This window comes from Paraburkholderia denitrificans, assembly GCF_042655705.1.
GTDB classification, from domain to species: domain Bacteria; phylum Pseudomonadota; class Gammaproteobacteria; order Burkholderiales; family Burkholderiaceae; genus Paraburkholderia; species Paraburkholderia denitrificans.
In genome coordinates, this window is sequence record NZ_JBHSMP010000009.1 from 167,540 (window position 1) to 354,904 (window position 187,365).

Annotated in this window: 168 protein-coding genes, 7 tRNA genes and 1 pseudogene; 115 read left to right on the plus strand and 61 right to left on the minus strand. The window is 64.9% G+C overall.

The genetic code is table 11. The annotated features are described in order from the left end of the window. Positions 1–96 precede the first annotated feature (96 nt). From ACFPTO_RS06680 to cysM, 15 genes are all read left to right on the plus strand, one after another. Positions 97–702 (plus strand): DUF2059 domain-containing protein, encoded by a 606-nt coding sequence (locus tag ACFPTO_RS06680; RefSeq protein WP_377710305.1) that lies wholly within the window; start codon positions 97–99, stop codon positions 700–702. Between the two features lie 218 nt (positions 703–920). Continuing rightward, positions 921–2,003, plus strand: a complete 1,083-nt coding sequence (gene serC, locus ACFPTO_RS06685) for a 3-phosphoserine/phosphohydroxythreonine transaminase (RefSeq protein ID WP_377710307.1) — start codon at positions 921–923, stop codon at positions 2,001–2,003. A 76-nt stretch (positions 2,004–2,079) separates the two neighbouring features. After that, positions 2,080–3,162 carry a prephenate dehydratase gene (gene pheA, locus ACFPTO_RS06690; protein ID WP_377710309.1) on the plus strand — a complete coding sequence of 361 codons (1,083 nt, stop codon included), beginning with the start codon at positions 2,080–2,082 and terminating at the stop codon, positions 3,160–3,162. A gap of 122 nt (positions 3,163–3,284) precedes the next feature. Further along, the gene (locus tag ACFPTO_RS06695; RefSeq protein ID WP_377710554.1) at positions 3,285–4,223 is read left to right on the plus strand and encodes a prephenate dehydrogenase; all 939 of its coding nucleotides are present in this window, start codon (positions 3,285–3,287) and stop codon (positions 4,221–4,223) included. Between the two features lie 38 nt (positions 4,224–4,261). Continuing rightward, positions 4,262–5,566: a 3-phosphoshikimate 1-carboxyvinyltransferase gene (gene aroA / locus ACFPTO_RS06700; protein WP_377710310.1), complete on the plus strand. Its 1,305-nt coding sequence runs from the start codon at positions 4,262–4,264 to the stop codon at positions 5,564–5,566. A 19-nt stretch (positions 5,567–5,585) separates the two neighbouring features. Next, positions 5,586–6,320, plus strand: coding sequence for a (d)CMP kinase (cmk, locus tag ACFPTO_RS06705; RefSeq protein ID WP_377710311.1), 735 nt, complete (start codon positions 5,586–5,588; stop codon positions 6,318–6,320). Between the two features lie 164 nt (positions 6,321–6,484). Then, complete coding sequence (rpsA, locus tag ACFPTO_RS06710) at positions 6,485–8,215, plus strand: 30S ribosomal protein S1 (RefSeq protein WP_377710312.1); 1,731 nt, start codon at positions 6,485–6,487, stop codon at positions 8,213–8,215. A 21-nt stretch (positions 8,216–8,236) separates the two neighbouring features. Beyond that, entirely contained in the window at positions 8,237–8,560 is a 324-nt protein-coding gene (locus ACFPTO_RS06715; RefSeq protein ID WP_293035314.1) for an integration host factor subunit beta, read from the plus strand. Between the two features lie 185 nt (positions 8,561–8,745). After that, positions 8,746–9,189 (plus strand): lipopolysaccharide assembly protein LapA domain-containing protein, encoded by a 444-nt coding sequence (locus ACFPTO_RS06720; protein ID WP_377710555.1) that lies wholly within the window; start codon positions 8,746–8,748, stop codon positions 9,187–9,189. Between the two features lie 65 nt (positions 9,190–9,254). After that, complete coding sequence (gene lapB, locus ACFPTO_RS06725) at positions 9,255–10,430, plus strand: lipopolysaccharide assembly protein LapB (protein ID WP_377710313.1); 1,176 nt, start codon at positions 9,255–9,257, stop codon at positions 10,428–10,430. Positions 10,431–10,529: 99 nt separating this feature from the next. Then, complete coding sequence (locus ACFPTO_RS06730) at positions 10,530–11,936, plus strand: UDP-glucose dehydrogenase family protein (RefSeq protein WP_377710315.1); 1,407 nt, start codon at positions 10,530–10,532, stop codon at positions 11,934–11,936. Beyond that, entirely contained in the window at positions 11,899–12,897 is a 999-nt protein-coding gene (gene rfaE1 / locus ACFPTO_RS06735) for a D-glycero-beta-D-manno-heptose-7-phosphate kinase (RefSeq protein ID WP_377710316.1), read from the plus strand. The genes ACFPTO_RS06730 and rfaE1 overlap by 38 nt, the downstream gene beginning before the upstream one ends. 89 nt (positions 12,898–12,986) lie before the next feature. After that, a complete protein-coding gene (gene rfaD, locus ACFPTO_RS06740; protein WP_296657092.1) occupies positions 12,987–13,979 on the plus strand; it encodes an ADP-glyceromanno-heptose 6-epimerase in 993 nt (330 codons plus the stop codon). A gap of 78 nt (positions 13,980–14,057) precedes the next feature. Continuing rightward, positions 14,058–14,417, plus strand: coding sequence for a ComEA family DNA-binding protein (locus tag ACFPTO_RS06745; RefSeq protein ID WP_377710319.1), 360 nt, complete (start codon positions 14,058–14,060; stop codon positions 14,415–14,417). Between the two features lie 310 nt (positions 14,418–14,727). Next, positions 14,728–15,630 (plus strand): cysteine synthase CysM, encoded by a 903-nt coding sequence (gene cysM / locus ACFPTO_RS06750; RefSeq protein WP_377710321.1) that lies wholly within the window; start codon positions 14,728–14,730, stop codon positions 15,628–15,630. Between the two features lie 113 nt (positions 15,631–15,743). Here the strand turns inward: cysM and mltB are convergent, their stop codons facing one another. Beyond that, positions 15,744–17,102 carry a lytic murein transglycosylase B gene (gene mltB, locus ACFPTO_RS06755; protein ID WP_377710322.1) on the minus strand — a complete coding sequence of 453 codons (1,359 nt, stop codon included), beginning with the start codon at positions 17,100–17,102 and terminating at the stop codon, positions 15,744–15,746. Positions 17,103–17,332: 230 nt separating this feature from the next. On the opposite strand from mltB, the gene ACFPTO_RS06760 reads away from it, so the two are divergent. From ACFPTO_RS06760 to ACFPTO_RS06795, 8 genes are all read left to right on the plus strand, one after another. Continuing rightward, positions 17,333–18,259: a histone deacetylase family protein gene (locus ACFPTO_RS06760; RefSeq protein ID WP_377710323.1), complete on the plus strand. Its 927-nt coding sequence runs from the start codon at positions 17,333–17,335 to the stop codon at positions 18,257–18,259. A gap of 151 nt (positions 18,260–18,410) precedes the next feature. Further along, positions 18,411–19,220 (plus strand): enoyl-CoA hydratase, encoded by an 810-nt coding sequence (locus ACFPTO_RS06765; protein WP_377710324.1) that lies wholly within the window; start codon positions 18,411–18,413, stop codon positions 19,218–19,220. 238 nt (positions 19,221–19,458) lie between these two features. Beyond that, a complete protein-coding gene (locus ACFPTO_RS06770; protein ID WP_377710557.1) occupies positions 19,459–20,493 on the plus strand; it encodes a methionine ABC transporter ATP-binding protein in 1,035 nt (344 codons plus the stop codon). Further along, the gene (locus tag ACFPTO_RS06775) at positions 20,483–21,136 is read left to right on the plus strand and encodes a methionine ABC transporter permease (RefSeq protein WP_377710325.1); all 654 of its coding nucleotides are present in this window, start codon (positions 20,483–20,485) and stop codon (positions 21,134–21,136) included. Before ACFPTO_RS06770 ends, ACFPTO_RS06775 begins: the two co-directional genes overlap by 11 nt. Before the next feature lie 346 nt (positions 21,137–21,482). Next, positions 21,483–22,232, plus strand: coding sequence for an electron transfer flavoprotein subunit beta/FixA family protein (locus ACFPTO_RS06780; protein WP_293034069.1), 750 nt, complete (start codon positions 21,483–21,485; stop codon positions 22,230–22,232). A 20-nt stretch (positions 22,233–22,252) separates the two neighbouring features. Further along, complete coding sequence (locus tag ACFPTO_RS06785; protein ID WP_377710327.1) at positions 22,253–23,188, plus strand: electron transfer flavoprotein subunit alpha/FixB family protein; 936 nt, start codon at positions 22,253–22,255, stop codon at positions 23,186–23,188. 261 nt (positions 23,189–23,449) lie between these two features. Further along, positions 23,450–24,469, plus strand: a complete 1,020-nt coding sequence (locus ACFPTO_RS06790; protein ID WP_377710328.1) for an IS110 family RNA-guided transposase — start codon at positions 23,450–23,452, stop codon at positions 24,467–24,469. Positions 24,470–24,756: 287 nt separating this feature from the next. Further along, on the plus strand, positions 24,757–26,553 hold the full coding sequence (locus ACFPTO_RS06795; protein WP_377710330.1) for an acyl-CoA dehydrogenase: 1,797 nt from the start codon (positions 24,757–24,759) through the stop codon (positions 26,551–26,553). Positions 26,554–26,656: 103 nt separating this feature from the next. Here ACFPTO_RS06795 and ACFPTO_RS06800 read toward each other — a convergent pair whose 3' ends face one another. Next, the gene (locus tag ACFPTO_RS06800) at positions 26,657–27,943 is read right to left on the minus strand and encodes a D-amino acid dehydrogenase (RefSeq protein ID WP_377710331.1); all 1,287 of its coding nucleotides are present in this window, start codon (positions 27,941–27,943) and stop codon (positions 26,657–26,659) included. A 193-nt stretch (positions 27,944–28,136) separates the two neighbouring features. Between ACFPTO_RS06800 and ACFPTO_RS06805 the strand changes: the two genes are divergently transcribed. Beyond that, on the plus strand, positions 28,137–28,625 hold the full coding sequence (locus ACFPTO_RS06805; protein WP_377710333.1) for an Lrp/AsnC ligand binding domain-containing protein: 489 nt from the start codon (positions 28,137–28,139) through the stop codon (positions 28,623–28,625). A gap of 132 nt (positions 28,626–28,757) precedes the next feature. Then, positions 28,758–29,900: a PA0069 family radical SAM protein gene (locus ACFPTO_RS06810; protein WP_377710335.1), complete on the plus strand. Its 1,143-nt coding sequence runs from the start codon at positions 28,758–28,760 to the stop codon at positions 29,898–29,900. A gap of 56 nt (positions 29,901–29,956) precedes the next feature. Here the strand turns inward: ACFPTO_RS06810 and ACFPTO_RS06815 are convergent, their stop codons facing one another. Together ACFPTO_RS06815 and ACFPTO_RS06820 are read right to left on the minus strand one after the other, a co-directional pair. Next, on the minus strand, positions 29,957–30,421 hold the full coding sequence (locus tag ACFPTO_RS06815; RefSeq protein ID WP_377710336.1) for an NINE protein: 465 nt from the start codon (positions 30,419–30,421) through the stop codon (positions 29,957–29,959). 118 nt (positions 30,422–30,539) lie between these two features. Then, positions 30,540–31,658 carry a PQQ-dependent sugar dehydrogenase gene (locus tag ACFPTO_RS06820; protein ID WP_377710337.1) on the minus strand — a complete coding sequence of 373 codons (1,119 nt, stop codon included), beginning with the start codon at positions 31,656–31,658 and terminating at the stop codon, positions 30,540–30,542. A gap of 336 nt (positions 31,659–31,994) precedes the next feature. Between ACFPTO_RS06820 and rpsP the strand changes: the two genes are divergently transcribed. The 6 genes from rpsP to ACFPTO_RS06850 all read left to right on the plus strand — a co-directional run bounded on the left by rpsP (position 31,995) and on the right by ACFPTO_RS06850 (position 36,467). Further along, positions 31,995–32,249: a 30S ribosomal protein S16 gene (gene rpsP / locus ACFPTO_RS06825; RefSeq protein ID WP_293034524.1), complete on the plus strand. Its 255-nt coding sequence runs from the start codon at positions 31,995–31,997 to the stop codon at positions 32,247–32,249. A 141-nt stretch (positions 32,250–32,390) separates the two neighbouring features. Then, positions 32,391–33,152 carry a ribosome maturation factor RimM gene (gene rimM, locus ACFPTO_RS06830; protein WP_377710338.1) on the plus strand — a complete coding sequence of 254 codons (762 nt, stop codon included), beginning with the start codon at positions 32,391–32,393 and terminating at the stop codon, positions 33,150–33,152. 70 nt (positions 33,153–33,222) lie between these two features. Continuing rightward, positions 33,223–33,990 carry a tRNA (guanosine(37)-N1)-methyltransferase TrmD gene (trmD, locus tag ACFPTO_RS06835; RefSeq protein WP_377710339.1) on the plus strand — a complete coding sequence of 256 codons (768 nt, stop codon included), beginning with the start codon at positions 33,223–33,225 and terminating at the stop codon, positions 33,988–33,990. Between the two features lie 149 nt (positions 33,991–34,139). Then, on the plus strand, positions 34,140–34,535 hold the full coding sequence (gene rplS / locus ACFPTO_RS06840) for a 50S ribosomal protein L19 (protein ID WP_377710341.1): 396 nt from the start codon (positions 34,140–34,142) through the stop codon (positions 34,533–34,535). Positions 34,536–34,703: 168 nt separating this feature from the next. Next, on the plus strand, positions 34,704–35,393 hold the full coding sequence (locus tag ACFPTO_RS06845) for a CoA pyrophosphatase (protein WP_377710343.1): 690 nt from the start codon (positions 34,704–34,706) through the stop codon (positions 35,391–35,393). Between the two features lie 135 nt (positions 35,394–35,528). Beyond that, positions 35,529–36,467 carry a CobD/CbiB family protein gene (locus ACFPTO_RS06850; RefSeq protein ID WP_377710345.1) on the plus strand — a complete coding sequence of 313 codons (939 nt, stop codon included), beginning with the start codon at positions 35,529–35,531 and terminating at the stop codon, positions 36,465–36,467. A gap of 81 nt (positions 36,468–36,548) precedes the next feature. Here the strand turns inward: ACFPTO_RS06850 and ACFPTO_RS06855 are convergent, their stop codons facing one another. From ACFPTO_RS06855 to ACFPTO_RS06865, 3 genes are read right to left on the minus strand one after another with little or no spacing between them, the layout of a single operon-like run. Continuing rightward, positions 36,549–36,872 (minus strand): putative signal transducing protein, encoded by a 324-nt coding sequence (locus tag ACFPTO_RS06855; protein ID WP_296655651.1) that lies wholly within the window; start codon positions 36,870–36,872, stop codon positions 36,549–36,551. 13 nt (positions 36,873–36,885) lie between these two features. Then, a complete protein-coding gene (rsgA, locus tag ACFPTO_RS06860) occupies positions 36,886–37,857 on the minus strand; it encodes a ribosome small subunit-dependent GTPase A (RefSeq protein WP_377710346.1) in 972 nt (323 codons plus the stop codon). Beyond that, positions 37,854–39,116 (minus strand): M48 family metallopeptidase, encoded by a 1,263-nt coding sequence (locus ACFPTO_RS06865; protein WP_377710559.1) that lies wholly within the window; start codon positions 39,114–39,116, stop codon positions 37,854–37,856. Before ACFPTO_RS06865 ends, rsgA begins: the two co-directional genes overlap by 4 nt. Before the next feature lie 108 nt (positions 39,117–39,224). Between ACFPTO_RS06865 and orn the strand changes: the two genes are divergently transcribed. Beyond that, positions 39,225–39,866: an oligoribonuclease gene (orn, locus tag ACFPTO_RS06870; RefSeq protein WP_377710347.1), complete on the plus strand. Its 642-nt coding sequence runs from the start codon at positions 39,225–39,227 to the stop codon at positions 39,864–39,866. Positions 39,867–39,956: 90 nt separating this feature from the next. On the opposite strand, the gene mog is transcribed toward orn, so the two are convergent. After that, positions 39,957–40,580: a molybdopterin adenylyltransferase gene (mog, locus tag ACFPTO_RS06875; RefSeq protein WP_377710348.1), complete on the minus strand. Its 624-nt coding sequence runs from the start codon at positions 40,578–40,580 to the stop codon at positions 39,957–39,959. Continuing rightward, positions 40,567–41,172 carry a ribosome biogenesis factor YjgA gene (gene yjgA / locus ACFPTO_RS06880; RefSeq protein WP_377710349.1) on the minus strand — a complete coding sequence of 202 codons (606 nt, stop codon included), beginning with the start codon at positions 41,170–41,172 and terminating at the stop codon, positions 40,567–40,569. Before yjgA ends, mog begins: the two co-directional genes overlap by 14 nt. Before the next feature lie 154 nt (positions 41,173–41,326). Between yjgA and pmbA the strand changes: the two genes are divergently transcribed. Beyond that, the gene (gene pmbA / locus ACFPTO_RS06885) at positions 41,327–42,697 is read left to right on the plus strand and encodes a metalloprotease PmbA (protein ID WP_296655667.1); all 1,371 of its coding nucleotides are present in this window, start codon (positions 41,327–41,329) and stop codon (positions 42,695–42,697) included. A gap of 112 nt (positions 42,698–42,809) precedes the next feature. Here pmbA and ACFPTO_RS06890 read toward each other — a convergent pair whose 3' ends face one another. The 9 genes from ACFPTO_RS06890 to ACFPTO_RS06930 form a co-directional block, all read right to left on the minus strand. Continuing rightward, complete coding sequence (locus ACFPTO_RS06890; protein WP_293046523.1) at positions 42,810–43,307, minus strand: dihydrofolate reductase; 498 nt, start codon at positions 43,305–43,307, stop codon at positions 42,810–42,812. A 93-nt stretch (positions 43,308–43,400) separates the two neighbouring features. After that, complete coding sequence (locus ACFPTO_RS06895) at positions 43,401–44,882, minus strand: sigma-54 dependent transcriptional regulator (RefSeq protein WP_377710350.1); 1,482 nt, start codon at positions 44,880–44,882, stop codon at positions 43,401–43,403. A gap of 47 nt (positions 44,883–44,929) precedes the next feature. Next, positions 44,930–46,405, minus strand: coding sequence for a hypothetical protein (locus tag ACFPTO_RS06900; RefSeq protein WP_377710351.1), 1,476 nt, complete (start codon positions 46,403–46,405; stop codon positions 44,930–44,932). Between the two features lie 129 nt (positions 46,406–46,534). Further along, positions 46,535–47,383, minus strand: a complete 849-nt coding sequence (locus ACFPTO_RS06905; protein WP_377710352.1) for a peptidase C39 — start codon at positions 47,381–47,383, stop codon at positions 46,535–46,537. A gap of 15 nt (positions 47,384–47,398) precedes the next feature. After that, positions 47,399–48,112 (minus strand): C39 family peptidase, encoded by a 714-nt coding sequence (locus tag ACFPTO_RS06910; RefSeq protein WP_377710354.1) that lies wholly within the window; start codon positions 48,110–48,112, stop codon positions 47,399–47,401. Positions 48,113–48,173: 61 nt separating this feature from the next. Beyond that, positions 48,174–49,580: a hypothetical protein gene (locus ACFPTO_RS06915; RefSeq protein WP_377710356.1), complete on the minus strand. Its 1,407-nt coding sequence runs from the start codon at positions 49,578–49,580 to the stop codon at positions 48,174–48,176. Positions 49,581–49,608: 28 nt separating this feature from the next. Further along, complete coding sequence (locus tag ACFPTO_RS06920; RefSeq protein WP_377710357.1) at positions 49,609–50,262, minus strand: hypothetical protein; 654 nt, start codon at positions 50,260–50,262, stop codon at positions 49,609–49,611. Further along, positions 50,259–50,750, minus strand: a complete 492-nt coding sequence (locus ACFPTO_RS06925; RefSeq protein WP_377710359.1) for a hypothetical protein — start codon at positions 50,748–50,750, stop codon at positions 50,259–50,261. Before ACFPTO_RS06925 ends, ACFPTO_RS06920 begins: the two co-directional genes overlap by 4 nt. A 71-nt stretch (positions 50,751–50,821) precedes the next feature. Further along, a complete protein-coding gene (locus ACFPTO_RS06930; RefSeq protein ID WP_377710360.1) occupies positions 50,822–51,358 on the minus strand; it encodes a hypothetical protein in 537 nt (178 codons plus the stop codon). Between the two features lie 545 nt (positions 51,359–51,903). Here ACFPTO_RS06930 and ACFPTO_RS06935 point away from each other — a divergent pair. Together ACFPTO_RS06935 and ACFPTO_RS06940 are read left to right on the plus strand one after the other, a co-directional pair. Beyond that, positions 51,904–53,295: a sigma-54 dependent transcriptional regulator gene (locus tag ACFPTO_RS06935; protein ID WP_377710361.1), complete on the plus strand. Its 1,392-nt coding sequence runs from the start codon at positions 51,904–51,906 to the stop codon at positions 53,293–53,295. Positions 53,296–53,497: 202 nt separating this feature from the next. Then, on the plus strand, positions 53,498–54,478 hold the full coding sequence (locus tag ACFPTO_RS06940; RefSeq protein ID WP_377710362.1) for a thymidylate synthase: 981 nt from the start codon (positions 53,498–53,500) through the stop codon (positions 54,476–54,478). A gap of 93 nt (positions 54,479–54,571) precedes the next feature. Here the strand turns inward: ACFPTO_RS06940 and ACFPTO_RS06945 are convergent, their stop codons facing one another. Both ACFPTO_RS06945 and ACFPTO_RS06950 read right to left on the minus strand, forming a co-directional pair. Then, positions 54,572–57,151, minus strand: coding sequence for a DUF6600 domain-containing protein (locus ACFPTO_RS06945; RefSeq protein WP_377710363.1), 2,580 nt, complete (start codon positions 57,149–57,151; stop codon positions 54,572–54,574). A 238-nt stretch (positions 57,152–57,389) separates the two neighbouring features. Further along, positions 57,390–58,103, minus strand: coding sequence for an ArsR/SmtB family transcription factor (locus tag ACFPTO_RS06950; RefSeq protein WP_377710364.1), 714 nt, complete (start codon positions 58,101–58,103; stop codon positions 57,390–57,392). A 215-nt stretch (positions 58,104–58,318) separates the two neighbouring features. Here ACFPTO_RS06950 and ACFPTO_RS06955 point away from each other — a divergent pair, with 215 nt between their 5' ends. The 3 genes and pseudogenes from ACFPTO_RS06955 to ACFPTO_RS06965 all read left to right on the plus strand — a co-directional run bounded on the left by ACFPTO_RS06955 (position 58,319) and on the right by ACFPTO_RS06965 (position 60,133). Further along, positions 58,319–58,462, plus strand: a complete 144-nt coding sequence (locus ACFPTO_RS06955; protein ID WP_377710366.1) for a hypothetical protein — start codon at positions 58,319–58,321, stop codon at positions 58,460–58,462. A 57-nt stretch (positions 58,463–58,519) separates the two neighbouring features. Then, positions 58,520–59,386: pseudogene (locus ACFPTO_RS06960) on the plus strand (GlxA family transcriptional regulator); the annotation flags it as partial. Between the two features lie 243 nt (positions 59,387–59,629). Beyond that, complete coding sequence (locus ACFPTO_RS06965; protein ID WP_377710369.1) at positions 59,630–60,133, plus strand: acyl-CoA thioesterase; 504 nt, start codon at positions 59,630–59,632, stop codon at positions 60,131–60,133. Between the two features lie 104 nt (positions 60,134–60,237). Here ACFPTO_RS06965 and fumC read toward each other — a convergent pair whose 3' ends face one another. After that, complete coding sequence (gene fumC / locus ACFPTO_RS06970; protein WP_377710370.1) at positions 60,238–61,638, minus strand: class II fumarate hydratase; 1,401 nt, start codon at positions 61,636–61,638, stop codon at positions 60,238–60,240. 143 nt (positions 61,639–61,781) lie between these two features. Beyond that, entirely contained in the window at positions 61,782–63,497 is a 1,716-nt protein-coding gene (locus ACFPTO_RS06975) for a phospholipase D family protein (RefSeq protein ID WP_377710561.1), read from the minus strand. Positions 63,498–64,295: 798 nt separating this feature from the next. On the opposite strand from ACFPTO_RS06975, the gene ACFPTO_RS06980 reads away from it, so the two are divergent. Further along, positions 64,296–65,123 carry an EamA family transporter gene (locus ACFPTO_RS06980; protein ID WP_377710371.1) on the plus strand — a complete coding sequence of 276 codons (828 nt, stop codon included), beginning with the start codon at positions 64,296–64,298 and terminating at the stop codon, positions 65,121–65,123. A 165-nt stretch (positions 65,124–65,288) separates the two neighbouring features. Here the strand turns inward: ACFPTO_RS06980 and ACFPTO_RS06985 are convergent, their stop codons facing one another. Both ACFPTO_RS06985 and ACFPTO_RS06990 read right to left on the minus strand, forming a co-directional pair. Next, positions 65,289–66,686 carry an MATE family efflux transporter gene (locus tag ACFPTO_RS06985; RefSeq protein ID WP_377710372.1) on the minus strand — a complete coding sequence of 466 codons (1,398 nt, stop codon included), beginning with the start codon at positions 66,684–66,686 and terminating at the stop codon, positions 65,289–65,291. 144 nt (positions 66,687–66,830) lie between these two features. Then, the gene (locus ACFPTO_RS06990) at positions 66,831–67,052 is read right to left on the minus strand and encodes an RNA-binding S4 domain-containing protein (RefSeq protein ID WP_377710373.1); all 222 of its coding nucleotides are present in this window, start codon (positions 67,050–67,052) and stop codon (positions 66,831–66,833) included. Between the two features lie 241 nt (positions 67,053–67,293). Here ACFPTO_RS06990 and ACFPTO_RS06995 point away from each other — a divergent pair, with 241 nt between their 5' ends. Continuing rightward, positions 67,294–69,456, plus strand: coding sequence for an ATP-dependent helicase (locus ACFPTO_RS06995; RefSeq protein ID WP_377710375.1), 2,163 nt, complete (start codon positions 67,294–67,296; stop codon positions 69,454–69,456). A gap of 57 nt (positions 69,457–69,513) precedes the next feature. Here the strand turns inward: ACFPTO_RS06995 and ACFPTO_RS07000 are convergent, their stop codons facing one another. The 8 genes from ACFPTO_RS07000 to fdxA form a co-directional block, all read right to left on the minus strand. Then, positions 69,514–70,281 (minus strand): DUF4088 family protein, encoded by a 768-nt coding sequence (locus tag ACFPTO_RS07000; RefSeq protein WP_377710376.1) that lies wholly within the window; start codon positions 70,279–70,281, stop codon positions 69,514–69,516. Between the two features lie 262 nt (positions 70,282–70,543). Further along, a complete protein-coding gene (locus ACFPTO_RS07005; protein WP_377710377.1) occupies positions 70,544–70,867 on the minus strand; it encodes an AzlD domain-containing protein in 324 nt (107 codons plus the stop codon). Then, positions 70,864–71,574 (minus strand): AzlC family ABC transporter permease, encoded by a 711-nt coding sequence (locus ACFPTO_RS07010; RefSeq protein WP_377710563.1) that lies wholly within the window; start codon positions 71,572–71,574, stop codon positions 70,864–70,866. The genes ACFPTO_RS07005 and ACFPTO_RS07010 overlap by 4 nt, the downstream gene beginning before the upstream one ends. A 266-nt stretch (positions 71,575–71,840) precedes the next feature. After that, positions 71,841–72,743 (minus strand): AraC family transcriptional regulator, encoded by a 903-nt coding sequence (locus tag ACFPTO_RS07015; protein ID WP_377710378.1) that lies wholly within the window; start codon positions 72,741–72,743, stop codon positions 71,841–71,843. A 39-nt stretch (positions 72,744–72,782) separates the two neighbouring features. Further along, complete coding sequence (locus tag ACFPTO_RS07020) at positions 72,783–73,274, minus strand: CreA family protein (RefSeq protein ID WP_377710379.1); 492 nt, start codon at positions 73,272–73,274, stop codon at positions 72,783–72,785. A 146-nt stretch (positions 73,275–73,420) separates the two neighbouring features. Next, positions 73,421–73,496, minus strand: a tRNA-Asn gene (locus ACFPTO_RS07025). Between the two features lie 90 nt (positions 73,497–73,586). Beyond that, positions 73,587–73,662, minus strand: a tRNA-Asn gene (locus ACFPTO_RS07030). Positions 73,663–73,974: 312 nt separating this feature from the next. Next, positions 73,975–74,298 (minus strand): ferredoxin FdxA, encoded by a 324-nt coding sequence (fdxA, locus tag ACFPTO_RS07035; RefSeq protein WP_293033682.1) that lies wholly within the window; start codon positions 74,296–74,298, stop codon positions 73,975–73,977. A gap of 387 nt (positions 74,299–74,685) precedes the next feature. Between fdxA and pncB the strand changes: the two genes are divergently transcribed. The 5 genes from pncB to ACFPTO_RS07060 all read left to right on the plus strand — a co-directional run bounded on the left by pncB (position 74,686) and on the right by ACFPTO_RS07060 (position 80,746). Further along, positions 74,686–75,888, plus strand: a complete 1,203-nt coding sequence (gene pncB, locus ACFPTO_RS07040) for a nicotinate phosphoribosyltransferase (RefSeq protein WP_377710381.1) — start codon at positions 74,686–74,688, stop codon at positions 75,886–75,888. Positions 75,889–76,004: 116 nt separating this feature from the next. Continuing rightward, entirely contained in the window at positions 76,005–76,667 is a 663-nt protein-coding gene (locus tag ACFPTO_RS07045) for a LutC/YkgG family protein (protein WP_377710382.1), read from the plus strand. 79 nt (positions 76,668–76,746) lie between these two features. After that, the gene (locus ACFPTO_RS07050) at positions 76,747–78,177 is read left to right on the plus strand and encodes a sodium:proton antiporter (protein ID WP_377710383.1); all 1,431 of its coding nucleotides are present in this window, start codon (positions 76,747–76,749) and stop codon (positions 78,175–78,177) included. A gap of 77 nt (positions 78,178–78,254) precedes the next feature. Next, a complete protein-coding gene (locus ACFPTO_RS07055) occupies positions 78,255–79,244 on the plus strand; it encodes a 2-hydroxyacid dehydrogenase (protein ID WP_377710384.1) in 990 nt (329 codons plus the stop codon). Beyond that, complete coding sequence (locus ACFPTO_RS07060; protein ID WP_377710385.1) at positions 79,241–80,746, plus strand: DNA recombination protein RmuC; 1,506 nt, start codon at positions 79,241–79,243, stop codon at positions 80,744–80,746. The genes ACFPTO_RS07055 and ACFPTO_RS07060 overlap by 4 nt, the downstream gene beginning before the upstream one ends. A gap of 140 nt (positions 80,747–80,886) precedes the next feature. On the opposite strand, the gene ACFPTO_RS07065 is transcribed toward ACFPTO_RS07060, so the two are convergent. The 6 genes from ACFPTO_RS07065 to ACFPTO_RS07090 all read right to left on the minus strand — a co-directional run bounded on the left by ACFPTO_RS07065 (position 80,887) and on the right by ACFPTO_RS07090 (position 88,232). Next, positions 80,887–81,393, minus strand: coding sequence for a GNAT family N-acetyltransferase (locus tag ACFPTO_RS07065; RefSeq protein ID WP_377710386.1), 507 nt, complete (start codon positions 81,391–81,393; stop codon positions 80,887–80,889). Continuing rightward, positions 81,393–81,668, minus strand: coding sequence for a hypothetical protein (locus tag ACFPTO_RS07070; protein ID WP_296655762.1), 276 nt, complete (start codon positions 81,666–81,668; stop codon positions 81,393–81,395). Before ACFPTO_RS07070 ends, ACFPTO_RS07065 begins: the two co-directional genes overlap by 1 nt. A 68-nt stretch (positions 81,669–81,736) precedes the next feature. Continuing rightward, positions 81,737–83,032 carry a molybdopterin molybdotransferase MoeA gene (gene moeA, locus ACFPTO_RS07075; RefSeq protein WP_377710388.1) on the minus strand — a complete coding sequence of 432 codons (1,296 nt, stop codon included), beginning with the start codon at positions 83,030–83,032 and terminating at the stop codon, positions 81,737–81,739. A gap of 102 nt (positions 83,033–83,134) precedes the next feature. Continuing rightward, entirely contained in the window at positions 83,135–83,779 is a 645-nt protein-coding gene (mobA, locus tag ACFPTO_RS07080; protein WP_377710389.1) for a molybdenum cofactor guanylyltransferase MobA, read from the minus strand. Positions 83,780–83,786: 7 nt separating this feature from the next. Then, positions 83,787–84,899 carry a GTP 3',8-cyclase MoaA gene (gene moaA / locus ACFPTO_RS07085; RefSeq protein WP_377710391.1) on the minus strand — a complete coding sequence of 371 codons (1,113 nt, stop codon included), beginning with the start codon at positions 84,897–84,899 and terminating at the stop codon, positions 83,787–83,789. 171 nt (positions 84,900–85,070) lie between these two features. Then, positions 85,071–88,232, minus strand: a complete 3,162-nt coding sequence (locus tag ACFPTO_RS07090; RefSeq protein WP_377710393.1) for an Rne/Rng family ribonuclease — start codon at positions 88,230–88,232, stop codon at positions 85,071–85,073. A gap of 827 nt (positions 88,233–89,059) precedes the next feature. Between ACFPTO_RS07090 and ACFPTO_RS07095 the strand changes: the two genes are divergently transcribed. The 4 genes from ACFPTO_RS07095 to ACFPTO_RS07110 all read left to right on the plus strand — a co-directional run bounded on the left by ACFPTO_RS07095 (position 89,060) and on the right by ACFPTO_RS07110 (position 92,257). Next, complete coding sequence (locus ACFPTO_RS07095) at positions 89,060–90,112, plus strand: RluA family pseudouridine synthase (RefSeq protein WP_377710395.1); 1,053 nt, start codon at positions 89,060–89,062, stop codon at positions 90,110–90,112. A 76-nt stretch (positions 90,113–90,188) separates the two neighbouring features. Then, positions 90,189–90,848: an HAD-IA family hydrolase gene (locus tag ACFPTO_RS07100; RefSeq protein WP_377710397.1), complete on the plus strand. Its 660-nt coding sequence runs from the start codon at positions 90,189–90,191 to the stop codon at positions 90,846–90,848. Further along, positions 90,845–91,237, plus strand: coding sequence for a Rieske (2Fe-2S) protein (locus ACFPTO_RS07105; protein WP_377710399.1), 393 nt, complete (start codon positions 90,845–90,847; stop codon positions 91,235–91,237). Before ACFPTO_RS07100 ends, ACFPTO_RS07105 begins: the two co-directional genes overlap by 4 nt. A 15-nt stretch (positions 91,238–91,252) precedes the next feature. Next, positions 91,253–92,257, plus strand: a complete 1,005-nt coding sequence (locus ACFPTO_RS07110) for a S49 family peptidase (protein ID WP_377710401.1) — start codon at positions 91,253–91,255, stop codon at positions 92,255–92,257. Between the two features lie 108 nt (positions 92,258–92,365). On the opposite strand, the gene ACFPTO_RS07115 is transcribed toward ACFPTO_RS07110, so the two are convergent. Together ACFPTO_RS07115 and ACFPTO_RS07120 are read right to left on the minus strand one after the other, a co-directional pair. Further along, positions 92,366–93,085: an SAM-dependent methyltransferase gene (locus ACFPTO_RS07115; RefSeq protein WP_377710402.1), complete on the minus strand. Its 720-nt coding sequence runs from the start codon at positions 93,083–93,085 to the stop codon at positions 92,366–92,368. Further along, positions 93,082–93,717, minus strand: coding sequence for a Maf-like protein (locus tag ACFPTO_RS07120; RefSeq protein ID WP_377710404.1), 636 nt, complete (start codon positions 93,715–93,717; stop codon positions 93,082–93,084). Before ACFPTO_RS07120 ends, ACFPTO_RS07115 begins: the two co-directional genes overlap by 4 nt. A 394-nt stretch (positions 93,718–94,111) precedes the next feature. Between ACFPTO_RS07120 and ACFPTO_RS07125 the strand changes: the two genes are divergently transcribed. From ACFPTO_RS07125 to nagZ, 22 genes are all read left to right on the plus strand, one after another. Next, a complete protein-coding gene (locus tag ACFPTO_RS07125) occupies positions 94,112–94,759 on the plus strand; it encodes a DUF177 domain-containing protein (RefSeq protein WP_377710405.1) in 648 nt (215 codons plus the stop codon). A 121-nt stretch (positions 94,760–94,880) separates the two neighbouring features. Further along, entirely contained in the window at positions 94,881–95,060 is a 180-nt protein-coding gene (rpmF, locus tag ACFPTO_RS07130; RefSeq protein ID WP_018441573.1) for a 50S ribosomal protein L32, read from the plus strand. Between the two features lie 142 nt (positions 95,061–95,202). Further along, positions 95,203–96,306: a phosphate acyltransferase PlsX gene (gene plsX / locus ACFPTO_RS07135; protein ID WP_377710406.1), complete on the plus strand. Its 1,104-nt coding sequence runs from the start codon at positions 95,203–95,205 to the stop codon at positions 96,304–96,306. Then, on the plus strand, positions 96,306–97,295 hold the full coding sequence (locus ACFPTO_RS07140; RefSeq protein ID WP_377710408.1) for a beta-ketoacyl-ACP synthase III: 990 nt from the start codon (positions 96,306–96,308) through the stop codon (positions 97,293–97,295). Before plsX ends, ACFPTO_RS07140 begins: the two co-directional genes overlap by 1 nt. Before the next feature lie 113 nt (positions 97,296–97,408). Next, positions 97,409–98,356 (plus strand): ACP S-malonyltransferase, encoded by a 948-nt coding sequence (gene fabD / locus ACFPTO_RS07145; protein WP_377710409.1) that lies wholly within the window; start codon positions 97,409–97,411, stop codon positions 98,354–98,356. Between the two features lie 41 nt (positions 98,357–98,397). Continuing rightward, the gene (gene fabG, locus ACFPTO_RS07150) at positions 98,398–99,147 is read left to right on the plus strand and encodes a 3-oxoacyl-ACP reductase FabG (protein ID WP_377710411.1); all 750 of its coding nucleotides are present in this window, start codon (positions 98,398–98,400) and stop codon (positions 99,145–99,147) included. Positions 99,148–99,315: 168 nt separating this feature from the next. Beyond that, on the plus strand, positions 99,316–99,555 hold the full coding sequence (acpP, locus tag ACFPTO_RS07155; protein ID WP_004197638.1) for an acyl carrier protein: 240 nt from the start codon (positions 99,316–99,318) through the stop codon (positions 99,553–99,555). Positions 99,556–99,774: 219 nt separating this feature from the next. Next, positions 99,775–101,016 carry a beta-ketoacyl-ACP synthase II gene (gene fabF, locus ACFPTO_RS07160; RefSeq protein ID WP_377710413.1) on the plus strand — a complete coding sequence of 414 codons (1,242 nt, stop codon included), beginning with the start codon at positions 99,775–99,777 and terminating at the stop codon, positions 101,014–101,016. Further along, positions 101,013–101,561 (plus strand): hypothetical protein, encoded by a 549-nt coding sequence (locus ACFPTO_RS07165; RefSeq protein WP_377710414.1) that lies wholly within the window; start codon positions 101,013–101,015, stop codon positions 101,559–101,561. The genes fabF and ACFPTO_RS07165 overlap by 4 nt, the downstream gene beginning before the upstream one ends. 133 nt (positions 101,562–101,694) lie before the next feature. After that, a complete protein-coding gene (gene rpoE / locus ACFPTO_RS07170) occupies positions 101,695–102,294 on the plus strand; it encodes an RNA polymerase sigma factor RpoE (RefSeq protein WP_296656890.1) in 600 nt (199 codons plus the stop codon). Between the two features lie 101 nt (positions 102,295–102,395). Continuing rightward, on the plus strand, positions 102,396–103,046 hold the full coding sequence (locus ACFPTO_RS07175) for a sigma-E factor negative regulatory protein (protein WP_377710564.1): 651 nt from the start codon (positions 102,396–102,398) through the stop codon (positions 103,044–103,046). A gap of 5 nt (positions 103,047–103,051) precedes the next feature. Beyond that, positions 103,052–104,092, plus strand: coding sequence for a MucB/RseB C-terminal domain-containing protein (locus tag ACFPTO_RS07180; RefSeq protein ID WP_377710415.1), 1,041 nt, complete (start codon positions 103,052–103,054; stop codon positions 104,090–104,092). A gap of 20 nt (positions 104,093–104,112) precedes the next feature. Beyond that, complete coding sequence (locus ACFPTO_RS07185; protein ID WP_377710417.1) at positions 104,113–105,624, plus strand: DegQ family serine endoprotease; 1,512 nt, start codon at positions 104,113–104,115, stop codon at positions 105,622–105,624. Next, complete coding sequence (locus ACFPTO_RS07190) at positions 105,621–105,884, plus strand: glutaredoxin family protein (protein WP_377710418.1); 264 nt, start codon at positions 105,621–105,623, stop codon at positions 105,882–105,884. The genes ACFPTO_RS07185 and ACFPTO_RS07190 overlap by 4 nt, the downstream gene beginning before the upstream one ends. Before the next feature lie 127 nt (positions 105,885–106,011). Beyond that, on the plus strand, positions 106,012–107,805 hold the full coding sequence (lepA, locus tag ACFPTO_RS07195) for a translation elongation factor 4 (RefSeq protein WP_377710420.1): 1,794 nt from the start codon (positions 106,012–106,014) through the stop codon (positions 107,803–107,805). Between the two features lie 21 nt (positions 107,806–107,826). Continuing rightward, entirely contained in the window at positions 107,827–108,720 is an 894-nt protein-coding gene (gene lepB, locus ACFPTO_RS07200) for a signal peptidase I (RefSeq protein WP_377710421.1), read from the plus strand. A 176-nt stretch (positions 108,721–108,896) separates the two neighbouring features. Then, on the plus strand, positions 108,897–110,015 hold the full coding sequence (gene rnc / locus ACFPTO_RS07205) for a ribonuclease III (protein ID WP_377710425.1): 1,119 nt from the start codon (positions 108,897–108,899) through the stop codon (positions 110,013–110,015). A gap of 60 nt (positions 110,016–110,075) precedes the next feature. After that, the gene (era, locus tag ACFPTO_RS07210) at positions 110,076–110,981 is read left to right on the plus strand and encodes a GTPase Era (RefSeq protein ID WP_293038522.1); all 906 of its coding nucleotides are present in this window, start codon (positions 110,076–110,078) and stop codon (positions 110,979–110,981) included. Next, positions 110,974–111,912 carry a DNA repair protein RecO gene (recO, locus tag ACFPTO_RS07215; protein ID WP_377710427.1) on the plus strand — a complete coding sequence of 313 codons (939 nt, stop codon included), beginning with the start codon at positions 110,974–110,976 and terminating at the stop codon, positions 111,910–111,912. The genes era and recO overlap by 8 nt, the downstream gene beginning before the upstream one ends. Next, positions 111,909–112,673, plus strand: a complete 765-nt coding sequence (gene pdxJ, locus ACFPTO_RS07220; protein ID WP_377710429.1) for a pyridoxine 5'-phosphate synthase — start codon at positions 111,909–111,911, stop codon at positions 112,671–112,673. The genes recO and pdxJ overlap by 4 nt, the downstream gene beginning before the upstream one ends. 84 nt (positions 112,674–112,757) lie before the next feature. After that, entirely contained in the window at positions 112,758–113,165 is a 408-nt protein-coding gene (gene acpS, locus ACFPTO_RS07225; protein WP_377710431.1) for a holo-ACP synthase, read from the plus strand. A 38-nt stretch (positions 113,166–113,203) separates the two neighbouring features. Next, positions 113,204–114,244, plus strand: coding sequence for a beta-N-acetylhexosaminidase (gene nagZ, locus ACFPTO_RS07230; protein WP_377710433.1), 1,041 nt, complete (start codon positions 113,204–113,206; stop codon positions 114,242–114,244). A 47-nt stretch (positions 114,245–114,291) separates the two neighbouring features. On the opposite strand, the gene ACFPTO_RS07235 is transcribed toward nagZ, so the two are convergent. The 4 genes from ACFPTO_RS07235 to earP form a co-directional block, all read right to left on the minus strand. Further along, on the minus strand, positions 114,292–114,561 hold the full coding sequence (locus ACFPTO_RS07235) for a helix-hairpin-helix domain-containing protein (protein ID WP_377710435.1): 270 nt from the start codon (positions 114,559–114,561) through the stop codon (positions 114,292–114,294). Between the two features lie 7 nt (positions 114,562–114,568). After that, positions 114,569–115,951: a sigma-54-dependent transcriptional regulator gene (locus ACFPTO_RS07240; protein WP_377710437.1), complete on the minus strand. Its 1,383-nt coding sequence runs from the start codon at positions 115,949–115,951 to the stop codon at positions 114,569–114,571. A gap of 430 nt (positions 115,952–116,381) precedes the next feature. After that, positions 116,382–116,939, minus strand: a complete 558-nt coding sequence (gene efp / locus ACFPTO_RS07245) for an elongation factor P (RefSeq protein WP_377710439.1) — start codon at positions 116,937–116,939, stop codon at positions 116,382–116,384. Positions 116,940–117,158: 219 nt separating this feature from the next. Further along, positions 117,159–118,367 carry an elongation factor P maturation arginine rhamnosyltransferase EarP gene (gene earP / locus ACFPTO_RS07250; protein WP_377710441.1) on the minus strand — a complete coding sequence of 403 codons (1,209 nt, stop codon included), beginning with the start codon at positions 118,365–118,367 and terminating at the stop codon, positions 117,159–117,161. A 195-nt stretch (positions 118,368–118,562) separates the two neighbouring features. Here earP and uvrC point away from each other — a divergent pair, with 195 nt between their 5' ends. The 7 genes from uvrC (at position 118,563) to ACFPTO_RS07285 (ending at position 123,221) form a co-directional block, all read left to right on the plus strand. Next, positions 118,563–120,857: an excinuclease ABC subunit UvrC gene (gene uvrC, locus ACFPTO_RS07255; protein WP_377710443.1), complete on the plus strand. Its 2,295-nt coding sequence runs from the start codon at positions 118,563–118,565 to the stop codon at positions 120,855–120,857. A gap of 97 nt (positions 120,858–120,954) precedes the next feature. Then, a complete protein-coding gene (pgsA, locus tag ACFPTO_RS07260) occupies positions 120,955–121,545 on the plus strand; it encodes a CDP-diacylglycerol--glycerol-3-phosphate 3-phosphatidyltransferase (RefSeq protein WP_377710445.1) in 591 nt (196 codons plus the stop codon). A 214-nt stretch (positions 121,546–121,759) separates the two neighbouring features. Further along, positions 121,760–121,835, plus strand: a tRNA-Gly gene (locus tag ACFPTO_RS07265). 73 nt (positions 121,836–121,908) lie between these two features. Beyond that, positions 121,909–121,984, plus strand: a tRNA-Gly gene (locus ACFPTO_RS07270). 125 nt (positions 121,985–122,109) lie between these two features. Further along, positions 122,110–122,183, plus strand: a tRNA-Cys gene (locus tag ACFPTO_RS07275). Between the two features lie 150 nt (positions 122,184–122,333). After that, positions 122,334–122,606, plus strand: a complete 273-nt coding sequence (locus ACFPTO_RS07280) for a DUF2164 domain-containing protein (RefSeq protein WP_377710447.1) — start codon at positions 122,334–122,336, stop codon at positions 122,604–122,606. Between the two features lie 120 nt (positions 122,607–122,726). Continuing rightward, on the plus strand, positions 122,727–123,221 hold the full coding sequence (locus tag ACFPTO_RS07285; RefSeq protein WP_377710449.1) for a GNAT family N-acetyltransferase: 495 nt from the start codon (positions 122,727–122,729) through the stop codon (positions 123,219–123,221). Between the two features lie 117 nt (positions 123,222–123,338). Here the strand turns inward: ACFPTO_RS07285 and ACFPTO_RS07290 are convergent, their stop codons facing one another. After that, positions 123,339–123,800 (minus strand): copper chaperone PCu(A)C, encoded by a 462-nt coding sequence (locus ACFPTO_RS07290; RefSeq protein ID WP_377710451.1) that lies wholly within the window; start codon positions 123,798–123,800, stop codon positions 123,339–123,341. A 427-nt stretch (positions 123,801–124,227) separates the two neighbouring features. Between ACFPTO_RS07290 and otsB the strand changes: the two genes are divergently transcribed. Together otsB and otsA are read left to right on the plus strand one after the other, a co-directional pair. Then, positions 124,228–124,977 (plus strand): trehalose-phosphatase, encoded by a 750-nt coding sequence (gene otsB / locus ACFPTO_RS07295; RefSeq protein ID WP_377710453.1) that lies wholly within the window; start codon positions 124,228–124,230, stop codon positions 124,975–124,977. Positions 124,978–125,056: 79 nt separating this feature from the next. Next, entirely contained in the window at positions 125,057–126,514 is a 1,458-nt protein-coding gene (gene otsA / locus ACFPTO_RS07300; protein WP_377710455.1) for an alpha,alpha-trehalose-phosphate synthase (UDP-forming), read from the plus strand. Positions 126,515–126,623: 109 nt separating this feature from the next. On the opposite strand, the gene ACFPTO_RS07305 is transcribed toward otsA, so the two are convergent. Continuing rightward, positions 126,624–128,459: an ABC transporter ATP-binding protein gene (locus ACFPTO_RS07305; protein ID WP_377710457.1), complete on the minus strand. Its 1,836-nt coding sequence runs from the start codon at positions 128,457–128,459 to the stop codon at positions 126,624–126,626. A 765-nt stretch (positions 128,460–129,224) separates the two neighbouring features. Between ACFPTO_RS07305 and ACFPTO_RS07310 the strand changes: the two genes are divergently transcribed. From ACFPTO_RS07310 to ACFPTO_RS07340, 7 genes are all read left to right on the plus strand, one after another. Next, on the plus strand, positions 129,225–130,289 hold the full coding sequence (locus ACFPTO_RS07310) for a glycosyltransferase family 4 protein (protein WP_377710459.1): 1,065 nt from the start codon (positions 129,225–129,227) through the stop codon (positions 130,287–130,289). A gap of 175 nt (positions 130,290–130,464) precedes the next feature. Next, complete coding sequence (locus ACFPTO_RS07315) at positions 130,465–131,352, plus strand: hypothetical protein (protein ID WP_377710461.1); 888 nt, start codon at positions 130,465–130,467, stop codon at positions 131,350–131,352. 513 nt (positions 131,353–131,865) lie between these two features. Then, the gene (locus tag ACFPTO_RS07320) at positions 131,866–133,428 is read left to right on the plus strand and encodes a DHA2 family efflux MFS transporter permease subunit (RefSeq protein ID WP_377710463.1); all 1,563 of its coding nucleotides are present in this window, start codon (positions 131,866–131,868) and stop codon (positions 133,426–133,428) included. Between the two features lie 130 nt (positions 133,429–133,558). Beyond that, positions 133,559–133,999, plus strand: coding sequence for a MarR family winged helix-turn-helix transcriptional regulator (locus tag ACFPTO_RS07325; protein WP_377710465.1), 441 nt, complete (start codon positions 133,559–133,561; stop codon positions 133,997–133,999). A gap of 67 nt (positions 134,000–134,066) precedes the next feature. Continuing rightward, on the plus strand, positions 134,067–135,575 hold the full coding sequence (locus ACFPTO_RS07330; RefSeq protein WP_377710467.1) for an efflux transporter outer membrane subunit: 1,509 nt from the start codon (positions 134,067–134,069) through the stop codon (positions 135,573–135,575). 34 nt (positions 135,576–135,609) lie between these two features. Next, the gene (locus ACFPTO_RS07335) at positions 135,610–136,926 is read left to right on the plus strand and encodes an HlyD family efflux transporter periplasmic adaptor subunit (protein WP_377710469.1); all 1,317 of its coding nucleotides are present in this window, start codon (positions 135,610–135,612) and stop codon (positions 136,924–136,926) included. A 707-nt stretch (positions 136,927–137,633) separates the two neighbouring features. Then, positions 137,634–137,987, plus strand: coding sequence for a hypothetical protein (locus ACFPTO_RS07340; protein WP_377710471.1), 354 nt, complete (start codon positions 137,634–137,636; stop codon positions 137,985–137,987). A 147-nt stretch (positions 137,988–138,134) separates the two neighbouring features. Here the strand turns inward: ACFPTO_RS07340 and ACFPTO_RS07345 are convergent, their stop codons facing one another. From ACFPTO_RS07345 to ACFPTO_RS07365, 5 genes are all read right to left on the minus strand, one after another. Then, positions 138,135–139,334: a porin gene (locus ACFPTO_RS07345; RefSeq protein WP_377710473.1), complete on the minus strand. Its 1,200-nt coding sequence runs from the start codon at positions 139,332–139,334 to the stop codon at positions 138,135–138,137. 697 nt (positions 139,335–140,031) lie between these two features. Further along, positions 140,032–140,106 (minus strand) — tRNA-Val (locus ACFPTO_RS07350). 48 nt (positions 140,107–140,154) lie between these two features. After that, the gene (gene dnaQ / locus ACFPTO_RS07355; RefSeq protein WP_377710475.1) at positions 140,155–140,913 is read right to left on the minus strand and encodes a DNA polymerase III subunit epsilon; all 759 of its coding nucleotides are present in this window, start codon (positions 140,911–140,913) and stop codon (positions 140,155–140,157) included. Between the two features lie 42 nt (positions 140,914–140,955). Then, entirely contained in the window at positions 140,956–141,405 is a 450-nt protein-coding gene (rnhA, locus tag ACFPTO_RS07360) for a ribonuclease HI (RefSeq protein ID WP_293035204.1), read from the minus strand. Then, the gene (locus ACFPTO_RS07365; protein ID WP_377710477.1) at positions 141,402–142,235 is read right to left on the minus strand and encodes a class I SAM-dependent methyltransferase; all 834 of its coding nucleotides are present in this window, start codon (positions 142,233–142,235) and stop codon (positions 141,402–141,404) included. Before ACFPTO_RS07365 ends, rnhA begins: the two co-directional genes overlap by 4 nt. A gap of 21 nt (positions 142,236–142,256) precedes the next feature. Here ACFPTO_RS07365 and gloB point away from each other — a divergent pair, with 21 nt between their 5' ends. The 6 genes from gloB to ACFPTO_RS07395 all read left to right on the plus strand — a co-directional run bounded on the left by gloB (position 142,257) and on the right by ACFPTO_RS07395 (position 151,280). Beyond that, positions 142,257–143,066 (plus strand): hydroxyacylglutathione hydrolase, encoded by an 810-nt coding sequence (gene gloB, locus ACFPTO_RS07370; RefSeq protein WP_377710479.1) that lies wholly within the window; start codon positions 142,257–142,259, stop codon positions 143,064–143,066. Positions 143,067–143,219: 153 nt separating this feature from the next. Next, complete coding sequence (locus ACFPTO_RS07375; protein ID WP_377710481.1) at positions 143,220–144,869, plus strand: transglycosylase SLT domain-containing protein; 1,650 nt, start codon at positions 143,220–143,222, stop codon at positions 144,867–144,869. A 666-nt stretch (positions 144,870–145,535) separates the two neighbouring features. Beyond that, the gene (gene carA / locus ACFPTO_RS07380; protein WP_377710483.1) at positions 145,536–146,693 is read left to right on the plus strand and encodes a glutamine-hydrolyzing carbamoyl-phosphate synthase small subunit; all 1,158 of its coding nucleotides are present in this window, start codon (positions 145,536–145,538) and stop codon (positions 146,691–146,693) included. A gap of 173 nt (positions 146,694–146,866) precedes the next feature. Then, entirely contained in the window at positions 146,867–150,121 is a 3,255-nt protein-coding gene (carB, locus tag ACFPTO_RS07385) for a carbamoyl-phosphate synthase large subunit (RefSeq protein ID WP_377710485.1), read from the plus strand. Positions 150,122–150,301: 180 nt separating this feature from the next. Next, positions 150,302–150,778, plus strand: a complete 477-nt coding sequence (gene greA / locus ACFPTO_RS07390; protein WP_377710487.1) for a transcription elongation factor GreA — start codon at positions 150,302–150,304, stop codon at positions 150,776–150,778. Between the two features lie 61 nt (positions 150,779–150,839). Next, positions 150,840–151,280 carry a DUF4149 domain-containing protein gene (locus tag ACFPTO_RS07395; RefSeq protein WP_377710565.1) on the plus strand — a complete coding sequence of 147 codons (441 nt, stop codon included), beginning with the start codon at positions 150,840–150,842 and terminating at the stop codon, positions 151,278–151,280. Between the two features lie 163 nt (positions 151,281–151,443). Here ACFPTO_RS07395 and ACFPTO_RS07400 read toward each other — a convergent pair whose 3' ends face one another. Then, the gene (locus ACFPTO_RS07400) at positions 151,444–151,989 is read right to left on the minus strand and encodes a YhbY family RNA-binding protein (protein WP_377710489.1); all 546 of its coding nucleotides are present in this window, start codon (positions 151,987–151,989) and stop codon (positions 151,444–151,446) included. 225 nt (positions 151,990–152,214) lie between these two features. Between ACFPTO_RS07400 and ACFPTO_RS07405 the strand changes: the two genes are divergently transcribed. The 11 genes from ACFPTO_RS07405 to phoR all read left to right on the plus strand — a co-directional run bounded on the left by ACFPTO_RS07405 (position 152,215) and on the right by phoR (position 164,626). Continuing rightward, the gene (locus ACFPTO_RS07405) at positions 152,215–152,877 is read left to right on the plus strand and encodes an RlmE family RNA methyltransferase (RefSeq protein WP_293039238.1); all 663 of its coding nucleotides are present in this window, start codon (positions 152,215–152,217) and stop codon (positions 152,875–152,877) included. A 211-nt stretch (positions 152,878–153,088) separates the two neighbouring features. Further along, a complete protein-coding gene (gene ftsH, locus ACFPTO_RS07410) occupies positions 153,089–154,978 on the plus strand; it encodes an ATP-dependent zinc metalloprotease FtsH (protein WP_377710491.1) in 1,890 nt (629 codons plus the stop codon). A 133-nt stretch (positions 154,979–155,111) separates the two neighbouring features. Continuing rightward, entirely contained in the window at positions 155,112–156,005 is an 894-nt protein-coding gene (folP, locus tag ACFPTO_RS07415) for a dihydropteroate synthase (RefSeq protein ID WP_377710566.1), read from the plus strand. A 40-nt stretch (positions 156,006–156,045) separates the two neighbouring features. Further along, a complete protein-coding gene (glmM, locus tag ACFPTO_RS07420; protein WP_377710492.1) occupies positions 156,046–157,398 on the plus strand; it encodes a phosphoglucosamine mutase in 1,353 nt (450 codons plus the stop codon). A gap of 386 nt (positions 157,399–157,784) precedes the next feature. Then, positions 157,785–158,816, plus strand: a complete 1,032-nt coding sequence (gene pstS, locus ACFPTO_RS07425) for a phosphate ABC transporter substrate-binding protein PstS (RefSeq protein ID WP_377710493.1) — start codon at positions 157,785–157,787, stop codon at positions 158,814–158,816. A 179-nt stretch (positions 158,817–158,995) separates the two neighbouring features. Beyond that, positions 158,996–159,982 (plus strand): phosphate ABC transporter permease PstC, encoded by a 987-nt coding sequence (pstC, locus tag ACFPTO_RS07430; protein WP_377710494.1) that lies wholly within the window; start codon positions 158,996–158,998, stop codon positions 159,980–159,982. After that, positions 159,979–160,875 (plus strand): phosphate ABC transporter permease PstA, encoded by an 897-nt coding sequence (gene pstA, locus ACFPTO_RS07435; protein WP_377710495.1) that lies wholly within the window; start codon positions 159,979–159,981, stop codon positions 160,873–160,875. The genes pstC and pstA overlap by 4 nt, the downstream gene beginning before the upstream one ends. A gap of 15 nt (positions 160,876–160,890) precedes the next feature. Then, positions 160,891–161,751: a phosphate ABC transporter ATP-binding protein PstB gene (gene pstB, locus ACFPTO_RS07440; RefSeq protein ID WP_377710496.1), complete on the plus strand. Its 861-nt coding sequence runs from the start codon at positions 160,891–160,893 to the stop codon at positions 161,749–161,751. A 19-nt stretch (positions 161,752–161,770) separates the two neighbouring features. Further along, on the plus strand, positions 161,771–162,475 hold the full coding sequence (gene phoU / locus ACFPTO_RS07445) for a phosphate signaling complex protein PhoU (RefSeq protein WP_377710498.1): 705 nt from the start codon (positions 161,771–161,773) through the stop codon (positions 162,473–162,475). A 30-nt stretch (positions 162,476–162,505) separates the two neighbouring features. Continuing rightward, a complete protein-coding gene (phoB, locus tag ACFPTO_RS07450; protein WP_296660614.1) occupies positions 162,506–163,207 on the plus strand; it encodes a phosphate regulon transcriptional regulator PhoB in 702 nt (233 codons plus the stop codon). Positions 163,208–163,312: 105 nt separating this feature from the next. Further along, positions 163,313–164,626, plus strand: coding sequence for a phosphate regulon sensor histidine kinase PhoR (phoR, locus tag ACFPTO_RS07455; RefSeq protein WP_377710499.1), 1,314 nt, complete (start codon positions 163,313–163,315; stop codon positions 164,624–164,626). A gap of 131 nt (positions 164,627–164,757) precedes the next feature. Here phoR and ppk1 read toward each other — a convergent pair whose 3' ends face one another. After that, positions 164,758–166,821 (minus strand): polyphosphate kinase 1, encoded by a 2,064-nt coding sequence (gene ppk1, locus ACFPTO_RS07460; RefSeq protein WP_377710501.1) that lies wholly within the window; start codon positions 166,819–166,821, stop codon positions 164,758–164,760. Positions 166,822–167,002: 181 nt separating this feature from the next. On the opposite strand from ppk1, the gene ppx reads away from it, so the two are divergent. Continuing rightward, a complete protein-coding gene (ppx, locus tag ACFPTO_RS07465) occupies positions 167,003–168,604 on the plus strand; it encodes an exopolyphosphatase (protein WP_465262953.1) in 1,602 nt (533 codons plus the stop codon). 95 nt (positions 168,605–168,699) lie between these two features. Here the strand turns inward: ppx and ACFPTO_RS07470 are convergent, their stop codons facing one another. Beyond that, on the minus strand, positions 168,700–169,518 hold the full coding sequence (locus tag ACFPTO_RS07470; RefSeq protein ID WP_377710504.1) for a GNAT family N-acetyltransferase: 819 nt from the start codon (positions 169,516–169,518) through the stop codon (positions 168,700–168,702). Positions 169,519–169,700: 182 nt separating this feature from the next. After that, positions 169,701–170,165 carry a phosphohistidine phosphatase SixA gene (sixA, locus tag ACFPTO_RS07475; RefSeq protein ID WP_377710505.1) on the minus strand — a complete coding sequence of 155 codons (465 nt, stop codon included), beginning with the start codon at positions 170,163–170,165 and terminating at the stop codon, positions 169,701–169,703. Positions 170,166–170,435: 270 nt separating this feature from the next. Here sixA and ACFPTO_RS07480 point away from each other — a divergent pair. After that, positions 170,436–170,512: transfer RNA gene (locus ACFPTO_RS07480), tRNA-Pro, on the plus strand. 568 nt (positions 170,513–171,080) lie between these two features. Here ACFPTO_RS07480 and ACFPTO_RS07485 read toward each other — a convergent pair. Further along, entirely contained in the window at positions 171,081–171,386 is a 306-nt protein-coding gene (locus ACFPTO_RS07485; protein WP_367146987.1) for an H-NS family nucleoid-associated regulatory protein, read from the minus strand. 337 nt (positions 171,387–171,723) lie between these two features. Then, positions 171,724–172,077 carry a hypothetical protein gene (locus tag ACFPTO_RS07490; RefSeq protein ID WP_377710507.1) on the minus strand — a complete coding sequence of 118 codons (354 nt, stop codon included), beginning with the start codon at positions 172,075–172,077 and terminating at the stop codon, positions 171,724–171,726. Positions 172,078–172,344: 267 nt separating this feature from the next. On the opposite strand from ACFPTO_RS07490, the gene ACFPTO_RS07495 reads away from it, so the two are divergent. The 4 genes from ACFPTO_RS07495 to ACFPTO_RS07510 all read left to right on the plus strand — a co-directional run bounded on the left by ACFPTO_RS07495 (position 172,345) and on the right by ACFPTO_RS07510 (position 180,113). Continuing rightward, complete coding sequence (locus tag ACFPTO_RS07495) at positions 172,345–173,952, plus strand: methyl-accepting chemotaxis protein (protein WP_377710508.1); 1,608 nt, start codon at positions 172,345–172,347, stop codon at positions 173,950–173,952. 223 nt (positions 173,953–174,175) lie between these two features. Next, entirely contained in the window at positions 174,176–175,015 is an 840-nt protein-coding gene (imuA, locus tag ACFPTO_RS07500; protein WP_377710509.1) for a translesion DNA synthesis-associated protein ImuA, read from the plus strand. Continuing rightward, positions 174,918–176,573: a Y-family DNA polymerase gene (locus ACFPTO_RS07505; RefSeq protein ID WP_377710510.1), complete on the plus strand. Its 1,656-nt coding sequence runs from the start codon at positions 174,918–174,920 to the stop codon at positions 176,571–176,573. Before imuA ends, ACFPTO_RS07505 begins: the two co-directional genes overlap by 98 nt. A 15-nt stretch (positions 176,574–176,588) precedes the next feature. Beyond that, complete coding sequence (locus ACFPTO_RS07510; protein WP_377710568.1) at positions 176,589–180,113, plus strand: error-prone DNA polymerase; 3,525 nt, start codon at positions 176,589–176,591, stop codon at positions 180,111–180,113. Here ACFPTO_RS07510 and ACFPTO_RS07515 read toward each other — a convergent pair. Further along, entirely contained in the window at positions 180,107–181,048 is a 942-nt protein-coding gene (locus ACFPTO_RS07515; RefSeq protein WP_377710512.1) for a dTDP-4-dehydrorhamnose reductase family protein, read from the minus strand. The genes ACFPTO_RS07510 and ACFPTO_RS07515 overlap by 7 nt on opposite strands. Before the next feature lie 10 nt (positions 181,049–181,058). After that, positions 181,059–181,286, minus strand: a complete 228-nt coding sequence (locus tag ACFPTO_RS07520; protein WP_377710513.1) for a heavy-metal-associated domain-containing protein — start codon at positions 181,284–181,286, stop codon at positions 181,059–181,061. 160 nt (positions 181,287–181,446) lie between these two features. On the opposite strand from ACFPTO_RS07520, the gene cueR reads away from it, so the two are divergent. From cueR to ACFPTO_RS07535, 3 genes are all read left to right on the plus strand, one after another. After that, positions 181,447–181,860 (plus strand): Cu(I)-responsive transcriptional regulator, encoded by a 414-nt coding sequence (gene cueR / locus ACFPTO_RS07525; protein WP_377710514.1) that lies wholly within the window; start codon positions 181,447–181,449, stop codon positions 181,858–181,860. A 305-nt stretch (positions 181,861–182,165) separates the two neighbouring features. Then, positions 182,166–182,312, plus strand: a complete 147-nt coding sequence (locus tag ACFPTO_RS07530) for a DUF3563 family protein (protein WP_377710515.1) — start codon at positions 182,166–182,168, stop codon at positions 182,310–182,312. 157 nt (positions 182,313–182,469) lie between these two features. After that, the gene (locus ACFPTO_RS07535; protein WP_377710516.1) at positions 182,470–182,874 is read left to right on the plus strand and encodes a hypothetical protein; all 405 of its coding nucleotides are present in this window, start codon (positions 182,470–182,472) and stop codon (positions 182,872–182,874) included. A gap of 56 nt (positions 182,875–182,930) precedes the next feature. On the opposite strand, the gene ACFPTO_RS07540 is transcribed toward ACFPTO_RS07535, so the two are convergent. Together ACFPTO_RS07540 and ACFPTO_RS07545 are read right to left on the minus strand one after the other, a co-directional pair. Beyond that, positions 182,931–183,776 carry a 23S rRNA (adenine(2030)-N(6))-methyltransferase RlmJ gene (locus tag ACFPTO_RS07540; protein WP_377710518.1) on the minus strand — a complete coding sequence of 282 codons (846 nt, stop codon included), beginning with the start codon at positions 183,774–183,776 and terminating at the stop codon, positions 182,931–182,933. A 236-nt stretch (positions 183,777–184,012) separates the two neighbouring features. Then, positions 184,013–184,984, minus strand: coding sequence for a potassium channel beta subunit family protein (locus ACFPTO_RS07545; RefSeq protein WP_377710519.1), 972 nt, complete (start codon positions 184,982–184,984; stop codon positions 184,013–184,015). A gap of 209 nt (positions 184,985–185,193) precedes the next feature. Between ACFPTO_RS07545 and ACFPTO_RS07550 the strand changes: the two genes are divergently transcribed. Then, positions 185,194–185,997, plus strand: a complete 804-nt coding sequence (locus ACFPTO_RS07550; RefSeq protein ID WP_293034041.1) for a 3-hydroxybutyrate dehydrogenase — start codon at positions 185,194–185,196, stop codon at positions 185,995–185,997. A 16-nt stretch (positions 185,998–186,013) separates the two neighbouring features. After that, positions 186,014–187,288 carry a DUF3734 domain-containing protein gene (locus tag ACFPTO_RS07555; RefSeq protein WP_377710520.1) on the plus strand — a complete coding sequence of 425 codons (1,275 nt, stop codon included), beginning with the start codon at positions 186,014–186,016 and terminating at the stop codon, positions 187,286–187,288. Positions 187,289–187,365 lie beyond the last annotated feature (77 nt).

Sequence of the window (187,365 nt, forward strand, 5' to 3'; positions counted from 1 at the left end):
TGAATGGCGCGAGGCGGAACCGGTTGCGGGCGAACGACGCACCGCACGGTCCGCAGCGCGGGCAGTTCGACTAATTTCTCTAATAAGGGAGTAATGATGCAAAAACGATTCAAGCAGGTTTTGTTGCTGGCCGCTCTCGTGCCGACGTTTGCAATGGCCCAGGCGCTCCAGTCCCCGGCGCCCGCGCAAGCTCCGGCCGCTGCCGCAGCACCGATCGATTCGGCCAAGCAAGCCGCGATCAAGGACCTGCTCGACGCGATCGACGCCCAGAAGCTCGTCGGCGCAATCGGTAACAGCGCACAGATGCAGGCCAAGCAGCTCGTTCCGGCGATCCTGTCGGACGCACTGTCCGAAAACAAGACGATGACGGACAAGCAGAAGCAGGCTTCCGTCCCGTCGCTGCAAAAGAATGCAGTGCCGAAGCTGGTTGACCAGGCAGGCCAGGTCTTCGCGACCGACGCGTTCCGCCAGGACGCGATGACGGCGCAGTACGAAGCCTATGCAAAGTACTACAGCACGCAGGAAATCAAGGACCTGACCACGTTCTACCGCAGCCCGACCGGCCGCAAGTTCATCCAGGTGCAAGATCAAGTCGGCCGTGACGTCGTGAGCGGTCTGATGCAGAAGTACATGCCGCAATCGATCAAGGCAACGCGCGACCAGGCCGACAAGGAAGTCGCCGCGGTCAAGCCGGCCAAGTAATCGGTCGAAGAAAGGCGCGCGAGTCCCGGTCGAACGGCTTCAGGAATCGATCAGGGATCGAAAAGCGCGCGCCTTTGCTAGCTGGGGGCTGCGTTGGCGGGTTCCCGGTGACAGTGCGATAATGGCCGTTTGCGCGTGAGCGCAGACGGCCATTTTCTTTTTCGGGCGCGGTTTTCGGCCTTTTTTGCCGCCGCGCCTGCCTCGGGGATCTCATTACGATGCGCGTGTTCAACTTCTCCGCCGGACCTGCGGCGCTGCCCGAAGAGGTGCTGCGCCAGGCCGCCGACGAAATGCTCGACTGGCACGGCAGCGGGATGGGCGTGATGGAAATGAGCCATCGCGGCCCCGAATTCATGCAGATCCACAGCGAAGCGCTGCTCGACCTGCGCGACTTGCTGCAGGTTCCGGCGAGCCACCACATCCTGTTTTTGCAGGGCGGCGGCATCGGCGAGAACGCCATCGTCCCGCTCAACCTGTTCGGCACGAAGCCGCGCGCGGACTTCGTCGTGACCGGCTCGTGGTCGCAGAAGTCGCAGAAAGAAGCGCTCAAGTACGGCGCGGCCCATATCGCAGCGACGGGCCGCACGGGCGCCGGTTTCACGCATTCGCCGCCGAACAGCGAGTGGCAGCTCTCCGACGATCCCGCCTACGTGCATCTGTGCACGAACGAAACGATCGACGGCGTCGAGACATTCGAAATCCCCGACCTCGGCGATATTCCGCTCGTCGCGGATGCTTCGTCGCACATCCTTTCGCGTCCGATGGACATCGCCAAGTACGGCGTGCTCTACGGCGGCGCGCAGAAGAACATCGGCATGGCCGGCGTCACGGTCGTGATCGTGCGCGAAGACCTGCTCGACCGCGCGATGCCGATCTGCCCGTCCGCATTCGAATGGAAGACGGTTGCCGCGAACAACTCCATGTTCAACACGCCGCCCACCTACGCGATCTACATCGCCGGGCTCGTGTTCAAGTGGATCAAGCGCCAGGGCGGCCTGGCCGCCATGGAAGCGCGCAACATCGAAAAAGCGAAGCTGCTCTACGACACGATCGACGCGAGCGGCTTCTACATCAATAAGGTGGAGCGCCGCGCGCGCTCGCGGATGAACGTACCGTTCTTCCTCGCCGACGAAACACGTAACGAAGATTTCCTCGCCGGCGCGAAGGCGCGCGGGCTGTTGCAGCTGAAGGGCCACAAGTCCGTCGGCGGCATGCGGGCGTCGATTTACAACGCGGTGCCGCTCGAGGCAGTGAAAGCACTGGTCGAGTACATGAAGGAATTCGAAGCAAAGCACGCATGAGTCCCCGGGTGGTCCACCGGGTTGGCCGCATCAGGCGCTGGCGTGCGCGCATCCTTTCATCTTGCCGGTTTCACGCATGGACGACGAACTCAATTCAAAACTCAAGCCGCTGCGCGAGCGCATCGACGCGATCGATGCGCAGCTGATCGCACTGCTGAACCAGCGTGCGGCGGTCGCGCTCGAAGTGGGCGAGGTCAAGAAGCACTACAACGCACCCGTGTTTCGCCCCGAGCGCGAGCTGCAGGTCATCGCACGCCTGCAGGACATGAGCGACGGGCCGCTCGGCAACGATCACATCAGCGCGATCTGGCGCGAGATCATGGCCGCGAGCCGCTCGCTCGAAAAGACCATTACGACGGCCTATCTCGGCCCGGTCGGCACGTATAGCGAAGAGGCGATGCACGCGTACTTCGGTCAGACGATCGAAGGGCTGCCGTGCCCGTCGATCGACGAAGTGTTTCGCTCGGTTGAGGCAGGCGCTGCCGAATTCGGCGTCGTGCCGGTCGAGAATTCGGCCGAAGGCGCGGTGTCGCGCACGCTTGATCTGTTCCTTGAGATGCAACTCGCCATCGGCGGCGAAATCGCGCTGCCGATCCAGCACAATCTGATGACGCAAAGCGGCACGCTCAAGGGCGTCACGCGCGTGTGCGCGCACCCGCATGCGCTTGCGCAGTGCCAGCACTGGCTTACCGCGAATGCGCCGCAGCTCGAGCGCCAGGCCGTGGCGAGCAACGCCGAGGCCGCGCGTATGGCTGCGGCCGATTCGTCCGTTGCCGCCATTGCAGGCGAGCGCGCAGCCGCGCACTACGGTCTGCAGATCGCGAACGCACTGATTCAGGACGATCCGCACAACCGCACGCGCTTCGTGATCATCGGCAAGCAACTCGCGGGCGTGACGGGGCACGACCAGACGTCGATGATCGTTTCGGTGAAGAACGAGCCGGGCGCCGTCTACAAGCTGCTGGAGCCGCTCGCGCGCCACGGCGTGTCGATGACGCGCTTCGAGTCGCGTCCGGCGCGCGTTGGAACGTGGGAGTACTACTTCTACATCGATTTCGAAGGCCATCGCGACGATCCCGCCGTGGCCGCTGCGCTCGATGACCTCGGCAAGAAGGCCGCGTATCTGAAGATCCTGGGATCGTATCCGCGCCTGCGCTAAGGCTGCGTGTGACGATCGCTCTGCCTTAATAAACCGCGCCGTTTGTAGTGGCGTCGTAGTGGCGTCTGTAGCGGCGCTCGAAGGCTCGCTCGCGACGATGTGATCGCGGCGTATGTTTCCCAATTTCCGGTGATGTCGTGAGCGCGTTTCCCTTTAATAAACTGGTGATTTTCGGCGTCGGCCTGATCGGCGGATCGCTTGCGCTCAGCCTGCGCGAGCGCGGCGCGACGGGCCGCGTGATCGGCGTCGGGCGGCATGCGCATGCCGTCGAGCGCGCGCTCGAACTGGGCGTGATCGACGTGGCGACGACGCTCGCCGACGAAGCGGCGCTGGCCGACGCGCTCAAGGGCGCCGATATCGTGCTGCTCGCCGCACCCGTTGCGCAGACGCGCACGCTGCTCGAACGTATCGTGCCGTACCTCGAAGCGCAGACGCTCGTGACCGACGCGGGCAGCACGAAGAGCGACGTGATCGACGCCGCGCGCGCGGCGCTCGGTGCGCGCATCGCGCAGTTCGTGCCCGGGCATCCGATCGCGGGCCGGGAATCGAGCGGCATCGAGGCCGCGCTGCCCGACCTCTACGTCGGCCGCAACGTCGTGCTGTGCCCGCTCCCGGAGAACGCACCGCAAGCGGTCGAGCGCATCGCTGCCATGTGGCGCGCGGCCGGCGCCGTGACCGGCACGATGAGTGCCGCGCAGCACGACCGCGTGTTCGCGGCGGTGAGCCATCTGCCGCACGTGCTGTCGTTCGCGCTCGTCGATCAGATTCTTGCGTCGCCGGATGCCGAACTCAAATTCTCGTTTGCGGCGGGCGGTTTTCGCGATTTCACCCGCATCGCCGCGTCGAGTCCCGAAATGTGGCGCGACGTGTGCCTCGCGAACCGCACCGCGCTGCTCGCCGAACTCGACGCCTACACTGGAGAGCTTGTGAAGCTGCGCGCGGCCATCGACACCGGTGACGGCGCCGCGCTCGAAGCACTGTTCGCGCGCTCGCGCGAGGCCCGCACCGCGTGGCAGGAGCGCGGCGGCAGGCGGGTCGCCGACGCATCCCCCGACAAATAAGCGAAATAAGCGCCCGACCGAATTCTCAGGACTAGCTCATGGACTACCTCGATCTCGGACCGTTCTCCCGTGCCTCCGGCACGATCTATCTGCCCGGCTCGAAGAGCATCTCGAACCGCGTGCTGCTGCTTGCGGCGCTGGCCGAAGGTGAGACGACGATCACGAATCTGCTCGACTCCGACGACACGCGCGTCATGCACGATGCGCTCGAAACGCTTGGCGTGAAGCTCAAGCGCGAAGGCGAGACCTGCGTCGTGCAGGGCACGCGCGGCGCCTTCCAGGCACGGCGCGCGGATCTCTTCCTTGGCAACGCGGGCACGGCGGTGCGCCCGCTGACGGCGGCGCTCGCGGTCAATGGCGGCGACTACCGCATCTTCGGCGTGCCGCGCATGCACGAGCGGCCCATCGGGGACCTCGTGGACGGGCTGCGCCAGATCGGCGCGTCGATCGACTACGAGGAAAACGAGGGTTATCCGCCGCTGCGTATCCGTCCGGCGCAGGTCTCGGTCGACGGGCCGATCCGCGTGCGCGGCGACGTGTCGAGCCAGTTCCTCACCGCGCTCCTGATGACGCTGCCGCTCGTGCGCGCGAAGGACGGCGTGAGCGTCGTCGAGGTGGACGGCGAGCTGATCTCGAAGCCCTACATCGATATCACCATCAAGCTCATGGAGCGCTTCGGCGTGAAGGTCGAGCGCCCCGGCACGCATCGCTTCGAAGTGCCGGCGGGCGTGCGCTACCAGTCGCCGGGCGAGATCATGGTCGAGGGCGACGCGTCGTCGGCGTCCTATTTCCTCGCTGCGGGCGCGCTTGGCGGCGGGCCTTTGCGTGTCGTGGGCGTGGGCCGCACGAGCATCCAGGGCGACATTGGTTTCGCCGACGCGCTCGGCCGCATGGGCGCCAACGTCACGATGTCCGACGACTGGATCGAGGTGCGCGGCATCGGCAACGACCACGGCAAGCTCAATCCGGTCGACATGGACTTCAACCTGATTCCCGATGCGGCGATGACGATTGCCGTGGCCGCGCTCTTCGCCGACGGCGCCACGACGCTGCGCAACATCGCGAGCTGGCGTGTGAAGGAAACCGACCGCATCGCCGCGATGGCGAAGGAGCTGCGCAAGGTCGGCGCCGACGTGCAGGAGGGCGAGGACTATCTGATCGTGCGCCCGCCCGCGCGCCTCACGCCGAACGCCGCGATCGACACCTACGACGACCACCGCATGGCGATGTGCTTTTCGCTCGTGAGCCTCGGCGGCGTGCCGGTGCGGATCAACGATCCGAAGTGCGTCGGCAAGACGTTCCCCGATTATTTCGAGCGGTTCCTCACGCTCGCGCAACCCTGAGCCCGGCCCTGACGTCAGCATGAAATCGTCCCGCCCCTTTTATCCCGTTCCCGTCATCGCCATCGACGGCCCGACCGCGTCCGGCAAGGGCACGGTGGCCACGCTGGTCGCCGCGCATCTCGGCTTTCACCTGCTCGACAGCGGCGCGCTCTACCGGCTGTCGGCGCTCGCGAGCGTGCGGTACGCGATTGCGCCCGACGATGCCGACGGCCTGGCCAAACTCGTCGACGATCTGCACATCACGTTCCGTGAAGGGCTCGCGCAGCTCGACGGCGCGGATGTATCGAGCGAAATCCGCGAGGAGGCGATCGGCAACCGGGCTTCGATGATCGCGGCGCATCCGCCCGTGCGCGCGGCGCTGGTGGCGCGCCAGCGGGCGTTTCGCAAGCTGCCCGGGCTCGTTGCGGACGGCCGCGACATGGGCACGGTGATCTTCCCGGACGCCGTCCTGAAGGTGTTTCTGACGGCCAGCGTCGAGGCACGTGCGGCCCGCCGGTATAAGCAATTGATCCAGAAGGGATTTTCTGCTAATATGGATGACTTACTCCGGGATTTGCGTGAGCGCGATGCACGCGACAGCAACCGCGCTGCCGCGCCGCTTAAGCCCGCGGAGGGTGCGATGCTACTCGATACCTCGGCGCTGTCCATCGACCAGGCGGTCGAACAGGTCGTGCAATGGTATCGGGTACATGCGGGAGTACATGAAAGGGCCCATGAGGCCCAACATGGACAAGCGTCGCGTCATCACGACTAGTTTCAGTTGTAGCAGCAGTAGTAGTGGTGCTCCGCGTGAGCGGAGCGTGTGTTAAACCCTTTAACCCCGTATGGTTTTTGCATTCGTGCCGCGAACTGGTGTTCCGGCATCGGCGTGAAACCGGTCAGGATGGCCGGTGAGCAGTAAGACGCCGGGCAAGATCCATGCAAATTCAGATTTCTATGTCCGACCTGCAAACCTCTACCCCGAATACCGAATCTTTCGCGGCTCTGTTCGAAGAGTCGCTGACCCGCCAGGACATGCGCGCCGGCGAAGTCATCTCCGCTGAAGTCGTGCGCGTCGACCACAACTTCGTGGTCGTCAACGCTGGCCTGAAGTCCGAGGCCTATATTCCCATCGAGGAATTCCTGAACGACCAGGGCGAGGTTGAGGTTCAGTCGGGCGATTTCGTTTCCGTCGCGATCGACGCGCTGGAAAACGGCTATGGCGACACGATCCTGTCGCGCGACAAGGCCAAGCGCCTTGCTTCGTGGCTGTCGCTGGAAAAGGCTCTCGACAACAACGAACTCGTGACCGGCACGATCACGGGCAAGGTCAAGGGCGGCATGACCGTCATGGTCAACGGCATCCGCGCGTTCCTGCCGGGTTCGCTCGTCGACACGCGCCCGGTCAAGGACACGACGCCGTACGAAGGCAAGACCCTCGAATTCCGCGTCATCAAGCTCGACCGCAAGCGTAACAACGTCGTGCTGTCGCGCCGCGCAGTGATCGAAGCCACGCAGGGCGAAGAGCGCGCGAAGCTGCTCGAGACGCTCAAGGAAGGCGCGATCGTCAACGGCGTGGTCAAGAACATCACCGACTACGGCGCGTTCGTCGACCTCGGCGGCATCGACGGTCTGCTGCACATCACCGACATCGCATGGCGTCGCGTGCGTCACCCGAGCGAAGTTCTCTCGGTTGGCCAGGAAGTCACCGCGAAGATCCTCAAGTTCGACCAGGAAAAGAACCGCGTCTCGCTCGGCATCAAGCAACTGGGCGACGATCCGTGGGAAGGCATCTCGCGCCGCTACCCGTCGGGCACGCGCCTGTTCGGCAAGGTCACGAACATCACCGACTACGGCGCGTTCGTCGAAGTCGAGTCGGGCATCGAAGGCCTCGTCCACGTTTCGGAAATGGACTGGACCAACAAGAACGTTGCTCCGTCGAAGGTTGTCCAGCTGGGCGACGAAGTCGAAGTCATGGTCCTCGAGATCGACGAAGACCGCCGCCGTATCAGCCTCGGCATGAAGCAGTGCAAGCCGAATCCGTGGGATGACTTCAGCCGCAACTTCAAGAAGGGCGACAAGATCCAGGGCGCAATCAAGTCGATCACCGACTTCGGCGTGTTCATCGGTCTGCCCGGCGGCATCGACGGTCTCGTCCACCTGTCAGACCTGTCGTGGAGCGAAACCGGCGAAGAAGCCGTGCGCAAGTACAAGAAGGGCGACGAAGTCGAGGCAGTGGTGCTCGGTATCGACGTCGAGAAGGAACGCATTTCGCTCGGTATCAAGCAGCTCGAAGGCGACCCGTTCAGCAACTTCGTTGCTGTCAACGACAAGGGTTCGACCGTCGACGGTATCGTCAAGTCGGTCGACGCCAAGGGCGCTGTGATCACGCTGAACGCCGATGTCGAAGGCTACCTGCGTGCTTCGGAAATCGCTCAGGACCGCGTGGAAGACGCCCGCAACGTGCTGAAGGAAGGCGACAAGGTCAACGCGATGATCATCAACATCGATCGCAAGTCGCGTGGCATCAACCTGTCGATCAAGGCGAAGGATTCGGCCGAGCAGCAAGAAGCGATGCGCAGCATGTCGGCTGATTCGAACGCAGCAGCAAGCGGCACGACGAACCTCGGCGCGCTGCTGAAGGCCAAGCTCGACGGCCAGAACCAGTAAGCCTCAAGGGGCAGCTGAAGTATGACCAAATCTGAATTGGTCGCGCAGCTGGCTACGCGATTTCCGCAACTTGTCCTCAAGGATGCGGATTTCGCGGTCAAGACGATGCTCGATGCGATGTCCGACGCGCTTGCGAAGGGTCATCGCATCGAAATTCGCGGCTTCGGCAGTTTCGGCCTGAATCGCCGGCCGTCGCGCGTCGGACGCAACCCGAAGTCGGGGGAAAAAGTGCTGGTGCCCGAGAAGTTCGTGCCTCACTTCAAACCCGGCAAGGAGTTGCGCGAGCGCGTCGACCAGCGCTCGGGCGAACCACTGAAGGCGGACGAGCCAGACGACGATCTGTAAGCGTTGCCCGCAGCAACGGCAACCTTGCGGATCGCCGGCGCTCAATCGAGTTGGCCAGCCGCATGGACCGGAAAAAGCGCCTCAAGGCGCTTTTTTTTCGCCTGTGCCGTGCCCGTCCGGTACCTGGTTCCGTGCCTGTTCCCGTGCTGGTTCCAGGACCTGCGCGCGCAGGGCGGCAAGGCGAGATGATCGGCCTCAGTGCGGCCGCTTCCCTGGCAGGTGCCCCGCGGCAGGGCGTTCATTTACAATACGGGACGATTCGGCTCGATTTGTGCCGCCACGCCGCACGGCGGCCGTCGCCGGCGCCTTTTTCGCAACTGCCGAGAGACCCTTTCATGAAATTGATTGCCTGGGTGATCCGTGTGCTGGTGTTCGTGTTGCTGCTCGTGCTCGCGCTCTCCAACACACAACCCGCAACGCTGAGCTTTCTTGCCGGGTACGCGTGGCAGGCTCCGCTGATCCTGATCGGCCTCGCGTTCTTCGTGGTCGGATTGCTCGCCGGGCTGCTGTCGGCGCTGCCGGCCCTGTTCAAGCTGCGCATGGAAAACGGCCGCCTGAAGCGGGATCTGCGCACCGCTCGCGAAACGCCCGCGCCTGTCGCCGAACCGCCGCTGCCGCCGCTCATCTGAAACGCTAGTGTCACCGCGCGCCGCATCCGCGCGCGGCTCATCCTCCTGCTTAAACCATCGCTCGCATGGATCTCGATTTCTGGTGGCTGCTCGTCATTCCCGTCGCATTCGCGCTCGGCTGGATGGCGTCGCGCCACGATCTCAAGGCGCTGTTATCCGAAAGCGCCAATCTGCCGCGCTCGTATTTCCGCGGACTGAATTTCCTGCTCAACGAGCAGCCGGACAAAGCCATCGACGCGTTTATCGAGGTCGCCAAACTCGATCCCGAAACGGTCGAACTGCACTTTGCGCTCGGCAACCTGTTCCGCCGCCGCGGCGAAACCGACCGCGCGATCCGCGTGCATCAGAACCTGCTTTCGCGCCCCGATCTGCCCGTGAACGAACGCGATCATGCACTCTACGAACTCGGCCAGGATTACCTGAAGGCGGGCATGCTCGACCGTGCCGAAGAAACGTTCGTGTCGCTGCAGTCGGGCGATCACGCGCAAGGCGCGCAACGCGCGCTCCTCACGATCTACGAGATCGAGAAAGACTGGAACCGCTCGATCGAGACCGCGCGTCACCTCGAATCGATGGGCGCGGGTTCGCTCGACCTCGAAATCGCCCAGTTCCACTGCGAACTCGCGCAGGAAGCGCTGCAGCAGAAAAAACCGGATGAGGCGCGGCGCCAGCTCGAACGGGCGCTGAAAGCGAATCCGCAGAACGTGCGCGCGACGATCCTCGGCGGCGACGTCGATGCGGCGAGCGGCGCGTTCGAAGCCGCGCTCGCGCAGTGGCGCCGCGTGGAGGAGCAGAACCCCGCGTACCTGCCGCTCGTCGCCGAGAAGGTCATGAAGGCCTACGAGGCGCTCGGCCATGCCGAAGACGGCGCGCAACTGCTTACCGAGTGGGTCGACGCGTATTCGTCGAACGATCTGCTCGACGTCGCCTACAAGTACGTGGCGGCGCTGCGCGGCGCCGACGCGGCACACGTGCTCGCGCGCACGCAGATGCAGAAGTCGCCGAATCTCGCCGGCATGTCGCGGCTGCTCGAAGCGCAGCAGGCCGCCGCGGAGGAACCGCGCCGAAGCGAAATCGAATTGATGCGCTCGCTGCTCCAGCAGCGCACCAAAAATCTGCCACGGTACACGTGCCAGAATTGCGGTTTCCGGGCCCGCCTCTTCTACTGGCAGTGCCCTGGGTGCAGCGGCTGGGAAACCTATGCACCGCGCCGCGTCGAGCCCGTTCCCGCCTCGAACTGAACGTCGGGCGGCGCTCGTGCGCACTGCGCGCCTGACTGGCCGTCCGCAAACGGGCGGCTCGCCGCCAAACCCATTTCCGAATATGTCACCGGAGCGCGTATGAAAATCACCATTATCGGTACCGGCTACGTCGGTCTCGTCACCGGGGCGTGCCTCGCTGAAATCGGTCACGACGTGTTCTGCCTCGATGTCGATCCACGCAAGATCGACATCCTGAACGGCGGCGGCGTGCCGATCCACGAGCCGGGTCTGCTCGAACTCATCGCGCGCAACCGCGCGGCAGGCCGCATCACGTTTTCGACCGACATCGCCGAGAGCGTCGCGCATGGCGACGTGCAGTTCATCGCCGTGGGCACTCCGCCCGACGAGGACGGCTCGGCCGACCTGCAGTACGTCCTCGAAGCGGCGCGCAGCATCGGCCGCTACATGGACGGCTTCAAGGTGGTCGTCGACAAGTCGACGGTGCCCGTGGGCACCGCGCAGCGCGTGCGCGGCGTGCTCGCCGAGGAACTGGCGAAGCGCGGCCTGGCCGACAGCGAGCAGCATGGTTTCTCCGTCGTGTCGAATCCCGAGTTCCTGAAGGAAGGCGCGGCCGTCGAGGATTTCATGCGGCCGGACCGCATCATCATCGGCATCGACGAGGACGAGCAGGGCAACGTTGCGCGCGAGAAGATTAAGCGCCTCTACGCGCCGTTCAACCGCAATCACGAGCGCACGATCTACATGGATGTGCGCTCCGCCGAGTTCACGAAGTACGCGGCCAACGCCATGCTCGCGACGCGCATCTCGTTCATGAACGAGATGGCGAATCTCGCCGACCGCGTGGGCGCCGACATCGAATCGGTGCGGCGCGGCATCGGCTCCGATCCGCGCATCGGCTATCACTTCCTCTATGCGGGCTGCGGCTACGGCGGTTCGTGCTTCCCGAAGGACGTGCAGGCGCTCATCCGCACCGCCGCCGAATCGGGGCAGCACCTGCGCATCCTCGAAGCCGTCGAGGACGTGAACCACGATCAGAAGGAAGTGCTGGTGGGCAAGATCGTCGGCACGTTCGGCGACGACCTGAAGGGCCGGCACTTCGCGTTGTGGGGCCTCGCATTCAAGCCCAACACCGACGACATGCGCGAAGCGTCGAGCCGCCGCCTGATCGAGGCGCTGCTCCTGCGCGGCGCGACGGTCACCGCATACGATCCGGTCGCAACCGACGAAGCGAAGCGCGTGTTCGCGCTCGACCTCAAGGGCGCGCCGGAACTGCTCGCGCGCCTGACGTTCGCGGCGAGCCAGGACGAGGCGCTCGTGGGCGCGGATGCGCTCGTGATCGTGACGGAATGGACGGCCTTCAAGGCACCGGACTTCGCCTACCTTAAGTCGGTGCTCAAGTCGCCGCGTATCTTCGACGGGCGCAATCTCTATGAGCCGGACGCCATGGCGGAACTCGGCATTGACTATTACTCGATTGGGCGGCCGCATGCCAAGCTCGCAACCGACGCAACCCCCGCAGTCTGATATCGCCACGGCGGCGCGGGCGCCCGCCATCGAGCGCGTGCCGCGCGAGAAGCTCGCGCGCTCGCGCGTGCTGGTGGTCGGCGACGTCATGCTCGACCGTTACTGGTTCGGCGACGTCAACCGGATTTCGCCCGAAGCGCCGGTGCCCGTCGTGCATGTGCAGCGCCAGGAAGACCGCCTCGGCGGCGCGGCGAACGTTGCGCGTAACGCGGTGGCGCTCGGTGCGCAGGCGGGCCTGTTGTGCGTGGTCGGCCACGACGAGCCGGGCGAGTGCATCGTCAAGCTGCTCGGCGAGAGCGGCGTTAACGCGTTTCTCGAACGCGATCCCGCGTTGCCCACCACGATCAAACTGCGTGTGCTGTCGCGCCAGCAGCAGTTGCTGCGTGTGGACTTCGAAAACACGCCCGCGCACGAAGTGCTGCTCGCGGGCCTCGCGCGCTTCGACGCGCTCTTGCCGGAGCACGACGTGATCCTCCTGTCCGACTACGCGAAGGGCGGGCTCACGCACGTCACGAAGATGATCGCGAAGGCGCGTGCAGCGGGTAAATCGGTGCTGGTCGATCCGAAAGGCGACGACTGGGACCGCTATCGCGGCGCGAGCGTCATCACGCCGAACCGCGCGGAGCTGCGCGAAGTCGTGGGCACGTGGAAATCGGAAGACGATCTGCGCGCGCGCGTGACGAAGCTGCGCAAGGAACTGCAATTCGACGCGCTGCTGCTCACGCGCTCGGAAGAGGGCATGACGCTCTTCACCGACGACGGCGTGCTGCACGCGCCTGCCGATGCACGCGAAGTGTATGATGTGTCGGGCGCCGGCGACACGGTGATCGCAACCGTTGCGGTCTCGCTGGGCGCAGGCCTGCCGCTCGTCCAGGGCGTCGCGCTGGCGAACCGCGCGGCGGGCATCGTGGTCGGCAAGCTCGGCACGGCCACCGTCGACTACGACGAACTCTTTCACTGATATTGCGCACACGGTGCGCTTTTTGCGCGCCGTGTGTGTAGTCGGTGCGCGGCCGGTGCCGGGCACGACTTCTTCTTGACAGGCACACCATGACCCTCATCGTGACCGGCGCGGCCGGCTTCATCGGCAGCAACATCGTCAAGGCGCTCAACGAACGCGGCGAAAACCGCATCATCGCCGTCGACAATCTCACGCGCGCCGACAAGTTCAAGAATCTCGTCGACTGCGAGATCGACGACTATCTCGACAAAACCGAGTTCGTCGAGCGCTTCGCGCGCGGCGACTTCGGCAAGGTGCGCGCGGTGTTCCACGAAGGCGCCTGTTCGGACACGATGGAGACCGACGGCCGCTACATGATGGACAACAACTTCCGTAATAGCCGTGCGATTCTCGATGCGTGCCTCGCGCAGCGCACGCAGTTTCTGTATGCGTCGTCGGCGGCGATCTACGGCGGTTCGAGCCGTTTCGTCGAGGACCGCGAAGTGGAAGCGCCGTTGAACGTCTACGGCTATTCGAAGTTCCTGTTCGACCAGGTGATCCGCCGCGTGCTGCCCACGGCGCAAACGCAAATCGCGGGCTTCCGCTATTTCAACGTTTATGGCCCGCGCGAGACGCACAAGGCTCGCATGGCGTCGGTGGCGTTCCACAACTTCAACCAGTTCCGCGCCGAAGGCCGCGTGAAGCTGTTCGGTGAGTACAACGGCTACGCAGCCGGCCAGCAGACGCGCGATTTCGTGTCGGTCGAAGACGTCGTGAAGGTGAATCTGTTCTTCTTCGATCACCCCGAGAAGAGCGGCATTTTCAACCTCGGCAGCGGCCGTGCGCAGCCGTTCAACGATATCGCGAGCACGGTCGTCAACACGCTGCGCGCGATGGAAGGCGCAGCGCCGCTCACGCTCGATGAGCAGGTGAAGCAAGGTCTGATCGAGTACATCGCGTTCCCCGACGCGCTGCGCGGCAAATATCAGTGCTTCACGCAGGCCGATTTGACGAAGCTGCGCAACGCGGGCTACGACGCGCCGTTCCTCAGCGTTCAGGAAGGCGTCGATCGTTACGTACGTTGGCTGTCCGGCCAGGTTTAACGCGTGGCGACATCTTTCTAAACTGGACTCTCCCTGCCGGCGATGGTCGCCGGCAGGCGGTTTAAAGGGAGATCCAGCATGATCAGAAAAGCACTTGCGGCGGTTTTGCTGCTCGCTGCATTCGGCCAGGCGTTCGCCGCGGTCGACGTCAATACGGCCAACGAAGACGCCCTGCGCGGCATCAAAGGCATCGGTCCCACGCGGGCCAAAGCGATCCTCGACGAGCGCAGCGCGCACGGCCCGTTCAAGGACGCTGCCGATCTCGCTAAACGCGTGAAGGGCATGGGCGGTCATACCGTCGAACGTTTGCAGGCCGAAGGATTGTCGCTCGGGCCGTCGAATGCGCAAGCGGGCAAGGGTGGCGGCGCGAAGCAGGCAACGCCGGCGAAAGCAGCGACGCCCGGCCAACCCGCGACCACGGTGACAGTCAAGAAGTAGCGCGGCGCCTGCGTATTCATCATTCATGCAGGTCCGTCAGGCACGGCATCAACCCTGAACGGTTACGTCTCCTTCAGGCGCCGCTTCGGCGGCGTTGACCCGCGGCCCGGGCCGCGGGACTTTTTGCGTGCTTCGTTTGCGTGCTTCGTGCAGACGGCGATCGCGCAATGTGGGCGCGCAGGCGTGCGCGCCGGTGCGTTGCCCGCCTCACTGTCAGGGCTCCCCTACGTTGCCGTGCCGTGTGGTTTAGAATCGACACATCACGTTACCTGCGCTTTGCCTTGTGCATTGCGCCCGACCGCACTCAGCCATGTCATACAAGACCATTGAAGACACGATCGGCAACACGCCGCTCGTACAGCTTGTCCGCCTCCCGGACGATGAAATCCGCGCCCGCAACAACGTCGTCCTCGCCAAGCTCGAAGGCAACAATCCGGCGGGCTCGGTGAAGGACCGTCCGGCGCTCTCGATGATCCGCAAGGCCGAAGAGCGCGGTCGCATCAAGCCGGGCGACACGCTGATCGAGGCGACGAGCGGCAATACGGGCATCGCGCTCGCCATGGCCGCAGCGGTGCGCGGCTACAAGATGCTGCTGATCATGCCCGAGGATCTCTCGGTGGAGCGCCGTCAGAGCATGGCGGCCTACGGCGCGGAGATCCTGCTCACGCCCGTGAAGGGCGGCATGGAATACGCGCGCGATCTGGCCGATCAGATGCAGCGCGACGGCAAGGGCGTCATCCTCGACCAGTTCGCGAACCCGGACAATCCGCTCGCGCATTACGAGGGCACCGGTCCCGAAATCTGGCGCGACACGGAGGGCCGCATCACGCACTTCGTTTCGTCGATGGGCACGACCGGCACGATCATGGGCGTGTCGCAGTATCTGAAGGAGCAGAATCAGGCGATCGAGATCGTCGGCGCGCAGCCGGAAGAGGGCTCGCGCATTCCGGGCATCCGCAAGTGGCCCGAGGCGTATATGCCGAAGATTTTCGACCGCAGCCGCGTCGACCGCGTCGAGAACGTGAGCCAGGGCGCCGCCGAAACGATGGCGCGCCGCCTCGCTTCAGTCGAAGGCATTTTCGCGGGGATTTCGTCGGGCGGCGCGTGCGAAGTGGCGATGCGCCTTGCGCGTCAACTGGAGAACGCGACGATCGTGTTCATCGTCTGCGATCGCGGCGACCGCTATCTCTCGACGGGCGTGTTCCCGGCCTGACGCGTCGCGCGGCGTGCGGGCGGCGGCGCAGCGATTGCTGCCCGTGCCCAACGCCGCGCGTGATGTGAGGTGAAGTGCAGCGAGGCGGCCCTCCGCCGCCTGTAGACCCGCCCTTACTGCTGGCCCGCACCCGGTACGGTTGCGGGCTTCGGTGCGTTCCCGCCATTCACCGACCTGGCAGACCCATTCGCAGATCCGTTCCCGATTCCCGGTACCGCACCTGCGCCGTTAGCTGCACCGCTAGCGCCGTTACGCGGGTCGAACCCATTCCCGGTTCCAGTCCCGTTATCCGGCTGCGCCGCCAGCATCTGCGCCTTCACGCGCTGCCCCAACTGATACACCGTGAGCGCATAGAAGAAGCTGCGGTTATAGCGCGTGAGCACATAGAAGTTCTTCAGGCCGAGCATGTACTCGGTCGCGCGCCCGGGCGTCGGCAGATCGATCACCGTGACGGGCGTGCCCGCTTCGGTTGCGATGTCCAGATCCGGCTCGTTCAGCGCGAGCCCCGAGCGCAGCAGTTGTTCCAGCGGCCAGCGCGGCGTCGGCTGACCGTCGGCGGCGGCCTGCGCAATGCCCTGGCTGCCCGGGTCGGCGGCGATCTTCCACACCACCGGGCGGCCCGTCTCCCAGCCGTTCGACTTCAGATAGTTCGCGACACTGCCGATCGCATCGGCCTTGCTTGCGCGCAAATCGATGTGATTGTTGCCCTCGAAATCGACTGCGTACTGCACGATGCTGCTCGGCAGGAACTGCGGAATGCCGATGGCGCCCGTGTACGAGCCGAGCACCGACGACGGGTCGATCTGCGCATCGCGCGTCCACACCAGGTAGTCTTCGAGATTCTTGCGGAAGGTCGCTTCGCGGTCGGCGCGGTTCGGCGTGTTCGGGTAGTCGAAGGCGAGCGTCGTGAGTGCGTCGAGCACCCGGAAGTTGCCCATGTAGCGCCCGTAGATCGTCTCGACGCCGATGATGCCGACGATCACCTCCGGCGGCACGCCGAACTGATCCGCCGCGCGCTGCAGCGTGGCCTGGTTTTCGCGCCAGAATTTCACGCCCGCGTTGATGCGCACCGGATCGAGAAAGCGCGCCTGGTATGCGCGCCAGTTCTTGATGCTGGGCGTGGGCGACGGCGTGACGAGCTTGACTGCCGTCGCCGAATAGCTCGCGCTTGCGAACAGCGCATGCAGCGCGTTCGGGTCGAAGTCGTAGCGGGCAACCATGTCGTTGATGAACGCATCGACATTCGGATTGTTCGCATAACGCTGCGGGACGATTTCCTCTTCGAACGTCTGCCCTTGCGATGCCGGTGTCTGCGGCTGTGCCTGCGCGACGATGAGCCGCGGATGTTGCAACGTCTGCGCCTGTGCCGCGCCGCTCGCGAGCGGCAACGCAGTACTGAATGCAAGGGCAAAAAGCGTGGTAAGCGTGGTTCGCAGGCGGCCGGAGGCAGACGGAGCGGACTTGAGCGTCATGGGAAGCGGAGTGGTCGGTGCGAGGGTATAGGATCCGGGCCAGTATACCCGAGCGCCTTGACGGAAAGAGCGGGGAAACCGCGGGGAAAGAGCGGGGGAAGCGGTGTATTTCCGGCAATCACGGCGCTGTCATGAAAGGCCGCTGTGGTAACGTGTTGGCTGTTCGCGCGCAATCTGGCGCACCCCGAGCATGGAGACACGGCGACGCGCACGCCGCGGTACATATAACGATGACAACCGGTTTTTTCTCGCACCCCGACTGTCTGCTGCACGAAATGGGCGAATGGCATCCTGAATGTCCGGCTCGCCTGCAGGCCATCGAAGATCAACTGATTGCGAGCCGTATCGACGCGCTGTTCGAGCGCGACGAATCCGCACCGCTCGCAGACGAAGCCGCGCTATTGCGCGTGCATACGCAGGCGCATATCGACTTCGTGCGCAAGACCTCCCCAATCGAAGGCTACGCGGCGATCGACCCGGATACGTCGATGAATCCGCACACGTGGCAGGCGGCGTTGCGCGCCGCGGGCGTTGCGATGGCCGCCACCGACGCCGTGATCGCGGGCCGCTACGAGAATGCGTTTTGCAGCATCCGGCCGCCGGGACATCATGCCGAGCCCGATCGCGCGATGGGTTTTTGCTTCTTCAACAACATTGCCGTCGCGGTGCGCCATGCGCTGGAAGTGCACGGACTCTCGCGAGTTGCGGTCATCGACTTTGACGTACATCACGGAAATGGCACGGAAGCGGCATTCGTGGGCGAGTCGCGCGTGCTGATGTGCAGCTTCTTCCAGCACCCGTTCTATCCGTTCTCGGGCGCTGACGAGGTGCGGCCGAACATGGTCAACATCCCGCTGGCGGCGCGCACGAAGGGCATGGATGTGCGCGAGGCCATCGATCTGCTGTGGCTGCCGCGACTGCACGCATTCAAGCCGGAGATGATATTCATCTCGGCGGGTTTCGATGCGCACCGCGAGGACGATCTCGGCAACATGGGTCTCGTCGAGGACGACTTCGCGTGGATCACCGATCAGTTGCGCATGATTGCGGAGCGCTACGCGAAGGGCCGCATCGTGAGCTGCCTCGAAGGCGGCTACAACCTCTCGGCGCTCGGCCGCAGCGTAGTCGCGCATCTGCGCGCGCTCGCCGATCTCTGATCGCGCGGCAACGCGTGGTACCCGGCAGCACCGCGCGGCAACTCAAGTTGACTTGCCGCGCGGGCGCGTTGCTCGAATCGCCTTGCACGCAGCGTGTGCCGTCGTCCGGTGAACGCGCGAAAAATACACTCGACATTCAAGGAGACACGACATGAACGCGCACCCGTCCTCAGCGGCCACGACTGGCGCCGATCTGCCGCTCGTCGAACTGACGCACGACGCCTATGGCGTGCCCGGCGTCGTGCTGCTCACGCTCAATCGCCCCGATGCGTTCAATGCGCTCTCCGAAGCGCTCATCGACGCGCTGCAGGAACAACTGGGCGCGCTTGCGTCGTCGCCGGCGCGCGTTGTTGTAATTGCGGGCGCGGGGCGCGCGTTCTGCGCGGGGCACGACCTCAGGGAAATGCGCGCGGCGCCGTCGCGCGACTACTACACGCGACTCTTCGCGCGCTGCTCGAAGATGATGCTGACGATCCAGAAGATGCCGCAGCCGGTGATCGCGCGCGTGCACGGCGTCGCGACCGCGGCGGGCTGCCAGCTCGTGGCGATGTGCGATCTCGCCGTTGCCGCCGATACCGCGCGCTTCGCCGTGTCGGGCATCAACCTGGGCCTGTTCTGCTCGACGCCCGCCGTGCCGCTCACGCGCAACGTTTCGCGCAAGGCGGCGTTCGAGATGCTGATGACGGGCGAGTTCATCGATGCGGCGACGGCGCAGCGCGAGGGCCTCGTGAACCGCGTGGCCACCGCGGACGAACTCGATGCCACCGTGAGCGCGCTTGCGAAGAGCATCTGCGCGAAGTCGCGCGAGGCCGTCGAGGCGGGCAAGGGGCTCTTTTACCGGCAGCTCGAAATGGGCATCGAGGCCGCGTATCAACTAGCCGGTCAGACGATGGCCTGCAACATGATGACCGACCCTGCGCTCGACGGCGTACAGGCGTTTATCGAGCGGCGCGGGCGCTGATCCAGCCGGATATCAGCAGATCGTGGCCGCACACACCCGCTGCGGATTTCTCATGCTTCCCCGTTATGAAAATATCGGAATTGATTATTAAAAGGAATTTTACGGGCCAGGGTAAAATCGCGGTCTGAATTCAGACCAGCAACGGCGGCTGTCTGCCTGCGCACGACGATTCCGGCGAGTCCGCATGATTCGCCCGGACCTCGACAGTGCGCGGCACGCCCGCCGTTTTGTTTTTTCCATGATCGAAATACGCAATGTATCGCAGCGTTTTGCCGGGCCTACGGGCTGGGTCGAGGCGCTGCACAACGTCAATCTGACGGTTCCGCCGGGCGAAGTGTTCGGCATCATCGGGCGCAGCGGTGCGGGCAAGAGCACGCTCGTGCGCACCATCAACCTGCTCACGCGGCCCACCGAAGGCGACATCGTCGTCAACGGCCGCACGCTCACGTCGCTCGCGCCCGCCGCCCTGCGCGAGGCGCGCCGTGAGATCGGCATGATCTTCCAGCACTTCAATCTGCTCTCGTCGCGCACCGTGTTCGACAACGTCGCGCTGCCGCTCGAACTCGCGGGCATGAAGCACGCGCAGATCGAAGAGGCCGTGCTGCCGCTGCTCGAACTCGTCGGGCTCGCCGCGCAGAAGGACCGCTATCCGTCGCAGATCAGCGGCGGGCAGAAGCAGCGCGTCGGCATCGCGCGCGCGCTCGCGAGCAAGCCGAAAGTGCTGCTCTCCGATGAAGCGACCTCCGCGCTCGACCCCGAAACGACCCGCGCGATCCTCGACTTGTTGCGCAAGATCAATCGCGAGCTGAATCTGACGATCGTGATGATCACGCACCAGATGGAAGTGATCAAACAGGTTTGCGACCGCGTGGCTGTGCTCGAAGCGGGCCGCGTCGTGGAGACGGGGCCGGTCATCGACGTGTTCCTGCAGCCGCGCCACGAAGTCACGCGCGCGCTGCTCGGCGACGTCATCGCGCAGGAACTGCCGCCCGCACTCAAGGCGCGCGTGGCCGAGCGCCTCTCGAAAGGCCGCGGTCATCTGCTGCGGCTGGCGTTCACGGACACGGGCGTCGACCAGCCCGTGCTGTCGGAGACGATCCGCCGCTTCGAACTCGATTTCACGATCCTGCATGGCCAGATCGACGAGATCCAGGGGCGCCCGTTCGGCTCGCTCGCGGTGCTCGCGGGCGGCGATCCGGTCAAGGTGGTGCAAGCGGTGAGCTGGCTGCGCGAGCAGGGCGTTGTGGTGGAGGAACTGTCCCATGTTGAGTGAAATGTTCGACATGTTTGTCCAGTCGTTCTGGGAGACGCTCGTGATGGTGGGCATCTCGGGCGTCGTCGGCGCTGCTGCCGGCCTGCCGCTCGGCGTGCTGCTCTATCTCACCGATCGCGACGGCGTGCTCCAGAACCTCGCCGTGAACCGCGTGATGGGCGCGATCGTCAATGCTGTGCGCTCGACGCCGTTCATCATCCTGCTCGTCGCCGTGATTCCGTTTACGCGCCTTGTGGTGGGCTCGTCGATCGGCACGGCCGCCGCCGTCGTGCCGCTCACGATTGCGGCTGCGCCGTTCATCGCGCGCCTCGTCGAAACGGCGCTGCGCGAAGTCGACCGCGGCCTGATCGAAGCCGCGCTCGCCATGGGCGCGAGCACGCGCCAGATCGTCTTCAAGGTGCTGCTGCCCGAGGCGCTGCCGGGCGTCGTCGCGGGCCTGACGATCACGTTTATTTCGCTCGTCGGCTATTCGGCGATGGCTGGCGCGATTGGCGGCGGCGGGCTCGGCGACCTGGGCATTCGCTACGGCTACCAGCGCTTCGAACCCGAAGTGATGCTGATCGTCGTCGTGATCCTGATCGTGTTCGTGCAACTCGTGCAGTCGTTCGGCGACTGGCTCGTGCGGCGGCTGAGCCACAAGTAATCGGTCGCTCCCCATAAAAACAACGCGAAAACAACGCAAAACACAGGTCGGGTATGCAATAGCGGGTCTGGCGGCACGGTGAGCGCCGCCGGATGATGGGGCGGCATGATGGAGCGTCTTGCTGGGGGGCTACCGGACCCGGTTTTAGAGATAGTTAGAGATAAAAATCGGGATCCGGGCTTGAAGCCCGGGTTTTTTTCGGCTTAAAATCGCACGATCGTTCGCTACTGTCGACCCAGGGCGCAGAAGCGGTTGTTCGTGAAAAGTGCCGGCGGTAGTCGCGCGCGTCAGGGCGCTCGCTATAATGTCCGCCAGGTTGACGTATTCGTAACTTCGGAGCATGTGAATGAAAGTCCTTGTGCCAGTCAAGCGCGTAGTCGATTACAACGTGAAAGTCCGCGTGAAGTCGGACGGCACGGGCGTCGATATCGCAAATGTGAAGATGTCGATGAACCCGTTCGATGAAATCGCCGTTGAAGAAGCGGTGCGTCTGAAAGAAGCGGGTGTCGCAACTGAAGTCATCGCCGTGTCGTGCGGCGTCGCGCAGGCGCAGGAAACGCTGCGTACGGCGCTCGCGATCGGCGCGGATCGCGCGATCCTCGTTGAATCGAATGAAGACCTGCAGCCGCTGGCTGTCGCGAAGCTGCTGAAGGCGCTCGTCGACAAGGAACAGCCGCAGCTCGTGATCCTCGGCAAGCAGGCCATCGACGACGATTCGAACCAGACCGGCCAGATGCTTGCCGCGCTCGCGAACCTGCCGCAGGCGACGTTCGCCTCGAAGGTTGTCGTCGCAGACGGCAAGGCCACGGTGTCGCGCGAAGTGGACGGCGGCGCGGAAACGCTGTCGCTGAAGCTCCCGGCGGTGATCACCACCGACCTGCGCCTGAACGAGCCGCGCTACGTGACGCTGCCGAACATCATGAAGGCCAAGAAGAAGCCGCTTGAGACCGTCAAGCCGGAAGACCTCGGTGTGGACGTCGCACCGCGCCTGAAGACCCTGAAAGTGGTCGAGCCGCCGAAGCGTTCGGCAGGCGTGAAGGTGCCGGACGTGAAGACGCTGGTCGAGAAGCTGAAGACCGAAGCCAAGGTGCTGTAAGGGTTCAAGGAGATTACGAAATGACGGTTCTGGTTATTGCCGAGCATGACAATGCGTCCGTGAAGGCCGCCACGCTGAACACGGTTGCTGCAGCACAAAAGATCGGCGGCGACGTGCACGTGCTGGTCGCGGGCCACAATGCTCAGGGCGCAGCGGATGCCGCTGCAAAGATCGCGGGCGTCGCGAAGGTGCTGCTGGCCGACGCGCCGCAGCTCGAAGCGGGCCTGGCTGAAAACGTCGAAGCGACGGTGCTCGCCATCGCGAAGCAGTACTCGCACATCCTCGCGCCCGCCACGGCTGCGGGCAAGAATGTCGCGCCGCGCATCGCCGCGAAGCTCGACGTCGCGCAGATCAGCGATATCACCGCAGTCGACAGCGCCGACACGTTCGAGCGTCCGATTTACGCGGGCAACGCAATTGCGACGGTTCAGTCGGCCGATCCGGTCAAGGTCATCACGGTTCGCATGACGGCGTTCGATGCGGTTGCAGCAGAAGGCGGCAGCGCAGCGGTCGAGAAAATCGATGCTGCAGCCGACAGCGGCCTCACGCAGTTCGTGAGCCGCGAAGTGACGAAGCTGGACCGTCCGGAACTCACGAGCGCGGCCATCATCGTCTCGGGCGGCCGCGGTCTGGGCAGCGGCGAGAACTACACGAAGATCCTCGAACCGCTGGCGGACAAGCTCAATGCAGCGCTCGGCGCCTCGCGCGCGGCGGTGGACGCGGGCTACGTGCCGAACGACTATCAGGTCGGCCAGACCGGCAAGATCGTCGCGCCGCAGCTGTACATCGCGGTGGGCATCTCGGGTGCGATCCAGCACCTCGCCGGTATGAAGGACTCGAAGGTTATCGTCGCGATCAACAAGGACGAAGAAGCGCCGATTTTCAGCGTCGCCGATTACGGCCTCGTGGGCGACCTGTTCACGCTCGTGCCGGAGCTGGTCAAGGAACTCGGCTGATCGCCAGCGCGGACCAGTGCGATGCTGGGTGCAAGGCGCGATGTAAAGCGTACTGAGCGCAAGGCATCAGACACAACAGGAAGGGGCGCTGCGGCGCCCCTTTTTTACGCCGTTCACAAACAGTGGCGAGAGGAGAATGAAATGAACGCGTCCCACCCGAGAGGGTGAAAGCAAAGGTCTTAGGTGGATCCTCACGGGCCAACGGCATCGATGTGCCCAGGTGGAAAATGCACGCATTTCCCGGCAACCGGAGGATCCACGATGAACAGTATGGCCGTGGGCGTCGATATCGCCAAGCAGGTGTTCCAGGTGCATTACGTTGATCAGGAAACCGGCGAGGTCGTGAACAAACCGATCAAACGGGCGAAGTTGCTGGAGCACTTCGTGAACCGTCCCCGGTGCCTTATCGGGATGGAAGCGTGTGGTGGTGCGCACCACTGGGCCCGGCAGTTGTTGCAAATGGGGCACGAGGTCAGGCTCATGCCAGCGGAGTTCGTCAAGGCATTCAACGTCCGCAACAAGAACGACGCAGCGGACGCAAAGGCGATCTGGCTGGCCGTGCAGCAGCCAGGCAAGCCGGTATCGGTGAAAACGGAGATGCAGCAGGCGATGTTGGCGTTGCACCGGATGCGCGAGCAGTTGGTGAAATTCCGCACGATGCAGGTCAACGGGCTGCGTGGGTTGCTGACGGAATACGGCGAGGTGATGAGTCGAGGCCGAGCAAAGCTGGATGCACAAATTCCAGCAGCATTTGGACGTCTCGCAGAGCGCCTGCCTGCGGTGCTGCTCGATACCTTGCGCGAGCAATGGAGCGGGCTGGTAAAGCTGGACGAGCGGATTTCTGAAATCGAGCGCCGGATGCGTGAATGGAAGAAGGAAGACCAGTCAGTGAAGGCGATCAGCGAGATTCCCGGCGTGGGGCTACTCACGGCGACCGCGGCGGTGGCGATTATGGGCGATCCCAAAGCCTTCCAATCCGGCCGAGAGTTTGCGGCGTGGGCGGGTTTGGTGCCCAGGCAGACAGGCTCGGGTGGCAAGGTGAATCTGCACGGCATATCGAAGCGTGGTGACACCTATTTGCGTACGCTGTTGATTCACGGCGCACGCAGCGTGCTGACGCATGCAAAGGAACCCAGTGAGTGGGTCGAGCAGATGAAGAAGCGTAGACCAGCGAATGTGGTCATCGTCGCGCTAGCCAACAAGATGGCTCGGACGATCTGGGCGGTGCTCGCCCACGACAAGCCGTACTGCAAGGACTACGTGAGTGTGAAGCCGGTCTGAACGGTCCACGCAATGTAGAAGTTAACGTCTTTAACACAGGGTGAACGTCGAAAGGTTGCGCAGCAATCGAGTGTGATGACAAGCCAGGTAGGACCGGGACTCGCTAAACCTGTATATCGGTAAGAGCTTCGAGCTCGCGAGGAGAATGAGGTGCGAGTCAGCGAATTTCATAGGGGGCCGCAGCGGCAACACCGGCTGCACCAAGCCCGGATATAGAGACGCAGCCCATCCTGTCAGTCAAAACGCACGAGAACTGTTGCAAACGGGACGCGTTCATATAGACCGACATGTACAACGCGCCAACGAGCGACATGCTGTTCGTGATGAAGCACCTGGCGGGCCTCGACGAAATCGCGGCACTGCCGGGCTACGAAGATGCGACGCCGGAAACGGTCCGGGCCGTGCTCGAAGAGTCGGCGAAGCTGTGCGGTGAAGTGCTTGCGCCGCTCAACGTCGAAGGCGATCGCAACCCGAGCCGCTGGGACAACGGCAAGGTGAGCGCGACGCCGGGCTTCGCCGAGGCGTTCCGCCAGTTCGTCGCGGGCGGCTGGCAGGGCGTGAAGCATCCGCACGAGTACGCAGGCCAGGGGCTGCCGAAGCTGGTGGCGACGCCGTGCGTCGAGATGCTCAACGCGTCGAATCTCTCGTTTGCGCTGTGTCCGCTCCTGACCGACGGCGCAATCGAAGCGCTGCTCACGGCCGGTACCGAAGAACAGAAGCAGCGCTACGTGCCGCGCCTGATTTCCGGCGACTGGACCGGCACGATGAATCTCACGGAGCCGCAGGCCGGTTCCGATCTCGCGGCGGTGCGCACGCGCGCCGAGCCGCAGGGCGACGGCACGGACGGTACATACAGGCTCTTCGGCACGAAGATCTTCATCACGTGGGGCGAGCACGACATGGCCGAAAACATCGTCCATCTGGTGCTCGCGCGCACACCCGACGCGCCCGCGGGCGTCAAGGGCATCTCGCTCTTCATCGTGCCGAAGTTCCTCGTGAACGACGACGGCTCGCTCGGCGCGCGCAACGACGTGCATTGCGTCTCGATCGAGCACAAGCTCGGCATCAAGGCGAGTCCCACGGCCGTGCTGCAGTTCGGCGATCACGGCGGCGCGATTGGCCAGCTCATCGGCGAGGAGAATCGCGGTCTCGAATACATGTTCATCATGATGAACGCCGCGCGCTTTGCGGTGGGCATGCAGGGTGTCGCCGTGTCGGATCGCGCGTACCAGAAGGCCGTCGCCTACGCGAAGGAGCGCGTGCAGAGCCGTCCCGTCGACGGATCGTCGAGAGAGGCCGTCACGATCATTCATCACCCGGACGTGCGCCGCATGCTCTCGACGATGCGCGCGCTCACCGAGGCGTCGCGCGCGCTCGCGTACGTTGCGGCAGCCCAGAGCGACCTCGCGCACGGCCATCCCGACGCAGCCGTGCGCGCGCAGCATGAGGCGCGCTACGAATACCTCGTGCCGATCGTGAAGGGCTGGAGCACCGAACTCTCGGTCGAGGTGGCGAGCCTCGGCATACAGGTACACGGCGGCATGGGTTTCATCGAGGAAACGGGGGCCGCGCAGTTCTATCGCGACGCGCGCATCCTGCCGATCTACGAAGGCACGACGGCGATCCAGGCCAACGACCTCATCGGGCGCAAGACGCTGCGCGACGGCGGCGCGGCGGCGAAGGCGCTGATGGCCGACGTTGCGCTGACGGTCGCCGCGCTCGGCGAGCAGGACGGCACGCCGTTCAAGTCGATGCAAAAGCATCTCGCGGCGGGACAACAGGCGCTGGCGTCGGTGGTGGACTACGTGCTCGCGAATGTGAAGCGCGATCCGAATGCGGTGTTCGCGGGCAGCGTGCCGTACTTGTTGCTGGCGGGCATCGTGCTGGGCGGCTGGCAGATGGCGCGTGCGATGCTCGCATCGGCGCGTCTGAAGCCGCAGGATCCCGCGTTTCATGGCGCGAAGATCGCGACCGCGCAGTTCTATGCCGAGCATGTGCTGCCGCAGGCCGTGGCGCTCGAAGCGGCAATCGTCAGCGCGAAGGGCGACGAAGGCGTGCTGGCGCTGTCGGCGGATCAATTCTGACTGCGATGCGCGTCGCGACCGACGCCGCAATGAAAACCGGCGCCGCTTCTTGCGAAGGGCGCCGGTTTTGTGGGTGCCGCAGAGCGGCTAAGTTATGAGCCCATCATGCGTAAGCGGGGCGGCCCGTGCCTCGCGTGTCGCCGAGGTAGCGATGCACGGAGAGGTCGTCCGCGCGGATCGCCGGCTGCTTGCCCGAGATGAGATCGGAGAGCAACTGGCCCGAACCGCACGACATCGTCCAGCCGAGCGTGCCGTGGCCCGTGTTCAGGAACAGATTCGACAGCGGCGTGCGGCCGACCACCGGCGTGCCGTCCGGTGTCATCGGACGCAGGCCGGTCCAGAAGGTGGCTTCGGTCGTGTCGCCGCCGCCCGGGAACAGGTCGTTCACGCACATTTCGAGCGTGGCGCGGCGCTTTTCGCGCAGCGTCTTGTCGAAGCCCACGATCTCGGCCATGCCGCCCACGCGGATGCGGTCGTCGAAACGCGTGATCGCAATCTTGTAGGTTTCGTCGAGCACGGTCGACACCGGCGCTTTGTCGGCGTTGACGATCGGCGTGGTGATCGAGTAGCCCTTGAGCGGATAGACGGGGATCTTCACGAGGTTCGCGAGCATCTTCGTCGAGTACGAGCCGAGCGCGACCACATAGGCGTCCGCGCGCACGAGTTCGTTGCCGCACTGCACGCCCGCGATGCGGTCGCCCGTGACGGCGAGACCGTCGATCGGCGTGTTGTAGCGGAATTTCACGCCGAGTGCCTCGGCCATCGCGGCGAGCTTCGTCGTGAACATCTGGCAGTCGCCGGTTTCGTCGCCGGGCAGGCGCAGGCCGCCCGTCAGCTTGTGCGACACCGCGCCGAGCGCCGGTTCGGCGCGCTGAAGCTCGCCAGCCGTGAGCAGCTCGTAGGGGACGTTCGCTTCCTTGAGCACGGCGATGTCCTTCGCCGCGCCGTCGAATTGCTGCTGCGTGCGAAACACCTGGAGCGTGCCGCCCGTGCGGCCTTCGTACTGGATGCCGGTATCGGCGCGCAGCGCCTGCAGGCAGTCGCGGCTGTATTCGGCGAGACGAACCATGCGGCCCTTGTTGAGCGCATAGCGCTCGGCCGAGCAGTTCATCAGCATCTGCCACATCCACTGAAGCTGAAACTTCGTGCCGTCGAGGCGAATGGCGAGCGGCGCATGCTCCTGGAACATCCACTTGACCGCCTTGAGCGGAATGCCCGGCGCGGCCCACGGCGCGGCATAGCCCGGCGAGATCTGGCCCGCGTTGGCGAAGCTGGTGTCGAGTGCGGCGCCCTCTTCGCGGTCGATGACGGTGACCTCGTGGCCCGCGCGCGCGAGATACCATGCACTGGTCACACCGACCACACCACTGCCCAAGACGACAACTCGCATAGCTGCTCCGATTCGATTGTTGATGCCACGCCGACTGTGCGCCCGGGTAGGTCAGTGACCGCCCTGGAGGCCCGCAGGATGCGGCAAACAGGGGAAAAATACGGTTTGAGTGGTGTGGCTAGTAATAACAGCTATGTTATTGTTTGATGTCTAGATTTTGTTATTGTATTTTTGAGATATTCAGGAAAAAAACATGAGAACGCAGCGCCAACCGGTCCGCGCGCTCGACCGGCTCGATCACCGCATCCTCAAGCTGCTCCAGGAGGACGGCCGCATGGCCATGAAGGACCTCGCCGAGCAGGTCGGACTCTCGGTGACGCCCTGCATCGAACGGGTCAAGCGCATGGAGCGCGATGGCGTCATCACGGGCTACTACGCGCGCGTGAATCCGGCGGTGCTGGGCGCGGCGCTGCTGGTGTTCGTCGAGATCACGCTCGACCATAAAAGCGGCAACATGTTCGAGAAATTCCGCCGCGAGGTGCAGCAGATCCCCGAGGTGCTCGAATGCCATCTGGTCTCGGGCGACTTCGACTATCTGATCAAGGCGCGCATCGGCGAAATGGCCGACTACCGGAAGCTGCTCGGCGACATCCTGTTGCAGTTGCCCGGCGCCGTGCAGTCGAAGAGCTACGTCGTGATGGAAGAGATCAAGGAGACGTTGATGATCGCCGTCCCCGAGTAAAGGCGCTCCGGCGGCTCCGGCGCATCGGGTTTCGGGACGGGAAAGGCGCCTCTTTTTCGGGCTCGACAAAGCGGCCATGTACTGTATATTTATACAGTACATGGCCGCTTTTTTTTGTTTCGAATTTTCCCCGTGAATAACCCCGACCACGATCGCCACGACGATCCCGACGCATGGCAACCCGTCGCGCCGCCCGCGCCGAGGAAAGGGCGCGGCGCGGTCTCGAACCTCCAGGGGCGCTACGAAGCGGATCGGCGCGAGGTGTTCGACGACGGCTGGCAGCCGTCTTCGGACGACCCGCATGACGGCGCGCCAGCGCTCTTTACGCAGGTCTTCGAGGAGCGGGCGAAAACCATCCTCACGCGCAACCAGTCGCCGGATCTGCCGTTCAACGTGTCGCTCAATCCCTATCGCGGCTGCGAGCACGGCTGCATCTACTGCTTTGCCCGGCCCACGCACAGCTATCTGGGGCTGTCGCCGGGGCTCGACTTCGAAAGCCGCATCTACGCGAAGGTCAACGCGCGCGAACTGCTCGTGCGCGAGCTATCGAAGCCGTCCTACGAACCCGAACCCATCGCGCTCGGCGTCAACACCGACGCGTGGCAGCCCGTCGAGCGCGACTTGCGCATCACGCGCGGCGTGATCGAGGTGCTGGCCGAACGGCAGCATCCGTTCGCGGCGATCACGAAGTCGTCGCTGATCGAGCGCGATCTCGACCTGCTCGTGCCGATGGCGCAGCGGCGGCAATTCATGGCGGCGATCACGATCACGACGCTCGACGCCGGGATCGCCCGCACGCTGGAGCCACGTGCCGCAGCGCCCGCGCGGCGTCTGCGCACGATCCGTACTTTGGCCGAGGCGGGGATTCCGGTCGGCGTGAGCATCGCGCCGGTGATTCCGTTCGTCACCGAGCCCGATATGGAACGGGTGCTCGAAGCCTGTGCCGAGGCGGGTGCGACGAGCGCGAGCTACATCGTGCTGCGTCTGCCGTGGGAAGTCGCGCCGCTGTTCCAGCAATGGCTCGCCGCGCATTTTCCGCAGCGCGCCGGGCGTGTGATGAACCGCGTGCGCGACATGCGCGGCGGCAAGGACTACGACGCGTCGTTCTCGCAACGCATGAAGGGCACCGGGCTCTGGTCCGATCTGCTCAAGCAGCGCTTTCGCCAGGCCGTGAAGCGCCTCGGGCTGAACGAGCGGCAACACGGCATCCTCGACATGTCGGCATTCGTCGGCGCGAAGTCTGCGCGCGAGAAGCCGCAGCTCGATCTGTTCTAGCGCGTGCGTCCGCGTGTTGGCAACTGTTGGCGTGTGTTGGCGCGTGTTGGCGTGCGTTACTGCGAAATCGCCTTGGCGGCTTCGACCTGCGATTCGAAGTACGTCTGGAACGAGAGGGCGAGGCCCGTCATAAGCAGGAACGCGCCGATCATGAGCGAAAAAATCACGATTAGGACGACGGTCCAGCCCGAGCGGCTTTTGCGGCCGGTCTGCGCATTGAACTGCGCGTCCCATTTCTCGTCGGGGCGCAGGCCATAGACGATGGCCGCCAGAAATGCCGAGAGTACGGATACCGCGCCGATCACGGCGAGCGCCCAGCCGGGAAGCGAGGCGCGCGCGGTGGCGGCAAGCAGCAGGACGCCGGGGATGCCGATCAGCGTGCCGATGACATGCGCCCAGCCCCAGACGTCGCGCGGGCCGTATAGATAGAAGCGGTGCGCGCCGAAGCTGCCGAGGAAGCACGCGAGCGCGGCGGTGAACGTCCTGGAGCGAAAGCGTGCGGGATTGTTTTCGTTGGACATGGGCGGGCGGAGTCGTTGGCGCCGTGGGCGGCGCGGACAATTGGGGATTGTACGTCGCACCCGTGACGGTGCGCGCAAGTTACGGCGGGGCCGTGCCCGGCGTGCCGCCGCCGTCCGCTTACGGCTTCGTATAGGTCACGCGATAGATCGCGCCCGCATAGTCGTCGCTGATGAGGAGCGAGCCGTCGGGCAGCGGCAGTACATCGTCGGGGCGGCCCCATTCGGTTTCGTCGGCGTTGAGCCAGCCGTGCGCGAACACTTGCTCGCGCGCGTTCGTGCCGTCGACGTTTGCCGTGATCCGCACGACGCGGTAACCGACTTTCTTGCTGCGGTTCCACGAGCCGTGTTCGGCGATGAAGATACTGTCGCGATAATCGGGTGGGAACATCGTGCCGGTATAGAAGCGCATGCCGAGCGACGCCACGTGCGCGCCGAGCTTCGCGACCGGCGGCGTGAAGTTGCTGCACGGATGACCCGCCCCGAACTCGGGATCGGCGATATTGCCGCCGTGGCAGTAGGGGAAGCCGAAATCGAGACCGGTGCGTGAGAGGCGGTTGAGCTTGTCGTCGGGGATGTCGTCGCCCATCCGATCGCGGCCGTTGTCGGTGAACCACAGTTCGTGCGTCCGCGGATGCCACGCGAAGCCGACCGAGTTGCGTACGCCGCGCGCAATCGTCTCGTAGTGGCTGCCGTCCGGGTCCATGCGGCCGATCATCGCGTAACGCGTACGCTGCGGATCGTTCGCGGGGAGGCAGACGTTGCACGGCGCGCCTTGCGGCACGTAGAGCTTGCCGTCCGGTCCGAACGCGATGAATTTCCAGCCGTGGTGGTACGCCGCAGGCAGGGCGTCCGTCACGACGACGGGTTTTGGCGGATCGTCGAGATGGGTGTCGATTGCGTCGAGGCGCAGGATCGACGAAACGGCGGAAACGTAGAGCGAGCCGTCGCGCCACGCCACGCCGACCGGCATCGGCAGCCCCGACGCAATCACATGGCGCCGCGCGAGCTTGCCGTCGCGCAGTTCGAGGGCGTAGACATGGCTGTCCAGGCTGCCGACATAGAGGATGCCGTTCGGCGAAAGCGTCATTTCGCGGGCTGCGGGGACGTCGTCGGAGAGCACTTCGATGTGAAAGCCCGGCGGCAGCGCGATGCGCTCGATTGGCAGTGCGGCGTGTACGAGTGGCGCCGTCAGGGCGAGGAGGGCTGCAAGGGCCGGAAAAAGCGCAGCGGTGCCCACGTGGCGTGTCAGAATGGCCGGGTCTGTCTCGCGCAGGGCTGCGCGGGTCCGACCGGCCTGGCCAGCAGACGGGGAACGAACCGGGGAACGAACATCCCGCCGCGTTCCGGCATCGCGTCGCCGTCGCACAACAACTCGCACAACTGGCCCAAAGCGCACAACGAGCCGCAGCAGCGCCGTGAGAGCCCGCTCGCAGCGGCAATCCGTCCGTGGTCGACTGCCATTCATCGCACTCTCCCGCTTGGTTTTCCCAGTTAAGTGTTTGTTATGGCTTCGGTTTCGGGATATAATCGCCGGTTTCAGTGGTTCCGAACCCCGGTTTTCAAGGATTCTAGTATGGTCATCATCCGTCTGGCACGCGGCGGCTCGAAGAAGCGCCCTTTCTACAACATCGTCGCAACCGACTCGCGCAATCGCCGCGACGGCCGTTTCATCGAGCGCGTGGGCTTCTACAACCCGGTCGCGACCAAGGGTGAAACGCTTCGCATCGCGCAAGACCGCGTGACGTACTGGCAAGGCGTGGGCGCACAACTGTCGCCGGCCGTCGAGCGTCTCGTGAAGGAATCGCAAAAGGCAACGGTTGCTGCTTAATTGCAGCGTTCGTGTCTTTTTGTCGACTGGTTTTACGCACGCACGCGCAGCATGAGCCGCGCGTGCGTGTTGAGTTTACAGCGGTTTTGCAGCGGATTTTGCCGCAGGCTTTGCCAAGTGAGTGGGTTGTGAGGTTCGCCGATGCATGACGACGCAAAAGCGGACGCACCAACCGCTGATAAATCACCTGACAAAGCGGCCGACAACGCGGTCGACAAGCCGCGCCAGGGCGCAGCCGATGAGGCCGGGCGCCGCGCTGCGCCGTCCTTCGGCGCGTTCGTGCGCAAGCCTGTGCGCGAAAGCGCGGCAGGTGCGAACGGCAAAGCTGCGGCAGCGGTGGCTGAAGGCCTGCGCCCCGAAACCGAGGCGAGCTTTCCGGCGGACGCGCTCGAAGTGGGCGCCGTGGTCGATGCCTACGGTCTCAAGGGCTGGGTGAAAGTCGCACCGCACGCGCAGGGCGGCGGCGCGTTGCTCTCGGCGAAGCGCTGGTGGCTCGTCAAGGGCCGCGAGCGGCAGTCGTCGGCGCGTGTTGCCGCGAAAGTGCACGGCGACAGCGTCGTCGGGCAGCTGGCGGGCGTAGCCGACCGCGACGCCGCGATGCTGCTGCGCGGTTCCCGCGTCTACGTGAGCCGCGCCGAATTCCCCGCTCCCGCAGCCGACGAGTATTACTGGGTCGATCTGATGGGTCTCGACGTCGCCAACGAGGCGGGCGTCGAACTCGGCAAGGTCGCCGACCTGATCGACAACGGTGCGCAGTCGGTGTTGCGCATCGAATATCCGTCGACGGGCAAGGACGGCAAACCGGCCACCGGCGAGCGGCTGATTCCGTTTGTTGGCGCGTTCATCAAGACGGTGGACCTGACGGCGAAGCGAATCGTCGTCGACTGGGAAGCCGATTACTGATTCCGCAACTGAGCCCGCGCCGTTGCTTCGTACGCATTTTTTGTACACATTTCGCTGACTGGAGAGGGCGATGCAGTTCGATGTCGTGACGCTCTTTCCCGAGATGTTCCGCGCGCTGACCGACTGGGGCATCACCAGCCGGGCGGCGAAGCAGGCGCGTTATGGTCTGCGCACGTGGAATCCGCGCGATTTCACGACCGATAACTACCGCACGATCGACGATCGTCCGTACGGCGGCGGCCCCGGCATGGTGATGCTGGCGAAGCCGCTGGAAGAGGCGATCGGCGCGGCGAAAGCCGCGCAGGCGCAGGCGGGCTTGCCCGCGCCGCGCGTGCTGCTGATGTCGCCGCAAGGCGCGCGCCTCACGCACGAGCGTGTGATGGAGTTCGCGGCCGAACCCGGGCTCGTGCTGCTGTGCGGCCGTTATGAAGCGATCGACCAGCGTCTGGTCGACCGTTGCGTCGACGAGGAAGTAAGTCTCGGCGACTTCGTGCTGTCGGGCGGCGAATTGCCCGCGATGGCGCTGATGGATGCCGTCGTACGGCAGTTGCCGGGTGTGCTCAACGATGCGCAGTCGGCGGTGCAGGACAGCTTTGTCGACGGTCTGCTCGACTGTCCGCATTACACGCGCCCCGAGGAATACGACGGCGTGCGCGTGCCCGATGTGCTGCTCGGCGGCCATCATGCGGAAATCGAGCAGTGGCGCCGCCGTGAGGCGCTGCGCAATACGTGGAACAAGCGGCCCGATCTGATCGAGCGGGCCAGAAAGAACAAGATGCTGAGCCGTGCCGATGAGGCATGGCTTGCTAGTCTCGCGAAAGGTACGGGCGGAGCGTAATGCTCCGGACGGGCGCGCCGCGAGGCGCCCAGGCGGTGCCGCTTCATGCGTGAACGGCGCCAGTTGTGAACCCATCCTCTATCGGGGCCGTGGCTGCCGGAATCCGGCACAGGTGCGAACGCCGACAAGATGGCTTTTGGAGTGTATCCATGAACCTGATTGAAAAACTCGAACAGGAAGAAATCCAGCGCGTGCTGGGCGAGAAGACCATCCCCGAATTCGCCCCCGGCGATACGGTGATCGTCAACGTGAACGTGGTTGAAGGTAACCGCAAGCGCGTTCAGGCATACGAAGGCGTCGTGATCGCGAAGCGTAACCGCGGCCTGAACTCGTCGTTCATCGTGCGCAAGATCTCGTCGGGCGAAGGCGTCGAGCGTACGTTCCAGACGTACTCGCCGCTCTTGGCCAGCATCGTTGTGAAGCGTCGTGGCGACGTGCGTCGCGCGAAGCTCTACTACCTGCGCAACCTGTCGGGCAAGAAGGCTCGCATCAAGGAAAAGCTGGTGTCGAAAGACCGCGCAGCCGCTCCGGTCGGGCAAGCGTAAAAGCTGTAAGAAAAAGCACCCTCCGGGGTGCTTTTTTCGTTTTCGACGCAAAATATTCGCCGTGCAGGACAGTTCGCTCCGCCACCTTGCCGACGGCCGCCAATGGCCACCAGCGGCAGGAACGTGCGGATCATTCGCACCAGGGGTGCGTGTATTTCGAGAGAACCGTTGATTCGCCCAGTTTTTGAACCTGAAAGCTTGCCGATCGAATCGACCGGCGCCAGGCTGCCGCTCGTGGCCGCCGAGCGGCTCACGCCACCGGGATTGCGCGCGCGCTTCGAACAGAGCCTGCCGTGGGATCCCGAGCCGCAGGAGGCCGCGCTGTACGACGTGCGCGATCCGCGCCGGGCTGCGGTGCTGGTTCCGCTCGCGATGCGCGCGTCGGGGGTGACGGTGCTGCTCACGCAGCGCGCCGATCACCTGAGCAACCATGCGGGCCAGGTGAGCTTTCCGGGCGGCAGTCTCGAACCCGCCGATCCCACCCCGATTGCCGCCGCGCTGCGCGAGGCGCATGAGGAAGTGAATCTCGACCCGGCGCGGGTCGAAGTGCTCGGCGCGCTGCCCGACTATCTGACCGGCACGGGTTTTCGCGTGACGCCCGTGGTCGGCCTCGTGCACGAGCCGTTCAGTCTTGCCGCCGACGCGCTCGAAGTGGCGGAGATCTTCGAAGTGCCGCTCAGCTTCCTCATGGATCCCGCGCATCATCAGGTACGCGTGCTGCGCTGGGCGGGCGGCGAGCGCCGTTTTTTCGCCATGCCGTATTCCGGCGCGGATGCGAGCGGCATACGCGCGCCGCATTTTATCTGGGGTGCGACGGCGGGCATGCTGCGCAACTTCTACCGCTTTCTGCTGGCCTGACGCGGTGCCGTGCGTGCAAACACTACAGCGCATTTGCGCCGGAGTGTTGTAGGTTTGCCTCCCGCGCTCAGGCACATCTGGCCCTGTGATATTGTTACAACCAACTTTACAACCACGAATTGCACGGCGCGTCGCATGACCTTCTTCTCCGTATTGCTCGCTCTCATCGTCGAACAGATGCGGGCGCTTTCGCCGAATAACCCCATCATGGGTCTCGTGCGCCTCAATGCGGAATGGGCGGCGCGCGGCTTCGACGCCGGCAAGCCGAAGCACGGTCTGATCGCCTGGCTTGCCGTCGTGCTGCCCTGGACGCTCGTCACGGCGCTCGTCTACTACGTGCTCTATCACATCAGCTTCGTGCTGGCGTTCCTGTGGAACGTGGTGGTGGTGTACCTCACGCTCGGCTTCCGGCAGTTCAGCCACTATTTCACCGATATTCACCTCGCGCTCAACAACGACGACCTGCCGCACGCCCGCGAAGTGCTGCAGGAGTGGACCGGCATGGACACCGTCGACATGCCCGCGAGCGAGATCGTGCGCCACACGCTGATCCATGCGGTGGTGGCGTCGCACCGGCACGTCTTCGGCGTGTTCTTCTGGTTTCTCGTGCCGATCGGCCCGGCTGGCGCCGTGCTGTACCGCATTGCCGAATATCTCGCGCGCGAGTGGTCGCGCCCCACCGGCGAGCGCAGCGAGCCGTTCTCGCACGTCGCACAGCAATTGTTCTTCGTGATCGACTGGGTGCCTGCGCGCCTCACGTCGCTCGGCTTTGCGATCGTCGGCAATTTTGAAGATGCGATCTACGCCTGGCGCAATCACGCGAACCAGTGGCCCGATACCAACGAAGGCGTATTGCTCGCGGCGGGTAGCGGTGCGCTGGGCGCGCGCCTGTCGGGGCCGCTTGCCGAGCCGTCCAGCCTCGACGAGCTCGCCACGCCGGGCGAGGGCGGTCCGTACACGGTCGGCGACGACTGCACGCCGCGCACGCTCCAGTCGGCTGTCGGCCTCGTGTGGCGCGCCGTGATTCTGTGGATGATCCTGCTGCTCATGGTCACGATCGCCCTGTGGTTCTGAGCTTCGTCGTTTTCTAGCCTTTACATGCAAACGGCCCGCTTCGAGCGGGCCGTTTGCATGATGTGTCGCGATTCTGTGCCGTCATTCGTCGCGCACGTCGCGCTCCCGTCCGCACTGCCAGCAGACCGTGAACTGAGCCTCCAGCGTTTCGCCGCAGCGCGGGCAACGCCAGGAAGGCGCGCCCGCGGGCGGTCCGCTCTTCGCTTCGTCGATGAGGCGAAGCGCGAGCGTCTCGTCGCGTTCGTCGACGAGCCAGATTTCCGGCGCGCACTGCTCGGCGGGAATCTCGCCCATCGCGCCGCTCAGGTAGCGGTTGTGCAGCTCGCACGGCACACCCGCCGTTTCAAGGATGTTCATCCAGTGCTGGGCGATCAGCAGGTTCGGGGCGCGTACGAGCTTGAGCATGGTATTGGCCCGCTCAGCGCACGATCTGGCTGATCTCGTGCATCAGTTGCGCGTAGAGCGCCTGGCGTTCCGGCGCGACGCTGCCGTCCTCGACTGCTTCGAGCACCGCGCAGCCCGGCTCGTGCAGGTGATGGCAGTTGTAGAAGCGGCAGTGCGCGAGCAACGGCCTGAACTCGGGGAACGCGCGCTCGAGCCGGCCTTCGGTCAGGTGGTAGAGGCCGAACTCCTGGAACCCCGGCGAATCGATCAGTGCGCCATCGCTAGCTGCTCCGTCATCCGGCAGCTTGTAGAGGCGCGTGAACGTCGTCGTGTGGCGGCCGCTATTGAGCGCCGTCGAAATCTCGCGCGTGGCCGCCTCGGCGTCGGGGATCAGCAGGTTCACGAGCGTCGACTTGCCCATGCCCGACTGTCCGAGCAGGATCGTCGCGTGGCCGTGCAGATGCTCGGCGAGCGTCGCGTGCGCCGCTTCCGGCTGGCCTTTCACGGAGACTTCGAGCACCGTGTAGCCGAGCGCCCGATAGCGTTCGAGCCGCGTGCGCGCGCGCGGCAGCGCGGCTTCCACGTCGATCTTGTTCAACACGATCAGCGGCTTGAGATCGTTGGCTTCGGCGGCCACGAGCGCGCGGCCCAGCAGATCCTCGCTGAAGTGCGGCTCCGTGGCGAGCACGATCAGCAACTGGTCGAGGTTCGCGGCAAAGAGCTTCGACTTGTACTGGTCGGAGCGGTAGAGCAGGTTGCGCCGCGCGCCGATCGTGACGATCACGCCCTGGTCGGCCGAGGTCGACTGGTACTCGACGCGGTCGCCCACGGCCACCTCGCTTTTCTTGCCGCGTGGGAAGCACTGGAGCGGCGCGCCGCCGTCCTCGGGCGCGACGAGATAGTGGCGGCCGTGCGCTGCGATCACGAGCCCGTGCAGCGTGCTGCCGGCCGTGCGATTCGTGTTGCCGGTGCTGCCTGCGCTGCCCTTCGAGACGCGCCGGTTCATGCGTGCGCGAGCAGCCGGTCGATCCGCTGCGAGGCGGGCGGGTGCGAGTAGTAGAACGCGGTGTAGACGGGATCGGGCGTCAGCGTCGACGCGTTGTCCTCGTAAAGCTTCACGAGCGCGTTGACGAGGTTCTGGGCGTCGGTTTGCGTCGCGGCGAAGGCATCGGCTTCGAATTCGTGCTTGCGCGAGCTGAGGCTGCCGAGCGGCGTCACGAAGAACAGGAACACCGGCACGGCGAGGAAGAACAGCACGAGCGCAAGCGCTTCGTTGCCGCCGAGCAGCGACGGCCGCACGCCAAGCCCTTCGTAGAACCACACGCGCTGCGACAGCCACCCGAGCAGCGCGAGCAGCGCGAGGCTGATCGCGAATGTCACGGCCATGCGCTTGACGACGTGGCGGCGCTTGAAGTGCCCGAGTTCGTGCGCGAGCACGGCCTCGATCTCGCTGCCTGACAGGCGTTCGAGCAGCGTGTCGAAGAACACGATGCGCTTGGCCGCGCCGAAGCCCGTGAAGTAGGCGTTGCCGTGTGCCGAACGGCGGCTGCCGTCCATCACGAACAGACCCTTGGCGGCGAAGCCGCAGCGCTGCATCAGCGCTTCGATGCGCGCGCGCAGCGCTTCGTCCTTGAGCGGCTCGAACTTGTTGAAGAGCGGCGCGATGAGGCTCGGATAGAGCACGAGCACGAGCATCTGGAACGCGACCCAGACGACCCACGTCCACAGCCACCAGAGGCTGCCCGCCTGCTGCATGAGCCACAGCACGACGAAGAGAAGCGGAATGCCGAAGACCGCGCCGATCAGGAGACCTTTGATGCGGTCGACGAAGAACATGCGCTTCGTCATGCGGTTAAAGCCGAAGCGCTCTTCGATCACGAACTGCCGGTAATAGTCGAGCGGCAAATCGACGATGCCGCTAACGGCGAGCACCGCGGCGACGAGCGCCATCTGCCCGATATAACTGCGGCCGAGCCAGCCCGAGATGCCGAAATCGAGCGCCTGCACGCCGCCGAGCAGCGTCAGCACGATCAGCACTATGGCGGAGAGCAGGATTTCGAGCACGCCGAGCCGCGTGCGCGTGATCGTGTAGTCGGCGGCGCGCTGGTGGGCGGAGAGCGGGATCGTGGCCGAGAACTGCGCGGGCACTGCGCCGCGGTGGGCGGCAACGAAGCGCACCTGGCGGGAAGCGAGCCAGAGTTTGGTCGCGACCATGGCGACCACTGCGATCACGAAGAGGGCACTGAAGATCAGCGCAGGAGACATATTGGGCATCCGGGGGATCCGTGGTATCTATGCGACAATTATATGTTCTAGTCGGCTGCGCCACCCATCCTCGCGCATCCGCGTCTTTACCGATCCGGGTTGCAACTCATGACAGATACAAATTCCGCCACGTCGAACGGCCAGGCAACACTCATCGAACGCACCGACATGAACCTGATCTGGCTCGACATGGAGATGACGGGACTCGATCCCGACAACGACCGGATCATCGAAATCGCAGTGGTGGTGACGAATTCGACGCTCGACAAGGTGGTGGAAGGCCCGGTACTGGCGATCCATCAGAGCCCGGCCGATCTCGACCGCATGGACGAGTGGAACCGCAATACGCACGGCCGCTCGGGCCTGATCGAGCGCGTGCGCGCCTCGACGGTGACCGAGGAGAGCGCCACTGAGCAGATTCTCGCGTTCCTGTCGCAATACGTGCCGCCGGGCAAGTCGCCGATGTGTGGCAACTCGATCTGTCAGGACCGCCGCTTCATGGCGCGCTGGATGCCGACGCTCGAGCGCTTCTTCCACTACCGCAATCTCGACGTGAGCACGCTCAAGGAGCTGTGCCGCCGCTGGCAGCCCGCGATCTACAAGGGCTTCCAGAAGCGCGCGATGCATACGGCGCTCGCCGACATCCACGAGTCGATCGACGAACTCAAGTACTACCGCGAGCATTTCCTCGTGCCCGCTGCGTCGAGCGTGGCGCCGGAAGGCGAACCGGCGGCCGGCGTGGCGAAGTGAGCGTGCCGCGCCGGGCTCGCCCGGCGCATTGCAGTCAGGCGCGATTCACGCCCCTTACACACGTTATGCACGTTATGCACGCGGGGCAAGTTACGCGCGCGGCGCGCGCTGCGCGCTCTTCGGGCGGAATGCCGTGACGACTTTCGGATCGGTTTCGACATACGGGCCGCCGATCAGATCGATGCAGTACGGCACCGCCGCGAAGATACCCGGCACTTTCACCGCGCCGGTTTCGTCGCGCAGACCTTCCAGCGTTTCCTTGATCGACTTCGGCTGACCCGGCAGGTTGACGATCAGCGCCGCGTGGTCCCCGGTCTCGCGGATCACGGCCACCTGGCGTGACAGGATCGCCGTCGGCACGAAATTCAGACTGATCTGGCGCATCTGCTCGCCGAATCCCGGCATTTCCTTCGTCGCGACCGCGAGCGTCGCCTCGGGCGTCACGTCGCGGCGCGCCGGGCCCGTGCCGCCCGTCGTCAGGACGAGGTCGCAGCCCAGGCCGTCCACGAGCGCCGTGAGCGTCGCCGAGATGGTTGCGGCGTCGTCCTGGATCAGGCGCGTTTCGGCTCGCCAGGGCGACTTCAGCACCGCGCCGAGCCATTCCATCAGCGACGGAATCCCCTTGTCCTCGTAGACGCCCGCGCTCGCGCGGTCGCTGACCGACACGAGGCCGATCACCAGTTCGTCCGGATGGTTGCGCTCAGGCTTCGTCATCGCCGGCTTCCTCTTGTGCGTCGTGGTCTTCCTCGTCGCCTTCGGCCGCGCCGCTCGCCGTCTTGATCCACTGGAACAGTTCGCGGAAGTACTTCGGCGGACGGCCTTGCTGCTGCTCGCGGCGCACGTTGCGGATCAGCGTGCGGCCTTCCTGCGGATCGGCGGCGGGATGCTGGCGGATGAAGTCGGTGAGCGCGGCGTCGTCGGCGAGTAGCTTGTCGCGCGTGCGCTCGATCCAGTGCAGGCGCGCCGTGGCGGCCTTGTTCACGCCGCGGTGCTCGTCGAGCGCGGTGCGCAGCGCAGCCGTTTCGGCTTCGGTCAGGCCGCGCATCATGCGGCCCACGTACTGGAGCTGGCGGCGCTTGCCTTCGTGATCGGTAATGCGGCGCGCCTCGTGGACGGCGTCCGCGAGATCTTCGGTCATCGGCATGCGCTTGAGCGCGTCTTTCGGCAGCTCGACGAGCGCCTCGCCCAGTTCCTGGAGCGCTTCCATCTCGCGCTTGATCTGCGACTTGCTCGGGCGGTCGTATCCGTTGTCGTCGACCTCGGCGGCAGCGTCGTTTATCGGTTGAATGCGGGTTTTGCGTTTCATGGGCGGTATTGTAGCGTGCCGGGGCGGCCCGACTGCGGTGGAGAACCGGATACCTTGCTATGATCGCGGGATGCGCCAAGGGCGCCGAATCAACCGACACACGACACCAGCGGGCCCCGGTCATTCATGGGCCCAGAACCGGACAGTAACGACAATGGCAGCAGACATCGAAGCCCGGCAGCGCTTTTTCCCGCACACCCAGGACGAACTGAAGGAGATCGCGTCGGACATCCTTCGTCACGCGAAGGCGCTCGGTGCGAGCGACGCGGCGACGGAAATTTCCGAAGGCGACGGGCTGTCCGTCTCCGTGCGGCGCGGTGAAGTCGAGACCATCGAGCACAACCGCGACAAGATGGTCGGCGTGACCGTCTATATCGGCAACAAGCGCGGTAATGCGAGCACCTCGGACTTCTCGCCGCAGGCGCTCAAGGACACGGTCGCGGCCGCGTACAACATCGCGCGCTTCACCGCCGACGACGACTGCGCAGGCCTCGCCGAGCGCGATCTGCTCGAAACGTCGCCGCGCGACCTCGATCTCTATCACCCGTGGAATCTTTCGGCGGAGGAAGCCGTCGAGATCGCGCGCCGCGCCGAAGACGCCGCGTTCGCCACCGATCCGCGCGTGAAGAACTCGGAAGGCGCGAGCGTTTCCGCGCAGCACTCGCAGTTCGTGCTCGGCACGACGGGCGGCTTCCTGCACGGCTATCCGTATTCGCGCCACTACGTTTCGTGCGCGCCGATCGCGGGCGAAGGCCGCCACATGCAGCGCGACGACTGGTACACGTCGCGGCGCAGCGCAAGCGAGCTGGCTTCGCCCGAAGCCGTCGGCCGCTACGCCGCCGAGCGCGCGCTGTCGCGCCTGAACGCGCGCGGCCTCGATACGCGCAAGGTGCCGGTGCTGTTCGAGGCGCCGCTCGCGGCCGGGCTGCTCGGCGCGTTCGTGCAGGCGACGAGCGGCGGCGCGCTCTATCGCAAGACCTCGTTCCTCGTCGACAGCCTCGGCACGCAGGTCTTCGCGCCGCATATCCAGATCGTCGAGGATCCGCACGTGGCGCGCGCAGCGGGCAGCGCACCGTTCGACGAAGAGGGCGTGCGCACGCATCGCCGCGAAGTCGTGAAGGACGGCATCGTGCAGGGCTATTTCCTGTCCTCGTATTCGGCACGCAAGCTCGGCATGCAAACCACCGGCAACGCGGGCGGCTCGCATAACCTGCAGTTGAAGAGCTCGCTCACCGAGCCCGGCGACGACTTCGAGGAAATGCTCAGGAAGCTCGGCACTGGTCTGCTGCTGACCGAACTCATGGGGCAGGGCGTGAACTTCGTGACGGGCGACTATTCGCGCGGCGCGTCGGGCTTCTGGGTCGAGAACGGCAAGATCCAGTATCCCGTCGAAGAGATCACCGTGGCTTCGACGCTGCAGGAGATGTTCCACCATATCGTCGCCGTGGGCGCGGATACGCTCGCGCGCGGCACCCGGCAAACCGGCTCGGTGCTGATCGAGCGGATGACGGTCGCGGGGCAGTAACGCGGTTTTAAGCCTGAACTCGGCCTGAATTCGGCCTGAATCAACGCAAACGGCACGCTTTCATTAGCGTGCCGTTTTTGTTTGTGCGTCGCGTGTGCTTACGAGGCGTACTTCAGTCGCGGCGTTCGTAAGTCACGAACGCGAAGTCGAAATCGTTGGGCGGATTGGCGTGCAGCGTTTCGCGCGACGTTTCGCGCCACAGCGCGGGATCGGGTGCGGGGAAACTCGCATCGCCCTTGAAGTCGGCGGCGATTTCGGTGACCACGAGCTTGTGAGCAAGCGCGAGCCCGTCTGCGTAAAGCTGCGCGCCGCCGATCAGGAAAGCCTCGGGCGCTTCGTCCTGCGCCGCGAGCGCGAGCGCCGCTTCGAGGCTCGTTACCGTGTCGCAGCCGGGAAAGCGCTTCGAGCCGTCGCGCGTGACGACGATGTTGCGCCGCCCGGGCAGCGCGCGGCCGATCGATTCGTGCGTCTTGCGGCCCATGACGATGGGCGCGCCCATCGTGGTCCGTTTGAAGAAGGCGAGATCTTCGGGCAGCCGCCAGGGCAGTTCGTTGTCGCGGCCGATCACGCCGTTGCGGGCGCGCGCGACGATTACCGTGAGGGTTGTCATCGAGTGGAGCGGAGGGTTGGGAACATCGCCCCGATTTTACCCGAGCGCGGCTTTGCCTCTCTCGGGCGCTCGCCCCGGACCTTGCCTTGGACACTACGGCTCGTTTTCGGCCTCGCCGCCAAAGATCGTTTTTTCGTCGCGCAGGCCATGCGTGCCCATCAGACGGTACAGCGTCACGCGCGAGATGCCGAGATCCGCGGCAGCTTCCGCGAGGCGATGGCGATGACGCAGGAGCGCGGCCTCGATCGCGCGCTTCTCGGCCGATTCGCGCGCTTGCGAGAGTGTCACGGTCTGCTGTGCGGTGAAGTGCGCGAGGTCGAGATCGTCAGCGGTGATCAGCTTGCTCTCGGCCATCACGATTGCGCGCCGCACGCGGTTGATCAGCTCGCGCACGTTACCTGGCCAGTTGTAGTTGTACATCGCCTCGATCGCGTCGGGCGCAAAACCGCGGATCTTGCGCGCGCTGTCCATCTTGAACTTGTGCAGGATGTGATGCGCGAGGATTTCGATGTCCTTGCCGCGCGCGCGCAGCGGCGGCTCGTCCACGCGCAGCACGCACAGCCTGTGAAAGAGGTCGGCGCGGAAGCCGCCGGTGTGCATCGCGGTTTCGAGATCGACGTGCGTCGCCGAGATGATGCGGACGTCCACCGGAATCTGCTCGTGGCCGCCGAGGCGCTCGATCTTGCCTTCCTGGAGAAAGCGCAGCAGGCTCGCCTGGCTTTCCATCGGCAGGTCGCCGATTTCGTCGAGAAAAAGCGTGCCGCCGTTGGCCGCCTCGACGCGCCCGATCTTGCGCTGGTTCGCGCCCGTGAACGCGCCGCGCTCGTAGCCGAACAGTTCGGATTGCAGAAGGTGATGCGGAATCGCCCCGCAGTTGATTGGCATGAACTGCGCCTTGCGGCGCGACGAGCGCTCGTGGATCGCGAGCGCCGTGAGTTCCTTGCCGGTGCCCGACTCGCCCGAGATGAACACGGTCGCATCGGTGCCCGCGACCTTGCGGATCGTGCGAAAGAGCTGCTGCATCGCTTCGCAGGTGCCCACCATTTCGTCTTCGTCCTGGACCGTGGCCGCTGGCGCATCGAGGTCGCAGAGCGACACCATGCCGTACGCGTGTGTCACGAGGTAGTCGAGCGTCGCGTCCGTCACCGGCAGATGCACGAAGTCGAAGCAGAAGTGGCGGATCAGCCGGCGCACGTCGGGATTGACGAGGTGCGCCGAATCGGTGAGCGTGATCCAGCCGACTTGCTGCAGCCGCAGCGCTGCTTCGAGCCCCGCGCAGTCGCGCAGCGCGAAGCCGGTCAGATCGATGAGACCCGCGTACGCGGATTCGGGCTTCACGAGCCGCGAAGCCTCGTGGGCGGTGCGCGCCGTCGCCAGTTCCCAGCCGCGGCTTTTCAGGTAGGCCGAGAGCGCCGCGTCGGGCGTGCGGGCGAGATAGATCAGCGTGCGCACGGACTTCGCCTCGAACCCCGCATCGGATTTCGAAGCGGGCTCGCCGGTCTCGTGCGCAGCGCCGGGCACATCGGGCGGCCTCGCGAGAGCAGGCCGCTGGCCTGCGCCTGCGAGAGGCGTCACGGTGGCGCTGAAGGGAGAGGATTCACGCACAATCGTCCTCGTGTTCGTCAGAAGGTATAGGGGAACCGCACGCCGACGACGAAGTTCGGTGCGTCGGGCGTGAGGCCCACGGCAACCGCGCCGTTGATCGTCAGGTGCTTGTTGACCACGTGATTCAAGCCGAAGTTGAGCACCGACGCGGTGGTCTGGCTGCCCGGCACGCTGGCCCAGGCACCGCCCGGCGCCCGGGTCTGCGACTGCGGCGAGATCGCCATCGTGTAGGCGATGCTGGCCGAATCCTTGTCGGAGAACGCGAGCGCGACGCCGCCGCCGAACTGGTAGATGTCGCCGAGCTTCACCTCGGCTGGCTCGACTTGCCCGACCACCGACGAAATATCGGCGAACGAGCGTGCAATGTTGTACGTGTACGAGAAGCTGCCGAACAGCACGACCGGATCGTAGGTCTTCAGCACGGACAGGCCGGCCGTGATGTTCCAGAAGCCGGTGCCCGTGGGCAGCCTGGTCGGCGCGACGAGGTTGGTGTTGTCCGCGCTGATCTGCACGAGCTTGATGCCGAACGGCGCGCTGCCGGTCGGCGTCTTCACGCGCAGGCTGCCGACCACATCGGGCAGGTTGTTGGTTTCCTTCAGGAACTGGTAGTAGATCCCGAACGTCACGTCGCCGATGTCGGACGAGTTGACCGAGGCATCGGAGAGCGTGCCCGCCGCGCCGCCCGCGCCGCCGATGATGAAGGTGCTGTGGCGGTAGACGTAGGGCACGTCGACGTCGACGCTGATGCGGTCGGTCAGGCCATAGCGCGTGTCGAGATCGGCCTGGATCTGGTGCGACTTCGTTTCGCCCAGATTGATGTTGCCGAGGAAAATCGCGTCCAGCGCGAGGAAGCCCGAAAGCTGCAACTGGCGCCGGTCGTAATACGTGTCGCTGATGCCCCAGTCGAGCGTGAGCCGACGGTCGAAGAGCGGCGCGTGCTCGCGCTCGACGACAGCCTGCTCGGCCTGGGTGCGCTGCGGCTGCGCTTCTTTCTGCGTTTCTCCAACCGTGGGATTCACGCCGACGGGCGCGCCCTGTTGCGGGCCGCTCGACGCCGAACTGCCGGTTGCGCCGCCGCCCGGCCCGGCATCGGGCGAGGGCGGATTGACCGGCACGCCGGTCGCGGTGCCCGTGAGCGAGCCTGGTGCCGTCGCGCCCGGCAGCGCCTGGGCGAGCGGCGGCAGCGGCATGGGCAGACCGTCGTCGCCGGGCTGTTCGGCGACCGCCGTGTCGGAAGCCGCAGTAGCGGAGGCGGCGCCCGGCACGCCGCGTCCGCGCTGCGCCATCTCCAGATTCGTGACCTGGCGTTCGAGCGACTGGATCTGCTTTTGCTGCTCGTCGACCACGCGCATAAGCATGTTGACGCGCTCCTCGACCGACTGATTCTGAAGTTCCTGGGCACCGGCCGAATGTGCGAGCACGAATAGCGCGGCGGCTACGGGTATGGCCGCGCGCTTCGGGCGCGGCGGTCCCGCTCTGGTCATCGAGTTCATTCTTGTTTCCCCCCCCGGGGTTTCGAGACGGGTGGCCGACCGGTCGTCGCGCAATCCGCTCCCGCGTGTAGCGATGTGCCTCATCCCTGCTGTGCCAGGTGCGGCGGGGCGCTCGCTGCTCTCTCCTCGTCAGTGCAAATTGCGCAACGCCTGCAGCACGCCGGTCTGCCGGATCATCGCGCCGCCCATCTGCTGCGTTTGCAGCGCGAGCGACAACTGATTGGCGACCTGCTGGTTATTGCCGGCGATCTGGAGCAACTGGGCGATTGCGCTTGCCTGTTGCGTGCTGCCAGGCACGATGTTCTGCGTGGCGATGCCGGCCGGTGTCCGCACCGTTACGTTGACGCTGTTATTGGCGAAACTGATGGCCGCCTGGATGCTGCCGTTCGCGTTCGTGGCGAACGCGGCGGGCTGGTTGCCCGCGGCCGGGACGCCCGGCTGCGGCGCGATGTTGCTCACGCTGTTGACCGCGCTGTTGCTGTATTCGACGATCGCGCTGTTGGTGCCGATGTTGCTGTTGCCCGCGACCTGGGTGATCTGCGACACGCCGTTGACCGCCACGTTCTGTCCACCCGTGGCGACCGCGGCGGGATCGGCGCCGCTGTTGTGCATGTTGGTGCCGCGGCGCGTATCGGCGACTCCGGCCTCGGTCTGGATCTGTGCGGTGAGCTGATTGGTGAAGTCGCGCGCGACCGTGAGCGCGCCCTGGGCAATGGCCGTGGCGCCATTCGGCAAGCGCCATTGGGTCAGCACGCTCAGGACGAACCCGGAAATCATGTCGCTGCCGGCATACTTGCCGGTCTGACTGGCGAGCACGTCGTCGCCGACACTCTCGCACTGGATGCCGTGCTGCGCGACGCTGCCGGGGCTCAGGAATGCCGGTGGCGTCGGGGCGTCGGTGCTGCCTGCGCTCGCATGACCGCAGGCGAGCGCGAGGAGCGCTGCCGTGACGCCACGGGGTGAGAGGCTGCGTTTCATGGCTTGATCAGGACATCAGAACATGACGGCCCGCTCGAGGCCGTAATCGACGAAGGGCGTCGCCGCCGTGCCGTTCGCCAGTGCATTGGCGCGCAGCTTCAGCGCAAGCGACTCGTTGTTCTGCAGCAAAGGAGAATCCTCCCTGAACGGTTTGCCGAGCACCGCGAAGACGAGACCGTTCCAGGTCTTGGCGAAGTCGCCTTCGGCGACGATGCGGTTGCCGAGCGCCGGGTCCGCGAGGAAGATGCGCCCGTCTTCGGCATGCTTGACGATCACGAAGTGCTCGTAGCCATTGATGTTCATGAGCACGAGCACGGGAATCTGCAGGTGATACAGCGCGTCGGTGTTGACACGGAACCCACGTCCGCGCAGGCCGATCGTCTCGACGAACTTCTTCATGTCGAGCATCGAAAAGCCGTTCTTCTGGACCACTTCCGGTGTCGAGAACGTCATCATCCGGCGGATCAGCTCCACTTCCGGAATGTCGATGCCGTAGCCGTACTTGAGGAGGGTCGCGAGGGCAGCCGCGCCACAGCTGTAGTCGAACTGCTGGGTGACGATGCTGCGGTAACGGATGTCCTTCATCGAGCGGATCGGCAACTTCACCGGCACGCCGATGAGATTAGTCGCGTCGATGCTCGACTGTGCGTGGGCGTGCGCACACAACGCGCACGCTGCGAGCGCTGCGACACAAGCCTTCAACGCCGGGAACCGGTCGAGCCCGGACATGGTTGCCTCCTGGCGAAATCGCGCCGGCTGCGGACGTCGCAGCCGGCGCGGGTCCTGGCGCTTACTTCGACACGGTCAGCGCGGCAATGGCGAGACCGTTGTGCTGCACGTTGCCCGCGCCACCAGCGATGTTCACGCCGATGTTGCCGCTTGCGCCGGCGAGCGCGTTCGGCGCCATCGAGGCGGTGCCGCCGAAGCTCCCGTTGAAGTTCAGGCCGGCGGACTGGCTGCTCTGGTCGGTGGCGACCATCGCTGCGCTATCCGGGGCCGACTTCCCGGTGCTGCTCGATGCGGCGAGGCTGTTGTTCTGCACGTTGCCCACGCCCGCGGCGATGTTCACGCCGATATTGCCGCTTGCGCCGGCGAGCGCATTGCTGCCGACCGACGCGTTGACGTTGAAGTTCTTGATCTTCGCGTTGCCGGCGGACGACTGGCTGTTGAAGATCTGTGCGTTGCCGAACACATTGCCCGCATCGATCATGGCGAGCGACGCTTCGTTGTTCTGCGCGTTGTCGACGCCTTCCGAGATGTTGATGCCGACATTGCCCGAGACGCCTGCGCCGGGCGCGCCGGTGCCGCCGATATTCGCGTCGAGCGAGCCGGCCGGAATGCCGTTGTAGTGCGTCGTGACCGCGCCGACCGTCGTGACGTCGGTGGTGTTGTCATGCGCCTGCACGTTCCAGTTGGCCGTGACCGAGTGCGAGTCGATGGAGCCGGATATCGAATAGCCGCTCGACTGCTCGTGGAAGGCCTGGTGGCCCGAGCCCTCGTTTGCCGAGAATCCCCAGGCGGCAGCCTGACCGGAACCCTGCGTGCCTTCGAAGTAGCCGGCGATGCCCGAGCCCTTCGCGTAGCTCGACGCGTGGTAGCCGCCGGAGAAGCCGCCCGCCACATAGCCTCCGCCGCCGCCCCAGTTCTTGTCGCCGTAGCTGTAGTGGCCATACGAGCCGCCGGCATGGCCGCCGCCCGATACATGGGCGCCCTGGCTCTGGTTCACGTCGTAGAAGTAGCCGCCGATACCGGAGCTTTGCTGGCTATATTCGTAGCCCCCGCCTGCCACGGCCGCCTTCTGGTTCGCGTAGGAATACCCCGATGATTCCTGGAAGCCTTGCGCACTCCCCGATGCCCTGAAATTCGTCTTCGTGACCGAAGCGGACGCGGTGCCGCCCGCGTCGACCGTCCGCGACGTGTTGTGGACGAAGGTGGTCACGCGACCCGTCGTGTACGTGCCCGTCGGCTGATTCGGCGTCAGCGTCACGGCGTCGAGGTTGACGCTCTGCGTGTTGTTGACGACCGCGCCGGTGGTGTTCGACACGTCGACGCAGCCGAACAGCAGGACGCCGCCCCACAGGTCGACGCCTTGATGGATGACGGTGGAATTGAAGATGTACGGATCCATCCCGCCGTGGGCGAAAACGCTGCCCGAGGAGACCGCGAGAACGGCCGCAGCGATGAGAGTGCGCTTCATGATGTCGCTCCGATACTGATTTGTTCAGTTAGAAAAGAGTGCCCGCCGGGGGACGGAGCACAAAACTGTTCGCCGTAGCATTACCGGCTCCGACGGTCTGGTTCACCTGCACGAGACCCGTCGCATTCCTGAATGCGGCACTGCCGATACGCGCTTCACGAATGCCATGGGTCTCGGCCGATCGACCCGGACCCCCGTTTGTCGCTGCCGCCGCGGACAGTTCCGCGTCCGAGGCGACATCCACACCGATCACACCAGTGCCGATCCGCGCACTGTTGCTCTGGATATTTCCCACGCCCGCAGCCTGGTTGACCATGACTGCACCCGACGCGTTAGCAAACGCGCCCTCGCCGATGCTCGCGCTCGCATTGCCGAGGCGCGCGCGTGCCCGCGCGTACTGTTCGCTGCCGATGCCGTTGGCCATGACCGGGCTGCCGCTCGTGACCGTGAGCTGATTGGCCTGCGCGTTGTTGAGCCCGGCTGCCTCGTTGACGGCGACCGCGCCGAGCGTGCCGTTTGCCGAGCCTGCGCCGATGTCGGCGCTCACGTTGTTGACCGTCTGCGCCTGCGCTGGTACTTCTGCGGCGCCTGCGCAGACGAGGCATGCGGCGAGCGCGAGCGTTGCCTGCTGCGGCCAGCGGGCGCACGTGCGGGGTGTGCGGGGTGTGCGGAGCGCGCTCATTTGATCGCTCCCAGGGCGGCGGCGAGCGGCGCGAGCGCGCCGGTCGCGCTGGACGAGATTGTGTTGCCGATGCCGCCCGGCTGGGCGCCCGCGCCCAGCGCCACATTGCTGCCGGTGTTGCGGCCGCTCAGGATGCCGGTGAGCGCCTGCATGCCCGCGGCGTTGGCGTTGGCCGGGCCGCCCGGTGCGACGCGAGCGGAGCCGCGCGCGTTCGTGAGATCGGCGTCGGAGGCGACGGCGGCCATCGCCGGATCGAAGCCGCTCGCGGGGAAGGTGGTCGCGCGCACGGCGACCGGATCCTGGCGCTTCGGCACGTTGGCGAAGGCGCTGCGCGGGGTGATGTCGCGCGCGACGATGATGTCGCCTGGATTCTCATCCTGTTGCGCCGACGCGACTGCTGAAACACCGGCTGCAAGGAATCCGCAGACAACGGCGGCGCCCCTGGCCGAACGCCGGCTGTGGGCCGGTGTCGTGATGCAGGCTGACATGCTGGTCTCCAACGAGTCCGGTCTGCGTGGCTCACGCCATGCCGGACGCCGTTCCGCGCTAGCGGTCCGGTTTACTTTCTCGTGTAATTAGCGATGTTTCCTTGCGCCGCCTGCGAGTTGTCGACCGGAACCGGCAACGGTGCGGGCGGGGCGATTTCATCCCACAGGGTGACGCTGCCGCCGCCGCGCATGAGCTGCGGCGTGGCCGCGACCATCAACATGCCGACCGCGCCGCCACGCTGGTGCGCGAGCGTCTGGTCGTCCAGCGGGCTGCCGGCTACCACGGGCGCGTCGGCGGGCGGTGTCGAGTCTTCAGCGAGCGCGCCGGTGTCCGCGCGCGCGCTGTCCGTCGGCGGCGGGCTCGTGTCGAGCGTCGCCGGGACGAGCGCGGGCGCGGACAACTTATGGACCGTTGCAGGAATGACATCGGCAGACGCGTCGGCGCGCACCTGGGCGGCGGGCGTACCGGCTGCGTTGTCCGCTGCGTTGTCCGGTGTTTGCGCGCGCACCGCCGGTGCAAGCCCGAACAGCGCCGCCGCCGCGAAGGCAGTAAGGGCTGCGGTGCCGCCGGTGACAGGGCGCCGGACGATGAGGTGTTTGAGTCGCATGGCGTATCTCCTCGTGCCGGAGATTTAGCGAAACGTGTGCCATGCGCCGCAATCCATTGATGTACTTCGGTGAGCGCTTTTTCCGCCGATTCTCGAATGGCGGATTTTCGCCAAAACGTTTCAGCGCTGAAACGTGAAGCCATTAAAACAGCGTGAAGTATTGCGTATGCAATACATTCTGGAAGCGCAACATTAATGACGGCGTTATGTTGGAATCAACTGCTTTATTAATTTTCCTGACGGCAATCAGTTGCGGCGGGCGCCGGAATCCTTTCCATCCGGCCCGTTTTGATTCGTCAGGCATAATTTCTAACCAGAAATGTTGCGCATAGAGTAAGCTTGATCAAAACACTCGTGAGCAAATTAGAATAAGACCCCCTCGGGGGCAATGACACACACGCCGCGTCTCGGGGTTTCATCGTCGCCAAAAGCATGTTCGTTCGCTTCGAATCGAGGCAGAATGAGCGGTGCTTTATGCTCCGTATCTGGGCATTCAGGTGCGTGTCGTCATTTTCAAACAATATGTCGGCGAGAGGATCTGAATAATGGAACCCGCAACGCGGCAACTGGTGTATGTATCACGCAGTCCAAGCGACGCGCTGAATGAGCGGTTCCACGAGCGCGGCTGGCAGGTGGAAGTGGTCGGCAACGCACGTGACGCGCGCAGGGTGCTGCGCGCCGGGTCGCCCGCGGGCGGCCTGCTGGACCTTTCCAGCCATTTCCATCTGGAGGAGATCGGCTCGTTCGAGCCGTGCCTCACGCTGCCCAACGTCGGCTGGGTCGCCGCCACGACGACCGGCCAGCTCCAGGACGCCACGCTGCGCCGCCTCGTGCGCGATTACTGTTTCGACTACGTAACGGTCCCATGGAGCGGCGAGCGCATCGTCGATTCCGTCGGTCACGCGTACGGCATGGTTTCGCTGGGCGAAGCAGCCTCGAACGACACGACGGGCGGCGCGGAAGGCGAGATGGTCGGCTCGTGCGAAGCGATGCTCGCGCTCTTTCGCTCCATCCGCAAGGTCGCCCTGACCGACGCGCCGGTCTTCATCTCGGGCGAGTCGGGCACCGGCAAGGAACTCACCGCAGTCGCCATTCACGAGCGCTCGTCGCGGCGCGGTGCGCCGTTCGTGCCGATCAACTGCGGCGCGATTCCGCCGCATCTGCTGCAGTCGGAACTGTTCGGCTACGAGCGCGGTGCATTCACGGGCGCGAACCAGCGCAAGATCGGGCGCGTCGAGGCGGCCAATGGCGGCACGCTCTTTCTCGATGAAATCGGCGACCTGCCGATGGAAAGCCAGGCGAGCCTGCTGCGCTTTCTCCAGGAGGGCAAGATCGAGCGCCTCGGCGGTCATCAGTCGATGCCGGTGGATGTGCGCATCATTTCGGCGACGCACGTCGACATGCGCGCCGCCATGGCCGAAGAGCGCTTCCGGCAGGATCTGTATCACCGCCTGTGCGTGCTGCAGATCGACGAGCCGCCGCTGCGCGCGCGCGGCAAGGACATCGAACTGCTCGCGCGGCACATGCTCGAGCGCTTCCGCAAGGACGGCAGCCGGCGTCTGCGCGGCTTCTCGCCCGACGCGATCGCGGCGCTCCACAACTACAGCTGGCCGGGCAACGTACGTGAACTGATCAACCGCGTGCGGCGCGCGATCGTGATGTCGGAAGGGCGCTCGATCACGGCGCGCGATCTCGAACTGGGCGACTACGTCGAGGTGATGCCGGTGTCGCTCGCGCAGGCGCGCGAGTCCGCCGAACGCCAGGCGATCGAACTCGCGCTCCTGCGCCATCGCGGGCGCCTCGGCGACGCCGCGCACGAACTCGGCATCTCGCGCGTGACGCTTTACCGGCTGCTGTGCGCGCACGGCATGCGCCACATGGAAAGCGAGCCGCTCTCGCCGCATCCGGGCGGGATGATTTCGGCGGCCGGCCTGTAAGTCCGGGTTGCGCCGCGCGCCACGGGCGGCGCGTGTCTCGTCCTGGTGCGTCTCGTTTTCCACGCGCGCCGCGTGCGCGTTCATGCGGCACCCGCTGGCACCAGCTTGCGGGGCCGGTTTTCCTGGCCCTGGCGGCGCGCTTGCTAAAATCGGGGTTTATCGATCCGAACCGGGTGCCGCGCGCCCGCCGAAGGGACCCCGCATGAAACAGTATCTCGAGCTTGTCCGCTCGATTCTCGACACCGGCACCTGGCAGGAAAACCGCACCGGCATCCGCACGATCAGCCAGCCCGGCGCCATGCTGCGCTTCGATCTCCAGCAGGGCTTTCCCGCCGTGACGACGAAAAAACTGGCGTTCAAGTCGGCGGTCGGCGAATTGATCGGCTTTTTGCGTGCGTCGAGCAGCGCGGCCGATTTTCGCGCGCTCGGCTGCAAGGTTTGGGACGCCAATGCCAACGACAACGCGCAGTGGCTCGCGAATCCGTATCGCGAGGGCACCGACGATCTCGGCGACGTCTACGGCGTGCAGTGGCGGCGCTGGCCGGCGTACAAGGTGCTCGACGCCGATACCGACGCTGCGGCGGCCCGCCTCGCCGACGCCGAAACGCGCGGCTACGCGCGCGTGGCGCAATTCGTCGAGGACGGCCGTCCGAAGGTCCTGCTTTACAAGGCCATCGACCAGTTGCGCCAGTGCCTCGACACGATCGTGAGCAACCCCACCGACCGGCGCATCTTGTTTCATGGCTGGAATCCGGCGGTGCTGGAAGAAATCGCGCTGCCCGCGTGCCACCTGCTGTACCAGTTCCTGCCGAATCCGGCGAAGCGCGAGATCTCGCTGTGCCTGTATATCCGCAGCAACGACGTGGGGCTCGGCACGCCGTTCAACCTGACCGAAGGGGCGGTGCTGCTGCACCTCGTCGGGCGCTTGACCGGCTATACGCCGCGCTGGTTCACGTACTTCATCGGCGACGCGCACATCTACGAAAACCAGCTCGACATGCTCAACGAGCAACTGCGCCGCGAGCCGTACGAGAGCCCGCAGCTCGCGATTTCGGAGCGCGTGCCGGAGTATGCGAAGACGGGCGTTTATGAGCCCGAGTGGCTGGAGAAAGTCGAGCCCGCCGACTTCTCGCTCGTCGGCTACCGGCATCACGAGCCGCTGACCGCGCCGATGGCGGTCTGATTCCTCGCTGCTTTTATCCCCGATAAAAAGCCGCAGTCCTGAAGAGGACTGCGGCTTTCTTGTTGACGCTGCCGCACGCCGCGATGCTGGCGCTTAGCCGTGTTGATGATCGTCGTGGCCGCGGTTCGCGTTCGGATTCGGATTCGGATGCGGCGCAGGGGCCGGGGCCGGAGCCGGATGCGGCTGGGGTTGCGGCTGCGGCTGCGGGTGGAACTCAGCTCGCGGCTGCGGTTGAGGCTGCGGTTGCGGGTGGAACTCCGGGCGCGGCTGCGGTTGAGGCTGCGGCTGCGGGTGGAACTCCGCGCGTGGCTGCGGTTGAGGCTGCGGCTGCGGGCGGAACTCCGCGCGTGGCTGCGGTTGAGGCTGAGGCTGCGGGCGGAACTCCGCACGCGGCTGCGGTTGAGGCTGAGGCTGCGGGCGGAACTCAGCGCGCGGCTGCGGTTGAGGCTGCGGTTGCGGGTGGAACTCAGCACGCGGCTGCGGTTGAGGCTGCGGCTGGAATGCCGCATGTTGCTCTGGCGGTTGCGGACGAACCTCAGGACGCGCTTGCTGCTGCCGCGGCTGCGACGGCTGCGACGGCTGCGGCATGCGTTCGGGCGCGGCTTCGCGCACCTGGGGCTGCGGCTGGCCGCGGGAGACGTCGCGCGGCTGTTGCATCGCGAATTGCGGCGAGCGGTTGTTCTCGCGCGCGGCGGGCTGGTCGCGCGAGGCCATCGGTGCATGCGGCTGCGTCCACATCGGCTGATGCGTTTCAACCGGCGCCGCGTTCGGTGCGCGGCCCGGCTCGCGAGCGGGCGCACCAGCCATACCGCCGGGCATGGCCTCAGTCGGCCGGCCCGCAAACTGCGGCGGGCGCGGCACGCCGTGGTCCTGCGTTGCCGGAGCCGGACCGCGCGGATTCGCCATTGCGGGCACCATTCCCGCCTGGGCATGTCCCTGCACGGGCGCACGCGCGGCGAAATCGGGCGCACGGCCGGGCTGCGGCGCCACGCTGCCGGGCCGTCCGTTCTCGGCGATCACCGGCGAATGCGGCGGCACCACGCGCACGTTCTGCTGGCCCCATGTGCGCTGCGGCGCGCCGAACGGCGCATGCGTGGGCGCGGAAGCACGCACGACCGGCGCGCCCGCGCCCGGCACCGTGCCGTGCTCGCGCGCGAAGCGTTGGGCGAGATTGTCGTGCAACGCAGGCGGTGTAACTGGAACGCGCGTCGCCACGACCTGGCGCTGTGCGAGCGCACCCGGCGGACGATAGTCGGCGCGTCGCATGTTGCCGCCGAAGCTGCCCGACACCGGCGCGATGCCCGGCGTGCCCGATGCGATGTGCGCGCCGCGCCATTGCTGCGGATCGACGCGCTGCGCGAAGCGCGCAACCGGCTGGCCGTGGACGAACGCCGTCGCGGGCACCGCCGTCACTGCGCCTGGGACGCGATAGTTCACGTACGTATTGTTCACGTACGTATTGCGGATGTTGATGTTGTTGACGACGGTCCGGTTCACCCGCTCGTAGTAGTGCGGGCTCCAGTCCGCCGAGCGCGGATGCCACGGCTCGCCCGGGCCGAGCGCGAACCACGCGACGCCTGCCGCCGCAATGCCGCCGCTGCTCAGTGCGATGCTCCAGTCGGGGCCGCCGTCTCCGCCGCCGACGAAGGCGACGAGCGCAGGTGCATAGACCGGCGGTTCGCTCTCGACCATCGGACCCGGAACCCAGGCCCACTCATCGTCGATATTGGCCCAGCGTCCGTAGTGGTAGGGCGCGAACCCCCAGGGCGCGTCGTCGACCCACGTCCAGCCCCACGGCGCCTGCCAGACCCACTGGCCGTCGTGATACGGCGCCCAGCCCTCGGGCTGCGCGTTCGGTTCCCAGACTTCGCCGTATTGCGGGTCGTCGTGCCAGGTGCCGTTGGCGTCGAGGTCCTGATAGCCCGGCATGTCGCGCGAAACATAGCGCGCCGAGATCGAGCGGTCCTCCGCGGCGTCGCGCGCGAGCGCCCAACGATCGAATGAATCGGGCGGCGGCGCGGGCTCGGCGGCCTCCTCCTGCAGGTCGGTTCCGGCGAAGCGGATCTGCTGGCCCGCCGACATCGGCAACTGGCCGTTCTCGCCGTAGACCGTCGCACTGCCGCTACGCACCGTTACCGTCGTCGAACTGCCGTCCGGCGCCACGTCGACGCGATAGTCGCCGGGGCCGTTCACGCCAAGCGCGAGATTCGGCGTGTCGATCTCCCAGGAGGTGCCGCGGGGCAGTTCGCGCACCCGCGTCGAGAGCGTGCCTTGCGCGACCTTCAACTGGGCTGTCGAATCGTCGAGATTCAGGACGTCGACGCTCGTTTGTGCGCCGACGCGCACCGCCGTCGATCCGATGTGCAACTCCGAGCGCGCGTTTGCGTCGTCCCAGAGCTGGTCGCCGGTCGTGAGCGGGCGGTTGAGCTGCGCGTAGGACCAGTCGGTCGCGCCTGCCGGTTCGGTCGTGACGGGGCCCGCCATGTAGTCGAGCCGCGCGACGCGTCCTGGCGGATCGATGCCGGCGCTCTGGGCGACGGGTGCGCCGCTGGGCGCCGACTGCGCGAACGTCGGCGCCGCAGCGAGATTCATCGCCGCCAGCGCGGCGCAGGCGATGAGCGTGAGGCCGGTGGTCCGGCGGAACTGGATGATCGTAGCGGTGCGGTGCTTCACGTTGTTTCTCCACGGTACGCCTTCTAGTTCGGCGTGCTCTGTCAGGAACTGTAGCGGCCCCGCTTGTTTCCATGCGCGCGGAATTGTAATGGGTCATCCTCGATATGTAACAGAACGTGTGCCGCCCACCGCGCGTGCAGGATCGCGCGGGAAAAGCGCCGGTTTTGGGGGCGAAAACGCAGGCGAAAACGCAGATGCAATGACCGGCTATGCGGCGCAATCGCGGGATGGCAACGCGTCAGCTCGCAGTAAGCGCGTCGAACGCGCGCTGACCCTTCGGCGTGATGCGCAGCACGCGCGGCAGGCTCGCGCGTTCGACCCAGCCGCCCGCGATCCACGCGTCGAGCAGTGCCGCGCCCAGTGCGCCGCCAAGGTGCGGCCGCCGCTCGCTCCAGTCGAGGCAGGTACACGCGAAGCGGCGGCGGCGCGAGCGCAGCGCGCCGATGTCCACGCCCCAGTCGCGCAGGCGCGCGGCGCCGTCGGGTGTCGCGTCGATGTTCTCGCCTTCGCGCACCAGCACGCCGTCGCCGACCAGCCGCTCGAACACTTGCACCGCGACTTCGCCCGCCATGTGGTCGTAGCAGGTGCGTGCATGGCGCATTTCGAGCGGCACGGTGCGCGCGGGCTTCGTTGCGGGCAATGTCGCGGTGCTCACCTGGGCGACATTCATCAGCGCTTCGATCGCCGCGGCGACATCGGGCGTCGCGATCCGGTAGTAGCGGTGACGGCCGCGCACGTCGAGTGCGAGCAGGCCGCCGTCGGTGAGGCGCGCGAGGTGTGCGCTCGCAGCCGATGGCGAAAGGCCCGCGATCAGCGTGAGTTCGCCGGCCGGGCGGGCGCTGCCGTCCATCAGCGCCCACAGCATGGCGGCGCGCCCGGGATCGGCGAGCAGCGCGCCGATGCGCGAGAGACCGGGAAAGTGGCGGGTATCGGCGGCGGGTGTGGCTGGCATGGCGATTCCTCTATGGTGGTCCGGCGGCGGCATGCGGGTGCTCGTGGGCGCCCGCTGGCGTGCGCGGGGGTGTGCGGGGGTGCGTATAACGTCACTTTAGCCGCACGCAGCATTCGACGTTTCAGTGCGACATGAAATATCGAACGCGGCTTTCGTGCAGGCCGCATGCCCACGGCGCTAGAATTCAGGTTCTTATTCGGACTTCACCCACTGCAATGAGGCGTCTTCTTGCCATCGCGGCCGCGTGCTCGCTCGCGATTCTCTGCACGGCCTGCGCCGGCGGCTCCATGCCGTCGAGCGACGCAAGCGGCATCACGATGTACGGCACGCTCGACGAAGGCATCGTCATCCGCCACTGATCGCGGCGCTTGAGCACCGCGTTGGCTGGCGGAACTTGAAGCAAAATTGACGAGACTGCCTACCGCATCACCATCGCCTCGCTGGCGGGCGGCGTGCTGCCGACCTTCGCGGGCCTGCCGGTCGTCACGGAGCGGCTCGACGCGCTTGACTGCGCCAGCATCGATACGCTGATCGTGCCGGGCATCCCCATCGACGACACGACGCGCCTGCAGCCCGAACTCGTCGCCTGGATTGCCGCTTGCGCACCGCGCGTGCGGCGTGTCGCGTCGATCTGCACGGGGGCGTTCTATCTCGCGGCGGCGGGGCTGCTCGACGGACGCCGCGCGACGACGCACTGGTGCAACGCGGAGCAGCTGAAGCGGCGCTTTCCGGCGGTCGATGTCGATCCCGATCCGATCTTCCTGTGCGATGTGCGCGGCTCGAGCGTCGTCTGGACGTCGGCGGGCGTGACGGCGGGCATCGACCTCGCGCTGGCGCTCATCGAAGAGGATTGCGGGCATGCCGTGGCGATCGAGGCTGCGCGGCGGCTTGTCGTGTTCATAAAGCGGCCCGGCGGCCAGGCGCAGTTCAGCGAGCCGCTGGCCGCGCAGATGTCGGCGGGCGGCGCCTTCGACGCGTTGCACGGCTGGATGGCGGCGAATCTGCATCGGGAACTGAGCGTCGATCGTCTGGCCGAGGCGGCGCGCATGAGTCCGCGCACCTTCGCGCGCCGCTATGTCGAGGCGGTGGGACGCACGCCCGCCCGCACCGTGGCGGCGATGCGCGTCGAAGCCGCCGCGCATGCGCTCCTCCAGTCGCGTCGGCCGCTCAAGCGGATCGCCGCCGATTGCGGCTTCGGCAGCGAACAGAATCTGCGGCGCGCGTTCGAGCGCTCGTATGGCGTGTTGCCGCTCGATTACCGGGCGCGTTTCGCGGCGGCGTAGTTCCACACGCGGTTCTACACGCGGTTCCACATTCTTCTGCACATTTCTTGCGCGGTTTTTCCGCGCTTTTTCCCGCGTTTCTGATAGGGCTTTCCGTGCCGCGCCGTTCGTGGGACGCTTGCCGTACGGCGCGTGCCCGATGGGGCACGCGCAGGCGCAGCGCCGCGATGGCTACGCCCGTATAATCGACGCCTCCCGAGACAACCCTCCGCGCGAGCGGACATCCCACGAGCGGAGCCCATCATGAGTACGCCATCCCAGCCGCTGGACCGTTCGGAAACGACGTTTCGCTTCCTTGCCGAGCCGACCTCGGTGAATTTCGGCGGCAAAGTGCACGGCGGTGCGCTGATGAAATGGATCGACGAAACCGCCTACGCGTGCGCCGCCGTCTGGTCGGGCCGCTATTGCGTGACGGTGAGCGTCGGCAATATCCGCTTTCGCCGGCCGATTCAGGTCGGCAACATGGTCGAGCTGCGCGCGCGCGTCGTCGCGACGGGCCGCACGTCGATGCACATTCACATCACCGTGCACGCGGGCGATCCGAAGAGCGGCCAGTTGCGGCTCACGACCGATTGCCTGATCGTTTTCGTCGCCGTCGACGAAAACAACAATCCGATTCCGGTGCCGTCGTTCGTGCCGGAAACCGACGAGCAGAAACGTCTCGCCAAATACGCGCTCGACGTGAAGGAAGCGCTCGACGCGATCGTCGAACTGAAACCCGACGAAGTCGCGAAGGGCGTCGTTTAGCGCGTCTTTCAGGGCTTCGTTTGAAGCCGCGATAAAAGCGGGCGGCCTGGGCCGCCCGTTTGCATGTTTGCGCGCGTGTGAAGGTGCGTGCGCAATGAACGCCGCTACGTCCTCAGATTTCCGACCATCTCCTCGGGACGCACCCACAGATCGAACTCCTGTTCGGTGACATGGCCGAGCGCGAGCGCCGCGGCCTTGAGCGTCGTGCCTTCCTTGTGCGCCTTCTTGGCGATCTGCGCCGCCTTGTCGTAGCCGATGTGCGGATTGAGGGCGGTGACGAGCATCAGCGATTCGTTGAGCAGCGTGTCGATGCGCGCGCGGTTCGGCTCGATGCCCACGGCGCAATGATCGTTGAAGGAGAGCGCGCCGTCCGCGAGCAGGCGAATCGACTGCAGCACGTTATGCGCGATCATCGGGCGAAATACGTTCAATTCGAAGTTGCCGCTCGCGCCGCCCACATTCACGGCGACGTCGTTGCCGAACACCTGGCAGCAGAGCATGGTGACTGCTTCGGATTGCGTCGGATTCACCTTGCCTGGCATGATCGAACTGCCGGGCTCATTCTCGGGAATCGACAATTCGCCCAGCCCGCAGCGCGGTCCGCTCGCGAGCCAGCGAATATCGTTGGCGATTTTCATGAGGCTCGCGGCGACGGTCTTGAGCGCGCCGTGCGCGAATACCAGCGCATCGGCGGCGGCCATCACCTCGAACTTGCTCGGCGCCGTCACGAAGGGCACGCCGGTAAGCCTGCCGATCGTTTCGGCCACCTTCTGCGCGAACTGCGGGTGCGCGTTCAGCCCCGTGCCGACTGCCGTGCCGCCCTGCGCGAGTTCGTACAGATGCGGCAGTGCCGATTGCACATGGCGGATGCCCTGGTCGAGCTGCGCGACATAGCCGGAAAACTCCTGGCCGAGCGTGAGCGGCGTGGCGTCCTGCAGGTGCGTGCGGCCGATCTTCACGATGTCGGCGAAAGCCCGTGATTTGCCGTCGAGCGTGTCGCGCAGCGTCTTCAACGCGGGCAGCAGATGCTTGACGATGCCGTACGCGGCGGCGACGTGCATCGCCGTGGGGAACACGTCGTTCGACGACTGGCCGCGGTTCACGTCGTCGTTCGGATGGACGAGGCGCGCTTCGCCGCGCTCGCCGCCCAGAATCTCGCTTGCGCGGTTTGCGATCACCTCGTTGAGGTTCATGTTGGTCTGCGTGCCGGAGCCGGTTTGCCAGACCGCGAGCGGGAATTCGCCGGGATGTTTGCCGGCGATGATCTCGTCGGCGGCCTGCATGATGGCGTGCGCCTTTTTCTCGTCGAGCACGCCGAGCCCGAGATTCACCTCGGCCGCCGCGCGCTTGATCGTGGCCAGCGCGGTGATCAGCTCCGGCGACTGCTTCTCGGTGGAAATGCGGAAATTCTGCAGGGAGCGCTGCGTCTGCGCGCCCCAGAGGCGCGCGGCCGGCACGGCGATTTCGCCGAACGTGTCGCGTTCCATTCTTGTGTCTTCGGTCATGGTCCACTCCGATGGATGGTGCGGTGCCGACTCGCGGGGTCGAAGCCCGACGTCGGATCGCGCACTCACAGCGCGCGGTCGGCGTTTGCAGTCGAAGCTCGCGGTTAAAGCCCGTGGTTAAAGCTAGCGGTTAAAGCTCGCAGTTAAAGCTGATTGTCGAGCGGCAACAGCAAGAATAGCCCGGTTAGGACATTCCGGTAGAAACCCGCGTGGGGATCGAGGTTGTAGGTGTGAACCACGCCGTTCTCCACGTCGGTCCACACGAGCGGCGAATGCGCCGCGGTGTTGCCCGTGAGCTGCGCACGTTCTTCGGGCGTGGCGAGCGTCACGCGGTAGCTGAGTTCGGGCGAAGTCGCGCGCGCGAAATAGCTGGCGACTTCGTGTGCGAGCGTGGGGCTGTCGATCGTGAGCGCGAGTTCGGTGTTGAGTCGCGCCGAGCGCGGATCGAGATTGAGCGAGCCGATTACGAGCGTGCGCTCGTCGATCACGTAAGCCTTCGCGTGCAGGCTCGCTCGCGAGCCCGAACCCGCGATGCCGCGCAGGCGCAGGTTCCGCCGCTCGGGATGGGTCGGCTTGAACTCGTAGAGTTCGGCGCCCGCGCGCAGAAGCGGCACGCGGTAGGGGCTATAGCCGGCCTGCACGACGATGGCGTCGGTCGCGGCGAGCGAATTGGTGAGGAACGCGACGCGCACGCCGCGCGCGCTCAGCTTGCGCACTTCCTGCACGCCCGTATCGTGCGGCACGAAATACGGCGTGAACACGAGCACGCTCGTCTGCGCGGTGCGGATGCGCTCGATCAGCGAGCGCATCGCGTCGCCTGGCTGCGCGCTCTGCGTCTCTTGTGCGTTGGCGATCTTGCCGGGCGAATCGGCGACGAACGTGCAATCCGCCCAGTCGAGCCCCAACTGGTGCCCGGCGATCTGCGCGGCAAGCGGCGTGGCGTTCAGCGGCTTTGCATCGTAGGGGGCGGCGTTGTTGTGCCAGTGCGCGCGCAACATGTTGCGCGCGTTGTCGAGCTCGTGCGGATCGAAGGTCTGGTGATTCAGCGCGCTGAGCGGATACGACATGCTGCTGTTCCAGTAGTCGTCGAAACTCGCCGACACCCGCGCGGCGACCGGACCCGCCGCGAGCACGTCGAGGTCGGTGAACTGCAGCGTCGGGCTTGCGCTGAAGTACTCGTCCCCGAGATTGCGGCCGCCGACGATCGCCAACTGGTTGTCGACGATCATCGCCTTGTTGTGCATGCGGCGCGTGAACTGGTCGAGGTTGGTGAACAGGTTTGCCGTGCGCGTGAACATGCTCTCCTGCGCGCTGCCGTACGGATTGAACACGCGGATCTCGATCAGCGGGTGCGTGTTCAGCGCGGCCATCAGGCTGTCGATGTCGTGGAAGTTCAGATCGTCGACGAGCATGCGCACGCGCACGCCGCGATCGGCCGCGTAGAGCGCCGCGCCGAGCAGCAGCTTGCCGGTCGTGTCCTCGTTCGCGATGTAGTACTGCAGATCGAGCGTGCGCGTGGCCGCGCGGGCGAGTGCGATGCGCATCTGGAGCGCGTCGGTGCCCGTCGCGAGCAGGCGGAAACCCGACTGTCCCGGATGCGCGGTCTCGGGCGCTGCGAGCGCGGCGTGAAGCGGCGTATCGGCCGAGGGCGACAGTGCGTGCGTGGTCTGGCGCGGGAGTGCCGTGGCGGGCGGACGTGTCGCGCACGCTGTGACGAGTGAGGCGCAAAGCACAACGAGACATGCATGGATGAAGCGCGCGATGCGCGGTGTGCGGCGCACGCGGGAGCGGGCGGGGGACGGCGAGACGCGCTGCGCGTGCGCGGCCGCGCGGTTGCGGCACGTCGAGGAATCGGTCAGGGCTGGATGCGCGGTCAAGCAGAGTCTCCGGGGCGAACGAGGTGCGCAGCGTTTCGTTTTCGTTTCACGGCGTTCGCGAGGATTCTACGGGAAGCGGCGCGGCGGGCGCCGCGAGCCGTCCCGACGGCAACTGTCGTTTCAGATCGGCTGGAAACGTCGGGATCCGGGCGCACGCGACACTGCATTCGTCCTGAACGAATGGAGATGGCGATGCATGCAGCGAAGCCTGTGACGACCTTGAACGTCGCACGCGGAACGTGCCGCACATAGCGTGCCGCGCGTGGATCACGGAGAGCCTATGACTATTCTTTCATAATGCTTTCATGATCCATCTGTAGCCTTCTGAAAATTCGACGGTGAATGCTGATAAAAATGAAGCGAATTTCTTTTCCTGCAGCAGAATCCTGTCTGGGCCCTCTACACATCGCCGAATTATTAGGACTCCGATTGGGGAAATTGCGCGAAAACAGCCGGGCGCATCTTATCTTCACTCATTAAAAATGATTATGAAGTTTTGGAAACCCGGCTTCCGTCGGTGCGGTGACGGAAGGTAACGCATCGGTGGATTTGCATCTTTAGAATAAGGCTGCATCGATAGGGGTTTGTATTTCCGATTCAGCTATAAAGGATTGTCACTCGCATTTTCATAAGCAATATCTGCATTCAGTGCATCCTTCCGATGCCACATTCGACGAAACACTTGCGCGCTTGAGCACCATCTGAATTATCGCGGATGGCCTGGCGCGGTATCGCGAGTTCACCATCGATTACCAGGTAGAACGAAAATTGTAATAAGCCATGTTGAACTACGTCAGCGCATTAGTTTTTCTTTCCGCGTTGCTGCACGCTTCGTGGAACGCAATTCTGCACGGCAATCGCGACCGCTTCGTTTCGATGGCGTGGATGAGCATCGGTGTCGGCGGCGTTGCAGCGGTTGCCGTCACGCTCCTGCCCCTTCCCGACGCTTCCGCGTGGCCGTTCGTCATCGCATCGGGCATCGCGCACATTTTCTACAACCTCGGGCTTGTTTATGCGTATCGACGCGGAGATTTAGGCGTTGTTTATCCGATCGCCCGAGGTGCGTCGCCGCTGCTGGTGGCGTTGGGCGCAACCCTCGTCACCGGAGAGACGCTCGGTCTGGCGAAAATCGTCGGCGTATGTCTGGTATCGGCAGGGATCGTGACGCTTGCGTTCGAGCGCAGGCAGCTCTCGCGATCGACCTTCGTCGCCGCGCTGGCCACCGGCGTCATGATCGCGCTGTACACCGTGATCGATGGCGTCGGAGTCCGGCTATCCGGCAACGCCGTGTCGTATAACGCGTGGACGTTTCTATCCTATCTGGCGCTACCGCCCATCTTCATTGCTCGTCGCGGCTTGCGCGCGCTGAAAGTGCCGTCAATCGAAATCTCAAGCTCCGTGGCCGGAGGGCTGGTCTCGATCACGGCATACGGCATCGTGGTGTGGGCGATGCAGTTCGGCACGATGGGGGGAGTCTCCGCCATCCGCGAAACGAGCGTGGTGTTCGCCGTAATCATCGGGCGGATATTTTTTCACGAAAAGTTGACCGCGAAACGCCTTCTTTCGTGCATCGTCATCGCGAGCGGCGCAATTTATATCGGTAGTTGAGCGTGCGGCGGGCTGCCCAGGGAATCGTCGAGGCCGGTTGCCTAAGACTGCTTCATGACGACCCGGAGGGGCGGCCAGATCGTTGCCGTTGGTGCTGTCGGCAGCGCCACGCTGGCGGGCCGGGCTGCACGCGCGGCGCGCACCGAGCCTGAGCCGCCCGGCGCTTCAGCCGCGCGCCGCGGATCCAGCGTCGCGGCGCAGGCTCATGCGGTGAAAGCGTAACGTCATCAGGAGCGCAACCGTGGCGAGCCCGGCGGCGAGGCCCCACCAGAGGCCGCGCGCACCAAGGCCGAAGTGGAACGCGAGCACATAGCCCGTGGGAAAGCCGATGCCCCAGTAGCCGAGCGTGGCCGCCAGCATCGGAATACGCGTGTCTTTGAGCCCGCGCAGGCAGCCCGAACCCACCGTCTGCACGCCGTCGACGATCTGGAACAGCGCGGCCACACCGAGCAGCGACGTTGCGAGTGCGACGGTTGCCGCGTTGGCGGGGTCGTCCAGATGCAGGTACAGGCCGACGATCCAGCGCGGCGCGAGCACCATCACGAGCGCCGACATCGACATGAATCCCACGCCGAGCCCGAGCGCGGCGAATCCCGCATGGCGCGCCGCGTGCGGTTGTCCCGCGCCGGCCCAATAGCCGACGCGCACGTTGGCCGCCTGGCCGATCGCGAGCGGCACCATGAACGACACCGATGCGACGTTCAGTGCGATCTGGTGCGCCGCGAGCGGCATGGCGCCGAGCAGGCCCATCAGCAGGCCGGTGGCGAGGAACAGCGTGGCTTCGACGGCGTAGGTGATCGCGACCGGCCAGCCGATCGAGACGAGTTCGCCCATCAGCGGTGCTGTGGGCCGCCGCGCAGCGACGAAATGCTGGTGCGAGGGCCGCAGGTGCAAGAGCGCCATCAGCACGATGGCGATGAGCCAGACCGTGATCGCGGTGGCTGCCGCCGAGCCGAGGAACCCGAGCCGCGGCAGGCCCCACACGCCGTGGATGAGCCCGTAGTTGAGGAAACCGTTGACGAACACGCACGCAATCGACACCCAGAGCAGCCGTTTTCCGGCTCCGATCGCGGGCAGGAACGAGCGCATGAGCCCCACGCCGATCAGGCTCGCGGGCGCGCCCCAGCGCAGCACGGCTGCGTATTCGCCGACGTGATGCGCAAGCAGCGCCGGCTCGCCGAGTGCGAGCAGGATGGGCGTGGCAAACGAGAGCAGCGCGAAGGCGGGCAGCGCGAGCATCAGCGAGAGCGCGAAACCGGTCCAGTAGATGTGCGGAACGTGGCTCTCGTTGTCCGCGCCGCGCGCCTGCGCGACGCTCACGCTCACCGAGGTCAGCACGCCCTGCAGCACCGTCACGACGACGAAGAACAGGTTTGCGCCGAGCCCGCCTGCGGCGAGCGCGTCGGAGCCGAGCGAGCCGAGCAGCACCGTATCGGTGACGCCCATTGCCATCTGCGAAAGCTGCGCGATGGCGAGCGGCGCGGCAAGACGGGCGGTGTCGGCGGCGTGGCGGGTCAGCGTGGGCGGCGCGATGGCGCGCGCGGCGAGCGTCGGTCGAGTCATGAAAAGCAAGCGGCGCGAAAAATCGCGCCGCGTATACGTTAGAGAGGAGAGGGCGTTCTGTCGAAGCTGACAGCTTATGGCGGGAACGCCGCGTTGTCGATCATGAAGCCCATTTTTGGTGCGAATTCTTTCAATCGGCCTGGTTCAATCGGCTTCAAGCACGGCGATGCGCGTGTCGCCGAGCAGCACCACCTGGCCCGCGCGAATCTTGCAGGTCTTGCGCAGTTCGACTTCGCCGTCCACCTTGACCGTGCCCGACGCGACGATCTGTTTGGCCGAGCCGCCGCTATCGGCGAGTCCGGTGATCTTCAGGAGGTTGTGCAGTTCGACGAAATCGCCGGTCAGCGTGAAATCGAGGTTGGGCATGGCGTGTACGGTTCTCCTGCCATTCAGGGGGCAGGAATTGGGTGAGTCGAAGGGTTCGCATCATAAGCCATGTAATACGCGTTGACCCAGCGATGATGTTCTCGCACACAACATGGCTTCGGAGCGCTTTAGAGAGGATACGCCGTGGCGCGCTGCGCCGAACCGCCGCCGTTCGGCCATAAATGCCGCCAGATCGCGGTGCGAACGGCGCTTGCGGGCGCGGGGTGTATGGATATACAGTATGCGTCGCCGCCCCCGATCCCTGACGCCCACTGCCGTGTCCACCGTTGTCGAAAACCCCGCCCCGAGCACCGCCGCCTGGCTCGCGAAGCTCAACGACGCGCAGCGCGCCGCCGTCGAACATGGCGGCCCCGGCGCATTCGCGCCGGGCGCGGCGCTGCCGCCGCCGCTCCTCGTCATCGCGGGCGCGGGTTCGGGCAAGACCAATACGCTCGCTCATCGCGTCGCGCATCTGGTCGTCAACGGCGCTGATCCACACCGTATCCTGCTGCTAACGTTCTCGCGGCGCGCAGCGCTCGAAATGACGCGCCGCGTCGGCCGCATCGCCGCCGGTGTGCCAGGCGCGGCGGCTACGCTCGCCCAGGGGCTCACGTGGGCGGGCACGTTTCACGGTATCGGCGCGCGCCTGCTGCGCGAGTACGCCGAACACATCGGCTTGTCGCCCGCGTTCACGATCAACGACCGCGAGGATTCCGCCGATCTGATGAACCTCGTGCGCCATGAGCTGGGTTTGTCGGCGAAAGACAAGCGCTTCCCGTCGAAGTCCACGTGTCTTGCCATCTACTCGCGGGTTGTCAACACCACGGATACGCTCACGGACGTCCTCAGCCGGGCGTTCACGTGGTGCCTCGAATGGGAGCCGCAACTGCGCGCGCTCTTCGCGGCGTACGTCGATGCGAAGCAGAAACAGAACGTCCTCGACTACGACGACCTGCTGCTCTACTGGGCGCACATGGCTGCCGAACCGTCGATTGCTGCCGATCTCGCGGCCCGCTTCGATCACGTTCTGGTCGACGAGTATCAGGACACCAACCGCCTGCAGGCCGCGATCCTGCTCGCGCTCAAACCGGACGGGCGCGGGCTCACGGTGGTCGGCGACGACGCGCAGGCGATCTATTCGTTTCGCGGCGCGACCGTGCGCAACATCCTCGACTTCCCGGCGCAGTTCGATCCGCCTGCGCGCCAGGTGACGCTCGAGCGCAACTACCGCTCGACGCAGCCGATTCTCGCCGCGTCCAACGCCGTGATCGACGCCGCACGCGAGCGCTTCACGAAGAACCTCTGGAGCGAGCAGGTATCGGCGCAGCGTCCGCGTCTCGTGACCGTCGCCGATGAAGCCACCCAGGCGCGCTATGTCGTCGAGCAGATTCTCGCGGCGCGCGAGGAGGGCATGAAGCTCAAGCAGCAGGCCGTGCTGTTTCGCGCCGCACACCACAGCGCGACGCTCGAAATCGAACTCGCGCGCCGCAACATTCCGTTCGTGAAGTTCGGCGGACTGCGCTTTCTCGATGCTGCGCACGTCAAGGATGTGCTCGCGGTGCTGCGCTGGGCCGAGAATCCGCTCGACCGCGTCGCGGGCTTTCGCGTGACCCAGTTGATGCCGGGCGTCGGTCCTGCAACGGCGGCGCGGCTGCTCGACCAGGTTGCGGCGTGCACGGGCGCGTACCGCGCCGCCGAGGCGCTCGCCGCGTTCGCGCCGCCGCCGCGCGCGGCGGCCGACTGGGCCGCGTTCGTCGCCCTGATTGACAACATCGGTACGCGTGCGACGCCGTGGCCCGCCGAATTCGAGCTGGTGCGGCGCTGGTACGAGCCGCATCTGGAGCGCAATCACGAAGACGCGTCCGCGCGCCTCGCGGACCTGCTGCAAATGGAGAGCATCGCGAGTACCTACGCGTCGCGCGAGCGCTTCCTCACGGAACTCACGCTCGATCCGCCCGATGCGACGAGCGCCGAATCGGCCGATCCGCTGCTCGACGAGGACTATCTGATTCTCTCGACGATCCATTCGGCCAAAGGCCAGGAGTGGCGCAACGTATTCGTGCTCAACGGCGTGGACGGCTGCATTCCGTCCGATCTGGGCGCGGGCAGCGACGAGGAACTCGAGGAAGAGCGGCGTCTGCTGTATGTGGCGATGACGCGCGCGAAGGAAGATCTGCACATCGTCGTGCCGCAGCGCTTCTACGTGCACAACCAGACTGCGTCGGGCGACCGCCATGTCTGGGCGTCGCGGACGCGTTTCATTGCGGCGTCCGCTCTGCCGCTCTTCGAGTCGTGTGCCTGGCCGCCCGCGCCCGTGGTGACGGCGCCGGGCGCGGCGGGCCTCGCGGCCGCCGCGAAAGCAAAGATCGAGATCGGCGCGAAGCTCCGGAAGATGTGGGAGTAGGCCGCTTCAGCGTGGGCGCCGGCCGGTTTGATGCAACTTGGTGCGACTCAGTGCAACTTAGTGGGATTGGCCGTGGCCGTGCGGTTCGTTGTTCCGGGGCGGGATGAACACGTTGCGCAACCAGGCGGCGAGGCGCGAGAAGAGGTCGTCGGGTTCCTCGACGAAAATCTCCGGCTTTAACAGGCGCAGATACTCGACGATCTGCTGTGCTTCCTGCTTCTGGAACGCGCCGTGGTTGATCGCGAGGCGCAGCAGCCCGCGCAGTTCGCCCAGGCGCTCGCGCGCGGTGCTGCCGGTGCTCGTTTCGCAGCCGATTTTCGCTTCGTAGATGCGCTGGCGCATCGATTCGGAGAGGCGCCACGCGGGCGTCTGCATCGTCTCTTCGAGCACCCGCATGTCCTGCACGGACGCCTTGATCTGCGCCGCGAGCGGATCGATCAGCATCGATTCGCCCTGCGCCTCGGTGACGATCGCCTCGGCCCAATCGCGGCACTGCTTGGTCAGCTCCTCGGGCGTCCACTCGGGGCGCGACGCAAAGCCGAAGCCGAATGCGGTCGCCTGCCGCATCAGGATCGAGACCACCTCGGGGAATTCCTTGTCGAGCGTGCGCTTGGCCCAGGCATACTGCCCGCCCGCCAACATGCGCTGCACCGCGTGCTCGGTGAGCGGCACCATGTTGTCGAGCAGCTTGGCGCGCAGGAAGTCCTCGAACGACGGCGTCGCGAACTGCGGATCGAGCTTAAGCGACACGCGCAAGAAGGCTTCGAAGTCCTTGCGCAGCGTTGCAAGCGTTTCGTCCTTGAGATTGAGGGTGATGTGCCCCATGTGGTCGTCCCGTGTAATCCGTGCCGTATTGCATCGTGCCGGCGCAAGATGCACCGCGAGCAGGAACCACCGGCCGCGAGTACGTGGTCAATGGCGCCAAAGCAGGCTTTGACGGGATTAACGGCGAAACGAAAGGAAACTTGAGCGGGGACGCGCGGGCCGCGCCTGGCGCGGCGATCCCGCCTGCGTTTTTGCTCGCGGTTTGCTGGCGTTTTTGCCCGCGGGTTTGCCTGCGGGTTTGCCTGCGGGTTTGCCAGATCAATCAGCGCAGGACGACGCCTTGCCAGAGGAAGAACACCGCAAGGCCGACGGCGATCGTGACGAGCGGCCGGCGCGTGAGCGCGCTGACCACGATCGCCGCGAGCGCGCCGACCAGTTGCGGATTGCGCCACGTGAGTTCGGCGCCCTGGCCATGCGGAGAAACGGCCATCGGCACGATGATCGCGGTCAGCACGGTCACGGGCACGAAGCCGAGCGCGGTGCGCACGAGCGGCGGGAACACGAGCCGCTCGCCCAGCACGAAGACGGCGGTGCGCACGACCCAGGTGATGACAGCCATGCCGAGGATGAGGACAACGTAGTTCATTGGCCGGCTCCTGCGGTATTGCGCGCGGCGCCTGCCGGGCGTGCCGTACCGGCGCTGTCGCGCGAGCGGCGCGGCAGCGAGAGCACGACGCCGACGGCGACGCCCGCGAGCACGGCGGCGAGCAGGCCGAGCTTGTACGGCCAGGCTTGCCAGAAGAACGCGAGCGCACCGGCGGTCACGGCAGCGGCGATGTAGCGCACGGCGACGAGCTGCGGCACGACGATGGCGATGAAGGTGGCGACCATCGCGAAGTCGAGGCCGAGCGACTGCAGGCCGGGAAACGCGGCGCCGAACAGCAGGCCGACGGCGGTCCAGATCTGCCAGTTGACGTACATCGCGACGCCTGAGCCGAAGAAGTGCCACGGCGAGACGTCGTCGCCGGGCGGGTGGCGGCGGAAGTGCGCCCAGGCGACGGCGAAGACTTCGTCGGTGAGCAGGCCGCCCAGCACGAGACGCCAGCGCAGCGGCAGATGCGAGACGTAGGGCGCGAGCGTCGCGCTATAGAGCACGTGGCGCAGGTTGACGACGAGCGTGGTCGCCCAGATCACGATGAAGCTCGCGTGCGAGGCGATCAGGCCGAGCGCGATGAACTGCGCGGAACCGGCGAAGACGGCGAGCGACATCAACTGGCCGTGCCAGAGCGCGAGCGGGCCCGAGGTGACGAGCGTGCCGAAGATCACGCCGAAGGGCGCGGCGCCGACCATCATGGGGATGGTGTCGCGCGCGCCGGAGACGAATTCCTGGGAGCGGGTGGGATGCGTGGTCAAACTGTCCTCCTGATGCAGGACGACAGCATAGCGGGCGCGCGTGCGCGCGGCTTGTACGTTCTTGCGCCGGCGGCGGGCGGGGACGGGTGGGAGCGCGCGGCGCGGGGCCGGAACCGATGGGCCGGATGCGCGCGGGTTATGTGGGTTATGTGGGTTCGGCGGGTTCTGCCGTGGGTTCTGCGGCGGGTTTTGCCGGTTCCCAGGCTCTACGACGACTGCCAGCGCCCTGGCGGTACGCCGAACACGCGGCGAAAGTGACGTGTGAAGTGGCTCTGGTCGGTGAAGCCGCTGGCGGCGGCCACGTCGGCGACCGAGGCGCCCGCGCGCAGCGGCGCGAGCGCGCGCTGCAAACGCAGTTGCGTGCGCCACGCGTGCGGCGGCAGGCCGGTCGCCTGGGTGAAGAGCCGCGTCGCATGGAACGGCGAGAGGCCGACCGCTTCGGCGAGATCGGCTACGCGCAGCGGCGTGGCGAGGTCGGCGGCGAGCAGGGATTTCATCGTCTCGACACGCGGATCGTTCGTCTGCGGACGCAATGGTGCTTCGGCCGTGCTGCCGTGGCGCACGAGCAGCGTCGAAAGCGCATCGAGGAGGGCGCTTTCCACGGCGAGCGCATCACCCGCCGGTACGGAATCGGCGCCGATGCTGGAGCCTGAGCCGGAGCCTGAGCCTGAGCCTGCGCGGCGCCGGTCGGTATCGGCTTCGAGCAGCTGGTGGGCGCGCGAGAGGCGGCGGGCCAGATCGGGATCGCGGATCACATCGGCGCCGAACCACGGCAGCGGCTGTGCGCGGCCCGCGATTTCGGCGGCGAGAGCTTGCAGATAGTCGACGGGAACGTACATCACGCGATAGCGCCAGCCCTCGTCGACGGCGCGCGAGCCCGTGTGCAGCTCACCCGGACTGATGACCGGCACCGTGCCCGCTTCCGCGACGTACTGCGTGCCCCGATAGCGATAGCACTCGGCGCCTTCTTCGATCACGGGGATCGCGTAGGCGTCGTGCCAGTGCGGCGCGAATGTGTGCTCGTGATATTCGGCGGTGAGCAGGTCCGCGCCCGGCAACAGTGGCGTGCGCCAGTAGCGGGCAGAATCGCGGAAACGGCGGGCGGTCATGACGGGAGTCCGAAGCGAGCCCCAAGTGTAGCGCGGCGGCTAGCGCAGCGGGATTGCCGTTTCAGGCGGCACCGGCACGGCGCTCACGCTGTTCTTCGCGCTGCCGCTCACGACGCGGTCGCTGTAGGTCAGGTAGACGAGGGCGTTGCGTTTGGCATCCACGACGCGCACGACGTGCAGCGTCTTGAAGAGAAACGACATGCGCTCGCTGAAGACATCGGCTTGCTGCTTGAGCGGGCCCGTGAACGACAGCGGCCCGACCTGGCGGCACGCAATGGACGCTTCGGTGGGATCCTCGGCAATGCCAAGCGTGCCCTTCACGCCGCCCGTGCGCGCCCGCGAGACGTAGCAGGTGACGCCCTTCACCTGCGGATCGTCGTAGGCTTCGACGACCACGCGATCCGACCCGGTGATCCGGAAATTCGTATTCACGCTGCCGATCTCTTCGGCGTGTGCGGCGGCGAGTGCGCCGAGGCATGCACCGGCGACAGCGGCGCGCGACAGCAGGGAGGCGAGACGAAACACTTTCATGGGGATTCCCGAAGAGGACCAGACGCTATTATCGGGCAGGGGGCGGGGCTTTCGTGACGCTGCTGTGGCGTCGGATGCGCACGAGGTGAGAAGCCGCGAAAAAGAAAAAAGGCGTTGCACGAATTTCGCGCAACGCCTTCGATTTTTGGCTCCCCGACCTGGGCTCGAACCAGGGACCTACGGATTAACAGTCCGGCGCTCTACCAACTGAGCTATCGGGGAACAGCAACACAGCAAATCTTCACTACATAAAAAAGCCCGTTATGGTCAACGGGCTTTTGCGATCTTTTGCAAATTCCTGTGCCAAATTCTTGGCTCCCCGACCTGGGCTCGAACCAGGGACCTACGGATTAACAGTCCGGCGCTCTACCAACTGAGCTATCGGGGATCAACAAAAGCAGAGAACGAAATTCTATGGGGCGCGGTGGGATCTGTCAACACCTCTTGCGCCATCCTTAAGACAATTCGCTTATCGGACGACGCAACGGCCGCAAAGACCGCAAAGACCGCAAAGACCGCAAAGACCGCAAAGACCGCAAAGACCGCAAAGACCGCAAAGACCGCAATGAAGAGGGTGTGATGAGCGTGCTCACCGCAGCCGTAGCAGCAACCGCGCCAGCAATCTCGGCAGAGGCCGCGCACAGCCGCCGCTTTGCGCCGCGCTTTTACGACGCGGCGCGAGGCACGGCAGAAGCGCTGCTTAGCGCTGGAGCATCCCGAGCTTGTCCTTCACGTCCTTGAATTCGTCGGCTTCGGGCAGCGGCGACTTGGTCTTCGTGATGCTCGGCCAGCCCTTTGCCAGTTCGGCGTTCAGGTCGATGAAGTTCTGCTGGTCGCCAGGCACGTCTTCTTCGGCGTAGATGGCGTTCACCGGGCACTCCGCTACGCACACGGCGCAGTCGATGCACTCGTCCGGATCAATCGCGAGGAAGTTGGGACCTTCGCGAAAGCAGTCCACCGGGCACACATCGACGCAATCGGTATAGCGGCACTTGATGCAGCTTTCGGTCACAACGTGGGTCATTCAGGCAACTCCTGCATGCTTTGTATCGGGGGGATGGTGCGTGCGCCAGGCGCGTGCGCCAAAAACGCTATTGTAACTGAACGCGAATTCTCCCAGCCAGAGGCAAGCGCCCGTTATCAGATCGTTTCGTGATTAGTTTATTGCAGCCGCGAGCACGTGTGCCCATTGTCCCTGCTGTCCGCGCGGGCGTGCCGCCGTGCCGCCGTGCCGCGGCGTTCGTGCGCGCGTGCAGTCGGCCCGGCAAGGCGCGCATGCAATCGGGTAACATTGTCGCACCGCTGGCGCGGCGCCTGCCGGGACCCGCGCGTGCGCCATTGCGCCACGGTCCGGGTGTTGCGCAGGTTGTCGCAGGCCCGCGTCCTCAGAATGCAGTCCGGCCGATTCACCATGATCATTACTTCGCTGCTCGACACCGATCTCTACAAATTCACGATGATGCAGGTGGTGCTGCATCACTTCCCGGCGGCGAGCGTGGAATACCGCTTTCGCTGCCGCACGCCGGACATCGACCTCGTGCCCTACGTCGACGAAATCAGGAGCGAAATCCAGAAGCTCTGCCGTCTGCGCTTCACCGAGGTCGAACTCGAGTACCTGCGCCGCCTGCGCTTCATCAAGAGCGATTTCCTCGATTTCCTCGCGCTTTTCCATCTGAGCGAGAAATATATTTCCGTCACGCCCTCGCCGAAGCAAAACGGCGAGATCGACATCGTAATCACGGGCCCGTGGCTGCACACGATCCTCTTCGAGATCCCGGTGCTCGCGATCGTCAACGAGGTGTACTTTCGCAACACGCAGCAGGCTCCGCAGTACGGCGAAGGCCGCGAGCGCCTGCACCACAAGATCGAACTGCTCGGCGCGAAGCCGGAATTCGCGGACTGCAAGATCGCCGACTACGGCACGCGCCGCCGTTTCTCGAAGCGCTGGCACGAGGAAGTGATCCTCACGCTCACGCAGGATCTCGGCGAGCAGTTCGCGGGCACGAGCAACGTGTACTACGCGATGAAGCACAATCTCACGCCGCTCGGCACGATGGCGCACGAATATCTGCAGGCCTGCCAGGCGCTCGGCCCGCGTTTGCGCGACTCGCAGATCTACGGCTTCGAGATGTGGGCGAAGGAGTATCGCGGCGACCTCGGCATCGCGCTTTCGGACGTCTACGGCATGAAGGCGTTCCTGCGCGATTTCGACATGTATTTCTGCAAGCTCTTCGACGGCGCGCGCCACGATTCCGGCGATCCGTTCGACTGGGGCGAGCGCCTGCTCCAGCACTACACGGACAACCGTTGCGACCCGCGCACGAAGACGATGATTTTTTCGGACGCGCTCGACATCCCCAAGGTGCTGCGCCTTTACGAGCGCTTTCGCGGACGTTGCAAGCTTGCGTTTGGCGTCGGCACGAACCTCACCAACGACCTCGGCTACCAGCCGCTGCAGATCGTCATCAAGATGGTTCGCTGCAACGGTCAGCCGGTCGCCAAGCTTTCGGATTCGCCGGGCAAGAACATGTGCAACGACCGCGCATATCTCGCGTATCTGCGCCAGGTGTTCGGTATCGAGAGGCTGCCCGACGAAGACTGCGCGAACGCGTAGTTGAAGGGGCGCGAGGTGATGCTCTCGCGGTTCATGGGCGCGCAGCAGCCGTCTTCCGCGCACATCGCGCCGGTATAATCGGCGCACGCCCGACTTCAACAAACCGAGGACTCCCTATGGATACCACGGCTGCCCGCCACAGCATACTCGCGCGCATTCGCGCGGCCCAGGGTCGCAGCGCGACGCCGGACGCCGCCGAGCGCGAGGCCGCAACCGACTACCTCGAGCGCCATCCCGAAGGCCCGCGTCCGCCGATCGACGGCGATCTCGTCGCGCACTTCGTACGCGAGGCGCAGAAGATGTCGTCGACCGTCGACGAGGTCGAAGGCCTCGCCGCGGTTCCCGCCGCCGTCGAGCGCTATCTCGCTCAGCACAACTTGCCGATGCAGGCCGTCGCCTGGCAGACGCTCGACGCGTTCGACTGGGCTGCCGCAGGACTTTCCGTCGAATTCCGCAAGCCGGGCGACCGCGATCTCGTCGGTCTCACGGGCTGCTTTTGCGCGACCGCCGAGACCGGCACGCTCGTGTTGCTGTCGAGCCCGCAAACGTGGGCCTCGGGCGCGCTCTTGCCCGAGACGCACATCGCGGTCGTGCCAGCCTCGCGCATCGTGGCCGGTCGGGAAGACGCCTTCGCGCTGATTCGCAGCGAACGCGGCGAGTTGCCGCGTGCGGTCAACTTTGTCTCCGGGCCGTCGCGCACCGGCGACATCGAGCAGACCATCGTCCTCGGCGCGCACGGGCCGTACCGCGTACACGTCGTCGTCGTGCATGGCGCGTAAGGGGAGCATGCCGGCGCGCGGGCAAAGACGCGCGCACACTGGGAGCTGGCATGCGGCGCTGCACCGTTGCGGGCAAGTCATGCATGGGATGCGTCGCGCGGCGACCGGAACAGGCGCCGCGCTGGCCTGGGGTTTGATGCCCGAGTACGCGTATGCCGAGGGCGTCGAAGTGACCACACTCTCCGCGAGCTGGGCCTTGCCGTTCGCAGGCCTGCTGCTGTCGATCGCGCTCTATCCGATGCTGGCGCCCGCATTCTGGCATCACCATTTCGGCAAGATCACCGCCGCCTGGTCGCTCGCATTCGTGCTGCCGTTCGCCGCGCTGCACGGCATCGCCGCCACCTGGCCGATGTTGCTGCATGCGCTCATCGACGAGTATCTGCCGTTTATCGCGCTGGTCGGCGCGCTGTACACCATCGCGGGTGGCATCTGCGTCTACGGCAACCTGCGCGGGTCGCCGCGCACGAATACGGCGATGCTCGCGCTCGGCACGCTGCTCGCGAGCGTCATGGGCACGACCGGCGCAGCCATGCTGCTGATCCGGCCGCTCCTGCGCGCCAACGACAACCGGCGCCACAACGCTCACGTCGTCGTGTTCTTTATCTTTCTCGTCGCGAATGCTGGCGGGTTGCTCACGCCGCTCGGCGATCCGCCGCTCTTTCTCGGCTTCCTGAATGGCGTCGGCTTTTTCTGGACTGCTCAGCATCTCGCGCTGCCGATGCTGTTCGTCTGCGGCGCGCTGCTCACGGTGTTTTACGCGCTCGATGCGTGGCTCTTCAGCCGGGCAGGCGAAGCGCGCGCCGCCGTCGTCGATACGGCGCCCAACAGCAGTCTGTCCGGCATCGGCGGCAAGATCAACTTCGTGCTGCTCGCGCTCGCCGTCGCGCTCGTGCTCATGAGCGGCATCTGGAAACCCGGTTCGTCGTTCGCCTTCGCGGGCGCGCACGTCGAACTCCAGAATCTGCTGCGCGACGCGGGGCTCGTGGCACTCGCGCTGGCGTCGCTTGCGTTCACGCCGCGCGCGGTCCGCGCCGCCAACGACTTCAGCTGGGCGCCCATCGTCGAAGTCGCGAAGCTCTTCGCGGGCATCTTCGCGACGATCACGCCGGTCATCCTGATCCTGCGCGCGGGGGAGGCGGGCGCATTCGCGCACCTGATCCAGTTCGTGAACCAGACGCCGGGCCAAACCGACAGCGTCGCCTATTTCTGGGCGACCGGTCTGTTGTCGTCGTTCCTCGATAACGCGCCGACGTATCTCGTGTTCTTCAACCTCGCGGGCGGCGATGCCCCGACGCTGATGACGACCGGTGCGAAGACGCTCGCCGCGATTTCGGCGGGCGCGGTGCTGATGGGCGCGATGACCTACATTGGCAACGCGCCGAATTTCATGGTGAAGGCGATCGCAGAATCGCGCGGCGTGCGCATGCCGGGTTTCTTCGGCTATCTTGGCTGGTCGTGCGCGATCCTCGTGCCGGTCTTTGTGGCGACGGCCTGGCTCTTTTTCGCCTAGCGGCGCCGCCTGCGGTGCCCGACAATGACGCAACGCGGGCAACGCATGCGCAATCGAACCTGAAGTGGAGAGCAATGATGCAGAAGATCCTTGTGGCGCGGCCGATCTTTCCGGACGTGATCGAGCGGCTCAAGCAATATTTCGACGTCGACTGGAACAACGGCGACGCACTTCCCGCCGATGAACTCGCGCGCCGTCTCGCCGACAAGGATGGCGCATTGACCGCGGGCGACCCGATCGGCGCCGCGGAACTCGCCGCCGCGCCGAAGCTGCGCGTCGTCGCGAACATGGCCGTCGGCTACAACAATTTCGACATGGCCGCGTTCAACGCCGCGAACGTGCTCGGCACCAATACGCCCGACGTGCTCAACGAAACCACCGCCGATTTCGGCTGGGCGCTGATGATGGCCACGGCGCGCCGCATCACCGAATCGGAGCACTTCCTGCGCGCGGGCAAGTGGCAGAAATGGGCGTACGACATGATGCTCGGCGCGGACGTGTACGGCTCGACGCTCGGCATTGTCGGCATGGGCCGCATCGGCCAGGCAATTGCGCGGCGCGCGAAGGGCTTCAACATGCGCGTGGTCTATCACAACCGTTCGCGTGTCGCGCCCGAAATCGAGGCGGAACTGAACGCCGAATACCGCACGAAAGAAGCGCTTTTGCGCGAAGCCGATCACGTCGTGCTCGTCTTGCCGTACACGCCGGAAAATCACCACACGATCGGCGCGGCTGAATTCGCGCTGATGAAGCCCACTGCGACGCTCACCAACATCGCGCGCGGCGGCATCGTCGACGATGCGGCGCTGGCCGAGGCGCTGCGCGAGCGGCGCATCGCGGCTGCGGGCCTCGATGTCTTCGAGGGCGAGCCGAGCGTGCATCCGGCGCTGCTGACCGTGCCCAATGTCGTGCTGACGCCGCACATTGCGAGCGCAAGCGAAGCGACGCGCCGCGCCATGGCGAACCTCGCCGCCGACAATCTCATCGCCGCGCTGGGCGCCGGTCCGCGCGCGGGCCGTCCGCCCAATCCGATTAATTCCGCCGTGATGGGGAAAACCCGTTCATGAGCCCGTTGTTCCTGATGTCCGCCGCGACGCTGCTGGTTGCCGTCGCGCTGGTGGTGGCGCTTGTCGCATTGCTGCGCGCGCGCCGTGGCGATGAAGCGGAAGCCGACGCGCTCCACCACGCGCTCGACGCCCTGAGCGACCGGCTCGCCGCATCGACCGACACGCAGGCGCGCGCCGCCGAGCGTATCGAGCGCGAACTGCGCAACGAGATCGCACGCACGGCGCAGGCATCGCGCAGCGAGTTCGGCGGCGGCTTCGCGCAGGTGCAGCAGGCGCTCGCGTCGCATCTCACGAGCATTGCGACGGTGCAGAACAACCAGATCGACGGTTTTGCGCAGCAGCTCGTCAAGCTCACCGAGACCAATGCGCAGCAGCTCGAAGCCGTGCGCCAGAGCCTGCAGCAGCAGGCGCAGCAGGCGCGCGACGAGCAGGGCGCGGCGCTGCGCCACTTCGGCAACGTGCTCGCGCAGCAGCTTGCGCAGCTCACCGAGGCGAACGACCGCCGTTTCGCCGAAGTGCGCGCGACGCTGGAGCAGCGCTTGAAGGACATCGAGGCGAACAACGCCGCGAAGCTGGAGGAAATGCGCCGCACCGTCGACGAGAAACTGCACGCGACGCTCGAACAGCGTCTCGGCGAATCGTTCAAGCTCGTGTCCGACCGGCTCGAACAGGTGCATCGCGGGCTCGGCGAAATGCAGACGCTCGCGGCCGGCGTCGGCGACCTGAAGAAGGTGCTCACGAACGTGAAGACGCGCGGCACGTGGGGCGAAGTGCAGCTCGAAGCCCTGCTCGAACAAATGCTCACGCCCGATCAATTTGCGAAGAATGTCGCGACGGTGCCGAAGAGCAGCGAGCGGGTCGAGTTTGCGATTCGCCTGCCGGGCCGCGGCGACGCGGGTGCGGGCGATGCTGCCGCGCCGGTGTGGCTGCCCATCGACGCGAAATTTCCGCGCGAGGACTACGAGCGCCTGATCGACGCGCAGGAGCGCGCCGACGTTGCGGCCATCGACGAGGCGGGCCGTGCGCTGGAGGCGCGCATCAAGGCGGAGGCGCGCACGATTGCCGAGAAGTACGTCGCGCCGCCGCACACGACCGATTTCGCGCTGCTGTTCCTGCCGACCGAGGGTCTCTACGCGGAAATCCTGCGCCGCCCGGGGCTCACCGATCTGTTGCAGCGCGACTTCCGCGTGACGGTGGCGGGGCCGACCACGTTGACGGCGCTGCTCAACAGTCTGCAGATGGGTTTTCGGACGCTGGCTATCGAGCGTCGTTCGAGCGAGGTGTGGCAGGTGCTGGGCGCGGTGAAGACCGAGTTCGGCAAGTTCGGCGACGTGCTCGCGAAGACCAAGACGCAGCTTGAGACGGTGACGCGCTCGATCGAGGCGGCGGAGGTGCGCACGCGTGCGATGAACCGCAAGCTGCGCGATGTGGAGGCATTGCCGGGCGAAGAGGCGACGAACCTGCTCGGCGACGCGCTGCGCAACGGCGCTGGCGACGAGTAGACGCTTGGACGAGCAAGCCGCGCGATTCAAGACCCAGGACTTTAGACTCCAGATTCGACGGCCAACGCAAAACGGGCCGCCTGCGAGGAAGCGCAGGCGGCCCGTTTTTTCTGCGAGTCGTGCTGCGTCGCGCCGCGCCGTCAACTCGCCTGGCTGGCGGCCTGTTCGACTGGTGCGGCGAGTTGTTCGAGCGCCTCGCCGGTCATGCGGACGACGCGCCAGTCGGGCAGCACGGTCGCGCCCATTTTTTCGTAGAAGCCGATGGCGGGCTGATTCCAGTCGAGCACGGTCCACTCGAAGCGGGCGCACTTCCGTTCGACGGCGATGGCCGCGAGTGTGCGCAGCATCGCGGTGCCGAGGCCCGTGCCGCGCTGCGACGGCTGGACGTAGAGGTCTTCGAGATAAAGCCCGCGGCGTCCGAGGAACGTCGAGTAGTTATGAAAGAAGAGCGCGTAGGCGACGATGCGCCCGGCGTCCTCGGCGACGAGCGCTTCAGCCGCGGGCCGCGTGCCGAAGAGCGCATCGGCGAGCCCGTCCTGAGTCGCGACGAACAGATGCGTGAGCTTTTCGAACTCGGCCAGCTCGTACATCAGCGCGTGGATCGCGCCGACGTCGTCGGGCGTGGCCGCGCGAATCGCTGTCGTCATTACGCTTCCTCCGGCACGTCGGACAGCTGGATCTCGATGCCGCCGAAGCGCGACGCGACCCAGTTGTACGCGTGGCACGCGATCCACAGCAGCACGAAGCCGAGAATCGCGTTGAGCAGCAGCGCGCTGAAAATCGTCGAGAGTTCGACCGAACCGTAACGGATGAACGCGACGAGCACGCCAAGCAGGACGATCGGCACGCTGAACGTCAGATAGACGAGGATCAGCGCCTTGGCCGTTTGCCCCGGAGCGATGAACGAGATTTGTTTTTTCATATGAGTCGGTCCGTATGACGTGATGGACGTGTCGAATTTGACAATGGCTGGTAAGGGGGCGGCCCGTCTCAGACGAGTCCGTCGAAGAGCATGATGTCGACCGTGTCGCCGGCATCGAGACTGGCGGCTTCATGGGCGAGCACGATAAAGCAATTTGCCTCGCTCATGGTGCTCAATGCGCCGGAACTCTGGGAGCCGGTCGGCGCGACGCGCCAGTGGCCCTCGCTGTCGCGCACGGCGACGCCGCGCTGGAATTCGGTGCGCCCCGGACGTTTCTTGATCGGTATCTCGCAGCGGGCCGGAATCAGCGGCACGGGCTGCGGTGCCGCACCGGCCATGGCGAGGAGCGCCGGACGGACGATCTGGTAGAAGGTGACCATCGTCGCAACCGGGTTGCCCGGCAAGCCGAAGAGGAGCGCCGGGCGCCCCGCGCCTGGCTGGCCGCCCGACCAGATGCGCCCGAAGGCGAGCGGACGGCCTGGGCGCATCGCCAGGCCCCAGAATTCGACGTCGCCGAGCGTCTGCAACTGCGTGCGCGTGAAATCGGCATCGCCGACCGAGACGCCGCCCGAGGTCAGCACGACGTCGGCGCTCTGTGCCGCCGCTTTGAGCGTGGCCGCCAGCGCGGCCGGCTCGTCGCGCACCATGCCGAGGTCGATTGCTTCGACGTCGAGACGCTTGAGCATCGCGCCGAGCGTGTAGCGGTTGCTGTCGTAGATGCAACCCGCATCGAGCGGGCTGCCTGGCGTGCGCAGTTCGTCGCCGGTCGAGAAGTACGCCACGCGCAGGCGCTGTTTCACGTCGACATCGACGATCCCGAGCGAGGCCAGCAAGCCAATGTCGGAGGCACGCAGCACGCGGCCCGCGCGCAGCGCGGCGCGGCCCTTCGCCAGATCCTCGCCCTTGCGGCGGCGGTTTGCGCTGCGCGACACGGCATTCGCCGCGAACGCGACGCTGTCGCCTTCGCGCCGGGTGTTTTCCTGCGGCACGACCGTGTCGCAACCGGCGGGCATGGGCGCGCCGGTCATGATGCGCACGCAGGCGCCTGGCGGCATCTCGCCCGTGAACGGGTGCCCGGCGAAGGCCTTGCCCGCAATGTCCAACGTCAGCATGCCCGTTGCAGCAGCAAGCGCCGCGCCGTCGAATGCGTAGCCGTCCATCGCGGAGTTGTCGTGCGCGGGGACGTCGATCGGCGAGATCACGTCGTGGGCGAGCACGCGCGCAAGCGCGTCAGGCAACGGCACCCGCTCGCTGGCCGTGATCGGCGTGACCCATTGCAGCACGATGGCCTGGGCGGCGCTGACGGGCAAGGCTTGGGGATCGTAATGGGTGACGCAACCGGACAGAGTGTTATGCGTGGTCATCGGAGGGAGCAGCGTCGCGTCCGCACCATGAGTGCGGCGGTCGTCCTGGTGGGCATGCCGGAGAGTAATGGACGGCGACAGGAAGCGGGCCGGTCGCGTTCTTCAGGCACGGTCGAAGTCGGCGAGTTCCTGTAAGGAATTGATATTGTAAAACGCACGCTCGTCGGCAAAGTTCACTTCGACTGTCTTGTGGCGCGCGTACCACGCGCGCACCTTGCGTTCGCCCGCGCCCAGAAAGGCGGCGAGGTCGTCGGCGAGCGAAGTGCGCACGAGTGCGAACACCGGATGCAGCGTGCTGTTGCCCGCGCTGTCGCCCGTGCTGTTGCCTGTAGCATTCGTTGTGACGACGGTGGCGATGTCGGCGTCTTGCGCGAGCACGGCCGCGGCCAGGCGCGCAGCGAGATCGGCGGGCAGCCAGGGCGAGTCGCACGGGGCGGTGAGCAGCCATGGCGTTTTCGCTGCCTGAAGCCCAGCCAGGAGACCCGCGAGCGGGCCGGGAAAATCGGGCAACGTATCGGCGAGGACGGCGGCGTGCCACGGCGCGCCGAGCGCCGCGTACACGTCCCGATGCCGGTTTGCGCTGATGGCGAGCGCGCCCGCCTGTGGCGCGAGCCGAGCGAGCACGTGCGCCGCGAGCGGCTGGCCATGCAGCAGCTGCAGGCCCTTGTCGGCGCCGCCCATGCGTTGGCCGCGCCCGCCCGCGAGCACGAGACCCGTGATGTCGGCGGTAGGCAGAGCGGAAACCATCGATGCGTCAGCCACCGATGTAGGACATTTCGATGCGGTGATCGTCGGAGACGGCCGGTGCGGCGTCGCTGCCGCGCAACTGCGAGTAGCGATCGGCGCGGCCTGACCAGATCTGTGCGATGGCGGCCGAGATCGTCTCGTCGCTCGTGCCGTTGCGCACGAGCGCGCGCAGGTCGTAGCCCATCGAAGCGAACAGGCACAGATACACCTTGCCCTCGGTCGACAGACGGGCGCGCGTGCAGTTGCCGCAGAACGCGCGCGTCACGCTCGAAATCACGCCGATCTCGCCCGCATCGTCGGCATAGCCCCAGCGCTGCGCGGTTTCGGCTGCGCTGTGCGCCTCGAGCGGCACGAGCGGGAAGTGTTCGGCGATGCGCGCGACGACCTCGGCGGACGGCATCACTTCGGCCATGTTCCAGCCGTTCGACGTGCCCACGTCCATGTATTCGATGAAGCGCAGCGTGACGCCCGAACCGCGGAAGTGTCGCGCCATCGGCACGATTTCGCCGTCATTGGTGCCGCGCTTGACCACCATGTTGAGCTTCAGCGGCGCGAGCCCGACGGCCTGAGCCGCCTCGATGCCGTCGAGCACGTCCGCGACGGCGAAGTCAGCGTCGTTCATGCGGCGAAAGAGGGCGTCGTCGAGCGCGTCGAGGCTCACCGTGACGCGCGTGAGCCCGGCGTCGCGCAAAGCACGCGCCTTGCGCGCGAGGATCGAGCCGTTGGTGGTGAGCGTGAGATCGAGCGGCTCGCCTGTGGGCGTGCGCAATGCAGCAAGACGTTCAATCAGGAATTCGATGTTCTTGCGCAGCAGCGGCTCGCCGCCGGTCAGGCGGATCTTCGTGACGCCTTGCGCGACGAAAAGCCGCGCGAGTCGTTCGATTTCTTCGAGCGTGAGAAGCGCGGCGTGCGGCAGGAATTGATAGTTCTTGTCGAAAACCGCGCGCGGCATGCAGTAGACGCAACGGAAATTGCAGCGGTCCGTGACCGAGATGCGCAGATCCTTCAACGGTCGCGCGAGCGTGTCGAGCACCTCGCCAGACGGCGTGCGCAGACTGTCGCCAGCCGTCAGCGGGGGCAGCGAGCGAGCATCGGCAACGGGAATGATGCGTCGGGGCATGATGGTTTCGTTCAGATGTTGTAAAGATTCTAGCCGAACCTCTGCCCGGCCACCGACAAGGGAGAACGCTGATATATCAAAAAAAAGCCCGCCGTGGCGGGCGGGCTTGCTTACGCGTATCGACGCGGAGACGGCGGGCGCGATGCCCGGCGTCTCCGGTCTGCACGGACCTTACTGCGCCTCGTGATGCGTTTCGACCTGCTGCATCGGCGTCGTATCGGCCGGCGGCAGCGCCTTGCGCTCGCGCGGCACGCGTGCGGGCTTCACCACCTGAGCGGCCGCCGCCTGGGCGTCGCGCAGCTTTTCGGTGTTGGTGTTGACCCAGACGAGACCGGCGGAGGCCAGCATCGGCTCCAGCGCCTCGGACGACAGCGCGCTGGCGGCAGCAGGACGCGTGACGGCTTGCGTCACGGGCTCTGCGGCAGCGGCGGGCGCTGCGGGAGCTTCAGCGCGTGCTTCGGGCTCGACCGGCTGCGGCGCCGGTTCTGCCGTGGCGGCCGATTGCTGAGCGACCGGGGCTTCCACGTGCTGCTCGCGCGCGGCCGGTTCGGCGGCGGGGGCTTCTACAGTCGCTGCAGCTTCTGCGACCGGAGCGGCGACCTCGGCTGCTGCCGGAGCAGCCTGTTCGACCTTTTCGACCGGCGCGGCAGCGTGCTCTTCGTGCGCTTCATGTGCTTCGAGCTTCGCCTCGACGACGTGCGCGGCTTCCGGCAACGGCGTCACGACGACCGTTTCGGCGACGACTTCGTGCACGGTCACGTTCGACGACGGCGCTTCGGCCTCGACTTCAGGCTGCGCGACGACCGGCGCTGCAACGGGAGCTACAACCGGCGCTGCAACCGGAGCGACGTCGACGGGCTGCACGGGCGCCGATTCCTCGACGTCCGCACCGCCTTCCTGCGCGCCTTCGGCCGTCAGGCCTGCGGTGCCTTCTTCACGCTCGCGACGGCCGCCACGACGGCCGCGGCGGCGGCGGCGGCGTTCCTCGCCGTCGCGCGATGCGCCTGCATCCTCGTCGGTGGCTCCGGGTGCGAGGCCTTCGGTCTGCTCGGCGCCAGAGACTTCGCTGGCGGCTGCGTCGAGACGCGCTTCCTGGGCTTCGGCTGCCTCCGCCTGCTGCGGACGGCGGCGCTCGCCGCGTTCACCACGCTCACCGCGTTCACGGCGCTCGCCGCGCGGCGCGCCGGCTTCCGCCGTCTCGCCACGGTCCTGACCGCGTTCTACGCGTTCGATACGCTGCTCGCGCGGTTCGCGTGCCTCACGGCCTTCGCGGCCCTGGCGACCGTCACGTCCTTCGCGCGGCTCGCGTGCTTCACGTGCCTCGCGGCCTTCACGGGGCTCGCGCGCCTCACGCGGCTCACGGCCTTCACGAGCCTCGCGCGGTTCACGCGGTTCACGTTCTTCGCGGCGCGACGACGGCTGGCCGGTGCGTGCACCGCCTGCGCCTTCGCCGCGGCCTGCTCCATCGCGGCCGCCGGGGCGGCGGTTGCGGTTACGGTCACCCGTTTTTTCGCCACGCTCGGTGCGCTCACCGCGGGCCGGACGGGCGGCCTTGTCCTGCTGCTCGGTGGCGACCGGTGCGGGGGCCGCAGCCGGCGCGCCGCCGAAGAGGCGCTTGAGCCAGCCGAAGAAACCGCCGCCCGCTGCCGCCGTGGCAGCCTGGGCCGCCGCCGGTGCGGCCTCGGCGGCCTTCGCTGCCGAAGTCGGGGCCGGACGCTCCGGTGTAATGCCCTTGACCGCGGCTTCCTGCTTCGGCTTGGTCTCGGCAGTGCGCTTGCTGTAGCCGGTTTCCGATTCGAGTTCGCGAGCCGCTTCCTCGGCCATCTTCCAGGACGCGCGCGGGTCGTCGAGGCGCGCATCGTCGTGACGCAGGCGCTCGAGCTTGTAGTGCGGCGTTTCGAGATGCTTGTTCGGGATCAGAACGACGGCAACCTTGAAGCGCGACTCGATCTTGTTGATCTCCGAGCGCTTCTCGTTGAGCAGGAAGGCGGTCACTTCGACCGGCACCTGGCAGTGGATCGCCGCGGTGTTTTCCTTCATCGCCTCTTCCTGGATGATGCGCAGGACCTGAAGCGCCGACGATTCCGTATCGCGGATATGGCCCGTGCCGTTACAGCGCGGGCAGGTGACGTGGCTGCCTTCCGAGAGGGCGGGGCGCAGACGCTGGCGCGACAGCTCCATCAGGCCGAAGCGCGAGATCTTGCCCATCTGCACGCGCGCACGGTCGTGACGCAGCGCGTCCTTCAGGCGCTGCTCGACTTCGCGCTGGCTCTTGGTCGACTCCATGTCGATGAAGTCGATCACGATCAGGCCGCCCAGGTCGCGCAGACGCAACTGGCGCGCGACTTCGTCGGCTGCTTCGAGGTTGGTGCGTGCGGCGGTTTCCTCGATATCGGCGCCCTTGGTGGCGCGCGCTGAGTTCACGTCGATGGCGACGAGCGCCTCGGTGTGGTCGATCACGATTGCGCCGCCCGAGGGCAGCGGCACCGTGCGCGAGTACGCCGTCTCGATCTGGTGCTCGATCTGGAAACGCGAGAAGAGCGGGACGTCGTCGTGGTAGCGCTTCACCTTGTTGACGTTGTCCGGCATCACGATATCCATGAAGGCGCGGGCCTGGTCATGGATCTCGGTGGTGTCGATGAGGATTTCGCCGATATCGGGCTGGAAATAGTCGCGGATCGCGCGGATCACGAGGCTCGATTCGAGGTAAATCAGCATCGGCTGGCCGCTCTGGCCGGCCTGCGACGCGGCTTCGATCGCGCGCCACAGCTGCATCAGGTAATTCAGGTCCCACTGGAGCTCTTCAGCCGAACGGCCGATGCCGGCCGTGCGGGCGATGATGCTCATGCCGTCGGGCAATTGCAGCTGCGCCATGGTTTCGCGCAGTTCCTGACGGTCGTCGCCCTCGATGCGGCGCGACACGCCGCCGCCGCGCGGGTTGTTCGGCATCAGCACGAGGTAGCGGCCCGCGAGCGAGATGAACGTGGTGAGCGCCGCGCCCTTGTTGCCGCGCTCTTCCTTCTCGACCTGGACGATCAGTTCCTGACCTTCCTTGAGGGCGTCCTGGATGCGCGCGGAGCGCATGTCGACGCCTTCGCGGAAGTACTGGCGGGCGACTTCCTTGAACGGCAGAAAGCCGTGGCGGTCTTCGCCGTAGTTCACGAAACACGCTTCGAGCGACGGCTCGATGCGCGTGATGATTCCCTTGTAGATATTGCCTTTGCGCTGTTCGCGCCCGGCGGTTTCGATGTCGATGTCGATCAGCTTCTGACCATCGACGATGGCGACGCGCAGTTCTTCCTGCTGCGTCGCGTTGAACAGCATTCGTTTCATTGAACGGCTCCAGAGCGGCTTTGCGCGCGGCCCGTGCCGGCGCCAGGAACGAAACCTGGCGGTACCGGACGGGCTGCGGCATGCCGCGCCTTATTGTGTTTTCACAAGCACGCTGGAGCAGGAACGATGGCGGGGAGAATTGCCTTCAGGGCGCCCGGCCAGGTCGTGCGCAGCATACGGCTGCGCCACCCTGGATGGGCCGCGGGGCACATGCGAATACGGCTTCAACAAGCGGCGTGACGTGCCGCGGGAGCGCGACGGCGCGTTGTTCCAGAGCTTCCGGTCTGCTCGCCGGGTGCGCGATGCAAGGCGTGCGCACACACAAAAAGCGATGCAGCCCTGCCGCAGCGGCGAACCGCGCGCGCTGCCGGCAGATTCGGGTTCGCGGCCCATGCCGCAAACGGGAAGCATTCAAGGAACGCCCGTCTTCCCCCTCGGGGTGTCTCGCCACCTTTTGACGTCGCCTCGTCCCGCACGTTGCCGGGATGCTTCAGGCGCTCGCCGTATTTCGCCACCGGCGCGTCCTCTCGCCGGTCACTTCGACCGCGCGGCGGGACTCGCCGGATGAATTCTTTATACCAACCTTCCGTTACCGTCGGAAACCGCGACTGACCGAACGTGCCTGTGGGCGCCGTCCCTGCCGCTGCGGTTTTCCGTGCGTGCAACTCGTTGCTTCTCATCATGCGGGGTGAGCAACTAGCCCCGGGCGCAAGTAAAATATCGGTTTATCGCTTGCTGCCTGCGCCGGCAGCGCGGTTCGAGAACCTGACGGAACTTGTAGCCGTTCGGTCGACCGTCGCGTGGGCGCTGGGCAAATTATATTCAGAATGAAAGGGTTAGGCAAAACATCCCAGAATCAGGTCGCAAGCGACCAGGTTTCGCTCGTCGAGATCGACGAGGGCGCGGCCGGTCAGCGTATCGACAATTTCCTCCTGCGCATCTGCAAAGGCGTGCCGAAAAGCCATATCTACCGGATTCTGCGCAGCGGCGAAGTCCGCGTGAACAAGGGCAGGATCGACGCGCAGTACCGGCTCGCCGAGGGCGACGTCGTACGCGTGCCGCCCGTGCGCACGGCGCAGTCTGGTGCGGTTGCCAATGCGGTGCCGGTGCCTGCCGGACAGTTCCCGGTGCTCTACGAGGACGAGACGCTGCTCGTGATTGACAAGCCCGCGGGCGTCGCCGTCCACGGCGGCAGCGGCGTGGCGTTCGGCGTGATCGAGCAGTTGCGCGAGGCGCGCCCGCAAGGCCGGTTCCTCGAACTCGTGCACCGGCTCGACCGCGAGACCTCCGGTATTCTCATGCTGGCCAAGAAGCGCGCGGCGCTGGTCGGCCTGCACGAGCAGATCCGCGAAAATGCGATGGACAAGCGCTATTACGCGTGCGTCCACGGCGACTGGGCGAGCGACTGGGGCCGCCGCCGCGCGGTGAAGGAGCCGCTTCACAAGTATCTGACCCCGGAAGGCGAGCGCCGCGTGCGCGTGCAGCCCGATGGCCTGCCGTCGCATACGGTCTTCAACCTCGTCGAGCGCTGGCCCGCCTACGCGCTCCTCGAAGCCGAGCTGAAAACCGGACGCACCCACCAGATCCGCGTGCACCTCGCGCACCTCGGGCTGCCGATCGTCGGCGACGCCAAGTACGGCGACTTCGCGCTCAACAAGGCGCTTGCCCGGCAGGGCGCGAATCCGGGGATCAAACGCATGTTCCTGCACGCGTACCGGTTGAAGATTACGCACCCGGTCACGGGCGAGACGCTCCAGTTCGACGCACCGCTGCCGCCCGAATGCCGCCGCTTCGTCGACGAACTGCGCGCGCAGCGCGACGGCGCACAAGGCCGGGAAAGCCAGCAAGGCGCGGCCAGGCCCGCTGCACGACAGGACTAGAAGCGCGACTGGAAGCAGCACTAGAAGCACGACGAGAAGCACGATTGGATCGCCACCGTTTTTGGAGAAGGACCGCATGGCCCGAGAGCAATTTGACCTGATCGTGTTCGACTGGGATGGCACGCTAATGGATTCGACCGCCCACATCACACGTAGCATTCAGGCCGCCTGCCGCGATCTCGGCCTGCCCGTTCCCGGCGACGAGGCCGCGAACTACGTGATCGGCCTCGGCCTGCGCGAGGCGCTGCAAATCGCCGTGCCCACGCTCGATCCGGCCGACTATCCGCTGCTCGTCGAGCGCTATCGCATCCATTTCCTCACCCGCGAGCAGACGACCGAACTCTTCGTCGGCGTGCGCGAGATGCTGGCCGAGCTGCGCGAGCGCGGCTACCTGCTGGCCGTGGCGACCGGCAAGAGCCGCGTCGGCCTGAACCGCGCGCTCGACGAGGCGCGCCTGACGAGTGTCTTCGACGGCACGCGCTGCGCGGACGAAACCTTCTCGAAGCCGCACCCGGCGATGCTCCACGAACTGACGCGCGAACTGGGGCAGGATACTGGCCGCACGGTCATGATCGGGGATACGACGCACGACCTGCAGATGGCCATCAACGCATGCGTGGCCGCTGTCGGCGTGGGCTATGGCGCGCATCCGGCGAATTCGCTCGAGGCGCTTGCGCCGCGCTACGTCGCGCCGGACGTCGCGTCGCTTGCGGCATGGCTGAGGGCGTACGCATGAGCGAACCGGCAATCGAACCTGTGCGCGTCTGCGCGGCAGAGGAACTGCTCGAAGGCGGCATGGGGCTGCGCCTGAATGCAACCTGGGCGGGCGGCGATGCCGTGGTGTTCTTCGTGCGCTACGGCGGCGAGGTCTTCGGCTATCTGAACCGCTGCGCCCACGTCCCCATGGAACTCGACTGGGTCGAGGGCCAGTTCTTCGAGTCCTCCGGTCTATACTTGATGTGCGCGACGCACGGCGCAATCTACCAGCCCGATACCGGCAAATGCGTTGGCGGACCGTGCCGCGGGGGGAGTCTGCGACGGGTGCGCGTCGAAGAACGCGATACGCCTGACGGCCGAGCGGTATTCTGGCTCCCCGACAACGATCTGCGCCCGCATCAACCCTGATAATTCACCGCACGCATGTCCGATAATCCGACCCCTGAACCGAACGAGCCGGTTCGTCCCTCTTCGGCGGACCGCAATGCGCCCGCACCAGGCTGGGAGCGCGAGGTGCTTGAGCGGATCGCGCTGGCCGCCATCGACGAACAGCGTGCCGCCCGCCGCTGGAAGATCTTTTTCCGCTTCGCGTTTCTGGGCGTGCTGCTGGCGATCGCCTGGGGCGTGCTGAGTCTGTCCGGCACGCGCGTCGAGACCGGCGCGCGCCATACGGCGCTCGTGTCGCTTGACGGCGAAATCTCGTCAGATACGAACGCGAACGCAGAAAATATCGGCAGCGCGCTCAACGATGCATTCGACGACGACGGCACGGCCGGCGTCATTCTGCGCATCGACAGCCCGGGCGGAAGCCCCGTCCAGGCGGGCATCATCAACGAGCAGATCCTGCGACTGCGCGCGAAGCACCCGTCCATCCCGCTCTACGTCGTGGTGGGCGACATGTGTGCTTCGGGCGGCTATTACGTCGCCGCCGCCGCCGACCGGATCTACGTGAACAAGGCCAGCATCGTCGGCTCGATCGGCGTGCTGATGGACGGCTTCGGCTTCACCGGGTTGATGGACAAGCTCGGCGTTCAGCGCCGCCTGCGCACGTCGGGCGAGAATAAGGGCTTTTACGATCCGTTCTCGCCGGATACGCCGAAGATGGACGCGCACGCACAGGTCATGCTCGACCAGATCCACCAGCAGTTCATCGACGCCGTGAAGGCCGGCCGCGGCAATCGTCTGCACGACTCGCCGGACATCTTCTCGGGGCTCTTCTGGACCGGCGAGAAGAGCGTCGAGCTGGGTCTGGCGGATGGCTTCGGCGACACCGACTACGTCGCGCGCGAAGTCATCAAGGCGCCCGATATCGTCGACTACACCGTCAAGCAGAGCCTGACCGACCGACTCGCCAAGCGCTTCGGCGCGGCCGTGGGTACCGCGGCGGTGCATGCGCTGATTGCGGGCGGGAACATGGTCGTGCGCTGACCCCTCGCGCCGACCCTCGCGCTGAATTTCAGCGTTACCCCACGAACGACCGCTCACGCGCCGCGCGAGCGGTCGTTGTCGTTTCAGGGCCCGATCTCAGTGGGCCACTCAGACGGCAAGCAGCAGGAAGATGGCCGGCCGCTTGTGCAGATCGGGCGCGGGCAGTTTCTTCCAGTCGGACACCGTGCGGCTCACGATGGTCTCCGTCGGCAGCGTGAGGTCGGCGGCGACGCAGACGAGCGTCGACGGAGCACAGCCCGCGAGCAGCGCGTCGAGCATCGTGCGATTGCGGTACGGCGTTTCGATGAAGATCTGCGTCTGCTTCGCCTTGCGCGAGTGCTGTTCCAGCTCGCGCAGCTTCTTCGCGCGCTCGTTCGCGTCGACGGGCAGATAACCGTGGAACGCAAAGCTCTGTCCGTTCAGGCCCGAGGCCATCAACGCGAGCAGGATCGAACTCGGCCCGACGAGCGGCACGACCTTGATGCCGCGTTCGTGCGCGCGCCGCACGAGCAGGGCGCCCGGGTCGGCCACGGCGGGCACACCCGCTTCCGAAACCAGTCCGGTATCGATCCCGGCGCGCAGCGGTGCGAGCAGCTTGTCGATTTCGCCGGGCGGCGTGTTGACGTTCAGTTCGCGGATCTCGATTTCCTGGATCGGCCGCGTCGTGCCGACGCGCTTCAGAAACGCGCGCGTCGTCTTCGCGTTTTCGCCGATATAGCTCGCGAGCGTGCCCGCGCGCTCGCGCACCGGCGCGGGCAGGACCGCTGCAAGCGCGGCTTCGTCGCCGTCACCGAGCGTGTTCGGAATCAGGTAGAGCGTGCCGGTCATTGCGCCTCCAGCAGCGGGTAGCCCGCAGCGAGCAGCATGCGCGTGAGCGCGATCAGCGGCAAGCCGATGAGCGCGGTGGGGTCGTCCGACTCGATCGCTTCGAGGAGGGCGATGCCGAGCCCTTCGGATTTCGCGCTGCCCGCGCAGTCATAGGGTTCTTCGGCGCGCAGATAGGCGTCGAGCGCGGCGTCGGGCAGTTCGCGAAAGCGTACCCGGGTCACGATGTCGACGGTATCCGTTTGGCCAGTAGCGGTGTCGAGCAGACTGAGCGCACTATGGAACTGCACTTCGCGGCCGCGCATCGACTGCAGCTGCGCGAGCGCGCGCGCGTGCGTGCCGGGCTTGCCGATCTGCTTGCCGTCGAACGTCGCGACCTGATCGGAGCCGATCACGAGCGCGCGGCCCGTGGTCGCGGGCAGGGCGGCGGCCACGGCGCGCGCCTTGGCGGCGGCGAGGCGCAGGGCGGTGGCTTCGGGCGTTTCGCCGTCGAGCGGCGTTTCGTCGACGTCGGGCACGGCGGTCTGGAACGGAATACGCAGCCGTTCCAGCAGCTCGCGGCGATAGCGCGACGTAGAGGCCAGAATCAGGGCGGGCCGGCTCGTGGCCGGGTTGGGGAGCGAGGAATCCTGCATGGTCGATCGGTTAGAGAAAACGGGGCGGGACGCCGGAAATGCGAGGCTGCACAGGCACTTGCATGCGTGATCTTAAGTGTTTGACTCGTAAAGACAATAGCGATATGATTTTGGGCTTTTCATCGGTACGCTCATTTCGCGCGCGTTTTCGCGTTGGTGGTGCGTTGTTGGCGGATGCCCGCCAGTACGGCGTACAGCATCGCAAAAGAACGCGACGTTGAAACATGCTTCGCCGGAGCTGGCGGATCCGATCCGCGGGTCTGTCCGGGTTGTCCGGGGAGTGTCCGGTTCGACGTGAGCAGGCCGTCTGAACGCATCGAAGCCGCTTTCCGGGGGCGGCAGTTGCTTTTAAGGGCAAGTGACGACACCGGGAGCACGGATAGCAGGAGCGCACATGACCGAGCCAACGGGTAAGCCTGCGGGCGCCATCGATTCGCTGAATCCGCGCGATCTCGATATTTTCGAATTTGCGCGTAGTGCTCGCGAGGCTGCGGGGGCAGTGCGTCTTTCGCAACTGCCGCGCATGTTAAACGAAGTCGCGGTCGACGCGCCAGATCGCGATACCGCGTTCACGTGGCAGGCGGCGGGCTTCACGCAAACGGAGCTGCAGGACGACGGCACCGAGGGGCCGCAGCCGTATTTGCGGCTCGCGCTTCACGGGAGCGCGTGGCTCACGTGTCAGCGTTGCCTTGCTCCCTGCGAGCAGACGTTCAACGCAGACCCGGTCTTCCGTATCGTCCAGACGGAAGAAGAGGCGGAGGAGTTTCCGCTCGACGACGATGAAGCCGAAGTGATCGTTGGCTCGCGCCATTTCGATCTCGTCGACTTGATCGAAGAGGAGCTGTTGCTCACGCTGCCGCTCGTGCCGAAGCACGATGTTTGTCCGGAGATCCATGAAAGTCTCGCCTCGGGTGCCGATGGCGCGGACGGCGTGGATTCCGTGGACGACGTACCGGAGCAGGAAATCGAGGCGGAAGAGCGCGTCAATCCGTTTGCGGCGCTCGAATCGCTCAAGAAGGACGGTCCCGGCAGCGGACACTAAAGCAGCTGCAGGTGGCGTGCAGTACTAGATTCGTGGGCCTCGCCCCGGAGTCGGGCTATCCCCAGGGTGGCGGCGGCCGGATCGGGCTGTGTTAGAATTCGGAAAATTTTCAGGAGTTATCATGGCAGTTCAACAAAACAAGAAGTCGCCGTCGAAGCGCGGCATGCACCGCTCGCACGATTTCCTCACGGGCGCTCCGCTGGCTGTCGAGCCGAGCACGGGTGAAGTGCACCTGCGCCACCACATCAGCCCGAACGGCTACTACCGCGGCAAGAAAGTCGTCAAGACCAAGAACGACTAATCGTTCCACTGTGCGGCGCCGGTTGGACAACCAACCACGAAGTGCTGCGCATGGCGATCCTGTTCGCTTGACAATTTTTCGGCTTGGCAAAAAAGGCGGCATTCAACTGCCGCTTTTTTGTGCCTGAAATCCGTCGCATTCCATGACTGTTACGCTCACGATAGATTGCATGGGAGGCGACAACGGTCCGTCCGTGACCGTGCCTGCCGCAGTCAATTTCGTTCGCTTGTATCCCGACGCGCATCTTCTGCTCGTCGGCATCGAAACGGCTATCCGCGCCCAGCTGAAAAAGCTGAAGGCGCTGGATAATCCCGCGTTCACCATCGTCCCTGCCACCGAGATCGTCGAAATGGACGATCCGGTCGAGGTCGCGCTGCGCAAGAAGAAAGATTCATCGATGCGCGTCGCGCTTAATCGCGTGAAAGAAGGCGAGGCCCAGGCGTGCGTGTCGGCTGGCAACACCGGCGCGCTGATGGCCGTGTCGCGCTACGTGCTCAAGACGCTGCCAGGCATCGAACGCCCGGCCATCGCTTCCGCATTGCCGAATCCCGCCGGCTACACGACGGTGCTCGACCTCGGCGCCAATGTCGACTGCGAACCGCATCATCTGCTCCAGTTCGCCGAGATGGGCCACGCGCTCGTCGCCGCGCTCGAAGGCAAGGAGCGCCCAACCATCGGGCTCCTGAATATCGGCGAAGAGGTCATCAAGGGCAACGACACCATCAAGCGCGCGGGCGAACTGCTGCGCGCGAGTACGCTGAATTTCCGCGGCAATGTGGAAGGCAACGACATTTACAAGGGCACCGTCGACGTGATCGTCTGCGACGGTTTCGTTGGAAATGTCGCGCTGAAGACGTCCGAGGGGCTCGCGCAGATGCTCAACGGCATGATCAAGGAAGAGTTCGGCCGCTCGTGGCTCACGAAGCTGATGGCGCTGCCCGCGCTGCCCGTGCTGATGCGCTTCAAGAAGCGCGTCGACCATCGCCGGTACAACGGTGCGGCGCTGCTCGGCCTCAAGGGGCTCGTCATCAAGAGTCACGGTTCCGCGGATGCCTACGCGTTTGAGTGGGCGATCAAACGCGGGTATGATGCCGTCAAAAATGGCGTGCTGGAGCGCCTCGCGCGTGCTATGGACGAGAACGCCGGTTCACTCGAACGCGCTGCCGGCGAATCCGGCAGCAGGCAGTCCGGCGGGCCGCTTGCAGGCGAGACGCCGCCCGGCACCGCATCTTCCTCGAAGGCATAATGGTTCAATCGACTTTATATTCCCGCGTGCTCGGCACGGGCAGCTTTCTTCCGCCTGAGCGCGTCACCAACCAGGAACTGGCTGAACGTCTCGCTGCGAAGGGCGTCGAGACGAGTGACGAATGGATCGTCGCCCGCACGGGCATCCATGCGCGCCACTTCGCCGCGCCCGACGTCACCACGAGCGATCTCGCGCTTGCCGCATCGCAGCGCGCCATTGCCGCCGCCGATATCGATCCGCAGTCGATCGACCTGATCATCGTCGCGACCTCCACGCCCGATTTCGTGTTTCCGAGCACGGCCTGCCTGCTGCAGAACAAGCTCGGCATCCGCAATCACGGCGCGGCGTTCGACGTTCAGGCCGTATGCGCGGGCTTCGCGTATGCCGTTTCGATCGCGGACAGCCTGATTCGCACCGGCCAGCACCGCACGGCGCTGATCGTCGGCGCGGAAACCTTCTCGCGCATTCTCGATTTCAACGATCGCACGACCTGCGTGCTGTTCGGCGACGGCGCGGGCGCGGTCGTGCTGCAGGCATCCCAGGAGCCGGGCGTACTGTCGAGCGCGCTTCACGCCGACGGCAGCTACGCGCACATCCTCTGCACGCCGGGCAACGTGCATGGCGGCGTGATCGCGGGCAACGCGTTCCTGCACATGGACGGCCAGGCCGTGTTCAAGCTCGCTGTGAACGTGCTGGAAAAGGTCGCGAACGAGGCGCTGGACAAGGCACAACTCAAACCCGAACAGATCGACTGGATGATTCCGCACCAGGCGAACATCCGCATCATGCAGGGCACCTGCCGCAAGCTCGGCCTCCCCGCCGAACGCATGGTGGTCACGGTGGGCGAACACGGCAACACGTCGGCCGCCTCCATCCCGCTCGCACTCGATGTCGCGGTGCGCGACGGCCGCATCAAGCGCGGCCAGAACGTGCTGATCGAAGGCGTAGGCGGCGGTTTCACCTGGGGCGCTTCCGTCATCCGCTATTGATTTCGACCGGGCGCGCGGCACCACGCTTTCCGGCTGACGCGCGCGCCGCTTGCTGCGGCGCGCGGCTTGCCGCAGCGCGCCGCCCGTCTGCATGAACAGAATTTGGGGACGTTATGAAATTCGCTTTCGTTTTTCCGGGCCAGGGCTCGCAGGCCGTGGGCATGCTCGACGCCTTCGCCGATAGCGCCATCGTGCGCGAAACGCTGCAGGAAGCCTCGGACGCGCTCAATCAGGATCTCGGCAAGCTGATCGCCGAAGGTCCCGCCGACGAACTGAACCTCACCACCAACACGCAGCCGGTCATGCTGACCGCGGCCTACGCGGTCTATCGCGCCTGGCAGCAGGCAGGCGGCGCGGCGCCCGCGATCGTCGCTGGCCACAGCCTCGGCGAATACACGGCGCTCGTCGCCGCTGGCGTGCTCGCGTTCCGCGATGCGGTGCCGCTCGTGCGTTTTCGCGCTCAGGCGATGCAAAGCGCGGTGCCGGTGGGCGAGGGCGGCATGGCTGCCGTGCTCGGTCTCGATGACGACACCGTGCGCGCGGTCTGCGCCGAAGCCTCCGCGGCCGTGGGCAATCCCGGCGGCGTGGTCGAAGCGGTCAATTTCAACGCACCGTCGCAAGTCGTGATCGCGGGCCACAAGGCCGCGGTCGAAAAGGCCTGCGAAGTCGCCAAGGCGAAGGGCGCCAAGCGCGCGCTGCCGCTGCCGGTCTCGGCGCCGTTTCACTCGTCGCTGCTCAAGCCCGCATCGGATCAGTTGCGCGAGTATCTCGCGAACGTGAAGCTCTGCGCGCCGCAGATTCCGGTCGTGAACAACGTCGACGTGGCGTTCGCCACCGATCCCGCCGCGATCCGCGACGCCCTCGTGCGCCAGGCTGCGGGCCCGGTGCGCTGGGTCGAATGCGTGCAGGCGATTGCTGCGCAAGGCGTCACGCACGTGATCGAGTGCGGTCCGGGCAAGGTGCTCGCGGGCCTCACGAAGCGCATCGACGGCAACCTCGTGGGCGCTTCGGTGGCAGACCCGAAGTCGCTCGAAGAAGCGCTCAAGCTCGTGGCCGCTTAAGCGGCGACCCGAGTTACATCCGCAACGGATTCGACAGATACATGGACAAGACTCTCGATAATCAAGCCGCAATCGTGACCGGCGCCTCGCGCGGCATTGGCCGGGCGATCGCGCTCGAACTGGCGCGCCAGGGCGCGACGGTGATCGGCACCGCGACGAGCGAATCAGGCGCGCAGGCAATTACGGCAGCGTTCGCCGAAGCGGGCCTGAAGGGCCGCGGCGCGATGCTGAACGTCAACGACGCGGCAGCAGCCGAAGCGCTCATCGACGCGACCGTGAAGGAATTCGGCGGTCTCGCGATTCTCGTGAACAACGCGGGCATCACGCAGGACAACCTCGCGATGCGCATGAAGGACGACGAGTGGGACGCGGTCATCGACACGAACCTGAAGTCGGTGTTCCGTCTTTCGCGCGCCGTGCTGCGCCCGATGATGAAGGCGCGCACGGGCCGCATCATCAACATCACGTCGGTGGTGGGCTCGTCGGGCAACCCCGGCCAGGCGAACTACGCGGCGGCCAAGGCCGGCGTCGCCGGCCTGACCCGTGCGCTCGCGCGCGAGATCGGCAGCCGCGGCATCACGGTGAACTGTGTCGCGCCGGGCTTCATCGACACCGATATGACGAAGGACCTGCCCGCCGAACAGCAGGCGGCACTGAAGCAGCAGATTCCGCTTGGCCGCCTCGGCAGCCCGGACGACATCGCTCACGCGGTGGCGTTCCTCGCATCGCCGCAGGCGGGGTACATCACCGGCACGACGTTGCACGTGAACGGCGGCATGTACATGTCGTAACCAGATTCGGGTACTATCGCGCGCCGCGATGCGTTTGCTTCAGTCGTTTTCAAACGCCGTTGCGGATAGCCCATCCGGAACCTCGAGCGCCGCTTTTCTGCCAGGTCAAACCTGCTAAAATGCGCGCACTCGCATTCATGAACTAACTTTTTTTCCCTTGGAGGGGTAATGGACAACATCGAACAGCGCGTGAAGAAGATCGTCGCCGAACAACTGGGCGTCGCCGAAGCCGAAATCAAGAACGAAGCATCGTTCGTGAACGATCTGGGCGCCGACTCGCTCGACACCGTCGAACTCGTGATGGCTCTGGAAGACGAATTCGGCATGGAAATCCCGGATGAGGAAGCCGAGAAGATCACGACGGTTCAGCAAGCCATCGACTACGCTCGCGCGAACGTCAAGGCCTAAGGGTATTCAGGCGCTATTTGTCCGCGGTTGCGCATTTGTGCGTAACAGGGGCCTGCGCCGCTATGGCGCGCGCGGCCCAACAGGACTCTCGTCAGTGAACCCGCACATGCCCGCACCCGCTGCCGGGCTCTTGCCGGTCAACTAGCCACAGGGCTCACAGGAGCATCTCCTGCGGCCTCTGTGGCTTTTGTTTTTGTCATCTATGGAAAAGGGGTTACCGTGAGCCGCCGTCGAGTTGTTGTTACAGGCCTGGGGCTGATTTCGCCTGTTGGCAATAATGTTGCCGACGGCTGGGCCAATGTGGTCGCCGGGAAATCCGGCATTGCCAACATCACGAAGTTCGATGCCACGAACTATTCGACCCGCTTCGCCGGTGAGGTGAAGGGCTTCAACGTCGAGGAGTACATCCCCGGGAAAGAAGCGCGCCACATGGATGCGTTTATCCATTTCGGCATCGCCGCGGGCATCCAGGCAATGCAGGATTGCGGCATCGAGATCACCGAAGAGAATGCCGAGCGCATCGGCGTCGTGGTGGGCTCGGGCATCGGCGGCCTGCCGATGATCGAAGTCACCCAGACCGAACTGCTGAACCGCGGCCCGCGCCGTATTTCGCCGTTCTTCGTGCCCGCCTCGATCATCAACATGATCTCCGGCCATCTGTCGATCAAGTACGGCATCAAGGGCCCGAATCTCGCGATGGTCACGGCCTGCACGACCGGTCTGCACTGCATCGGCGAAGCGTCGCGTCTCATCGAGTACGGCGATGCCGACGTGATGATCGCGGGCGGCGCGGAATCGACCGTTTCGCCGCTCGGCGTCGGCGGTTTCGCGGCGGCACGCGCGCTCTCGCAGCGCAACGACGATCCGGCGACGGCGAGCCGTCCGTGGGACAAGGATCGCGACGGTTTCGTGCTGGGCGAGGGCGCAGGCGTGATGGTCCTCGAAGAGTACGAGCACGCGAAGAAGCGTGGCGCGAAGATCTATGCGGAAGTCACCGGCTACGGCATGAGCGGCGACGCGTATCACATGACCGCGCCGCTCGAAAACGGCGACGGCGCGCGCCGCTGCATGCAGGCGGCAATGCGCAACGCGCGTGTGAATGCCGACGAGGTGAACTGGCTGAGCGCGCACGGCACGTCGACGCCGCTTGGCGACCTCGCGGAAACCACCGCGATCAAGCGCGCATTCGGCGACCACTCGAAGAACATCGTCGTGAACTCGACCAAGTCGATGACCGGGCACCTGCTCGGCGGCGCGGGCGGTCTCGAATCGGTGTTCACGGTGCTGGCCGTGCACAACCAGATCTCGCCGCCGACGATCAACATCTTCAACCAGGATCCCGCGTGCGACCTGGACTACTGCGCGAACACCGCGCGGGACATGAAGATCGACATCGCGCTGAAGAACTCGTTCGGGTTCGGCGGCACGAACGGCACGCTGGTCTTCAAACGTTACGTTTGACCCGCATCGAGCGTGAAGCGGCTGCGCCGGATTCTCCGGCCAGCCGCGATTCCGTTTTTCTCACGCGGCGCCCTGGCGTGCCGCGCATCCTGTTGCGACGCTCTGCGGCGCTTCATCTCGTTCTGGCCGTCGGTATCGGCGTGGCGACCGCCGCCGTCCATACGTCGCTCGCGCCCTGGCTGGGCGCCGCTCGCGCCATTGCTCCCACACTCGCTTTCCTTGCCCTCTGCGGACTGGCCGCCGTGGCGTGGCATCGCGCGCAACCCGCCGTCATCGAAATGGGGCCCGATTTTCTTGCGGCTTATGGAAAGGTTGACGCGTCCGGAGAGGGTGGCGCGCCAGGCGAGGGTAGCGCCTGCCGAGCGGGTAGCGCCTGCACCGCGCGAGGGCGTTTGACCGGCGCATCCCAGTGGGGCACCAGCCTGCTTGCGCTGACGGTCGAGGGGAGCGCCGGGCGCACCGCCGTGCTGGTCGCTGCCGATGCGCTCGAACCCGACGCCTTTCGTACGCTGGCCATACGGGCGCGGTGCGCGGCCGGGCGCTGAACGAACAGCGATTCGACCGTGTGCAACGGATTCGCTGTAACGACTGTAACGGCCAATACGCGCGTAACGTGACGAGAGGGACAGGGCGCTACAATGGTGCCCCGCATCTACCATGAGCTAACGGATTTTTCAGGTGAGCGAAAAAGAAATCGACCAGATGCTGGTTGAGCGTGTGCAAAAAGGCGACAAGGCCGCATTCGAGCTTCTGGTCGCCAAATACCACCGCAAGATCATCCGTCTGATCTCGCGCCTTGTGCGGGATCCCGCGGAGGTCGAGGATGTGGCCCAGGACGCCTTTATCAAGGCGTACCGGGCGTTGCCGCAATTTCGCGGCGAGTCCGCTTTCTATACGTGGTTGTACCGGATTGCCGTCAACACGGCGAAGAACTACCTTGCGACCCAGGGTAGACGTGCCCCGACATCTACCGAAGCAGATGCAGAAGAGGCTGAAACTTTCTCGGATGCCGATCAACTAAGGGATATCAACACGCCCGAGTCGATGTTGATGAGCAAGCAGATCGCGCAAACGGTCAATGCTGCCATGGCGATGCTGCCGGAGGAGTTGCGCACCGCCATTACACTTCGGGAAATTGAAGGTTTGAGCTACGAGGAAATCGCCGAGATGATGGGGTGCCCCATAGGCACCGTCAGGTCACGGATATTCCGCGCTCGCGAAGCCATTGCGGCAAAATTGCGTCCGTTGCTGGACACGCCGGAAGGCAAGCGCTGGTAACCACGCTGGTTACCACTGCACCGGCGGGCACGAATGCGATTCACCGGGTTGGTCACCGCGTGTATCACAACAGGGCAGTCTGAAAGGAAATGGGGAGCATCATGGGATCGGTCTCGATGCAATCGGTGCCAGGCTCGCGCGGCGAGCGTCTGTCTGCTTTTGTTGACGGAGAATTGACCGCTGGCGAGCGTCCAGACGGGATATTTTCTGATCTCGATCAAGAAGGACGTGCGAGCTGGTCGGCGTACCACCTGATCGGCGACGTGCTGCGCTCGGACGATCTCGCGCTCAGCGCGGCCGCAAGCCAGTCGTTCATGGCGGGCTTCGCCGCGCGTTTCGAGGCCGAGCCGCACGTGCTCGCGCCCGCCGCGCTGCCGGTCACGCGTCCCGCCGCAGGGGGGGCTACGGGCGGTGTCGCACGCATTCTCGCACTGCGTCACCGCATCGTTCCGACGCTCGCGGTTGCCGCTGCCGCCGCCACGCTCACGTGGATCGTCGTGCCGCAGATGCACGGCGCGGGCAACGTCGGCGGCACGCAGGTCGCGTCGGTATCGTCCTCGGGCGACGGCGTGCAGCGTGTTGCGATGAACGCGGTGCCGGCGCAGGCCGCTGCCGTGCAAGACGGCAACATCATTCGCGACGCGCGTCTCGATGCGTATCTGGAAGCGCATCAGCAGTTCGCGCAACAGCCAGTCATGTCGGATTCCATGCCGCTGATCCGGGCCGCTACCCTCACTACGTCTCGCCAGTAAGTCTGATGCCGACACCGCAGCGCTATAAAACGACAATCTGGGGGCGGCTGCCGGCATTCCTGTGCTATGCGGCCGTATTGCTGACGGTACTGTCCGCGGTTGCGCATGCCGCCGCACAGCCCGCGCCGCAAGACGCCGCCCAGTGGCTCGACCGCATCCAGCAGGCGGCCCGGCAGCAGAATTACCAAGGCACGTTCGTTTATCAGCGCGGCCCGTTCGTGCAATCGTCGCGTATCACCCACTACGGGACGAAGAACGACGGCGAGTACGAGCAGCTCGAAAGTCTCGACGGCAAGCCGCGCAAGCTCTTGCGCCATAACGACGATGTCTACACGTTCGTGCCCGAGCGCAAGTTCTGTGTCGTCGAAAAGCGCCAGAACAAGGACGCGTTCCCCGCGCTGCTCGCCACGAGCGGCGACCACGTGCTGTCCGTCTACACCCCGAAAATGCTCGGCACCGACCGGGTCGCGGGCATCGAAAGCCAGGTCATCGCGCTCGACCCGAAGGACGGCTACCGCTTCGCCTACAAGTTCTGGGCCGACGCGAAAACCGGCCTTCTGCTGCGTGCGCAGACGATCGACCCGGCGAGCGGACAGGTGCTTGAACAGTTGTCGTTCACGCAGATCCGCATCGGCGTGCCGCTCGACAAGGCGCCGATCGTCAGCGGTATGCACAACACGGCTGGCTGGACCGTGGTGCATCCGCCGCTCGAACCGGTCGACATGGAAGCACAGGGCTGGAAATTCGGCTCGCCCGTGCCCGGTTTCCGCAAGGTCCGCGAACTGCGCCGGCCGATGGCCGCAACCGATGCGAACGAGCCGCCCATCCCCGTCGATCAGGCGGTTTTCTCCGATGGGCTGGCTGCAATCTCGATCTTTGTCGAGCCGGTCAAGAACAACAACCGCAAGGAAGGGGCAGGTAGCAACGGCGCCACGCACGTCCTCGTGAAGCGCAGCGGCGACTACTGGATCACGCTGCTCGGGGAAGTGCCTCAAAGCACGTTGCAGCAGTTTGCGTCTGCCATAGAATACAAACCTCCCAGGTAAATCCTTCGGCTGACAACGATATGACGATTTTCCCGCTGCGCAAATTGTTCGCGGCCGCGGTGGTGGCAGCGTGCCTGCCGCTCGCACCGCACGTGGCGTCGGCGGCGCCCGCCGCCAATCTGCCGGACTTCACCGATCTGGTCGACAAGGTCGGACCATCAGTCGTCAACATCCGCACTACGACCCACGTGAGCGCCTCGCCGCACGGCCTGCCGCCGGGCACGGACGAAGGCGACATGTCGGAATTCTTCCGCCGTTTCTTCGGCATTCCGCTGCCGCAGGGCCCGCATGGCCAGTCGCCTCATGGTGGACAGGGCGGCGGCCAGGGCGGTGGCCAGGACGCGTCGCCGCCCGACAGCGGCAGCGACGCGGAGCAGAACAGCGGCGTCGGCTCGGGCTTCATCCTGTCGACTGACGGCTATGTGATGACGAACGCGCACGTCATCGACGATGCGGACAGCATCTACGTCACGCTCACCGACAAGCGCGAGTTCAAGGCGAAGCTGATCGGCGTCGACGACCGTACGGACGTCGCCGTCGTCAAGATCGAGGCGCGCAGCCTGCCCGCTGTGACCATCGGCGACTCGAACAAGCTGCGCGTGGGCGAGTGGGTCGTCGCGATCGGCTCGCCGTTCGGGCTCGAAAATACCGTCACGGCGGGCATCGTCAGCGCGAAGGGCCGCGACACGGGCGACTATCTGCCGTTCATCCAGACGGACGTGGCCGTCAACCCCGGTAATTCGGGTGGTCCGCTCATCAACATGCAGGGCGAGGTCATCGGCATCAACTCGCAGATCTACAGCCGGACCGGCGGCTTCATGGGCATTTCGTTCGCGATTCCGATCGACGAAGCGATGCGCGTCGCCGATCAACTGGAGCGCAGCGGCAAGGTCACGCGCGGCCGTATTGCGGTGGCGATCGGCGAGGTGACGAAGGACGTCGCCGACTCGCTCGGGTTGCCGAAGGCGCAGGGCGCGCTGGTGTCGAGCGTCGAATCGGGCGGCCCGGCCGACAAGGCCGGCATCCAGCCGGGCGACATCATCCAGAAGTTCAATGGCCAGACGGTCGATAGCGCGACCGATCTGCCGCGCATGGTCGGCGACACGAAGCCGGGCACGAAGGCGACGATCACGATCTGGCGCAAGGGCCAGACGCGCGAACTGCCGATCGCGATCGCCGAAATGCAGGCCGACAAGACCGCGAAGGGCGACCAGAAGAAGGCGCCCGCGCCCAAGCCGCGCGCGTCGAATTCGCTCGGCCTGTCGGTGACGGACGTTCCCGCCGATCAACTGAACCAGCTCAAGATCAAGGGCGGCGTGCTGGTGGAATCGGTCGGCGGCCCGGCGGCGCGCGCCGGCCTTCAGAAAGGCGACATCATCCTGCGCGTGGGCGATACCGACATCACGGGCGTGAAGCAGTTCGAGGAAGTGACTGCGCGCCTCGATCCGCAGAAGATGGTGGCGGTGCTCGTGCGGCGCGGCGAGAACACGCAGTTCGTGCCGATCCGCCCGCGCAACCCGGGGCAGAAATGATGCAGACACGCACGAAACCGCCGAGCCTCGTGCTGTACGGCCGCACATGGTGTCATCTGTGCGACGACATGCACGCGGCGCTCGCGCCGCTCGCCGCCGCGGCGGGCGCGCGGATCGAGGTGATCGACGTCGATTCAGACCCCGCATTCCAGGCCCTCTATGACGAACTCGTGCCGGTCCTCCTGTGCGATGGCGTCGAGTTGTGCCACTACCACCTCGACGAGGCGCGCGTGCGCGCCGCGCTCGGGCTGGGCGTTTGAGCCGCGGCGCTTTCCCGCCCCTGCCTGCCGAACCCCTTTTCGGCTAAAATAGGCCGGTTTTTCATCTGTTTACGAGGCGTGCTCTGCTTTTCGTCCGGGCGCGCCTTTTTCGCTTGATCGGCACTGAATGAATCATATTCGTAACTTCTCGATCATTGCGCACATCGACCATGGCAAGTCGACGCTCGCCGATCGCATCATCCAGTTGTGCGGCGGCCTGTCCGACCGTGAAATGGAAGCCCAGGTGCTCGACTCGATGGATCTCGAGCGCGAGCGTGGCATCACGATCAAGGCGCAGACCGCTGCGCTCTCGTACAAGGCGAGGAACGGCGAGGTCTACAACCTGAACCTCATCGACACGCCGGGCCACGTCGACTTCTCCTACGAGGTGAGCCGCTCGCTCTCCGCGTGCGAGGGCGCGCTGCTCGTCGTCGATGCGAGCCAGGGCGTCGAGGCGCAGACCGTCGCGAACTGCTACACGGCGATCGAACTCGGCGTCGAGGTCGTGCCGGTGCTCAACAAGATCGACCTGCCGGCCGCGAACCCCGAGAACGCGATCGAAGAGATCGAGGACGTGATCGGCATCGACGCGACCGACGCCACGCGCTGCAGCGCGAAGACCGGCCTCGGCGTGGAAGACGTGCTCGAAGCGCTGATCGCGAAGGTGCCGCCGCCCGAGGGCGACCCCGCTGCGCCGTTGCAGGCGCTCATCATCGACTCCTGGTTCGACAACTACGTCGGCGTCGTGATGCTCGTGCGCATCGTCAACGGCACGCTGCGTCCGAAGGACAAGATCAAGCTGATGGCGACCGGCGCGCAGTATCCGGTCGAGCACGTCGGCGTGTTCTCGCCGAAATCGCGCGATCTCGACGAACTGTCGGCGGGGCAGGTGGGCTTCATCATCGCGGGCATCAAGGAACTGGCCGCGACCAAGGTGGGCGACACCGTCACGCACGCGGGCAAGCCGGCCGACAAGCCGCTGCCGGGCTTCAAGGAAGTGAAGCCGCAGGTGTTCGCGGGCCTGTATCCGGTCGAGGCGAACCAGTACGACGCGCTGCGTGAGTCGCTCGAAAAACTCAAGCTCAACGACGCTTCGCTGCAATACGAGCCCGAAGTCTCGCAGGCGCTCGGGTTCGGTTTCCGCTGCGGCTTCCTCGGCCTTCTGCACATGGAGATCGTGCAGGAGCGTCTCGAGCGCGAATTCGACATGGACCTCATCACCACGGCGCCGACCGTGGTCTACGAGGTCGTGCAGCACGACGGCACGACGGTGACGGTCGAGAACCCCGCGAAGATGCCGGAGCCCTCGAAGATCGAGGAAATCCGCGAGCCGATCGTGACCGTGAACCTGTACATGCCGCAGGACTACGTGGGTTCGGTCATCACGCTCTGTACACAGAAGCGTGGTAATCAGATCAACATGCAGTACCACGGCCGCCAGGTGCAGCTCACGTACGAAATCCCGATGGCCGAAATCGTACTCGACTTCTTCGACCGTCTGAAGTCGGTGTCGCGCGGCTATGCGTCGATGGACTACGAGTTCAAGGAATACCGCACGTCCGATGTCGTCAAGGTCGACATGCTGATCAACGGCGACAAGGTCGATGCGCTGTCCATAATCGTGCACCGCTCGCAGTCGCAGTACCGCGGCCGCGAAGTGGCGGCGAAGATGCGCGAGATCATTCCGCGCCAGATGTACGACGTCGCGATCCAGGCGGCGATCGGCGCGCATATCATTGCGCGCGAGAACATCAAGGCGCTGCGCAAGAACGTGCTGGCCAAGTGTTACGGCGGCGACATCACGCGCAAGAAGAAGCTGCTTGAAAAGCAGAAGGAAGGCAAGAAGCGGATGAAGCAGGTCGGCTCGGTCGAAATTCCGCAAGAGGCCTTCCTCGCGATCCTGCGTGTCGAAGACAAATAAGACTGGATAACGGATAACTCAATGAATTTTGCGCTGATCCTTTTTGTGCTCGTGGTTCTCACGGGCATCGCCTGGGTTGCAGACAAACTGGTCTTCATGCCGCGCCGCCGCCTCGCTGCCGATGCGGCCGTCGCCGACTTCGATCGCCAGCAGGCGCGCATCGGCGAGCGCTTCGCCGATGAGAACGCTCCCGTCACGCGTCAGAACCTGCGCAACGACAAGTTGCGCCAGCCGTGGTGGCTCGAATACACGGCGAGCTTTTTCCCCGTGATCCTGATCGTGTTCCTCGTGCGTTCGTTCATCGTGGAGCCGTTCAAGATTCCCTCGGGCTCGATGGTGCCGACGCTGCTCGTGGGCGACTTCATCCTCGTGAACAAGTTCGAGTACGGCATCCGCCTGCCGATCACCAACACGAAGCTCACGCAGGGCAGTCCGCTTCAGCGCGGCGACGTCGTCGTGTTCCGCTATCCGAAGGACGAATCGGTCGATTACATCAAGCGCGTGATCGGCCTGCCGGGCGACGTCATCTCCTATCAGGACAAGCAGCTCACGGTCAACGGAAAGCCCGTGCCCGAGATTGCGCAGCCGGATTACTTCGACGAAGAGCGCATCGGTTACGCGAAGCAGTTCACCCAGGATCTCGGCAGCCGCAAGAACAATATCCTGAATAATCCGGCTGTGCCGCCGTTCATCGTCGGCGCGGAAGATTATCCGTATCGCGACAACTGCCAGTACAACGACCGCGGGATCATCTGCAAGGTGCCGCAGGGCCATTACTTCATGATGGGCGATAACCGCGACAACAGCGCCGATAGCCGCTACTGGGGCTTCGTGCCCGACGCGAACGTTGTCGGCCGCGCGTTCTTCATCTGGATGAACTTCAGCAATCTGAAGCGTATCGGCTCATTCGAGTGACGGCTTGCGCGATTTGCATGCCGATATGCGCATCGTGATGCGGCGATCCGCTTGCGCGATGCGCATGATGTGTTCGCACGCTACTTGAAGAACCCGCGGTAACCCCGCTTGACCACGCTTTTTCACCGACCACCCGGCGTTTTCGCCGGGCCGGGCCGGCGCGTTATACTCTGCCCATGCCCCAATCTCCGTTGGAAAGCCGACTGCGCTACGAATTTCGCAATGCGGAATTACTGCGCCAGGCTTTGACCCACCGCAGTCACAGTGCCACGCATAACGAACGCCTTGAATTTCTCGGCGATTCGGTTCTGAATTGCGCGGTGGCGGCCCTATTGTTCCAACGTTTCGGCAAGCTCGACGAAGGCGATCTCTCGCGCGTTCGCGCAAATCTCGTCAAACAGCAGTCGCTCTACGAAATCGCTCAGGCCCTCAATATTGCGGACGGCCTGCGGCTCGGCGAAGGCGAACTGCGCAGCGGCGGCTTCCGCCGCCCGTCGATCCTCGCGGATGCGCTCGAAGCGATCTTCGGCGCAATTTTCCTCGATGCGGGCTTCGACGCGGCCCAGACGGTCATCAAGCGCCTCTACATCCCGATCCTCGATCACATCGATCCGCGCACGCTCGGCAAGGATTCGAAGACGCTGCTGCAGGAGTATCTGCAGGGCCACAAGATCGCGCTGCCCACGTATACGGTCGTCGCGACGCATGGTGCGGCGCACAATCAGCAGTTCGAGGTCGAGTGCACGGTGCCCAAGCTCGACGTGAAGGTGTCCGGCTCGGGAGCGAGCCGGCGAGCGGCCGAACAGGCTGCCGCGAAGAAGGCGCTCGAAGAAGTGATGGCGGCTGCGCCCGCGGTTGTGGGGAAGCCACGCCGCTCGAAAGGCGCGCGGGCTGCCAAGGCTGAACTCGATGTCGTACCCGGCGTGACGGGCGTGCAGGGCGCACTGGATTTGCGTGCGCCGGAGCGCCGTGAGCGTGCCGCGCGCCAGCCGCTGCCCGGCGAGGCCGGCGACCGCGTGCCGCCGCCGTCGCAAGCTGCGCCACTGGCCGTCATTCGCGCGGCGCATGTGCAGGAGCGTCTTGCGGAGAAAGAGAAGGCCGAAGGCGCTCAATCTGCTCAGTCCGCTCAATCCGCTCAAGCGCGCGAGAAGTCTGCTGACAAATCTGGCGCACCGGAGGCCAGCGCAACGACCGGTCATACGCTGCACCGCACGTCCGCAGCGAAGGCCGATCCCGCTGCCGAAGCGGGCACCACTGCCGCGCTGCCCGCGCGCGCGGCCGACGCCAGCCACTGATCCAGGCCGTGCGCACTCCGCGCACGCGCTGCACCCAACGTTTTCTTTCCCGGTCCGATCATGAACGCTCCCACTTCCACTCCTGCCGGTTTTCGCTGCGGCATGGTCGCGATCGTCGGCCGGCCCAACGTCGGCAAATCGACGCTGATGAACGCCCTCGTTGGGCAGAAGATCAGCATCACGTCGCGCAAGGCGCAGACCACGCGCCATCGCATCACGGGCATCAACACGATCGACGACGCGCAGTACGTCTTCGTCGACACGCCCGGCTTCCAGACCCGCCACAGCACGGCGCTGAACCGCTCGCTGAACCGCGCGGTGACCTCGACGCTGAGTTCGGTCGATGCCGTGCTCTTCGTGATCGAGGCGGGCAGGCTCGGGCCCGACGACCAGAAGGTGCTCGACCTGATTCCGCCGAACGCGCCGACGCTGCTCATCGCCAACAAGATCGACCGCGTGACCGACAAGGCGACGCTTTATCCGTTCATCGAAGAGGTGCAGAAACTGCGCGAGTTCCGCGAGATCGTGCCGCTGTCGGCGAAGAATGCCGACGATATCAAGCACCTGCTCGCCACGCTCAAGCCGTATCTGCCCGAAGGCGAGCCGATCTACGGCGAGGACGATCTGACCGACCGCAGCGAGCGCTTCCTCGCCAGCGAAATCCTGCGCGAGAAAGTGTTCCGCTGGACCGGCGACGAACTGCCGTACACGAGCACCGTGATCATCGACAAGTTCGAGCAGGAAGGGCGCCTGCGCCGCATTTTCGCGACGATTCTTGTCGAGCGTGACACCCAGAAGGCGATGGTGATCGGCCAGAAGGGCGCGAAGCTCAAGCAGATCAGCACCGATGCGCGGCTCGACATGGAAAAGCTGTTCGACGGCCCGGTTTATCTGGAAACCTTCGTGAAGGTGAAGAGCGGCTGGGCCGACAACGAAGCCGGGCTGCGCGCCTATGGGTATGAATGACGGCGAAGCCGTAAGCACTCAAGACGCCTCCGCGTCACTCGAGCCCGCGGACGACGATTCGCTCTCGTCGCGTTCGTCGCCCGCTCGGCCCACATCCGCTGCGCCGCGCCGCAAGCGCACGAGGGCGCAGTCTTCCACGGCGCTCGCCGGTGAAGGCGAGGCCGCCCAGCCCGCCCGCCGCGCAGCGTTGCCGCGCGCGCCGCGCGGCGCATCCGCCGATTTCCGCATCGCCGAGCAGCCCGCCTTCGTGCTGCATAGCTACCCGTATCGCGAAACCAGCCTCGTCATCGACGTGCTGTCGCGCGACCACGGCCGCATCGCGCTCGTGGCGAAGGGCGCGAAGCGGCCGCATTCGGCGCTGCGCGGCGTGCTGCAGACCTTTCAGCCGCTTGCGCTCTCGTGGACCGGCAAGGGCGAAGTGCGCACGCTCACCGGCGCGGAATGGGTCGGCGGTATGCTGCCGCTTACCCGCGATGCGCTGCTCTGCGGCTTCTACGTGAACGAACTCGTCGTGAAGTTCCTCGCGCGCGAGGACTCGCATCCCGAGTTGTTCCGCCACTACGTCGTCACGCTGACGCGCCTCGCGCACGACGAACCGCCCGTGCAGGTGCTGCGCTCGTTCGAGCGCGTGCTCCTGCGCGAGACCGGCTATGCGCTCGCGCTGGACCGCACGGTGAACCGCAAGGCCGTGGTGGCCGATGGGCGTTACGTGTTCGATCCCGAGCGCGGCGTGCGCGAAGCATCGGACGAATGGCCCTCGCAGTGGCCCGTGCTTTCGGGGCAGACGTTGCTCGACATGGAGCAGGACGATTACCATCGTGCACAGACCGTCGCGCAGAGCAAGGCGCTGATGCGTTTCCTGCTGAACACTTACCTTGGCGGCACGCCGCTTGCGACGCGCCAGATCCTGATCGACTTGCAGAACCTATGAGCTTCTTCCTGACTTCGCCTCACGTGATCGACCTCGGTGTGAACATCGATCACGTCGCCACGCTGCGCAACGCGCGCGGCACGGCCTATCCCGATCCGATCCGCGCGGCGCTCATGGCCGAAGACGCGGGCGCGGACGTCATCACGCTGCATCTGCGCGAGGACCGCCGCCATATCGTCGACGCCGATGTGCGCGCGCTGCGCCCGCTGCTGCGAACGCGCATGAATCTCGAATGCGCCGTGACGGCCGAGATGCTCGACATCGCGTGCGAGATCAAGCCGCAGGATGTCTGCCTCGTGCCCGAAAAGCGCCAGGAGCTGACGACCGAAGGCGGCCTCGACGTCGCCGGCAAGTTCGACGCCGTGAGCGCCGCGTGCCGGCAGCTTGCGGACGCGGGCGTGCGCGTGTCGCTCTTCATCGACCCGGACGAAACGCAGATTCGCGCCGCCCACGAGAGCGGCGCGAGCGTGATCGAACTGCACACGGGCCGCTACGCCGAAGCGCACGACGCGGGCGAGCAGGAGCGCGAATACGAGCGCGTCGTGCGCGGCGTGAACTGCGGCATCGGCCTCGGGCTGAAGGTCAACGCGGGGCACGGCCTGCACTACACGAACGTGCAGCAGATCGCGGCGATCGACGGCATTCACGAACTGAACATCGGCCACGCGATCGTTGCGCATGCAATTTTCGCGGGCTGGGAGAATGCGGTCCGCGAGATGAAGGCGATCATGGTCGCGGCGCGCCTCGGCGCACGCGCTTAATTAGTCGCAGCGAGCCGTGGCGCTCACCTGCGCGCTACGTGTGAGCCTTATCGGCTGCTGCGGCCGCATGTACACGAGGAGCATATGGCCATCTACGGCATCGGCACCGACCTCATCCAGGTGAGCCGCGTCGCGGCAGTCATGGAGCGCACCGAAGGTCGCTTCGCGACGCGCGTGCTCGGCCCGGACGAACTGGTGGTCTACGAAGCACGCCGCGCACGCTCGGCCGTGCGCGGGCTCGCCTATCTGGCGACACGGTTTTCGGCGAAAGAGGCGTTCTCGAAGGCGATCGGACTCGGCATGCATATGCCGATGACCTGGCGCGCCGTACAGACCCTCAACGAGCCGAGCGGCAAGCCGATCATGGTCGCGTCGGGCCCGCTCGCACAGTGGCTCGACGAGCGCGGCATCACGATGCGCGTGACGATCAGCGACGAGCGCGACTACGCCGTCTCGTTCGTGATTGCTGAAACCGACTGCCCCATCCGGTGACTGCCCACTGCGCAGCGCCCACCACACAAGACAAATCAATGAAGACAATTCCCGGACCGGTGATGCTCGACGTGGTTGGCCAGACGCTGACCGACGATGACGTGCGCCGCCTTGCGCACCCGATGACGGGCGGCGTGATCCTGTTTGCGCGCCACTATGAGAACCGCGCGCAACTCGTCGCGCTGACCGACGCGATCCGCGCCGTGCGCGACGATCTGCTGATCGCCGTCGATCACGAAGGCGGCCGCGTGCAGCGCTTTCGCACCGATGGTTTCACGGTGCTGCCCGCGATGGGGCGTCTGGGTGCGCTGTGGGACAAGGACGTGCTGCTGGCGACGAAGCTTGCGACGGCCATCGGCTACATCCTCGCGAGCGAGTTGCGAGCGTGCGGCGTCGATCTGTCGTTCACGCCCGTGCTCGACCTCGGCTACGGACAGTCGACGGTGATCGGTGACCGCGCCTTCCATCGCGACCCGCGCGTGGTCACGCTGCTCGCGAAGAGCCTGAACCACGGTCTTGCGCTTGCGGGCATGGCGAACTGCGGCAAGCATTTCCCCGGGCATGGCTGGGCGCACGCGGACTCGCATGTGGCGGTGCCGGTCGACGAACGGCCGCTCGAAGAGATTCTCGGCGAGGATGCCATGCCGTACGACTGGCTCGGCCTCTCGCTCGCGGCGGCCATGCCTGGACACGTGATCTATCCGAAGGTCGATACGAAGCCCGCGGGTTTTTCGCGCATCTGGGTGCAGGAAATCCTGCGCGGCCGGCTGCGTTTCACGGGCGCGATTTTCAGCGACGATCTTTCGATGGAAGCCGCGCGCCAGGGCGGCACGCTGACCGAAGGTGCACGCGCTGCGCTCGAAGCGGGCTGCGACATGGTCTTGATCTGCAACCAGCCGGACGAGGCCGAGAAAGTGCTGGACGCGCTGCGTGTCGCGGAGCCGACGCAAGCCGCGCGCGAGTCGGCCAGGCGCATTCGCCGCCTGCACGGACGCGGCAAGGCGCTGCGCTGGGACAAGCTCGTGGCGGATCCTGGCTATCTCGCCGCACAGGCGTTGCTGCGCAGCGTGATGCCGTGACGTGATGCGGGGCGCTCAACCCGGTGAAGAGATTGGCCGTTCTCTCTTTACCTGGGGTGCCTGGGGTGCCTGGGGTGCCTGGGATGGCGGGATTGGGCGAGAGTAATGGCCCCCTGAATCGCCGCGCGTGCCTGCGGGCTGTTCTTCCAGCAGGTGGCTCCGAGCATTGCCGATGCCTTGGCGACGATATCCAGTGCATTGGCCTGGCTCAAATGCGCCAGCGATTCGAAGCCCATTTGCTCTAGCCTGGCAATCACTGTTGGGCCGACGCCCTTCACGTCGAGTAGCGCTTTACGTTTGTCGAGAGGAAAGGGCATAAGGCGCTCAGTTCAACCGCATCCGCTGCAGCTTGTTGTAAAGCGTTTTCGGACTGATCCCAAGCAGCGATGCTGCGCGATGGCGCGTGCCGCCCACCGCGTCGAGCGTCGCGCGAATCAGCATTTCTTCGACGTCGGCAAGCGGTGTGCCCACCGTGACCTGCACGCGGCCTGTGCGCATGTCATGTGCATTCCCGCCGCTGCCTTCCTCCGCCTGCAGTGTTTCCAGCACCTCGCCCGAGGCTTCGTACGCTTGCCGCACGCGCTCATGCAATTCGCGCACGTTGCCGGGCCAGTCGTAGGCGAGGCATTCGCGAATGAACGAAGGCGCGATCAGCCGCGCGCTGCCGTCGCCGTGCGCATGCGCTTCCTGGTTGAGTTCGTCGATCCATGCCGCGGCGAGCAGCGCGGCGTCGTCGCCGCGTTCGCGCAGCGGCGGCAGCGTGAGCGCCGCCGAGTCGAGGCGCAGCCAAAGCTCCTCGTCGAGCACACCGCGCGCGACGGCTTCGCGCGGAACGGCGCGCGTCGCCGCAATGAGCCGGAAGTCCGTGCCGACTTCGCTGCTGCCGCCTACGCGGATGAAGGTCTGCGAATCGAGTGCGCGCAGCAGCGCTTCCTGTTCGCTGCGCGGCAGGTCCGTGATTTCGTCGATGAAGAGCGTGCCGCCGCAAGCCTGATCGACGAGGCCCGGCTCGCGATGGTCCGCGCCGCCGAACGCGCCGCGCTCGTGGCCGAACAGCAGGCTCGCGAGCGGGCGGCCGCTCGCGGCGTCGGCGCTTGCCGCACGCGCGTCGTGCACGACGAACGGACCCTTGCGGCGCCGGCTCAGTTGATGCAGCGTGCGCGCGGCCATTTCCTTGCCGGTGCCTGCTTCGCCATGGATCAGCATGGCGGATTCCGTGGGCGCAAGCCGTTCGATCGAGTCGTAGACGTGCTGGATCGCGCTGCTGCGGCCGAGCATCGGGCCGAAGCGGCCAATCTGGCGCAGCGCGGTGCGTAGCGTGCGGACCTCTTCGGTGAGTTCGTACGGACGCGGGATGCGTGCGAGCAGGCTGCGCAGGCGCGGGATGTTGACCGGCTTGAGCAGATAGTCCCAGATGCCGTGGCGCAACCCCTCGATCGCGCTTTCGATGGTGGCGTTGCCGGTCATCACGATCACCGGCAGCGCGCCGCCGGGCGGCTGGGCGGGCAGGTGCTGCAGCAGATCGAGTCCGCGGCCGTCCGGCAGGTTCAGGTCGACGAGCACGACGTCGGGGATGACGCGCGTCAGCGCGGCGCGCGCATCAGCGAGCGTGGCGGCGGTGTCGACCGAAAAGCCGTCGGCGGCCAGTATCGCGGACAGACCGGACAGGCTATTGGGATCGTCTTCGACAATCAGTGCGTGTGGCATGGGGAGTACGGCGTGACGGAAGATTGGAGGCGCTTGATTGCGCGGCGCAGTCCGGGTGCGCCGCGCCGCGCTGTGCGCGAAGCGGTACGACTGGATTCAGCGGGCAGAGACGGCGCAGTCAATTCAGATCTGGTCCTCAAGTATGGCGGCGGTGTGCCTGCCGCGCGCCGATGCGGCGGCTGGCGGCAGGCGCAGTGGCTTCCGGGGCAACCCGGTTGCGATGCCTGCTTACGGAGCAGCAGAAACCGTGCCGCGGGCCGCGCCTCGCGCGGATTGCGCCACGCAATAATTGCGCGCGGAAAAATCAGGTAAGGATTTCCTGTGCCACCGACAAACATACACGCTAGCGAAAAAAAGAAAAAGCGCCCCGGGGGACGCTTTTTCTCCGAATCCACCCGCCGCGCATCGGCGCAGCGGGCGTGCGGCGCGCTTAGGCGCGGCTGCGGTATTCGTTCGTGCGCGTATCGATTTCGATCTTGTCGCCGATATTGCAGAAGAGCGGCACTTGCAGCTCGTAGCCGGTGTTCAGCTTGGCTTGCTTCATGACCTTGCCCGACGACGTATCGCCCTTGACGGCCGGTTCCGTGTAGATGATCTCGCGAACCAGCGTGGTCGGCAGTTCGACCGAGATGGCCTTCTCGTTGTAGAACACGACTTCGCAGCCCATGCCGTCCTGGAGGTAGTTCAGGGCGTCGCCCATCATCTCGCCTTCGACTTCGAACTGGTTGTAGTCGGTGTCCATGAACACGTACATCGGGTCGGCGAAGTACGAGTACGTCACTTCCTTGCGGTCCAGCACGACGACTTCGAACTTGTCGTCTGCCTTGTACACGGTTTCCATGCCGGCGCCGGTCAGCAGATTCTTGAACTTCATCTTCACGACTGCGGAGTTACGGCCCGATTTGTTGTATTCGGCCTTTTGCACGACCATGGCGTCGTTACCGATCATCACGACGTTGCCGACGCGGAGTTCCTGTGCGGTCTTCATAAAACAGTCCTGTCCAGATTAAATAGCTTCGAGTGTGCTCGACGGCAAACGTCGCAAGCGGGTTCGGATGGTGCGATTCCGAATCAGGGCGCGGAGCATATTGCTCCTGCTGCCGTGCCCAGAACCGGGTTCTTGCCATCTTGGCGGGCCGTCGCAGTGAATCACTACCGTGAAGCGCTTGCAGTGAATCGCTTGAGACGGCTGCCGTCGGATAACCGCTTATTTTAACTGAGTTTTTGCGAATTCGGCGAGATTTCCGGCGAGGTCGCCGGCTCGTGCGAGTTCGCCCGCCCACGACGCCGCGCGGGCTCTGAATTCCGGCAGATGCGGCGCGACGTCCGCCCAGTCGGGCGTGCCGCGGCCATTCCACGCGTGCCAGAAGCGTTCGAGCGCAGCGCGTGCGGTGGCGCTCAGCGATTGGGCGTAATGATCGAGGGCGGCATCGAGCTTCGGCAGATGGGCGTCGTCGGCCTGCGGGTAGATGTGCCAGACGAACGGCCGCGCGGCCCACTGCGCGCGCACGAACGAATCCTCGCCGCGCACGAAGTTGAGGTCGCTCGCCCACAGCAGCGGGTCGTAGCCACGCTGCTCCGTGAAGGCGAGGCCGTGCGCATGCAATGCGCCAAGCGTCGCGTGCGCACCGGCTTCGAATGCGGGAAGACCGAAAAAGCGCGCGACCGCGCCCGAGATCCGGCCTTGCGGCACGAGCAGCACGATCTGCGTCACACTGTCACGCCACTGCGCAAGCAGGCTGTCGAGCGCCGCGTTTTCGTAGGCGAAGAGCGAGATGACGGTCGCGTCCGGCGCGGGCGGCTTGCCGCCGGTCGCGCGTTGCCACCACGCGGCGCGCACTTTCGCCGATCGCTCGAAGGATGCGCGTGCGGCATCCAGATCGCGTTCCTTGAGCACGCCGCCCGTACCGGGTTGCAACCCCGGAAAGAAGAAGTGCTTGACGAGCGGATAGCGCGGATGCGGCGAGGGGCGCAGATGGAAATCGGCCACCCAATCCTCGGCGCTCAGGTATTCCAGATTGAGCCACACCGGACGCTGCTCGCGCCGCGCCATCGCCATCACGTAGACGGGCGGCAGCTCGCACGCGAACGCCTCGATCACGACATCGGCGATCTGCAGCGTGTCGCCTGCGTGCGCGCGCTCGTGCCAGTGCTCGACGACGACGCCCTCGACGGTCTGCGTCGCGCGTGCGACGTCGAGCGCCGGGCAGAGCTTCGCGAACGCATGCAGATCGTCGACGAACACGCGGACCTGCCAGCCGTGTTCGTGTGCGAGCTGGCGCGCAAGCCGCCAGCACACGCCGATATCGCCGAAATTGTCGATCACGGAGCAGAAGATGTCGCAGGCGATCGTAGAGGGAGCCGCGGCGGATGTGGCGGATTCGGCGGATGGGGCGTTCTGGGGCGCGTCGGTCATGGCGTGGGGCGCGGGTGGTGTCGAGTCGAAGGGTGGTGCGCGTGCGCGCTGTCCGTGGCGGCCGGTTCGACCCGGCACGGAATGATCTAAACTGACAATTCTAAGACACCGTGGGACACACCCGTTAGCTGCACGAACGGCCCTGAGTGCGTCGCGACGGACGACGCGGCCTGTCCCCGAGACTCCCGATACTGCATGACAGATTCCGACGTTTTCGACCCGAAGCCGACGCTGGCACAGCTTCCGCATCTGCCCGGCGTTTATCGCTACTACGACGCGCAAGGCGCGGTGCTCTACGTCGGCAAGGCGCGCGACCTGAAAAGGCGCGTGTCGAGCTATTTCACGCGGACCCAGCTTTCGCCGCGCATTGCGATGATGGTCACGCGCATCGTGCGGATCGAGACCACGGTCACGCGCTCCGAGGCTGAAGCGCTGCTGCTCGAAAACAACCTCATCAAGGCGCTCGCGCCGCGCTACAACATCCTGTTTCGCGACGACAAGTCGTATCCGTTCCTCAAGCTCACGGGCCACAAGTTCCCGCGCATGGCGTATTACCGCGGCGCGGTCGACCGCAACAACCAGTACTTCGGGCCCTTTCCGAGCGCGTCGGCGGTGCGCGAGAGCATTCAGATCCTGCAGCGCGTGTTTCAGCTGCGCACCTGCGAGGATTCGGTGTTCAACAACCGCACGCGGCCGTGCCTGCTGCATCAGATCGCGCGCTGCACGGCGCCGTGCGTCGGCGCAATCGGCGAGGAGGATTACGCGCGCGACGTGAGCAACGCCTCGCGCTTCCTGCTCGGGCGGCAGACGGAGGTGATGAAGGAACTCGAAACGAAGATGCATGCGTTCGCGGCCGAACTCAAGTTCGAGCAGGCGGCGGCCGTGCGCAACCAGATGAGCTCGCTGGCGACGGTGCTGCATCAGCAGGCGATCGAGACCGGCAGCGAGAGCGACGTCGATATCCTGGCGGTCGTGGCGCTCGGCGGACGCGTCTGCGTGAATCTCGCGATGGTGCGCGGCGGGCGGCATCTCGGCGACAAGGCGTATTTCCCCGCGCATGTCGAACGTGCGTTGACGGACGAGGAGGGCGGGATGGTCGAGGAGGTCGATAGCGAAGCGGTGCTGGCCGCTTCGGCGTTGACCGCGTTGCCGTCGCTCGCGCGCCGGGCGCTCGAAGCGGCAGCGGGCTTGTCGGCTGGAGCGGAAACGGAAACGGAAACGGAAACGGACGGCGCCGCGCACGATGCCGAAGCAGACGACGCCCGCGTCGATGCCGATCCGCTCGCGATCGCGGCGGACCTCCCGCCGGAGCCGGAAGCGGCTGGAGCCGATGGTGCCACCGAGACCGGCAACGCGGGCGGCAATGAAGGCGAAGAAGACACCGACGCCGCACTGCCTGCGGGTGGCCGCAGGAAGGGCGAGACCGGCATCGAATCGGAAGTGCTCGATGCCTTTATCGCACAGCATTACTTCGGCCATCGCGTGCCGCCGGTGCTCGTCGTCAGCCATCCTCCGGCGAACCGCGAACTGATCGACGTGCTCGCCGGGCAGGCCGGTCACAAGATCGCGCTGCTGCGCCAGCCGCAGGGACAGAAGCGGGCGTGGCTCGCGATGGCCGAGCAGAACGCGCGGCTCGCGCTCGCGCGGCTGCTCTCCGAGCAGGGCTCGCAGCAGGCGCGCACGCGCACGCTTGCGCAACTGCTCGGGCTCGAACTCGACGATCTCGCGCATTTGCGCATCGAATGCTTCGACATCAGCCACACGATGGGCGAGGCGACCCAGGCATCGTGCGTGGTCTATCACCATCACAAGATGCAGTCGAGCGAGTACCGCCGCTACAACATCACGGACATCACGCCCGGAGACGATTACGCGGCGATGCGCCAGGTCCTCACGCGCCGCTACGAGAAGATGGTTGCGCAGGCAGCGAGCAACGAGAGCAACGTGGCCGACGCGGCCGACGAGGCGCAGTCGCTGCCGGGCGGCGATCCAGCCGATCCCACGGCGGGCACCGGGCGCGCGGAGCCGGCCGCGGCGGTTGCCACGCTGCCGAATATCGTGCTGATCGACGGCGGCAAGGGGCAGGTGGAAGTCGCGCGCCAGGTCTTCACCGAACTGGGTCTTGATCCGGCGATGCTGGTGGGCGTCGCGAAGGGCGAGGGCCGCAAGGTCGGTCTGGAAACGCTCGTGTTCGCCGATGGCCGCGCACCGCTCGAACTCGGCAAGGAAAGTGCGGCGCTGATGCTCGTCGCGCAGATCCGCGACGAAGCGCACCGTTTCGCCATCACCGGCATGCGCGCGAAGCGCGGCAAGACGCGTCAGACCTCGCGCCTCGAAGAGCTCGAAGGCGTGGGCGCGAAGCGCCGCCAGCGCCTGCTCGCCCGCTTTGGCGGGCTGCGCGGCGTGATGGCGGCGAGCGTCGAGGATCTGGCGAGCGTCGAGGGCATTTCGCGCGCGCTTGCCGAGCAGATCTACCAGCAGCTTCATTGAGGCCGGGGCGCGCGCTTTTCGCGCGTCCTCACGGTCGCTTGTGGCAGGTGCTGCGACACGGCACAATTGCAACTCCCTCGACAGACAGCGCCCGCCAATGCCGTTCAATATTCCGATTCTCCTGACGTGGCTGCGGATCGTGCTGATCCCGCTCGTGGTCGGCGTGTTCTATCTGCCGCAGACGGCGCTCGCCCCGATGCAGCAGAACGTGGCCGCGATGCTGATCTTCGTGCTGGCGGCGCTCACCGACTGGTTCGACGGCTATCTGGCACGCAAGTGGCACCAGACGTCGTCATTCGGCGCGTTCCTGGATCCCGTCGCGGACAAGCTGATGGTGACGGCTGCGCTCCTGATCCTCGTGCACCTCGGGCGGCTCGACACGGTGTTCGCACTCGTGATCGTCGGGCGCGAGATCGCGATCTCGGCGCTGCGCGAATGGATGGCGCAAATTGGCGCATCGAAGAGCGTGGCCGTGAATTCGCTCGGCAAGTTCAAGACGGCATGCCAGATGGTTGCGATTCCGATGCTGCTCTACTACGCGCCGCTCACGATCGGCGGTGTGACGCTGTTCGATTCGCGTCTGTGGGGCACCTGGCTCATCTACGTCGCGGCATTCCTCACGATCTGGTCGATGCTGTACTACATGAAGCTCGCATGGCCGCAGATCCGCGAGCGTGGGGTGCACTGAGCGCTTCCACGCTTCCTCCCGTGTCACACGTCTGAAACACGTCTGAAAAAAGATCGCCATTGGGGGTTGACACGTTTCAGCGGCTTATACATAATCTCACTTCTCCGCTGCACGACGTTGTGGCAAACGGCAGAAGCGGTGGAGATAGTTGAAGATAAGTGGTGAATAGGCGGTAGATCGACGGTGAAGCAGTAAAGCGGCAGTAAAAAGCAATGCGGGAGTAGCTCAGTTGGTAGAGCGCAACCTTGCCAAGGTTGAGGTCGCGAGTTCGAGACTCGTCTCCCGCTCCAGAATTCAGGTGCGATGTTTGCAGTAACCGGCAGCGCACCGATGGCAGTAACAAGCAGGATCAAGCAGCACCACGCGGGAGTAGCTCAGTTGGTAGAGCGCAACCTTGCCAAGGTTGAGGTCGCGAGTTCGAGACTCGTCTCCCGCTCCAGGTATCCCGGGGAAGCAGCGCTTCCCCTTTTGTTTGGCGGACCGTGATCAGTATGTCGGGCCGCTACGCAAATCTGTCCGGTTGTTGCGGGCGCAGCAAGCCTCGCTAACCGGCAGTCCGCTTCTGGCGCGATAGCAAAGCGGTTATGCAGCGGCCTGCAAAGCCGTGTAGGCCGGTTCGACTCCGGCTCGCGCCTCCAGATGTAAAGAAAAGCCACCTTCGGGTGGCTTTTTCTTTTTCCACCTGGCTTCGGGCTGGTTTGAGGCTGGCTCCGGGGTCGCTTCGGGGTCGCTTCGGGCGCAGACCATCACGCACAATAGCCGGATCGTTCCGTTTACGGTTGCTCACGATGCCCATTGAACTCCCCGAAGACGCGCGCCGCGATGCGATTGCGTCGATCCAGCGCTACTTCGACGTCAACATGGAAGAGCCGATCGGCAATATCGCCGCCCAAGCGCTGCTTGGTTTTTTTCTCGAAGAGATCGCGCCGTCCGTCTACAACAAGGCCGTCGCCGACGCGCAGGAAAGCATGCAGGCGCGCATCGTCGATCTCGACATCGATCTGCACGAAGCGCCGTTCCAGTACTGGCGCAAGTACGCGCAGCCGAAGCGCCGCAAGTGAGGCGGTGCGTTGAAGGTTGAGTTGAAGGTCGCGCCGAAGGTCGCATTGAGGGGTGCGTTGAAGCGCACATGCAAGGCGCGGCATAATTGCGGATCGTCCGACGCTTGCTGGAAATCAACGATGAATACGCCGTCCTCCGCATTGCCGCTTGCACATCTCGACTGGTGCTGGAAACCCTTCGACGCACTCGACGCGCGTGAGGTCTACGAAATGCTCAAGGGCCGCTCGGAGGTGTTCGTGGTCGAGCAGAACTGCGTCTACGGCGACGTCGACGGCCTCGACACGGCGGCGTGGCACCTGTTTGCCTGGGATACGGATATGGCCGGCGAGCGTCCGGTGCTGGCGGGCTATCTGCGCGTGCTGCTGCCCGATTCGAGCGATCCCGACGTACGCATCGGCCGCGTGCTGACCACGGCGGGCTACCGTGGGATCAAGCTTGGTAACGCGCTGCTCGAACGCTCGATTCGCCATATCGCGCAGCAGTGGCCCGGCGTGCCGATACGGCTGCATGCCCAGGCTCATCTGCAGCAGTTCTACGGAGCGTTCGGCTTCGAGCCGGTCTCGGAGATTCACGACGAAGACGGCATTGCGCACGTCTGGATGCGCGCGGCGTAGGCTCGGCAAAAGCGTCCGCGTGCGCAAAGCCGCATGCGGTGGCGTAGCGCGAACCAGCACGCCTAACACGCGCATTCCGTGCTGGAGCGCGCGTCGATCGCAGATTGCCTGCGCGCGTTACTGCTGCGCGGGCGTTTTGACGGCGAAGGGCGTGTCGAGCGTCGCGCCGTTCGAGAACTCCAGCTTGATATGCACCGTGTCGCCCGGCGCGATCTTGTGCTTCGGCTCTTCCAGCATCAGGTGATAGCCGCCCGGCGCGACCGACACCGAGCCATGCGCCGGTACCGTCAGCTTGTCCACCATCACCATCTTCTGCGTCGATCCGTTCGAGATCGTCTGATGCAGCATCACGCTGCCGTAGTCGTCGCTGTCGACGTCGACGAGATCGACGTTCTTGTCGCCATCGTTCCTGAGCGTCAAATAGCCCGCTGCGGGCAGGTTGCCGGGCAGCCAGCGCACCCATGCGTTCTGTACGCTGATCGCCTTGTCGGCGGCGTGCGCGGCCGGTGCGAGCATCGCGCATGCACAGGCGAGCGCGCCGCCCAGTGCGGCGGCAAGTGATGGCAGTTTTTTCGTCATGGTGGTTCCTGTGGCGGGTGAAACATGAAATCGGCGGCTGGCCCGCGCCGGACGGTGCTGGACAGCAAGCGAAAGCGCGGAGGGGGCACAGAGGGCGAACGCGGGAGGCAAAGGCTGTATCGGCAGGTCGATTCGGAATGTGTTGGCGCTGCTGGCGCGACTACGCGCCGCATATCGCTGCGAATGTAGCAAAATTAGCGGCAGATTACCGGGATGCGCGGACATTTTTCCGGCGTGAGGCCATGTGCCGCATCGCGCTCGCGCGGAGATCAGGGAAACCGCGCGGGAAACCACGCGGCAAGGGCCGCGCACCTTGCCAACTCGAAAATCGGTTGAAGGCGCGGTAAGATGCGCACACTTTCTCCGACAGCCCGACAAGCCGCCGGAACCATACCCGGCCAGCGCGCCGAGGGGTGAAAAACACGGAATGCAAGCACTACCGGCCGTATTGCCGCCTGATCAGACGGCCTTCTTCTTCGATTTCGACGGCACGCTCGTCGAACTCGCACCGACACCCGACGGCATCCAGGTGCGCCACGACATGCTCTCGCTGCTCGCCGAACTGCGGCGCGTGACGCACGGCGCGGTGGCGATCGTCTCGGGCCGCGGCATCGACAGCATCGACGCCTTCCTCGGCATGCCGGACCTGCCGGTGGCGGGCCTGCACGGCGCCGAGCGCCGCGACGCCAACGGCGACACGCAGCGCGTGGGCTTCAACGATCAGCGGCTTCTGCACATGGAACAGGTGCTCGCGGAAGTCGTGCGCACCCATCCGGGGATGCTCCTCGAAATCAAGGGTGCGGCGCTGGCCCTGCATTACCGCAACGCGCCCGAGCACGAGCCCGCCGCGCGCGAGGCGACCATGCATCTTGCCGGCGAATTCGCCGATGCGTACGTGTTGCAGCCCGGCAAGATGGTCTACGAGATCAAGCCGAAGGACGTCGACAAAGGCCGTGCGCTGCGCGCTTTTCTCGACGAGCCGCCGTTCGCGGGCCGCCGTCCGGTGTTTGCGGGCGACGACCTGACCGACGAAAAGGGCTTCGCGGTCGTCAATGCGCACCAGGGGCTTTCGATCAAGGTGGGCGGGGGCGACACGATCGCGCTCGCTCGCCTCGATTCGGTCGATGCCCTGCTAGGCTGGCTGGCATCGCTCATCGCGACGATGCGCGGTGCGTGACGCGCCGCTCCACAGCATTCGAATTCGCGCCGCGCAGCCGGCGCTCACTCACTGATACCTGTACGGAAACCCGCACCTCATGAGCCGATTGATTATCGTGTCGAACCGGGTCGCGCCGATCTCCGAAGGCGGCCCGGCAGCGGGCGGCCTCGCGGTGGGCGTCTATGACGCGCTCAAGGAAACGGGCGGCATGTGGTTCGGCTGGAGCGGCGACGTGCTCGCGTCGGGCCAGCCGCAGATCCAGCTCGAGGAACACGGGCCGGTCACGTTCGCGACGATCGGCCTGTTGCGCCGCGACTACGACCAGTACTACCGCGGTTTCTCGAACGCGACGCTGTGGCCCGCGTTCCACTATCGCGCCGATCTCGTCCAGTACGACCGCCACGACTTCGAAGGCTATCGCCGCGTCAACGGCTGGCTCGCGCATCAGCTCGTGCCGCTCCTGCGCGACGACGACATCATCTGGGTCCACGACTATCACCTGATCCCGTTTGCCGAGGCGCTGCGCGCCGCGGGCGTGAAGAACCGCATCGGCTTTTTCCTGCATATCCCGTTTCCGGCTTCGCAGGTGCTGCTCGCGGTGCCGACGCATCACGAACTGGTCAAGGCGCTGTGTTCGTTCGATCTGCTCGGCTTCCAGACGAAGCCCGATTTGCGCGCGTTCTGCGATTACGTCGTCAACGAGGCGGATGGGTCGGTGATGCAGCAGCCGGACGGCCTGACGCGCGTCGAGGCGTTCGGCCAGACGCTGTTCGCGGGCGACTATCCGATCGGCGTCTATCCCGACGAGATCGCCGAACTCGCGCGGGCGGGCGAGCGCGGCAAGCCGGTGCGCACGCTCAAGGCGACGCTGCATGGCCGCAAGGTGATCATGAGCGTGGACCGGCTCGATTACTCGAAGGGGCTCGTCGAGCGCTTTCGCGCATTTGAACGGCTGCTCGACCAGCATCCGACCCAGCGCAACAACGTCTCGTTCGTGCAGATCGCACCGCCCACACGCGCCGATCTGCACGCGTATCAGGACATCCGCCTGCGCCTGGAGGCGGAATCGGGCCGTATCAACGGCCGTTACGCGGAACTCGACTGGACGCCGATCTGGTACATCCATCGTCAGTACGAGCGCGCCGTGCTGGCGGCGCTGTTCCGGGCGTCGCAGGTCGGCTATGTGACGCCGTTGCGTGACGGGATGAACCTCGTCGCCAAGGAGTACGTCTCCGCGCAGGATCCGGAAGATCCCGGCGTGCTGGTCCTGTCGCGCTTCGCGGGCGCCGCGCAGGAGCTGACCGGCGCGCTGATCGTCAATCCGCTCGACATCGACGGCATGGCCGATGCGCTTGCCATGGCGCTCGCGCTGCCGCTTGCCGAGCGCGTGGCGCGCTACCGCGACATGATGGCGCAACTGCGCGAGAACAATGTGTCGGTCTGGCGCGACCGGTTCATGCGCGACCTCACGCAGATCGGCGACAAGCGCCGTGCGGCGCTGCCGTTGCGCTCAAAGGCGGCGCACGAAGCGGTGCAGGGGCAGGACCAGGGCTGAGCGTGCGCGGCAAGCGCCGCTGGCGGGGCGCACGTAAAACGAAAAAAAGCCGCTTCGATCGAGGCGGCTTTTTCGTTTCCCGAAGGGCGCTGCAGGCGCCGCGGGCGAATCAGGCGACGTGTTTCTCGTCGGCCTTCTTGGGGCCCAGATGCAGCGTGGAATGCTTGCCGTACTGCTTGGCGAGCAGGTCGCGATAGAGGCCCGGGCGGTTGCGCAGTTCTTCGGGGCTGCCGTCGTCGATGACCTTGCCCGTGCTCATCACGATGATGCGGTCGAAGTTCTGCAGCGTGGAGAGCCGGTGCGCGATGGCGATCACGGTGCGGCCGACCATCAGACGGTCGAGCGCCTGCTGGATCGCCTCCTCGGATGCGCTGTCGAGCGCCGAGGTGGCCTCGTCGAGCAGCAGGATCGGCGCGTTCTTGAGGATCGCCCGCGCGATCGCGATGCGCTGGCGCTGGCCGCCCGACAACTTCACGCCGCGGTCGCCGACGATCGTGTCGTAAGTCTCCGGCATCGCCTCGATAAAGTCGGCACAGCGCGCCTCGCGGGCGGCGGCGAGCACTTCCTCGCGGCTCGCTTCGGGACGGCCATAGGCGATGTTCTCGTAGATCGAGCGGTGCAGGAGCGAAATGTCCTGCGGCACGAGCGCGATGGCGTTGCGCAGGCTCTCCTGCGTCACGGCCGCGATGTTCTGGCCGTCGACCTTGATCGCGCCGCCCTGGGTTTCGTAGAAGCGCTGCAGCAGCGCGAGGACCGTGGTCTTGCCCGCGCCCGACTTGCCGATCAGGCCGACGCGCTGTCCGGCTTCGATTTGCAGGTCGAAATGGTCGAGGATCGCCTTGCGGTGCGGATAGGCGAACGTCACGCCCTCGAAGTCGACGCGCCCGCCCTGGGCGACGAGTTCGGTGGCGTCGTCGCGGTCGGGCATGCCGTGCGGCTCGAGCAGCGTCTGGACGGCCTCGGAGAGGCGCGCGACGTGCTGCGTGACGTCGACGAGCGCGACGGCGAGATCGCGCGTGCCGTGCAGGATGGTGAAGCCGAGCGAACTGACGAGCACGATGTCGCCCGACGTGGCGCGGCCCTGATCCCAGAGCCAGAGTGCCCAGCCGAGCAGGCCCGCCGAGAGCATCGCCGTGATCACGGCGTGCAGCAGACGCAGCTTTTCGAGGTACAGCAGGCTGTCGCGGCGCGCGTCCATCTCGGCTTTCACGGTGCCGCGAAAGCGCCTCTGCTCGCGAAACGTCATGCCGAAGGCGCGCACGAGCGCCATGTTGCCGATCACGTCGACCAGTTCGCCGTCCACGGCGGCTGCCCGCGACGCGAACGTGTGGTGCCGCGCCGAGCCGCGCCCGGCGAGCTTGAAGAGAATCACCGAGAGGATCGCCGAGCACAGCAGGAGCCCGGCGGCCATCAGCGGGTTCACGGTGATGATCATGACGATCGCGCCCGCCACGGCGATGCACGGCGGCAGCACGTTCCAGGCCGTCGTGTTCTCGGCGGTGTAGACGGCGTTGGAGGTGGCGGTGATGCGGCTTGCGAGCGTGCCGGGCTGCTTTTCCGCGTAATAGCTCGGCGAATGGCCGCTCAGGTACTGGAACAGGTCGCGCCTCAGGTCGCCCGTCACCGCGACGAACGTGTGCGCCGCGAACCAGCCGCCGACGCGCCAGAGCAGGTTGTCGGCGGCGATCAGGCCGACGAGCACCGCGAACGCGGTCCACAGCGGTCCCGGATGATGGCGCCCTGCGCCGAGCACGTCGATCAGATGCTTGATCGCGTATTGCGAGGCGAGCGCGCAGCCGACGGCCGCGAACACGCTCGCCAGCACGATGGCGTGTGCGAGCGGGTGACGGCGGATGTAACGAAACAGGAACGCAAGCGGCCGCCGCGCATAGCTCGCGAGCTTTGCGTTGTGGGCGTTACGCTGGGCGATGGTCAGATGTTCCAATTGTCTGTGATGGGTGGTCAGTCTGACGGAGCGAATCCGTGCAAAGTCAAAGAGAAGAGGGAAGGCGAGCTAGCCGCCACGAGCGCGGAATTTCATCCATTGTAAACACCCCTTGCGCATGGCGCATCGCCCAGGACCATGGGACGCGCATGATATCGCGACAGTACGGCGCACGGAATGTCTTGCCGACAGCTTGTTGCGGTGGACGTTCAACAGGCGTGCAAGATTGTTTTAGAGATATAATTACGGATTGCATTTGAAACGTCGTTGTGCTTGGCGGTCAACGCCGGGCCAGCGGTGAATCGACAGCGCAGCGATCGAAGAGTGCACACGCAATCGAAAACTGCGGAACAACCGCGGAACAACTACGGTAGAGCCGCGGTCAGGATCGCAGGACGCGCATTCCAGTCCCAAGGTGGAAATTATGTTTTAAAACATGGGGTTGGTGCGTGTTTCCGAGTTGTAACAATGTAAAGTTTTTGAAATGCCATAGGCGGCACGGGTAGTGGACCCGGATAATGCCGACTCGAATAGCGTAGGGAATCTGACAGCAAGTGTGTCAACGACCGCGAGCCCTGCGCGTTTACCCGACTGTGCCGTTCCGTCAATCTGAAACTACGACGGCCAGTGTGTCGGCGATGCCGGCGTGGTTAGCGGTACGGAACGCCTCTAGTGGTGAACGGCAAGGCTGCCGGCGCCGGCGAGGGTCGATTGTCAAACTTGCAGTACTTTGCCCGATTTATTACGAGGAAGGAGTTCACCACTATGCGAATCGCTCAAATCGCTCCGTTGCACGAGGCGGTTCCTCCCAAGCTCTACGGCGGCACGGAACGGGTGGTCTCCTACCTGACCGAAGCGCTGGTCGAACAGGGTCACGATGTCACGCTGTTCGCGAGCGGCGATTCGATCACCTCGGCGAAGCTCGAAGCTTTCTGGCCGCAGGCGCTGCGCCTCGACCCGACGATTCGCGACGTGATGGCTCCGCACATGCTGCTGCTCGAAGAAGTGTGCCGCCGCGCGGACGAGTTCGACGTGCTGCACTTCCACATCGACTATTACCCGTTCTCGCTGTTCCAGCGTCAGCCGGTGCCGTTCGTGACGACGATGCACGGCCGTCTCGACCTGCCGGAACTGCAGCCGATCTTCAACGCATTCAGCGACGTGCCGGTCGTCTCGATTTCGGACAACCAGCGCATCCCCCTCCAGCAGGCCAATTGGCAGCAGACCGTCTACCACGGCCTGCCGGAAAACGTGCTCACGCCGATTCCGAACGTCGAGCCCGGCTACCTCGCATTCCTCGGCCGCGTCTCGCCGGAGAAGGGCCTTGACAAGGCGATTCGCATCGCCGGTCAGGCGGGCATGAAGCTCAAGGTCGCCGCCAAGATCGACAAGGCCGACCGTGCCTACTACGAAGAAGTCATCAAGCCGCTGATGGCGCTGCCGCACGTCGAGTACATCGGCGAAATCGGCGAAGCCGAAAAGCGCGAATTCCTCGGCAACGCGCACGCACTGGTGTTCCCGATCGACTGGCCGGAGCCCTTTGGCCTCGTCATGATCGAAGCCATGGCCTGCGGTACGCCGGTTGTCGCGTTCAAGCGCGGCTCGGTGCCCGAAGTGATCGAGAACGGCGTGTCGGGCTTCGTCGTCGAAGACGAAATCAGCGCGGTCGCCGCCATCAAGCGTGTGTCGTCGCTGTCGCGCGAGAAGGTTCGCGGTGCGTTCGAATCGCGCTTCTCGTCGAAGGTGATGGCGCAGAACTACGTCCGCGTCTACGAAGAACTGCTGCGCCAGAAGCGCCGCACCGTGCTGCGCGAAGTCGCCGCCGGTTAAGTCCGGCTGACAGCGGGCGCTGCCCGCCTGGTCGCCGAAACGCCCCGCTGCCTGCGCACCGGGGCGTTGTCTTTTGTGCGCAAGCGTTGCCGGTCAGCGTGAGACGAGGCGGCAATGTCCCTATAATGGCCGTGCCCGCAAAACTGCCGGCAACCCTGACAAGAGGAGAAGAGCTTTGGCGAGAACCCGACCGACGCCCACGGCAGCCCTACCCGGCGCCGGGACGATGTTCGCCTTGCGTGCGATCGGTCTCGTCCTCCTCGCGCGCTGGCTCTACTCGATGGAGCAGATGAACTTCCTGGCGGCGCTGCAGGGCATGGCTTCGTCGCCCTGGGCGTGCATCAATCTCGTTTTCCTGTTTCTGCTGATCGTGCTGCCGGGCGCGAAGGCACGCATCGAACGCCCGTTCCATCCGTTGCCGTCGTGGCTGCGCCAGGCGCTGCGTTTCTTCGGTCTGCTCGGTTTTCTGTTCGCGCTGTGGTCGGTCGGCTTCTTCGTTTCGGTCGCAGGCTGGCGCCGGGCGCTCAGCACGGTGGCAGCGACCAACGGCTGGCTTGTCGTCGCGCCCGCGCTCTATGCGGCGGTGGTCTGGATCTGCCGGCCGCGCGCACTCTGGCGCACCAATATCGCCGCGCGCCGTTTTGCGATTGGCCGCTACGCGGTGTCGCTCGATTCCGCTACGCGCACCACCATCGTCTGGCTGGAAAGCCGCAAGGTCGGCCAGTACGACGCGCGCGAGCTTTCCGTGCGCTGGCCGCAGGGCACGCAGCCGGTTGGCTCCCCGGTAGCTGCGGCTGTGCCGCAGGCATCCGACGCCGATCCAGTCATTGCGGACGCGAGCGCCGACGGCGCTGCGCCATCGCCCTTCACGGCGCCGGAGCGTCCGGCTTCGGCGCCCGCTTCGGCGCCAGCGGCCATGAAATGGCGCGCGAAGATCGAACTGCTGTGGGACTCGCCAGCTGCGGCGGGCCACAACCGCCAGACGGTGTTTCGCGTCGGCCTCGCCACGGAAGGCGACCGGGTGGCCGCGCATGCCCTCGACGCCGCGCTGAAGCAGGCCTGACCACGTCCGCTGTGCGGTCGCGTAGCGGACGCCGCGCCGCTTGCCGCATCGGTCGTTCAATCGAACAAATCACGATGCTTCCGGGCTGGCTGCCTGTCTGGAGCCGTCCGTCTGCGCGCATTTAAAGATGACTCAGGAATCCATATCAAGCTGACGGGCGTCATGACACGGCAAAATTCACGCAGCGTCCACATCTGAAGAAATCGCTTGTGATGCGAACCGCGCTGGGCGTTGAGCCGGTCTGTTGATCGCGGACAGGCGATCGGCGTGATCAGCGGCTAAAAAATGGATTTGTATAAATCTGCATTGTCAGATATAGTTCGCGTCAGGAAATGGCGATCGGTACGCCGCGGAGTCGATGAGGGCCGACGCAGGTCGAATCTGAAACCGCGGTCAGGCTTGTTTGCAAACAGCCTGTGAGCCAATGGGCCGTTTTTTTTATCCATATATCTGACTAATCAGATATATGCCGATCGCTGAAATACCATGCGATCCGAGTTCAAAGGACGCAGCATGAACCCGTCGACCGGCGCGAATGCGCCACGCTCCCTGACCGGCGCAAGATTTGTCCTTGGCACGTTCGCCGTGGCGCTCGCCACCTTCATGAACGTGCTCGATTCGTCGATTGCAAACGTCGCGATTCCGACGCTCTCCGGCAACCTCGGCGTATCCATCGACGAAGGGACGTGGGTCATCACGCTGTTCGCCGCGGCCAATGCGGTGTCGATTCCGCTGACCGGCTGGCTCACGCAGCGCGTGGGGCAAGTGAAGCTGTTCGTCGGGGCGATTCTGCTGTTCGTGCTGTCGTCGGCGGCATGCGGTCTCGCGCCGAACCTGCAGGTGCTGCTCATCGCGCGGATCGTTCAGGGCGCCGTGGCGGGGCCGCTGGTGCCGCTGTCGCAGGCGCTGTTGCTCGCGTCCTTTCCGCAGCAAAAGAGTTCGAACGCGCTTGCGCTGTGGGCGATGACGGCGACAGTCGGGCCGATCGTGGGCCCGGCGCTCGGCGGCTGGATCACGGACAACTACAGCTGGTCGTGGATCTTCTACATCAACGTGCCGGTCGGGCTGTTCGCGGCAGCGACGGTCTGGAGTGTCTACCGCGACCGCGAAACGCCGACGCGCAAGCTGCCCATCGACAAAGTGGGGCTGATCTCGCTGATCGTGTGGGTTGCGTCGCTGCAGATCATGCTCGACAAAGGCAAGGACCTCGACTGGTTCGATTCGCCGGTGATCTGGGCGCTGACGATCGTGGCGGCAATCAGCTTCGTGTTTTTCCTGATCTGGGAACTGACCGAGGAAAAACCCATCGTCGATTTACGGCTGTTCGCGCGGCGTAATTTTCTGGGCGGCACCGTGGCGATTTCCGTCGCGTACGCGATTTTCTTTGCGAACCTCGTGCTGCTGCCGCAGTGGATTCAGGGCTTTCTCGGCTACCGCGCCGTGGATGCGGGGCTCGTGACGGCGCCGCTCGGGATCTTCGCGGTGATGCTCGCGCCGGTGATGGGCAAGGTCATGCCGCGCTCCGATACGCGCGTGCTCGCCACGTTGGCATTCGTCGGATTTGCCGGTGTGTTTCTCATGCGCTCGCACTACACGACGGGCATCGACGCCTACACGCTGGTGCTTCCGACGCTCCTGCAAGGCATTCCCACCGCGCTGTTCTTCACGCCGCTCACCGCCATCATTCTCTCGGGGCTTCCGGCCGAGAAAATACCGGCTGCGGCTGGCTTGTCCAACTTCGTGCGCATTCTGGCCGGTGCGATAGGGACGTCGCTGCTGAGCAACGCCTGGAGCGATCGCACGATCCTTCATCACGCGCAACTGGTCGAGCAGACGAGCGTCGACAATCCGGCTTTCGTCGGCAGCATTGCACGTCTGCAAACAATGCTTGGCGCGGGCGCACCGAAGGCGACGGCCTTCTTCGAAGCGTCGCTCAACACGCAGGCGACCATGCTGGGCCTGAACGACATCTTCTGGATCTCGGCCGTGATCTTTGTCGCCATCGTTCCGCTGATCTGGGTGACGAGGCCGGGCAAGGGCGCTGGCGCGGGCGCGGCGGGTGCCGGCGGGCACTGACTGACGCGAAATCGCCCAGTGCAACGAACGGGGCAATGACGGGCGCAATAAGCGCAAAGGTTCCTCGAAGAAAAATTTGACAGTATCTGACATTGCAGATAGTCTGCATTCAGATTACCGAGGAAATGCGATGGACCACTACACGACGAAGAACTTCATGCTTACCCAGAGTATTGGATTCCTGCTGACCCGCTCGCGGAACCTGATCGTCGCGGAAATGGACACGGGGCTCAAGGAACTCGACATCACAAGCCAGCAGATGGGCATTCTGCTGTCGATCCAGCAGGGCGTGGCCACCACGCCGTTCGAGCTGTCGAAGCTGCTCGAGATCGATACGGGTCTGATGACGCGCATGCTGGACAAACTGGAAGATGCAAAGGGGATGCTGGAACGCTCGCGCAGTGTGGATGATCGCCGCGTGGTCAATCTGAAGCTGACGAAGAAGGGCGAGGAAGTCACGGCCCGGATTCCGGAGATTGCGCCGCAGATTCTGAACGCGCGGCTGCGCAAATTCAGTAAGGCGGAGTTTACCGAGTTGTGCCGCCTCCTTCGCAAGTTCAACGGAGACTGAACGATGCGGCCACGCGCCGCTCGTTTTTTTATCCATTAATCTGACAAGTCAGAAAATGAAACCGCAGATGAAGCAATCCGGCATTCGTGTCCACATCCGCACCCGTGCTCTGAAACTGGGTGTGTCGGCGATTTTCGCGGCGGTGCTGTCGGCCTGCGCGAACTATGCGGGCATCCATAGCGACAGGCAGATCGCCACGCCGCAACAGTTCGAGACGGCTCAGAGCCTGCCTGCGCAGCAGGGGCGCTGGCCGGCCGCCGATTGGGCCGATCAGTTCGGCGATGCGCAGCTCAAAGCGCTGATCGCCGAAGCGCTGCAGGCCAGCCCGACGCTCGACGAGGCGCGCGCGCGGGTGGCCGCGGCACAGGCTTATAGCGAAACGGCGAAGGCGAACACGCTGCCGCGCGTCGATGCGACCTACTCGCTCACGCGCCAGCAGTTCAGCGGCGCCGCGCTGATTCCGCCGCCGTATGCAGGCTCCTGGCAAACCGAAAACAAGGGCTTGCTGAGCGCTTCATACGACCTCGACTTGTGGGGCAAGAACCGCGAAGCGCTGAAGTCGGCCGTATCGCAGACACAAGCGAGCCGGGCAGACGAAGAAGTCGTCAAGCTCACGCTGTCCACGGCAATCGCGCGCACTTACAACCAGTTGGCTCGCCTCTACGTATTGCGCGACATCGCGCAACAGGAAGTCGCGCGCCGAGAGCAGATCGATCGCATCACGGCGGGGCGCATCGCGACCGGTCTCGATACGGAAGTGGAACGCAAGACCGCGCAGGCGAATCTCGCGACGAGCCGCGCACATGTCACCGCACTCGACGGCAGCATTCTGACCGTGCGCTATCAACTGGCTGCGCTAATCGGCGCAGGCCCGGATCGCGGCCTGTCGATTGCGCGGCCCGCGCTCGGTATCGGCGACGAAGTGCGGCTGCCGGATAACCTGCCCGCGGATCTGGTGAGCCGCCGCCCGGACATCGTCGCCGCCCGCTGGCGCGTCGATGCGATGACACACGAGGTCAAGGAAGCGAAGGCGGAGTTCTACCCGGACATCAACCTGAGTGCCGCGATTGGCCTCGACGCGTTCGGTTTTGGCCGCTTTCTCACGGCGGCGAGCCGGACGGCTTCGGTTGGGCCGGCGATCCATCTGCCCATCTTCGATGCGGGTGAGTTGCGCGCCCAGTTGAAAGGCCGTTACGCGGAATTCGACTATGCGGTCGCCGCCTACGACCAGACGCTCGTCACGGCACTGAGCGAAGTGGCCACGCAGCTTGCACAGATCCGGTCGAGCGACGCGCAACTCGTCGACGCACAAACGGCGCAAGAAGCTGCACAAGGCGCGGACCAGCTCGCGATCACGCAATACAAGGCTGGCCTGACCAACCAGTTGACCGTGCTTAACGCCGATGTCGCGGCGCTGAACGCCGATGAAGCCATCGCCAATCTGAAGATGAACCGGCGGGATGAGCAGATCGCGCTCGCGTCGGCGCTCGGTGGCGGCTATGTCGATGCCTCAGCGGAAGTCATCCGCAGCGCGGATGCCGCCGCATCCACCTACCACACCGTCGCCGTGCATTGAACGGCACGTTTGCCTAAACGTCAGGAGATCTGAAATGAGCGCAACCATCGCACCCGAGCGCGAGACTGCCGGTCAGAACCGCGAAAAGCCCACCGAAACGACGGGCGGCGTCGAGGCCGCTTCCGTCGCCACCGGCCCGGCAGCAACGCCCCCGGGCGGCCGCAGGTTCCTGCTCGTCCTTCTCGGTGTGACCGTGATGGCGGCGGGAGCGGCCTGGGGCGCCTACTACGCCACGTTTGGCCGCTATCACGAGACGACGGACGACGCCTACGTAAGCGGCAACCTCGTGCAGCTCACGCCGCAGGTCACGGGCACCGTGATCGCCGTCAATGCCGATGACACGCAGATCGTGCGAGCCGGCGATCCGGTCGTCACGCTCGACCCGGCGGATTCGCGAATTGCGCTGGCGAACGTCGAGGCGGCGCTTGGCCAGACGGTGCGTCGTGTGAGCGGCCTGTATGTGAACAACAACTTCTATGCGGCGAACGTGGCGCAACGCGAGTCGGACCTCGCGCGCGCTCAGGACGATCTGCGCCGCCGCGAAGCTGTTGCGAATACGGGCGCAGTCTCTGCCGAAGACATCGCTCACGCGCGCGATGCGGTCAGTGCGGCGCAGGCCGCACGCGATGCAGCCCGCCAGCAAGCCGAGGCGAACCACGCGCTCACCGACCGCACGACGGTCGAAAACCATCCTGACGTACAGGCTGCCGCATCGAAGGTGCGGGATGCCTATCTCGCGTACGCGCGCAACACCTTGCCGGCCCCGGTGACGGGCTACGTCGCGCAGCGCTCGGTTCAGGTCGGCCAGCGCGTGTCGCCGGGCACGCCGCTGATGGCGATTGTGCCGCTCGACGGCGTGTGGGTGGACGCGAACTTCAAGGAAGTGCAGCTCAGACACATGCGCATCGGCCAGCCGGTCACGCTGACGGCAGACGTGTACGGCTCGAGCGTCAAATATCACGGCCGGATCGAAGGCTTCTCGGCCGGGACGGGCAGTGCGTTTGCGACGTTGCCCGCGCAGAACGCGACGGGCAACTGGATCAAGGTCGTCCAGCGTCTGCCGGTTCGCATCCAGCTCGATCAGCGCGAACTCGAAGCGCACCCGCTGCGTATCGGCCTGTCGATGCTGGTCGATGCCGATACGCACGACGATTCCGGCACGCAACTCGGTGCCGCGAATAAGACGAGCTATCGTACGGATGTCTTCGCGCAATACGGCGCACAGGCCGAGGCGGAGATCGCGAAGGTCATCGAGCAGAACGAAATGGCAACGCGCGCGACGGGCGCCGCGCCAATGGCGAAGCGTGCGGCGTCGCGCGATCGGACGGGACGTACGGTTGCAGCGGGATGAGTCGTGCGCGCTTCGTGTGACAAGAGCCTTTCAATATCGCGACATGCTTGTTAGTGGTCCGGCACATCGTGCAAGCCATGCGTAGCGGTTATCCGGCCGCTTTAGTTCAAATAGCTCAACGGCTGGAGCGCATCCTCGTGCGCGAGCGGTTCACGTTCGGGGGGCGGACTTCCTGGCGGCGACATTTCCAGGGAGCCGGATGTTTCGCTTGATGAAGATCAGCCGTTAGAGCGTACAAACGTTTTCACACGGGTTTTCCCTTAATTTGGTTCGTCGTTTTTGGCAATTAAATGGACACAAGGGAAACATCGATAGTCGAGACGACAAGAACTCGACAATGTTTACAACGGGCCTGTTATTTAGCTTGAGCCAGAATCCGATGTCGGCATGACGATTTTTCCCGCGACCGGCGAGTACGGTCGTTCTAGCTATTGCAATACGACGTTCGTTACTGCCGGTGGTTGTGACCGGCGCGAACTGTTCGATCAATCGGCTGCCGCAGCTTACATGTTGCGATAGCTGTCTTCAGTAACGCAAAAAGGCGGGGCAGGCTGCAGCGGGCTCGAATTCGCGCGACGGGGGCGAAGCGCGAAGCAATCGCCGACGACAGGAGCGTCGGCCGCGCCAGCATGTTGGCCCGGATTTCGTGCAGCAGAGTCTGCGGCTGGCGCCTGCACTGCACCGCGTTCTTCAGGACCCAGAGAGCGATGATCGAGGCAAAAGCAATGGAAAGCATATTAGAGAGCCGGAATGGCCATGGGCTCGCGTACATCGGCATCAAAGCGCGTCCGCATGGTCTGGACGCGGATTTCCGCTTGCGCGCACAAGTCAACGAGCTGTGCATCGCGCTATTCGATCATTGGTGCGAGCGTCGCGAGCTGACGCCGCTGATCTATCTCCTGCATGCATGGCCTTTTCTTCCGTCCATGCATCGCCCTGTCGAGATGCTTGCTGCATCGCTGCGCGATCTTTTGCTGTTCCATGACGAAGCGCTCGACGATCGAGGCCGTCAACTGATCGGCGACATCCGGACACTGGAAGTGGAAGGCTGTTCAGCCTGATTCGCACATGTGCTGGCAGGGCCGATGCGTGTCGATTTTCCGGTGACGCGATCACGTGGCGCTCCGAGGGCGAAAAAAAACCGCATGCGTGTTCACGCATGCGGTTCAGTGCTGAATCAGCAGTCCCGGCACATGGCCGGGCTCGTTTTAGAAGATGTTGCGCAGGCCGAGGGCGACGCCAGTCTGGTTGTTGTGGCCCGGATAGGCAGTGAGGTATGCACCCGTGCCGCGCGTATAGTCGACCGTGCCATAGACTTCCGTGCGCTTGGACAGTGCGTACTCAGCCAGCAGCGTGGCCGAATAGTTGTGACCGCCGCCGAGCGTATTGTCGAGCATCGTTGCGTTTTGCGTGCGGCCGTAGTAGCCAACAGCGGTAATCAGGAGCGGCACAGTAGCTTGCCAAGTCGTGCCGATGTAGAAGTTGTTGTCGATACGATTCGGGCTGGGGTTCAAACCGAGCGGGAGTCCGTCGCCGCTTTGAACCTGTGCGTTGTCAACCGTGCCGGTCCGGTCCTGCGAGCGAAGCCAGCCAGCCATCAGGCGCACCGCCGGAACGACCGTGTAAACCACGCCGACGTTGACCTGATTCCACTTCCCCTGGGCACCGGTGGGGTTGAACAGGGAGGTGCGCACGGGCGCGTCGTTCTGTTGCCAGCCAACGATACCTTCCACCGGTCCGAACGTGTACGTTGCGGTCAGGCCGTACATGCTGTCCTTGCCGACGCTGCCCGCCTGGTTGCCGAAGCCGTACATTGCCTTCACGCTCAACCCGCCGAGCGTTTTGGCGTACTTGATCGAGTTGTCGGAGTACAGGAAGGGTCCAACCGGGTTGTAGATCCAGCTGTCTTGCCAGTAGTCGCCAACGGTCAGCGGGTCAAACGTGTTGCCCATTTCTTCGAAGAACGGCGTTTGCTGGCGACCAAAGGTCAGCGTGCCGAACTCGTCGCTCGACAGGCCGACCCATGCGGCGCGCTTGAAGAGCTGGTTCGACGTGCTGTCGAGCTTGCCGCTCCACAGCTGGAATTGATTTTCGAGCTTGAAGATAGCCGACAGACCGCCGCCCAGATCTTCCTTGCCCTTCAAGCCCCAGCGGCTAGGCGTAACAGCGCCTACAGTCATTCCGATGAGGTTGTTGTTGGCTGCATCCGCGTTGGTTTGAAAACGGATGGCGGTGTCAACGATGCCGTACAGCGTGACGGAGCTTTGTGCAAAAGCCGATTGTGCCGAGAGCGCAAGCAGGGAAGCGCCGAGCGCTGCAGTAGTCTTTCTCATCGTGTCGTCCTCGTTATTGATTTGGTTTAAGCAGGCAATGTGCAGCGGTGTGGGCGTGGAGCACGCGTTCTCCATTAAAGCCCTTGCCTTCGATGAGGGATAATATTTGCGCCCATTTCAAAACGGCTAATAATTATTTAAAGTGTCGCATGGCTGCAACATACTTATGAGTCACGGTAGACCTTGAATATGGGTCGTATTGCGGCCGGTGGTTACCGCTTGATGGACCGCTGTGGAGCCTGCGCGAAGCGCGGTGCGGGTGACGTGCCATCGGCTTCGGGTATCCCGCTGGCGTTTCCGGGTGTGCGCTCCGCCGATCTCAACGGCTCTGTGCGTGTATGGAGCCGCACGAATTTAAGTCCGCCTATGATTCGGTTTGCTAATCATATTGCGCAGCGAGCCGAACCATTTCGCCTATCTCCCGCTTGCCGACCTGGTAAGACGCTATCCCTGCCTGGCAGGCCGAAGGTTGTTCGCTGCATCGCCGCGGCTAACGTTGATTGCGCAGTCAACGTTCGATGGTCAGAACGGCTGCACCGTGTAACGCACTCGCGCTGTTGCAAGCGTGACTGAGCGATACACAGGATCCGCTCACGGCTTACGGCGCATTGGGTGCGTCAATCCAGATTCATCGCCGCAACACAACCCGGATCCGGCCCGGGTTCGCATGGATCACGCTTGGATCAACTACGGATTGGTGCGGCCAAAATGAAAAGGGCTCGCGCCTTTCGACGCGAGCCCTTGTTCTTCGGTGATTTACACCCACGAATTCTGGTGGGTAGTACTGGGATCGAACCAGTGACCCCTGCCGTGTGAAGGCAGTGCTCTACCGCTGAGCTAACCACCCGAAGAGCTTTGGATTATGACGAACTTTTCGAGGCTTGTAAAGTGTTTTTTAAGCAGACTGCGTAGCAGCCGCTATTTCGGCTGGTTTCGCTTCTTCTGCCACGGGCTGCGTGCGCCATACGCTCGTGCCCCTGAGCGACTTGTCGATGTCGTCGAGCACCGCATCGTGCGCCGCGTGCTCTTCGGCGCTCGCCGCGATCACGGGCAACACAAGCGTCTCGAGCTGCACGCGCGGCGCAGCAACGTCGCCCGCTGCGGCGGTCTCGCCCAGCATGTCGATGACAAGGCTGTCCTGGCCGCGCGTCATCGCGAGGTACACCTCCGCGAGCAGTTCCGAGTCGAGTAGTGCGCCGTGCAACGTGCGGTGTGCGTTGCTGATGCCGAAGCGCTCGCACAGCGCATCGAGCGAATTGCGCTTGCCCGGGAAGATCTGCTTGGCCTGCACCAGCGTGTCGATAATCTCGGCGCAGTGTTCCTTGAACGGCGGCTTGCCGAGCAACCTAAGTTCGGCGTCGAGGAAGCCGATATCGAACGGCGCGTTGTGGATAATGATGTCCGCACCCGTCACGAAATCGAGGATCTCGTTGGCGACTTCGGCGAACTTCGGCTTGTCCGAAAGGAACTCGGTCGTCAGGCCGTGCACGGCGAGCGCGCCCGGATCGCTGTCGCGTTCCGGATTGACGTAGAAGTGCAGGTTTTTGCCGGTGAGCCGGCGGTTCACCAGCTCGACGCAGCCGATTTCGATGATGCGATCGCCCGTGCGGGCGTTCAGGCCGGTGGTTTCAGTATCGAGAATGATCTGGCGCATGTCGGATAAATCAGGTTGCTACGTGTAAAGGCGTGACTCGGCTCAGAGTTCGGCAAGCGAGGCGACGCCGCGGTTCGCGAGCGCGTCGGCGCGCTCGTTCTCCGGGTGGCCGGCGTGGCCTTTCACCCAGCGCCATTCGACCTCGTGCTGCGCGACGAGCGCGTCGAGCCGTTTCCACAGATCGTCGTTCTTGACGGGCGTTTTCGCGGCCGTCATCCAGTTCTTTTTCTTCCAGCCGTGGATCCACTCGCTGATGCCTTTCTGGACATATTGCGAGTCGGTGTGGACGATCACCCGGCACGGGCGCTTGAGCGCCTCGAGCGCGGCGATGACACCCATGAGCTCCATGCGGTTGTTGGTCGTCACGGCCTCGCCGCCGAACAGCTCTTTTTCCTGCGTGCCGAAGCGCAGCAGCGCGCCCCAGCCGCCGGGGCCGGGATTGCCCTTGCAGGCGCCGTCCGTGAAGATCTCGACGAAATCGGGAGCAGTCATGTTTCCTTGTTGCGTGTAGGGGAGGGCGTGGTGGCGGCGGCCTTCAGGCTCGGCGCCAGCACCGGTTTTTTGACCTTCAGCGGGCCGACGAGGTGCATGCCGCGCACGCGCTTGATCGCCGTAACCATATAGACGGCGCCGAAGATCGGCCACCAGCGGTCGCCGGCGGCTTCCATGAAGGCGTAACGCGCAAGCCACTTGTCGGTGGCGAGCGGCGGACGATAGCAGCCAAAGCGCCCGCGCTCAAGCTCGAAGCCCAGCAGCTTGATCCAGTCCTTCAGCCGCGTGAACGCGATCAGGTCCTGGCGTGCGGGCAGGAACGGCTGCCCCGCGAGCTTGCCCACCGACTGTCGCGCGCCCCAGAGCGACAGCGAATTGAAACCGACGATCAGCAACTGGCCTTCGGGCATCAATACGCGCTCGGCTTCGCGCAGGAGGCGGTGCGGGTCGTTCGTGAATTCGAGGGTGTGGGGCATCACGATTAGGTCGACGCTCTGCGCCTCGAACGGCAGATCGAGCAGGTCGCACCAAACGGTGCTGCGGCCTTCGGGCGCGTGGCGCGGCTGTATGACGCCGCTGCTGCCATCGGCGTGGGCGGACGGCGCAGTGTACGGCGCGCTCGTGGCGCTCGCGCCATCGAGCACGAGACCGCGGCACGACATGCGGTTTTCGCGCAGGGCGTCGAGCTGCGGCATGCCGAGCTGCAGCGCGTGGTAGCCGAAAATATTCGATACCACCCGGTCGAGCTGTTCCTGTTCCCAGTCGAGGACGTACTTACCGGCGGGCGAAGCGGTCCAGGCGGGCCAGTCTATAATCGTTCGGTCAGACATGTCGAAGAATACGCCGCCCCAATGAAGAGTCCGCTTTCGTACGAATACGTACCGGTTCCGGCTTTTGAAGACAACTACATCTGGGTCGTTTCGGACGGCCACAATGCAATCGCCGTCGATCCGGGCGATGCCGCACCGGTTCGCGCCTGTCTGGCGAAACGCGGCTGGCGGCTCGTCGCTATTTTACTCACCCATCACCACAAGGACCACGTCGGCGGGGTAGCCGCCCTGCTGCACGACGCGCGGGTTCCCGTTTATGGACCGTCCGGCGAAGCGCTCGGGCCACTCGATCCGTTCGTCACGCGTGTCGCGGGCGGCGAACGCGTACATCTGGATGCGCCTGCGCTCGACTTCACGGTCATCGACGTGCCGGGCCACACGCGCGGACATATCGCGTACTTCCAGGATGCCGACCCTGCCGGCACGCCGCACATCTTCTGCGGCGACACGCTATTTGCATGCGGCTGCGGCCGGCTCTTCGAAGGCACGCCCGCGCAGATGCTCGCGTCGCTGGATGCGCTCGCGGCGCTGCCCGGCAATACGCAAGTGCATTGCGCACACGAATACACGCTGTCGAATATCCGCTTCGCGCTGGCCTGCGACCCGGACAACGCCGCACTGCGCGCCTGGAGCCGCGACGCGGCGGCGCTGCGCGAGCGCGGCATACCGACGCTGCCGACCACGATTGCACACGAACGCGCCGTGAATCCGTTTCTGCGCGCGAGCGATCCGGCTGTCCAGGCGACGCTCGCGGATCAGCTGCATGAAACGGTGCCGGACCGGCTGGCCGCATTCACGCTGATGCGCGAATGGAAGAACAAGTTCCGCTGACCCGAAAGCGTCGATGGGTAAGCTCATCCCATGAGTGTGGAACCGCACCCAACTTGCGGATTTTCATGACTTTTTCGAATATTTTCGATTGACGGGGACACGCGGCTTCCGTACTATCGGCTGCAAATTCCAGCCATGCGGATGTAGATGTTTATGCGATTTATCTTTAGTGCGCTGCTGGTCCTGATGCTCGCCGCCTGCGCGAGCGGGGGACCATCTGCGAATCGTTCGGGCTCTTCCACCCAAGATCCCCAGGCCGCCGCCGACCAGCTCCGCAAGACCTCCGCCGCAAAAGAAACCATCGACGTCGATAATGCCTCGGTCAGTCAACTGACGAGCGCGGATGCCGATCTGTGGGGGCGTATCCGCCGCGGTTTCCAGATTCCCGATCTGCAAACCGACCTCGTCGACATGAACGCGAACTGGTACGCCGAGCGTCCGAGTTACGTCGCGCGCATGACGGAGCGTTCGCAGAAGTACCTGTACCACATCGTCGAAGAACTCGAAGCGCGCCACATGCCGACCGAGCTGGCGCTCTTGCCGTTCATCGAATCCGCGTACAACCCGCAGGCGCTCTCCGTCGCGAAGGCCGCGGGCATGTGGCAGTTCGTCCCGGGCACCGGCCGCACGTACAACCTCAAGCAGAACATGTGGCAGGACGAGCGCCGCGACGTGCTTGCCTCGACGAGTGCCGCGCTCGACTATCTCTCGCGCCTGCACGACATGTTCGGCGACTGGTATCTGGCGCTTGCCGCGTATAACTGGGGCGAGGGCAACGTGCAGCGTGCGATTGCGCGTAATCAGGCTGCGGGTCTGCCGACCGACTACCAGAGCCTGCGCATGCCCAACGAGACGCGCAATTACGTGCCGAAGCTGCAGGCCGTCAAGAACATCGTGATGAATCCGCAGCAGTACGGTCTCACGCTGCCGACGATCCCGAACCACCCCTATTTCGTCACGGTCACCACGTCGCGCGACATCGACGTGGACGTTGCCGCCAAGCTCGCGAACATGACCACCGACGAATTCCGCTCGCTCAATCCCTCGTTCAAGAAGCCCGTGATTCTCGGCGCGACGCAGCCGCAGATCCTGCTGCCGTTCGACAATGCGAGCGCGTTCGAGCAGAACCTGAAGTCGTACGAGGGGCAGCTGTCTTCGTGGACGGTCTACACGACCGATTCGCGCGCGACGCCCGCGGCGATTGCGCAGAAGATCGGCGTGGACGCGGGTACGCTGATGTCGGTGAACAAGATTCCGGCGGGCATGCGGCTGAAGGCGGGCTCGACGATCGTCGTGCCGCGCACCGATGACAACGACGACGAGGACATCAGCGCCAACGTCGCCGAAAGCGCCGTGCTCGCCATGGAGCCGGATGTGCCCGACACGCGCAAGATGCTGATCCGGGTGCGCCGCAAGCAGTCGATGGAAACGGTGGCGAGCCGTTATGGCGTGTCGGTCGGCAAGTTGAAGGGGTGGAACAAGACGCATCGCGATCTCGTCATGCCGGGTCAGGTGCTCGTTCTGCACGTGCCGGTCGGCAAGGCGATGCCGAGCGAACCGGGACCGGTGCGCATCGCGACAAACGTGTCGGGTGGCGCCGTGCAGCACATCGGCACCCGGGTTGCAGACACTGGGTCGAAGTCGCGCTACGATAAGAAGCATGGTCGCGTGCGCGTCGAGATCACCAAGGTTTCCGAACCGGTGAAGGTCAAGCCGTCGAGCGCCGCGCCTGTCAATGCGTCGAAGGGGACGGCGAGCCGCCAGAAGGCCGTCACCCATACGCACAAGCGGAAAGCACAATAGCGGCTTGCGAAGGGTGACTTCATGCGTTGCGGGGGCAGCGCATGGTAATTCGCTCCGATCACTCATCGTTTGACTTCATGCGCCGCCACCGCACGTGTGGCGGCGTTTTCATTCGTGCCGCGGCAGCGCGCGGCGAGCATGGCCCGGATTCAACAAAGGGCACAATCAGGCGCGCAATCAAGGATGCAATCGAGGGCGCAAACGCAGCGCCTTGTGGCGGGGCGCCCGGGGGCTATAGTGAAAAGGGTGTTGCGCCCGCTTTTACACCGGGCGTTGCATCGGTTGGCGCGCGCCTGTCTACGCACGCCAGTCCGGGGTGATTCATCCTGAAATTTGAAAGAAAGGGTATTTTTGCGCTATAATTTGAAGGTTTGAGCTTATCAACCCGCACCCTAGCGCCTACCTCCTCCCATCCGTTCATCCGCCGCCCGCGAATTGCGCCTCTGGCCGCTGGCGCCGACCGAAGTCCGCCCCGACACCTTGCGTGTGGAGTGCAAAACCCAGGTCCGGCAGTACCGCAGCCAGCCCCGCCGCAAAATGCGACGAAAGCGAGCAAACCAGCGAGCGGGCCGCGCGCGCATCCCGAGGATGCCGACGCCGCAGCCGCCGCAAGGTTGCCGGTCGGATAAACAGGTCGGCACTGGGTGTTCCCCCAAGGAGTCTCCCGTGTTGCCGTCTTTCTCTCCCGCTCTGCTCGCGCTTGCCGACGGCACGGTCTTTCGTGGTTATTCGATCGGTGCGCCGGGCCATACGATCGGTGAAGTCGTGTTCAACACGGCCATCACCGGCTATCAGGAAATCCTGACCGACCCGAGCTACGCTCGCCAGATCGTTACCCTCACGTATCCGCACATCGGCAACGTCGGCGTCAATGCCGAAGATGTCGAAGCCACGAAAGTCCATGCCGCCGGGCTGATCATCCGCGACTTGCCGGTGCTCGCGTCGAATTTCCGCATGGAGCGCACGCTCGACGACTATCTGCGCGACGAAGGCGTCGTGGCGATCGCGGGCATCGACACGCGCAAGCTCACGCGCATTCTGCGCGACAAGGGCGCGCAAAACGCCGCCATTCTGGCCGGTTCCGACGACGCAGCAAAGGCCATCGAACTCGCACGCTCGTTCCCGGGCCTCGCGGGCATGGATCTCGCGAAGGTCGTCTCGACGGGCGAACCGTACGAGTGGACGACCACGGAGTGGCGTCTGGGCGAAGGCTATGGCAAGCAGGCCGCGCCGAAGTACAAGGTCGTCGCGTTCGACTACGGCGTGAAGCAGAACATCCTTCGCATGCTGGCCGAGCGCGGTTGCCACGTCACCGTGCTGCCCGCCCAGGCCACGGCTGCCGACGCATTCGCGCTCAACCCGGACGGCGTGTTCCTCTCGAACGGCCCCGGCGACCCGGAGCCGTGCGACTACGCGATCAAGGCGACGCAGGAATTCATCGCGCGCGGCATCCCGACGTTCGGGATCTGCCTTGGCCACCAGATCATGGGCCTCGCGGTCGGCGCGAAGACCATGAAGATGAAGACCGGCCACCACGGCGCGAACCATCCGGTGAAGGATCTCGGCGACGGCCGCGTCGTCATCACGTCGCAGAACCACGGTTTTGCGGTCGATGCCGATACGCTGCCCGCCAACGCGCGCGTCACGCACGTCTCGCTCTTCGACGGCACGCTGCAAGGGTTCGAGCTGACCGACAAGCCCGCATTCTGCTTCCAGGGGCACCCGGAAGCATCGCCGGGCCCGCACGACATCGGCTATCTGTTCGACCGCTTCATCGCGCTGATGGACGAAGCGAAGGGCGGCAGGCGCAGCGCGGCGGCGTAAGGCTCGCACGCGCAAGGCGCGAGCCAGCATCAGGCAAGGATGCGCAGCGAGCCGTGCGGCATAGGGCGGCCCACGCGCGCATCCGGCGGTGAGCGGCGTAGCACGCGTTGGCGCATTGAGCGCCGCGCGTCGCCCACCGGACCAAAGACACAAGGATATTTAGCGAGAGCGTTATGCCGAAGCGGACAGACATCAAGAGCATTCTCATCATCGGCGCGGGTCCGATCATCATCGGCCAGGCGTGCGAGTTCGATTACTCGGGCGCGCAGGCGTGCAAGGCGCTGAGAGAAGAGGGCTACAAGGTCATTCTCGTCAACAGCAATCCGGCGACGATCATGACCGACCCGAACACGGCCGACGTCACCTACATCGAGCCGATTACGTGGGAAGTGGTGGAGCGCATCATCGAGAAGGAGCGCCCCGACGCGATCCTGCCGACGATGGGCGGCCAGACCGCGCTGAACTGCGCGCTCGACCTGCATCATCAAGGCGTGCTGAAGAAGTACGGCGTCGAGCTGATCGGCGCGTCGCCCGAGGCGATCGACAAGGCCGAGGACCGCCAGAAGTTCAAGGACGCGATGACGAAGATCGGCCTTGGATCGGCGAAGTCGGGCACGGCGCACTCGATGGAGGAGGCGATCAAGGTTCACGCCGAAATCACGGCGGCCACCGGCACGAGCGGCTATCCGGTCGTAATCCGTCCGTCGTTCACGCTCGGCGGTTCGGGCGGCGGCATCGCCTATAACCGCGAAGAATTCGAAGAGATCTGCAAGCGCGGTCTCGATCTTTCGCCCACGCGCGAACTGCTGATCGAAGAGTCGCTGCTCGGCTGGAAGGAGTACGAGATGGAAGTGGTCCGCGACAAGGCGGACAACTGCATCATCGTCTGCTCGATCGAAAACCTCGATCCGATGGGCATCCACACCGGCGACTCGATCACCGTCGCCCCGGCACAGACACTCACCGACAAGGAATACCAGATCCTGCGCGACGCCTCGCTCGCAGTGCTGCGCGAGATCGGCGTGGACACGGGCGGCTCGAACGTGCAGTTCTCGATCGACCCGCGCACCGGCCGCATGATCGTGATCGAGATGAACCCGCGCGTGTCGCGTTCGTCGGCGCTCGCGTCGAAGGCCACGGGCTTTCCGATCGCGAAGGTCGCGGCGAAGCTGGCCGTCGGCTACACGCTCGATGAGCTGCGCAACGAAATCACCGGCGGTCAGACCCCGGCGTCGTTCGAGCCGACCATCGATTACGTCGTGACGAAGATTCCGCGTTTCGCGTTCGAGAAGTTCCGCGAAGCCGATCCGCGCCTCACCACGCAAATGAAGTCGGTGGGTGAGGTGATGGCGATTGGGCGCACGTTCCAGGAATCGTTCCAGAAGGCGCTGCGCGGCCTCGAAGTCGGCGTGGACGGTCTGGACGAAAAGACCGCGAGCCGCGACGAGATCATCCGCGAAATCGGCGAAGCCGGCCCGGACCGCATCTGGTACGTGGGCGACGCGTTCCGCGTCGGCATGACGCGCGAAGAGATTTTCGAGGAAACGGCAATCGATCCGTGGTTCCTCGCGCAGATCGAAGAGATCGTCCGCAAGGAAGCGGCGCTCAAGGGCCGCACGCTCGAAAGCCTCTCGAAGGACGAGTTGCGCTATCTGAAGCAAAGCGGTTTCTCCGATCGTCGTCTGGCGAAGCTCGTCGGTGCGAGCGCCGACGACGTGCGCCGCCGCCGCATCGCGCTGAACGTGCGCCCGGTCTACAAGCGCGTTGACACGTGCGCGGCCGAATTCGCGACGAAAACCGCCTACATGTACTCGACCTACGAGGACGAATGCGAGGCGAATCCGACCAGCAACAAGAAGATCATGGTGCTGGGCGGCGGCCCGAACCGGATCGGTCAGGGCATCGAGTTCGACTATTGCTGCGTGCACGCCGCGCTCGCGATGCGCGAAGACGGCTACGAAACGATCATGGTCAACTGCAATCCCGAGACCGTTTCGACCGACTACGACACCTCGGATCGTCTGTACTTCGAGTCGCTCACGCTTGAAGACGTGCTCGAAATCGTCGACAAGGAAAAGCCGGTCGGCGTGATCGTGCAGTACGGCGGCCAGACGCCGCTGAAGCTCGCGCTCGACCTCGAAGCGAACGGCGTGCCCATCATCGGCACGTCGCCGGACATGATCGACGCCGCCGAAGACCGCGAGCGTTTCCAGAAGTTGCTGCAGGACCTCGGTCTGCGCCAGCCGCCGAACCGCACCGCGCGCACCGAAGACGACGCGCTCAAGCTCGCCGACGAAATCGGCTATCCGCTCGTCGTGCGCCCGTCGTACGTGCTCGGCGGCCGTGCGATGGAAATCGTTCACGAGCCACGCGACCTCGAGCGCTACATGCGCGAGGCCGTGAAGGTCAGCAACGACTCGCCGGTGCTGCTTGACCGCTTCCTGAACGACGCAATCGAATGCGACGTCGACTGCATCTCCGATGGCGAAGCAGTGTTTATCGGCGGCGTGATGGAGCACATCGAGCAGGCGGGCGTGCACTCCGGCGATTCGGCCTGCTCGCTGCCGCCGTATTCGCTCTCGAAGGAAACCGTCGCCGAACTCAAGCGACAGACGGCCGCGATGGCGAAAGCGCTGAACGTGGTCGGCCTGATGAACGTGCAGTTCGCCATCCAGCAGGTTCCCGCCGATGACGGCTCGAAGAAGGACGTCATCTACGTGCTGGAAGTGAATCCGCGTGCTTCGCGTACGGTGCCGTACGTGTCGAAGGCCACGAGCCTGCCGCTCGCGAAGATCGCGGCGCGCGCAATGGTCGGCCAGAAGCTTGCACAGCAGGGCGTGACCAGGGAGGTCGAGCCGCCGTATTTCAGCGTGAAGGAAGCGGTATTCCCGTTCATCAAGTTCCCGACCGTCGATCCGGTACTCGGACCTGAAATGCGTTCGACCGGCGAAGTGATGGGCGTGGGCAAGACCTTCGGCGAAGCGCTCTTCAAGTCGCAGCTCGCGGCCGGATCGCGCCTGCCGGAATCGGGCACGGTATTCATCACCGTGATGGACAGCGACAAGCCGAAGGCCGTCGAAGTCGCGCGCATGCTGCACGAGCTCGGCTACGGGCTGGTTGCGACGCGCGGCACGGCTGCCGCGATCGAGGCGGCCGGCGTGCCGGTGAAGGTCGTGAACAAGGTGAAGGATGGCCGTCCGCACATCGTCGACATGATCAAGAACGGCGATATTTCGCTGGTCTTCACGACCGTCGATGAAACGCGCGCGGCCATTGCCGATTCGCGTTCGATCCGGATGAGCGCGCAGGCCAACAAGGTCACGTACTACACAACGATGTCGGGTGCGCGGGCTGCCGTCGAGGGACTGCGCTACCTGAAGAACCTGGACGTCTATGATTTACAAGGACTTCACGCTCGCCTAAACTAAGTTTGACTGTCTGTCTAATCACCATCGAGGCGGGTAACTCCGCTAGCTGCCGCGGTTAAGCGGCGTCCCTCAGGGTCTACGTCCGGCGCGTTTTTACGTCGTCGGCGCCTTCACGGGATGCACTTAACCGCGGTGATTTTTTTTATGGCCCCAAGGCCATCTGGGCTATTTGAATTGTCTATGAGCACGATTCCCCTGACCCGGCGCGGCGCAGATCAATTGCGCGGAGAACTCCAGCGCCTGAAATCCGTCGAGCGTCCGGCGGTCATTAATTCCATTGCCGAAGCGCGTGCGCAGGGCGATTTGTCCGAAAACGCGGAATACGACGCGGCGAAGGAAAAGCAGGGCTTCATCGAAGGCCGCATCGCCGAGATCGAGTCGAAGCTCGCTGCGGCGCAAGTCATCGATCCGGCTTCGCTGGAGGCGGACGGCCGTATAGTGTTCGGTGCGACCGTCGATCTCGAAGACCTCGAATCGGGCAAAACGGTCACATACCAGATCGTCGGCGACGACGAAGCCGACCTCGAGCACGGTCTCATTTCGGTCAGCTCGCCCATTGCGCGCGCGCTGATCGGCAAGTCGGAAGGCGACGTTGCTGCCGTACAGGCACCTGGCGGCGTGCGCGAGTACGAAGTCATCGACGTTCGCTACATCTGACGGGTAAGCCCGCGTGAGTCCCGCTCCCTCGGCTGCACACCGTCTGTTTGGCCTCCTGGCCATGCTCTGGGTGGGCAGCCAGCTGACTATCGGCTATGCAGCCGCCCCTGTGCTGTTTGGCTCTCTCGACCGAATGACAGCCGGCGCGATCGCCGCGCAGCTCTTCCGGATCGAAGGGCTCGTCGGCCTTACTTGCGGCGTGCTGATGCTCGCGCTGTCCAACGTGCTGGTGCGGCGCGGCGCAGAGCCGTACCGGCGCTTGCGCTGGCTGCTGGCCGGGATGCTGTTGTGTGTGCTGATCGGCTATTTCGCGGTGCAGCCGTTCATGAATGCGTTGCGCGTACAGGCTGCGGTTGCCGGTGTGGATATCGCGAATTCGCCCGATGCGGCGCGCTTTGGCATCCTGCACGGCGTGTCGAGCTTTTTCTATTTGATCTGTAGCCTGCTGGGCGTTGCGCTCGTGTGGCTGCTGCCCGCCGCATGGCGGTCTCGCGCGGCGTAGCGCCACGGGAAGTACTGCGGAAGTGCTGCACGTGAGCGCACTGTTCTGAGGCCTGCGTGCCGCTTTTTTCTGCTGCCTGCCTTGCCGTGCGTTACTTGCCGAATCTCCACGCGCGCCGCCACGTGCGGGCGGCGCGATGGCGCGTTTGGCATGCTGCAGCGGCTTACTTCGAACCCTGGTGCCCGCGCTTGCTGCTGGTCTGGCGCTTCTTGGCGCGTTTGACGTTGCCGCCTTGCGTGACGCGCTCGTTGCCCTTGACGACCACGTTCTGCGGCTTGGGGCGGCGCATCGGGTTTTCGGATGGCTTGACAACCTTGACGATGCGCGGGGCTGCGCCGCGCGTGCCCGTTTCACGCGCGCTCGGCACGTCGCCGGCCGGGCGCTTGACGGTGCCGCGCGCGCCGGCGCGGGCGGTAGAGGTTGTCGGTGCGGCTTCTTCGGGCTTCCAGATCACGAGCAGCTTGCCGATGTGCTGGACCGGCGCCGCGCTGAGGCGATCGCAGATTTCTTCGTAGATCGCGATGCGTTCTTCGCGCTCATCGCCGAACACGCGCACCTTGATGAGCTGGTGCGCTGCAAGGTGAACCTTGATTTCTTTTACAACGGCGTCGGTCAACCCTTCCGCGCCGATGAGCACAACTGGTTTGAGCGCGTGAGCCGCGGAGCGAAGTTCGGCGCGCTGCTCGGCAGTAAGAGTGAGGGCAGGCATGGGATGTGGCAGACTCGACTAAAATGACGGCGCCCGGCGGGGCGAAATGAGCCTCTTGGGGCTCGCCCGGCGGACAGCGCATCGGAACAACGGAAAAAACCGTGGGGACGGCAAGACGCGGGCATGAGCCGGCGTGGATCAGCCGGACGGGCCGCGATGGCCGCACGAATAAAGCGCGTATTATCCGCTAAAAGCGCGCAATCACGCAGCAAGAGTTCACCTTTAATGGCAAAAAACCGCTTCAACCAGTCGTGGTTGCACGACCATATCAACGACCCGTACGTGAAAATGGCGCAACGGGAGGGCTACCGCGCTCGCGCCGCGTACAAGCTTAAGGAAATCGACGAGCAGGACAAGCTGATCCGCCCGGGCATGGTGATCGTGGATCTCGGCGCGGCACCGGGCAGCTGGAGCCAGTATGTGCGCAACAAGCTCGCGCAGGGCGCGAAGCGCGACGAGGAACGGCAGGGCGGCGTCGACGGCACGATCATTGCGCTCGACCTGCTGCCGATGGAGCCGATCGCCGACGTCCAGTTTATTCAGGGTGACTTCCGCGAGGACAGCGTGCTTGCGCAACTCGAAGAAATTGTCGGCGAGCGTCCGGTGGATCTTGTAATTTCGGACATGGCGCCCAATCTCTCGGGGGTGGCGTCGGCGGATGCCGCGCGTATCGAACATGTGTGCGATCTCGCACTCGAGTTCTCGCAAAACCATCTGAAACCTGATGGCGCCCTTTTAGTAAAATGTTTTCATGGCAGCGGTTATAGCCAGATCGTCGAAAAATTCAAGCATCAGTTCAAAATTGTGGCCGCCCGCAAACCGAAAGCTTCGCGGGATAAATCGGCCGAAACGTTTATATTGGGTAAACAGCTGAAGCAGCCGCGATGACGCGGGTATCGATTACGGTGTGCAGGGCAGGGTGAAGAAGCGTGTCGGCGGCGGGACCTGAAAGTCTGCCGAAACGCTTTGCGCACAAGGCCCGGAGGCTATTCCCGCGCTAGCGAAACGTTATGGCGGGTGCCTGCGTACTGGATTAGAATGCTTTGGTGGTGCCGCAAGGCAAATGTAGGCGCCCGTCTATGAGTGAAGGAGTGGTGCTTTGAACAACAACATGTTTTCGAAGGCGGCAGTGTGGCTGGTTATCGCACTGGTGCTGTTTACGGTGTTCAAGCAGTTCGACAAGCCCCGTGTCCAGGAAGGCGTTTCCTATTCGCAGTTCATGGACGACGCGAAGAGCGGCAAGGTCAAGAGCGTCGTGGTGCAGGGGCGGAACCTCACGGTCACTCCGGCGGATGGCCAGAAATACCAGATCGTGTCGCCCGGCGACATCTGGATGGTCGGCGACCTGATGAAATACGGCGTGCAGGTGAGCGGCAAGGCTGACGAAGAGCCGAACGCGCTCGTTTCCGCGCTGTACTACCTCGGGCCGACCATCCTCATCATCGTGTTCTGGTTCTACATGATGAGACAGATGCAGGGGGGCGGCAAAGGCGGGGCCTTCTCCTTCGGTAAATCGCGCGCCCGCCTGATCGACGAGAACACCAACGCCGTCAATTTCTCCGATGTCGCGGGCTGCGACGAGGCCAAGGAAGAGGTCTCGGAGCTCGTGGACTTCCTGCGCGATCCCCAGAAATTCCAGAAGCTCGGTGGGCGCATCCCGCGTGGCGTGCTGCTCGTCGGGCCTCCGGGCACCGGCAAGACGCTGCTCGCGCGCGCCATCGCGGGCGAAGCCAAGGTGCCGTTCTTCAGCATTTCGGGTTCGGACTTCGTTGAAATGTTCGTCGGCGTCGGCGCGGCTCGCGTGCGCGACATGTTCGAGCAGGCCAAGAAGCACGCGCCTTGCATCGTGTTCATCGACGAAATCGACGCCGTCGGCCGCCATCGCGGCGCCGGCATGGGCGGCGGCAACGACGAGCGCGAACAGACGCTGAACCAGATGCTGGTCGAGATGGACGGCTTCGAGGCGAACTCGGGCGTCATCGTGATCGCGGCAACGAACCGTTCGGACGTGCTCGACAAGGCGCTGCTGCGTCCGGGCCGTTTCGACCGTCAGGTCTATGTTGGCCTGCCCGACATTCGCGGCCGTGAGCAGATCATGAAGGTGCACCTGCGCAAGGTGCCGATTGCCAACGACGTCGACGCTGCGGTCATCGCACGCGGCACGCCGGGCTTCTCGGGCGCCGATCTCGCAAACCTCGTGAACGAAGCGGCGCTCTTTGCGGCGCGCCGCGGCAAGCGCATCGTCGAAATGCAGGACTTCGAGGACGCGAAGGACAAGATCTTCATGGGTCCGGAGCGCAAGTCGGCGGTTATCCGCGAGGAAGCGAAGCGCGCCACGGCGTACCACGAGTCGGGCCACGCCGTGATCGCGAAGCTGCTGCCGAAGGCCGATCCGGTCCACAAGGTCACGATCATTCCGCGCGGTCGCGCGCTCGGTGTGACCTGGCAGTTGCCGGAGCACGACAACGAAACGTATTCGAAGGACTATCTGCTCGACCGTCTGGCCATTCTGTTCGGCGGCCGCGTGGCGGAAGAGCTGTTCCTGAACCTCATCAGCACGGGTGCGTCGGACGACTTCAACAAGGCCACGCAGACAGCCCGCGCGATGGTTGCACGCTTTGGCATGACCGACGCGCTCGGACCGATGGTCTACGTGGACGACGAAAGCGACGGCGGCCCGTTCGGCAAGGGCTTTACGCGCGCGATCTCGGAAGCGACGCAGCAGAAGGTCGACGCGGAAATCCGCCATGTGCTCGACGAGCAGTACAACCTCGCCAAGCGCATGCTCGACGAGAACCGCGACAAGGTCGAGGCAATGACCGCTGCGCTGATGGAGTGGGAAACGATCGACTCCGATCAGATCAACGACATCATGGCGGGTCGCCCGCCGCGCTCGCCGAAGAGTTCGCCGTCGGCTGGCGATGCTTCGTCGTCGGGCGGCAGCACGGGCAGCGAGGTGAAACCGGGCAGCGCGACTGCGCCGGCCTGATCCAGATTGCGCCATATCAAGTAAAGTTGCGGGCCGGTGTGATTCCACATCGGCCCGCCTGCATTTCTGGCGATATCTCCTCGTTACACTTCTGACCTTCGTTGACGTGCCCGATACCACTGCGCAGAGTCTTTTGCTTCCTCAGTTGCCGCCTGAGCCGCTGAAGTGCGGCCGCTTCACGCTGACTTTCGAACGCCCGCTGGTCATGGGCATTCTGAATGTCACGCCTGATTCGTTTTCCGATGGCGGCCGTTATGTCGATCCCGGCGAAGCGCTGCGGCGCGCCGAGCAGATGCTGCTCGACGGCGCGGACATCGTCGACATCGGCGGAGAATCGACGCGGCCAGGTGCGCCGCCCGTGCCGCTCGCGGAGGAACTCGAACGCGTGATTCCGCTGGTCGAGCGGTTGCGCGGAGCGAACGTGCCGCTGTCGATCGATACGTACAAGCCCGACGTGATGCGCCATGCGCTTGCGGCCGGGGCGGACATGATCAACGACGTCTGGGGTTTGCGGATGCCCGGTGCGATCGAGGCCGTGCGTGCGAGCGATTGCGGGCTGTGCGTGATGCACATGCTCGGCGAGCCGCAGACGATGCAGGTGGGCACCCCCGACTACACGGATGTCGTGGGCGAAGTGCGCGCATTCCTCACGGCGCGCGTAGCGGAACTCGAAGCGGCGGGCGTGGCGCGTGCGCGCATCAGCGTCGATCCGGGTTTTGGCTTTGGCAAGACGATGATCGAGCATAACTACGCGTTGCTCGCGCATCTGCGGGATACGGCGCCGCGCGTCCCGCAGGGCGCCGCACCCTATCCGGTGCTGGCGGGCATGTCGCGCAAGTCGATGCTGGGCGCGCTCGTGAACCGGCCCGCTGCGGAGCGCATCGCCGCGAGCGTGGCTGCCGCCGTGTGCGCGGCGGAGCGCGGCGCCGCCATGATTCGCGTTCACGATGTCGCGCAGACCGTGGACGCGCTGAAGATTTGGGCCGCTGTGCGCGAAGCCGCGCACAGCCAGGCCACCCCGGCGTAAAGCCGGACAAAGAGAACGGTAGAAGGAGAGGGATCGAAGGATGGGACGTCGTTATTTCGGAACGGATGGAGTTCGCGGCAAGGTCGGCTCGGCGCCGATCACGCCGGATTTCGTGCTGCGCCTCGGCTACGCGGCGGGCAAAGTGCTTGCCGGTGCTGCCGCGACTTCGGGCTCGCGCCCGTCCGTGCTCATCGGCAAGGACACGCGCATCTCGGGCTACATGCTCGAGGCGTCGCTGGAAGCCGGGCTTTCGGCGGCCGGCATCGACGTGATGCTGGCGGGCCCGATGCCCACGCCCGGCATCGCTTACCTCACGCGCGCGCTGCGGCTCTCGGCAGGCGTCGTGATCAGTGCGTCGCACAACCCGTTCTACGACAACGGCATCAAGTTCTTTTCGGCCGATGGCAACAAGCTGCCCGACGACGTCGAGCGGCAGATCGAGGAGCAGCTCGACCTGCCGCTCGACTGCGCGCCGTCCGAGCAACTAGGCCGCGCACGGCGCCTGGACGATGCGGGCGGCCGCTACATCGAGTTCTGCAAGAGCACGTTTCCGCAGGCGTACAACCTGCGCGGGCTGAAGCTCGTGGTCGATTGCGCGAACGGCGCAGCCTACGATATCGCGCCGCACGTGTTCCATGAACTCGGTGCGGACGTGATTCCGATCGGCGTTTCGCCGAACGGCTTCAACATCAACGACGGTGTCGGCGCGACGGCGCCCGACGCGCTGGTGCGCGCCGTGCGCGCGAATCAGGCGGATCTCGGTATTGCGCTGGACGGCGACGCCGACCGCCTGCAGGTGGTCGACGCACAAGGCCGCCTGTTCAACGGCGATGAACTGCTTTACGTCCTCGTGAAGGACCGCATGGCGACCGACGGAAAGGTGGAGGGGGCGGTCGGCACGCTGATGACCAACCTCGCCGTCGAGCAGGCCATCGAGCGTCTTGGCGTGAAGTTCGTGCGCGCTGCAGTCGGCGACCGCTACGTGCTCGAACAGTTGCGCGAGCACGGCTGGCTGCTCGGTGCCGAGGGTTCCGGCCACATTCTCTCGCTCGACCGGCACACGACCGGCGACGGCATCGTTTCGGCGCTGCTGGTGCTCGCGGCGATGAAGCGCAGCGGGCACATGCTTGCCGAACTGCTCGACGGCGTGACGCTGTTCCCGCAGAAGCTGATCAACGTTCGCATCGCGCAGGGCGCCGACTGGAAAGGTAACGGCGACATCCGGCAGTCGGTTGCCGACGCCGAGGCCCAACTGGACGGCAAGGGCCGCGTGCTGATCCGCGCATCGGGCACGGAGCCGGTGCTGCGCGTGATGGTCGAGGCGCGCGAGCAGCACGACGCCGTCCACTACGCAGAAGCGATCGCCGCGACCGTCAAGCGCGCGATTGCCTGATCCCGCCGCAGGCGGGGCCACGCGTGCGCGGCGGTGCAACCGTCGCGCATCGAGCCACGCCGGCCGTTTTGACAGCCGGTTACGGCGTATTTGAGGCTGTCCTCGATTTCGTCAATTTCTTTCCCGCCCACTTTCTAGAGGGACAGAACGCGCTTCAGCCGGAGTGCGGTTCGCGTTGCCCGAATCCCCATCCCCTGCCTGTTAAAGCGGCTCAGAGGCCCGCTATGCGAGCCGCAGACGCTGTTAACCCGGCGTGCCATTCATCCGCTTCGCATCTTTCAGTCGGTAATGACATTGTCACGATTGGTTCATGTACGGTCATGGTACTGTCACAATGAGACCCTAAGCTTCGCGGTGTCGTTTATCCGCTCACCACTGGAGGCCACATGAAATTGATGCAAACCGTGCTCGCTGGCGTCGTCGGCGCGCTCTTCGCGATCTCAGCGCAGGCAGCCGATATTACCGGCGCTGGCAGCACCTTCGCTGCACCGATCTACACGAAATGGGCGGACGCCTATCAGAAGTCGGGCGGCGGCAAGGTGAACTATCAAGGTATCGGTTCGTCGGGCGGCATCAAGCAGATCAACGCCAAGACCGTTGACTTCGCAGGTTCGGATGCTCCGCTGAAGGACGACGAACTGGCCAAGGACGGCCTGTTCCAGTTCCCGACGGTGGTTGGCGGCGTCGTGCCGGCAATCAACGTGCCGGGCATCAAGGCTGGCGAAATCGTGCTGTCGGGCCAGGTGATCGGCGACATCTACCTCGGCAAGATCAAGAAGTGGAACGATCCGGCCATCGCCGCCCTGAACCCGAAGGTCAAGCTGCCGGATCTCGACATCGCCGTGGTCCGCCGCGCCGACGGTTCGGGCACGAGCTTCATCTGGACGAACTACCTCTCGAAGGTCAACCCCGAGTGGAAGAGCAAGGTCGGCGAAGGCACGACCGTGAACTGGCCGACCGGCACGGGTGGCAAGGGTAACGACGGCGTTGCTGCATTTGTGCAGCGTCTGCCGGGCGCTATCGGCTACGTCGAGTGGGCGTACGCCAAGCAAAACCACATGGTCTACACTGCCATGAAGAACGAATCCGGTGCAGTCGTTCAGCCGACTACCGATACGTTCAAGGCCGCTGCAGCTGGCGCCGACTGGAAGAAGTCGTTCTACCAGATCCTGACGAACGAGCCGGGCAAGAGCGCATGGCCGGTCGTCGGCGCAACGTTCGTGCTGCTGCACACCGCGCAGGACAAGCCGGAGCAGGGCAAGGAAACGCTCAAGTTCTTCGACTGGGCGTTCAAGAACGGCGGCGCTTCGGCTGACAGCCTCGACTACATTTCGCTGCCGCCGTCGGTCGTGAGCGAAATCAAGACGCAGTGGAAAGAGAAGGTGAAGGACGCTAGCGGCAAGTCGATCGCCGAATAAGGCCGATTTGAAGCCAAGCTGAACGGGGTCGTCGCGCGATGAGCGCGCGCCCCGTTTGTCCGTTTGAGGGCCGTAGTCCGTTGTCGAGTCGTAAGCCTCGCCGGTAGACAGGCCGTAGTCCTCCGACTGCATGACCGCCGCGCACCGTTGTGGTGAACGGCATCTGGAAACTGGCCACAATGTCCGACATCCGCCTCGTGTCGAATCCTCCCGGTAGCGCTGCGCAGCAAAAAGCGCCCAGCCGGGCAGGCGACGTTATTTTCGGCAGCCTCACGCGGCTGGCCGCTATCGTCACTTTGCTGCTGCTCGGCGGCATCATCTTGTCGCTGATCATCGATTCGCTGCCAGCGATCAAGAAGTTCGGCTTCGCATTCCTCTGGACTGCCGACTGGGATCCGCCCAGTGACCAGTTCGGCGCGCTCGTGCCCATCTACGGCACGATCGCCACTTCGCTTATCGCGCTCATCATCGCCGTGCCTGTGAGCTTCGGCATTGCACTCTTTCTCACCGAGCTTTCGCCGTCGTGGCTGCGCCGTCCGCTCGGCATCGCCATCGAACTGCTGGCCGCCATCCCGTCGATCGTGTACGGCATGTGGGGCCTGCTCGTGTTCGCGCCGATCTTCGCGCAGTGGTTCGAAAAACCCCTCGGCGACCTGCTGGGCGGCATGCCGGTCATCGGCGCCCTGTTTCAGGGCGCGCCCATCGGCATCGGCATTCTGTGCGCAGGCGTGATTCTCGCGATCATGGTCATCCCGTACATCGCCGCGGTCATGCGCGACGTGTTCGAAGTCACGCCCGTGCTGCTCAAGGAGTCGGCCTACGGCATCGGCTGCACGACGTGGGAAGTCATGTGGAAGATCGTGCTGCCGTTCACCAAGACCGGCGTGATCGGCGGCATCATGCTCGGCCTCGGCCGTGCGCTCGGCGAGACCATGGCCGTCACGTTCGTGATCGGCAATACGAATCTGCTCGACAACGTGTCGCTCTTCTCGCCCGGCAACAGCATTACGTCGGCGCTCGCCAACGAATTCGCGGAAGCCAACCCGGGCCTGCACACCGCAGCGCTGATGGAACTCGGCCTGATCCTGTTCGTGATCACGTTCATCGTGCTGTCGATCTCGAAGCTGCTTCTGCTGCGCCTCGAAAAATCGGAGGGTGCGCGATGAGCGAACCGCTGATGAAAATTCCAGGCGCCATCTACGGCCCTGCACTGGAAAAGATGCGCGGCAAGCTGCAGCGCCGCCGCCGCGTGATCAACGTGATCGCGCTCGCGTTGTCGCTCGCAGCGATGGCCTTCGGCCTCATCTGGCTCGTGTGGATTCTCTATACGACGCTCTCGCTCGGCTTGGGCGGTCTTTCCGTACAGCTCTTCACGCAGTCGACGCCTCCGCCGAACACCGATGGCGGCGGCCTCGCGAACGCAATCGTCGGCAGCCTGATGCTCGTTGCCGCCGCAACGTTCGTCGGCACGCCGATCGGCATCCTCGCCGGCATCTATCTGGCCGAGTACGGTCAGCGCGGCTGGCTTGCGAGCATGACGCGCTTCATCAACGACATCCTGCTGTCGGCGCCTTCGATTGTCGTGGGTCTGTTCGTCTATGCGCTCGTCGTCGCGAAGATGGGGCATTTCAGCGGCTGGGCCGGTGCGATTGCACTCGCGCTCCTGCAGATTCCGATCGTGATCCGCACGACCGAGAACATGCTGAAGCTCGTACCGAACGCCCTGCGCGAAGCGGCCGTTGCGCTCGGCACGCCGAAGTGGAAGATGATTCTTGCAATCACGCTGAAGGCGTCGATTGCCGGCATCGTGACGGGCGTGCTGCTCGCGATTGCGCGCATCGCCGGGGAAACGGCGCCGCTGCTCTTCACGGCGCTGTCGAACCAGTTCTTCTCGGCGGACATGAATCAGCCGATCGCGAACCTGCCGGTCACGATCTTCAAGTTTGCGATGAGCCCGTTTGCGCAGTGGCAATCGCTTGCGTGGGCAGGCGTGTTCCTGATCACGCTGGGTGTGCTGGGGCTGAACATCCTCGCGCGTACGATATTTTCGAAAAAGTAAGGGCGGAGTGATCCGATGAACATGGCAGAAAGTCACATCAATACCGCCGGTCAGGCGATGACGCCGGCCGCCGGTTTTCAACCTGCGGATCCCGCCCAGGGCGCAACGAATCAGGCACCCGGCACGCCGAAAATCGACGTGAAGAACCTGAACTTCTTCTACGGCAAGTATCACGCGCTGAAGAACATCAACCTGCAGATTCCCGAAGGCAGGGTAACGGCGTTCATCGGCCCGTCGGGTTGCGGCAAGTCGACGTTGCTGCGCACGTTCAACAAGATGTACGCGCTCTATCCGGAGCAGCGCGCCGAAGGCGAAATCATCATGGACGGCGAAAACCTGCTGACCACGACGCGCGATATTTCGCTCTTGCGCGCGCGTGTCGGCATGGTGTTCCAGAAGCCGACTCCGTTCCCGATGTCGATTTACGACAACATCGCGTTCGGCGTGAAAATGTTCGAATCGCTGTCGCGTCCGGAAATGGACGACCGCGTCGAGTGGGCGCTCACGAAGGCGGCGCTCTGGAACGAAGTGAAGGACAAGCTCGGCCAGAGCGGCTACGGCCTCTCGGGCGGCCAGCAGCAGCGTCTCTGTATCGCGCGCGGCATCGCCATCCGCCCGGAAGTGCTGCTGCTCGACGAACCGTGCTCGGCGCTCGACCCGATCTCGACGGGCCGCATCGAAGAGCTGATCGCGGAACTCAAGAGCGACTACACCGTGGTGATCGTCACGCACAACATGCAGCAGGCTGCACGCTGCTCGGACTACACCGCGTACATGTATCTCGGCGAGCTGATCGAGTTCGGCGACACCGAGAAGATCTTCATCAAGCCGGTCCGCAAGGAAACGGAAGACTACATCACCGGTCGCTTCGGCTGATCGAAGCAGGGAGACTGAAATGTCCGATAAGCATCTGTCCAGCCAGTTCGACGCCGATCTGAATCTCGTGTCGTCGAAGGTCCTCGAAATGGGCGGCCTCGTCGAATCGCAGATCATCACTGCGATGCAGGCGTTGAACGAGTTCGACGGCGAAGCCGCCGAGCGCGTGATCGTTGCAGAAGAGCGCCTCAATACGATGGAAGTCGATATCGACGAGGAGTGCAGCAACATCATTGCGCGCCGCCAGCCGGCCGCGCGCGACCTGCGCCTCCTGCTCGCGATCTCGAAGACCATCACGAACCTCGAGCGCGCCGGCGACGAAGCCGAAAAAATCGCCAAGCGCACGAAGCGCCTGATGGAAGACGGCGCGTCGCGCAGCGTGAATATCGCCGAGATCAAGATCTCGGGCGAAATGGCCGTCTCGATCCTGCGCCGCGCGCTCGACGCGTTTGCGCGCCTCGACACCGTGGCTGCCGCGCAGATCGTGCGCGACGACAAGGCGATCGACGAGGAATTCCGCGCGTTCGTGCGCAAGCTCGTCACGTACATGATGGAAGACCCGCGCACGATTTCGGTCGGGCTCGACTATTTGTTCATCGCGAAGGCAATCGAGCGGATCGGCGACCACGCGAAGAACATCGCCGAATTCATCATCTATATCGTCAAGGGCACCGACGTGCGCCACAAGTCGCGCGACGCCCTCGAACGTGAAGCATTGAACTAATTAAACTGGATACAAGGTCAAGAGGTGCCGATGCCTAGCAGCATTCTCGTCATCGAAGATGAGCCCGCTATTTCCGAGCTGATTTCTGTGAACCTGCAGCACGCGGGCCATTGCCCGATCCGCGCGTACAACGCGGAGCAGGCGCAGAACCTGATCAGCGACGTGCTGCCCGATCTCATCCTGCTCGACTGGATGTTGCCGGGCAAGTCCGGCGTTGCGTTTGCGCGCGACCTGCGCACCAACGAGCGCACGAAGCATATCCCGATCATCATGCTGACCGCACGCGGCGACGAGCAGGACAAGGTGCTTGGCCTCGAAATCGGGGCGGACGACTACGTGACGAAGCCGTTTTCGCCGAAGGAACTGATGGCGCGCATCAAGGCGGTGCTGCGCCGCCGTGCGCCGCAGCTGACCGAGGACGTCGTGGCGATCAACGGCCTGAAACTCGATCCGGCCACGCACCGCGTCGCTGCGCACGCGGAAGGCAGCGAGATCAAGCTCGACCTTGGGCCGACCGAGTTCCGCCTGCTGCATTTCTTCATGACCCATCCGGAGCGCGTGCACAGCCGCACGCAGTTGCTCGACCAGGTGTGGGGCGATCACGTGTTTGTGGAGGAGCGCACGGTTGACGTGCACATCAAGCGTCTGCGTGCCGCGCTGAAGCCGGCGGGGTGCGATGCCATGATCGAAACGGTGCGCGGAAGCGGCTACCGTCTCGCGAAGAGCGCCTGACGCACGTTCTACTCTAGCCGCGTCCCATGCCGGCGCGGTCTCGTGTCGATCCCGTATCGACGCGGCGCGTCCGGTTCGCACTGTCTATCTTTGACCAGCAGGAACATGAACATCATCTGGGCGCGCTCCCTTGTTTCGGTTGTGCTGCTTGCGCTCGTGTGCGCGGCGATCGGTGAGGTGTTTGGCGCGAAGTATGGCCTCGCACTCGCCGTCTGCCTGTTGCTCGTGCAAATGTTCTTCAGTACGTTTCACAAGCAACGTTTGTGGCGCCTGCTCGATGCGCCGGTCTACGGCGAAGTGCCGAGCGCTCCGGGGGTATGGGGCGAAATCTACTACCGTCTGCACAAGCTCGCCAAGCGCTGGCACGCCCAGGTCCGCCAGGTCGAGCAGCAGCATTCGCGCTTCATCCAGGCGATCCAGGCGTCGCCGAACGGCGTTGCGATGCTCGATGATCACGACCAGATCGAATGGTGCAATGCGATCTCCGAGCAGCACTTCGGGCTCGATGCGAAGCGCGATTTGCGCCAGCACATCACGCACCTCGTGCGCCAGCCCGACTTCGTGCGATACCTGAACTCGAACCGCTACGAAGCGATGCTGATCATGCGCGGCATGGGCGACAAGCGGCAGAACGTTCTTTCCGTGCAGGTGTTTCCGTACGGCGACAATCGCAAGCTCGTGCTTTCGCAGGACATCACCGAACTCGAACGCACCGACGCCATGCGCCGCGATTTCGTTGCGAACGTCTCGCACGAACTCAAGACGCCGCTTACGGTGCTGTCCGGTTTTCTCGAGACGATGCGCGAGCTGCCGTTGTCCGAAAGCGAGCGCGCACGCTACCTCGAACTGATGGAGCAGCAGGCCGCACGCATGCGCCACATCGTGACGGACTTGCTCGTGCTCGCGCAACTGGAGGGCGAGGCACGTCTGCCGGGCGATCAGATGATCGACATGCGCGCGGTGCTGGGCCATGTGCGCGAAGACGCGGAGAACCTCTCCGGGGGCAATCATGTCATCTCGGCGGATTTCGACGACAGCCTGAGCGTGATCGGTTCGGAATCCGAAGTGCTGAGCGCGTTCGGCAATCTCGTGAGCAATGCGGTGCGCTACACGCCCAATGGCGGGAAGGTGCATCTGACGTGGCGCGCCGAGGGGAATTGCGCGTTGTTCTCGGTGACGGACAGCGGGTTCGGCATTCCGGCTGCCGATATTCCGCGGCTCACCGAGCGCTTCTATCGTGTGGACCGCAGCCGTTCGCGCGATACGGGCGGCACGGGCCTCGGCCTCGCGATCGTCAAGCACGTGCTGCAGCGCCACGATGCGGCGCTCGAAGTGAAGAGCGAGGAAGGGCGGGGCAGCACGTTCACGGTGCGCTTTCCGGCCGCGCGCACGACGCGCCGGCAACCGGCGCCAGCGTGACCGGCTATGGTTCACTAGTTCACTAAAGCAATAAAAAGGCCGCGCATCCGGTGATCTGCACCCTGCGCGGCCTTTTTTACATGCGTCGGGCGCCGCATCGAGCGGCGCCGCGCCATCACATCGTCACGTCATCACGGACAGAACTTCGACAGCAGGCTCAACTGCCCGTTGCGCACCGACTTGCTCGCGCGGCGGCGGCGATAGTGGCCGTCGCTCTGCATGAGCCACGCCGACTGATTGTCGCCGAGGAAAGTCGAGAGTCCTTCGCCGATCACACGGCGCTTGAGGCGACGGTCGTCGATCGGGAAGGCCACTTCGACGCGGCGGAACAGGTTGCGATCCATCCAGTCGGCACTCGACAGATAGACCTTTTCCTCGCCTTCGGCATAGAAGTAGTAGATGCGGTGATGCTCGAGGAAGCGGCCGACGATCGAGCGCACCGTGATGTTCTCGGAAAGCCCCGGCACGCCCGGCTGAAGCGAGCAGACGCCGCGCACGATCAGATCGATCTTCACGCCTGCCTGCGACGCTTCATAAAGCTCGTTGATCACGGTCGGTTCGAGCACGGCGTTCATCTTCGCGACGATGCGCGCCTTCTTGCCGTCGCGCGCGGCTGCGGCTTCGGCGCGAATGGCTTCGATCAGCTTCGGATGCAGCGTAAACGGCGATTGCCACAGCGCGTGCAACTGCAGTTTGCCGCCGATACCCGTCAGTTGCTGGAACACATGGTGCACGTCCTCGCAGATATCCGGCTTCGACGTCATGAAGCCGAAATCGGAGTAAAGGCGCGCGGTGCGCGGGTGATAGTTGCCGGTGCCGAGGTGAACATAGCGGCGCAGCGCCATGCGGCCGTTCGCCGGCACGCGGCGCACGATCAGCATCATCTTGGCGTGGCACTTGTGGCCCACCACGCCGTAGACGACGTGTGCGCCCACCGCTTCGAGCTGCGCGGCCCAGTTGATGTTGGTCTCTTCGTCGAAGCGCGCGAGCAGCTCCACCACCACCGTAACTTCCTTGCCATTGCGCGCGGCCTGCATGAGCGCGTCCATGAGCGGGGAATCGGTGCCGGTGCGGTAGATCGTCTGCTTGATTGCGACGACGTTCGGATCGTTCGCGGCCTGAATCAGCAGTTCGAGCACGGGCTGGAAGCTCTCGTACGGATGATGCAGCAGGATGTCGCCCTGATCGATCACGTCGAACATGTTGCCGTTCGCCGCGATGCGTTTCGGAATGGCCGGCACGTGCGGCACGAATTTCAGCTCGGGGCGGTCCACCATCTCGGGCAGCTGCATGAGGCGCACGAGATTCACGGGGCCGTCGACGAAATAGCAGTCCCTTTCGGTCAGGCCGCTTTCGTCGAGCAGACGCTTCACAAGGTGAGTGGGCGTCTCGGCGGATACTTCGAGCCGCACCGCGTTGCCGAGGTGGCGCGCGGGCAGTTCGCCCTGCAGCGCGACGCGCAGATTCGTGATTTCGTCCTCGTCGACGAAGAGTTCGCTATTGCGCGTGATGCGGAACTGATTGCAGCTGCGCACGACAAGGTTGGGAAACAGCTCGCCGATAAAGCGCTGCAACAGCGACCCGAGCAGCACGAAGCCGTGCTGGAAGCCGGACAGTTCCTGCGGCATGCGCACGAGGCGCGGCAGCGCGCGCGGCGCCTGGACGATACCCATCACGGCCTGGCGGCCGAAGGCGTCCTTGCCCTCGAGTTCGACGACGAAGTTCAGGCTCTTGTTGAGCACGCGCGGAAACGGGTGCGCGGGATCGAGCCCGATCGGCGTGAGGACCGGCAGCAGTTCATCGAGGAAGTACGCGCGGGCCCAGGCGCTCTGGGCTTCGTTCCAGGCGTCGGTGCCGTGGAAATAGATGTCTTCCTGCTCGAGCGCGGGCAGCACGGTCTCGTGCAGCATCTGGTACTGGCGGTGTACGAGACGCTGCGCACGCTCGACGACGAGCTCGTAGACATGCTGTAGCGACATGCCGTCGGGAGAGAGCCCACCAGGGTTATCGCGCATCTGCTCCTGAAGCCCGGCCATGCGGATTTCGAAGAACTCGTCGAGGTTGCTGCTGGTGATACAAATGAAGCGTAAGCGCTCGAGCAAAGGGACGGCGGGGTCAGCCGCCTGTGCGAGCACGCGCTCGTTGAATCCCAGAATGCCCAGCTCGCGATTGAGTAAAGGGTAGCGGATGGACATCGGCAGTAAAAACTGTATGTCAGGATTAGATTCGAACGGACGCTCGGAAATTCGCACAATAATATGACGCAATCATGACGTTTAGGGGGTCATAAATTCTACGCTGCAAGCTCACGAAAAAGACAACTCGTTTCGCAATGATGCCCGATGGTTCCGACTCATGCGAGTGAGGAGCGACATCGTGATAGCGGGTACGCTTAAAATGGCATATTTGAACAGCGCGGCCCCGATCAGGGTAGCCGTACTTGCACGCATGGAGCCACCCCCCTCGATGCTCAACAATCCCCATCTGCTCGCCGCCGTCGACCTCGGTTCGAACAGCTTTCGTCTGATCGTCGGCCGCGTCGAAGAAACCGAAGCGGGCAGCCAGATCTATCCTGTCGATGCGCTGCGCGAGACGGTCCGTCTCGCTGCCGGCCTGTCGAAGGAGAAAATGCTCGACCGCGCCTCGCAGGTGCGAGGCTGGGACGCGCTCAAGCGTTTCGGCGAACGCCTGCGCGATTTCCATCCCGATCACGTGCGCGCCGTGGCCACCAATACGCTGCGCGTCGCGAAGAATGCCGGCGAATTTCTCGGTGAGGCCGAAGCGGCGCTCGGTTTTCCGATCGAAGTGATCGCGGGCCGCGAAGAAGCGCGTCTCATCTACGCGGGTGCTGCGCATTCGGTGCCGGCGAGCGCGGGCAAGCGGCTCGTCGTCGATATCGGCGGCGGCTCGACGGAATTCATCATCGGCTCGCACTACACGCCGATCCGCATGGAAAGCCTCTATATCGGCTGCGTGAGCCACAGCCGCCAGTTCTTCCCCGCGGGCAACGTCGACGAATACACGATGCGCCAGGCCGAACTTGCGGCGACGCGCGAAATCCAGATCATTTCCTCCGATTACCGTGAAACCGGCTGGGAGCAGGCGATCGGCTCCTCGGGCACGGCGCGCGCGCTCGCGGAACTCGTCGAGGCCAATGGCTTCAACGATCCGGGCATTACGCACGGCATTTCGCGCGGCGGCCTCGAGCGGCTCAAGCGCGCGCTCATCAAGGCGGAGAACGTGAACCGCCTGAAGCTCATTGCGCTCAAGCCCGACCGCATTCCGGTGCTCGCGGGCGGCCTCTCGATCATGATCGCGGTGTTCGACGAACTCGGCATCGACTACGCCGACACCACCGACGCCGCGCTGCGTCTCGGCGTCCTCTACGACCTGCTCGGGCGTTCGCAGCACGAGGATATGCGTACGCTCACCGTCGAGGGTTTTATGCGCCGCTATGGCGTCGACCGCATGCAGGCGGGGCGTATCGGCGAACTGGCTGTGTCGTTCTACGACCAGCTTGGCGAAACCGACGAAGAGCGGCGCGAAGAAAGCCGTATGTTCCTCGGCTGGGCGGCGTCGCTGCACGAGATCGGACTTTCGATTTCACATAGCGCATATCACAAGCATTCGGCCTATATCGCCAGCAACGCCGACATGCCGGGCTTCTCGCGCACCGACCAGGCGCGGCTCGCAGCGCTCGTGCTCGGGCACGTAGGCAAGCTCGGCAAGCTCTCGCAGACGCGCGACGTCGAGTGGACGCTGCTGTTCTGCCTGCGACTTGCGACGCTGCTTAGCCGCCGCCGCGCCGACGTGGGGCTGCCCGTGATTTCGGTCACGCAGGAGCGCAACGGGTTCGAGGTGCGCCTGCCCAAGGCGTGGGTCCAGAATAATCCGCTGACCGACTACAACCTCGTTCAGGAATCGGCCGAGTGGGGCAAGCTCGGCATCCCGTATCGCGTGGTGTATACGGACGACTGAGGGACGATTGAGCGTCATCGCGACGCACGATCAAAAACGCCCGGCTTTGTGCCGGGCGTTTTTGCTGCATGCCTTACCGCGTGTTTTAGCGTCTTTTAGCGGCTGGCGGCGTCGCCGAGGAAGTGGCGCGCGTAGCGCTCGTTGATATCGGAGAGACGGAACAGCGTGAGGAAATCGGCGGTGTTGAAATCGGGATCCCAGGCCGGTGCGCCGCAGATCTTCGCGCCGAGACGCAGATAACCTTTGACGAGCGGCGGCGGCACAGCGGACACGCCGGTGCGCAGTTCGTCGACGGGCAGCGGCGTATGCGGGAACGCGCGATATTCGGGCGCGCTGAGCGCATTCGCGCCGAGCGATGCATAGAGATTCGCAGCGTAGTGGCCGCCGTCGGCCATGGAAACGCTCGCGCAGCCGAGCATCGTTTCGTAGCCGTTATGCTTCATGTACGCGCCGAGCCCGCCCCACAGCGACATGATCACCGAGCCGCTGCGAAAGTCGGGGTGCACGCACGAGCGGCCCACTTCGACCATTTTCGGGCGCAGATGCGCGAGGCGCGAAACGTCGAATTCACTCTCGGCGTAGAGACGGCCGATGCGCACGGCTTCGTGCGGCGGCAGCACGCGATAGGTGCCGACAACCTTCAGGGTGTCGAGATCGCGCACGAGCAGATGGTCGCAGTAGCCGTCGAACACGTCGACGTCGAGACCGGTCGGACCCATGAGGCGCGCGCCCATCTCTTCGGCGAACACCCGGTAGCGCAGGTGCTGGGCTTCGCGCAGTTCTTCGTCGCTGCGCGCCCACGCCACCTGCAGGCGGTGCTGCGCAGTAACCGTTTCTTCGGCGCGCGGCAGACGCCGGTTCGACTCGAACAGTGTCGAGGCGAGCGGCAGAACGGGCGTCGGCAGATCTCGCATAGTGCGTCCTCGTCGGAAGAGTGATGTAACTTTTCCGGCCAATGTAGTAACCCCTGGTTACGGCTACATGGCAATGCGGTGACGATTCGGTGACGTACTGAAAGGCGGGCGTTGGGGCGAAGCGGGGAATGCCGGGCGGCGTTGCCTGAGTTTACGCGTGCGCACGCCCGTCGGAAGCGGGATCAGGCCAGTTCGGGCGTGATGGCGGCGTGCAGGACTGCGTGCTCGTTGCCGTTGCGCTCGCGTGAGGCAATCCATACGAGCGCACCTTTCTTGAGCGCCCAGCTATGCGGATCCTGACCGCCGGAAAGAAGCTGTGCGGCGACTTCGCCGAGCGTAGGCTGGTGGCCGACGACCACGACGGTCGGCGCGAGGCCTTCTGGCCAGCCGACAGCCTTGAGGACGTCGTCGACGCTTGCGTTGGGGGCGAGTTCGCGCACCACGCGGTACTGATCCGTGAGTGCTTCGACGGTCTGGATCGTGCGGGCGGCGGGGCTGGCGAGAATGAGTGCGTCATCGGGCAGGCGTGCGCGCAGCCATTTCGCGACGCTTTGCGACTGCTTGCGGCCACGCGCGGTGAGCTGGCGGGCCAGGTCGCTTGCGGCCACGTCTTCAGCTTCGGCGTGGCGCCAGAGGATGAGATGCATCGGCGGCTCCTTGTTGTGTGTGGTGGTACGCAGCGGCGGACCCGCGGGTCTTCGCATGTTGCATGCCTCGTATGTCCGCAGCAAGGCGAGGTGGCCCGATTTGACGGTTCTGGGTTCTAGCCGATACAATCTTCGATTCGTTGGAGCGAAGCACGGTTTCGCCGCGCATCCGCTTGTGGATCGCTTTTATCGCGTGCTGTCATGGTCCGCTATGGTCCGCTATGGTCCAATAAGGCCATCCCGAAAGCTCCTTCGTTTTTGCGCCCTCGTCGGGGTGTAGCGTAGTCCGGTAACGCGTCCGCTTTGGGAGCGGAAGACCACAGGTTCGAATCCTGTCACCCCGACCATCCCCTCGTTTGTCTGTCTGCGCGGTTTTCACCGTCGCTCGCCCCGCGCCATTGCGTCCGTACAGTTTGCTCCGTTTCTACCGGCGCGCCTTTAGGGATCGTTCCTTTCCGTGATCCACCATATTGCGGCCTTTGCGTAACTACATAAGCGAATATGTAAATATGGGGCGCAATTAGGAAGATGAACCACGCCGACTTCGCAAATCGGAATGCGTCGAGTCGGTGAAGCAAATCACTCGTGAGCTTGATAACCCGGCCAATGGCATTTTCCGCGCATGGAGCATGGGTGGCTACGCTATTGGCGTGTAGCCGGAGCGTGCCTGTCCGGTAGACGGAAGTCCGTGTTTCTCATCGCGGCGGCGCCGATGACGCAAGCGTGCGCGGCGCACGTTATTCCCGTTTCAAATGTTTATTCGGCACGTGATGGAATAAGCTTGCGCGCGCAACAGACGTGCTCGGATTCGTACCGGCCGGGCAGCAGCAATCCTGCCGGTCGCAGCAGAAAAGGGACGGCGCCCTTTACGGGCAGATCGGGAACGACGCCTGTAAGCGCAGTCTGTCTCGGGTGTTATCCGAACAGATCGGGCTGTTTTGGCTCGTTGCTGCTGTCGGAGGCCGACGCCTGCGGTGCAGGGTCGATACGGAAGAAATCTGGATTGACGCCAGCATTGCGCGCGGCACTCAACCAGTGCGGCATCGCGCCTTTTCCGTTCCATTCGTTTCCACGCGCGTCGCGGTAAAGCGGCGGGTGGTCCCGGTCGTACTGGAGCGATTCGGCGAGGGCCTGGGGTGTAATGCCAAACTCGGCCATGCGGCGGCGAATCCACATGATCAATCGTTCGCGGGCCTCGCCGTCGGCGATTTTTCCCTTCATGGATAACGCGGACATTCGTGATGGTGTGCTGATTATAGCGTGATACGGCCAGCTGTCTGGCGTCGGAGCCCGCGCAGATCGTGCGCTTTTCCGAGCCATGGATTGTGACCGCTAAGCGCGAGTATAGCGACGTTCATGCCTGTGTGGGGCACCGTTTTACGGCTGTTGCAAATTCGAGTGGCTGTCCGGGTTTTTTTCGATTGATTCCGATCGCGCAGCGCCCGGCGGCTCACGCTGTGAGCGAGCGTGCGAGGCGCGCGGCGCGCGGCGCAATGCCATCCTGATATGTGCGGCGTGCTTCACGACGTGGTTCGCGATGTAAACAGCAACCTGGTTATCATTTGCTGCCATTTAAAATCGCGAAACTAATGTGCGAATAAACTGCGCCATCCCGGCGGATGGGCAAACGTTTCACAGCGTCCGGGATGGTTCGCGCCAAAGTGCAGGGCATGCCGGAGTTTTGATTGATGAAAGTCATCCGCCGGATGGGTAAAACGTTTGCTCGCGGGTTTGCCCTTGCTTTGGCTTTCATATATTGGAAATTAAATAGATTATGGCGTGAGCGCGAATGCCGGGTGCCGATATTCGCTTTGCTGATTCCATAATCGTTGTGTGGATGTTGCCCGGTCGCGGGTTCTCTGCCTTCTTGCGTGGAACGAAGGTATCTATTGGCGGCAGCCGCTGCTGGCATTGCTGCTGCGCTCGCGACAATTGGCGACGTTTCGTCATGGCATATTTTCCGCAGAATTACGGATAAATCGCGTGCCGATCGGGAAAGCCGTATGCATCCGCCGGTCGAGTTGTGGTGATAAACATGTCGGAAAGATCAGGACGGTTGCACCGGAACGCGTGATAGCGGGTTCGGGCAGCTGAAAAATAAAAATGCGATCTGATTATGGTAGGCAGCACCTGAAGATATTCCTCTTCCATCAAATCAGTTCTGGTTACGGAGTCTCCGATGAAACAGCTTTTTTCGACGGTTAAATCCAGAATCATTCTTGTCATCGCGGTGAGCACGGTGGGTACGCTGATAATCGGCGGATTCGTCGTCAGCGGAATTTCAGCCTTGAGCGATGCGTTACACGGCACCTATAGCAGCATCGTCATTCCGACCGGCTATCTGAGCGCGACCCAGACCGATACGCTCAATTCGCGTCTTGGGCTCTGGCGCATGGTCGCGCAGAAGGACAAGTCGTTCATCCCGGCGATTCGCCATTCCCTGGTACAAATCCAAAAGGACTGGAACGGCTACTACCCGGGCGGCGTAGCGAACAGCGAAGCGCGCGTGCTGGCAGACAAGATCAATGGCCGGATCACACAGTTTCAGACCGCCGTCGAGAAGGAACTGGCGCTTGCCGGGCAGGGCGACTTCGACGGCGCGCTCGCCTGGCAGGTGAGCAGCGTTCTCCCCATCGGCGACAGCGTGACCGCTCTGCTCAAGCAGGACGTGCAGCTCAACGCGGACCTGGCCAGACAGACCGATGTCGACGGAGCGACGAAGGCATCGCGATTGAGGTGGATTTCCGCTGCGCTGCTGCTGGTCGGCGCGTTTTATTCGGTCGGCGCGGCGCTTTATCTGACCCGATCCATTACGCGGCCGTTGCGCAAGACGGTGAGCATCGCCCGCGACATTGCACAAGGCCGGCTCGACACCGAGATCGTCGTGGACGCGACGGGCGAGTTCGGGCAGTTGCTCGAAGCCATGAAGACCATGAGCGAGCGGCTGGCCACCACCATCCGGGAGATTCGCGACAGCAGCGAGTCGGTGACGGCTGCATCCGGGCAGATCGCGGCGGGCAACCAGGACCTCTCGGCGCGCACGGAAGAGCAGGCGGCGTCGCTCGAACAGACGGCCGCGAGCATGACGGAGCTCACCGAAACCGTGAAGCAGAACGCCGACAACGCTCGCCAGGCCAATTCGCTCGCAGCCAACGCGCGCGCGCTGACCAATGCGGGAAGCTCGGCAGTGGGCACGATGGTGGCGACGATGCAGGAGATCAGCGCGGACTCCGCCAAAGTGGGGGAGATCACCGGGATGATCGAGAGCATTGCCTTCCAGACCAATATTCTCGCGCTCAATGCCGCCGTCGAAGCGGCGCGCGCAGGGGAGCAGGGGCGCGGCTTCGCGGTAGTCGCCACGGAAGTGCGTGCGCTGGCGCAACGCGTGTCGGCAGCGGCCAGGGAGATCAAGGCGCTGATCGAAGTGTCCTCCGGCAAGGTGCAGCAAGGCGCCCAGCAGGCGGGCGACGTCGGCTCGACGATGGACAAGGTGATTCAGGCGATTGGCCGCGTGTCCGATATCGTGGAAGAAATCTCGGTGGCTTCCGACGAGCAGAGCAAGGGCATCCAGCAAGCGCATCAGGCGATCAACCTGATCGACGATGTCACACAGCAGAACGCCGCACTGGTGGAAGAGGCCGCGGCTGCAGCCCAGTCGCTGCAGGAGCAGGCGGCGAGGATGGCGTCCGACGTGCTGTTCTTCAGGCTCGGGGTCGAGGCATCGGCACTGGCGCAGCCGGATTTCGAGAATCCGGAGGAGCAGCCGGCCACCGAAGCGTATGCGTAGTCACCGCAGCGTAGGCGTACCCATCACCCACCACCCACCGACTCCCCCCGCCACATTTCCGCTTTCCCAAATTGTTAAAAATACTGTATAAATATACAGGTAACGGCGCGGCGAAATCCGCGCCCGTGGTGATTTCGTCATGCCCCGTTTTTCGCATGGGCAGGGCGATCTATTCCTTTGCAATCGAGCCCTGGCGGCCGAGCCCTTTTGACAGAGCGCACTCATGGCAGCAGCACTCCAGCTTGCGGCGGCCCATCTGCCGCCCCGGTTGCAAAGCCGGATCTGGCAGGGCGATCAGCTCGCGCACGCGAGCGAGCGCACGGTGCCGAGCGGGCACGCTGCGCTCGACGCGTTCCTGCCCGGCGCGGGCTGGCCTGCGGGCAGCCTGACCGAGCTGCTGGTCGAGCAGGGCGGCATCGGCGAAATGCGGCTTGTCGCGCCCGCGCTGCGCTCGCTGACGGCCACGGCCGGCCGCCACGTGCTGCTCGTCGCGCCGCCCTGGCAGCCGTATGCGTGCGCGCTCAAGGCGTGGGGGCTCGCGCTCGATCGCGTGGTCTGGGTGCGCGCGGGCGAGAACGATGCACCCTGGGTCGCCGAGCAGGCGCTGCGTCAGGGCGGCATCGGCGCCGTGCTGCTCTGGCAGGCGCGCGTGCGCGCCGATGCGGTGCGGCGTCTGCAGGTCGCCGCGCAGGATTCGCATGCGCTCGCGTTTCTGATTCGCCCGGTCGCCGCGCGCAGCCAGTCGTCGCCTGCGCCGTTACGCATGGCCTGCATGCCGGTGCCGCCCCCCGCCGATGCCGGTATCAACCGGCGCCAGTGGATGCAGCTCAGCGCCGTGTCCGTCGATATCTTCAAACGCCGCGGGCCGCCGCCCGCCCAGCCACTCATCGTCATGCTGCCGCTGCAGGATGCCGTGCTGCCCCTCGCCGGGCAGGCGTCCGCCGTGCCGCGGCCCGGGATCAATCATGTTGTGGATCGCCGTCACCTTGCCGCTCTTGCCGCTGGAGGCCGTGAGGCCGCCGCTGCTGCTGCCGCCGGACCAGCCGTTTCCGCCTCCATCTGAGGCGCAGCCGCAGGGCGCACGCACCGCGCAGGAGGCTCGCTGCTACGCGCTGGCCGACCACGCACGCGTCCTGATTCCCGATCTCGATGCGTTCGCGCTCGGCGTGCGCGCGGACAACACGCGCGCGCATGCACTCGCGCTCGCGCCGGGGCTCGTGCTGCTCGAATCCGATCCGGCCCGCGAGACCCGTGCGTTCGAGGCGCTCGCGCTCGCGCTGCTCGCCTATACGCCGAAAGTGTCGCTCGCGCAGTCGCATACGCTGTTGCTGGAGGTCGGCTCCGGGCTGCGTCTTTTCGGCGGCGTGCGCGCGCTGCTCGCGAAGGTGGCGGTGACGGTAGCCGATTGCGGGCACACCGCGCGCATTGCCTGCGCGCCCACTGCCTGGGGCGCATGGACGCTCGCCCAGGCGCGTGCCACCCGTGCTTCGGGGACGTCGCATCGCTGGCGCGTGCTCAAGGAGACGACGCTTGCGCGCGTGCTCGACACGCTGCCGGTCACGCTCGCTCCATTCGCCGCGCAGCACGATCACGCGCTCACGCAGATCGGCTGCGCGACCCTCGGCGACCTGCGGCGTCTGCCGCGTGAGGGCATTGCGCGGCGCTTCGGCGACGGCGTGCTGACCTGGCTCGCGCAGGCGCGCGGCGAGGCGCCCGATCCCCGCATCGCGTTCAGCGCACCGCCGTCGTTTCGCGCCGAACTCGAATTGCAGGCGCGGGTGGAAAGCGCCGAGGCGCTGCTCTTCGCCGCGCGCCGGCTCGTGATGCAGCTGGCGGGCTGGCTCGTCGCGCAGCATGCGGCGCTGAGCGCATTCGAGTTGCGGCTCGAACACGAACTGGCTTCGCGGCACGCACCGCGCACGTCGAGTTTGACGCTCGCGTGGGCATCGCCTTCGCGCGACGCCGGGCATCTGTTGTGGCTTCTGCGTGAAAAGCTCAATCAGACCGAACTCGCTGCGCCGGTGATCGGGCTGGCACTCATCGCGTCGGGGGTGAGCGAATACGCCGCGCCCAATGACACGCTGTTCCCGATGCCCGAGACATCGGACGCGCCGCTCGCGCAGCTGTTCGAGCGCATCGGCGCGCGGCTTGGCGAGCAGAACGTGCTGCAGCTGTTCGTCGAGGACGATCACCGGCCCGAGCGTGCGATGGCGGCGCGCGCTTATCGTGCGTCTGGTGCGTCTGGTGCGTCTGGCGCGCCTGCGCGCCGGGCGTCTTCGCGCAAGCCGCGCGGCCGGTCGCAGCCGCAGGGAGCGCAGGAGGTGCAGGGGGCGGCATCGGTGCAGTCCGTGCTCGATCTGCCCGACATGCCGCTGCCGACGCAGCCGCGTCCGGCGTGGCTGCTCGAAAAGCCGCTGAAGCTGGCCGTGCGCGGCGACCGTCCGGTCTACCGGCGGCCGCTGAAGACGCTCACGCGCACCGAGCGCATCGAGACAGGCTGGTGGGACGGCGAGGGCGTCGGACGCGACTACTACGTTGCCGCCGACAACCAGGGCCGCATGTTCTGGCTCTATCGCGAGCGCATCGGCGGGCAGTGGTATCTGCAGGGGCTCTTCGGCTGAGCAGCGATCATGTCGATGTCCGGTTCGGGCGAGGCGCCGCGTGCGCCGCTGCCAACTGATCCCCCGGCTTATCCATCTTCGCAGCCGGGCAGGGCGCCAGCTGCGCCTTTGCCGGAGTATGCGGAGCTGCACTGCCTGACCAACTTCACGTTCCTGCGCGGCGCGTCGCGCCCGGACGAACTGGTCGGCCAGGCGATCCGCCATGGTTACCGCGCGCTCGCCATCACCGACGAATGCTCGCTCGCGGGCGTCGTGCGCGCTTTCAGCGCACTGAACGAGCATGACGAACCGCTCAGAAAGGCGCACGACGAAGCCGCGCGCGAAGCGCACAGGCGCGGCGGCGAAGCGCCGGAGCCGTTCGCGCCGTCGCTGCAGCTCTTGATCGGCAGCGAGCTGAATCTGGTCGAGAAAGACGGCGGCGCGCCGTTCTGCACGCTGGTCGCGCTCGCGATGAACCGCGAGGGCTACGGCAACCTGTGCGAGCTGATCACGCTCGCGCGCTCGCGGGCGGACAAGGGGCACTATCGCGTGCACCCGGATGACTTCACCCATCCCGATGCGGATTTCGCGCACCTGCTGCATCTGCGCGACTGCGTGCTGCTTCTCGTGCCGCAGCGCGCGGCGACGCTTGCACAGACGCTACGCGCCGCGCACTGGCTCTCGGGCTTCGCGGCGGAGCGTGCGTGGCTCGTGCTCGAACTCTGGCAGACCGGCGGCGACGACACGCAGATCGAGGCGCTGCGTTTCGTTTCTCAGGAGACGGGCCTGCCGCTCGTGGCGGCGGGCGGCGTGCTGATGCATGCACGCTCGCGCAAGCCGCTGCAGGACACCTTGAGCGCGATTTGCATCGGTCAGCCGCTTGCGGTGTGCGGCCGCGCGCTCGAACCGAATGCGGAGCGGCATCTGCGCTCGCGCGTGCGGCTCGGCGCGCTGTATCCGCGCGACGCACTCGATGCGACACTCGACGTCGCCCGCCGCTGCACGTTCTCGCTCGCCGAGCTGGCCTACGAGTATCCCGAGGAACTGGTGCCGGCAGGCGAGACGCCGGCTTCGTGGCTGCGCAAGCTGGTCATGCGCGGCGCCGCCGAGCGCTGGCCCGACGGCATGACGGACAAGCGCCACGAGCAGATCGAGAAGGAACTCGATCTCATTGCCGCACTGAAGTACGAGAAGTACTTCCTGACGGTTCACGACATCGTCCGCTACGCGCGCGGCGAGGGCATCCTGTGCCAGGGGCGCGGATCCGCGGCGAATTCGGTGGTCTGCTATTGCCTCATGATCACGGAGATCGACCCCGTGCGCATGAACATGCTCGTCGAGCGCTTCATCTCGCGTGCGCGCAACGAACCGCCCGATATCGACGTCGATTTCGAGCATCAGCGCCGCGAGGAGGTGATCCAGTACATCTACCGCAAGTACGGCAAGCGCCGCGCCGCGCTCGCTGCAACCCTCATCACTTACCGCTCGCGCAGTGCGCTGCGCGACGTGGGCAAGGCGCTCGGGCTCGATACGGCGCTCGTCGAAAAACTTTCGGGTGCGCACCAGTGGTGGGACGGCGCTGATTCGATCGCGCAGCATCTGGAGGAGGCGGGTTTCTCGCCGGATTCGCACGTCACGCAGCAGCTCATTCGCCTCACGCGCGAGTTGCGCGGTTTCCCGCGCCATCTGTCGCAGCACGTGGGCGGCTTCGTGATCGCGAAGGACAAGCTTTCGCGCCTCGTGCCGATCGAGAACGCCGCGATGAAGGACCGCTATGTGATCGAGTGGGACAAGGACGATATCGACGCGCTGCGGCTTCTGAAGGTCGATGTGCTCGCGCTCGGCATGCTCTCGGCGATCCGGCGTTCGCTGGAGCTGGTCGCGTTGCGGCGCGGGCTGCCCGCGTTTCGCGTGCAGGATATTCCCGCCGAAGATCCCGCGGTCTACGAGATGTGCTGCCACGCGGATACGGTCGGCGTGTTCCAGATCGAATCGCGCGCGCAGCAGAGCATGCTGCCGCGGCTTCGTCCGCGCACGTATTACGACCTCGTGATTCAGGTTGCGATCGTGCGGCCCGGGCCGATCCAGGGCGGCATGGTGCATCCGTACCTGAAGCGGCGCCAGGGGCTGGAGACGGTGGAATATGCGAAGGACGAACTGCGCGAGGCGCTGGCGCGCACGTTGGGCGTGCCGATCTTCCAGGAGCAGGTGATGCACCTTGCGATGGTCGCCGCCGACTACACCGGCGAGGAAGCCGACAAGCTGCGCCGCGCGATGGCCGCCTGGCGGCGCGACGGCGACCTGCGCCCGTATCAGGCCGATCTCACGCAGCGGATGTTGAAGAAGGGCTACAAGCAGGAGTTTGCCGAGCGCATCTGCAAGCAGATCGAGGGCTTCGGCGATTACGGCTTTCCGGAGAGCCATGCGGCGAGCTTTGCGTTGCTCGTCTACACGAGCGCGTGGATCAAGCGCTATGAGCCAGCCGCGTTTCTTGCAGGATTGCTGAACAGTTTTCCGCTGGGATTCTATTCGCCGTCGCAACTCGTGCAGGACGCCAGGCGCCATGGCGTGACGGTGTTGTCGCCCGATATCGCGTCGAGCGACTGGGATTGCGTGCTGGAGCGGCGCGACAGACCGGGCGTGCGGATTGATGCCGATGTCGATGCCGATGTCGATGCCGATACTGATACTGATACGGCTCGCGCGCGCCGCGCCGAGGCGGCGGATTACCGGGAGCGGCTGCGCGCCGTGTGGCCGCGCGGCAGGCCGCGGTTCGCGAGCCGCCTTGTGCGCCGCTTTGCACGCAGGCTGCGCGCACGGATCGCGCTGCCGCCGCGTTTTTACGGTCGTGGCGGCCCGGCGGTGCGGCTCGGCTTCCGTCTCATCAAGGGATTTTCGGAGGATGCCGCGCGGCGCGTGATGACGGCGCGCGCGCGTGCGCCGTTCGCCGATGTCGACGATCTCGCACGGCGCGCGGCGCTCACGCGGCGCGAACTGGAGGCGCTCGCGGCGGCGAACGCCCTCGCGAGCCTCGCGGGGCACCGGCGCGAAGCGTGGTGGGCCGTGACCGCGCAGCATGCGGTGCCTGAGCTTCTGCGCGATGCGCGCGTTGCCGAGGCGCCGCTCGCGTTGCCGCGTGCGTCTGAGGGCGCGGAGATCGTCGCCGATTACGCGAGCTTGCGGCTCACGCTGAACCGGCATCCTCTTGAGCTATTGCGGCCCGGCCTCGCGAAGCAGCGCTTTCGCACGGCGGCGCAGCTGGCGCAGTGCCGTCACGGCGCGCTTGCGCGCGTGTGTGGCATCGTCACGGTGCGGCAGCGGCCAGGGACCGCGAACGGGACGATTTTCGTTTCGCTGGAGGACGAGACCGGCTCGGTCAACGTGATCGTGCATGCGGCGCTCGTCGAGACGCAGCGCAAGGAGCTGCTCGGGGCGTCGCTGATGGCGGTGGCGGGCGTCGTGCAGCGCGAGGGCGAAGTGGTGCACCTTGTCGCGCAACGGCTCGAAGATCACAGCCGCCTGCTCGGGCGGCTCGCGACCGAGAGCCGTAATTTTCACTGATCGGTGTGCGTTGTGGCGCGCGCTTCGCTGCCGCGCCGCTCGAAGCCGCCAAGCACCGTGCCGATCGCAACGTCGAACGGGGTGCGTCTGCCGATCCCGAGCGCTTCGAGACGGGTCGAAGCGAGGTGGCAGTCGCGCGGACGCGGCGTCGCATCGGCGGGCGCAGTCTGCGCGGCGAGCCGCGCCTCGACGCCGAGTGCCCGCGCGAGCCGTTCGGCGATCTCATACTTGGTCATCGGCTCGTCGCCGGACCACTGCACGATTCCGCGGACCGCGTTGCCGTCCGCACACCGGGCGAGCAACGCGCGGATCACCACAGCGACATCGGGCGTAAATGTGGGGTAGCGCGTCGCCCATGCGTCCATGGCGACCGCAGGCGCGCCCGCCCGCGCCGACGCCAGCACGGCGGGCACGAGGATCGTCACCGCAGACTCGCTCCACTCGACGACCGGCCCGTAAAGCAGCGGCAGGCGCAGCACGAGCGCGTTGTCCGTCGCATCGAGCAGCGCGCGCTCGCCATCGAGCTTGCTGCGGCCATACGCGTTAAGCGGATTCGGTGGATCGTCGTCGCGGTAGGGCGGCGTTGTGCCGTCGAACACGTAATCGGTCGAAATCGACAGCACCCATGCGCCGCGTTGCCGCGCCGCCTGCGCCATGCTGCGCACGGCGTCGACGTTCAGCGCGCGCGCGGCGGCAGGATCGTGCTCGCAGACGTCGGGGCGGCGCTCGGCGGCGGCGATGACGATGGCGTCGGGCGCCTCACGCGTGACGAACGCCTCGACGGCTTGCCGGTCGCGCACGTCGAGCGCGATCTGCGCCGGGATTGCGTGACGGAACGCGGTCTGGACGACCTGCCAGTCAGTTTCGGCCGCGAGTTCGCGAACCACTGCGCGCCCAAGCAGCCCCGAGGCGCCGATTACGGCAACTTTGAACATCGTGGGCGCGTCAGGCGTCCGACGCGCCGCCGACGGTGCCCTTGACCGCTTTGACCGTGTAACCGGCTTCGTCGATCGCGGCCTTCAGCACGTCGGCGCTCTGGCTCGATTCGACGCTCACGCGGCCGGTGGCCAGATCGATCTCGACCTTCGCGGCGGCATCGTGTTCCTGGATCGCGCGGGTGACGGCGCCCACGCAGTGCTGGCAAGTCATGCCTTCGACATTGAACTGGATCATCGCTTCTTCCTTTTGCTGGGGGAGGGCTCAACTACTGAACGGTACTGAGCCGATATGGGGCCGCCGGCAGATTATGCCAGCCGGCAGCGGCTTGAATGCTGGACCTTCCCACAATAGGAAGGTGTACGATCGATGCATTGAACGCATGCAGGAGTGCAGCATGAACATCGGCGAAGCGGCGCGCGAATCGGGCGTCACGGCGAAAATGATCCGCTACTACGAAAGTGTCGGCCTGCTTGCGCCCAAAGGCCGCACGGCGTCCGGCTACCGCGTCTACGGCATGGAGGAAGTGCATGTGCTGCGCTTCGTGCGCCAGGCGCGGCGCCTGGGCTTCCTGGTAGACGACATCCGCCTCCTGCTTGCGCTGTGGCACGACCGCTTGCGCGCGAGTGCAGAGGTCAAGGCAATCGCGCTCGCGCATGTGGCCGACCTGAACCAGCGCATCGCCGAGCTGACCCAGATGCGCGACACGCTCACTCATCTGGCGGCCCATTGTAATGGCGACGATCGGCCGGATTGCCCAATTCTTGAACAGCTCGCCGAATCGCAGCTCGCGACGCCTGCGCAGGTTTGACCGCTCACCAGATTCGGGTGCAATCCGCGTCGGCAAATTGTCGCAACCTTGTGCAACCGGTGCGTCAATTTGGTGCATTTTTATGCACCTTGGCTTTGTTGCTGATCGGCATCGTCAAAAAATATACATAAAATCAACATGTTACTGATCGCCCTAATTTTTGGCTCGCTGGCTGGCGTTGCACTGCATTCGGGCGACGGGCTAGCAAAATTCCAAAACATGACTATAATGCGGGTATTCCCTAGCTAGGGTAATCCCTGATGAACGATGCACCGGGGACCCACACATCCTTGGAGAACAACATCATGTTTGCTTACATTCTTGAAGCCCTGAGTAACTGGTTTGAAGTCGCAGAACGTCGTCGCCGCGAAGAGTGGCTCGCCTCGTCGTCGGATATCGTGCAACTCGAGCAGCGTATCCGCTCGCTGGAAACGGACGGCTACACGTCGTAAGCCGCACCAGGTGGTACTGTCCCAGGCCCCGCATTGCGGGGCTTTGTCATTTCTGGCGCATCTCGTTCCCGCGATGACCACCCCGGTCAGCACATGCAGTCTGAACCTTGACACCGCGGTAAGGTAAAGTCTTTTTTGAGTTTGGCCGACATAGCTGATGAAACCGCATATTTCGGGGGAGTCCATGGAGACAGGCCGCATAGATCGCATAGACCGCAAGCCTTTGACCGTCTGGCTGCCCGCCGCCGCGATAGCGGGCGTGCTGGCGCTGGCGCATGCCGCCGCTTATGCGGACGGCCAGCCATTGATACTCGACACGCAGCGGGGAATCATCGACGGCCAGAAGGGGATGGTGCTGCAGAACGCGCCGCTTTCGCACGAACCGATGGTTGCGGCGCATCAGCCGGCTGCGCCGGCCGGGCTTGCGCCGGACTCGTCGACGCCCTATGTCGTTGCGCCGTACATCGCGGTGCCGGGTCGCGGAATGCGGCCCAGACCGCCGCACCCCAGACCTCAGCGCCCCAAACCGTTGCCGACGCCACAGGCGGCGCCAGCGCAATAAGCCGCGCGGGTATTAGTCACCGCGCGTCACCGCGAGCGCCGGTTTCAGCGCTGGTATCAATCACCGCGCGATTCGATCTTGAACTGCGCGGCCTGATCCTGGCCGAGCGTCTTCACGAGCCAGGGCAGCGTTTCTTTCATCGCCGCCACCAGCGTATAGGGCGGGTTCAGGATGAACATGCCGCTGCCGTACAGGCCATAGCCGTCCGCTGGCGGCTCGCTTACGGTGAGCGTGACGTGCAGCCAGTTCTTCTCCTGCAGGCGCTTGAGCTGCTCGGGAAAGCGCTGCGATTCGGGGCGCGTGACCTGCGGATACCAGATCGCATACGTACCGGTCGCGAAGCGCTTGAGACTTTCCTCGGCGCACGTGAGCGTGCGCGCATAGTCGCGCTTGTCCTCGAACGAAGGGTCGATCAGCACGAGCGCGCGGCGCGGCGGCGGCGGCAGCAGCGCCTTGATGCCCTCGAAGCCATCGCCGTCGTAAAGCATCACGCGACGGCCCGCATCGCGAAAACGGTGGCGCAGCACTTCGATTTCCGTGCTGTGCAGCTCGAAGAGCCGCATGCGGTCCTGCTCGCGCATCAGCCGCCAGGCCAGATACGGCGAGCCCGGATAGAAGCGCAGCTCGCCATCGGGATTGAGCGCCGCGACTTCCTCCACATATTCGGCGAGCACGGCCGGCAGATCGGTACGTCCCCAGAGCTTCGCGATACCCGTTTCGAACTCGGCGGTCTTCGTGGCGTAGCCCTCGCGCAGCGCGTACGCGCCTGCGCCCGCGTGGGTGTCGATGTACCAGTACGCCTTGTCCTTTTTGTCGAGATAGCGCAGCAGTTGCACGACAACGGCGTGTTTCAGCACGTCGGCATGGTTGCCTGCATGGAACGCGTGGCGGTAGCTCAGCATGATGGGTGGGCGGAAGGTCGGACTAAAAGAGAGGAGCGCAACGCTTCACGTAGCGCGCGCCGCTTGTTAGGGCAGCCGGGGCAGCCAGGGCAGCGCGTGACGGAATTGTTTCTGCAAGGCCGCGTATTGTACGCGACACCCGGTACGCGACACCCGGCACGCGACCCATGGTACGCGACGTACGCAAGTACACGGCCCGACCGCATGCGCCGCTCCCGATGCGCGCGCGGCGCTTTTCACTCGTAAGCGTCGCCGACGATCGCCTCGATCTGCTGCTTGATTTCCGGCGTAATTTTCGCGGCGACGTCGCGTGCCAGCATGTTCTCCTTGATCTGCGCGACATGTGACGCGCCGGTTATCACCGTGCTCACGTGCGGATTCTTCAGAATCCACGCGATGGCGAGCTGGCCGACCGTGCAGCCCAACTGCGCGGCGAGCCCGGCGAGCTGGGTGACGATGGCGTTCTTGTCCGCGTTGGTGAGCGCCGGGCGCAGCCAGTCGTAGCCCTCCAGCTGCGCGCGGCTGTCCGCGGGCACGCCGTCACGGTATTTGCCCGTGAGCAGACCCGAGGCAAGCGGGCTCCAGGTCGTGAGCCCGAGGCCGATGTCTTCATAGAGGCGCCGATATTCGTCCTCCACGCGGCGGCGGTGGAACAGGTTGTACTGCGGCTGTTCCATGACCGGCTTGTGCAGATGATGCCGCTCGGCAATTTCCCACGCCGCGCGGATTTCGTCGGCGCTCCATTCCGACGTGCCCCAGTACAGCGCCTTGCCGCGCGCGATCATGTCGCTCATCGCCCAGACGGTTTCCTCGACGGGCGTGTTCGGATCGGACCGATGGCAGAACACCAGATCGACGTAGTCGAGCTGAAGCCGCTTGAGCGAGCCGTCGATGGCGTTGTGCAGGTACTTGCGGTTGAGCGTGTGGTGCTGGTTCGGCCCTTCGCTCAAGCCCCAGAAGAACTTTGTCGACACGACATAGCTCACGCGCGGCCACGCGAGTTCCTTGAGCGCCTCACCCATGATTTCTTCGGACTTGCCGTGTGCGTAGCCTTCGGCATTGTCGAAGAAGTTGACGCCTGCATCGCGTGCAGCGGCGAGCGATTCGCGCGCGAGGCTGCGGTCGACCTGGTTGCCGTACGTGACCCACGAGCCGATGGACAGTTCGCTCACTTGCAGGCCAGAACGGCCCAGTCGCCGATAATTCATGAACATCTCCTGTAAAAGAAGCACGATATTAACGCCTGCCCGCGGCACGGAGGCGCGCTGCGCGGTGGCGTGCAGGATGCGGATGCCTTCATGCACAATAGCGCGGTTGGCTGCGGCGCATAACGCCGCCGGAAGGCATAGGCCGTCTGGCCGGTTTGACAGCGTTAGCGTGCCGAGGTCTGATCTCGTCTACTACCTGGAGGTACTCGATGTCGTCTCTTTCACTCAACACCAAGCTCGACGGCAAGGTCGCTGTCGTTACCGGCGCGGCCAGCGGTATCGGCAAGCAGATCGCGCTCACGCTCGCACAAGCGGGCGCCGCGGTCGCCATTGCCGACCTCAACCAGAGCGGCGCGGACGCCGTTGCCGAAGAGATCAAGGCGGCGGGCGGCAAGGCGATCGGCGTCGCCATGGACGTCACGAGCGAGGATGCGGTGAATCAGGGCATCGACCGTGTCGCCGCCGAGTTCGGTTCGGTGGACATTCTCATTTCGAACGCGGGCATCCAGATCGTGAATCCGATCGAAAACTACGCGTATGCCGACTGGAAGAAGATGCAGGCCATCCACGTGGACGGCGCGTTCCTCACCACCAAGGCGGCGCTCAAGCACATGTACAAGGACGATCGCGGCGGCGTCGTGATCTACATGGGCTCGGTGCACTCGCACGAGGCGTCGCCGCTCAAGTCGGCGTACGTCGCCGCCAAGCATGCGCTGCTCGGCCTGGCACGCGTGCTCGCCAAGGAAGGCGCGAAGCACAACGTGCGCTCGCACGTGGTGTGCCCTGGCTTCGTGCGCACGCCGCTCGTCGACAAACAGATTCCCGAGCAGGCAAAAGAACTCGGTATTTCCGAAGAGGAAGTCGTCAAGCGCGTGATGCTGGGCGGCACGGTGGATGGCGTGTTCACGACCGTCGAGGACGTCGCGCAGACCGTACTGTTCCTCAGCGCATTCCCGAGCGCTGCATTCACCGGCCAGTCGTTCGTCGTCAGCCACGGCTGGTTCATGCAATAACAGGGAGGGCGCGGCCATGGCGCAACCTAAAAAGCAGGCTCCGCAGAGCGCCGTCGCGGACGAGACCGGCGTGCACACCGGCGCCGCGCCGCGGCCGCGTTCGCACTACTGCGGCGGCGAGTCCGCGCAGTGGGAAACCGTCGCGCTCACGCTGCAGGGCGGCGGTGCGCTCGGCGCGTATCAGGCTGGCGTCTATGAGGGCCTCTCCGAGGCCGGCATCGCGCCGAACTGGATCGCCGGTATCTCGATCGGCGCGCTCAATACGGCGATCATCGCGGGCAATCCGCCGGAGCTTCGCGTCGCGCGGTTGCGCGAGTTCTGGGAGACGATCTGCCGGCCCGCCTATAGCGTGCAGTTGCCTGCATTCGTGGAACACGCGCTCTTCAATTCGGGCGACGCGATCCGCAAGACGTTCACGGCCATGCAGGCGGCGAGCGCGCTCGTCGAAGGGCAAAAGGGCTTCTTCGTGCCGCGTTTCCCGCCGCCCATGCCGCACGCGTCGGGCCATCCGGAGCGGGCGAGCTATTACGACACGCGCCCGCTCAAGGACACGCTCGAGCGGTTGTGCGACTTCGACCGCATCAATTCGAAAGAGACGCGTGTCTCGGTGGGCGCGGTCAACGTGCGCAATGGCAACTTCGTCTACTTCGACAACACCACGATGAAGCTGCGACCCGAGCATTTCATCGCGTCGGGTGCGCTGCCGCCGGGCTTCCCGGCCGTGGAGATCGACGGCGAGTACTACTGGGACGGCGGCCTCGTGTCGAACACGCCGCTCTACGAGGTGATCCAGACCACGCCGCGCCGCGATACGCTCGCCTTCCAGGTCGATTTATGGAGCGCGCGCGGCCCGGTGCCCGATAGCATCACCGATGTCCAGGGGCGCATGAAGGACATCCAGTTTTCGAGCCGCACGCGTCTCGTGACCGACATGCTCCAGCGCTCGCAGCGCTTTCGCCATGTGCTGCGCGAAGTGCTCGACCGTGTGGCGACCGAACATCGGCAGGATCCATGGGTCGAGCTGGCGGAGGAGCTGTCGTGCTCGAAGAAGTACAACGTGGTCCATCTGATCTACCGGCAAAAGGAGTACGAGGGCAACTTCAAGGACTATCAGTTCGGCACTTCGACCATGCGCGAACATTGGCATAGCGGCTTGCAGGACATTCGTGCGTCGCTTGCGCAGCCAGGGTGGCTCGACAAGCCCGATAACGACGCCGGGTTCGTCACGCACGACATTCATCGCGATGGCAGGGCACATCCGCAGCCGGGAGAGGGCGAAGGCGCCGCCTAGGGACATTCGGGCTGGCTCGCCGTATCGCCCTGTATCGCCGCATATCGTTACGTAGCGCCGCTTCGCAAGCCAGACTT

What these genes read in the sequence shown, in the direction of transcription:
- ACFPTO_RS07395 (WP_377710565.1), top strand. Translation starts at nt 150,840, where the DNA reads ATGCTCTGGGTGGGCAGCCAGCTGACTATCGGCTATGCAGCCGCCCCT.
- ACFPTO_RS07365 (WP_377710477.1), bottom strand. Translation starts at nt 142,235, where the DNA reads ATGTCTGACCGAACGATTATAGACTGGCCCGCCTGGACCGCTTCGCCC.
- ACFPTO_RS07545 (WP_377710519.1), bottom strand. Translation starts at nt 184,984, where the DNA reads ATGAATTATCGGCGACTGGGCCGTTCTGGCCTGCAAGTGAGCGAACTG.
- ACFPTO_RS06980 (WP_377710371.1), top strand. Translation starts at nt 64,296, where the DNA reads ATGTTGAACTACGTCAGCGCATTAGTTTTTCTTTCCGCGTTGCTGCAC.
- cmk (WP_377710311.1), top strand. Translation starts at nt 5,586, where the DNA reads ATGAAATCGTCCCGCCCCTTTTATCCCGTTCCCGTCATCGCCATCGAC.
- pmbA (WP_296655667.1), top strand. Translation starts at nt 41,327, where the DNA reads ATGGCAGCAGACATCGAAGCCCGGCAGCGCTTTTTCCCGCACACCCAG.
- ACFPTO_RS06720 (WP_377710555.1), top strand. Translation starts at nt 8,746, where the DNA reads ATGATCGGCCTCAGTGCGGCCGCTTCCCTGGCAGGTGCCCCGCGGCAG.
- ACFPTO_RS06765 (WP_377710324.1), top strand. Translation starts at nt 18,411, where the DNA reads ATGAACGCGCACCCGTCCTCAGCGGCCACGACTGGCGCCGATCTGCCG.
- ACFPTO_RS07325 (WP_377710465.1), top strand. Translation starts at nt 133,559, where the DNA reads ATGGACCACTACACGACGAAGAACTTCATGCTTACCCAGAGTATTGGA.
- serC (WP_377710307.1), top strand. Translation starts at nt 921, where the DNA reads ATGCGCGTGTTCAACTTCTCCGCCGGACCTGCGGCGCTGCCCGAAGAG.
- earP (WP_377710441.1), bottom strand. Translation starts at nt 118,367, where the DNA reads ATGACCGACGCGCCCCAGAACGCCCCATCCGCCGAATCCGCCACATCC.
- ACFPTO_RS07310 (WP_377710459.1), top strand. Translation starts at nt 129,225, where the DNA reads ATGCGAATCGCTCAAATCGCTCCGTTGCACGAGGCGGTTCCTCCCAAG.
- ACFPTO_RS06770 (WP_377710557.1), top strand. Translation starts at nt 19,459, where the DNA reads ATGATCGAAATACGCAATGTATCGCAGCGTTTTGCCGGGCCTACGGGC.
- ACFPTO_RS06775 (WP_377710325.1), top strand. Translation starts at nt 20,483, where the DNA reads ATGTTGAGTGAAATGTTCGACATGTTTGTCCAGTCGTTCTGGGAGACG.
- ACFPTO_RS07000 (WP_377710376.1), bottom strand. Translation starts at nt 70,281, where the DNA reads ATGGGGCACATCACCCTCAATCTCAAGGACGAAACGCTTGCAACGCTG.
- rpsP (WP_293034524.1), top strand. Translation starts at nt 31,995, where the DNA reads ATGGTCATCATCCGTCTGGCACGCGGCGGCTCGAAGAAGCGCCCTTTC.
- ACFPTO_RS06985 (WP_377710372.1), bottom strand. Translation starts at nt 66,686, where the DNA reads ATGACTCGACCGACGCTCGCCGCGCGCGCCATCGCGCCGCCCACGCTG.
- ACFPTO_RS07090 (WP_377710393.1), bottom strand. Translation starts at nt 88,232, where the DNA reads ATGAAACGAATGCTGTTCAACGCGACGCAGCAGGAAGAACTGCGCGTC.
- cueR (WP_377710514.1), top strand. Translation starts at nt 181,447, where the DNA reads ATGAACATCGGCGAAGCGGCGCGCGAATCGGGCGTCACGGCGAAAATG.
- uvrC (WP_377710443.1), top strand. Translation starts at nt 118,563, where the DNA reads ATGACAGATTCCGACGTTTTCGACCCGAAGCCGACGCTGGCACAGCTT.
- nagZ (WP_377710433.1), top strand. Translation starts at nt 113,204, where the DNA reads ATGAAGACAATTCCCGGACCGGTGATGCTCGACGTGGTTGGCCAGACG.
- ACFPTO_RS07140 (WP_377710408.1), top strand. Translation starts at nt 96,306, where the DNA reads ATGGTTCAATCGACTTTATATTCCCGCGTGCTCGGCACGGGCAGCTTT.
- ACFPTO_RS07345 (WP_377710473.1), bottom strand. Translation starts at nt 139,334, where the DNA reads ATGGAGAACGCGTGCTCCACGCCCACACCGCTGCACATTGCCTGCTTA.
- ACFPTO_RS07505 (WP_377710510.1), top strand. Translation starts at nt 174,918, where the DNA reads ATGTTGTGGATCGCCGTCACCTTGCCGCTCTTGCCGCTGGAGGCCGTG.
- ACFPTO_RS07065 (WP_377710386.1), bottom strand. Translation starts at nt 81,393, where the DNA reads ATGACGACAGCGATTCGCGCGGCCACGCCCGACGACGTCGGCGCGATC.
- ACFPTO_RS07095 (WP_377710395.1), top strand. Translation starts at nt 89,060, where the DNA reads ATGAAAGGGTTAGGCAAAACATCCCAGAATCAGGTCGCAAGCGACCAG.
- acpS (WP_377710431.1), top strand. Translation starts at nt 112,758, where the DNA reads ATGGCCATCTACGGCATCGGCACCGACCTCATCCAGGTGAGCCGCGTC.
- aroA (WP_377710310.1), top strand. Translation starts at nt 4,262, where the DNA reads ATGGACTACCTCGATCTCGGACCGTTCTCCCGTGCCTCCGGCACGATC.
- ACFPTO_RS07060 (WP_377710385.1), top strand. Translation starts at nt 79,241, where the DNA reads ATGAGCCCGTTGTTCCTGATGTCCGCCGCGACGCTGCTGGTTGCCGTC.
- sixA (WP_377710505.1), bottom strand. Translation starts at nt 170,165, where the DNA reads ATGCATCTCATCCTCTGGCGCCACGCCGAAGCTGAAGACGTGGCCGCA.
- ACFPTO_RS07055 (WP_377710384.1), top strand. Translation starts at nt 78,255, where the DNA reads ATGCAGAAGATCCTTGTGGCGCGGCCGATCTTTCCGGACGTGATCGAG.
- mog (WP_377710348.1), bottom strand. Translation starts at nt 40,580, where the DNA reads ATGACGAAGCCTGAGCGCAACCATCCGGACGAACTGGTGATCGGCCTC.
- ACFPTO_RS07280 (WP_377710447.1), top strand. Translation starts at nt 122,334, where the DNA reads ATGCCCATTGAACTCCCCGAAGACGCGCGCCGCGATGCGATTGCGTCG.
- ACFPTO_RS07335 (WP_377710469.1), top strand. Translation starts at nt 135,610, where the DNA reads ATGAGCGCAACCATCGCACCCGAGCGCGAGACTGCCGGTCAGAACCGC.
- ACFPTO_RS07050 (WP_377710383.1), top strand. Translation starts at nt 76,747, where the DNA reads ATGCATGGGATGCGTCGCGCGGCGACCGGAACAGGCGCCGCGCTGGCC.
- ACFPTO_RS07100 (WP_377710397.1), top strand. Translation starts at nt 90,189, where the DNA reads ATGGCCCGAGAGCAATTTGACCTGATCGTGTTCGACTGGGATGGCACG.
- pdxJ (WP_377710429.1), top strand. Translation starts at nt 111,909, where the DNA reads ATGAGCTTCTTCCTGACTTCGCCTCACGTGATCGACCTCGGTGTGAAC.
- ACFPTO_RS06905 (WP_377710352.1), bottom strand. Translation starts at nt 47,383, where the DNA reads ATGAAACGCAGCCTCTCACCCCGTGGCGTCACGGCAGCGCTCCTCGCG.
- ACFPTO_RS06990 (WP_377710373.1), bottom strand. Translation starts at nt 67,052, where the DNA reads ATGCCCAACCTCGATTTCACGCTGACCGGCGATTTCGTCGAACTGCAC.
- glmM (WP_377710492.1), top strand. Translation starts at nt 156,046, where the DNA reads ATGGGACGTCGTTATTTCGGAACGGATGGAGTTCGCGGCAAGGTCGGC.
- efp (WP_377710439.1), bottom strand. Translation starts at nt 116,939, where the DNA reads ATGAAGACCGCACAGGAACTCCGCGTCGGCAACGTCGTGATGATCGGT.
- rsgA (WP_377710346.1), bottom strand. Translation starts at nt 37,857, where the DNA reads ATGAACCGGCGCGTCTCGAAGGGCAGCGCAGGCAGCACCGGCAACACG.
- ACFPTO_RS07190 (WP_377710418.1), top strand. Translation starts at nt 105,621, where the DNA reads ATGATGCAGACACGCACGAAACCGCCGAGCCTCGTGCTGTACGGCCGC.
- pstS (WP_377710493.1), top strand. Translation starts at nt 157,785, where the DNA reads ATGAAATTGATGCAAACCGTGCTCGCTGGCGTCGTCGGCGCGCTCTTC.
- ACFPTO_RS06715 (WP_293035314.1), top strand. Translation starts at nt 8,237, where the DNA reads ATGACCAAATCTGAATTGGTCGCGCAGCTGGCTACGCGATTTCCGCAA.
- ACFPTO_RS06865 (WP_377710559.1), bottom strand. Translation starts at nt 39,116, where the DNA reads ATGTCTCCTGCGCTGATCTTCAGTGCCCTCTTCGTGATCGCAGTGGTC.
- ACFPTO_RS07290 (WP_377710451.1), bottom strand. Translation starts at nt 123,800, where the DNA reads ATGACGAAAAAACTGCCATCACTTGCCGCCGCACTGGGCGGCGCGCTC.
- imuA (WP_377710509.1), top strand. Translation starts at nt 174,176, where the DNA reads ATGGCAGCAGCACTCCAGCTTGCGGCGGCCCATCTGCCGCCCCGGTTG.
- phoR (WP_377710499.1), top strand. Translation starts at nt 163,313, where the DNA reads ATGAACATCATCTGGGCGCGCTCCCTTGTTTCGGTTGTGCTGCTTGCG.
- ACFPTO_RS07120 (WP_377710404.1), bottom strand. Translation starts at nt 93,717, where the DNA reads ATGCAGGATTCCTCGCTCCCCAACCCGGCCACGAGCCGGCCCGCCCTG.
- ACFPTO_RS06930 (WP_377710360.1), bottom strand. Translation starts at nt 51,358, where the DNA reads ATGCGACTCAAACACCTCATCGTCCGGCGCCCTGTCACCGGCGGCACC.
- fdxA (WP_293033682.1), bottom strand. Translation starts at nt 74,298, where the DNA reads ATGACCCACGTTGTGACCGAAAGCTGCATCAAGTGCCGCTATACCGAT.
- pheA (WP_377710309.1), top strand. Translation starts at nt 2,080, where the DNA reads ATGGACGACGAACTCAATTCAAAACTCAAGCCGCTGCGCGAGCGCATC.
- ACFPTO_RS06920 (WP_377710357.1), bottom strand. Translation starts at nt 50,262, where the DNA reads ATGAGCGCGCTCCGCACACCCCGCACACCCCGCACGTGCGCCCGCTGG.
- mobA (WP_377710389.1), bottom strand. Translation starts at nt 83,779, where the DNA reads ATGGTTTCCGCTCTGCCTACCGCCGACATCACGGGTCTCGTGCTCGCG.
- ACFPTO_RS06795 (WP_377710330.1), top strand. Translation starts at nt 24,757, where the DNA reads ATGTACAACGCGCCAACGAGCGACATGCTGTTCGTGATGAAGCACCTG.
- pgsA (WP_377710445.1), top strand. Translation starts at nt 120,955, where the DNA reads ATGCCGTTCAATATTCCGATTCTCCTGACGTGGCTGCGGATCGTGCTG.
- ACFPTO_RS06950 (WP_377710364.1), bottom strand. Translation starts at nt 58,103, where the DNA reads ATGCCAGCCACACCCGCCGCCGATACCCGCCACTTTCCCGGTCTCTCG.
- ACFPTO_RS07405 (WP_293039238.1), top strand. Translation starts at nt 152,215, where the DNA reads ATGGCAAAAAACCGCTTCAACCAGTCGTGGTTGCACGACCATATCAAC.
- ACFPTO_RS06965 (WP_377710369.1), top strand. Translation starts at nt 59,630, where the DNA reads ATGAGTACGCCATCCCAGCCGCTGGACCGTTCGGAAACGACGTTTCGC.
- ACFPTO_RS07490 (WP_377710507.1), bottom strand. Translation starts at nt 172,077, where the DNA reads ATGCCAGCAGCGGCTGCCGCCAATAGATACCTTCGTTCCACGCAAGAA.
- ACFPTO_RS07180 (WP_377710415.1), top strand. Translation starts at nt 103,052, where the DNA reads ATGCCGACACCGCAGCGCTATAAAACGACAATCTGGGGGCGGCTGCCG.
- rimM (WP_377710338.1), top strand. Translation starts at nt 32,391, where the DNA reads ATGCATGACGACGCAAAAGCGGACGCACCAACCGCTGATAAATCACCT.
- gloB (WP_377710479.1), top strand. Translation starts at nt 142,257, where the DNA reads ATGAAGAGTCCGCTTTCGTACGAATACGTACCGGTTCCGGCTTTTGAA.
- lapB (WP_377710313.1), top strand. Translation starts at nt 9,255, where the DNA reads ATGGATCTCGATTTCTGGTGGCTGCTCGTCATTCCCGTCGCATTCGCG.
- orn (WP_377710347.1), top strand. Translation starts at nt 39,225, where the DNA reads ATGACAGATACAAATTCCGCCACGTCGAACGGCCAGGCAACACTCATC.
- carB (WP_377710485.1), top strand. Translation starts at nt 146,867, where the DNA reads ATGCCGAAGCGGACAGACATCAAGAGCATTCTCATCATCGGCGCGGGT.
- acpP (WP_004197638.1), top strand. Translation starts at nt 99,316, where the DNA reads ATGGACAACATCGAACAGCGCGTGAAGAAGATCGTCGCCGAACAACTG.
- ACFPTO_RS07015 (WP_377710378.1), bottom strand. Translation starts at nt 72,743, where the DNA reads ATGACCGCCCGCCGTTTCCGCGATTCTGCCCGCTACTGGCGCACGCCA.
- mltB (WP_377710322.1), bottom strand. Translation starts at nt 17,102, where the DNA reads ATGACGCTCAAGTCCGCTCCGTCTGCCTCCGGCCGCCTGCGAACCACG.
- ACFPTO_RS07070 (WP_296655762.1), bottom strand. Translation starts at nt 81,668, where the DNA reads ATGAAAAAACAAATCTCGTTCATCGCTCCGGGGCAAACGGCCAAGGCG.
- pstC (WP_377710494.1), top strand. Translation starts at nt 158,996, where the DNA reads ATGTCCGACATCCGCCTCGTGTCGAATCCTCCCGGTAGCGCTGCGCAG.
- ACFPTO_RS07530 (WP_377710515.1), top strand. Translation starts at nt 182,166, where the DNA reads ATGTTTGCTTACATTCTTGAAGCCCTGAGTAACTGGTTTGAAGTCGCA.
- ACFPTO_RS06850 (WP_377710345.1), top strand. Translation starts at nt 35,529, where the DNA reads ATGACCTTCTTCTCCGTATTGCTCGCTCTCATCGTCGAACAGATGCGG.
- ACFPTO_RS06800 (WP_377710331.1), bottom strand. Translation starts at nt 27,943, where the DNA reads ATGCGAGTTGTCGTCTTGGGCAGTGGTGTGGTCGGTGTGACCAGTGCA.
- phoU (WP_377710498.1), top strand. Translation starts at nt 161,771, where the DNA reads ATGTCCGATAAGCATCTGTCCAGCCAGTTCGACGCCGATCTGAATCTC.
- ACFPTO_RS06790 (WP_377710328.1), top strand. Translation starts at nt 23,450, where the DNA reads ATGAACAGTATGGCCGTGGGCGTCGATATCGCCAAGCAGGTGTTCCAG.
- fabG (WP_377710411.1), top strand. Translation starts at nt 98,398, where the DNA reads ATGGACAAGACTCTCGATAATCAAGCCGCAATCGTGACCGGCGCCTCG.
- ACFPTO_RS07240 (WP_377710437.1), bottom strand. Translation starts at nt 115,951, where the DNA reads ATGCCACACGCACTGATTGTCGAAGACGATCCCAATAGCCTGTCCGGT.
- ACFPTO_RS07495 (WP_377710508.1), top strand. Translation starts at nt 172,345, where the DNA reads ATGAAACAGCTTTTTTCGACGGTTAAATCCAGAATCATTCTTGTCATC.
- moaA (WP_377710391.1), bottom strand. Translation starts at nt 84,899, where the DNA reads ATGCCCCGACGCATCATTCCCGTTGCCGATGCTCGCTCGCTGCCCCCG.
- ACFPTO_RS07540 (WP_377710518.1), bottom strand. Translation starts at nt 183,776, where the DNA reads ATGCTGAGCTACCGCCACGCGTTCCATGCAGGCAACCATGCCGACGTG.
- recO (WP_377710427.1), top strand. Translation starts at nt 110,974, where the DNA reads ATGAATGACGGCGAAGCCGTAAGCACTCAAGACGCCTCCGCGTCACTC.
- rfaE1 (WP_377710316.1), top strand. Translation starts at nt 11,899, where the DNA reads ATGCCAAGCTCGCAACCGACGCAACCCCCGCAGTCTGATATCGCCACG.
- ACFPTO_RS07520 (WP_377710513.1), bottom strand. Translation starts at nt 181,286, where the DNA reads ATGATCCAGTTCAATGTCGAAGGCATGACTTGCCAGCACTGCGTGGGC.
- ACFPTO_RS07550 (WP_293034041.1), top strand. Translation starts at nt 185,194, where the DNA reads ATGTCGTCTCTTTCACTCAACACCAAGCTCGACGGCAAGGTCGCTGTC.
- ACFPTO_RS07005 (WP_377710377.1), bottom strand. Translation starts at nt 70,867, where the DNA reads ATGAACTACGTTGTCCTCATCCTCGGCATGGCTGTCATCACCTGGGTC.
- ACFPTO_RS06910 (WP_377710354.1), bottom strand. Translation starts at nt 48,112, where the DNA reads ATGTCCGGGCTCGACCGGTTCCCGGCGTTGAAGGCTTGTGTCGCAGCG.
- era (WP_293038522.1), top strand. Translation starts at nt 110,076, where the DNA reads ATGAACGCTCCCACTTCCACTCCTGCCGGTTTTCGCTGCGGCATGGTC.
- ACFPTO_RS06890 (WP_293046523.1), bottom strand. Translation starts at nt 43,307, where the DNA reads ATGACAACCCTCACGGTAATCGTCGCGCGCGCCCGCAACGGCGTGATC.
- ACFPTO_RS06785 (WP_377710327.1), top strand. Translation starts at nt 22,253, where the DNA reads ATGACGGTTCTGGTTATTGCCGAGCATGACAATGCGTCCGTGAAGGCC.
- ACFPTO_RS07285 (WP_377710449.1), top strand. Translation starts at nt 122,727, where the DNA reads ATGAATACGCCGTCCTCCGCATTGCCGCTTGCACATCTCGACTGGTGC.
- ACFPTO_RS06900 (WP_377710351.1), bottom strand. Translation starts at nt 46,405, where the DNA reads ATGAACTCGATGACCAGAGCGGGACCGCCGCGCCCGAAGCGCGCGGCC.
- greA (WP_377710487.1), top strand. Translation starts at nt 150,302, where the DNA reads ATGAGCACGATTCCCCTGACCCGGCGCGGCGCAGATCAATTGCGCGGA.
- pncB (WP_377710381.1), top strand. Translation starts at nt 74,686, where the DNA reads ATGATCATTACTTCGCTGCTCGACACCGATCTCTACAAATTCACGATG.
- ACFPTO_RS06680 (WP_377710305.1), top strand. Translation starts at nt 97, where the DNA reads ATGCAAAAACGATTCAAGCAGGTTTTGTTGCTGGCCGCTCTCGTGCCG.
- fabD (WP_377710409.1), top strand. Translation starts at nt 97,409, where the DNA reads ATGAAATTCGCTTTCGTTTTTCCGGGCCAGGGCTCGCAGGCCGTGGGC.
- ppk1 (WP_377710501.1), bottom strand. Translation starts at nt 166,821, where the DNA reads ATGTCCATCCGCTACCCTTTACTCAATCGCGAGCTGGGCATTCTGGGA.
- otsA (WP_377710455.1), top strand. Translation starts at nt 125,057, where the DNA reads ATGAGCCGATTGATTATCGTGTCGAACCGGGTCGCGCCGATCTCCGAA.
- yjgA (WP_377710349.1), bottom strand. Translation starts at nt 41,172, where the DNA reads ATGAAACGCAAAACCCGCATTCAACCGATAAACGACGCTGCCGCCGAG.
- ACFPTO_RS07320 (WP_377710463.1), top strand. Translation starts at nt 131,866, where the DNA reads ATGAACCCGTCGACCGGCGCGAATGCGCCACGCTCCCTGACCGGCGCA.
- ACFPTO_RS07470 (WP_377710504.1), bottom strand. Translation starts at nt 169,518, where the DNA reads ATGCGAGATCTGCCGACGCCCGTTCTGCCGCTCGCCTCGACACTGTTC.
- ACFPTO_RS07185 (WP_377710417.1), top strand. Translation starts at nt 104,113, where the DNA reads ATGACGATTTTCCCGCTGCGCAAATTGTTCGCGGCCGCGGTGGTGGCA.
- ACFPTO_RS06855 (WP_296655651.1), bottom strand. Translation starts at nt 36,872, where the DNA reads ATGCTCAAGCTCGTACGCGCCCCGAACCTGCTGATCGCCCAGCACTGG.
- rplS (WP_377710341.1), top strand. Translation starts at nt 34,140, where the DNA reads ATGAACCTGATTGAAAAACTCGAACAGGAAGAAATCCAGCGCGTGCTG.
- ACFPTO_RS07105 (WP_377710399.1), top strand. Translation starts at nt 90,845, where the DNA reads ATGAGCGAACCGGCAATCGAACCTGTGCGCGTCTGCGCGGCAGAGGAA.
- ACFPTO_RS06925 (WP_377710359.1), bottom strand. Translation starts at nt 50,750, where the DNA reads ATGTCAGCCTGCATCACGACACCGGCCCACAGCCGGCGTTCGGCCAGG.
- ACFPTO_RS07010 (WP_377710563.1), bottom strand. Translation starts at nt 71,574, where the DNA reads ATGATGGTCGGCGCCGCGCCCTTCGGCGTGATCTTCGGCACGCTCGTC.
- ACFPTO_RS07020 (WP_377710379.1), bottom strand. Translation starts at nt 73,274, where the DNA reads ATGAAAGTGTTTCGTCTCGCCTCCCTGCTGTCGCGCGCCGCTGTCGCC.
- trmD (WP_377710339.1), top strand. Translation starts at nt 33,223, where the DNA reads ATGCAGTTCGATGTCGTGACGCTCTTTCCCGAGATGTTCCGCGCGCTG.
- ACFPTO_RS07515 (WP_377710512.1), bottom strand. Translation starts at nt 181,048, where the DNA reads ATGTTCAAAGTTGCCGTAATCGGCGCCTCGGGGCTGCTTGGGCGCGCA.
- ACFPTO_RS07175 (WP_377710564.1), top strand. Translation starts at nt 102,396, where the DNA reads ATGGGATCGGTCTCGATGCAATCGGTGCCAGGCTCGCGCGGCGAGCGT.
- plsX (WP_377710406.1), top strand. Translation starts at nt 95,203, where the DNA reads ATGACTGTTACGCTCACGATAGATTGCATGGGAGGCGACAACGGTCCG.
- rnhA (WP_293035204.1), bottom strand. Translation starts at nt 141,405, where the DNA reads ATGACTGCTCCCGATTTCGTCGAGATCTTCACGGACGGCGCCTGCAAG.
- ACFPTO_RS06955 (WP_377710366.1), top strand. Translation starts at nt 58,319, where the DNA reads ATGAGGCGTCTTCTTGCCATCGCGGCCGCGTGCTCGCTCGCGATTCTC.
- ACFPTO_RS07555 (WP_377710520.1), top strand. Translation starts at nt 186,014, where the DNA reads ATGGCGCAACCTAAAAAGCAGGCTCCGCAGAGCGCCGTCGCGGACGAG.
- ACFPTO_RS06805 (WP_377710333.1), top strand. Translation starts at nt 28,137, where the DNA reads ATGAGAACGCAGCGCCAACCGGTCCGCGCGCTCGACCGGCTCGATCAC.
- rpsA (WP_377710312.1), top strand. Translation starts at nt 6,485, where the DNA reads ATGCAAATTCAGATTTCTATGTCCGACCTGCAAACCTCTACCCCGAAT.
- ACFPTO_RS06935 (WP_377710361.1), top strand. Translation starts at nt 51,904, where the DNA reads ATGGAACCCGCAACGCGGCAACTGGTGTATGTATCACGCAGTCCAAGC.
- pstB (WP_377710496.1), top strand. Translation starts at nt 160,891, where the DNA reads ATGAACATGGCAGAAAGTCACATCAATACCGCCGGTCAGGCGATGACG.
- otsB (WP_377710453.1), top strand. Translation starts at nt 124,228, where the DNA reads ATGCAAGCACTACCGGCCGTATTGCCGCCTGATCAGACGGCCTTCTTC.
- ACFPTO_RS07125 (WP_377710405.1), top strand. Translation starts at nt 94,112, where the DNA reads ATGACCGAGCCAACGGGTAAGCCTGCGGGCGCCATCGATTCGCTGAAT.
- ACFPTO_RS07235 (WP_377710435.1), bottom strand. Translation starts at nt 114,561, where the DNA reads ATGCCCTTTCCTCTCGACAAACGTAAAGCGCTACTCGACGTGAAGGGC.
- ACFPTO_RS06815 (WP_377710336.1), bottom strand. Translation starts at nt 30,421, where the DNA reads ATGTCCAACGAAAACAATCCCGCACGCTTTCGCTCCAGGACGTTCACC.
- ACFPTO_RS07045 (WP_377710382.1), top strand. Translation starts at nt 76,005, where the DNA reads ATGGATACCACGGCTGCCCGCCACAGCATACTCGCGCGCATTCGCGCG.
- ACFPTO_RS07110 (WP_377710401.1), top strand. Translation starts at nt 91,253, where the DNA reads ATGTCCGATAATCCGACCCCTGAACCGAACGAGCCGGTTCGTCCCTCT.
- dnaQ (WP_377710475.1), bottom strand. Translation starts at nt 140,913, where the DNA reads ATGCGCCAGATCATTCTCGATACTGAAACCACCGGCCTGAACGCCCGC.
- ACFPTO_RS07485 (WP_367146987.1), bottom strand. Translation starts at nt 171,386, where the DNA reads ATGAAGGGAAAAATCGCCGACGGCGAGGCCCGCGAACGATTGATCATG.
- ACFPTO_RS07330 (WP_377710467.1), top strand. Translation starts at nt 134,067, where the DNA reads ATGAAGCAATCCGGCATTCGTGTCCACATCCGCACCCGTGCTCTGAAA.
- ACFPTO_RS07400 (WP_377710489.1), bottom strand. Translation starts at nt 151,989, where the DNA reads ATGCCTGCCCTCACTCTTACTGCCGAGCAGCGCGCCGAACTTCGCTCC.
- ACFPTO_RS06915 (WP_377710356.1), bottom strand. Translation starts at nt 49,580, where the DNA reads ATGAAGCGCACTCTCATCGCTGCGGCCGTTCTCGCGGTCTCCTCGGGC.
- rfaD (WP_296657092.1), top strand. Translation starts at nt 12,987, where the DNA reads ATGACCCTCATCGTGACCGGCGCGGCCGGCTTCATCGGCAGCAACATC.
- ACFPTO_RS07340 (WP_377710471.1), top strand. Translation starts at nt 137,634, where the DNA reads ATGATCGAGGCAAAAGCAATGGAAAGCATATTAGAGAGCCGGAATGGC.
- fumC (WP_377710370.1), bottom strand. Translation starts at nt 61,638, where the DNA reads ATGACCGAAGACACAAGAATGGAACGCGACACGTTCGGCGAAATCGCC.
- phoB (WP_296660614.1), top strand. Translation starts at nt 162,506, where the DNA reads ATGCCTAGCAGCATTCTCGTCATCGAAGATGAGCCCGCTATTTCCGAG.
- ACFPTO_RS07375 (WP_377710481.1), top strand. Translation starts at nt 143,220, where the DNA reads ATGCGATTTATCTTTAGTGCGCTGCTGGTCCTGATGCTCGCCGCCTGC.
- ACFPTO_RS07535 (WP_377710516.1), top strand. Translation starts at nt 182,470, where the DNA reads ATGAAACCGCATATTTCGGGGGAGTCCATGGAGACAGGCCGCATAGAT.
- ACFPTO_RS06995 (WP_377710375.1), top strand. Translation starts at nt 67,294, where the DNA reads ATGCGTCGCCGCCCCCGATCCCTGACGCCCACTGCCGTGTCCACCGTT.
- ACFPTO_RS06760 (WP_377710323.1), top strand. Translation starts at nt 17,333, where the DNA reads ATGACAACCGGTTTTTTCTCGCACCCCGACTGTCTGCTGCACGAAATG.
- rnc (WP_377710425.1), top strand. Translation starts at nt 108,897, where the DNA reads ATGCCCCAATCTCCGTTGGAAAGCCGACTGCGCTACGAATTTCGCAAT.
- ACFPTO_RS06780 (WP_293034069.1), top strand. Translation starts at nt 21,483, where the DNA reads ATGAAAGTCCTTGTGCCAGTCAAGCGCGTAGTCGATTACAACGTGAAA.
- ACFPTO_RS07510 (WP_377710568.1), top strand. Translation starts at nt 176,589, where the DNA reads ATGTCCGGTTCGGGCGAGGCGCCGCGTGCGCCGCTGCCAACTGATCCC.
- rpmF (WP_018441573.1), top strand. Translation starts at nt 94,881, where the DNA reads ATGGCAGTTCAACAAAACAAGAAGTCGCCGTCGAAGCGCGGCATGCAC.
- ACFPTO_RS06745 (WP_377710319.1), top strand. Translation starts at nt 14,058, where the DNA reads ATGATCAGAAAAGCACTTGCGGCGGTTTTGCTGCTCGCTGCATTCGGC.
- lepB (WP_377710421.1), top strand. Translation starts at nt 107,827, where the DNA reads ATGAATTTTGCGCTGATCCTTTTTGTGCTCGTGGTTCTCACGGGCATC.
- lepA (WP_377710420.1), top strand. Translation starts at nt 106,012, where the DNA reads ATGAATCATATTCGTAACTTCTCGATCATTGCGCACATCGACCATGGC.
- ACFPTO_RS06730 (WP_377710315.1), top strand. Translation starts at nt 10,530, where the DNA reads ATGAAAATCACCATTATCGGTACCGGCTACGTCGGTCTCGTCACCGGG.
- ACFPTO_RS07115 (WP_377710402.1), bottom strand. Translation starts at nt 93,085, where the DNA reads ATGACCGGCACGCTCTACCTGATTCCGAACACGCTCGGTGACGGCGAC.
- pstA (WP_377710495.1), top strand. Translation starts at nt 159,979, where the DNA reads ATGAGCGAACCGCTGATGAAAATTCCAGGCGCCATCTACGGCCCTGCA.
- cysM (WP_377710321.1), top strand. Translation starts at nt 14,728, where the DNA reads ATGTCATACAAGACCATTGAAGACACGATCGGCAACACGCCGCTCGTA.
- ACFPTO_RS06940 (WP_377710362.1), top strand. Translation starts at nt 53,498, where the DNA reads ATGAAACAGTATCTCGAGCTTGTCCGCTCGATTCTCGACACCGGCACC.
- moeA (WP_377710388.1), bottom strand. Translation starts at nt 83,032, where the DNA reads ATGACCACGCATAACACTCTGTCCGGTTGCGTCACCCATTACGATCCC.